The organism is Cupriavidus pinatubonensis, assembly GCF_019602855.1.
GTDB lineage: Bacteria > Pseudomonadota > Gammaproteobacteria > Burkholderiales > Burkholderiaceae > Cupriavidus > Cupriavidus pinatubonensis.
On sequence record NZ_CP080769.1, the window covers coordinates 1 to 229,460 of the forward strand.

A 229,460-nucleotide genomic window follows, 5' to 3' on the forward strand; every position below is an offset into this window, starting at 1 on the left:
ATCGCCGAGCAGTTGCACACGCAGCGCCGAAGCGACCGTCTCCAGCCGATCGGCAACCTGCCGCCCCTTGCGGGTCAGTTTTCACGACTTTGACACGGCGGGTCCGTCGGTGCATCGTGTCGGTCCAGCAGCCCTGCAGCCTCGCCCTGGTCCAGCAGACGGACAATCGCGGCCGGGTTGACACCCACCTCATCCGCCAACATTTTCTGGTGCACGTCTGAGCGGCGGTGGGTCAGTACAATCACCACGGCCAGGGACATCGTCAGGCTTTCGTCCGTCATGACCGTTGCAGCGGCCTGCGTCCAGGCGCGCTTTGCGGGCTGGATCGCCGCGGTGAAGGAATGCAATGTGCGTTCGATGGCAGCCATGGATGAGTCGCCCAACGGCTCCGGTTGATACGTTAAAGAGTATGCATCGATCCTACCGCCGCTTCAGTGACTTATCAACGATTGAATTTTGTATTATTTCGCCATCAATCCCTGCACTCTCCCAGCCCCCGCCGAGCGCGAGAAATATCCTGACCCTGTCGCTGGCAAGCGTGGCGTCGGAGGCTGCCACCGCGCCCTGCGCAATGGCAAGCGCGCGCTCCATATCGAGCCGCTCCAGACTGGACACCGTACCGCCGGCCGCCAGCCGTTGCTGCAGCCGCGCGGCGGCCAGGCTGGCATCACGTGCCTGGCGCAAATGGTCGTTCTCCTCGATATGACGCACATATAGCGTCAGCGCGCTTTCTGTTTCGCGAAGCGCATTGAGCACGGCCCCGTCGAACTGCGCAAGCGCGGCGCGCGCGGCGGCGCCGGCTTCATCGATGCGGGCCCTCGCCACTTTCTGGTTCGGGAATGTCCAGGAGATCACCGGACCCAGGCCGTATTGGAACGCGGAGCCGCTGAAACGGCTCGCCGCCCGTGCGGAACGTCGTGCCAATACTTGCCGCCAGCGTGATGGTGGGATATAGACCGGCCGTCTCGACGCCAATCCGTGCGGTCGCAGCTGCAAGCTCCCGCTCCCGCGCGACGGAGATCCGGCCGCCGCCGGAGCATGCCCGCGGAATTGCCAACCGGCATCGGCTGCGTGAGGGCGGGAATCGTCTCGCATTGGGCCAGAACCTGTGGGTAGTCGGAAGGCGCATGCCCTGTGAGGACCGCAAGGCTGTAGAGCGCCGTCCGGCGAGCGCCCTCGAGTGGCGGGACCACTGCTTCAAGCTGTGCGAACAGCGCCTGGGAACGCGAGGCGTCACGGCTTGAGTAGACGCCTGCTGACACTCCCCTGGCAGTCAGCGTCAAGCTTTGCCGCTGCAATGCCACCGACTCTCGCGCCACCTTCAGGCGCGCGCCGGCTGAACAGGCGTCGGTGTACGCAGCGACCACACCGGCTGCAACGGTTACCTGCGCAAGTTCGTATGCGGCCTGGCGCGCGCGCGCGCTTGCTTGGGCAGACTCCAGCGTGCGACGGATTCGGCCCGCCACATCCACTTCGTACGCAATGCCCACCCCGGCGCTGACCACGCCATGCGTTCCCGCGGGGGCGGCTGATACCCAATGTCGACGCCTGGCCGACTGATACGCCCGCTTCGACATCTGGTTGAACGCCGTAGGCGGCATGCACTTCGTCCACTTCCGCTCGCGCGCGCTCCAGGTTCGCCAGCGCAATTCGCAGGTCCGTATTGACATGCAGTGCTTCCTCACCAATGCATCTAGCCGCGCGTCGTCATACAGGCGCCACCAATGGGGCGGCAATGGATCGGCGGAAAGCGCAGCGGAACCAGCGGCCTCGAACGTATCCGTGTGCACCGCTGGTCCTGCCGGCGGCATGTAGTCGGGGCCGACCGCCGTGCAGGCGGACAATGCTGCTGCGAGCACCGCCACGTATGTGGCCCTCATTGCGTGGCGCCTTCTGCTCACGAATCGTGGAAGCGCCCTCCTCGATCGACACCGTCACCGTACGTCCGGCGACCAGCGTGACACGGGCGGCACGTCGTCCAGGGCAATCCTCACCGGCACGCGCTGCCGCCAGTCGAATCCAGCTGAATGTCGGATTCACATTGGCCAGAAGCGTGCCGGGCGCAGTGGTTCGCTCCCGATCTTCAATACCGGCCGATACACCTTCCACATGGCCGCGCAGTGGACGGTCTTCGCCCATGATCCGCACCTGCGCCCTCATGCCGGCATGCATGCGCGCAAGCTTGGTCTCTTCGAAATAGCCGGAGACATAAAAGCTGTCGCGATCGAGCAACGCCATCACCGGCTGCCCAGCTGTCGCATAGGCGCCGGGCCGCAGCGAGAAGTTGGTCACAATGCCGTTGACCGGCGCCACCACCTTCGCGCGCTCCAGGTTGATGCGCGCACGTTCCCGGCTGGCCAGCGCCTGGGCATGCCGGGCCCGCGCTTCCTCGACGGCGGAATGACGGATGTCCACCTCCTGTGGCGCCACTACGTCGGCCAGCGTATGGTATCGCTTGTCCTCGCGTTGCGCGGAGGCGAGCTGTGCCTGAGCAGTCGCCACGGCCGCATCGGCTTCCGCCAGGTCGTTGGCCAGGCGCGCGGTGTCAATCACGAAACAGCGTCTGGCCACGCTTGACGACCTCGTTGTCATGGACTAGGACGGATTCCACCCGCCCCGACACGTCGGCAGCGAGCGGGATGGTATCTGCACGCAACCGGCCATCGCGTGTCTGGGGTGCGAAGGTGTGGTATGCGTAGAGTTGCCACAGCGTCCAGCTCGCCAGCAGGGCGAGCAACACGGTCACGCCGATCTTGAGCGGCGGATACGGAAATGCCTTTGAGCTCATTGGGAAGTCCGATTAGATCAGAGCCCGAAGCAGCGCAAACTCCACGCCGACCAGGATGATGAGCAGCGCCATGTCGAAGAGCGGGCGGTTCCACACCAGCTGATAGAACCCTGTCCGCTCCAGTACCTTTGAGATGACGATCCGGGCCAGCAGCCCTGAAAAGAGACAGAGCACCAACGGGGAGAAGAAGACCCCGGCAATATCGAAGCCGCCCATCATCGTTGCAGCTCCAGTACCGTCGACGCCGCCGGCAACGCAAGACGCAGCCACGTCAGGCTGCGCAGAGCCTCACGGCATTCTGGCCTTGACGCGTCGCCGGCCCTGCGTAGTGCGTGATTCATCAAGGGCAGGAGTTCGTCCACGCGCCCCTTTCCATCGAGGGTGGCGGGAATCGCGGAGATCAGCGATTCCACGGCCTGGCGAAAGTCGCCCGTCAGCGACGTGGCCGCATGGCGCAGCGAAGCGATCGCCACGCCTGCGCGCAGCACCGCGAGCTGCGTCGCCGCCTCGTCTGCGGCGCGCGCAGGTGCTTGCCGGCTGACGATAGCGGCAATGCGGTCAAGGGTACGGTTGGCGTAGGCGTCCGGATTGCCCGCGCCGTTCTGCCGCGCAAGGCGCAGCAAGTCGGCGCGGCCCGCTTGTGCCAAGCGCTGCAAAGCATGGGCAGATCCCATGTGCCGCACCATGCCGATGCACGCCTGGGCCACCAGAATGCCCAGTAGCGAACTGAGGCAACTGTCGAGGAACACCCCCAACTCGGCAGGCGTGTACACCGCCTGCAGGTTCGTATTGCTCAGCCCTACACCGAGCAGGAGGATAGCCATGGGATTGGACGCTGCCCATGCACCGATCGGCAGCAGGAATAGCGCCATGGCCACGACCAGGTCCGGGAAATCCGCTGCCAGTGGCAACAGCCCGTAGCTGACAATCGCCGCGAGCACCAGTGCCGCTGCACTGAAGCGCGCGAAGGTCGTGATGGCCTTGCCGGCCTCGTCCAGATTGCCGAAAAACGCGACCGCCACCATCCCCATCAGGACTGCGTTCGCACCATATGACCATCCCGTGGCCCACCACAGGCCACAAAGGGCCGTATAGGCCAGCAGGATTCCGCCGGATACGCGCGCCACCAGGCCCATATCCGGGGGCAGCGGGAACGCCCTCGCCTGCCGGACACGCTGCACCAGCGCCGAGGGCATCGGCTCCCCCGTTGTCAGGCAAGCGTGAATTTGCCGCACCTCCGACCACAGCGCTGCGATGTCGGCGGCCAGGTCCTGACGGCTTTGCCGGAGCAGCCCGGCTACATGATTGTCGGGATCTCCCGAACTCGCACGACAAGATGCCTCCAGGCCCGACATCATCGGTACCAGCCGCAGCAGGCCGGCCTGGATCGCGAATACGCACTGGCGCTTCCAGGCGCTGACCTGCGGATCGTAAGCAAGCTGGCTGGCCAATGCCGACATCGCCGTGATGTCCATGATGACGCGGCTTCGGTCAGCCAAGGTCTGCGCGTCATCGCCATGTCCCGACATCGCGTGGTCCATCCAGGCGCCCACGTGGTCCAGCCATGACTGCAGCCGCGCGTACAACGCCGGCGCCAGGGAGCGCGGTGCGACGACACTGTCGACGAATGCGCAGCATGCAATTCCCACGCCGATTTCGCTGACACGCGCGAGAGCCGTATCAAACATGTTCGCAGGAGCGTCCACGCCGGCAACAACCACCAGGATGACCGTCATGCCGAAGAGTTGCAATCCGTACGCCCTGGGCGTGCGGTCAAGAAACGCCGCGGCGAATGCCAGCGTCGATACCATGCCGGCCAGCAAGATCATCAAAAGCGGCACGTTGGCGCACACGCTTGCCAGCAGCAACGACGTGATACCAGCGCCAAGCGTCCCGCAGAACCGGTAGATCGCCTTGCTGTGGGTCGCGCCGGTCATCGGGTTCATCACCACGCAGCAGGTCACGACCGACCAATAGCTTTGCGGCAGACCGGCGCGCACGGAGACCGCGTAGGCGACCACGCCAGCCAGGAACAATTTGGTGGCGAACACCCACCGGTCCGGATCGAATACTCTCATTGCAAACTGCTGCCTGCGGCAATGGACGCCTACCGCGAATCACGAAGGCAAATCGGCCCAACGCCGACGAATCGAAAGACTATTGGCATATCGATGCTTTGTCAATGATTGATTTATTACTTTATTTGGCGATCGCTGTAGCATGGCAACGTCGCGCCAGCTTGTCATGCAACGCACCAGCCTCTTGCCGATCTCGGCCGCGATGACCGTGGCAGCGCCCAGTCATTCCAATGTACGGAACAGCGCCGTGCCAGTACTGGGTTACAAGGCGCCTCCGACGTAGCATCGTAGTGAGGGCGGCAGTACGGTGCTGGAAACCTGTAATAGCGGATGACCAGCCCCGCCACCCTCGCCAGTCCGAGGCGAGCGGCAGCGATGTCGCTGGCAACCACCACCGATTCAACCAGCGACGCGCTCGCCGAAAAGTTCCGATGCATGAAGTCCCGTCCCACCGCCTCAACGTCGCCGAAAAGGACACCTGCGGATTGCAGCCGCCGGCACCCCGGCACCACCTGCACACCCGAACCGTCGTTACGCGAGGATTTAGGCGCGAAGATGGACTATGGGACATCGAAGGTGAAATGAAGGACGCCAAGACCGACGCATGGCCCAGTTGGGAAAATGGCGAGCAGCCCTCCGACGTGCCAGTGCACCACATGCAGGTTCGTGTCACGCTGGACAGTGCCTATACCGTCCTGGCTTTGGCTGTAGTACTCCCTGCCACGCCATTCCCCGAATGCAATGAAGGGGGCCCGTCATTGCAAGGACTAGTCGGCGCCAGTATGTCGAGAGGCTGGCGCAAGGCGATCGAGACCACGCTGGGCGGCGTCCGTGGCTGTACACACCTTCGCGAACTGCTGATGAGCCTCGGTACAGTGGCATACCAGACCATCGGAGGAGAAAACCGCCGCGCGGAATGGGAAGCCTTGCCGGAACCCTGCGTCCATCCCCCGCTGGCAACAACGCCCAAGCCACACTGGGACAAGTGCATCGGATGGCGGCTCGATGGCGAAGTCATCAGGCGCTGGGCCCCGGACTTCCACCAATCCTACGACAAGGCTTCGAAGTAAAGTCGGGAGCCACGGCAACGGTCGCGCTTAATCTGCCCAGGACCAAGATGGTGATGCACGATGTCAGCCCGGCCCGCCTGCACGAGCTTATCGAGGCACTCCGATGATCGGCCTACCTGCTGGTACGCGTGTGTGGCTCGCAGCCAGTGCCACTGATTTGCGCTGCGGTTTCAACGGTCTGGCAGCTCGTGCCAAGGCGACACTATCGGAGGATCCCTTCAGCGGCCACGTCAATCTGCCGCAGCTGCTCGCACTGATCTGGCTAGGCGACCCAGCCGACCGCCAAACGCATCGTCATCGAAAGGCCGTGGTGCAACAGGCCAAGGCCTTACGCCCTCAGGAGAGCAAGGTTCGTGCCGCATTCTTTATGTGCGCCCAGATCGATGGCTTCCTTCCCATCCGTGAAGTGTAGTGGGATAGCGATCAGACTACCGTGTCCAGCAGTGCAAGCAGGCCGGTCATTCAGTTCTGCTTTAACACCCACAGCCGCAGAAGATCGATATTCGCGCGGTCATACATTTGGCGCTTGAAGAGCTTGAGCCGGTTGATGGCCCTCTGTCTGGCCATTGCTCCATGGCAGCCTAAAGGCCGCCCGCACAGCCGGTAGTCGGCGTGCAAGCTTTGCGCGAATCGACGCGCCGCGCCGGGCGCAGGCGCTGATCATGGGGCTCACCCAGTCGGCGGATCAGGAGTGGCCAAGCGAAAGAGCAGAGGTACTGGTGGCGATCGCGGCGCCCAAATCAGCCCCTCAGGCCCCGCGATTGGTTTGCTAATGCGTTCATGAAGCTAGCGAAGCGCTGAAGGAGCGAACCCGTCGAACGGGTTGGACTAGACGGGTAACTCAAGCGCCTTCGGTGAAGGCGTCATACTTCTCGGTGACGCTGCGAGCGCCATCGGTATAGACGTCGCGTTTCACGATGACACTGCGTGCACCTTCCGTGTAGACATCGCGCGGCTCGGTGACGCTGCGGGTGCCATCCAGGTACGGATCGAACTTGCGGCCGATGCTGCCGTCCGGGCGAGCCAGATCCGAAACCGGTTGTGCAGCCTGGACGGCTGTAGCGCCGACCGACAGGCCAATTGCGCAAAGCAGAGAGAGGGCGAGCGTTTTCATGGTTAGGATGTCCAACTTGTTAAAGGAGGTCGCGGGTGGCTCCGCGATGGCTGTAATGTAGGCTTCATCCCGCACAGGAAAAAGATTGAATCCTCGAAAGACTTTCCAGTATTTTGGACAATAGAGATTTATGCCTCGGTGCAGCGCTTTGGCTTGACCCCTATATGGGAAGTCGTGCCTCCGTGCAGAGTTGCATGGTCCTCCTTCTTTCCACAAGGCAAGGCATCGCTTGTCCAGATACCCGTGCGCACGATGCCGTTTCCTTCAGCCCGGTGCGTGTTTGGATGGCTTGTCGGATGGAGGAACCTCTCAGCCGAGGGGCCCACGAGCGCTAACCACGAGAGGTTCGTGCAGGAGCTGTGCAAGGTTGAACCCGTGGTGCGAGAGGTGCACAGTCTCGCGCGGGAATTTCCGGGACTCATGCACCGGCGAAGTCTATGACATTTCGGCGTGCCAATTTTTGCCGGCGGCTCTGCCGGTGTCTTGATTCCATCCCCGTGAAAGCGGTACTTCACAAAACGCCAATTGGCATGTCGGCGCCAGGGCTTTACGCTTTGGACCGATTACCACCATCGATCATCTCTGATCTGGCATACGAGGCGCCGCAAAGGAGACAGAGATGCCGGATGTCGCGCAATCCTCGCAAGGTAGTCCTTCGGGCAGGGGACATCGGCCCGGGTGTGGGCGTGGCGATCCGAGCGGCGCGATGATCGTTCCGCAGTGCATTGGCTCCTGAATTCCTGAAACACCGCGTGGCCGTGCGGCCAGCGTACTTTGGATAGCTACCGTGAAACAAGATTTTGATACCCGTGCGTTGCGCAGTGCATTGGGCAGCTTTGTCACCGGCGTAACTGTCGTGACGACCATTGACGAGACCGGGTCCAGGTACGGCGTTACCGTCAATTCCTTCAGTTCCGTCTCGCTGGATCCGCCGTTGATCCTCTGGAGCCAAGCGCTTACGTCGCAGAGCCATCCTGCGTTTCGTGACACCGATCATTTTGCGGTCAACATCCTGGCCGATGACCAACACGCCATCTCGGACCACTTTGCGCGCTCGGGCGGCGATAAGTTCAGCGACTTGCGTTATGTTAGCGGCGTCCGCGGAGCGCCTCTGCTTCCTGATGCCGCTGCATGGTTGGAATGCCGGAAGGTGGCGACCCATCCCGCCGGAGACCACGTCATCTACATCGGCAGGATCGAGCGCTTCGCCAATGCGTTCCGCCGGCCACTCGCCTTCGGCGCCGGTGAGTACCTGGTGACGATGCCACATGAACCGAACGGCTTCGCCTCGCCGCTGTTGACGTGTCCTGAATCCAGGCCCGGGAACGAACCACTGTACGGAAGCTTCCATCGGCGGAATTGACGCTCGGACCGCGGACAGCGCATGCACGGTTGCGCGCAAAGCCAAACGCCGCATCCGCAACGGCGGCTACCGTGCGGCATGGGCGGCATGGCTGGCGACATCCGGTAGCATCAAGGTCGCATCCGTCATCAACACCCGCGCGTCGGTGCAACGTCAGATTCACCTGATCTGCGACCGCTGGTATGCGATCGGGAAAGGCGATATCGCACCGGCGCATCCCGCCCTGTGCCCAGGGCGCCGGCCGGATCACCCATTTACCAGGTGCACATTAGAGGGGGCACAGGCCCCGTGAATACAGAACCAAGTCCCGCATCGGAAGAGACTACTACGCTCATGCGCAGCGGCACCCAGAGCATCCAACGTGCCGTCCTGATCCTGCGGGAGCTTGCCTCAAGGGATATGGCTGGCTGGGCCCTGCATGATCTAGCGGCTCGCTGCGGACTCGACCGGGCCACTGTTCATCGGATATTTAAGTGTTTGATAGGCGACGGCCTTGTGCAGTAACGTGCGTGCGACAAACGCCACCTGCTCGGTCCGTTAAACTTCGAACTCGGTATCAGCGTACCGAGTCGTGCCGGGGTAGTGGACGCGACTCGATCAACCGTCAACCGCCTCGCCCGGAAGTTTCCGAGAATGACGGTGCTGTCGGTGCTGCGAAGCGGCGACGACTGCGTCTGCATCGCACACGCTGGGCCGGCAGCAAGCGAGGCAGCGGCGGTTCGGATTGGGCAGCGAGTGCCTTTGCTTTTTAGGTCAAGCGGCGTAGCATTCATCGCTGCACTGCCGCCGCACGAGGCCCAAGACGTCTGCAGGCGCAACCGGGCGCGACTTGTCCACTTGGGCGGCGAGCACTTATCCCACGCGGAAGAACTGGTCAGGGCGGGACAACGCCAGGGCCATATCATCAGCATCGGCGCGTTGTGGCAGGGTGAATTCCATCGCAGTGCCATTCGGGCCGTCCGGTGCACCCGTTGGATCACTTGTCCTCGCGACGTCGAACGATGACTCTCCGTCCGCATCTCTGGCCGGGACGCTGCCGGAGTTGCAAGCCGCGGCCACTGCCCTAGCTGGCGTGACCACGGTGCCCTGAAGCACGTCACGTGGTGCTCAGGTCGGTTCTGCCTGTACCTGTGTACGTCAATACTTGCCGGAGAGCAGTCTTCAAGCCGCTGCGACATCGACTGAACTCGCGTGCCGCCTCATCGAGCGTCGTCGGAGCTGGCTCCAGCGATCATGTCGCGGATGCTGCTTAAGAACCCATTTCAGAATGAGGAAGGGGCGTCCCCATTCTCATTCTGAAATGGCCGGCCGTTTTTCGCCCAATCGCTTAAATTAATGACTTGCACCGAGAATACCCGCATGTTGCGATCAGCGTCATTGACGGGAACATTGGAGACTTGCTAAGAGAATTTCCTGGAGGGATCCCCTTGACATGTTAGTCACTTCTGACGATCCACGGTTGGCCCGGCCAGAGCTTTGTGCTGCGTCCATTATTCCCGCCATAAATTCAGTAATCGTGGCCAGAGTTGACCATCCGATTTTGTCGCGTTACACCGTGTCAGCGGAGGATTCGGTGCGGCAGAACTCGTGCTTTCCGGGGTACATAATGTGTTGTACTCATCTCTCACGGAGTTTGGATTGACATTACCTTCTCAGGCTATTCATTTGAGTAACAGTGCTGATATGCCCTCCCTGATGCAGTCGGGCAGTACCTTACGATGTGTCCGGAACACGTCGCGGCGCAGTGGGAAACAGCTAAAACCGAATCGGTTGTTCGATTCGATATGAAGGCGTGTTTTGACGCCGTTGTGGTAGTTTGGAATGACGTAATTACCCTCCGCCCGACACTTCGATCATTCACGGAATTTCTGTTCCAACGTTCTGGAATGGATCAATAAAGAAAAATACGCGGTGAATCCGAAGACCACGGAGATTTTTGATGTCAGTTCTCTTGCCTTCGCTTATGCTGAGGGAAGGTAATCGGCGTCCAACTACCGAGACGAGAAAATTGTTCTTCATGCAGGACGCACCGTGCAGCGGCAGGAGTTGAAATGAAGAGAAATTCCCGCGGAACCAATGGAGACTGCTCTGATTTTGGCACTCCCTTGGACCGAGCGAAGGCAGCGCCAAGCGGCAAAACAGAAAGCGATAAGACTCACCCGGCAATGCGCCGCCTTCGAATGGCTACGCTGGAGCGGCTGAGCCTCCGTACGAGGCAGGCCCTGTCGCAGATTGCCACTACCCGTTCGTGGCAGAACGGCGATGTGCTATTTCGGGCCGGCGAGGTCGCTGGATCTGCCGTTGTTTGCGATGAAGGCCGGCTAAGGATCTGGCGCACGTGTGAGAAGGGCACCGAGCATCTCAGTCGCGGAGTTGCGCCTGGCGAACTTCTTGGGATCGCGTCTGTTATCGGAGTGCAGCCTTTCCATTTCAGCGTAACCGCTGCCGGACCTTGCCGTACCACACATTTTGGAGCATCTGACCTCCGTCAATTGATGCGAGGCGACGGTCAGGTCGCCCTTGAGTTCGCCGAACTTCTCGCCAGGCGCATCGTGGAATTATCCGACGTGATGGTCGAGGAATATGGCGAACGGCTTGACCAACGGCTCTACGCCACGTTAGTCCGCTTGAGCAAGGTCTGGGAAGGAGTCGCGCGAAGCGACGGCCAGGAAATCCGCATCTCGCAGTCAGATCTTGCGAGCATGGTGGGCAGCTCTCGTCAGTATGTGAACCCGACTCTCAAGCGTCTCGCGGCACAGGGCCTTATACGGCTGGGTTATCGCTCCATCGTGCTGCTTGAAGGGCACGAGCAACGCGCCGGGCAGCTTCCTGATCCTATCGGTTTCCCTAAAAAGGTCAGATAGCTGACACTCTATCGCGAAAGAAGGCCTTCTAATCCATGCACCGCAACCACGATGCAGCCAGGAGGACCCTGTGAAATCGACGATATGTCTGAATACCCATTCGCTTACGCCCAGCATTGGGGAGGAAGTGACCGACATCGACCTGTCGAAACCCATTTCTCGCGACGCAAGCGATTGCCTGCGAGCGTTGCTTGGATCTCGCGGAATGATTTTTTTTCGTAACCAAGACCTCACTCCCGAACAACAGATTTCCTTCGCTTCCAATTTCGGCGAAATTTTGGTCAATCCATACTTCGCTAGCGTCCCTGGTCATCCAGCGGTGGCTCAGGTGCTCAAGGAGCCAGACCAGAAACAGAATATTGGCGAGAGGTGGCATACCGACAACAGCTATGACGTTGCGCCAGCGCTCGGCAGCGTGCTGTATGCGAAAGAAGTGCCGCCGACGGGAGGAGATACCTTGTTTGCAAATATGTATGCTGCGTATGACAGTCTGTCGGAGGGATTGAAACGCACGCTAGTCAACCTCCGGGCAGTTCATTCGACCAGACATATTTTCAGCAAGGACGGCTATCACGGTAGCCGGGACACCGATGGGCGCATTCGCACGACTGAGACAAATCATAGGGAGGCGGATCATCCCGTTGTGATTACCCACCCCATCTCCGGCAACAAGGCGCTGTTCGTCAATCCCGGCCTCACTACGCACATTGCCGGGTGGACGGTTGAGGAGTCACACAGTCTGCTTCGGGTGTTGTACGAGCATGCACAACGGCCCGAGTTTCAGTGTCGCCTCCGCTGGCAGGCCGGCACGATCGCCCTTTGGGACAATCGGTGTACTTGGCACAAGGCTCTGAACGACTATAGCGGCTACCGTCGCCTTATGCACCGGGTGCAAATTCAAGGTGTGCAACTTCACTAAAGCGCTTAGGCGATTCAATACCCCGATCGTGCTTACAGTAGTAAGCGCGCGGAAGCGGTCACGGATTTCATCGCCGTGGCTGCTACTAGCCCGCTGAGATGAATGGGAGTTGAATATGGACAGCATCAGATTCCAAAAGCGAGTATTTGCGCGGCTACATGTTGCAGTCTTCGGCCGGTGTCTTGCGACAGTAATGACTTGCCTGTTTGCCACAACTGCAGCCACGGCGGCCGAACCTTGGCCGGGAAGGCCCATCAAGATTATTGTTCCTGTCACGGCAGGAGGCGTCGTCGATCTTGCTGCTAGAGTTCTTGCACCCAAGCTGTCTCAGGAGCTTGGTCAGTCGGTCGTGGTCGAGAACCGGCCCGGCGCTGAAATGATTATTGGCACTGGAGCCGTGGCACATAGTGCTCCAGATGGCTATACATGGCTGCTGGCGACTTCCTCTAGCCTAACGAACGTCCCGTTGCTCAAACGTGTGAACTACGACGGGCCTAATGCATTCGAGGTCGTCTCCCGAATTGGCTATGTCTCCCAAGCCGTCTTGGTCCCACGTTCGCTTGGCGTGAATACCCTTGCCGAACTGGTCGCTCTGGCGAAATCGAACCCTAGGATGCTTAACTATGCGCACGTCGGAAGCGGTTCTATCGGGCAGCTCAATACATTCCTTTTCGCGCGCGAGGCTGGCATCGACATCCAGCCGGTGTCTTACAAGGGTGGGTCAGCTATTCTCGCCGATCTCTTGTCGAATCGTGTGAACCTTGCCGTGCTTCCTAGCGCCACGGCTGCTCCCCTCATCAAAGAGGGAAAACTCGTGGCCCTCGGCGTAGTGGGCACCGGACGTTCCACGGTGCTCCCGCACACTCCCACGCTCCAGGAGATGCACTATTTCTCGGTGAATCTTGTCGGATGGCTAGGCATCATGGTGCCTAAAGGCACGCCTGCACCTATCATTCGTCGCGCGAATGCGGCCGTGACGTCCGCTCAGAACGATCCTTTAGTTAGGAACAGACTCAGAATGATGGATATCTCCGTTGAGACGACCAGCTCCCCTGATATCGTTTCCGCGCAGGTTCGCAAAGAGGTGGAGTCAATGACGAAGCTCTTCAAAGCGGCAAACATCCAGCCGGAGAGATGATCCATATTCGGGGGGCGACGATCCGGGGACCGTAGAACGAAGGAAAGTCGTCAACGATTCCGAAGCGATGTCGCCATTCCGCGGGGCAACGGCGTGCGTCTCTTCAGTGTATGAACGCCAACTGCTACGTTTGCCGAGAACATCTACACCTTGGCCAGTCGGTATCAACGTCGTACGCGATCGCAGGCTCGGGCTTTGCACGCGCTGGGCCACGTCCTCGGTGGTGAGGCGGCGGCCCGGCTTGCCAACGCCCTGGGCTTGGACACCAGTGCCGAGACCTTGCTGCGGGAATTGCGCAGAGTACCTGAGCGCAAGCGCAAACCACGACCGCGGGTCGTCGGCATCGATGATTGGGCGATCGCGCGCGGTCACCAGTACGGAACGATCAAAAACTGTGTCTACCTTGCGAATCCTTCGATCTTTGAGGTCGAGGAAGCGGTGACGGCGAGTGCAAGATCGCCGAAGCATGCAGACTTCTTCAGCCTGCATAGCCACCACTATTTTTTGCAACTCGTGCAGTACGTCTTTCCCTTCAGCTAGTGAAAGGCCGATTTTCGGCGGGTCGAGTTCGCAATAAGGACGGTCAATATCGCAGATCTCAAATGTGGCCGACTCGCCGTAATCCGTGGTGACCTCAACGCGAACGGTGATTTTCATCGTGATCTCCAGCGGATGTGATCTGCCGGAATCCTAGGCGCCCTGCCTTCGAATCCCCAAGGTTTTTAACGCTCCCAATTGGTAGTTGCATACGACATGACCCTCCCCTTCCCCGAGGGTCAGGCCACGACGGCAAGGCGACAGTCGGGGCTCGGTCAACGTCTTGGCCGCACTTGTCGGCCAACCTGGCTTCAATGATCAAGCGCATGATCTGTTTACACCCTTGCGATACGGATCAGCGTAGTCCACCGGAGGCCAGTGCCAAGCGCATTCCGAATAGGCCGTCCTTTGAGGCTCCCTTGATTTGCACGCTCTGCTTCACGCCTTGGCAAAGAGCGTCTCGGGCTTTTTAACGGCTTCCCTCAACAGCTGGCCCTGGAGCCTTTGTCGCGGCTGCGACACCACCGTGCCCCAGCGATTGCACGCACTCGTCCACGCTGAGTTCGTGCAGCGCTTCGCGCGGCAGTGCTTCGTCCGCTGATCGCGACAGCACTTCCAGCGCGGGGGGCTTCAATCGCACCAGCAGCAGGCGTCGGCCACTGGCCGTGGCACCGGCGGCGAACGCGTGCAGCGCCTCGATTGTCGAACCGTCGAGGTCCGGAGACTCCTCGAGACTGAAGATCAACGTATGCACGGCGCCCGGCCCTGCATCGGCCAGGTGCCGCACCTGCGCAAGGATGCGCTCGACATTGGCAAAGAAAATCGGTGCTTCGGGACGGACGATCAACACGCCCGGAAGCGTCCTGGCTTCGGGGTGCGCTGTGATATCCACGTAGTCGTGGCTGCTGCCAAGGCGTCCCAGCTGGCTGACGTTCGGCTCCGAGAAATTGCGCAGCGTGATCAGCAGACTCACGCCGATTCCCGCCAGCAGACCGTCCAGGACGCCGAGCAGCAGCACGGCCACGCACGCCGCCACAACCAGTAACCGGTCCCGCCTCCACGCCCAATAGGGGCGGAACACGCTCAGGCGCAGTGTATGGCTGACCGCGTAGGCCACAATCGCGGCGAGCACCGGCTCCGGTGTCAAGGCTAGTTGCGGCAACAACAGCGCGACGATCACCGCGACGACTACCGCCGCGCACCAGCCGGCCAGGCGCGACCTTGCGCCGGCCGCTTCGTTGGCGGAAGTCGCCGAGTAGCCCGCGCCCACGGGCATGCCGTGCAGCAAACCTGAACCGAGATTGGCCACGCCCAGCGCAACGAGATCCCGATCTGCCGAGGTCTTGTCACCATACTTGAGCGCGAAACTGCGGATCGAACCATATGACTCCGCATACAAAATCAGGACCAGCGCAAACGCCAACTCGCCAAGCCGCAGCCACTGCGCGCGAGGCAGGTCAGGAATATCGAACGAGACGTTGGCCAGATCGATCGTGCCGACCTGGCTGATGCCGTAGTGGTGCATATCCACCCCGTGGGCGAGCATAATGCCGAGCACGATAACAACCAGCGGGCCGGGCACGTTCTTCCAGCGCGACATCGCGAACAGCAACAGCAGCACGACCAGCGCAGCGATCAGCCCATTCATGTTCCAGACCGCTAACTCCTGGATCAGCTCGTACGTGAATCGCGGCAGATCGCCATGGGCCGGATGCACGCCCGCCACGCTCGCCACCTGCTTCAGGATGATGGTGATGGCCAGCCCAAACGTGAAACCGCGCAGCACCGGCTTGGCAATGAATTCGGTAATGCCACCGAGCCGGGCAACGCCAGCCAGTACAAGAAAGAAGCCGCTCAGGATCACCAGTCCGCCTGCCAGCAGCAGCCGTTGTGCCAGATCGACACCTGCCATCGACACCGTTATGGCGGCCAGCACGGCGGCCGAAGACGATGTTGCCGACACCACAGCGAAGCGGCTGGTCCCCAGCAAGCCGTAGACCACCAGACCGATCAGCAAGCCGATCAGACCCGCCTGTGGCGGAAGGTTGGCGATGCCGGCATATGCCACGGCCTCAGGCAGTAAGAGGCCGGCAATCGAACAGCCGGCGATCACGTCGCGCATCGGACTACCGCCGCGTGCGCTGTCTGTCGGGTGCATCGAATCGGTTGTGGTCACGAGTTGCCCTATTGTTCTTGTCCTGCAGATGCGCAACAGATCGATGGTAGCCTCATGTGCCCAGGGCGCGTCGGAACCCTGCACGCATAGAACGGTTACCTTCCTCCCTTGTAAGGCGGCGAAACAATAAGCTATGCGGGCTCAAGTCGCGCGCTCAGCCGGCTCAAGCTCCCCCAAGCGCCAAATGTTGGCCTGCGCAAATATCGAGCTTCTGCGGCTGCGGGTTTGAAGCCAACTAAACCGGCCTGCTTTGTTCTACAGGCCCCGCCAGGCCGGTCGCGATCGCAGGCACGTGAGTTCGTGTGGCCACGGCGAGGCTGGCGGGCTCGCCCACGTTAATCAGAAAGAGGAACGGTTGGTAGTGGGGCGGCAAAAACGACGACAAGGTCCTCCACGTGAGTTTGCCGTCGTCACACAAATTGCGACGATTACTGATTTATATAGTTTCGTTCTCAGCCCCTGATGGACCACACTTACTACTTTTCACGACGGTCGTCTCGCTAAGGAAGCCAGCCAAGGGCGCTCCGCGGTTCACTGTCCACCTGCATGCCAATCTTCGACGTTCAGCTGCGCTACGCGCGCGAATTCGCGTACGTTGTGGGTCACCAGAATCAGGTTACGCGCCCTCGCCTGGCCAGCAATCAGCACGTCGTAGGGGCCGATCGGGGTGCCGGCCGCCGCCAGTTGCGCGCGAATCTCGCCGGCGTGTTGGGCGTCCTCGGCATCGAACGGCACGACTTCGAACTGTAGCGCTTCAATGCGGGCCAGGTTCGCGACGGCACGCTGGCTCTTGTAGGCGCCATAGTACAGTTCATGCGCCACGATCGAGGGCAGACCGAAATCGGTTGGCAAGTGCGCGCGCAGGCGCTCCAGCATGATGCGCTCCCCCTTGAGCATCGCGATGACCGCGTTGGCATCGAGCAGGTACTTCATTCGAACACATCCAGGCCGGGGCGCTCCTGAGCCTCAGGCTGGGCGACCGCGGCCGACTCGAAATCGGCATCGACCGGCCCCACCAGCGGCGCCAGCCAGGCCCAGTCCTGCGGCACGGGCTCGAGAATCACCGCGGCGCCGTGACGACGGATGCGCACCTCGGCAGTGTCAAAGCGATAGTCCTTGGGCAGCCGCACCGCCTGTGAGCCTCCATGTCGGAAAACCTTGGCGAACTCCATCTTCCCTCCGCGCGCGTATCTACAAAATATAGATATATTATAGGGCGACGGTCTGGAATTCAACGGCGGCGCGCCGCGTCCGCGTCATGCTCGAATCAGGCACCGCCGCAGCGTAGCGGCGGCGATGCCGGTCACGGCGCTCGCGGTCCTGCAACTGCGGCCGGCTGCGCGACTCCCAGTCCAGATCGCGTTGCCGTTTCCCACCTCCGCGCGCTGTGGTATCCGAGCCGATCGCGACGCGGATGCGGCGGACGACCAGTGCTTGGTGGCCGCCGTCCGCCGCCGGCAGGGATTCTGGCAGGAGGCGCGGGACCTGACCGACGCGGCCCGCGGCTACCTGCACACGCACGTGTTGCCGGAGGGTGCCGGGCGCCGCTCTGGCTCTTTCCGGCCCGCGCAATCCAATATAGACAGAGCCCCGCGTCGCTCTGAAGCGGGTGTCGGGCGACCCGCAAGGGGGACAACTGCGACCCGTGAGGGGTGACAACTTTAGTTGAAAAGACGGCGACAACTGAGTTGTGTGAGCGGCCATTGTGGCCAAAGTGGCCTGGACGTTACCTTAAAAACCTTACCTGATAATCGACATTATCAAGGTAGTCACGGGCCAGACGCGGGCCCACTGCCCTCCCGCCTTGTGTGTTGCGCAACTGCGGGGGCCCCACGGTGATGCTCGCGCAGACATGGACGCATTACCCATGGCCGAAAACACCGGCTTACCCTATGCGAGCACCATAAAGGCCCAAGATGAAGACGGTCAAAAGCGGATGCGTTCCCGGTATTAGCGTCTTCCACGCCACCGCCGCAACGCCCTTGCGAGGCTTGAGGGAACCATCTCCTCCGAAGGCGACAGGCCAAGTACGGCGCGGGATTCCGGGGAGTTTCCGCCTCGCGCCCGCTGCATGAGTCTGCGCTCCTCCCAGCATAGGAGCGGAACGCCCTGGAATCCTGCCCGCCACCACCTCTTTGCATACCAATATTTTTTTCTTGTATATCTTTGCACAACAACGAGATGCTTGTTTGCGTCCAACCGTATGCGACCGAACAACCCCGCCCTGAACCCACCCCGCCCCGCCGGGCGCCACAGCGGGGCCGAGGACATCCGCGCCAAGAGCGTCTCGTGACCTTTGATGAAGGTGCCAAGACTTATAGCATCGCCCTGGGCGTGGTTGAATTAGGCAAGGGATCGCTCGAAAAGGCCTCTTATGTCCGCATGATGCGCCCGCACCTGCAGGAGCTGGCAGCACGCCATGACATCACCACAACCCTCTGGCGAGAAGCCCGCGGAGATCGTGTCGTGCTGGTGGACTTGGCCGAAAGCACCTCCACCATGCGCCTCTGCGGATCAACCTTTTTCGTTCGTAGCGAAGGACCGCCCGCGCCCCGTGAATGAGCAAAGTCCGCAAGTATGTGTCGCCGCGCCGGCTAATGCCGTGCAGACGAGGCTTACCGCCCGATGAGTGCTGGCGTGGCACCAGGCCCAGCCACGCCGCCAGATGTCGGCCATTCCTGAATTGCTTCGCGTCGCCGACAGCGGCAACCATGGCAGTGGCAGTAATCGGACCAATGCCAGGCACTTCCGCGATCTTCTTGCACAGCACGGATCGCTTCATGAACGACTGGATCGACGCTTCGATCAGATGGACGCGTTCCTCACTCGCCTGCAGGTGCTGCAACATTGGGGTGATCGTCCCTTTTGTGTTGCTTGATACGGTCAGGGCCCAAACCTTGCGAGTCAATGACTTGCAATGACGGCGACGTCTCTGTTGGAGAAAAGGTGGGAATCCTTGTTGAAAGCGGCTTTCCGAGCGGTCACCGTTACATTCTGCACGATTGGAACCATTACCCCGAGTTCGTCGGGTACGGCGGGCCAATCTGTCGACATGAGTGCCAACACCACACCGGCTGATGGCCCCGTGTCGAAAACGTTCGATGGCGCCAGCCTTGCGGAGACCGGCCATGGCAGCGCGGGCCCAAACTGGGCAGACATGAACTGCCCCAGCTCGCGCGCCTTGATCGGCCCGATCCCCAGCATGTCCCGCCACCAGGTCCGGCGCTCCGCCATGCGGGCGCGAAACGCATGGAGGGTTGGCACCCCGGCGGCCTGCAGGGCGCTGCGCGAGCGCATCGGTGAACCATGCCTCCACCCCGTCGCTCAGGGCGACGGGCGCCGCGACCCCCTACCTCCAGCACGTGAATGGCGGCGAGCTGCCATCCCATGAGTGCCATCCGCCTGAGCTGTCGCGTCGAGGCCGAGCCGTAGAACTCCTAGTAGGCCGCAGCTGCTCGGCTTAGGCAAAGCCGTCGAGCGCCTCGCGTTCGACGAACACCTCCAGCGACGGTAGGTCACAAAGAATGGGCGCGAGGTCGAGACGCAGCAGGTGCGCCTCGCCGCCCTGGGCTGCGGCGGCGGCCAGTTCCGCACGGCTCCAGTGGGTCATGCGGTGCACGCGCGTGCCGTCGTCGAAGTTCTTGCATTCGGATTTGCCGGAACCCGCTTTCTCCCGGGAAGCACGCCGCGCACATCCTTGTGCCGCTCAAGGCTTCCTTTCACGAGACGATCGTTCTGTCGGGCCGCCCCGAAAAATCGGACCGCAGCGCCCCTAGAATCCAGGCTTTCTGGCAACGGACAGGGCTCGCACGCAATGCTATCGCTGCAATATTCACCACTGGAAGCGTTGCGGCGCCGTATCGAGAACAGGATCTGGTCGGTGACGCGCACGTCCACGGGCTATCCCATCGATCTTTCGACACCTCGCGGCGACCCGGGGCTGTTTGGGCCTGCGTCCGTGTCATGGAAGGTGCATGACGATTTTCCGGCGATGATGGTTGGCGGCATCCGCGCGTTGATCCTGCAGGCGCTCCATCCGCTGGCGCTTGCCGGCGTGCTGGAGCACTCGATATTCCGGCAGGACATGCGCGGGCGGCTGGCGCGCACGGCGCAGTTTGTCGCCGGCACAACCTATGGCAGCACCCGCGATGCCATGGGACTGATCGGCCACGTCAACCGGATTCATCAGGGCATCAGCGGCGTCAGTGCCGACGGCCGGCCTTATGCCGCCACCAATCCCGAGCTACTGAAGTGGGTGCACGTGGCCGAAGTCTCGAGCTTTCTCGGCGCCTACCTGCGCTACGTGAACCCGCGGCTGACGCCGGCGGACCAGGATCGCTATCTGGCAGAAACCGCCACGGTGGCGCGGCAGCTCGGCGCGGCCGACGTGCCGGAGAGCCTGGACGCACTGCGGGCGTACATGCATGCCCAGCGCGGTGTGCTGATAGCCAGTGCCCGCATGCACGACGCGATCTCGCAGCTCGCCATGCAAGCCGATGCCAGCCCGTCCGAGCGGCTCACCATGCGCATCGTCCTCGGCGCGGCGATTCGCCTGCTGCCATCCTGGGCCAGCAGCATTCTGGGCCCGCCGCTGACGCGGCTCGTGCGCGGGTTCCCCGAGCCGGCCATGCACGCAGGCTGCGTGCTGCTCCGGTGGGCCATCCGCAACAGCGCCGCCGCGCGCGCTCAGGCTCGTGTGGCGCCATGCGCGGAAGCTGTGTCCCTTTGACTCACTTCACTCACTTCAAGGCATTCACACTTTCCACCAACGGGAGACATCGATGAATCTACGCCAACCTCTGCGCGCCGGCCAGCGCCGCGCACGCCGCCTGCTGCCTTCGCTGACCGCACTGGCTGCCGCCGGCGCAGTGCTCGCTGCGGCGGCATGCGCCACCACGCCGGCGACGCCGGCCGATACCGTCTACGTAAACGGCAAGATCGTCACTGTCGACAAGCGCTTCTCGATCGCGGAGGCGGTGGCCGTCAAGGACGGCAAGTTCATCGACGTCGGCTCGTCGGAAGCGATGCGCCATCACGTGTCGCCCGCCACGCGCGTAGTCGATCTTCATGGCCGTACCGTGATTCCCGGCCTGATGGACAGCCATAGCCACATGATCGGCGCAGGCACCACCGAGACGACCGCGCAGGTGATCCAGGCGAAGACGGTCGCCGATGCGCAACGCATCATCCGCGATTTCATCCGCCGCAAGAACGTCGCGCCTGGCGAATGGGTGCTGTCCGGGCGCTGGCACCCGCCCTCGCAGCTCGCCGAGCATCGCTACCTGACGCGGAAGGAACTGGACGCAGCGTCGCCCGCCAATCCGCTGTTCGTCCAGACGGTCGGCCATTTCGCGATGGCCAATACCCGCGCGCTCGAGCTTGCGGGCATTACGCGGACGACAAAGGACCCGGTCGGCGGCAAGATATACCGTGACGCCAATGGCGATGCCACTGGCCTGCTCGAGGAGACGGCGATCGACCTGGTCGAGCGCAGGATTCCCAAACCTACGCGCGAACAGCTGATCGCGCAGATCATCGCCGCACAGCACGTCTACAACGAATCCGGCATTACCAGCACCATCGACGCGGCCCTGACCGAAGCCGAGATCGACGCCTACTTTGCTGTCGCCGAGCGCCACCAGTCCACCGTCCGCGCCGGCGTGATGTGGAAGCCAGTCGCCCTGACGGCGGTCGACTTCGAAAAGGCGCTCAAGGCCGCGAAGTTCCGGGACGATACCGGCAACGACTGGGTACGCACGGCGGGCATCAAGATCGTGTCGGATGGGGGCATGACGCTGAAATCGGCGTACATCCGGAATGCCTATGCGGACGACCCGCACAATCACGGCACGCTGGCGCTCGACCCCGACGCTTACCGGCAGAGCGTGATCCTGGCCAACCGCTACGGCTGGCGCGTTGGCACGCACGCGGTCGGCGATGCCGCTGTCGATCTTGTGCTCGATGCCTATGCCGGTGCGGACAAGGACAAGCCGATTCGGGACCACCGCTTCATCGTGATCCACGGCAGCCTGATGACGCAGGAACAGATGCAGCGTGCGAAAGCGCTCGGCGTGCGAGTGGACGCTCAAAACGTCTTCATGTGGGACAAGGCGGCGACAGTGGAGAAGTACATGGGCACCGAGCTGGCTAGCCGTGCCGTGCCGACGCGCTGGCTGGTCGACACTCTGGGCATCGCGGGCACCGCCGCCGGGACCGACAACCAGGTGAACACGCTCAACCCGTTTATCGGGCTCTACATCATGGTCACGCGCAAGGATCCGCGTGGCAAGGTGTATGGCGCGGAGCAGGCCCTGACACGCGAAGAAGCGCTGCGCCTCTATACGAATGCAGGCCCGTACTATACATTCGAAGAGAACCGCAAGGGCTCGATCGAGCCGGGCAAGTTTGCCGACATGGTCGTATTGTCAGCTGACTACACCACGGTGCCCGAAGTGCAGATCAAGGGCATCAAGCCCGTCCAGACCATCGTCAACGACAAGGTCGTCTACCAGGTGCCGGACTGAACGCCGGGCACGAAAGGCTGGGGCCGCAGTGCATGCAGCCCCGTTGGAATGCCCCTGGTACGTCAGGCGTTCACGAACAGCCGCATCGCCGGCATGACCTGCGATGCCTGCTCCGGACGGTCCAGCGCTGTCTCAAGGTTCATGCGCGCCACGTTGACGTGTTCGGTGGCCAGCGCCTGGGCGCGGGTGCCCTCGCCGCGCTGCATGGCATCGAACAGGCTGTGGTGCTGGTGGTGCGCATAGACCAGCCACTGCTGCCCCTCATCGACCGCGGACTGCATCGGCAGCATCGCGCTGGCGGCGGCAAACGGCAGGCGGTTGTTAAGCTCGATCGCGCGTGCCAGCGCACTGTTGCCGCTGCCCTCGACGATCAGCGCGTGGAAGCGGTCGTTCATGTTGCTGTACGCCACGTAGTCGTCGTAGTCGAGCTCGGCCTTGATCAGTACGCGATCTCCCTCGCGCAGGCAATCCTGCAGGTCCAGCGAGAGCTGGCGCGACAGCCCGTGTTCGGCCACGAGCCGGGCGGCCATGCCTTCAAGGTGCCCTCGCACAGCGATCGCGTCCTGGATTTCGCGCGGTGTGAAGCGCCGCATCATGTAGCCGCTACTTGGCGACGGCTCGATCAGCCCTTCCTGTTCCAGCGAGGCGAGCGCGAGCCTGACCGGCGTGCGCGAGACACCGAGCTTCTCGGCCAGCGGAATCTCCGCCAACCGCGCCCCCGGCTCGAATTCGCCTTTCAGGATCAGGTCACGCAACTGCACCAAAACCCGTGTCTGGTGGGATTCCATTACACCCTCGTCAAATGAATTTCAAGCTACTTGCATACCAAACGGTACGCATTGCATGCAATGGAGGGTATGGTACACCAGCGCGTCCGGTTCAGGCAGGCATCAGCGTCTTCAGGGCGACCGCTTCGTCCCGCAGCGCGGCCGGATCGGGCTGCACCCGTGCCGCGATCAGGCGCCGAGCCGCCATATGATCCACCGGCCGGTTGACCGAATCGGCGCCGATCAGCGTGCCGGCGCGCAGGTAGAGCGCGGTGAACCTGCCGCTTTCCACGTTGCCGCGCACCACGGCATGATCGTGGCCGTTCGAGGTGCCTACCATCTGGAGCTTGTAGCCGTATTGATCCGACCAGAACCATGGCACGGCGTCGTACGGAACGGTCTGGCCTGATACGGTGGCGCCGGCAACCCTGGCCAGGTCGTTGGCGCTCTGGATTGACTCCACGCGGACGCAGCGGCCCGCGTCCGCGCCCCCACCCTCGCCCAAGCCATTGAGCCAGGGATTCGGATAGGACGCGCAATCGCCGGCCGCGACGATGTCCGGATCGCTGGTGCGCGCGTACCGGTCGACCACGATGCCGTTGTCGATTGCGAGCCCGCACGCCTGGGCAAGCTCCACGTTCGGGACGACGCCGAGTCCAGCCACGACCATGTCGGCAGCGATCACTTCGCCCGATTCAAGCTCGACGGCCTCGACCGTACCCTGCCCGAGCAGGCGCCCGACACGCGAAGACAGGCGTAACCGCACACCCTGCTGCGCGTGGGCCTGCATCAGGAAGGTGGAGATCAGCGGCGGCACGGCGCGCTGGAGCAGCCGTTCCTGCATTTCGACGACGGTCACCTCGCACCCGAGCGAGCGCAGCGCGGCCGCGGCTTCCAGGCCGATGAACCCGCCGCCGATGACGGCCACGCGCCTGGCACGGCCGGCCGCGTCGCGGATGGCACACGCATCGGCAAGCCCGCGCAGATAGTGCACGTTGCCAAGCCCGGCGCCCTCGCACGCCAGGGTGCGACAGCGTGCGCCCGTGGTCAGCGCCAGGTGGCCGTAGCCGATGTCGCTGCCATCTGACAATTCGACCCTGCACGCCTCGCGGTCGATGCGGTGCGCGGCGACGCCGGTGCGCAGCACGATCCGCTCCTCGGCGAAGCGCTCGGGCGACTGCAGCGGCAGGCTCGACGCATCGACTTCGTTGCGCAGGAACCCCTTCGACAGCGGCGGGCGCTGGTACGGCAGGTGCGGCTCGTCGCCGATCATGGTGATGCCGCCCGCGAAGCCATTTGCGCGCGCCGCCAGCGCAAGCTGGGTTCCTGCGTACGACGCGCCGATGATGACGAGATCAGACATGGCTCACCCCTGTGTCACGGGCACACGCACCACGAGGCCGTCGAGCGCATCGCTGATGACGATCTGACAGCTGAGCCGGCTTGCATGCGTGCGGTCTGCCGCGACGCCTTCGAGCAGTTCGTCTTCCATATCGTCGGGCGGCGCGAGCTTGCCGAGCCAAGCCGTGTCGACATAGACATGGCACGTCGCGCACGAGCAGCAGCCGCCGCACTCGGCGTCGATACCGCGCACATTGTTGGCGATGGCCACCTCCATCAGCGTCTTACCATTGGCCGCCGCCACCGTCTTCTCGTTGCCGTCCTTCAGGACGTAGGTAATTGTTGGCATGACATCCTCACTGCGTATGCATTAGAACGTGTCAAAGTACTCGCGCTGCTCCCAGTCGCTGACTTCGAGGTTGAAGCGCGCGATCTCGGCCTGCTTGATGTGGCAGAAGTAATCGACGAAGCCATTGCCCATGCCCTCGCGCAGCACCTCGTCCTGGCGCAGGCAATCGAGCGCCTCGTCGAGCGTCTTCGGCAGGCAGGGCGCCGGCGTCTCGTAAGGCGAGTCGGCGGACGGCCCCGGGTCCAGCTGTCGCTGGATGCCATCGAGCCCGGAAATGGCCTGCGATGCGAGATAGAGGTACGGATTCGCCGCCGGCTCGCCTACGCGGTTCTCGATGCGCGTGGCAGGGTCGCCCGCGCCGCCCAGCACGCGCAACATCGCGCCCCGGTTGTCGCGCGCCCAGATGGCGCGGTCCGGCGCCAGCGAATAGGCGCGGTAGCGCTTGTAGCCGTTGATCGTCGGCGTGGAAAACGCGGTCGCGCCGCACGCGTGCGCCAGCAGGCCGCCGAGATAGTGCCGCCCCACTGCCGACAGGTCCTCGGCGGCGCCTGACGGCATCATCGCGTTGCTACCGTCGTGGACGCGCTGGAGCGACTGGTGGAGGTGCCATCCGCTGGACACCACGTTGCGGATCTTCGGCCGGCACATGAACGTGGCGTGATAGCCGTGGCGCTTGCAGATCTGCTTGACGGCGCTGCGGAACAGCACCATCGCATCGGCCGTTTCGCACGGCGAGGCCGGCGCAAACGTGAACTCGAACTGGCTTGGGCCGAATTCGATCTCCAGCGAGCGTACCGGCAGGCCGAGCTGCTGCACGTTCTTGCGGATCAGCTCGATGACGGTCTCGGTAGCGTCATAGCGGAGCTCGGTCAGGAACTGGTAACCGTGCGACAGCAGGCCCACGTCCGGCGGCTCACCGGGCTGGCCGGCATCGTCGGGCGTCATGTGTTCGCCCAGCAGCCGGAACACGTGGAATTCCACTTCGAGCCCTGTGATCAGTTGGTAGCCCTCGGCCTCCAAGCGTTGCTCAGCGTTGCGCAGCACGCGGCGCGTGGCGAACGGCACCGGCCTGCCATCCTGGAAGTACGGATCGCACAGCACCCAGCCCGTACCGGGCGACCACGGCAGTACCTTGAACGTGGTGGGGTCGGGAACCAGGGTCACGTCGGCCCCACCCTGCAGGCCGGGGATATCGAACCCGCCGCCGGAGGTGAACACCGGAAAAACGGTGCGGTGCGAGGTGTCCTTGGCGAACAACGTGGTGGTTACGTTCAGCCCGCCGCGCAGGGCCTTGACGGCCTCCTGCGCCACAAGCGCCTTGCCGCGCAGCACGCCATGCTGGTCGGGGAACGAGAAACGCACGACCTCGATGCCCTCCGCGTCGATACGCCGCGCGACCTCGTCGGCCGCCCGCGCCTGCGCTTCGGTCCAGAGGCCAAATTTGTCTACGAATGCCATATGGGTCCGGCCTTAGCGCGTCACGCAACGCGCGACGCGGTTGGCCGCCTCTTTAGTTGAATGGTTGTCCAGCCCGGGGTGTCAGGTGCGCGAGGCCCATTGCGATTCGGCGCGACGCTTCGCATCGGCACCGCGCCAGTAGTCTTCCGCCGTCATGTTCGCGACGCTCACGCCATCGATCGACGGCGGCCCGGTCAGCGTGCCGGCCTGCGCCGCATCGACCATCATCATTGCCTTCTCACCGCGCTCGTTGGCCTCGATGGCGGCCACGAGTTGCTTGCGGTAGGCGATGATGCCCTTGTCGGTGGTGCCAAGGTGCTCACGCGTGCGGTCCTGGATCGCGCCCTGTGACTCCACGGCCCACTGGTCATGCACGTTGATGTCGTTGCCCATGCCCGTGTACGTCTTCGTGCGCTGCTCGTACGGACTGAAGCCATACGCGTTGTGCTTGTTCAGGCGCGGGCGATAGTCGGGCAGCTCATACAGGGCCAGGCGCTGGTCGCGCATCTGCTGCTTGTTCACCGGTTCGGTAAAGCTTGTGAAGATGGCGTACCAGTAGCAGCTCGTGTCGTCGATCGGGACATGCCATTGCGCAATGGTCATCTCGGCGCTCATCGGAATGATGAAGGCCTGCGGGAACACCACGTTGGTGACACGCACATGCTGCTGCCCTTCCCCCAGATCGCGCAGCGCGGTCAGGCGCATGCCGTAGTCGGTGGACGCGATGCTGATGTCGGGGCATTCGAACTCGCGCAGCACTTGGGTGATTGGCATGACCGAATCGGCCGAGGCACCGCGGAACTGCTTGCCATAGCTCTCGGCCGTGTCCTCGTCTTCGAAGAAGCGGTGCAGGAACGATGCATGCGCCGGGTCGATGCCCACCTCCAGCGCCTGGAGCCAGTTGCACTCGAGCAGCCCCTTGAACGCGAACGTGTACTGGCCCGGCGCGACAAAGCAGTCGAACGCCGGGAACGCCGGTGGTTCGCCTTCGCCGATGAACGCGAACACCATGCCGTTGCGTTCGACCACGGGGTATGCCTTCTGCCGGATGCGCGAGCACAGCTTGCTGCCCGCAGGCTCCGCCGGCGTCTGCAGGCAGGTGCCATGGCGGTCAAACAGCCAGCCATGGAAAGGACAGCGCAGCCCGCCGTCCTCGAGCCGGCCGTAGCTGAGGTCTGCACCGCGGTGCGGGCAGTCGCGGTCGAGCATGCCGTAGTGGCCGTGTTCGTCACGGAACACCACGAAGTCTTGGCCCATCAGGCGCACCGCGCGCACCGGGCGCTCGCCCTCGAATTCGTCGACCAGTGCGACGGGCTGCCAGTACTGGCGCAGCAGGCGTCCGGCCGGGGCGTCGGGGCCGACGCGTGTGATGAAGTCGTTCTGTTCCCTGGACATCATGATGGGGCCTCTCCTGTTCTAAGGGCGTTGTGAATCTGGCAGCCTGCGTGGCGCACGCTTCGTTGTATGCAGCGATACTATTCACTGCATACAATAAAAACAAGAACCAGTTTTCATCATGAGGGTTCAGTCGCGTTTCAGGACAGAAAACAGGCTACAAGACTACGAATTAACCAATTGATTTTTAACGTTTTTAAACGAACAAACGGTACATGAAAACATTGCATAGGTGTTTACCCGATTACAGTAAAGCTTGGCGACATTGCATGCCAATCATAGAATCGATGTACATTGTTGCGTACAAATTGCATGCAACGCCTAAGAGCCTCCTCGCAACCGGTGTTGCAGGCGGCAGATGAAACGGGGGAACGGAAATGTCAGAAGCCGGCGAACGTCGCGAAGCGCGATACGTCGATGCGCAGCTGGCGCACCCTCAGCTCCGGCGCATCGGGATCGCGGTAGCCGAGCGCCATGCCGCACACCACCATTTCGGTCGCGGGGATGCGCAATGCCTCGCGAGCACGCGGTGATATCTGGCAATGGACACTTGCGGACAGGTATCGAGCCCGCAGGCTCTGGCGGCCAACATGATGTTTTGGAGGAACATGCCGTAGTCGAGCCAGCTGCCCTGTTCCAGCCGCCTATCGATCGTGAAGACCATGCCGACGGGCGCGTCGAAGAAGCGGCAATTGCGGGCGCTCTGCCGCTGCCGGCCCTGCGCGTCGTCCCGGGTGATGTTCAGGGCCTCGTAAAACAGGGTTCCTAACGCCCGCTTGCGCGCGGCGAAGGGCTCGGCATCCTCGGGCGGGTAGTAGCGGTATTCCTCGGCATGGGCATCCGCCTCATGCCAGAAAGCATGCTCGAGCGCGGCGGCGATTTCCTGTTTCACGGCACCGGCAAGTACGTGGAGGTTCCACGGCTGCAGGTTGGCGCCGCTGGGCGCCGCGCTCGCGCACCGGAGGATTTCACGCACGGTGGCTTCGGGCATCGGCGTCGGCAGGAACCGCCGCACCGCCATGCGGGCCTGCATGGCTTCAAGCACGGCCTTGTGGTCTGAGGAATGCATGGATCTAGCTCAAGAGTCGAAGTTGGAATTGCAGGAATGCAGGAAAGCAGGAGACGGAACATGGTAAAAATCGTCACCAATGCGCATCAGAGCCGTACCGCCACGGTCTGGGCCGGCACTGAGGTCGAGGTGATCGAATATGGCGAGTTGCAGGACGTCGCGCGGCCGATCGGCTCCCAACGCGTGAGCCTGCGCGCCGCGTTGCGCGAGACCGGCGGGCGCATCGAGGCGCGCCACAAGCCGGCGAAGCCGCTGGCCGACGGCTATCGGGGCAACGATCACCTGAGCCTGATCGAACGCGGCGGCGAAGCCTATGGCCATACGCCGTTCATCCGAGGCTTCCGCTGCGTGGCCATCCACTTCGACGACGCGCTGCTGCACGACGCGTGCGAGGCCGCCGATTGCACCGACCGCTTCCATTCGCGCCTGATGTTCGAGAACAAGCCGATCTGGGCCATTGCTGACCGCCTTGCATTGGAATGCGTGACGCCGCGCATCGGCCAGCGGCTCTGCTGCGAGAGCCTGGTCGGCATGCTTGCGGTCGAACTTGCCAGGCTGGGCACCCGCGTGCCGCCGCGGGCGCTCAAGGGCGGGCTTGCGCCGTTCCGGCTGCGCCGCATTCTCGAATACATCGAGACGCATCTCGGCGACGACATCGCCATCGCGGAACTCGCCGCGCTGGCCGAAGTCAGCCTGCCGCATTTCATGCGGGCGTTTCGCGTTTCCACCGGGCAGGCGCCGCTGCGCTTCATCATGCAGCGGCGCGTCGTCCGTGCCACCGCGTTGCTGCTTGACACCCATGTGCCGCTGATCAAGATCGCGCACGACTGCGGCTTTGCCGACCAGGCCCATATGACCACCTGCTTCCGCCGAATTGCCAGCAACACGCCCGCGCGCATGCGGCGCGAACACGCCTGAGTCCCACGCAACGCAGTCGTCCGCCGGGCGGCATCAGGCCGGCTCCTGCGCGAGCCGCGCGCCGATCATCCGGGGCCGGCCTGCGCCCATTCCGGTGACGGCCGATGCCGCCCCGATGGCGCCATACAGCCAGAGCACCTCGGTCCAGCCGCCCGAACGCGCGTGCAGCAGCCCGGCAGCGGCGGGGCCGAGCGCGGCGATCGCGTAGCCGATCCCCTGCGACATGCCCGACAGCTGCGCCGCGACTGACGCATTGCCCGAGCGCATGCCGATCGTGGTGAGGCCAAGCGCGAGCAGGCTGCCCTGTATCACCCCCAGCGGGACGATCGCCACAACGAGGGCCGTTTCCGGCACAACCATGCACGCGGCCACCGCAGCGGGGCACAGCAGAGAAGCCGCGGCAATCGCCGCGCGGTGGTCGCTGACGCGCCCGGCCCAGGTCGACACCGCCATGGCAACCGGTGCCTGCACGATGATCGACAGGCCCGCCAGCGCGCCGGCCTGCCCCGGATCGAGGCCGCGCGACTGCAGCATCGACGGCATCCAGCCGAACACGATGTAGCCCATCGACGATTGCAGCCCCATGAACAGCGTCACATGCCACGCCAGCGGCACGCGCCAGATCCTGGCCGGGGCGGCCGTCGTCGCGGCCCACGCCGTTGCGGGATCCTGGATACGGAACACGGCGCGGGACATCGGCACCGCGGCAATCGCAGGCACCGCCCAGGCCGCCAGTGCCATGCGCCAGCCCCCGGACCGGCCAGCAGCGCGGTCAGTCAAGACCCGAGTGCCGCACCGGCGGACAGCGCCATCGAATACACCCCGGTCAGCAGACCGATGCGTGCGGGAAACCGGCCCTTGATCAAGGCTGGCAGCTGGACATTGAGCACCGAGACGCCCGCGCAGGCCACCGCCTGCCCAGCCAGCAGAGCATTGGCCAGCGGCAGGCTGCGCAACAAAATGCCGCACCCACATAGCGCGATGCAGGCCATCAGGCAGGCTCGCTGCCCCGCCCGTGCCAACACCCAGGGGGCCATGGCACCGAATACCGAGAAGCAGGCCGATGGCAACGCCGTCAGGAATGCCACCTCCCATGGCGGCATGGCAGCATCGAACTGGACGCGCTGCAGCACCGCCCGCCCCGAGGCGCTCGTCATCACAGCGTGCGCGCGATGGCCGCCGCGTGCGTCAGTGCCTGCTCGCGGGCTGTCGGCATCGCCGGGGCATCGGGATGCGTGGGGCCGAAAGCAATGGTCTGGATGTCGTTGATGCCGATCATGCGCAGCCAGTCCTCGAAATAGGACTTCTGGTGGTCGAAGCTGGCGAGCGGCGAGCCCTGCGCATAGTCGAACGAACTGGCGTACACCGCGATGGCGCGGCGGCCTGACACCAGCCCTTCGTAACCGCGCTCAGGAGTCCACTTGAACGTCAGGCCCGGCTGGGTAATGACGTCGATGTAGTGCTTGAGCCGGTAGGGCCGGCTCCAGTTCCACATCGGCGTGCTGAAGAGCAGCACGTCGTAGTCGAGCAGGCGCGCGGCTTCGCGCTTCACGGTTTCCCAAGCCGCCGCCTGGGCCGCCGTGTGCTCGCGCCGCGCGAAGATCGCATATTTCGCATTCAGCACGTCCTCTCGCATTTCGGGGAGCTGCAGGTCCCACAGGTCCAGCACATCCACGTGCGCATCGGGGCGGGTGGCCGTATAAGTTTCAAGCAATGCTTCCGCGACCAGCCGGGACTGGCTGTTTTCCCGCGGCGAGCAGGCGATATGGAGATATCCTGGTCACACTGGCTTCCTTTTGTCCATTTGAATGGCCGACGGTTGGCGTCGCCCGCGATGGCATCTATACGGTCACCGTCAGCGAGGTCGAGATGGCCGGCCGCGATATCCGCATTGACGTCCTGCGGCGTGCGGAATCCGGCGCGCGCGGCAAAGTCAGTGACATAGCCGGGCGTGCTCACCGATTATGCAACCGCCGGGCCGGCCGACTCGGCAGCGCCACTGTGGCGAGCGGAATCTCTCCGGCCCAGCAATGCCGCCGGTACAGCGCCTCGCCGCCGAAGATCGCAAGTCCGTCGCCCGGCGGCCCGGCGCGCCGCTTGGCCGAGCCCTCCTCGATGCGCATGCGGACCATGATGATGCTGTGCACTTCACCCTCCGACGGCTGCTTCACCTCGTCCCAGCGCCCGGAAAAGTAGCGTGACAGGAAATACTCGAGCTGCTCCCGGCGCGCCGCGGGCTCGGCAACGGGTTCAGGCCGGCCGAACACCATCGCCGAGCGGTAGTTGAGCGTGTGTGCCGACGCCAGCCGCGACAGCACGTAGCCATCGAGCAGCGTGAAATTGACGCAAACCGGTACGCCCTGCGACACATGCCTGAGCATGCGGCTGCCCGCGGAACCGTGCCAGTAGAGATGGTCGCCATGGCGCCATACCATCGTCGGCGTGGCGAACGGCTGGCCATCGATGTGGTACGACACCGCGCCATGGAGCGTGGCGTCAATGATCTCGTGGATCGCCTGCTTCTCGTTCGAGCCCCGGCCGCCGAACAGGCGAACGCGCGAGCGGTCGGTAATGGGATAGCTGGTGGTCTCGTTCATGTTGATGTCTACCTTTCTATGGCGCTGGCGCCGTGCTGCTTCCATGCACCCCATGCTCGCCCACGATTGGTCCGGGCTAAAGGCCTGTCGGCCCCATACGGCAAGGTCACGCTCGGGCGCCAGTACACGACACTGTTCGAGCTGAATGCCAGCCACTCCCCTACCACCTATGCAACGCAGTGCGAACCGGTGGTCTTCATGCTCGGCACGTCGCTGCGCGAAGACAACATGGTCAGGTACACCGGCAGTTTCGGACCGATCACGACGGAAGCCCACAGGGCATTCGGCGAACAGCCCGGCAGCATCGCCGGCGGTGCCGGCTGGGGTGCCGGCGCGAGCTACCGCAGCCGCAGCCTGGGCTTGCAGGTCGCCTATGATTAGGTCGACGGCACGCGGACTCCCGCCGGATACCCGAAAGCGCAGAAGGTAGCGGTGTCCGGACGCTACGACTTCGGTCCCGCATCGCTCTTCGCCGGCTACCGGTTCGGCAAGAACAATTCCACGGCGGCACGCACCGTCGGCGCCGACAACTTCTGGTGGCTCGGCGGCGTCTACCGCGCTGGCGCCACATCGCTGACGCTCTCGTACTACTACGACGACCAGCGCACCTACCGGCCGGCTGCCGGTATGCGCGCCGATTCGGCCAATCCGCGCCAATGGCTGTTCGTTGTCGACCATGAGCTGTCGAAGCGAACGGATGTCTACCTGGCCGCGGCCTATGCGCGCCATGTCGCACTGAACTTCGATACCTACAAGGGCCCGGCGGCTTCCCATGTCGCGGCGGAAGGAGCGAGTTCGCAGTTCGGCGCCGCCGTCGGCATCAGGCACCGATTCTGAGCCACAGGCCATGCGTCGAATGCGCACCCGCTGCCGGGCGCTCTTTTTGCCGCCACCACCTCCCGGCAGTTTTTTTTCACTATCGTGTTTTGCATGCAGTTATCAACGATAACTCGGATAAATGTGCCTATAAATCACTTTAAATTGATGTTTCTTGCCATGATTGCATGCAGCCATCTAATATCCGCATGCAATAAACCAGACAACGCCAACAACATGTCGTCACCCCCATCCTCAACGTGTTCTCCTGATGTGCCCGTGGTCGGCATCGTCTGCGACCGGTTTTTCGTGGGTGACCACGATCTGCACAGCGTCAAGGAGAGCTACCGCCGCGCGTTGAGCGAGGTCTCGCTGGTTGCCCCGATCTTCATTCCCGCCACCGAGGACATCACCGATGTGAGCCCGTACCTTGTCGTGTTGTCGGGCCTGCTGTTTCCCGGCGGCGCTTCGAACGTGGCGCCGGCACTGTATGGCGCAGAGGAGCCCGCGAACATTCTTGTCGACCCTGCGCGCGACCACGTGGCCATGCAGCTGCTTCGGGGGGCCGTATCGCGCGGGATGCCGGTCCTTGCCATCTGCCGAGGCTTCCAGGAAATGAATGTGGCTTTCGGCGGCACGCTGCACCCTGACATCTACAAGGCTGGCCACGCCGACGACCATCGCGAGGATCCAGCGGAGGCGCTGGACGCCCGCTACCGCTACAAGCACGCGATCGCGCTGGCGTCCGACGGCCTGCTCAGGGACTGGCTGCGAACCGAAACCGCGGTGGTCAATTCACTCCATACGCAGGGCATCCGCACGATCGGCGAGGGCCTTGCCGTAGAAGCCACGCACGCCGACGGGCTGGTCGAGGCGATCCGCGTGCGCAGCGCGGACTTTGCCATCGGCGTCCAGTGGCATCCGGAAGTCTCCGCGCGCAACGACCGCCTGTCGCAGGCGCTGTTTACGCGATTCGGCGACGCCTGCCGGCGCTACGCGCGGCACAGATAAAACAACGCGGCTCGAAAGCCGCGACACCTTGCAGCGGCGCTTCGCGAGTCTAGGCGGAGCGCGCTGCGCATACCCCTGCCTCACCCGGAGAGAGACATGCATTCACCAAGCCCCCAACAGGCCGGCAGCTTCACCGGCACGGTCGACGTCCAGACGCTGATCGACAACCGTCCGCTCAGCGCATACCAATGGTTGATCCTTGTCCTCTGTTTCCTGATCGTTGCCATCGACGGCTTCGACACGGCCGCCATGGGCTATGTAGCGCCGGCGCTCGTGCAGGACTGGGGCATCGACAAGTCCACGCTCGGGCCCGTGATGAGCGCCGCGCTGTTCGGCCTCGCATTCGGCGCGATCTTCGCCGGGCCGATGGCCGACAATGTCGGCCGGAAGAAGGTACTGGTGCTGTCTGTGTTCTTTTTTGGCGCATGCAGCCTTGCGACAGCCTTCGCGCCGACACTGTCCTGGCTGACCGCACTGCGTTTCCTGACCGGCCTAGGCCTTGGTGCAGCGATGCCCAATGCCGTCACGCTGATGTCCGAGTACGCACCGGCAAGGCAGCGTGCCGTGCTGGTGAACACGATGTTCTGCGGCTTTCCCCTCGGATCAGCGGCGGGCGGCTTCTTCGCGGCGGCGATCATTCCGCAGTTCGGCTGGCACAGCGTGCTGGTGGTCGGTGGCGTCGTGCCGCTGGCGCTGGCAGTCGTGCTGACAGGCACCCTGCCTGAATCGATCCGCTACATGGTAGTGCGGCAATACCCGGCGGACGGCATCCGCGCGGTGCTGCGCCGCGTGACCGACGCCGACGTTGCCGGCGCGGACCGCTTCACGATCCACGAAGCCGCACCCGCCACACGTTCGGCCGTTGCGACGGTGCTGGCGCCGGGCTATCGGTTCGGGTCGGTCATGCTGTGGCTGACGTACTTCATGGGACTCGTCATCTTTTACCTGCTCACCAGCTGGATGCCGACGCTGATGAAAGACGCCGGGTTTTCGCTCCAGCGCGCGTCCTTCCTGACGGCACTCTTTCCGCTAGGCGGCGGCATCGGCACGATTGCGGCAGGTTGGCTCATGGACCGCATGAACCCGAACAAGGTGATTGCAGCGATGTACGCACTGGCTGGTGTGCTGATCTACGCCGTGGGGCATGGCAGCCTGGCCGACCAGGTCTTGCTCGGCCTGATGATCTTTCTGGCCGGTACGGTCATGAACGGAGCCCAGGCATCGATGCCGACGCTGGCCGCCGGCTTCTACCCCACGCGGGGCCGCGCCACGGGCGTCGCCTGGATGCTTGGCATCGGCCGTTTCGGTGGCATCAGCGGCGCGCTGCTCGGCGCGGAACTGCTGCACCTCGGTCTAGGTTTGGAAGCCATCTTCACAATACTGACCGTGCCCGCCTTTGTTGCAACCGTAGCGCTCGTGGCGAAACAGCTGAGCACACGACGAGCCACGGCGACGAAGGACATCGTTCCTTCGCATTAGTACATCTCGTCAACGAAATCCATGGCCACCAGGCCATGGCGGTTGTCGCTCAGGGTATGACCCATGTAGCGAAGCTAGCTGGCTGTCTTGCCCTTGCGGTAGAGCTCGGCATCGGGACCGGTCTTGGAGTTGTGCGTCTCGTTGCTGCGCTTGCGCCCCTTGAAATTGCCGCCGTCGTTGTCGTCCTTGTCTCCGCCATCCTTGCGCACGAAGCTCTTGTGGCCTGCCCACGCCTGAATCAGCGTGCCGTCCACGCTGAAGTGCTCACCCGACAGCCAATTCTTCTTCTGCGCGATGGCCAGCACCTCGTTGAAAGAATTGGATCACTGCATCATGCTTCGTCAGCCGTTCGCGGTTCTTGGTGAAAACCGTGGGCACCCAAACTGGATCGTCCATCGACAGCCCGATGCACCAGCGAAACAGCAGGTTGTACTGCGTCTGCTCCATGAGCTGACGTTCGGAGCGAATGCTGTAGAGCACCTGCAGCAGCATGGCTCGCAGCAGCTTGCCGGCGCGATGCTGGGCTGGCCACCCTTGATATCGGGCCCGTACATATGCGCAAACAGCCTGTCCATCTTCAGCAGCGCCTGGTTGGCCATAGTGCGGATCGAACGCAGTGGGTGCGCCTTCGGTACGAAATCATCCAGCCTCCGCATGGTGAACAAGCTCCGTGAAGATGTCTGCGCCGCGCATAAATGTAGGATTCGATGGGATCCAAAGTGCGAGTTCGAAGTGGGACAGACCGCCGCATTGGGAATGGAAATCCCAATGGAAATCCCTCCGCGTACCATCCTCCGCCGGCTGGGCTCTGAGAGCACGAAGAAAAAGCTTTACGGAACTGGGCCGCGTTATCCGCACGCTGATCTTGCAGCAGTTCAATAACTTCTCGCAGTGGTTGATGTTTGGCGGCGACGGCGTCATCGCCGAAAATCTGCGGCACGAACAGCGCAAGGTAATCAAGTACAACCAGCTGGTCGCCAACATGGTCATCCTTCACAACGTTCAGTGGATGTCGCGCAAGCTCAAGGAATTGCACGGGTGCGGGCATCCGGTGACTGCAGAAGTTCTCAAGGCGTTGTCTTCTTACCGGCGCGAGCACATCAACCGATTCGGCGATTAGCTGCTCGACCTGCAACGACGCGTGCCGCCACTCGATCCATCGATCGATTTCATATTCAAACCAGCGGCTTAGCGAAGATGTGGCGGATTTTTTTTTCGAATCCCGACCAACCCTTTAAGACCGCATCTTGGCCGGAGGCGAAGTCGCCCCTCCAGCCAAGGGGGCGCATGCCATGACTACTACTCGAGCGCCTCTTCCACGGCTTGAGCGATCTTCGCGATCATCTCGCGAAGCCAGGAGTGACCGGCGTCGTAGTCGTCGCGTTCATGCCAAACCGCACGCATGGTCTCAATTCCTGCTTGGTACGGCGGATGACGGCAAATCAGGTCGCCGCTCTTGGTGAGAGCCACTGCCAGCGAAGCCGGCACAATCGACATCATGTGCGTATCACGAAGCAGCGCTGGAATGGCGAGCGAGTGCGGAACGGTAACCCTCAACCGCGACATCGCCTTCGACTCAAGCAGCGCCTTCTCTAACGCACGCCGGTCGAACATCTCCGACTGCCGCGCGAGGCCGCGCTCAACGATGAACCCCCCTACCGCGCCTTCTTCCTGCCCGCCGACGGATAGGGTGACAAGGGGGTACTTTGCCAGATCTCGGATGGTGAGCTTCCGTCGGGAAGCAGGATGTCGCTTGCACATCAAGATTGACTCTCGCTGGGACATCAGCGCTCGGGAGTTCAGGCGGGGCGGAACCTGGGAAAAGATACCGATGGCAAGGTCGATGCGTCCCAGGTCGATCTGCTCGGCCAAGTCCAGCCGCGTGGAAGGTCGGATGACGAGGTCCACGCCTGGGGCAGCCTTTTGCAACTCGCGGGACAAAGGCGCAACGATCACTTCCGTGACGTGATCATTCGCCGCGATGACAAAGCGCCGTTTTGATGTCTGCGGGGAAAACAGCTCCACGCCTAGCGCGTCCTCGATGCGACGCAGTGAGTCCAGCAGCGCTGGCGCCATCGCCGTGGCACGGCCGGTCGGCACCATGCCCTTCCCCATGCGCATGAAAAGCTCGTCGCCGACAAGCTCGCGCAGCCTGCGGAGCGCATGGCTAACCGCCGATTGCGTGAGATTGAGGCGCTTGCCCGCCAGTATCAAGTTGCGCTCCTCGTAGACTGCCTCGAACACCTTCAAGAGGTTCAGGTCCGTGCGGCCGATGCTCATGATGTTGCCCCTAGATTGAATAGCATGCATTATGCAATTGCAAAGACATCAATTCCATTCAACTCATGGTTCGCGCATGATGACATCCAGCCGTTTGACAGGAATCGACACCATGACGACCAAAACCCTTATCCAGGATCGAGAAGCGCTGATCGGGCGCTGCATCCCATTCCTTGAGGAAGTGAAGGACCTGACTACCAGCACTGCGGTCGAGCGCTGGTTGAACGAGAAGTACGGCCCTGACAGCGAGCTCTACCAGACCCTGGCCTGCCTGGTCAGGAAGGGCGTGGAGAACGGCTGGGCAGCGAACGTCGAGATCGAAGGCCCAGCGTACCGCCGCAGCCGCATCGCCGAGCCCTGCGAGCGCACGCTTCACTTCAGCATCACAGCTGTGTATATGGATAGCACCGGCAACAGGCAAGGCCACCCTGACCATCGATTCCGCGGGCAATACCATGGGCATCCCTATGGCGAGTTCAACATGGTCATTCCGCTAAATCCCGGCGCCGCGCTGAACGGACCGAATGGCTGGTGCTTCGGTGGCTGGACCGCCCCGGCGCCAGGCAGTCATCACTATCCGGAAGCGAAGGGTGGCGCTGTGATCGCGCTGTTTTTCCTGCCCGCTGGTCGGATTTCGTACCACGACGTCCCGCAGGAGTAAGCCATGGTAGAAGCGCCAATTGAATGGTCGCAGGAAACGGTCACCAGATGCATTGCCGACGTCGTGAGCGCCCGGCGGGCCATCCGTGCCTTCAGGCCTGAGCCGCTGCGCCGGGAAGACGTAGAGGACATTCTGGAAGCAGCCGCGACCGCGCCGAGCGGGGCCAACACCCAGCCGTGGCGGGTATATGTGGTTAGCGGCGCGATCAAGGATGAATTGGCCAATGCCCTGGTCGCTGCCTCCCGCGCCGGAACTGCACCCGCCCCGGCCCATTTCCCTGAGCCATTGCCGGACGTGTTCCGCGCGAGACTGATCGATTTCGGGGCACGCTACTACGCCTCGCTCGGCATTGATCGCAACGACCACCTGGCGCGCGCGCGGCAGACCGAACAGAACTTCTCATTCTTCGGCGCACCCGTGGGCCTCATCATCAGCATCGACCGCAGATTGAAGCCGCACAGCTGGATCGACATCGGCTTGTTCGCTCAGAACCTGATGATCGCCGCGAAAGCGCGCGGCATCGACACATGCCCGCAGGTTTCCTTCGCGCCGTTCCATGACGTGCTTGCCCCGCATCTGCACATGCCACCGGAAGAAGTAACCGCCTTCGGTATGGCCATGGGATACGGGGACCCGGAAGCCAAGGTCAATAAGATGAGAATGCCACGGGAGCGCGTGCAAGACTTCGCGAGGCTCTTCGGATTTCCGGCTTGAAACTCACGGCAAATGCTCCACCGGATGTTGCCGGAGCCGGCAAACCCTTGTGCCAGGCGATCACTTCTTTTTCGTGCCGATCGTTTTGTCACGCGGGCCTCGCAATTCCTCATGCGGCGCCCATGGAATCCATGCTTTCTTGCGAGGCACGGGGATATGGAAGCGATTCTGTCGAGACACTGTTCGCCAATCGAGGCGCTGCGGCGCCGCATCGAGTGAAAGATCTGGTCGGTGACGCGCACGTCCACGGGCCACCCCATCGATCTCTCGACACCTCACGGCGATCCCGGCCTGTTCGGTCCGGCCGCCGCCTGCTGGCAGGTGCGCGACGACTTTCCGGCGATGCTGGTCGGTGGCATCCGTGCGCTGATGCTTCAGGCGTTGCATCCGCTGGCATTGGCCGGTGTGCCGGAACAGTCGATCTATCGGCAGGACATGCGCGGCCGCTTGGCGCGCATCGCCCAGTTCGTAGCCTGCACCACTTACGGCAGCGTCCGCGATGCCAACGGATTGATCGGGCATGTGAACGGCATTCACCGGGGTATTGCCGGCGTCAGTGCAGATGGACATCCCTACACCGCCACGGACCCGACCCTGCTTCGATGGGTGCATGTGGCCGAGGTTTCGAGCTTTCTCGATGCCCACCTGCGTTACGTGAACCCGCCGCTGGCGCGTGCAGACCAGGATCGATATCTGGCGGAGACGGCCACGGTCGCGATTGCTGGGCGCGACAGACGTGCCGGAGATGCGGGCAGGGCTGAAAGCTTGCATCCAGGAACAGCGTGACGAACTCGCCACGCTTTACAGACGGGGTCTGAATGAGCGGGTGATCGCGGCGCGCAAGCACTAAAGAAAGGCAAGCGACAGATGACGATCAACAGACCGGAGTACGCACCACCCCAAAAGCTTGAGCGCAGCACGCAAGGGGAAACCCACCCTTTCTTTCATCTCCGTGCGTGACGAAACCTACCATGGACCGTTGTTGATCGACGCCGACAAATCCGAACGCTTGTTCGCGGAATTGCGTGGGAGCGGTTGGCTGTCGTTCACCTGAGGCTCGCAAACAGCGAAGCCTCGCGATGCAATGGCCTCTCTGACTCGAATCGGCCAATCCGTGCGTGCGTTGCACTCGGTTTCCGTCGCTTCTTTTGATCTTCATGAGCGGGCTGTGCGGACCAGCATATGCGCGAGGTTGGTGTTCATGCTGCCTTCCGTTGCCGTCGTTAGTGATTCGATTTCGGACTGGTTGGTGAGCTAGGGAAGCAAGCACGACGATACAGCTCGCCTTTGCTCGCGCTGCCTCATAGGGCGCCCACTTCTTCATACACCTTACTGAGTCCCAGCTCGCCCGTTCTCAGAGGGCAGGCTCGCCTGCCCTCCGATTCAGGCGACGCTTAATCCGACGCTCGCTCCGGCACCGGGAGATTCACCCACTCCTTGTAGAAGGCCTCGATGTCGGGCTCGAAGTCGTGGATCACGGGATACCACGGGGTAGGCGCTTCGACGTCGTGCATGGTGCCGCACGATGGGCAGTAGTATTCGCGATACACCTGCCACTGGGTGTCGGGGGCCATCAGCTTCGGATACACCTCGGTCATTGCCTCCTCGGTGTCTCGCACGTAGATCGAAGCATGCAGCTTCCAGTTCTCGCGGTAATCACAGAACTCGTGACCGCAGTCGCACTTGACTACCCACTTCTTGCTCTTGACCGACTGCACGATAAACATGTGCGGGCTGAGCGGTAGCACGATGCGGTCAGGAAAGTTCACCTTGGCCTGCAAGGCTGACAGGTACTGCGCGAACCGGCTCTCGTCCTTGGGCATCGAGAGCATGCGGAAGGTGGTCTCCCAATCGAGGGAACCATCGACGAGGTGGGCGACCTGTTCATTGGTATAGGTTGACATGTTTCAACTCCTGGATGCGGTGATTACTCTTCGACCTGAACGACGGTGGTGACATCGGGCAGCAGGGAGAGGTCCATGCGGTGCTTGGCGCCGTAAGATGGCACGCCCAGCTCTTCTTCACGCACCTGCCAGTCGGGGGGCAGGCTCCAGAATTCCTTGAACTCCCGCGTGAACTTCTCAGACAGGGCAAAGCTGGTGGCGAACATGTGCTGCACCTGGACGGACGCGTGCTTGTTGAGAATGCGTTCGCGCTCTTCCTTCATCCATTCCCGTGTCGGCAGCGCCCGGGCCAGGCGTTCCTTGCGAACTTCGGCACGGCGTGCTTGGGTCTTGGCAGCATCCACGGTAAAGACGCCCTTGTCGTCTTGGGTGAAGACAGCCCCATATACCTTCTGCGCGTAGGCCGGCAGCAGGAACTTCTGGTTCAGGTCCGCTTCGATGGCTTCCGGGTCCCGGTCGAGAGGGTCGCCAAAGCCCGGGCCACCGCGCAGGTAGTTCAGGTACAGGTCATGGTTGGCGTAGCAGTCCTCCGTCGTGATGCACTGCTTGTCGCGCTTGACCTCGGCGGTGGCATCGATGTGGCGCTCGAAGTCGGGGTTGCCAGGGTCGATGTCACCGCCGAGCGGCAGGGAGTCGCCGATGGCGATGCGCTGGTCCAGGCCGGTCTTGTGCGCCTCAAAGCGATAGCCGGTCGCGGACGGATAGCCGCCCATCATGCCCCAGTCGCTGTTCATGAAGCCGTTGCCCATGAAGAACATGGTCCAGTCCTGGGCGTTCCACACCATGCGCAGCGTCTCGAACCCGCAACCGCCGCGGTACTTGCCGTAGCCGCCGGAATTAGCCTTGACGTTGCGGCCAAGGTAGAGCAGCGGCTCGGCCATCTCCCAGATTTCGATGTCGCCCATATCGCCTTCCGGATTCCAGATGGCAGCAGCGTGGTTGAGACCATCCTTTACGGCGCAGGCGCCGGTGCCACAGGAACTGGCCTCGAAGCTGTTGACGGCATGGATCTCTCCGTCCTGGTTGATGCCGCCGCCCTGCAGCCAGTTGGAGGTGTTGGCGTTGCCAGCGTTGACCTCTTCCAGATAGCCGCGGCTGAAGTAGGACTGCGACAGGCCGCGCCACAGCGCCGCCCAGCCCGAGACCAGGAAGTGCCAGGCATAGGCATGGCCGGTGCGGCGGTCATCGGGGTTGCACCACGTGCCCTTTGGCAAGCGGAACTCGGTAGCGAAATACGCCCCGTCGTTGATACGCTGGGTCGGCACAAGGGTCTGGCACATCATCACCCAGATTCCGGAAGTGAATGCGACCTGGTGGGCGTTGAAGGTATGCCAGCCCCAGCGGCTCGCGCCCTCAAAGTCGAGGCGCCACTTGCCGTCCGACTTGATGGTCATCTCCACCGGCGAATGCATGATGGAGTCGAGCTTGGCGAAGGCGTTGGAGACCTGCACGTCGTCATGCTTGTAGGGCACGTCGACAAAGGAAACCTTGCGGTACTTGCCAGGCAGGGTCATCGCCTTGATGCGGCTCTGCAGTCCGCGGCGGCCTTCTTCGATGACCTCATAGGCGAACTTCTCGTAGGCCTCGAGGCCGTCGGCACGAATCACTTCTTCGACCAGTTCGCGGATCATGTGGCAGCCAGCGATCCGGGTTTTCTCATCGAGGATCCAGTATTTCGGCGTGCGCACCGAGCGCTGCGACTCGTGCAGCCAGTCGCGCAGCGGCTCGTCGTTCACGCCGGTCTTGCGGCAGGTGATCATGTAGCCGTCGCCAAAGCGCTGCGTCTGCCCGGTTGACATCGAGCCCGGCGTTACCGAGCCGGTGTCGATGACGTGGGTGACGCCGCCTACCCAGCCGATCAGCTTCCCCTCCCAGAAGATCGGCACGATGGTGGCGATGTCGCAGGGGTGCACGTTGCCGATGGAGCAGTCGTTGTTGGTGAACATGTCACCGGGATTGATGCCGGGGTTGGCCTCCCAGTTGTTCTCGATCATGTACTTGATCGCCGCCCCCATGGTGCCGACGTGGATGATGATGCCGGTCGAGGTCAGCACGCAGTCACCCACAGCGTTGTAGAGCGTGAAGCAGAGTTCGCCTTCCTGCTCGACGATGGGGCTGGCGGCAATTTTCTTCGCGGTTTCGCGGGCATGCACCAAGCCGCCGCGCAGCTTGGAGAACAGCTTCTCATAGCCGATCGGGTCGCTGTCGCGGAACTCCAGTTTGTCGAGGCCGTTGTAGTGGCCGGACGCCTGAGTGCGAGCGATGATCGCGTCGCGGAGCTCCTTGAGGGTCTTGCCGTTCTGCAGCAGATTGCCCAGGCCCACTTCCTTGTTGCTCATCATATTCATGGCTTGTCTCCTTACTTCACTTCCTTGAGGTGGAACAGGCGATGCTTGTCGACCGTTGTCTCGAAACCATCCGGCACGACGAAGGTGGTGGCATCGGATTCGATGATGGCGGGGCCCACGATGTGGTTGCCGGCCTTGAGCGCCTCCATCTTCCACAGTGCGGCATCCACCCACTTCTTGTGGCGATAGAAGGGGCGGGTGCCGAGATAGGCTTCCTTGGGCGGCAATGGGCCCGCATCCGGGTCTTCGGGCAGTACCGGCTTCTGGGTAACGACGGTGCCGCGCAGGATCGCGCCGGTGATCGAGAAGCCCAGTTCCGGCGAGCGCGCGGAACTGGCGTACACCCGGCCATAGGTGGTCTCGAAGGCCTCGACGATCTTGTCCCAGTCGGCTGCGGTGGCAGCACTGGTCACCGGCGAAACGATTTCAAGGTCGTTCAGTTGGCCCATGTACTGCATCTTGTAGCCGGGGATCAGCAGCACGTCTTCGGGCTTGTAGCCGTTGAGGACAAACTCGTCGATAACCTTGATGGCCAATTCGGACCAGGCTTCCTGCAAGGTCTTGCAGGCGGCAGCTTTATCGCCGTCCGGCGCGAGTTGTGCGACACCGACGTCGACCGACTTGTCATAGCGATATTCGAAGTCGGCGCAGGCACAGCCGAAGGCCGAGAAGCCGGCCGCCCAGGCGGGCACGACCACGTCCTTGAAACCTACCCCCTCCGTATAACCGTAGGTATGCACGGGGCCGGCGCCACCATAGGAGAAGCACGTGAACTCCGCCGGGTTGTAGCCCTTGGCGCTGATATTGGCGCGCAGGTATTCGGACAGCGTCAGGTCCAGCAACTCGATGACGCCGGCCGCGGCATCTTCCACCGACAGGCCGAGCGGATCGGCGATCTGCGCCTTGATATGCTGGCGGGCGCGTTCCACATCGAGCTTGATGGCGCCACCGAGAAAGTTGTCCGGATTCAGGTAGCCCAGCACCACGTGGCAGTCGGAAACCGAAACGGTGTCGAGACCGCTTTCCGGCCAGCAGGTGCCGACGCGATAGCCAGCAGAGTCCGGGCCAAGCTTGATGGACTTGCTGTAGGGATCCAAACGCACGAAGCTGCCGGCGCCCGCGCCGACCGAGTCCATGGCTACCAGGGGCAGCGAGAGGACCAGACGAGCCATGTCCGGGTCAGACTTGATGGCGAAGTTGCCCTTGGTGATCAACGCCACGTCGAAGCTGGTGCCGCCAATATCGGAGCACGCGATGTTCTCGTCTCCCAGGGCCTCACCGAGCAGCTTAGAGCCGATCACGCCGCCAATTGGGCCGGAGACAATGGTTCGTGCGAGTTCCTTGGCTTTCCAGCTGATGGTGCCGCCATGGGTCGCCATCACGCGCAGATCGAACTTGGCTCCGTGCTTCCTGAAGCGGTCGCTGACCTTCTTCAGCGTCTGGCGCGACGGCTCTGCGCCATAGGCCTCCAGGATGGTGGTGTTCATCCGGTGGCTTTCCTTGCGCGACGGATAGTAGTCCACCGAGGCGAAGACGGGAATATCTGCCTTCAGCCTCTTCAGTTCCTCACGCACGATGTCCCGGGCGCGTTGCTCGCTCGATTCGTTCTTGTGGGATTGCAGCAGGCAAATGACGATGGCTTGCGAGCCGGCCTCCACCAGTTCGCGGGTGGACTGGCGGACTTCGTCTTCCCGCAGCGGGATGACTACCTTCCCTTGCACGTCGGTGCGCTCGGTGACACCACGGGTGCGTGAAACGGGCACCAGGGGCTCATCGTAGCGATGCGTATTCAGGTGAATGCGGTCTTCCAGGGCATAACCCAAGTAGCTCTGCAGCGCGCGCCCCATCGAATGGATCTGCTCGAAGCCTCGATTGCAAATCAGGCCAACATCAAGGCCTTTGCGCATAAGAATGCGATTGAGCATGGCCGTACCGGAATAGACGCAGGTCACCAGTTCCGGATAAACGTCATCCACTGTCCGGTCCCAGTGTGCGAGCGCATCTTCGGACGAGTTATAGATGGCAAGGGATTCATCGCCGGGATTGCTTTGCGCCTTGCCGACCACGAAACGGCCATCCGAGCGCACGAAGAATGTGTCGGTCATCGTGCCACCGGCATCGATGCCCATCACCTGTACGGTGGACTGCGGTTGCATATTGCCTCCTGTCATTGGTGTCGTCGTAGTGGGATCTCCCCACGGCCAATGCATGGCAAGGCTCATGCCAAGGTGGCCCAGATCCAGCCAGAAAGGCTGGCTATGTGAAGGAAATCAATGAGTTGAAAGCACTGTTTGGTTGCACCGCTAGTCGCATGGTGTCCTGACTCGGTGTCCGGATATTCGACGACTGCGCACGCGGGTGTCTGGGAATCGGACGCCTACTGGCGGGCTTGCGCTATCGATGCGGTATTGGTGGGCTGGCGAAGAACGCGTCGATGCCCGAGCGGTGCTCCGCGACCTCGCCAAGGCTCTGGCCTTAGCTGTCAACGACGTGATCCGGTAATCCGTAGGGCATGCCGTTCACAATCGCCTTTCACTACGAGGCGAACGAACGGTGGTCATCGTAGGTGAAACTGTTGTTGGGAAATTTTTCGTCTGATGGATGGTTGCATCAAAGGCGCCATCATGAGCCACCCGATCGCTTTGACCGCCACGCCGACTACATCAATCAGGAACTTCCAACCATCGATCTGATCACTGCGGCTCTCGCCATACAGACACCACATACAGAAGTGCTCGCAATTGTTGGCGAACAGCTGGTATCGGTCCTCGCCGAGTCGCGAGTAGGCGCGGCGAACCGCTTCGGGGCCCTCGAACCTGGCGTCCGGGCTTTGCCTGACCCAGACGGCGTGCCCATGTGCAAACTCAGCGAGCGTGACCTCCTGCACTGGGCCTCGATGCAGCGACCGCGACAGTCCTGCGTAATGCACTACCCTCCCGTCTCCCGCATAAACACCGTGATGCGTATAGCCAAATCGCTCGGCAACGAGATGGCTACCGATGGTCATGCCCACTTTCGCGATTGGTTCGCCAACCTGGCGTCCTGACCTCGTTGCATCTTTCATGGCCATCACCGCGTTCCGCTGTCCCTCGTACAGCCGGACCGCATACGGCGTGCCACCACCGCAAGGAAGAGGGATTCCCAGAGGGCTGCGCCCTCTTCGATCCTGCACGTCCGACACCCGCGCTTTGCCTGTTCGAATTCCGGTCAGTCAAAATTCGGTGTCCGATTTCCGGACACCCTGCCTTGCCATTGTTGCAGAGCACAAATTACTGATTTAAAAGAGATTTGTTGACTTGGCTGTGGCATGGGGCTACGGTTACTCGAGCCAATAAACCCTGACCATCCCATGCCGTTTTCACGTTGCGGCACCTTGATTCCCCGCATCGGCGATGAACCTCTCGTCGCCTCGGCTTGGGAGCGTTTTGTGCAAGACCCGTCTCTAGATGTGGCGGGCGTGCGCAGCGTCGTCCTGGCGTCGTGGCAGCGGAGTCGTTCTGAGGCCGTCGATCCTGCCAGGCACTCCGCACCGGGGGCGGCGTCCGATCGCATTCGCCGGTTGCAGCGTCAGAACCGGGACTTTTGCGATGCCGCGCGTCCGGCTCTCGAGGGCTTGCGCGATGTCCTGCAGGAGTGCGGGACGCTGATCATGCTTTGTGACGCAGGCGGTACCATTTTGCGCATCGACGGAGGGAGCGGAGTCCGCAGCGCAGGTGAAGGGATCAACCTGGCCGCCGGCGGCTGCTGGAATGAAGAAGTCATCGGCACCAATGCCATCGGTACCGCGATCGCGACCCGAACCCCAGTTCAGATCCATGCCAACGAGCATTTCTGCCTAGACGTCAAGCGCTGGACCTGTGCAGCGGCGCCGATCATTGATCCTCTCAGTGGCGCCTTGCTGGGCGTGGTGGACGTCTCTGGTGTCAAGGAAACACTTCATGGCCACACACTGGGTCTTGTGCTGGCAGCGGCCAAGCAGATAGAGGGGGAATTGGCTCGCCGCGACGGTGCTCTGCATGAGCGCCTGCTCACGAAAGCCATTGACAGTTTTATCCGTTACGCCAACGACTACGTTGTACTCGTCGACGCCCGGGGACGGGTTATTCGCGCCAACGGGAATGCGCCTCTCGCGCTCGAGATGCATGGCGTGAACTTGCCGAAGGGAATCGGCACTCAGCTACCAGGCCTCAATCTGGCACTCCCGGATATAGACCGGACCTGCCAACGCCCACAGTGGTTATGCCCCGAATGGCTACATCCGGTAAAGGATCATGAAGGTACGCTTGGCACGATGCTTGTGATACCGCTCACGGCAAGCCAGAACCGACCCGCCATATCCTTGCCGGCGGCTTGGACACCATCGGCTGAGAGCGATGCGTTCGGCGACATTATTGGTCAGAGTGAGATATTGCAAGCCACCAAGGCCCGCGCCCGCCGCCTCGCGCCGCTCGATCTGCCTGTGCTGCTTCTGGGCGAGACCGGAGCCGGTAAGGAGCTCTTCGCCCGAGCGCTACATCAGGCCAGTCATCGCAGTCTGGGGCCATTTGTTGCCGTCAATTGTGGGGCCCTGAGCCGGGAACTCCTGGCCAGCGAACTTTTTGGGTATGTCGATGGCGCCTTTACTGGGGCGCGTCGTGGTGGCCTTCCCGGCAAGTTCGAGCAAGCGGAGGGCGGCACACTGTTCCTGGATGAAATTGGCGAGATGCCATTAGATATGCAGCCGCACATGCTACGCGTGTTGCAGGATGGCGTTGTGGTGCGACTCGGCGATACCCGCGAGCGTCGCGTCTCGGTGCGTGTCATTGCGGCCACCAACCGTGATATGCGGGCCGAGATCACAGCCAGACGTTTCCGCGAAGACCTGTACCATCGCCTCTGTGCAGTCACGCTGGAACTGCCCGCGCTGCGCGACCGGCCTGGCGACATCGATGCAATCGTCCAGCATCTCAACAACAAACTTGCGCGCAAGTATGGCTGTGGCCCCAAGCAACTGGATCCGGCTGTGCACCAGGCCCTTTTGAGCTATCGTTGGCCGGGGAACATTCGTGAACTCCAGAATGCCTTCGAAGTTATGTTTGCGCTCTGTGAAGGCGATACGATCGACAGCTCGCAACTGCCTCCGGCCATCGCATCGATGGTGAACAACCCTCTCTCCATCCCGCCCTCGAAGTCGATGGCCTTCTCGGCCGGGAGCCTTGAGGAAATGGAACGACAAGCAATTCTTAGCGCGATTGCGGATTCCCACGGGAACATTTCCATGGCTGCTCGGACGCTAGGAATTTCGAGGAGCACGCTCTACGTTAAGCTAGCCGGGATGCGCGACCGAACCGCCAATTCGTAAAGCCGCGCGACGATTGCGGGGGGGTCCTGCTTCACCGAGCGACGTGAACGCGTGCGCTATCCGGGCATCGTTGTGCCCTCCCATATCCGGGGGTGTAGCGATTCGCTGCCCGCCTCGTCCTCGCCTTGGCTGCGGCGCAAGAAGAGGCAAAAGCGCGCTTTGCTTTGCAAAGCAGGCGATGGGGCTGCTTGCTGACGAGCGAGGCCAATGCATGCGGATTTACATCGTCACCGTTGCCACGTACCAGTCGGCACCCCGGCGTACGGCGCCAGTACCGTATCGCCGGCCAGTAGCGCAATGCCGTTGTTACTGTTCGGCGTATCGCGCGCGCACCGCCCTGTCGCAGTTCGCTGGTCTGAAGCCGGGCGGAGACTCGATCGAGCGCGCCAATCTCGTGCACCTTACCTTGGTGCCGTGCATTTCGTCTTTATCCCTTTCCCCCCATGCCAGCATAAATGGGGCTGGGGCGATACAGGGCGAGGGATACCCTCGGAGTCGGTCCTCGTCAGATAGAGTTGCCAACCGCGGACACCATTGCGACTCGCTTCCAGCCGGAGCAACCAGCCGGTTGTGTTATCTGCATCTTTGAATCCGTCAAAGACGAAGTTCCCCAGGCTATAGAAAATGGGGCGTCCCTTGTATTGCTCAATGTCCTGTGTAACGTGCGGATGCCCGCCAATAACAGCATTGGCACCTGCGTCGATCATCGCATGCGCGAGCCGCCGCTGGCGTGCACTGGCATGATGCTCATGCTCGATCCCCCAATGCATAAACGGTATGACCAAGTCGGCATGATGGACGCTTCTTGCATTCTCGATATCGGCGATCACCTGTTCATCTTCGCTCCAAGCCAGCCCGGGCGTGTCGCCATCGGCCTCAAAGCTCCGCGGGAAAATTTCGTTGTAGCCAAGGAGCGCAATCCTGAGACCGTTGCGCTGGATTAGAAGCGGGGTATGTGCCGCCACCATGTTTCGGCCTCCTCCGAAGAAGGAAACCTCGTGCGCGGCGAGTAGATCGAGCATCTCCGAGAAGGCGGCGCGACCAAAATCGCCAGTGTGGTTGTTGGCGATTGAGAGCGCAGTGAAATGTCCCTTCAGTACCTGGACCGTACGTGGATCGGCGCGAAAGGTAAATGGCTTACGTTCCGGGCGGCCGCCGGAGGCAACTACACACTCGAGATTGCCAATTCGGATATCCGCGGCATCCAGGATTCGCGCGAAGTGCATAAAGGGATCCCGCCCGGCCTTGATCACATCCCCCGGAATTCCGTCCAGCATGATGTCACCGACAAACGCGAGTGAAACGATTGGGGCGGCTGCCTTCTCGCCTGCAACCCCCTCGTCGAGGACACCGATGCAAAGGAACGCCGCGAATAGGATTCGTGCTATGGCACTCCCCCCCGTGTCGCGCTGCACTATGCCGCTCCCATCAGCCTGCACCGATATTGCAGCTCTCTTCCAAGGACAGGCGAATAGAGATGATTGCTACCCGTGAAAGAGCCGGTCGAGTCGGATTTGGAAGGCACCGCAGGTGCGACGTATTTCGCCTCATGCAGCAGGATGACCCGATCAAAATCCTGGTAGTACGTATAGAGCTTGATGTAAGCGATGGGCGCCGCTCCGACCATGACTGCCTTGAAGCGAAAGTATCCGTCTATGTCGACGGACTTGACCGAATAGGGATCGGTGGTCGGCTTGAAGTCGAATATTTTCGGGTCGCCGCCTCCTTGGCTGATCTCGCAACGAAGTAGAGGCGTGCTCGCGTTCGCCAGGGCAATATGGCACATGCCCGGTATCAGCAACGCGATGGCACTTGCCGCCCGGAACGGGCGAACCTTGAGGGAATTGGGCTCGTGCATGGGTCGGGCCTCGATCACATAATGTTCTCGTACCGTGCAAGGCATGTTACCTGTGCATAGGTTCGCTTAGGAAGACGGTTCCCAGCGCTCGTCCCCCTTCTTTGCCGCATAGGTTGCAGCCTGCTCGAGCCAAGGCGCATGCGCCTTGGGCACAACCAGCATCGTCAACCCCAATCCCTCCAACACCCGCAGCGCGTGCTCTAAGCTCACGCCCTTGCCATTCTCCAATTTGGACAGCATGCCCACCGAAACGGAGCAAAGCCGGGCCGCCTGATCAATCGGCGTTGCCGCCTCGGCGCGCGTCGCGCGAATGCGATCGCCCAGTTGCTGGATCATGCGAATGGTGGCCCGGGAAGGTGGCGTCGGATCAGGGAGGGACGCGGCATGAACGTGTGTTTCCGTGAAGCGAAAGAAGCGGAACGCCGCGCTCTTTTCGCGAAATTTCGTGATCGTGAAATTATACGATCCTGCAGGACGACCGCAAATTGGATGGGCCCGCGCCCGGGGGCCAAAAAGGGCGTTCCCTTCGCCTCCGCCCGACAGCGCGCTGGCCCGTGGCCCCGACGGCCTCGCGTCGCATCACGCCTTGGGCGCGTGGCGGTGGCGCGTCGTTTCCGATGGCCACATTCCTTACGACAGGTTGTCAAGCAGCGCTCTGGCCTGACACAGGTCCGCGGTATCGCCCCCTTCTGACATCGCGTCCGCGATTTCGCCCAACATGTCCCTGGCCGCGCCGTCCTGCCCTTGGCGGTGCCAAAGCCGGGCGAGGCTGAGAGCGCTTTGCAAGGCAAGCGCGGGGGCCGCTTGCTGACGGGCGAGCTGGATGGCTGTCTCGAAGCAAGCCTGCGCAGCGGGCTCCAGGGCAGAGGAATGGGCAGGCTCACCTGACATTGCCAACTGCAACTCGCCCCGCAAGCGATACAGCGTCGCGGCATCGAAGCACTCGCCGGTGTCGTACACCAGCGCCAGCGCTTCGTCCAGCACGCGCAGCCCGGATTCTGGCTGCCCGGCTGCGCCATAGGCATCGGCGAGTAGTCCCAAGAGGGATGGCCGGCCCAGCGCGGCCCCGGTGGCCTGGTGGTCGCGCAGCCCCTGCTGAATCAGGGCAATGCCCGCTTCGATGCTTCCCTGCCGGGCGAGCGCCCACCCGCGCAGGATCGTCGCCCACGCGAGGTAGTGCGGGAATCCCTGCTCGCGCGACAGCGCCAGCGCGGCATTGGCGTACTCCAGCGTCGCGTCGCGCTGACCGATGCGCTGATGCAGCTCGGCCGCGAAGATCAGGCTCAGGGCGAGGGCAAAAGGATCAGAAGCCTGCCGGGCCAGCGCCAGCGCCTCCTCGCAGCGGACCTGGGCCTGGTGCGGATATCCGAGGTACCAGAGGATCCAGCCCAGCGTGCTGCGCACGTGGACCGCCGGGTTGCGCGCATAACGCAGGAAATGCCCGTACGACGGGCGGTCAGGACGGTGCAAGGCCAGCGACTGTTCCATATGGGCACGGGCCGCCTCGACTTGGCCCAACCGGAACACGGTCGCCCCCAGCACGCGATGCGCCTCGGCGAGTTGTTCCGGGTCTTGCGCTTCTTGTGCGAGGCCAAGCAGGCGCTCACCCAACGCTTGGGCCGTGTGGAGTTGGGCCCGCAGCAGGTAGAAGGACCACAGTCCGAGCTGCGCCGAAAAGAATTGTGGCGTATCCCCGCCTTGTTCGCTCAGGGCGAGGGCCCGCGTGTAGGTCGCCTCGACTTCCGGTGCGGCATAGCCGCGCGCGGCCATCCACGCCGGCCCGAGGCTGAGCAGTAGCGTGAGTTCCTCACGCTGGCGCTCCGGCGATTCCGGCAGCGTTTTCACCAGCTCGAGGGCCGCACGCAGATGCCCTATCGCTTCGAGTTGCGCGGAACGTTGCATGGCCTGCTCGCCCGCCCGCTGCAGGTATTCGACCGCTTTCGGCACGTTGCCGCTCTGGCTGTAGTGGTGGGCGAGTTCGCTGCAGTACTCAGTGAGCCGATCCGGGAACAGGGTTTCGATGGCCCGCGCCGTGCGCTCGTGCAAGCGGCTGCGCTGTCCGGAGAGCAGCGAGTTGCCGGCCACCTCTTGCGTCAGGGCGTGCTTGAACGCGTACTCCACCTCGGGGAAGGAGGGCCGCTCATAGATGAAGTCGCCCGCCCGGAGGTCCACCAGCAGTGGCTGCAGCGTGTCGTCGGGCTGCCCCGTGACATGGCGGACGAGGCTCGCCGGGAAGTCCGTGCCGATCACCGCCAGCGTCTGCAGCAGTTCCTTCTGCGGGATCGGCAAGCGGTCGATCCGTGCCGCCAGCACCCCCTGCACGGTCGTCGGCATATGCAGCGTGAGCGGCGGCTTGTCGATCCGGTAGTTGCCCGGCTGGCCGAGCAAGGTGTGTTCCTCGGCTAGGGTCTGGACTACTTCCTCCATGAAGAACGGGTTCCCCTCGGTCTTGGACAGAACCAATTGCTTGAGCGGCACCAGCGAGGCATCGTCGCCCAGCAGAGCTGATAGCAGCCCTTCGGCTTCGGCCTGCCCCAGCGGTTCGAGTTGCAACTGGGTATAGCAAGGAATGCGGCACCAGTCATGCCGGTACTCGGGCCGATAATTGACGAGCAGCAGGATGCGGGCGCTCGGCACCGCTTCCATGAGGACATTGAGGAAGGCTTCGGTTTCACTGTCGAGCCATTGCAGATCTTCGAACAGAACCATCAGGGTCTGATTCTGGCTCTCGCGCACCAGCAGCCGGGTGATCGCGTCAAAGGTACGCTGGCGCCGGATCGTTGGATCCATCGTCAGCAACGCTGAACCCGGTTCGCTGAAGCCCAGCAGGTACAGCAGGTAGGGCAGATGGTCTTCCAGCGCGCGATCCAGGATTAGCAGCCGGCCGGTGGCCTTCTCGCGATAGCGGCGCTCATCATCCTGCGCCGTGATCTGAAAGTAGTTGCGCAGCAGGTCGATCAGTGGCAAGTAGGGGAAGGCCTTCCCGTGCGACACCGAGAAGGTCTCGAGCACCAGGCACCCTTGCTGCGCGCGTGCCTTGAACTCGTGGAATAGGCGCGATTTTCCCACGCCGGCTTCGCCCCCCACGCCGACGATCTGCCCCCGCCCGGTGTTGGCCAGGGCCAGCGCCTGCCCGAGGCGCTCGAGTTCGGCCCCGCGCCCGACAAAGCGGGCCAGGCCCCGGTGCGCACCCACCTGCAGGCGCGTGCGCAGCGCCCCAAGGCCGAGCACCTCGTACACCGCGAGAGGTTCGCGCAACCCCTTGATCTGGGTCCGGCCCAGGGCCTTGAACTCGAAATAGCCCTCGGCCAACCGATAGGTCGATTCGCTGACCAGGATGGAGGAAGGCGTCGCGACGCCTTCCATGCGCGCGGCAATGTGCATCGTGTGGCCGACCGGGTCGTAGTCGGTGCGCAAGTCGTCCTTGCGGATCGAGCGCACCACCACTTCGCCGGTATGCACGCCGACGCGGATCTGCAGCGGAATGCCCTGCTCCAGGCGCACCTTGTCGCTATGCGCGCGCATGGCCTGCTGCATCCGCAGGGCGGCAAAGAGCGCGCGCAGCGCATGGTCCTCATGGGCGATCGGCGCGCCGAACAGCGCCAGGATCCCGTCGCCGAGCGATTTGGCGACGTACCCCTCGTAGTGGTGGACGGCTTCCATCATCAGCGCCACCACCGGATCGATCAAGCTGCGCGCCTCCTCCGGGTCCAGGTCCTGGATCAACGCGGTCGAGCCGGCCATGTCCGCAAACAAGGCGGTGATCGTTTTGCGCTCACCGTCGGCGTCGGTGCCCTTGGCTTCCATGGCGGCCCGCTCGGCACGGATGCGCTCGGCCAGGTGTGGGGGCGTGTAGACGACGGGCGCAGGTAGCGGTGGCGCCGGGGCGGAAGCCGGGTTCGCGAGCAGCACGCCGCATGCTCCGCAGAATTTCGCGTCGGCGCTGGATGCGTGGCCGCACTGCGGGCAGATCTGCGCAAGCTTTTGCCCACACGTTTCGCAGAACCGGGTGCCTGCGGGATTCTCCGCCTGGCAATTGGTGCAGCGCATATTGTCCCCTGCCGGCCTTGGCCGCCCACGCCCCCATTACAGGCGCAATCCCGGCTCGTGGCAAGCCATCGGCGCGCACGCCGCGCGCGCCGCCGGTCGTGCGCCGTGCGGGATCGGTTCGCCTGCCTTGCGGCCGGCCACATCGCTTTGCGCCCGAGCGGTGCCGCGGCGCTGGCTGCAGACGCGATCGAGCGTCGACGCGTGCCTTCGTCCAATCGAGGTCCTGCACTTGGCGTCGTTCCCCGCCGCGGTCCCTTTTCTCGCCGGCGCCGCCGTCGGTGGAATTCGGCCGCGCTGCGCGCCACGCCGGAAGGCGGATCGCGAACGCCGCGGCGAAGGCGCGGGCGCGGTCGCGCCGGCCTGCCGGCTCAGGTGCGCGAAACCAGCCGGCGTTCCTTTACCTGATAACTGCTATTATCAGGTTTGAATTTTTTCGTACTATACGAGGTTTCGCTGACTTCACTTAGGGTGGGAGGCCGTTGGAGGAGGTGCCGGGAACGGCGCTAACGGCGAGAGGAAGAAACGTCTGGATCGCTAAATCCGGGGAATTTCAGCGCCGGAACAATCGAAGTTTAGCGAGAAAAGTCCCCCGCTGCCAGTGCTGCGGAGGTGCACAGTTATCTCTTTGCGGCTCCCGCGCCATCCCGTCCATCGGGTTAGCTTAAATGTTATCAGGTAAGACGCCGACGCCTGTCCTCGACGCATATTTATGGCCCAACACAACCACGTCGCCGCCACCATCCCGCGCTATACCCGCGCGGATTTTACCGCGCTGCGCTTCCGGCTCAACCGCATCCCGGTCGCGGACATCCTGACGCGCGTCTACGATGAAGACGCGTTGGAGGCCGTCGGGATCGAGACGCCGGCGCAATTGGAAGCCAGGCTCGATGCGATGCGCGACCATCTGGTCGAGCGCGTTTGCCTGAGCAATCCCTATTTGTCGGCGAGCCTGGCAGACGCGCGCCGCTTCAATCGTTGGCCCAAGAGCGCCATCGACTACCTGGTGCGGGCCGCGGACCAGGATGCTTCCCAGCCTCGACCCGAAGACCCGGTCTCGGCCTGGCTGCGCCCCATCGTATTCCGGGCGTTGCGGCAAGAGGGAATCCAGACCCTCGCACAACTGCACGGCTATATCGCACTGCGCGGCCGGCGCTGGTATCTGCCGGTGCCCCGGCTTGGGGCGGGCAAGGCACGGGCGATCGAGCACTGGCTGCAGACCCATGCCGCGACGCTGGGTCCGCTCCAGGTCGACGACACGCCCCCGACTGGCGCGGTCGAACTGGGCGCCGATCCCGCCTGGTTGGTGCCACTGGAGCAGGTCCGACGGATCGCCCCAGCGCTCGACGGCCATAGTGGCCGCAACCGAGCGCCCGGCTTTTGCCTCATTGCCGCGCGCAATGACTTGGAGGCCATTCACGCTTATCTGTCCCGGTTCCGGGACCGGGGCAAGACGGCGCGCGCCTATCAGAAGGAACTGGAGCGCTTCCTGCTCTGGTGTGTCAGCGTGCGTCGCACCGCGCTGTCCAGCGTGGGCGCCGACGACTGCGAGCGCTATAAGGACTTCCTGGCGCAGCCAGATCCGTCCTGGATCGGCCCTAAGGCAACACGCACATCGGCGCGCTGGCGGCCCTTCGCTAGCGCCCTCAAGCCGGAATCCCAACGCTACGCAGTGTTGGTGTTACGGGGGTTTTTTGCCTGGCTGGTTGGCGTGCGCTATCTGGGCGGAAACCCGTGGCTGCTGGTTTCGGATCCGCTGACCGTCCGGCGCGAAGTACCGATCGCCGTCGAGAAGGCCTTGCCAGGGCCGCTCTGGGATGCGCTCGTGCGGCCCGAGGGCATCCTAGACCAACTCTGCGCCAAGTCGCCGTCCGTGCCTGTGTCCGCGCCGCTGACCGCGAAGGATGCCGAGGCCCCGTGGGCGCAGTATCGCCTGGCGCGCGCGGTTGTCCTGCTGCTGGGATGCAGCGGGGCCCGCCGCGAGGAGGCCGCGCGCGCAATGCGCTGCCACCTTCAGCCGGTCCCCGAACAGGCTGGCGTGCCGGCCGGACTGTGGGAACTGGCGCTTCTGGGCAAACGCAACAAGTGGCGGACCGTGTTCCTTCCGCCACGGGTCATCGGGGCATTGCGGGCGCACTGGATCGACCGAGGGCACGATTTCGAACAGGCCGATCAGGCGCTGGCATTACTCTCACCGGTAGTGGTGCCGTCCACACGTACAGCCCAAGTTAAGCATCTCAGCCTGACGGAGGGTGCGCAGCTTCTTACTGGCAAGGGCTTCTCGCCGGATGGCCTGTATCAGCTGTTGACGACCACCCTGCTGCGCATCGCTGACGACGCCACGTTGGTCTTGAACGAGGCTGAGCGTGAAATACTACGTCAATCCGCGCCCCACACGTTACGGCATACGTTTGCCACGCATGCGGTGGCCAACGAGATGCCTACGGACGTTCTCCAACGGCTGTTGGGTCATGCCTCGCTGCAAACGACCTCGCTGTATGTTCGCGCCGAACGCGCGCGCGGGCTCGCCGCCGTAGCGAAGATGTACTCGGAACCCCAGTAGGGACCAGCGAATAGCGTCCAGACACCGGCGGCACCTCGGCCATGTATGCCGGTGTCTGGACGTTGCGTACATCGCGCGGGTAATCTGTCCCAAGTTGGGACGTCCAGGACGATCCAAATACGGGATCGCACCCCCTGAGTACGATCTCGCGGCTGACCTTGTTGGCACCCGCAGGACATAGTGAGACGCGCGGGGATGGGGTTAAGCGGGCGGACCGTGGCCGTCGCCGGCCGTGTTCCTGAAGACATGCTCTTTGCCACGGGCAGCGTAAAACTGTCCCGAGTTGGGACAGATCGTCATTGGCATCTCATGCGGGTGGCCGCAACCACGTCGTGCGGCAGTGTGTCCCAACTGGGGACTGGGCCCCTACATCAGCAGCTGCGATAGTCCGCATCCGTAGCATGTTGGCGCTTGCCAGTTGGATAGCAGCCGCGTGTAGAACTGGCCGGGCCGGAAGCTGGCTTTTGCTACTGCCCCAAGTTGGGACAGGACTTTCTCAAACGCTACGTATAAACAAACGCAGGCATGCGATGCCGGGCAGATGCGAGATGCGTGTGTCGGCGTACTTAGGAGTGTCAGGCAGGACGGGATTGCCGTTGGCCTTGCGCCGGCTTTGATGGGAGCGATCACCGCGTAGACCGGTCCCGCCGCAATCACACCGGGAATCGATGCGGTGGCCGGCGATTGGACTGTCCCAACTTGGGACACCTCGCATACTGGACGGTGGTCGTTCGCCTGGCTTAGCGCTCCCGAGCAACGGATTCAGCGTTAGGCAAAACGGACTACCGCCCTTACCCAGGAGTGACGGGCACAGGACGAGCGACTCGATGACCTGGGCCCGGTGTGGCAGCCGGTGAATGGGATATTCATCGGCGTGCCGGCGTTCCCGCTCCACGACAGAGAGCGCGTGCGCTGACTATGACCGTAGGCGCCGCGGAGTCGGACGCGGGATTCGACGCGAGTATTCGAACTCGGAACGGTTTTTCCTGGTAGACATCGTCTGGATCGGAGCCACGTGCGAACCGTGACGGCCCGGATGCTGCGCCGCCTCGTTACTTTCAACCTGCCTCTTGAACGTGCAAGGCGTCGCCTACCTGCGGCCCGCGCGGCAGCGGACCTGCGTTGAAATTTCCGACGACCTTCGCCGTTCATCCTAGGCATTCCCGCGCTGCTGGCTTCTTCGAATGGAGGCCGGCTCGCAAAAGATCGGGGGCATGCGCCTGGGAACCGCGGTCCCACGGTCGGACAGTTTTGGAGAAGGATAGTGGGCTGCTGTCATTCGCGAACGCGTGGTCACGGCGTGACCGCGCGCTTCGCGCTTTCGACCTGCCCTGACGCGCGAAGCCCGCTGCCGGCCGCTGGCGCAAATCCGGCCTCCGCCGGCCTTACGTAAAGACGTCCCTTGGGCAAAGGATGGTTGTCGGGTGTCCCAACTTGGGACACCGGGCGGAGAAGCCGCTGGCTGTCCCTCTGCCAAGGCGTGCCGCTACGTGTCAGTGCGCCCCCCACTTTCCTCTGCCTAGTGGCATGGGTTGCGAAAGACGTACGCGGTAGGACCGCAGTGAGGCTTCCAATGGGCCTACGTCATGTCGCTCCGGTATTGCGCCCCTCCGCAATCGCCAAGCCGCCCGTGCGACCACGATCGTGTCACGGATCGCGTCTCTCAGTCCGGCTGTCCCAAATTGGGACATGCTGTCCCTCGCGGACATCGTGCGATGCGTACGAACACGGTCGCCATGTGCCCCCGCGACCTTAGCCCGTCGCGCTGAGAAGCGTCCTGGGTACATCCTCAGACTTGCAGACCGCTCCCACAGTCCTCCGGCGGCTCAGCACTCTGTCCCGGCGCGGCGGGACCATATCCGTCCTCGTGGTCACTTGCGGCAACAACAGTCCCACGTTGGGATAGGCCACCGCGCCGTCTCGATGGCTTGACGTGTGAATGGCTGACTCCACGCGGGCGCTGACACGCATGCGCTTGGGTCTTGCACCTTGGGTCGCGACCTGTCCCGACTCTAGACAGTCCACCGGCAATCTCTTCGGAGCGCCGCTGCCATTGCCGAATGCCTAGAACCGGTAGCGGGGCCCGCGTGGCCGCCCCGAGCAAAGGGTGACGTCCCAACTTGGGACACTAGACTGATGTATTGATCAGCGGTCCAAAATCATCGCCCCCATTCGGCCATCCACACGCCGAAAGCCGTGACCCTGATCGAGACGGACCTGGCCTGTATGGGCGACTGTCTCAACTTGGGACAGATCAAACACCCCATCTGCTCGCACTGAGCACGCTGTCCGCTCCCTTGCACCTTATCGAACGGCTCGCGCAGCACGCAACCGGGAGACCACGACTTCACCACGTAGGCCGATGCAAATAAAAAGCCCGCCGTGTTGGGCGGGCTCTAGCGGTGTCTGACGACGCGACAGACGCACATCGAGACTCGGACTCAAATTACTTCGGCTGGTGGTGGAACGTCTCGCTGATCAACTGGCGGATTTGCGTCTCCAGCGCCTCGCTCAAGGCGGCCGACTTGATCTTAATGGTGAAGCCGTTGGCATCCTTGGTAATCGAGCCGGCATGCTCCTTACCGGAAAAGAACTTGTCAATACTGCGCTCGCTCGCAGAGCTCGGCGTGTTGGCGCGCTGCGTCGCCAGCGCCTTGATCGCACTGGCTGCCTTGCCTTGGTCCATCTTGCCTGTCGCCACCAGCGGCCAGATTTCCTTGGCCGCTGCATCGCCCGCCTCGCCGTACTTACGGATCGTCATGACCATTGCTTCGGCTGCCGTTCCGCCGAGCAGGGAAGGCTGCAGTTCGAGATCGCGGATCACGTAATCCGGGAGTTGCGCAAAGCTCAGGAATCGGTAAAGACCGCTTCGGGATAGTCCAAGCGCTTCCGCCAAGCGCGAGCGCGACGGGAACTCCTTTTCCGTCTGCCGAATGGATAGCGCGATCTCGTAGTCGGCAAGATCATCGCGGCTGACATTCTCCACCAGCGCGAGCACTGCCATATCGGCGTCAGTGGGCTCAGCAACCACGGCTTTAATCGTCTCCGCGCCGAGCATCTTATGGGCGCGCCAGCGACGTTCGCCGGCCACAATCTGATAGCCCGATTCTGCGCGGCGCACCACGATCGGCTGCATCAACCCAACTTCTCGAATCGACTCGGCCAGGTCAGACAGCTTGGAATCGTTGAAGACGCGCCGCGGTTGCCATGGGTTCGGGACGATCTCAGCGACCGCCAGTTGCGAGGCGACCCCGGCGGATTCAAGCTCCTGCACGCGCATCTGTGCCACGGCCAATGCGCCCGCCAGTCCAGGCGCAGTTTGCGTACGTTCGTTGCGCTTGATCTCGTCCTTCTGAATAGCCGATGTCTTCCGAATACCAGCCGTCTTCGCCAATAGCTGTTCTCGCATATTGCTCATTGCGCGCTCCTCCATTTTTCTGCGTAGATTTCGTCCAGCCATCGGCAATAGTCCACAATCGGCTGGCGCACGCGCTGCAGCGATTTAGCAGCGCTATGCGTACTGCTCACGTCGAATACCGTTGAGAAAGCCAAGGCCCCCGTGCTCATCACAGAACTGGCGGGCACTTCGATGGAATGCAGCCAGCTCTCATAGGCGCTTTGCGCCCACGCGCGAACAATCGGTGCAGACGATGTACGCCCATAGTCCACTCGCGACAGCAGCAATGACACGAAGTCGTACTTCTTGTCCGCTTCATATTTGATGAAGCTCTTGGAGACATCCGAGAACAGGCGCCAGAACGACAGCGAACTGATGAAATCCAGGTTCTCCGGGACCATCGGCATGACCATGGCATCCGCCGCCAGCAGCGCATTCAAGTTCATGTAGGAGAGCGACGGCGACGTATCCATGAGGATGTAGTCGTAGTGCTTGCGTAGCGGCTCCAGTCCCTCCCTGAGAACGGTCCAGAAGCGAAAGCCCGGCTTGATCTTCTGCATGGCAGGCAAATGGAATTCCGCGCCGATCAATTCGGTGTGGGCGGGAATGAGATCCAGACCGTCCCAGTACGTCGATTGCACTCGAGACTGCAAGCCCCCCTCGATCTGCTGATCGTAGATATACGGCAGAACGGAATCTTCAGGCGAGACGTCCTTCTCGGCGTACAGCCCACACAGCTCAGAGAGCGACGCCTGCGGATCCAAATCCACCACCAGCACTTTTCTGCCGCGCAGCGTCAGTCCCTGAGCGAGGCACATCGTGGTCGTGGTCTTGGCCGAACCGCCCTTCAGTTGGGCCGTAATGATGATTTTCCCTTCAGGCTCGCGCGTGCCGGTCACCAGCGGCGTCTGATAAATGTCCGACACCTTCTGCACCCACGTGCGCGCCTCCTGCAAGGTGAAGGTCCGGGTGCGACCAGTGCCCGCCGCAGTGCCTGGTGGCAATTCCCCATCGCCCTTGGTCGCCAAGTATTGCACCTGGGAATGTGAGATGTTGCACATCTCGGCAATCTCCCCGGTTTTGAAGATGGGGGCGGTTTTTCTGGGACGCGGCGCAAGGATCGTCTCACGCAGTTCATCCGTGAAAATGGTGACCTTTTCCGCGAACTGGGATATCTGCTCAAGCGGGACAGTCCGATCGACTGCAGGAAGTTGGCTCGTTTTCACCATTCTGAGGTTTTTTCGCAAAATTCTGGAAAGCTCAGAATACAGGAAACGCTTGAGCAACGGCGTATAAATCGCTGATTTTCAAATAAAGTTTCTCCAAAAACCAGAGATTTGCCTAATTTTTAGGCAGATTTTGGATGTCTCTGGGCGTCACATCTCGCCGCGCCAGCATGTGCTTCGTATTCTGGGCGAAGAGATGCCCGCAACGCTTGGCACAAATGACCTCACCTTGAACCGCTCCGCGTCCTCCTACATGCGCCCAGGTGAGGTCATTTGTGCCAAGCTGCAGAATCACCGCGTCGGTCCTCGTCGCCATTCGCAGCACAATGCACCTCACCTTTGTCCCTGCCAGGCCAGCGTTGTAAGGCGTTCGGGCCCGCGATCTTGCACAATCCACCTCACCTTCAAAAGGAGCCGTCCGGGAAGTGTTCCAACGCGTGCGGTTCATTCCGGCCCTAGGCAACGCTGCAATTTGCTGAAACGCCATCGCTGTGGAAGACGCACAACCATCCAGACTCGAATTGGCTCGAAGGTGAGGTCCTTTGTGCAAAGGGCCCTTGTCAAGGGCCTATAAAGGTCCTGCTCGCTTCGACCCTGCACAAATAACCTCACCTTGAGGTAGCCCTTCTTGCCAAAGCGTTGGTCGTCTGCCGCTCCCCCTTGCTCGCAAACACGCAGAAATGGGTACGGAAGTTTGAACAGAGAAAGTTGCACTGCCAGATATGCCTCCTTACTGCTAGCGCCGGTTGGTTGGATGTTTTTTTGAAGTAAACCACCTGACCTACCAACAGGAAAAACAAAGTCATTTAAAATCAAACGCTTGGTCGATGAAAGGTGAGGTGGGTTGTGTCAAAGGTGCGGTTCTATGTGCTGCGAAGGTGCGGTGTATTGGGCGAGCAGGGTGAGGTCGATTGAGCGACAAGGTGAGGCGCATTGTGCAAGCACCGCGAAGGTGAGATGTATTGTGCGCCACTTGTGGATAAGTCGGTTTTGCCTAGGCGGCGCCATGGCAAAACCACCACTGGCACGACACGGGGTGAGGTTTGTTGTGCGTCGGGTGAGGTTTGTTGTGCATGACGCTCCCGCAGCGTCCACCAGCGCGGGTATCTTGCAGCATGGTGAGGTTTGTTGTGTTGACAGGACCTCACCATCACATGCTAGAGTCGCCGAAGCAAAAAAACGAGCGGGACGACGAGTATGGGGACGGACAACCCGGTGGAGGTCAGCGCGAGGACGACGCCTCGCCAAATGGCGCTGGCATTGTTCGAGGACATGTTCGACCTCGGGATGCCCATCAACGAGGCCAACCGCGAAATCGGTTATCAGCGAAATAATTTCTTCACCGAAATCGTCAACATGGGGTTGGCGGCGCGACGGTTTTTGGATGCTGCGTATTTCATCGTTGCCCAGGACCCGGATATTCCTGACCAATACGATGTCGAGCTGAACTACTTCAAGTGGTTGATGCGCTATGACAGTCGTAACCTCAAGCATCTGCGAACCATCGCGGACGAAGCGCAGAACGCGAAGATTCGGGTCACCAATACGCCGTCAGACCGTGAGCCCGATGAGAACGATATCTGGATTCAGGTCCAACTGATCGGCATGGTGGCGATGCACCGTGGTCGCGTGCGCTTCGATGTGCATCACAGCCTGATTCCCCATATCAGAGATCCCCGCAAATCTCACTGGCTCAGCCTTCGCATCTCTACGGCTTTCACGCGCAGTCTTGCACGAGCGATCTATGACAAGGTTTTGCCAAGTGTGCCCAACGGGCGTACGGACTGGATCAAGCTCGAGGAAATGCGTACCTGGCCGGGAAAGATGGGCGCGAATGCCAGCATCTTCAAATACTTCAAGCGCGACTGGTTGGAGCCGGCAGTCCGGGAAATCAATGAGATCTCGGACGTCGAGCTCAGCTATGAGACCAAGACCGAGTCGACGTCCTCCAAGAAAGTCGACCGTATTCGCTTTCTGCTCAAGCGCAAGGACACAGCCGACGCCGTCATGGCAAGCCTGTCTGATGCCAGCCAAATCTATAAAATTCTCAAGGAAGAGTTCAACCTCTCCACGCGGCAGTTCGGCGAGATCTCCGAAAACCGCGAAACCTGGAACGACGATCGCATTCTGCAGGCGATCGAGTACACGCGCTTCAAGCTCAATCGCGGGCAGATCAAGAAGAGTCCCGCTGGCTATTTGATGAAGGCCTTGCGCGACAACTGGCGGATGTCAGATGCCGAACGGACGATGGTGCAGGTCCAGACCAAGCTGCTTGTCGAGGAAGAGCAGAAGGAAGCAGCGAAGGTGGCTGTCAAGACCAGTGTGGAGCGCAGTGTCGCCTCGCGTGACGACGAGACCCGCGCTCGCATGAACGAAGAATCGCGGCAGGGCCGCGAGCACTTCGGTGCGGCCGATACCAAAGCGCGACAGGACTTTATCCGCGCATGGTTGGCATCGCGCGAGGGCAAGCTTGTATTGAAGCGGATGAAGCTGGAGGCCTCATCCGTATCCGAAGACGTGATCTTGGCCAACTCGGAGTTGGCATGGTATTTGGGCCAATTCGTGTTTGGGAGAATGGCCACCTCGCGCGAATCGACCTCGTAGATCCGCCCGCACGGAGCCGACACCTTTCTGCCGCGGTACTTTTCCACGAGTTGGGCAACTTGCTACTGCACCAGCGCCGATCTAGCCGAAGCCGCGCGCGCCTCTTCATCTCGAGCTTTCCGCACCCGGGTGACCACACGGAGGTTCGCTCTTGAGCGTTGTTGCGGTTCACGCTCAATAAGACCTGCCCGCTCGAGTATGCCAAGCGCCCGATATATGGTGGCCTCGCTGATGGCAAGGTGCTCCGCAATCGTCGCCTTCTTCAAGAAGGCCAGTGCAGTGGGGTCCGTCTTGCTTAATGAAAAGCGAATTAGCGTAGCCAAAACCTGCCGGCTCGTGATGTGCAATCCGGTCCGCACAGTCCAGAACAGGGACGGTCCTGGCAATACTCCGCTCGAAAGCCGATAGCTGAGCAACGTTGCCCGCCAATGCCGAATCCAACATAGCACGCTGACGACGGTACCGCCGTTTCAGAAGGTCTCTCGAGCAGAGGCGCTAACCGAATCAACATTAGCCGCTGGGCGGCAGACATGGCTCATGGTGTAATCGGTTGGTGCGCAACCGATTTTCGAACCATCCGGTGGCGACCAAGGTGGTAACGTTTGGGCCGAAGCTGACTTGGAGACGATCAGATCCGAGCAAGGTGGTAGCGATTGGTCCGCAACCGACGTGCCGACGACAGGTCCAAGGCTTTGCTTTGGAGGGCATAGGCGCGGTGGTTTGCAGCCCAATCGTTACCAGCTTTAAGCGCACTGAAAGGCATTGGAGGGCATTGGAGGGCATTGCGAAGTTGGATTGCGGACCAACCGGTACCACCTTAGAGCGCATTCAAGCGCACTGAGCGGCATTGGAAGCACAGCGCGGCGGATTGCGGCCCAATCGATACCACCTTCAAGCGCGACGCGCGGTAGGTGCCAATGACCTGTCCGTTGGGAAGAGTGGAGGAGTGCCGCCTCGTAGGGCCGAAAGCCGCTTTCCTGGCGCTGGGAATCGCCATTGCAGTCTGCCCAAGTAGAAATGCCCGGAGCAAACCGCAGGCATTCTTTTGATCGGCGCCCCAACTAGCTCGGTGCATGGATGAACGGATAAAGGACTCGTGCTCGACCACATGCGTCTTCTTGGGCAGTTCGATGCCTGGGTTTCTCGCGCGCAGGTCAGCAATCACCTCGGTGGGCACGTGCTCGCCTCGCTCGTAGGCTCCGACGACCAGGTCGCTGTGGACCGGACCGACTGCGGCGTCAGCCGCGGGTTATCCGCGTGGAAGAAAATCAGGGCTTTGGCTCCCGGCATCTGGAAGGTTCGAAGGTCGCAGTCCAACGGATGACTCAGAAGCGTTGTGACCGACGACGCGACCCATTCCTGGCGCGGCGCGAGTTCGAGCGCATCCTTCCCAATGGCAGTCCGGTCGTAGATTCGTCCGAGTTCAGTCCGCAAGGCGCGGACGTCCTGGGCACCAGCCGGGGCGTGCGAGCCTTCAACGACCAGCATCCGGGACTCCTTTCCTCCGCTTCCCGTGTCACCGGAATTGCTAGGGACGTGAGCTCGAAATCCTCCAACGGCATACACCATGCATCGATGCCGGCCAGCCGCGCAGCGCGCGCGGCGCGAAGGGCCTTGTTGCTCTCAACGTCTGCCGCAATGACATTTCCGGTCTGGTCGAGCAGGCGATACTCGACCATGTAACCGCGACTACCTCGCTGCCAAACGAGATCTTTCAACAGCGGGTCGGTCTCGCGCGCAACGTTGCTCGCATGCTGCATGAAGGTGACGATAGGGGCGGCGCCGAAGGTATTGAGCAGCAACCGCTGTGCGCTCTGCCGCCGCATCGGTACCTCCTGGCCGAAAGGCACTTCGTAAGGTTCAGGGTCAGGCTTCGGGGTGAGGCCGCGGCCGGTTCGCCAAGCGTCGTTGAGCGCAACGGCCAACGCCCTGATCACGTCGGCATTCAAGGGGCCACCGTTGGCAATGCGGACCGGGGTGGCTTCGGACGCGCGGGAAACGTAGAGGGAAGTAACGTCACCGTGCGGCTTGGCAAAGCACTGGCCGATCCAGTCCGCCGGCAGATGAATCGCTTCTAGATGGAGTTTGTTTGTCATTGGTTACGCGGCAGCACGCAGCTCTTCTTCTTCACATTCTTTATGCCTGCCATTCGCAGGTAGCTCGCCCCCCAGCGCACAAATCAGGGCGGAGATCAGCTTGCTCAGTTCGCCAGCCATCACGGTGAAATCCGCGTTGAATCTCGCGTCTGCGTCGTCGCGATGATCTTGCGATTCTTCCTTGATCACATCCAGCGCCTTGATCTTCTTGATTGCGAGGGCGCTGGTAAGGACAAACGAGACCCGGTCTTCCGAGGTCATTGCAAGCTGCGTGCACCGCTTGCCACAGCTAGGTGGTGGCCAAGGTCGGCGGCGTCGAGGCTGTGGTTGGCAAACTTAACGGTCGATTTGCCCTCACCGGAGTCTTTGAGCTCGGCATCCTGGTCGATCGTAAAGCCCGCGGGGGACTCATCGCTGGCAAGCCAATCGGTCATCGCTGCTGCGGGTGATACGTGACAATGCAGTTGTCGCTTCGAGCCGATCAATCGAGCGGAAGAGGGCGCCTACGATGGTGTCGACCTTGGAGCCAATCGCATCGATGCAGATGAGATTGTTGATTGGATCAGGAAAAGGCGTGAGCCGCAGCCTCACGTGGGTCGTTGCACTGCGCAGCAGCCTTGAGGAGCCCCTTTCCTGCGAGGCAATTGACGGTCAGAGTATGCAGGGGCGAGCCCACTCGGAACGCGCGGTCGATAGCCTCGTTCTTCGCCGGCTCAATCAAATGCTCCTGCGCATAGTGAAAGCACTCGTGAAAGAAGACGCGGTCCGGTTCCTTGGCGCGCACGGACGATCTGGGCTACTTCCATACCTGCCTCATCGTAGATCTGCGAGGCGAGTCGGACCGACGCGACCGAGCCCAACATTTCACGTGCGCGGGTGAGATAGGCCCGTTGGTGCTCAGGCAGGTCGTCGTTCAGGACCACGAGGGTATCGTGGAGAACGTCGCGGGAATACATCGGCTGGGGCTTCAAGAGGGCCTCCCTTGCTTGTGGTGTCATGTCGAACCCCGGCACGCTGTGCTCAGGACCGTTCTCCTGGAATCGGACAGTAGTCATCCGGATCTTCTGGTCACTACCCTTCAGCACCTTTTCGGCAATCTTCGGCAGGATCTTCAGGAAGAAGTCATTCAGGCCGTCGCTTTGCCGCTCGTTGTTCCAACCATTTCGCATGTTGGCGGTGATCCACGCCACGCGGCGAATTGCGGGATTCTCTGCAGCACCGAAGGGTCCGGCGAAGGATAAGGCCGGACCAGACCTCGGTGTTCGTGACGAATGGCCCTTTGGCGATATTCGTCCAATCCTGCCGCCGCCCGCGCTGGGCCCAGTCCGACTGAATCTCCTCGATCATGAAGAGGTCATCACGCACTGTGGTCCGGGCATGGGCAAGGAGGTTAGCAATCCTCTGGCCCGGACGCTCCGGGTCCTCCAGATCCGAGAAGTGGTGCTGCGAGAAGTCGTGGGCCTTGCCGACGGAAGCCAGCAGTGCGCGTCGTTCCTTGTCGAGCCTGACTACTGCGCCCGGGTCCTGAGCGAGCCGATCCAGATCGAAATCCAGCTCCTCAAGCTCGAAGCGGATCTCGTCCATCCGGTCTTCGATATTCGCCTTCTGGCTGTTGAGGACGTACAGCGTTTCCTGATAGACACTCGGCCCAGGCTGCTTGAAGTTGGCGTACTTCGGGCGCGCAAGGTCGATCTCTTTGATCGTCGGAGTAGTATTCCCACGCTAAAGCCCACTCGAGTTCAAACGCATTCAAGCGCATTGGTTGGATTCCGCTCGAGCGCATTCAAGCGCGTTCAAGCGCATTGAAGCGCATTGAAGCGCGTTGAGTGCCGACACCAAGACGGAAAATCGCGCGGGACCACGGCGTTCAAGCGGGCTCAATGGCATTGAAAGGCATCGAATCGCATTGAAAGGCATCGAAGGGCATCGAAGGGCATCGAAGGGCATTGAAGGGCATTGAAGGGCATTGGCATTGAAGGGCATTGAAAGGCATTGAAGTGAGTAGCCTTCCTCGAAAACAATGAAGCTGAACTGCAGATTAATACTGATAAGGAGGGGCTGAAGTTTATCTGTATGTTTTTAAGTCATTGAGAATAAAGAACAAATGGCTGCTAAGAATGGCCCGCAAAGTTTACTCATAGTTCTTAGTTATCGTGATTGAGCGCTTCATTGGGTGTTCGGCCACTGGTCTCACCAATTAAACGGAAAATCCGACCGATGCCCGCGGGGTTAAGAGGAAATGGACCGAGTGAATCCACGACGGAGATCTGTTGAGAACTCGCTTTTCTGGTCGATCGTCAGTGCCGAAATCGCTTAGAAAAAATTTACTTTTTTTAACTCGCAAAGTTTACTATTTCGTCATATCAGAAAACTAAGTTAACTTTACCTGTCTAGTAAAGCTAAGGCGTGACTACAGCCTTGTTAGAAGCGGTGGAAAATGATCGACTGTGAAGAGAACTTTGGAAAGGGCGGCCGGGGCGAGAACTGCGTGGAAGACGGCCATATCGAGGGTCGACCACGTCGCTGGGTTGATGTGGTGACCCGCTTCAAGTTCAGGTCGCCCGCAGAGAGGGGCCTGATCCCAAATTACGTTCTGTCGCAGATGAACCATCGCCCGGATGGATTGCCACAGGATCAGATGCCGGTTGCAGGCCGAACCGATGCAGGTGTCGACGGAAGGCGGTCCGGGGGCCGGAGGCGACACCGATGTGCCCGCGACCTCGGGGACCGCCTTTGGCCCGGCCCCTCCCCGTGTGTCTGATCGGATGCTGCGTCGATACCGATGGGCGGTGGACTCGCTGTGGAGATTGGCCGTTGCCGAGGATGATGGAAGCGCCCGATCTTGATAACCGGATTCTCAGCCAGAAAGTGATACTCAAGGCTGGCCAGACATGGGTGCTGTCCGGCTTCGAGCAGATGGGCGACGACACGTCTCGCAGCGGCACGGGTGACGCCCGGTTCTGGCTCCTGGGCGGAAACCAGTCCCGCAAGACTACGCGAGACGTGATGGTCATCCTGATCACGCCAGTGAACGTCGAGTAAAGGACGGACATGGCGACAGTAAAGCGGGGCACGCGCACGGCAACTCTATCGGCAACCACGGACGTCATCACGGTCGATGGAACGGCTTACGCTGTCGGCTTGCTCTGGCAGTCAGCGTCGAAGCCGAAGGGGTTCATGCGCGAGGTCAAAGCCTTCACAAAGCAATACGGATTACGCCAGTTCGTACTGCGTGAAGGTGCGATGACGCAGATCGGTTACGTGTGACCACCACAGGCGCTCGTCCGCTGCGGAAGGCACAGGCCTTGGTACCGACGCTTGCTGACCTGTTGGGCACGTCGTGGCACGGGGTGTTTCAGGTGAGCGAGCGCACCTTTGTGATGGGCGCTGTTCACAATGGCGCGATCGTTCCCGAGGCCGATGTTGTGGGTAGCGAGGACGATGTTCGTTCGCGCTTTGGTGAGATCGTCGCTCGACCTTGGGCGAAGATCTACGCGCCGCGCACCTTCCTGGCCACGGCAGAAAGTCTGAGTCTGGACACGGTACTTAGTCCAGGGGCGGTGCAGCGAAGTCGTGCGGGCCGCGGGAAAGGCTACCCAGTTCGTTCGACCACGCCAGACATTAGCAAGCGCCAGTTGGTGATCTACGGCGGCACAGCGGTGGTCGCCTTGGCCGCCTCGATGGTGCAGCACCATCTCACCATCGCCCGGCAGGAAGAGAAGGCGAGGCAAGCTGCACTGACGGCCGCGCGGGAGTCCGCGAACCTGGAGAAGGAACGTGCTGCAGCCATCGCGCAGGTCACGAGCATGGCCCCCGTCCCTCAGTGGCCCAATGAGCCGGCTGGCAGGACCGTGGTTAGCCGGTGCATGACTGCGATCCTGGCGGAGGGTCGCATCCCTGTCGTGATTGAGGGCTGGCGCTTCACCGGCGTGACGTGCGATGGCAATCGCATAAGTGTCGCCTATGGGCGCACCCCTGGTGCGAGCGAGGACTCGTTTCTGGTAGCCGCTCGTCAAAGCTTTCCGTCCGTCAGCGTCGCGCCTGAGGTGGGAACAGCCAGCGGACCGGTGATGCCAGAGGAGCCTATGGCGGCCCGTGGCGAGGTCACCCTTTCGACATCGGAGGGTGCGTCGGTGCGGGCGAAGATGCTGGCCACGGCAGAGAGTGCGCGCCGAGACACACTTCCCGTGGTGGCCCGAATCTCGGCAGGCGACACCGGCAAGCTGTACGCCGAGTTGACATACATGGACGGCCAGGACGGTGAGGTGAGCGCCGGCGACCGTCTGCACGGCTTGGGTTGCCGTGTCAAATCTGTCTCGGACGTCCCGGAAATCGGAGTGTCGGTTAGGTTCGGGAAGAAGCAGACACGACTGCAGTACGCCGGCATGCACACCGCCAGTCCGGCCGCTCCATCGACTCAGCCTCAGGCTCTAACGGGCCCAGCCGGGGTTCCCGCCGGAGCGCCGCGCATGGGTCTTTCGGGTGCTCCGCTAACGCAACCGGTGATGGTGCCGGCAACCATCGGCCAAGGGCCGCTCTACGGGAACGTTGCGCCTGCTGCCGCAGCGCCCCAAGCGCGGGCACAGTAAAGGTCAGTAATGGATAAAGCGAGAGACCAGGCACACTCCAGGATCGTCGAGGCGCGCCAGCGCGGCGTGCTGGCATGGTCATCGGAGAGCGGCAAGTACCCGGCAAATGATGCCGCTCGCGAACTTCTATGTTTGACGAGCGATGGTGTACTGCATGTGCTGGCCGGCAAGCAGCTGGACCCGCACGTGTTGAGCTACCAGCAGCTTGTCCGCGCGGAGGGCGTCGTGTCAATTCGCCCGCGGGAAGTCGGGTTCCCGGAGCTGAAGCTGCTGTACAAAGAGTTGTCCGGCTCCCATCGCATTGGAGACCCGGTGCGCCGGGAGGTGTAGGCGACCGACCGGCAAGCGGAGGTCATTGGATACGTGAAGGAGGCCGTCGTCGAGAAGGCCTCCGATATCCGCCTAGTGGTACATGACGACGTTGGATACATCGAGTATCGGCTGGACGGTGATCTGTATGAGTTCTATCAACTGTCCGGCCAACACGTCCGCGACTTGATGTCGTCGATCTACCACTGGATGTGCGACGTGGCAGACGAGACGTTCAAGCCTTCACGCAGTCAGGACGCCAGGCTTAGCTCCGCCTTTGTCAAACAGATGGGACTGTACGGCGCCCGAGTCAGCACTAGGCCGACCGATCGGGGCATGATGATGGTGATCCGGCTTTTGTACAGAAGCCGAAACGAAGCCAACTCGGTCGCTGCGCTCCGCTTCTTTCCTGAACAGATCGAGGATCTCCAGACGATGAGACGCTCCCGCTATGGGATCAACATCGTGTCTGGGGCTACTGGCTCCGGCAAGTCGCTCACCCTTTCCGTGATCATGGGGGAAACGGTGGAAGAAGGCCGGCAGCGGATGGCCACAACGGGCCAACAGGGGTCCCGTGGCCGACCGAAGGGGATTCGCGTCATTACCATCGAGGATCCACTGGGCATGTGGCTTGGACAACGCTGCACACGAGCGACGCCACGTCCGTACCCCAGCGCTTGATCGATCTAGGACTGGATCGAACCTTGATCCTAGACCCGATGCTCTCAACCGGCTTCGTGAATCAGTCGCTTACGAAGCTGGTGTGCCCGCATTGTGCGCTGAAGTATGCGGAGCATAAGCACAAGTTGTCAGACGAGCTAAATGCACGCATTGAACGATTCTGCGATCCGACGGGAATTAAGCTGCGTGGACCGGGCTGCTTGAGATGCCGTTACGGCACGATGGATCGGGTTCTGATTGCCGAAACGGTCGTGCCGACTAGCGAGTTCATGGAGATCTACCGTGACGCGGGCAAGATTGCAGCCAGGAAGTACTGGGTGAACGAGATGGGCGGACTGACCAAATGCCAAGCGCTGATCCGGCGGATCTACGCCGGTGAGGTGGATCCACGAGACGGCGAGGCGGATGTGTCGCCGCTCAAGATTTCACTTGCCCTGAACCGCAATGCCGGCCATGCGGCGTTCGTCATGATCGAGGAGCCGGAAAATCACCTTTCCCATACCAGCCTGACCACGCTTCTCTCGCGGATCGAGTCGCTCACCCGTGACCATCAGCAGCTCTTCATCACCACGCACAGCACCTTCGTGCTGAATCGCCTCGGTCTGGATGCCATCCTGCTCCTAACGAGCGGTAAAGCTTCGAAAATTACGTCGCTGGCTCCTGACACTGTGTCGTACTTCCAGCGCCTGCCTGGCTATGACACGCTGCGCATGGCCCTAGCCAAGAAGATCGTACTTGTGGAAGGGCCTTCTGACGAAATCGTCTTCGAGCCCTTCTTCAAGGACATGTTCGGGAAGCGCCCCATGGATCTCGGTATCGACGTGATCAGCATGCGGCGATTGTCCTTGGCTCGCTGCCTTGAGTTTTGTGCCGCGTTAGACAAGTCAGTCGCCGCCATGCGAGACAATGATGGCATGGACCCGGCCGAGCTTCGAACTGGCGTTGATGAGTGGCTCTGCGCAGGAAAGCGTGAACTATTCATTGGGCAAGTGGCGCATGGCCGCACCCTGGAGCCGCAACTCGTCCACCACAATGGCGAGTCGACTCTGCGCAGCTTGCTCGGCCTCACGGCGGCCGCGGATCTCCACAAATGGATGAATCGGGAGAGGATTGAAACCGCGTTCCGGATTGCGAGCGCTGCGACCACGCTTACGCCTCCCGACTACATGCGCGCCGCCGCCACGTTCATCCATGGCTAACCTGCTCACCCTGGCTGTTGCCGGCTCGCGCAAGACTCAAGGCATCGTCGATCATTGCGCGGGGCTTTCTTCAGAGCGTCGCGCGCTCGTGCTGACCTTTACCCAGGCGAATCAGGAAGAACTGCGACGCCGACTGGGTCAGCGAGCCGGCGATCACCTGGGCATCGAGGTGATGGGATGGTTCACCTTCCTGTTACGGCATTTTGCCTTTTCTCCTGTTCAAGTTTCCTGGCAAGCGGGTTCTAGGATTCAGTTTTGAAGGGCGACCGCACAGGCACGCGACAGGCTTGTCGCGATTTCTCGATGTTCATGGCGCAGCGTATGCATGTGAACTGGGGCGGCTTTCGAGCGAACTCGTAGGCGCAAGCGAAGGCGCTTTGCTGAAACGCCTGGAGAGTTTGTACGACGAGATACTAATAGACGAAGTGCAAGACCTGAGCGCTCATGATTGGGAGATTGTAGACGCGCTGCTGCACTCGTCTATTCACATCCGGATGGTTGGAGATATCCGTCAATCGGTCTTGGCAACGAACCCGCGCAGCACTAAGAACAAACAGTATGCCTATGCAGAAACAGTCAAGTGGTTCCGTGAGCGAGAACAACTGGGAAGGCTGGCCATTAGGGAGAGTGTCGAGACATGGCGATGCCATCCGAAAATTGCTGCATTCTCCGACACGATTTTCGACGCGAGCTGGGCGTTCCCTTCAACCGTCTCTCGCAACGATGCGATGACGGATCACGACGGCGTATTCCTTCTAACGAAGAAGCACGTGAGGGACTATGTAGAACGATTCGCGCCACAGTGCCTACGAAGCATGGCTGGCTCAGGCAAGGAGTTCAATCTGGATTTCATGAACTTCAAGGTCGCGAAGGGCTCAACATTTGAGCGTGTGCTTATCATGCCGACGGCAGGTATTACCGACTTCGTGCGTAAGGGATCAAGCTTGGAGCCAGTACCAGCAGCGAGCTTTTACGTGGCCGTTACTCGAGCTGCACAAAGTGTGGCCATGGTCATTGACAATGCGGGTGCATCTACGTTGCCGTATTGGACACCCTAACCGGCTTGGTAGCTGTCATGCCTCTCAAAATGCCATTGACTGAGGGATTCGTTGGTCCATGCTACTCGGGGACTACGGGGGGCGAAGAATGATCGGCGCATTGTCACCGACAAGATTGCATAGCGGACCTTTTCTCGAACGGGACAGTTTTGAAACGCGGGGCCTTCCGTTTGTCCGCTCTGTCGGTCGGCTATCGGCTTGGGTGCCGCCCGTCAAGCCGAGACCCCGGTCACCCATTCGCCCGCGAGCGTGGAAACTGCGCATGCGCCTAGACCGACGATGCGACACGAACCACTGCCAGGGTAAATAACCGACTCGTGATGATGACCATGGAATGCGCGGGTCACGCCCATGACGTCAATCAGCGAGTCAATCGCATCGAAACCATGCGGGTGACACGCTGGAGCCTCATGGCTCACCAAGACGTCCGCTCGCTGATTCCACAGCGCGTGGTACGTCTGCGGGAAGATGGTGCTGCGATGACGCCGCGGCAAACCATCCCGCCAGTAATTCCCTTTTCCGCATTGGGCAAGATAGTCGGACTCGCTCACGATGCGCGGTGCTTCGGGTGGCATCCATACCTGACCACGAAAAATGCCCCCCAGCCCCGCGATCCGGACGCCTGCGATCGTGACGACACGGCCATCGAGATTGCGGTCAGCCAAGCCTGAGCCGAATAGATTGTCGTAGTCGGTATCACTATCGGTATCATGATTGCCGGGAATCCACCACACTTCCGTCAATTGCAGAATACTGGCGAGCTCCTCATCCAGCGGACGCTTGGCTTGGATGTCGCCGACGAGCACCACGGCTTCCGGACGATACCGCTGGACACTTTCGATCAGCGGGCCGAACTCGCCATGCGGGTCTCCGCAGAAAAATACGTTGCTTCTAGGCATCTTGCGCGTCCGTGGGCTATTTGCGTTTGGGGGAAACAGGCGCCTCGGTGACGACCACCGTCGACGGAAGCTCCTTAAGGCGGCCCCAGGTTTTGCGCATACCCCGTGTCCGTTGAGCCGCCAGAGCGGTCAACTTGCCGCGGCGTAGCCAGGCTGTCCCGATGCCGGCGCCAATCGCTCGCAGGGCTTCTTCGGACTCAAACGATTAAGGCGTCGCAGTAGTCATGCCCTATAAACAGTGCGAATCGACCATAACGCTCATTTTATAGTGCAGATCGATCGTACCGGTGAGGCGATTGCGACATTATCGATCACCACGATGAGAGTCATTGCGGGTGAGCGGACATTCCCGCGGCATTGGCTGTGGTGAAGGATGACCCGATGTACCCATCAACTTTGAGAATCCAGCCCACGAACTTTGGGACAAACCCACGAACTGTGAGTGCATTCGAAGGAAGATCCAGCGCTGAAACGAGTAATCTACGGCCCGGCTGAAGACAAAGGTAGGTCGCTGCGCCGGGTGTGGCAGGTTAAAAGGGGATACATTATGAAGTTCACCAATCACAATATGTCGGAAAAGGGCTTGGCCCCTTTCACCGCTGTAATGGCGGCTCTCGGCACCGGCGTCGTGACTGCACAAACCAGTGCTATCAAGGGCATCATGAATTCCCGCTCGCTGACCATGGCTGTTCTGGTGCCGACTGCCGCGTTTTCGGCTTTCGTCCTCGGCGCATCTCCTATCGGCTTGGCACGCATCCTCCTTACTGGTGACGTGGCGGCGATTCGGGGGAATGCGGCACACTATCACCTCTTTGCATGTGCCCTGGCTATTTTCGCACTGATTACCACGGCACTGTACTTCAAGGCCTATAAGTTCGGGCCGGGAGTGTTCAGCGTATCCAGTTCGAGGACGTGGAAAACGTGGTGGATCACATCATTCAATTGACGGATGGCGTGATCGAGCGCGCCAAGGAAGAGAGCGCATCCTTCTACGACCATCTTCGTGCTGCTCGAACTGCCGAGCACGAGCCTCGATATCGCGGGCAGTAGGCCGGCGCGCCGAGCTGTCTACGCGGCATCCATCCCTCTCACCGGCCAGCACCAGAACCCGGCCTCGCCCATTACGCAGTCGACCCAATCGGGCGACTCGCATTGGACTTCGGTCCGCCGCTGAACGACCGAGCTCTCTCTCTCCCTCCCTTGTTCGCGATACATAGGCCAGTCAGGCCGTCGCGTCATCTATTAATTCCCACGCTAAAGCCCATTCGAGTTCCGGTCAAGCGCATTCAATCGCATTGGAGCGCATAGAGGTCGGGCTTTGAATGTTGTTCGAGCGCGTCATAGCGCATTCAAGCGCATTGGAGCGCGTAGCGGTCTGGGTTTGGATGCCGTTCGAGCGCGTCATAGCGCATTCAAGCGCATTGGAGCGCGTAGCCATCGGGCTTGGAATGCCGTTCAAGCGCATCCAAGCTGGCCTTGACGCGCCTTGGGGTGCGGAAGGACCCAACAATTAGACGTTGAGAGGGGACGCGCCGCGGCGGCGACACGTTGAGCGTGGAAGCGGACATCACAAGCCAGGTTCCGCGCGCCGGTAAGGCACATATTACGCAGTGGCTCTGTTCAATACAAACCCCGCGCTGTTCAATACAAAGCCGACGCTGTTCAATACAAAGAGCACGTGGACCTAACAGTCATCACGTTAACCCTTTGATTAACATAGAAAAAAGAGAAGTTCTAGGGCTTACGGACTTCGCATATTTAGGATTGCTATCCAACAACGATTTCACATCGAAAATATATATGTGAAGTACGCCACATCCTTTACGTCTAGGTTCCGTGACGACGATTCAATCGGATTTTTCTTCAACGAATGCAAGGTTGGGCGGCTTCAGCGCAGACCCGTCTAGCGCTTAGCTGGCGGCGAATCTTGGCGCCTCTCGGATCAATTCGAGTCAGCATTGGCGGCGGCCAGACCATCAAAAATAGTTCACACTTGATGGAGGTGGAGATATCACATTTTTCAATATCACTTAATGCACCCGACATAACGTGTGTAGTAAAGTCTGAGAGGTAGAAGCGTCCAATTTGAGATTGGTGGAAGATGATTAAGTGTAAAGACGAGTTTGAGGGCGAGGCCGAGCCGCAGGGCAGTGCGAATCAGTTGGCAGACGAGGACCTGAAGGAGCATCCTCCGGGCGAGATCCGCATAGTGAGCCAGTTCGACTTCAGGTCGCCTGCTGAGAGGGGGCTGATACCGTACTACGTCCTGACGCAGATGCCACATGGACGGGGTGAGCTTGCGGCGGACGTGGACTCGAAGGAGCGGGACCGGCCGGCGGATTTATCTGATGGGAAGGCTGGTCGTCCGCCACATCCGATCAGTGCGACATCCGGTAAGCCGTTCGGGCCGGCCGTGCAGAGGGTGTCCGATAGCATCCTGCATCGCTATCACAAGGCGGTTGATTCCCTATGGAGGCGGATCGTGGCCAAGGACAGGGGCTCCCATATGTATCGTGTTGTCGGGCCACTCGAGATCGTCGACCTTTTGCTGCGACGCGCGCCTGAAATGCGACCGTCCACCTGAAACACGACCAGGGCCGCGGTGCTGTACTGGCTGGAGGGACTGCCTCAGAACGAGGACGTCATGCAATCGAGGGTGATCCTTCTGACTGGCTGCCCGAAGGATGGCTTCAAGGGAACCAAACCCGGGGCAACCGCGACTCGCTATTCGTCCAAGTCACAGCGCAAGCGCACGTTCTCAAAGCGAGAGTTTGACCGATTGCTGCGCTACCTCGATAAGCGTGCTCTGGCGTCGCACAAGACCCTTAGCCCAAATGCTCTGGTCGGGACGTGGTTGCGGGCCGGACTCGCCTCAGGTCTCCGTCCTGTTGAATGCGAGCATGCGGCATGGGCCGATGAGTCCGAGAGCAAGTTGCGGGTCAAGACTGCAAAGCAGCGTCTGCGAAAGGCCGACTGGACGGCAGGGATTGCCAGGTTAGAGATTGATTCGGGGCCGGAGGTAGCGGATGAGGTGCAACGTCCAAAGTATCGACTGGTCAGCATTGACGAACCCGATCGGGAGGTAGTCGGTGAGTTTATGAATATGCTGCACTCCCTTCTGGACGAAGGGGAACGGTATCAAGATATTTACAACCGCGTCAGAAGGTATCTTTGGCTTTCGTCGTTAGCGGTTTTCGGCGAAGAGGGCACCCGCTTTTCTCTTTATCTGATGCGTGGCCAATTCGGGTCGAATAGGAAGGCGCGCCAAGGTACGGCGGCTACTGCAGGCGAGATGGGTAACTCTCCATTGAAGGCGAGTGGTTATTATGGGAAAGTAATCCACGCTCACCGAACTGGCGGTTCTGGTGGACAAAAGCCGGCAGAGCGATTAAGAGATTTGCACCATGAAACCGCGAGCCGTGAGAAAGGCGATGGCGGGAAGTAGTGTTTCTGTATATCCGGGTCCGCAATAGTGGGCAAGCTCAATGATTTTTGCGGTTTTCGTTTGGACCGAATCTGGTTCTTCTGCGGATATCTGATCCGACTAAGGGAGCCGGGTTGATTCGGGTTTGAAGTCGACCCAACGCGCCAGGGCTTTCTCGGCGACAGACGGCACTTGCGCATCGTCAGACCGGCCGTGACATTCTCCCCGTCGACCGGGATTTGCAAGTCATTTGAATTTGCGTGGGTCGTCTCGCAATCAGTAGGCTGGGTATATCAACTCAACGACCGGTGATGCCCATGCAGCCTATCTACGAATCCCAAACGTTCACCCTAATCACGTCGCTCCTGATCGCGGCGACTATCGTCGCGCCGTTGGCTGCTTTCCTAGGGGGCCAGCTCAAGGAGGTTCTTGGGGAGGTGTCTGCCTTTGACGGCGAGGGAGCAGCGCAAGTCTCTGCCGCGTTCCTGCTGGCGTTGCTGGCCACGTTGGGCTACGGCGCCGATTCCGTCGCGCCTCCTGTTTGGGTGGGCGTGCTCTGCGTCGGTATCGCCTACTCGCCAGTTGCATGGCTGACCGTCCGGGCTGTGCGCGGTTCGACTCGCGCCGGTTGTGCACCGCCAGCAGGCAGCCCTCTAAAGCGATTGGTGCAGCCCCAGGCGGGACTGGACCGACTCAAACCCAACGGAGTATCTGATGACGACCGTATTCGAGACCCACGGGGCTTGCCTGCCCGCATTGTGGAACTGATGACAGGCTAAACGTCGAGGCGCGGACCGACCGGCTCGGACCCTGCCCGAGTTGCGGAAGCGCGGCCTCGCGCACGAAGGCGCTGCACTGTCGGCGATCGAAGTCGGAACACTCACCGTAAAACTCGCGCCCGTCTTCGCCGACGATCGCAACGCTGATCAGCTGGCAGTCCAGAAAATCGGTGAACTCGGTATCGACGAAGTAGCGGATTTTCCAAAGGCTGCGCGGTGATTGGCTGCAGGGATTCGGCCAGGTGACCAACTGCATTTCGTTTAGCAACTTTCGGTAAGCTGCAGTGCGACCGCGCCTAGACTCCACGTTCGGTGCGCCGTCGGGTCGGCAACGGCGGTAATTCCGAATCACGCACTATGAAGCGCTCAAGCTCTCGGATGTCTCGTTCGCAAACGCCGGACTCGAAAAAGACCTCGCGCCAGCCCGACACGGTCTCCACAATCTTCTCGACTTCGGCGTGTGCCTCGGCAGGCGTGAGCATGAAGCGGCTGGCTTGCGAGAGGGCGTTTGCGAGCGTCGGATCCGTTCCGTGGTCGCCGACGATCAGTTGCTGATACGGAATCCCCTGCAACTGCGGCTGGACGTCATAGACCGGCGATAGCCGCCAGTTTTCCCCGCCGTGATGCAGGAAGGCGTGATTCTTGGCGTGGTCGTCGGTGTTCTCGATCAGGATGTTCAAGACCATGCGCCGGAACATCTGGAGACAGTCCTCAAGCGGCTCAGGTGAGTAGCGGCGCGCTACCTCCGCGATGTCCGCGTAGGACATTTGTTCCTCCGGGATCCCTTCGGCAAGCAGCAACGTGCGCGCGCTCGCGAAGTGAATGCGGCCGCCGCCGCCCGGCTCCCGGTCAAAGCGCTTGACCAACAACGTGTTCTGGCGGCCCAACTGGACAAGCCGAGACTCGGGCGCGTCGATGCCGCAGGCCTGCGCCAGCACGAGTGAGGCATGCTCAATGGCGCAGAAGTCCACCTCATCGCCTTCGGCGGCGAACTTGGCGATCCACGAGCTGCCGTCATCATCAATAATCGCCTTCGGACGGGCGCCGCCGGCGGTGCCGCCCGGGCGCAGCAACTGGCGAAGACGATCATCGATAGGCAACTGCAGTTCGACGGCGCGCGCAGCTTCGATCAGGCCTGGCAAGTCACCGCGGTGAAATACGGGTGGATGGTTGACCTCGTAGGAATCCGCCGTCGAGGCGAACCCAAGCGCGCCAATCCGATCCTCGCCAGCCAAGGCCAGGTAGTCGATCGATGCGCGCCGACGCGGATTGAAAGCCCGATCGATAACGCGCCGGCCCCAGCGGTCCGGTCCTGCATCTTCGAAGACCGGATGCAGCTCCAAGCCGGACGGCGCTGCATACTGGCCATTCCGGAGGGGCAAGTCGGGCGAGAGGGCGATAGCGTCTTTACGTCGCAGATAGTCCGGCGCATAAGAGAACAGGCACTGCCTACCACCGATCAGATCCAGGCGCCCGCAGAGCACAGGTTCATGGCTGTGAGGCTGGTAGAGCCAGACGTACAGGTGGCCGGTCATGATTTTTTCCACTGCGACTGCGACGATTTGGTGGCCGCAGGCCGTTGAATACGGGTGATCTCAAGGTCGAGCGCGACCTCATCCGCGGCAGGATTCGCCACCTCCGGAAGCCATTTGAGACGGCCGACCAGCCATAGGGCCATTGCATAGACCGCGATCGACACTGTCGGGTCGCCTTGCTCCATCTTCCGTAGTGTCGGGACGGAGACCTGCATCCGCTCGGCGAACGCTGCCATGGTCTCTTTGCGCCGCTTGCGCGCAAGTCGCAGATTTTGGCCGAGCTGAATCAGCGACCGGCTAACCGGGCCTGGCAGGGTTGAAACAGCGCTGGCTTTTCTGGGCATGATGCAAACAATAATAGCCAAGTCTAAGTCAAACAGAACGTATTATTTGCTTTTTCAAAATTCGATGCGCCCGATGCGCCACTTTTGCAGGGGCACATTTAACCATTGTATGTCTCGGGACAAGAGGTCCCTCGCTTAGGGATTCGTTTCAGGTCCCAGACGCTTGCACATCTCGTCGGCTTTGGGGTAATCGGCCTTTCCGTGAAAATTGATACGGTTAACGGGGCAATGTTCCGCTATATCAATGACTTGCGAAGATCCCCAGGGCGGTTTTTCCTATGCCGTAAGTCGTTGGCGGCATTGGAGATTTCGCTTCTCAGCGTATCAATCTGCACCGAAAGCACGATGACCCCGACCAGCATCTGGCGCTGGACGAACCGATGACCATCGAGCCAGCCGACGTCGACCTGATCAAGCATTCGCCCTCCCGCCTTCCGGTCGGTGCCACACTCGCACGCGGTGAGATGCTCCGCTTGGCCTTGATGGCATCGGAGAATCGATCGGCCTCTGCATTGTCGCGCTCTATTGCCGGCGGGAAGTCAGCGTTCGTCGCGAAAATGAACGAGAAGGCCAGTGCGCTTGGCATGCATCACACCCGCTTTCAGGATCCGACGGGACTGTCGCCACACAAAGTATCTAGCGCGCGCGACCTTCTGAGAATGGCAGACGCCGCTTCGCACTACCCGTTGATTCGCAAGTTCACCACGCTTTCAAACCACCGCGTCGAAGTGGCTCGGCGTTCGCTGCGCTATCGCAATACCCTGTATGCCGACGCGGAGAGGGCAGTCGTAGTAGTGGGAACGGGTTCTTCCATTTGATGAGAGAGCTAGCATCGCCGCAGCTCACCTAGCTTCTCCAGGTATTGGGGCGTAACGTCGCCCGTTACGTATCGGCCATCAAAACATGACGTCCTGAGCCCTTTGAGGGCCGGATTAAGATCGGTTACCGATCTACTGCGGCATCAACCGGTCGATGCAACATCTAGAATCTGTGTGAGCAGTGGAGGTGTTGCAAATGAAGCAGAGGCCGAGGATCTATTATTCCGAGGCGCAGAAGGCACTCATGTGGGATCGCTGGCGCAAGGGAGATACGATTCATGAGATCGCCAGGTTATTTGATCGCGGGCACTCTTCAGTCCAGAGGCACCCGTCCTGCGGACGACCGCTCATTCGGTCGGCTCGGCCGTCCAAGGCCTAGGATGTGTTCTTCAGAAATTCCTGGCAACTTGGTATTTTTGTGGCTGCCAATACCCCGCCCCCAAGTGCTCAGCGGCTGCCCTCGAATTCCGCCACAATGGCGTCGATCATCGCCCGCACCCTGGCGGTGTGGCGCAGATCCTGATGTGTGACCAGCCATACCTCGTAGGGCTGTGCACGCTCGCGTTTGGGCCAGATCCGCACCAGTCCGTCGCGCTCGGCCAGGTGCACCGGCACTTCGCCGATGGCAATGCCGGCCCGGATCGTGGCGCGCAGCATCAGGCTAGAGTTGACCGCCGACACGAGCCGGCCTGTGTGGGTCGGCTCACCCACCAGCGTTGGAAGGCGGCTGCCGCTGGTGTGGGGCTGGTAGATGACGAGGTCGTGCCCGGCGAAGCCGGTGCCGACGGCCGGTTCGCCGTGCCGCTTCAGGTATGTCCTCGATGCGTACAGTCCCACTGTCCAGCGGGCCAGCAGTCGGGCCGCCAGGTCGGGGTTCTCGGGCTTGATCGTGCGCACCGCGATATCCGCCTCGCGCCGGGCCAGGTTCATCATCTGGGTGGACGTGTTGAGCAGCACCCGCACGTCCGGGTGCTCGGCGTGCAACCGCTCGATGGCCGGGATCAGGAACGCCAGCGCCAGCGTGTCGGTGGTGGTCACGCGCACCTCGCCTTCCAGACGGGTATCGATGCCCTGCGCCTGCCGAGCCAGTTCGTGGGCCGACTGCTCCATCTTCTCGGCGGACCTGAGCGCGTTCTCGCCCGCGCTGGTCAGCACGTATCCATCGGAGGTGCGCAGGAACAGCGTGGCGCCCAGCGCGTGCTCTAGTGCGGCGATACGCCGGCCCACGGTGGCCTGGTCCATGTTGACTACCTTGGCAGCGCGCCGCAGAGTGCGCTCGCGCTGCACGGCGAGGAATACCCGTGTGTCGTTCCAGTTCATGTCGGATCGATCCTTGGGAGGAGGCAAATAAGGTGATGCAAAAATGCATTGCTGAACGCGAATATATCAGCATGACTGCATCACGGCGCCGACCTACATTAAGGCCTTGGCACAGAAACCGGGCCGCGTATCGCCGAACTCCCCATCAGTCTCCGGCCCATCCAAAGGACATTCCCATGAAAGCCATCGACTTCGAGGACTTCGGCGAGGCCGACGTTCTGCAACTGCGTGATCTGCCCGTGCCAGAAATGCGCCCGCAGGATCTGCTGGTGCGCACCCACGCCGCCGGCGTGAACCGCGCCGACATCATCCACCGCCGCGGCGGCTATGGGCGCGCAAGCTTTGGCGATTCCACGGTGATGGGCCTGGAGATCGCCGGCGAGGTGATCGCTGCCGGCGCAGCGGTGGCCGGCTTTGCGACTGGCGACCGCGTAATGGGCATCGTGGGCGGCGGCGCCTATGCCGAGGTGGCGCGCATCGACTACCGGCAGGCCATGCGCATCCCCGACGGGCTTGACTACGTGCACGCCGCCGCGATTCCAGAGGTGTTTGTCACGGCGCACGAGGCGCTGCTGCACCTTGGTCGTCTGCAGGCTGGCGACAAGGTTCTGATCCACGCGGGCGCGAGCGGCGTGGGCTCGGCCGCTGTGCAATTAGCGCGTGCGGCGGGCGCGCGGGTCTTCGCCACGGCCAATAGCGGCAAGCTGCCGCGCGTTCGCGGCTTCGGCGCGGACGTGCTGATCGACTACAAGGCCGAGGATTTTGGCGAGGTGGTAAAGCGCGAAACCGGTGGCAAAGGCGTGGATGTGATCGTTGATTTCATCGGCGGTTCCTACCTGGAACGAAACGTCCTGTCGCTGGCCAATGGCGGCCGGCTGGTGCAGGTCGGCCTGCTTGGCGGCGCAGAAGGTGCCAATCTGCCACTGGAGCGGCTGCTTTACGGCCATCTGCAGATCATCGGCACGGTGATGAAATCGCGTACGCCGGAGGTCAAGCGGCAGATGGTCGCGCGCTTCGCGCAGCGCTGGCTGCCGGGCTTTACCGAGAGCGGACTGGTGCCGGTGGTGGACAGCGTGTACCCGCTGGCTCAGGCCGCCGAAGCGCACCGGCGCATGGAGTCGAACCAAAGCGTGGGTAAGATAATCCTGTCGACCGGTGCATAGTTGGATCACTACGTTGCCGGCAGGTGGAATACCACAGTGGATTTAGCCCGCTCGCTCAGGCCGCCTGGCCAACTGGCGCTTGCGGACCGGGCCAGGCATGGTTTCCCTCGGCGGCCCGCGCGCCCGCAGTCGACGCGAGCGCATGCCCATCTTGTAAGCAATCCTTGCTTCCAAGATGGTCGAGGCAGTTGTGGGTGAAGAAAGGCATTCAGGTAGCGGAGGGGCGTTTGAATGTCCGTATGAGACTGCGGCTTAAAGTCCGTTGATGGCCGGGTGGGGCCCGACGCGGAGCACAACCGAGCGTTCCTTCTGGACCGGTGGGCGTAGGGCAGGAGATGGCTGAAGACTGCCACCGGCTTGCCATTGCGTTTGGGATGCAATCGGCCGTGCCTAGAGGCGTCCACCTAGTGCTGTCGAGGAGCGTGGGGGACTCAACGCACCCGCTCGTCGTTCCCGGCAAGCGGGTACTTTGTTGGGGGCGGCAACTGTGATTGCTGCGTGGGCGGGCTTACTTCTGAGCGATCGGGCGCTTCAGCGACGGATCAGACACGGGGAAGGGCATATTGACCTGCAGCGTGAAATCGCCACCTTTGCCTGGATCCGCGCTATACACGACAACTAGGTAGGTGACGGTCTGCTTGATGTTCAGCGTCGTGGTCCGCGGACTCTGACCAGCCTGGGCCTCAACACGCTGCTGATCGTCGCCCCTATAGGTCGCCAAACCCGGGTTGAACTTCGGCGCTGTCGCCGTGATATCGAGCTACTCACCGGCCTTCGCATCGAACACGTACAGCACCGGCGTCGCGTCCTTGGTGCTTGCGATCTTCCCATGGATAGCTGCACCGCGCGGCACCGTCGGGAAGCCCGTCGTCAGCCTGTTGCCGGTCTGCGTGGCCGATAAGGTCTGGTTTTGCGCCGCCGTTGTGGCTGGCCGGTTCGGCGCCGATGATGACGCCGTAGCGGACGAGGCTGTCGGGATGAAATCCACCTCTGGCAGCCCGGCGTGAGCGGTCTTCATAAGGGTAGATCATGGCCAACTGGTCGCGGGTCATAGCCATGTATTCGTGGCGAATCTCAAAGTAGCTGACCAACTTCGTGAATGTCCCTTGGGCTGGATTCGAGATCCATTTGTTTGGCTCGCCGGTATGCCCCCTAAGCAAAACACTTCCATCACTTTGCACGGATCCGGTGTAAGCGAGACCATTGCCTCGGTCCACCACCTCCAGCCCGGCCAAGGAAACTGTAGATTAACGGTGTGCATCACACGATACCTGCAATGGCAACCTGCGCAACGTTCAGCAGTTACGCCGGCCGCTATCCCCATGAGTTCAATTTGCTGGGGCGCGACGGGACTGTAGTCCGGCATGGCTACCGAGGGATATCCTGTGCCTGAGAACTGGGGCAAGAGATGCCCGGACGGAGCCAAAAATGAGCACGATTCGGTTGTTCCTTTGCGGTGATGTGATGACCGGGCGCGGCATCGACCAGATTCTGCCGTCGCCCGGCCAGCCAGGGCTGCATGAGTCGTTCGTCCGCTCGGCCCTCGACTACGTCGAGCTCGCCGAACGCCGTAGTGGGGCAATTGCACGGCCGGTACCGCCCGGATATATCTGGGGGGAGGCACTGTCCGAACTGGAGCGTCACCAGCCAGACGTAGGCATTGTCAATCTGGAAACCGCGGTTACCAGCAGCGATGACGCCTGGCCTGGCAAGGCTGTTCACTACAGAATGCATCCCGCAAATGTCATCTGTCTCGGCGCGGCAGGCGTGGATTGTGCGGTGCTGGCGAACAATCACGTGCTGGACTGGGGGCGGGCGGGACTGGCACAAACACTGGCATCACTGCGGGCGGCCGGGATCGCCGTTGCAGGGGCAGGGCGCGATTCGCGAGAGGCTGCACTACCGGCCGTGCTCCCAGTTCCCCATGGTGGACGCATTCTGGTTTTTGCCTTCGCCATGACGAGTGCCGGCACACCGTCCAACTGGGAAGCCACCGGCAACCGGTCAGGCGTTGCGCTGTTGCACGACTGCTCCGCGGCGAGCGTCGAGCGCCTTCGCGACCGGATCAGCGTGGAGCGCCGCAGCGGTGATGTGGTCGTCATGTCGATCCACTGGGGGCCGAACTGGGGCTACGAGGTGGATGCGGAGCGGCGCCGTTTCGCGCGAGCCCTGATCGACCAAGCCAGCGTGGACGTCGTGCATGGCCATTCGTCGCACCACCCGATGGCCATCGAGCTGCATGGAGGCAAGCCGATCCTCTACGGCTGTGGGGATTTCATCAACGATTACGAAGGAATCAGCGGCTACGAAACCTATCGTCCCGACCTCGCGCTGATGTATTTCGTGACGCTCGATCCCACTGGTGGCGGCCCGGTCCAACTCAGGCTGGTGGCTCTCATGCGCAAGCAGTTCCGTTTAGGCTATGCACCGGAATCAGACCTGGACTGGTTGCTGGCCATGCTGAGGCGGGAAGGGCGTTCGTCCGGGACCCACGCTGTACGCGCTGGTGAGCATGAGCTGCGGGTTTCGGCGGATTGAGACGCCACGCCGGCTTGCACTACTCTCTGCAGTAGCACGGACACGACGGATGCTTGTTCGATGGGCTGAGCGGCCGATTAGTGAGGCCGATAACTCTCAGCTTTCAACGGCGAACGTCCCTGACGCAGTCCCAAGCCGCCGCTCGACCATGAATCCTGAAAGTCGGCTCCTGGCCGTCTTTGCCTGGCTACCCACCGCCAAGGTGCGGCTGTCTCAGACCCGCTTCGGCCAGTCAGCACTCGCTGCCATGGGCGTCCCTTGATGGAGTGCAACAGTCGTTCGCTGGGGGTATAGAAGAGCCACCCCATTGCTGGAGCGGCGTAGAAGTTCGTCATTGTGCCGAGAGCGGTTGACGAACCGGAGAGAGAGATTGTGAATCTAGCCACTAACGCGCTAGCGGCTGTCGCGAAGTCGTTTCGAGCGTATTTGCGAAGCGCGGTATTGCGCCCCGCCTACTTCGAGCACGATGACAGGTAGGCGATCAGAACGCCGCCTTTCCCACCGACGCGCCACCGTCAACGAATAACGTTTGTCCAGTGATAAAGCCCGCATCCTCGGACAGAAAGAATGCTAAAGCCGCAGCCAATTCCTCAGGCTTGCCAAACCGCTTCATCGGCACGAGCGAAAGAAAGCGCTGCTCCGCTTGGCTGCCCATGGGTGTGTTCTGCCGGAACAGTTCGGTTTCGGTGGGCCCAGGCGCGACGGAGTTGACAGTGATGCCCGTCTGCGCAAGCTCAAGCGCCCACGTGCGCGTAAAGCTCATCATCGCGGCTTTCGCCGCAGCGTAAGCCGTGCGGTTGGCCACGCCGAGAACGACAAGGCTGGAGAGATTGACGATTCGCCCCCACCCTCGCTTCCGCATGCCGGGCAGCAGGGCTTGTACGGTCTGCACGGCAGAAGTGAGATTATGACGAAAAGACGCTTCGAGATCGTCGAGATCGATCGCTTCAACACCGGCCAGCCGGACGAACCCAGCGTTATTGACGACGCCATCGAAGGCGTAGCGCTCGGCCAGCCCCTCGAGCGCACGCGCGGTCGCATTTCGATCCGTCAGATCGACTGAAACCAGTGTGCCGGGAAAACTTGAATCGTCGGCGCCGCGTGCGAGACCGACGACCTGGTGGCCGTCGGCGGCGAGCCGGTTCGACAACGCACGCCCGATACCCTTGCTGGCGCCCGTTGCCAAGAATGTACGTTTGAACATCGGAAAATCCTGAAAGGCATAAGAGAGTTGGGCCGTATGGTCCGCAAGGACGTCAGCCCCAACGGGAATTCAAGATGATGCTGCACAAGTTCACGCGCTCGAAGCCTGGATCCTTGTACGCCAGAAAGTCGTCATTGAAGGTGCCGAACGTAGTGCCCGGGCGATGCTTCATGCCGTCGTAGAAGGCATCGATCATCTGCCCGGCGAAATCAGCACCGCGCGGATAGCCCGCGACCACCGCTGCACGCTGTTCCTCCGTAAGCGCATCGAAGCCTCGTCCCGCCACGTCCATTCCAGCCCCGGCTTGCACGAGCGCGATTTCACCATGCATGTGCTCGGGAATGCCCGGCGTCGTATGGAGCGCCACAGCGGTCCACACTTTCGCGACGTCCGCCTCGTCAACATGATGGCTGCGCAGAAAATCGCGCGCGGCGTTGGCGCCGTCCACTTCGAAACGCAGTTCGCTTTCACGATAGGCCGACGTCAAACCGATATCGTGAAACATGGACGCAACGTAGAGCAGTTCCGGGTCGAAGGCGACGCCGTTTCGTTTTCCCAGCAGCGCGCCCCACAAGTAGACGCGTGTCGAGTGATTGAACAGCAGTTCGCTTTCGGTGTCGCGAATGAGCTGCGCGACCTCCCGCGCGAGCTGGCTGTCGGGAATGACGACGCCAGCCATGTCGTTCGCCGGCGCTGTTTCATCCTGCTTCATCGGGTTCCTCGATCTGTAGATAGCGTGCGGTTTCTGCGACACACTTGACTTCCGGACCGCGCCGCGTGGTCCGCTGGTCCCGCATGGGAATTGTCTGGCGGCGCTACACAGAGAAAGTTACGCTTCCATTGGGTCATGGAATAGACCCAAGATCGAACAATCCGAATGTACTATCGCGTCCATGACAAAGCTTTCTATCGGCCTCGATCGCTCCGGACGCATCTCTCTATCGGCGCAAATTTACGGCTCGATTCGAGATGCGATCGAGTCGGGCCAGCTTGCCGCCGGCGCGCGGTTGCCCTCCTGGTCGGATCTGGCCGCCCAGCTCGGCGTGTCCCGGGGCACCGTGCGGGCCGCCTATGAACGTCTGATCGACGAGCAGTTCGCGATTGGCCTGGGTGCGGCTGGCACCCGGGTAGCCGCGCGGCCGTCGCCAACGACGACCGGGTGGTCTCCCGAGGCGCCGCCGCTGCCTGATCTGTTCTACGATTTCAACGCGGCGCCTTTGGCGTTTCAAATGGGTGTGCCTTCCCAGGACGCCTTTCCGTTCAAGCTCTGGTCACGCATTCAGGCGCGCGCGGCGCGCCGGGCGGCAGCGGCTCCTGTCGGCTACCCCGATCCACGCGGCGAACCGGAATTGCGACAGGAGATCGCGGCATATCTTGGTGTCTCACGCGGGCTTCGATGCAGTCCGTCCCAGGTCTTCGTCACTGCAGGTTTCTCCGGCGCGCTCAATCTCGCGATTCGTGCCCTGCGCGTGGAAGGCAGACAAGCCTGGATGGAAAACCCGGGATTCCCGCTCACGCGTACGGCGCTCGGGCTGGCGGGCATGACCGTGGCAGGAGTGCCCGTCGACGCGGACGGGCTCGATATCGACGCCGGCATCCGGATTGCACCCGAAGCCGTCCTCGCGGTGGTGACACCGGGCCAGCAGGCCCCGCTCGGGATGACGATGTCTCTCGCTCGACGGATATCACTGCTCGGCTGGGCCAAACAACACGATGCCTGGATCGTCGAAGACGATTACCTCGGCGAGTTGCAGCTGAAAGGACGGGCCGCACCGGCATTGGCCTCGCTTGATCAGGACGGACGGGTGCTGCACGTCGGGACCTTCAGCAAGACGATCAGCCCGGCACTGCGCCTGGGGTTTCTCATCGCCCCTCCCGCCATGGCACGCCACTTCGGCGACGTCGCGGCGTGCCTTTCGCCCGCCCCGGCTGCAGCCGTGCAGCACGCCGTGACCGAGTTCATGCACGACGGACACTATCTTCGCCATCTGCGACGAATGAAACGTCTCTACGCTGCGCGGCAGGAAGCTCTCGTTCGTTGTCTGAAGGAGCAGGCCTCGGAATCGCTTAGGGTGCAGGCCGCCGCCGGCATGACCGTCGTGGCCGCGCTTCCCCAATCCGTATCGGATGTCGATATCGCTTTGCGGGCGCGAGCTTTCGGGCTGGCCCCAGTTCCTCTCTCTCCCTGGTACACGGGCGATCCGGGGCAGCAGGGGCTACTGCTCGGCGTGACGAATCTGAATGAAGGAACGCTGCCGGCCAACTGTTCCCGCCTGCTGGAACTCGCTCGCGGGCGCCACTGACGGACCAGCGACACCTACTTTGCCATCGATTCTTGGTACAGTGAAAATGTTCATTCCTGGTGCTTTTGCGTGCCCGCATGTCACACGACAATGCGAAAGCACAAAGGAGCCCGACATCCATGAACATTCAATCCATCGCGAGAGCCGCCTGTACAGCCATGGCCTTCGGCATCGCCGTGCCCGCCGCGGCGCACGGTGCGGCTGAAACCGTCACACCAAACTTTCAGCACGCCATTCCCAACATTCCGGGCAAGTCGTTGACCGCCGTCGTCGTCGATTACGCACCGGGTGCCGCGTCTTCAGCGCACAGGCATGCGGGCTCGGCCTTCATCTATGCCTATGTCGTATCTGGCGAGATCGAGTCACAGGTCGATGACGGTCCGAAGCGTGTCTACCATGCCGGCGAAAGCTTCTTCGAGGAGCCCGGCGCCGTTCACCGCATAAGCCGCAACGCGAGCGCAACAGAGCCTGCAAAGCTACTCGCCGTGTTCGTCGTGGATAGCAACGACAAAGCGTTGACCACCCCCATCAAGTAATCCACCACCTTAAGGAGTCACCTCATGAGCAAGCGTCTCGACTACGTTCAGATTGCGCCTGCGGGCGTCAAAGCCCTTGGCGGCGTCTACGGCTACGTCATGCAGAGCGACCTGTCGCCGGTTCTCGTCGACCTGGTCTACCTCCGCGTCTCGCAGATCAACAACTGCGCCTATTGCCTGGACATGCATACACGCGACCTGCTGAAAAAAGGCGTAAAGGTCGAAAAACTGGCCCTGGTGCAGGCGTGGCGGGAAGGAGGCGATCTCTTCGACCTCCGCGAGCGCGCAGCACTCGCATGGGCCGAATCGGTCACGCTGGTGGCGCAGACCGGCGTGCCGGACGCGGCCTACGAGGTTGCCCGCTCCGTGTTCAATGAACGCGAGCTGGTTGACCTGACCATCGCCATCGGTTTGATGAATACCTATAACCGTATGGCAATCAGCTTCCGGAACACGCCGCAGGCCGTGATGGAACCGTAAAAGCATTGCGGGTTTTCACACGGAAAAGCGCCTGGACTTCGGCATCAGCCGCGCACGATTCTCTGACGCAATTTTGCAGCCGCTTTGCATAGGCGCAGCACGTTGCAGCTCAAAATTTTCAGAGGCGTTCAACTGGTGACCGCAGGCGTCGGAATCGAAGTTATCGGACTTGCAAAAAGCGAGTGCACCGAAGACCAGCGCAGGCTGGTGGTAGTGGTCAGCCTCCGTGAAGAGAAGCCCAAGGAACAAATCGCCGTTCAACGAGGGGAATGGAACATCGACTCCAGTCGACCTTCAGCACGGTGACCGACGACTCGCGATGCGCTTGTAGTTGGCAGGATCCCTAGCATCAACGCGTGTAGTGTCCGCTCGACGGTCATCGGCAATGGTCTTAGTGGAAGTCGATCAGTTGTGGGGAAATGTAATAGCCATCTCTCGCCGGACGGGACGGCCGCAGAAGTCCGCATGTTGAAAAGGAATTGGACTATGAAGATCGCTCGCTTGGTGAGTTCGGCTTGCGCCGTGCTTCTAATTCTTGTGCTGGGTTTCATTCAAGCGTCGAACGTGCGTGCCGCTGGCCGGGCGCTTGCACCGGACCTTCAGAGTTCGGAAACGGCCGATAGAACGCCCAACATAGCGATCCCCGACAGCAAATTGACACGCGACGCGGCTCAATACATACGTGATTCTGAGGGGGAGTTCCTTTTCGAGCATTCGACGCGGGTCTATTATTGGGCTGCCTTAACTGCGCAACGAAGTGGCCTTCCCCACGACCCGCAGCTTTTGTACGTCGCAGCAATGTTCCATGATTACGGCCTGACGAAGAATTACGCTCAGAGCCATCTGCGATACGAGGTGGATGGTGCGAACGCCGCTCGCGAGTTCCTGCGAAGCCACGGCGTATCGGAAGCCGCGAGCGAGCAAGTCTGGCTTGCGATTGCGCTGCATACAACGAACGGTATCCCTGCGCACGTATCACCGCTGGCCGCACTGATTGCACAGGGAGCAAACATGGATCTGGTGGGCGCTGGCTACGACGATTTCACCGCCGAGCAGCGAGACACCATCGAGATGGCATATCCTCACCCGCCCGACTTCGCCGAAGTTTTCATGCGTGCTCTATACGACAGCCTCAAGCATCGGCCCGAGTCCACTCAGGGCACCGGCTTGGCGGATGTAATGGCCTATGAGGATCCCCGCTTCGTCCGCAGAGACTTCAGCGCTCTCATGCGCAGCTCTCATTGGGCTGCAAGAAAATGAGCATTCACTCGGGGGTACCGGCTGCACCTCACCCATGCCCCGACGCTTTCGCTCTTCGTTGTCTAAGGCGCAGTTGACCGGTGGACGCTAAACCCGATGTCCCTGGTCAGGGCGGTGACGCTTATGCGTCGCTTCAGTTGCAGGCTCGATGCCGGTCAACCGTGTGCAACCTATGATGCTGCCGGCCTGGCTGCGGTTGGATAGACCAGGCGGGATATTCAGCGGTTGTGCAACACGCCAATGGCGGTGCTCTCCAGTGTTCTGTCAGGGCGCCCGACTGTTAGATCGCTACCACTCATCGATACAAGGGGTTCTCGCGAGGACTGGCGGGATACAGCCAACGCAACGACATCGCTCCAAGCTGGCCTTGACGCTCGCCGAACGAGAGGAGATTTCGCGCGCAGTAGTCGCCGGCCACTCCATCCGATCCCTCGCAGCCCGGCTAGGGCGCGCTCCTTCCACTGTCAGCCGCGAGGTCCGGCGAAATGGTGGCAGACAGGGCTATCTGGCGAACCACTGACCAACTCGCCTGGGAGCGCGCACGGCGCCCAAAGGCATGTAAGCTCGCGCTGATCAAGCACGCCGGCAATCTGCCGCAGGAACTGTACAAGTCGCTCACTGGGGATCGTGGCACAGAGATGGCTGGCCACAAGCGTTTCACCGTGGCCACGGACATCCAGGTCTACTTCTGCGATCCCCAGCATCCGTGGCAACGCGGCTCAAACGAGAACACGAATGGCCTCTTGAGACAGTACTTGCCGAAAGGCACCGATCTCTCAGCCTACTCGCAAGCCAAGCTCAACGCCATCGCCAGGCGGCTCAACGAACGCCCGCGCAAGACACTAAACTTCGATGGCTGAACGATTCCATCAAGCTGTTGCATCGACCGGTTGAATCTGCAGCCGAGAACGGCCGCAGCCAGTGGCTACGCGAACAGCAGAGAATCGGCCGGCAAGAAGCTGCCGGCCAAAGGCCACGGAACTTAGACCTTCAGCGCACGGCTTCATATGGTCCGACGCTGTTGCCGTCGTTGTCTACGTCATCGTGCAGCGGTTCGTCGAGCAACCACCTCAATTTCGACTGCTGCACCCTGTGGCAGGCCGACGACCGCCACGCAAGAACGAGCGGGAAATACGCCGTCAAGATGCTCGGTGTAAGTGGTGTTGAAGCTATCGTAGTCACGCATGTCCGTGAGGAATACGGTCACCTTTATCACATCACGCCACTCACAGCCTGCGTTGCTTAGCGCGGTGGATACGTTAGACATAGCAATCGACGCCTGAGCAGGAAAGTTAGCCGGAATGCTCCCATCCGCGTTTGCGCCGGTCTTTCCCGAGAAGAAGATCAGCCCGGCGTGTTCGACCCAGTCTGAATATGGCTTGCGGCTGAACATGGTCATTCTCCCGACGCTACTTGCTCTGCGCCAGCGACAGAGGCCTGACCGCACCGCTTTGAGGCAATGAAATACAGGATGGCGCTGGTTGCCGCAGCCGTCGTGCCGACGACCGCAAGCGCGATTGCAAGACCGGATTTCGGATTGCCGAGCCATTCGTTGATGGAACCCACCGCGAACGGACCCAGGCCGCCGCTGATTGCATTGGTCAGGAACACCAGCAGCGCTACGGCGCGGCCGCGCATCCGGTTAGGAATCGCGATCTGAAGCGGAACGGGTGCAAGCGCCATGACAATGCTGGCCGCATAGGCGCAAAGTCCATAGAGCGCCAGCGACAGGAGCAATGCCGGGGCGAGCGGCGCCGCAAATGCGGCGGGCACCAGCAAGGTGGCCGCGCCGCAGGCAATGCGCAGCACCTTGCGCAGGGTACCGCGGTCGCTGACCTTGCCCACGAACAGGCTGGCACTGAGCACACCCGCGATGCCGCCGAGCATATAGACAGGGCCCGTCATTTTCCCGACCTCGCTGGCCGACAGTCCGAAGTTCCGGATCAACAAGGTCGGATACCAGGCAGCGTGCGAGTAGAAGAGCAGGATGAGGGCAACGTAGCCGAAGAAGTAGGGCAGGCAAAACCGGTTGCGCACGAACAGTTCGCGCAGCACCTCGCTGATCGGTGGCGCAGCTTCCGCTTGGTTTGCCGACACGCCGCGGCGCGCTGGCTCCCGGACCGACGCCAGCAGCACTGCTGCCAGTGCCAGGCCGGGAAGTCCGACCACGAAGAACACCATCTGCCACGGTTGCAGACCTTGCTGTGCTAGCCAGGCCGCTGTACCGGGCTGGGCCGCCCAGCCCAGCAGCGCACCTCCGCCGAGCAGCGCCACGCCACCTCCCACGTATGGCCCGAGCATGAAGACGCTGCTGGCGCGCGTGACCTTGCGCGGCGGGAACAGGTCGCTGAAGATCGACAACGCAGCCGGGCTCAGCGCGGCCTCGGCAATTGCCGTACCCGCGCGCCAGACCAGCAGTTCGCCGAAGCTGCTCGCCGTGCCGCACATTGCGGTCGAGATCGCCCAGATGGCGATGCATGCCGCGCTGAGTCGCACACGATTCGAACGGTCGACCAGCCGCGCTACGAAGACGCCCGCCGTCGCGTAGCAGAGTGTGAACGCCGCGCCCTGCAACAAGCCAATTTTGGTGTCGCTGAGCGACAGCGACGATTTCAGTGGCTGAACGAGGATGCTGACGACCTGACGGTCGATGTACGAGAAGGCGAAGCAAATGAAGAACAAGAATACGACGTAGGCATGCGAGGACAGGCTGCCGGTGTCGTCAGTCTCATCGTTGCGGAGGGCGTCCATTGCGGGCGCCGCAGGTTGGTTGGGATGCATGGAATCTCCTCGGAAACTCGGATGAGGGGCGCGGCTGTCAGGCGAGCCGGGCGGGCGAAGCGAGGAGCGCGATGCAATCGCCGGGCTCGACGCCAGCAAAAGTCCGGGCACAGACCACCATGCCACTGCCGCTGAAATGCATCTCGCGCGGCGGCTCCCAGGGAGCGTAAGGATCGAACAGCCGGCCGGCGAGCTGGCCGGCGGCAACCTCCTGCCCGAGCGTGAAGCAGGGCTCGAACACCCCGTGCCGGGGCGCGAACAGATAGTGCCGGGCGCCGTTCACGGCAATGACGCGGGTTTCGTGGCGCGGCGGTGGCGGAGTGTCGTCCCGTGTCAGGCCGGCGGCATGCAGCACCCGACTCAGTCCTTCCTCGACGATGGCGAGTCCTTCCACGTTGCAGCTCCCATATCCCCCGAATTCACCGCATAGGAACAGGGTGCCATGGTGCTCTGCCGCCGCGCCGTAGGTACGGTCTTCGCCAAGCAGATCCATCACCATCGTATGCGGCGCAGCGAAGGCGTGGACCAGCTTCATGTACTCGGCATGGCGTGACGGATCGCCCGGCAGCGCGGCCAACAGTGTCGGCATGTGGTTGAACGATGCACCGCCGGCATGCAAATCCAGGACCACGTCGGCGCGAGGGAAAAGCTCCGTGTCCACGTAGTGCGCGATCATTGCCGTGAGCGAGCCGTTGCGGTCGCCAGGGAACAGACGGTTCAGGTTGCCGTGGTCGATGGGCGAAGTGCGCGAGCCGTTCAGGAAGGCGGGGAAGTTCAGCGCCGGAATGACGATCAACCGACCGCGGATGCGCATCGATGGCATCCGCTGCAACAGTTTCATCAGTGCCACCGGTCCCTCATACTCGTCGCCATGGTTGCCGCCGGTCAGCAGCACGGTCGGGCCCTCGCCCTGCTTGAGCACCGCCACGGGCGTCGGGATATGGCCATAGGCCGAGCGGTCATGTGAAAAGGGAACGCGCAACACGCCGGTCTGGAAGCCTTCGCGTTCGTAGTCGACTTCGGTCGAGATTAGGGATTTGCGGTTGAGGATGAGCGGATCGTGGGGGTGGCCTTGCATGCCTGTCTCCTTGGTGGGGAAAACGGGCGGCCGGACGTAAGTGTCCGTGCCGCTGATGCATGCACTATTGCTCGTGAATGAATTGCCTACAAATGCCGTTTTTTAGGGGCGATGATGCCTCTACGGCATCGCTCGCACAGACGCTACGGTCTCGACGAAGCGCTCGAGTGCCGGATCGGTCGTATCCGCGTGATGCACGAAAACAAGTGGCATGGGAATCGACAGGTCGGAAAGCGATGCGAAGCGCGCCAGCGCGGGAGGTCGGCCAAGGTTGGCCGAGTTGACGATGGCGGCACCGACGCCGGCGCAGACCAGCGACAGCACGGCGGCCTCGGTTGAAACTTCCTGCACCACGTCGAGCGTGACTCCGAGAGACTGGCAGGCGCCGATCAGCCGGTCGTAGTAGAGCGGATAGACCGCACGTGGAAAGATGATGAACGGCCAGCCAGCGATGTCGCGGAGGGCCACCGTTGGCTGGCGCGAGCTGTCGTGGGCCGGCAGCGTCCAGGCGTGGGGCACTGCCAGCACCACGTTGTTGGTGGCTAGCGGCACCGTGGCTAGCGAAGGCTCCAGGGGGCCGTACTGGTAGATGAAGCCGCCGTCGAGCGAGCCTTCGCGCAGTGCGTCGAGTTGCTGCGGCGTGTTCATTGGCACCAGCTCGATGCGCACGCCCGGCACCTCTGCCTGAAAGCGCCGGAACACATGGGGTACGGCGCCGTCCCAGCCGCTGTTCTCCACGAAGCCGAGCCGGAGGTATCCCTGTACCCCTGCGGAGATCCGCTGCGCGGCGCGGGCTGCAGCTTCGAGCCGGTCCAGCGCGGCGCGCGCGTCGCGCAGGTAGGCTTTGCCTGCGGTCGTCAGCTTCAGCCCGCGCGGTGTGCGCGAGAATAAGGCAAAGCCGAGCTCCTCCTCCATATCATGGATCTGCCGCGAGATCGCCGGCTGTGTGACGTGGATATGCTCAGCGGCGAGCCGGATGCTCTCATGCTCGGCTACGGCGATGAAGTAGCGCAGGTGTCGTAGTTCCACGATGTCGGCCTTTGGAGTGTCGCAGACGCTGCCGGAAGGAGGGTGTCAGCACAAATGGTCGCCGCCGAGGCGCGGCACTAAGAAATCAATGAATGCGCGCAGCTTTGGCGATTGCACTTGCCCGCGTGGAAAGACCGCATGCAGGGCCGGGCAGCGGCCCACCCATCCAGGCAGTACCGGCACCACCAGTCTCTGAGCAGCATGGCGCGCCATGATCATGTCGGTGGCCATCATCAGTCCCGCGCCGGCGAACAGCGGCGCTTTCAGGACCTCGGGATCGTCAGCCTCGATCACAGGGTGGATCGGGTAGTCGGCCAGCGCCTCTCCCGTGCCGTCCTGCCGCATGGGCCACGCATGGGTACCGCTGCGGCGTGCCACGCGCGTGGCGAGTGCCGCATGCTGGCCTAGATCGCGGGGATGGGCCGGCGCCCCATAGCGCGCCAGGTAGGCGGGACTGGCGTAGACGCGGTTCGGAAACGTCGTGAGCCAGCGCGCGGCCATTGAGGAGTCCGGCAGATCGCCCATGCGCAGTGCGAGGTCGATCTCTTCACCCACGAGGTCAAGCGTGCGGTGGTTCAGCACGAGATCGATGCCGACCTCCGGACAGGCAGCGCGGAAATCCGCCAGCAGCGGCCCCAGCAAATTGACTGACAGCGAGTACGAAGCCGTGATCCGCAGCGTGCCGCGCGGCACGCCGCGCAGTTGGTCGACTACCGCATCGGCCTTAGCGAGCAGGCCGGGAATGGCGCGACAGGTTTCGAAGTAGAGCGTGCCGGCTTCGGTCAGGCCGAGGCGGCGCGTGGTCCGATGCAGGAGCTGCACGCCGAGCCGTTGCTCAAGCTCGCGCACCCGGCGGCTGACGGTGGTCTTGGGCAACCGCAAGTCGTCCGCCGCGGCCGTGAAACTGCCGGATTCGACGACTTTCAGAAAAACCAGAGTGTCGTTCATGTCCAGAGGCATGGCGGGGGACTCACCATTGGCGGAGTTCGATTATGCCACTGATGGCACAGTAACTCCCGGTAAAGGCACCTAATCGGCGCGACGAGGATCCTCTATTGTTTGTTTGTCTTCTATCACGAAACAATCAATTGTCATGCTCCTGCGTCTCTCCGGCCTCTTTGTTCTCGCTTCAGCTTCGATGGCCATCCAGGCGGCCAGTCCTGCCGACACGGGCCCATTGTCGATGCCGCGGTCCGGCGGCGGATGGGAGGCCCGCCAAGCGCCGGGCTTCTACCGCTTCCGCCTTGGCGCGTTCCGGATCACCGCGTTGTCGGACGGCACTGCGCCGCGCGACGTGTCAAAGATCATGAGCAATCCTTCGGCGGTGCGCGAGGCCTACGCGGCAGCCAATCTTGCCCTGCCGATCGAGATATCCGTCAACTGCTACCTCATCGATACCGGCGAACGCAATCTCCTGGTGGATACCGGTGCAGGGGAGTTGTTCGGGTCGCTCACCGGCCAGGTCGTCGCCAACCTTCGTGCGGCCGGCTATGAGCCCGGTGACATCGACGACGTGCTGCTTACACACATCCATGGTGACCATTCCGGGGGGCTTAGTATCGGCGGGCAGCGCGTATTCCCGAATGCGACGGTGCATGTGGACCAGCGGGATCCCGCACTTTGGCTCAGTGCCGCAGCGGAGGCAAAGGCATCGCCAGGAGCGCGCAACACATTCCGGCAATCGCATCAGACGGTTGACCCTTACGTTGCAGCAGGCCGGCTCAAGACCTTCGACGGCGCGACGCAGCTCTTTCCTGGCATCCGCGCGGTACCGCTTTATGGCCATACCCCCGGGATGAGTGGCTACTTCATCGAGAGCGAGGGGCAACGCCTGCTGCTGTGGGGCGACATCATCCACGCCAGCGAGGTGCAGTTCCGCGCCCCGGCGATCACTATCGACTACGACGTGGACCGGGCAGGCGCCACCGCGACGCGACTGCGCATACTTGCCGAGGCCTCCCGGGAGGGGTACTTGGTCGGGGGGGCACATTTGACATTCCCGGGAATTGGCCGTGTGCGCGCTGAGAAAACAGGCTTCAGTTGGGTGCCGGAGCCCTACAGCGTGACATTGGGAAAGTAGCGGCAGGCTTTGTGGCCCATTGACGAACAACCCCATCCGCTCCGCGGGAGCGCTCGGAACAACTCGTGTGAAGGAGGGAATTCGCTCTTTGTGACGGATGCACGCGTAGACAGTTAAGAGGCAGCCGGTGCGGTGACGAGCGTCCACGCCGGCCAACCGACGTCTTCCGACGCCAGCAGGCAGCGGGCCGTACCCGACCCGAAGCAGCTCCATGGGCTCAGCGCTGATGTGGCGTCCGTTCCCAAAGTGCACCGGTCACTCAGCGTTCTATGGCCGTGATGAGCAACAAAAAGCACCTTGACAGGTTCTCGCCGCGTTCGGTTCTTGATGCGCTGTGGAAGCACACGGCCGTGCTAATCCCTTCCCATTCACATCCTTGGGCAGAACGCGACGAGGTGACAGTGGCAGAGCTAAGGGACCAGCCTATGGTGCGGCGCGAGTCGGGGTCGATGACGCAGAAGGCCATCGACGAAGCGCTCCGGCGGGCTGGCGTCAGGCCGCGCTTCACGCATGAGCTGGGCAGTCGCGAGGCACTGTGCGAGGCGGTCAGCGCGGGGCTTGGATGCGGCATCGTTTGGGATTCGGAGGCTCAGGCTTCAGAGCGGTTCCGGACCATCCGGTTACAGAGCGAGCCGATCCATAGCACTGACTACCTGTCGTGTTTAAAGAGCGAGCTGTCGCGGCAGGTGATTCAGGCTCTGTATCGGGTTGCGGGCGCGTTGCCTCGACAACTGGATGCCGGTTCACGGGAACGAAGAATTGAGACTTCCGCAGTTAACACCATGCAGCCTCTCTCGCCGCCATCAGCGAGGTGAAGAGAGGCCAGCAGGTGCAGAAGTCTGGTTAGACCGTAGCAGCCGTCAGAATGCCCCTTTGACAGTGCCGGAGAACGTCGGTAACTGGCCTGCGACTACAGCCAGTTAAAGAGAGGGGCGGGGGAGCGGCGCATCGCGGCCCGTTTCTACCTTCGGCTTCGCGCAATTCGTAGCGATGGCTTCACGCTGTTCGGAGGATTGTTGCGGAACGCGTTCTTCGTTTCGTCACCTATGCCGTCATAGAAGGCAATCAATTGCCGTGCGACCAGCATGCTGCCCGGGCCTATTCGCACACGCGCTCGTAACGAGCGTTCCGTCACCATGTGCCCGATCGTGAGGACCCAGCTAGAGGAAAGGTTGGACCGACGGCCATCGGCATCAGGTCAGAAGCCGTGAACGGCCTGGCGAAATAACAGTGGCGGTCGCTCGATTGCATCCCTCCGTCCTCCGAGAGAAGTTTCTCTTTGCCTGTTTCGCTTGATACGAGGTAGCGAAGAAATTAGTGGCGCTAAAATCAGAATTAAATACGAATAAATTCACAGAAAAGACCCGTTCGGGTGAATTAAATTTAATTTTTCTCGGACTTATCGCGCTGATAAAATTTCCGCTGCGGCGGGTCTCTTTTACTTTTGGTTTGGTTTTTTTTGTGCGGGATATTTAAAATCCGCGTAGGGCGGGATGGCGGATGCATTGTTGAGGCGATGCGCTCTCGGGATAATAAGAATGATACGCGATATGAGAATTCGAGCCGCCGGGCCAGCGGATGTGGCGGCAATCACTGAGGTATTCCACGCGTGCGGTCTGATGGGCGGCGATATCGACCCCTCGTCCTCCTTCTACAGCCTGGCAGTGCAAGGAGAAAAGGTCATCGGTTGTGCCTGCGGTGAGGTGCATGAGGAGACGGTCATTATTCAAGCCGCCGCGGTGCTCGACGAATACAGGGGGCGCCAGGTTGCGACTCATCTGGTCAGAGCCATTTTGATGCGCGCCCGCGCTAATGGTTGCACTCGAGCTGCGGTGCTGACATCTGAGCATCCCGCGTTCTTTGCCCGCTTCGGGTTTACGCTCACCGCGTTGGACGACATGCCTCAGAAGATGAAGCTAACCACTGATTTCCTCCGGCGATTTGGTGCAAGGACACACTACATGTGCCGTCATCTCGACTGAGCGGGCGGAGGTGCCTGGAGTGGCAGCTAGTTCACAAGAGGCTGGACGTGACGGAAACTCAACCCGCGATAGGGAAGACTGATGAACCTTGGATTTGCTTTGGAGGTGCAACGCGCCACATTGATGTCTTCTGCAGCCATCCTTTACACTGAACCGTGTTTGCGTTGCTGCGTTGCAACATACGATATCGGTGACTCTTAAATCTGTATTAAATATGATTTAATCTGGTTCCGCAGCGGAACGGCTGCACCACTTGTGCGCCGCTGCGCAGGACCGGATCGATGCCCCCGCCTCGCTCCGGTTTTTTTTCGCTACATAGAGCGTTTTCATCTCCCAGGCGGCGGATGATGGTAAGCCATCAGCGTTTCGCTTTCTTCGCTGGCTCAAAAGCCGCCGCTCTTAGAGTTAGTTCCGGGCTGGGGGTTAATCCGCACGTGCCGGTCCTCCCAACTTGGATTGTTATTTCTGCACGGCCATCTCACGGATGCTTGAATGTGGCGAGGTCGGTACTCGCAGCGGACTGGTCGGGCGCAAAGCACTCGCCGGCTTCTATCGTTACGTGGATGACAACAAGCAGGTCCTTGCCGTTGCCCGTCCCGTCGGCGCCTTGCCCCGGATCGTCCGCTCTTACCTTCCCGCTGATGGGCCCGCTTCACTCGCGGAGATCGTGAAGCCTCTACCTTCTCATCGCCGCCCACTACACTCGCCAGACGGGTTCCGCTAAGTTTAGTGTGGCCGAAGCCGTGAATTCCGAACTTGCTAGCGCGACGCCCAATTTCGCAGCGGATAACCCGCGCAAGATAGTGGACTTAGTCAACTCCCAACTCAGTGCTTCTGCGCGTGTTTGGTGTTCCGATGCATGCGATTGTCTTGTGCCTTTTCGTGGCTCGAGCCTTCCAGACTTCTCCGGTCCTCAGCACGCTGTTGGCCCTTGTCGCGGTCGCTGGAAAACGAGCCATTGGAATTTGTCATGGCCTCTTTGCTTGCGTGGCTAGGAGCCGCGCTACCGAAGTTGCCACCACCGCCTCCACCACCGCCACGCGCGGAAGCAGTAAGACTCAAGCCAAGCAGCAGACTTCCGACAGCAACTACCAGTGTTTTCTTGAACATCACGTCCCCTTACAAATGTCGAGAGTAATCTCACTCACCCCTAATATAGCCTGAGACGGGTTGGTGCCGCGTAATAAACGGTAAGGTAACCAGCGAATCCAAATCATGAAGTAGAACTATTGAAGATGAGAGCCTGGCAAATACTGAAATGGTCGAGTACTGGGCTAGCCACGGTCGGCGTCGTTGCTGCCGTGATGTTTGCGTGGTTAGCAGAGGGAAGGCTGTCTACGCCAGCCAATGTGCCGCGTGTCAGGCGGCAGAGAAGTAGTTCCAAATCCGGACGCGACAGACAAAGCGCTGGCAAACCTTGAGGGCCAGCCGAGCTGGCGAAGTCGCGGACCAAACGGACGACTGCCGGCACCGCCTCACGATGCGAGCGGCCATACCTGGCACCATCCCGACCAAGTACTGTTTTCAATTACCAAAAATGGACTGGTTCCCAACGAGACTGCGCCCTCTGGCTATGAAAGCGATATGCCTGCTTTCAAAGCTACCTTGTTGGACTCGGACATCGCCGCTGCGCTTGCCTATATCAAGAGCGCTTGACCGGAAAGCCTGCAAGCCGCTCAACGAGAGGCAACCAGGGAATACAGGAGCCGATAGCTAAACTGGCAAGGAAGCGTCGACTGGGGCGGCACCTTGTCATATCTGTTTGTGCGGCTCACATAAGCCATTGCCAGAGACGCGTCCATGGAGATACTTTGATGCAAAACAAAACGAGGGAATCATGTGTAGGCGCATCGCACAGTTCAGCCCGTTTGCCATATGGGAAGCCGAACTGGGGGTCCAATGCGTCTACTCGGGCAGGCTACCCCAGCCAAGCGTGGTACTGCACGGCCAGCAGGGCGACAAGCGCAATATTCCAGAGGGCTCTTTTCATAGCTATAGTCGGCATTGCTGAAATTTTCCTGGTTACTTGCTGGGTTTTTTCTTGTTTGGCTGGGAAATAGCGGCTGGAGGCTGGGCAATAAGCAGAGGCTGGGCCGCTGGGCTAGGCGTCGTTGCTGGCGTCTTTTCGGGGGCAGGCGCTTGGGGGAGTTGACCGTTCTCATAACCCGTTGAAACCGATTCCAGGTAGCCGGGTGGAAACTTCTGTTCCGTTGTTGCCGCCGGCTCGCCATGCGCGACAGCGCAGCATGTAAGGGCGCTTATGGCAATAACTTTCCGCCAAGCTGTGCGCAGAAGGGGGGCGGTGAGCCTCATGGGCAACTCCTTATCAAGGGGGCGTCAGCCCCTAATTCGCTTACCAATTCAAGCTTGTGCTCAACTGTAAAGCGACAACGAGTTCTGGCGTTATGTCAGGTTGGGATGTGGAGTCGACCGTAGCTAGAGTCGTGCCAAGCCTGCTGTGAGGCCAGAAGCCGGCATGGACAGGCAGGCCAATTAAATTGAGTTGTATTAAAACGTTTCACTTTCAATATGTCGCAATCGGCACCGGCCTGCAATGGCTGACACCATGGCGACTAACCAGGAAGCCGGAAGTGGCCAATTTTCAGTAGGTTAGTACGAACGAGGAAATGCTGGCCATCGTTGTCCTTTCTCTAAATCCTGTTGCAAACCTGTGACAAAGGATTTTTTTGTCAGAATAAATAAATCTTAATTTCACTGAGGTGAGCGTATAATGAAATTAATTCTGTTTAAGCCAGATTTAAATGTTGCGAATGTGCGTTGGCGCCAAGATGACCCATTCGGGTGAGGGAAAACTAGAGTGTCCTATGGCATCTTGCTCGAGGTGGGACTTGACATCAATGGACATCGCCGTTTTATTCCAGCAGAAAGCGGGCGAACGGCCCGACGATAGACGATATAGGCGGTCGATCCATCCTCGACGGTGACTGAATCTACGCGCGGGCTTTCCGGGCAGCTCGGCGCTTATAGCGCTTAGTACAGTCCCAATTCCAGTGCTGGCTTCGAAACGGAGACGCTTGGCAGGCAATGCAGCTACTGCCAGCCTACGCTCAAGATTCATTCGAACGACCGCTTGCTGACTGGAACTGCCATGTGAATGTCTCAACGATGCATCGGACGAGCGTCCCATCATGGCCGAGAACGCCCTGAAGTAGGCAGACTTTCATCTGTTCTGCCATTCGATCGAAACATCGACGCCGACGTATTGAACATCTGTGCGGAAGTGAACATACGGCGGCGAAGCTTTTTCATACCGTCTTTAAGTTGGAAAGCGCGCGTCGCGCGGCAAAGCACCGGAGGCGATATTGGCATCACTACTTTATGGTGCCGGCTGGGGCGGCGGGCTGGTGTTTGCGATCGGATTATTCACCAGTATCTTGCTTGGCTTGGAACTGGGCCGGCTGGTGTGGCGATGGCAGATTGCCTCCGGTCGGGAACCGGAAACAACGGGCGTCAGCGCAGTCGCCAGCGCGATATTTGCACTGCTTGGGCTATTGATCGCCTTCACCTTTTCCGGGGCGGCAAGCCGCTTTGATATGCGGCGTACGCTGATCGTCCAGGAAGCCAATGACATCGGCACGGCTTACTTGCGCCTGGATCTGCTGCCGCAACCGGCGCGCGGTGAGTTGCAGGAGATATTCCGGCAGTATCTGGATGCCCGGCTTGACGCCTATCGAGCCGTCCCCGACCGAAAACGCGTCGATGCAGCCCTGGCCCGTTCGGACGGACTGCGTGAGCGCCTCTGGACAAGATCCGTAACGGAGTCCCAGCGAACCACCAGTACGGCGGCCACGATGCTCCTGCTGCCAGCGCTCAATGCAGCGTTCGATACGGCATCGACCCGGCTCGCTGCCACGAAGGAACATCCGCCCACCGTCATATTTGGCATGCTTTTGGCGCTTTGCTGGATCGGGGCCCTGTTCGCGGGCTATGGCATGGCCAGCAACGGTCCGCGTAACTGGTTGCATGCGCTTTTCTTCGTGGCCACACTGGCCGGGACGCTCTATGTCATCGTCGACCTGGAGTTTCCGCGGTTGGGCCTGATCCGCGTTGATGCGTTTGACGAGGTGTTGCAGGACGTCCGCAATGGAATGCGATGATCGGGCCGGTGCAGCATGCCGCCGCCAGTGCCCAGACACGGGAGAGAGGCCAATGAGCGTGCTGTCGGCCATTGGAGGCGGAGGACCGTACCCGACCCACTACGGTCACTGGACCACGCGCTTCACTAACGGCGGATTCCTTGTGCGGATTCAACCGGTCGTCTGAATGGCACGGTCGGGGCAACCTCGCACGCCGCTTCGGTGAAGTACACAGAACGCCTGGCCCGGCCGCTCAATGTCTCCGGGCCGGAGTCCATCATGCTTAAAGTACGCAAGACCATCCACCTGCTGCAGCCGATCGAGCAGGCGACTGTAGAAGAGGGGCGCTCCATCTTCATCTGAGCGGTGCGGACCATGCAGCGTCAACTTCTGGCAGCGGGCACCAGCTTCTCGAACCTCGTTGATGATGTGCGCCAGGAGCTCGCCGCGTGCTACCTATCTAACAAACGCTATCCAATAGGTAGGATGGCCACGCTGCTGGGATATTCGCGCCCATCTTCGTTTACGCAGTGGGTTAGTGACCTGCCGGGCGGCGGTGACTGCAGTGGCCTCTAAGCGCGTGGCGGCCGCCGCGGAGCGAGGGCGCGCCGGTCGTCGCCCAAATCCATGGCGTGCTGCGCTCTAGAATGCTGCGCTGAGCTGAGCGGCGTCAGAGGTGTGACAACGCCAGCTTCGCCGCCAGTCCGAGGAACACAAGTCCGGCGAACCTCACCAACCCAAAAGTTGTGATCTTCTTCCTGGCGTTCCTGCCGCAGTTCGTCGTGGCAGGGCAAGGCAGCGTGGCGCTGCAAGTCCTGCTGCTCGGCATCGTTGGCGTCGTCCCACGCCATACCGTGGACGATGACTTCCGCACCGTACTGCCGGATCAATGCCTTTGCGCGCGCTGTGGTGGATTCGGGTACCACCACCGTTACCGGGATCGACAGGCGGCTTCCGGCGTAAGCCACGGCGATTCCCGCATTGCCGCCCGATGACGAGATGAACAGCAGCTTGCCCTGTCGCATATATGTCTCGCAGGCGACACCGATGCCACGCAGCTTGAACGATCCGGACGGCTGCAGCGATTCCAGCTTGAGCCAGACAGTACGTCCGGCCGCTGCGCTCAGCGATGGCGAGGCCAGCAGCGGGGTCTCGACGTGTAGTGCCATGTCAGTTTCCAAGCTTGCAGGTCAGGAAGTCGTCGATGTACGCGGCCGGTATCGAGCAGGTGGACTGCGAGCAGGCGTAGTCCTGCCCCAGCCATCACGCGATCTCGACTACCACCTTGGCGCGCGCGGTGCCTGCGGTGACGAGTTCGTATGCCTGCTCCGCCTGGGCCAGCGTGAAGCGGCGCGGATCGACCACCGGCCGCAACAGCCCGCTTTCCACCAGCCGCGTGGCCTCGCTCATTATCTCGCCGTGATGGGCGCGCAGCTTGCCGGTGAGCAGCGGATACAGTGTGAACACGCCCGAGTAGGTGGCTTCGCGGAATGACAGCGGGGCCAGGGCATGCGTTCCCCAGCCCAGCGCGCTCACCACGTGGCCGAAGTGCTTCACCGCAGTGAACGAGGCATCCAGCGTCGGGCCGCCGACCGTGTCGACGACCAGCTCGAAGCCTTCACCCTGCGTGTGCGCGGCGACATACGCTTCGACAGGCTGCGCGCGGTAGTCAATGGGCGTTGCGCCGAGCTTGCCCACCAGGTCAAGATCCTTCTCACTGGCCGTGGCAAACACTGTGGCGCCCAGCGCGCGTGCCAGTTGCACCGCGATGTGGCCCACGCCGCCAGCGCCGCCTTGCACGAGCACGGTCTGGCCGGTCTGGAGATGCGCCCGATCGACGATACCGGCATAGGCCGTGATAAAAGCCAGCGGCAGGGCAGCGGCCTCACGCATCGACAGATTCGACGGCTTGCGGGCCAGCAGGTTGGCGTCGACGGCGGCGTACTGCGCGAGCGAACCCTGCAGGCCGCCCACGCCGCCGGTCATGCCGTAGACTTCATCGCCAGGGTGAAAAGCGGTAACGCCTGCACCGACTGCTTCCACCGTGCCGGCCATGTCAATGCCAAGCACGAGTGGTAGCGGATGCCGCGCATGCGCGGCGGCGCCCGCCCGGATCTTGGTGTCGAGCGGATTGAGGCCGCTCGCAGCGATGCGTACAAGTACCTGCCCAGGGCCAGGGGTGGGCCGGGGCTGTGTGGTTGGTTCGAGGGGGCCGTTGTAGTGGTTCAGCACCAGGGCCTGCATGGACATCGTCACCTCCTGTGTTTCCTTTCGGTCGTCACGCCTGGCAATCTTGCATTCCGCGTGTCGTTGGACTCATGATGGTTCATGCGCAATCGCATGAAAACCAATAATCCTGAATGGTGGCTAGTCATAGATGCATGACCATGGACTCGAATGGAGCGATGTGCGCATCTTCCTCGCCATCGCGCGGGCCGGGACGCTCGGCGGCGCGGCCCGGGTGATCGGCCAGACACAACCGACCATGGGCCGGCGCCTGAGGGCGCTGGAGGAGGCGGTTGGGCAGGCCTTGTTCCACCGCACCAGTGACGGCTTTGTGCTGACCGACGAAGGCAGCGCCGTCCTGGTCTACGCCGAGCGCATGGAGGAGGAAGCACTGGGCCTCTCCCGAACGCTGGCCGGACAGGGCAACGCGCTGACAGGCTCGTTGCGTGTCACGTCGTCCGACTGGTTCGGCATGCATGTGCTGACCCCGGTCTTTGCCCGCTTCCTCAGGCAGCATCCGGATGTGTCGCTGGAGCTGGTGACGGATTCCCGCCAATACAGTCTGGCGCGCCGCGAAGCCGACCTGGCATTTCGCATCATGCCGTTCGAGGAGCCCGACGTCATCCAGCGCAAGCTGATGCACATGAACTACGCGCTGTACGGGCACCGGGATCTCGTGGCGCCTCGCGCCGGCGATGGCGAGGGTGTAGCGCTCATCAGCATGGACACTGCCTTCGGCACGCTGCCCGACGTGGAATGGGTCGGGCGAATGCTGCCCAGGGCACGCATCGTTTATCGCAGTAACAACCGTGGCGTGCAGGCGCGCATGTGCGCCGAGGGCGGTGGCTTCGCAGTGCTGCCGTGTGCGCTGGGAGATGCCACGCGGGACCTCCGGCGCATCGATCTGGGCGAAGCGCCGCCGGGGCGCGATGTCTGGTTTGGCCTTCACCGCGACCTGCGTCGGCTGGCACGCTTGCGGGCGTTAGTGGACCTGACGGTGGCGTGCCTGGGAGAGCGATAGGTGCGCCGCGCGCGCTCCGTTAGACGGCATCGCGCATCTTGGTTCGCAATGCCCGCTGCTGGCGCCGATACGCTCCCGGCCCCACGCCGAATTGTCCGCTGAAGGCGCGCCCGAACGCAGCCTGGGAGGCGTAGCCGCATCGCTCGGCGACGGCGGCGGCCGAGAGGTTGTCTTGCTGCAGCAGGCGCGCCGCGCGCTCCATGCGTAGCGTCGTCACGAGTTCCAGCGGTGTAATGCCGCCCAGTTGTGTGAAGCGCCGCGCGAGCGTGGCGCGAGAGACGTTGGCGGACTGCGCCAGGCTTTCGATTGTCCACGGCCTTTCCGGTGAGCCCACGACGGCATCCACCGCCTTCGCCATGCGCGTGTCAGCCAGCAGGGCGAGCACCCCCCGTGTCACCGTACCGCGCGAAATCAGCGTCCGGAGCAGCACCGTAAAGAGCGCGGTCGACAGGTCGGCAATGATGGCCGCACCGCCCGGCCGAGGCGTTTCGGCTTCCGCATGCATCATGCCGATCAGCCCGCGCAGCCAGCCAGCGTCATGCCCGCCCTCGCCGGGGGATGGCCCGGCCGTAGGCACGCACAGCATCTCCGGCAGTGCGCGCAGCAGGATTCCGGCGCCGCCGCCCAGAGCAAAAGTGCCGCAGAGAATGTCGAGTGGCGCGTCGGCCCCCGGCACGGTGATTTCCGTGACCACGCCGTTGAAGCGCTGCGATGCCGTTCCGCGCGGCGGCCCGCTTCGCCTGGTGCGTTGCGCGCTGGCCAGCGTGTGCGCAGCGCCGCGCGGAAAGAGCAGGACATCGCCTGCGCTCACTGGCAAGACGTCCTTGCCGATTGTCACGTCGGCACGCCCGTCGAGGATCACGTGATATGGCATGTGGCCCGCTGGGGCCTGCGCGTTGTGCGCGGACCACGCGCCGGCCACGCGGCAATGCAGGTCCACGGTGCCGGATGGCGACAGCAGCCGCACCAGCTCGCTGAGACTGTCCATGGGGTTTCCCTCGTGGCTGAGACGATAGAGCAAAAACGTGAGCTGATTCTAGCTCTTTCGAATCTGCCGGGGGCCTACCATGAAGTCAAGGGAAGCAGTGCTTGCCTTCACTGACAGGAAACCGGAGAACCATCATGACCACTCGTCTGCATACCATCCCCGTCCAGGACGCCACCGGCCAGACCGCCGAGCTGTTCGGCGCCATCCGCAAGGCAATCGGCAAGGTGCCGAATGCTTATGCGACCATCGGCAGCAATGCCCCTGCTGTGCTTGCCAATGCGCTGCAGACAGGGCAGATCTTGAAGAATGGCGCTCTGTCGGCGCGTGAGCTGGAGGCGATTAACCTGGCCGTCAGCGAGCACACCGGCTGTGACTATTGCGTGGCTGCACACACGCTCATGGGCAAGTTGGCAGGATACAGCGGGCAGCAGATGCGCCAGTTGCGGGAGGGGAGCTACCCCGATGACGTCAAGATCGATGCGCTGGTGCGCTTCGTGCTGGAACTCGTCAGTACCCGTGGTACGGTGCCGGCGGAGAGCGTGCAGGCGGTGCGCGCCGCCGGCTACACGGATGGCCAGATCGTCGAGATCATCCAGGCCATGAGTGCCATCCTGTTCACCAACATGGTCAACCGTGTGAACGACACGGCCCTGGATTTCCCGGCGGTGGCCTGACACGCTCTCCCGGCGGGCGCCTTGAATGGGCAGCGCCGCCGGGGGCGAGGCCGGCTCGGGCCCGGACATAGCCGTGCAGCGGTGAGGTATCTCTGGCACGAACAGGGTTTCGGGATTCTTCCGTTTCGCTTGAAGATCATTTAAGCCATTTGATTACACGTCGAAGCGGCAAATCTCGGCAGTTTTTCGGCAGCGGGCCGCTAGCTCGGCCTGTCACCGGCTACGGCCAGCGTCAAGCTCGAGTCTGCGCTGCGCACGCAATTGTTCGAGCGTACGTCGCGCAAGTTGCGGCTGACCAATGAGGGCCGGATCTACCTTGCGATTGCCAGCACGCACCTCAGACGCTTGAAGACGCGCTTGCCACGCTTCATGCAGGCACCCACAGGTTAGCGGACGCGTGCGCGTTTCCGCTCAGCATCGCGCTAGTTTTGTCCGACTCGATCCTGCATCTGCTCTACGACGATATCGACATCGCGATCCGGTTTGGCGTGGCTGCCGACAGCCGGCACGTTGATCGCGAAACGCCTTGCCGATAACCGGCGAGCACTGTGCGCCTCGCCTCGATATATACAGCAGTTCGGTGTTCCCGTTCATCCTGTCGGAGCACAGGTCCCTACCGCTGTCGTCGGCCTCGTGGCCAACGAATGGCACTTCGCTCACGACGGGGAAACAGTGCAATCTTTCGCGCCGGTTGCGAGCTCCCGCGAGACGAACGACGGTGCACTGGCAAGGGAATGGGCTGTGGAAGGAGGCGGCATTTCCGATCTGCGCGATGGGCGGCTCGAACTGCTGCTGCCGGAATGGCGTTGTCCGGACTTGCCCTTGAATGCCCTGTTTCAACGCAATCGATACATGGCGCCGCGTGTGCGTGTGCTGCTCCATTTTCTGGGTGAACGCATAGCGCTGGCTTTTGCAGAACTTGAGAGGTTCTTCCGCTAGCCGGGTGCACACGTTCGCTGCTGGCTGCATCTACGTGCCCGGCTCTTGCCTAGGCGAACGTGACTCCGGGATGCCTCCATGTCATTCATTTTTGTTTGAGCGCCATGCAATAACGTAAATTTACAGGCAGGCGTGCATGAACAATCATGATCCGTGCGACCCGCAGTCCAACCCGGCACAGATGTCACGTCAGGTGGACCGTGCTCAGGTCGCCCTTGAGTGTGTTCATGTAGTGAAGGAAGGAGACCTTGTCATCAAAACGAAGGTTGATCACCGCCTGGCGGTAAAACTCGTGGATCTTCGGCTGCAGTTCTTCCCAGAACTGCCTTCCTTTGCTGGTCAGGACCACGCGTCGTGCGCGGCGGTCTTCATCGCTGGTCACGCGCGAGACGTGTTCTTCGCGCTCGAGCCGTTTTAGCACGCCATCGAGGTTCTGGCGGCTCACCACCAGATACTCGGCCAGTTCGGAGAAGGACATGCCGTGCGTGGCCTTCGGCCGCGACAGTGCTCCCATCACGGCCCACTGCACACCACTGATCCCCAGTTCGTTGGCGGTCTGGCGATGCAGGATGTTGCCCACCTGAAAAAGTCGGAAGAACAGCCGGTTGGTGACATCCAGTCCGGACTGGTCAGGACGCTCTTCTGCGCTTGCGGATTTCATCTGCTTCCCTTTGCTTCGAATCTTGTTGGCTTCCATGAGACATGAAATCGACTGGACGCCAGATGATACCTTGCCGTCGCCGCAGCGCCGCATTGACCCGGTGCAGGAGCTTTTCTATTGTGCCTTAACATCAATGTATTGACATAGACGCCGCAAGCGGCACTGGCCTGACTAGGTAAATTCCCGTTGTTTCCCAAAATATTTATATCAAGACCTTGTCATATATGAGATTGAGCACCTAGACTTCCGAACACCACAACACACGGTCTTGGAGGCAAGCAAACCATGGATCAGTACCCACGCCTGATGGCTCCCCTCAGCGTTGCAGGCATCACCCTCAGGAACCGCATCGTGATGGGCGCGATGCACACCCGGCTGGAAACCTTGGACAGGCCACATGAAAGGCTGGCCGCGTTCTACGGCGCACGCGCCAGGGGCGAAGCCGGCCTGATTCTGACCGGCGGGTATGCTCCCAATCCCGCGGGAGTTTTCGAACCTGGCGCGCCGCTACTATGCGAACGCAGTCAATTGGCGGAGCACCGTGCGATCACGGGGGCGGTGCATGCAGCAGGCGGGCACATTGCGCTGCAGATCGTCCATGCAGGTCGCTACGCCAAGCACCATCTTTGCGTGGGGCCGTCTGCCGAGCGGGCGCGGATCAACCCGATTGCGCCACGCGAGCTCACGACGGAGGAGGTCTGGCAAACCATTGAGGACTTTGCCAATACCGCGGAGCTTGCGTGGGAGGGTGGCTACGACGGCGTCGAGATCATGGGGTCGGAGGGGTACCTCATCAACCAGTTCACGGCGCCGTTCACGAATCAACGAACCGATGAGTTCGGCGGCAGCTTCGAGGCGCGCATCCGCTTTCCGCTGGAAGTCCTGAAGGCCATTCGCCGTCGTGTAGTGGACCGCTTTCTGGTGGTCTACCGGATTTCCGCCGTTGACCTGATCGAGGGCGGGATGACCGGCGCGGAGGTGGCCGAGCTGGCGCGGCGCGTGGAGGCCAACGGCGCGGACATCATCAATACCGGGGTGGGCTGGCACGAGTCGGCGGTGCCGACGATTGCCGCGTCCGTACCGCGCTCGGCGTGGGCGTATGCGATCGAGAATGTGAAGCGGGCAGTTGACATCCCCGTGATCGCATCGAACCGGATCAATACGCCGGACGGCGCCGAGGCGCTGCTGTCATCAGGCTGTGCCGATATGGTTTCCATGGCCAGGCCATTGCTCGCGGACCCCGATTTTGCCAGGAAGACCCGCGTTGGAAAGGCGGCCGAGATCAACACCTGCATCGCTTGCAACCAGGCCTGCCTGGACCGCATCTTCACAGATCGCACCGCCACCTGTCTGGTGAATCCGCGCGCAGGCAGAGAGATCGAGTTCATGCCAAAGCCACCCGAAGGGACGAAGCGGATCGCGGTGGTCGGTGGCGGCCCTGCTGGCATGTCGTTTGCCATCAATGCAAGCGAGCGCGGTCATCGGGTCACGCTGTTCGAGGCCGGCAATGAACTCGGCGGTCAGCTCAACATGGCGCGCGTCGTGCCGGGCAAGAATGAATTCAACGAGATGCTGCGGTATTTCCGTACCAGGCTCGACGGCCTTGGTGTGACGGTGCATCTGGGACGCTTCGTGAAAGCCGGCGAACTGCTGGAAGCTGGATTCGACACAATCGTGATTGCGACGGGCGTGCGTCCGCGCTCACCTGGCTTTCCAGGAGTGGATCATCCCAAGGTCCTTTCATACGTCGATGTGCTTGCCCGCGGCGCTGCCGTCGGGCAGCGGGTGGCCATCATCGGCGCAGGCGGTATCGGCTTCGATGTGGCCGAGTTCCTGCTCGGCGATGCGGAAGAGTCACTGGATCCCGCCAGCTTCCTTGCCACATGGGGTGTCGATCCGTCGCTGTCCACGTCAGGCGGCCTGAGCGAATCGGCCGAAACTGCTGCCCCCGCACATGCGCGCAGGGAGGTACACATGTTCCAGCGCAAGCCCGAAGCGCTGGGCAAGCGTCTGGGCAAGTCGACCGGCTGGATTCTCAAGTCCAGGCTGAAGCGGGCCAACGTTGCGATGGCGAGCGGAGCGGTCTACGAACGCGTGGACGATGACGGCCTGCACTACACGATAGACGGCAAGACGCACGTTCTGCAGGTCGACAACGTCATCCTCTGCGCCGGCCAGGAGTCCGAACGCGGGCTCTACGAAGCGCTTCGGTCGAGTGGCGCAAATGTCCACGTAATCGGAGGTGCGGATGTGGCCAGCGAGCTGGATGCGCTGCGCGCGATTGATCAGGCAACGCGGCTCGCCATGACCGTATGAAGGCGCGCGGCCCTATCGGGCCGCAAGAACAGCCATACCACCGAGATGCAGGACTTCCTGGAGACACTTCATGGTGACAAAATTTGATCTGGGGCTCGATCAGCGCGCGGCAAACTACCAGCCGCTGACGCCGCTCCATTTCCTGAATCGGGCCGAGGATGTATACCCGCATCGGATTGCCATTATCCATGGCGACCGCTCATACACGTGGAAGGAATATGCCGGACGCTGCCGCAAGCTGGCTGGCGCGTTGATCGATCACGGCATCGAACGTGGCGATACGGTTGCCATCCTGGCGCCCAACACGCCAGCCATGCTCGAAGCGCAGTTTGGTGTGCCGATGGCAGGCGCCGTGCTGAACTGCATCAACATTCGCCTTGATGCCGCGGCCGTCAGCTTCATTCTCCGGCATTCCGAGACCCGCCTGCTGTTTGTCGATCAACAGTTCGCCGAGGTTGCGCGCGCGGCCATCGCCGTGCTTGGCGAGCCGATCACCGTTGTGGATATCACGGACCCGGAGGTGGCGGGCAGCCGGCCGGTTGGGCGTATCGAGTATGAGTCGTTCCTCGCCAGCGCGCCGGACACGCCGGATATTCGCCTGCCGCTGAGCGAATGGGACGCGATTGCGCTCAACTACACGTCGGGAACCACTGGCAATCCGAAGGGTGTCGTGTATCACCACCGGGGCGCATATCTCAATGCGCTGGGGCAACTTGTCAATGCCGAGCTGAGCGGCGACGCACCCGTCTACCTGTGGACCTTGCCGCTGTTCCACTGCAATGGCTGGTGCTATGCCTGGGCGCTCGCCGCGGTCGGCGCGACACAGATCTGTCTGCGCAAGGTGAGCGGAGCCACAATCTATGACGCGATAGCCAACCACGACGTCACGCATTTCTGCTGCGCCCCGACAGTCCTTTCCTTCCTGATCGAGAGTGTGCCGCCGTCGTGGGTGCCGCCGGCCAGGCCGATCCGTGTGCTGTCGGGAGGAGCATCACCGCCGCCGGCGGTCTTTCGCAGGCTGATCGAGCTCGGCTTCCGCGTGCAGCATGTCTATGGCATGACCGAGATGCACGGGGTTGCCACGATCTGCCAAAGCCAAGAGGCATGGCAGGCGCTGCCGGAAGAAGAGCATCTGGTTCACCTTACCCGGCAAGGGGTCAGAACTGTCGTCATGAACGAAATGATGGTGGCGGATCCCAAAACGCTATCGCCGGTTTCGCGGGATGGCAGTGCGATGGGGGAAATCCTGCTCAGGGGCAACCTGGCGATGAAAGGCTATTTCAAGAATGCCTCTGCAACAGAGGAGGCGTTCGCAGGTGGGTGGTACCACACCGGAGATCTCGCCGTGGTTCATGCCGACGGATATATCGAAATCAAGGATCGCTCAAAGGACATCATCATCTCGGGGGGAGAAAACATTTCCTCGGTAGAGGTCGAGGACGTCCTTTACGAGCATCCGGCCGTAGCAGGCGCGGCTGTAGTTGCGGTGCCGGATCCACGTTGGGGAGAGGTGCCATGCGCCATCGTCGAACTCAAGGCGGATCTCGCGGGGGGCGTCAATGCCAGTGAAATCATCAGCTTCTGTCGCGCCAGACTGCCTGGCTTCAAGGCGCCGCAGCACGTGATCTTTGACAGTCTGGCGAGAACCGCCACGGGAAAACTTCAGAAATTCAAGCTACGCGAGTCCGCGTTACAGCACCTGGTGGGCAACGGTGCGATCGGGCCCGATTCAGGTACGACGGAGTAAGGGAATGCGAGATCTCGACAACAAAGTGGTGGTGGTTACAGGCGCGGCTGGCGGAATCGGTACTGCAATTTGTCGGCGCTTCGTCGATGCCGGGGCCAGGGTGGTAGCGGTAGACAAGGATGAGGATGCGCTGCAACGGCTTGCCGAGGCACTCCGGCCTCTCAACGCCCAACTGGCATTGCTCCCGCTCGATATTACCAACCACGAGCGGGTCGTCAGCCGGATCGGTTCGATCGCGGAGAGCCTGGGCGGTATCGATGCTCTGGTCAACAATGCGGGATGGGATCTGCCGGTGCAATTCCTTGAGAGTTCGCCGGAATTCTGGAACAAGGTCATCGCCATCAATCTGGTCGGTCCTTTGAACCTTCACCATGCCGTGCTGCCGCACATGATATCGAGAGGAGGGGGCATGGTGGTCAATATCGCCTCGGATGCCGGCCGCGTGGGATCTTCGGGGGAGGCCGTCTATTCCGCATGCAAGGGCGGGATCATCGCTTTCACGAAGACGATTGCCCGCGAATGTGCCAATCACAATATCCGTGTCAATACGGTCTGTCCGGGGCCCACGGACACCGCGCTTCTGCAGTCATTTGGCGGCGATGGCGAATATGGGAAGAAGCTCTATGAAGGGCTGAAGCGCGCGATCCCATTGAAGCGTCTGGGCAAGCCGGAAGACGTTGCCGGAATCGTCGTCTTTCTCTCCAGCCCGGAAGCCGGGTTCATCACTGGCCAGACCATTAGCGTATCTGGCGGTCTCACCATGCACGGTTAAGCATCATGACCCAATACACCGACATTTTGTTCGACAGGAAGGACGGCGTTGCACGCATCACGATCAATCGTCCCGAGCGTTATAACGCATTCCGGGGGCATACCTGCGAGGAGTTGATCGATGCGTTCAACACGGCGGGATGGGATCCTTCCATTGGCGTGATTGTCCTGACCGGCGCGGGAGACAAGGCCTTCTGTACGGGCGGAGATCAATCGGCGCATGATGGCAAGTATGACGGCAGGGGCGTGGTGGGGCTGCCCGTGGAGGAGTTGCAGGGCGTGATCCGCGAAGTACCGAAGCCCGTCATTGCGCGTGTCAATGGCTATGCAATCGGCGGCGGCAACGTACTGGTGACGTGCTGCGATCTTGCCATCGCATCGGACACCGCGATCTTCGGGCAAGTGGGGCCGAAGGTCGGTTCGGTCGACCCGGGCTTCGGCACGGCATTCCTGTCGAGAGTCGTCGGAGAAAAAAAGGCGCGGGAGATCTGGTTCCTGTGTCGCCGCTATCCGGCAAAACAGGCGCTGGAGATGGGACTGGTGAACCGGGTGGTTGATCCTGCGGAACTCGATGCGGAAGTGGCTATCTGGTGCAACGAGATCCTGGGCATGAGCCCGACCGCGATTGCCATCGCAAAGCGATCCTTCAATGCCGATTCCGATTCGATCCGGGGCATTGGCGGGCTCGGCATGCAGGCCCTGGCGCTCTATTATCAGACCGCCGAATCGCGCGAGGGCGTGTCTGCATTCCTTGAGAAGCGCCGGCCGCAGTTCCGGGGCATTGTGAACGGCCACGAGGGCGACGCGTAAGAAGGGGATGGAATCATGCCGATAAACCTGCACTACGACGATTATCTTGCTGTCATCACCATCGACAGGCAGGAAAGCCTCAATGCCCTAAGCCTTTCGCTAATACAGGAACTTGGACTGGCGATCGATGAGGTCGCGAGGTCGCCCGCCAGGGCGCTTGCGCTGGTCGGCGCGGGAAACAAGGCATTCTGTGCGGGCGCCGATGTCGAGGGCCTGCTTGACCGAGATTTCTGGGCCGAGCGCGAAGGGATTCGACTAGGACAGGATACCTTCGCAAAGCTTGACCGCCTGCGTGTCCCCTCCATCGCGGTGCTGCACGGCTATGCGCTCGGTGGTGGTCTGGAACTCTCCATGTCATGTACTTTCCGGGTGGCGACCACAAGCGGAAAGTTTGGCCTGCCGGAGGTCAGGCTGGGGCTATTGCCTGGATACGGAGGCACGCAGAGACTTCCGCGGCTGGTCGGAGAGTCGCGTGCGCTGGAGTTGATCATGACAGGCCGAATGATCGATGCGCGCGAGGCCAGGGAAATCGGACTGGTCAATGACGTCGTGGAAGACGGTGATGCGATTGCCATTGCAAAGGCCTTTGCCGATCGCTTCGTTCGCCATAGCCAATGCGCTTCCCTGCTGGCCCGGACTGCCGTTCAACGTGCCCTGGACCTGCCGCTGGCGGAGGGGCTGCGTATGGAAGCGGACCTCATTATGCAGGCATTCCAGACCGACGATGCGCACGAGGGGATCCGCGCCTTTCTTGGCAAACGGTCTGCTTGTTTCACCGATCGGTGAGCCCTGCCATCCGCTCCACGCGCCACCAAGGCGATTTGGTAGTGGTCAGAGGGGTTTTTCGGAAGGTAGTCTGGCAGCATGCACAACCCGCCCCTCGATTTCAATAACGATATCCTCCTGTTGGACGTGGCGTCAGGATCGAGTTGTCGAGCTCGACCCTGAGGCCGGTCTGAAGACCGTCATTCGATATTGACCGTGACGCCGAGCCGTGAGGCATCCTCAATTGCCGAGAGCAGTCGATGCCGGCGCAGAGCATACGAGAAGTCGGGGACCGTGTGCGCACCTGTGGCGAGGTCGTGGCCGATGGCAATGTACTCGTGTATGACGTTCGCCGCCATGCCCGTCCTTAGCGCTTCCGGTATCTAGCCGGCGCCAATGGGGAAGCCGCAGCGCCGTCCGCGCTCCAGACCGTTGCACCGGACCCAAAGTCCTTCGCTGGGAGATTCACGGTACACGTGGCGATTTGGTCATCACTTCGTCGAACGGCAACCTGTGCGGCTAGTGCCCAGCCAGGATTGAGCGGGCTGGCGCCGATGATGCCGACGCCGATCGTACCGGGTCGGCGCGCCTTCGAATCAGGGTTTGTCATGGGAGGGTCTTGGCTATTCAACGCGTTCTAGGGTAGTCAGTCTAGAAATAGCGCCCATAGTTCTCATCAATTATTTGCTCGATCGTCTCACTGATTGATCCGAAGCCGGGATCCACATGATCAGCGGCTTTGCAGGCACTGCCGCACGGATGGCCAGCACCGGACTTCCACTTGCCAGCCTGTTGCTCGTGCTGATAATTGTCTGACTCTACGTTGCGAAACTGGAGCCGTCTCGGATCGTCCAGGAAGGGGCACCCAAGGTATGGGTCTGGCAAGCTCCGGTCAGTCCCCGCGCGCACCATGTTCACGCAGGGACTCCATCCAACGGGTACGTGTCCTCTCGTTGGCAAAGGCGAGCCCATACAGGTTCTCGCGGATTGGCTTGATCCCGGCGAAGCTCAGCATGCTTCGCTCGAAGCCGCGAACTCCGTATGCGCCGAAGTACCAGCGATACAGCAGCGCCGGCATTCCCATGGTTACGACGACGCGTGCCGAGCGGCCGGCGAGCAGTCGTCCGGGGAAACCTTTCTTCTCGTAGTCCATGGCAAAGCCGGGCCGGAAGATGTGTTCGAGAAAACCCTTGAACAGCGCCGGCATGGTTCCGTGCCACAGCGGAAACAGAAAGACCCAATGCTCTGCCCAGTGCATGTCCTCCCTTGGCTGCTCCAACGCAGGAGGCAATGTGCCAGTCTCGAACTCAGCTTGCGTGCGAAGCAGCGGGAAGTCGAGCTTGGCCACCTCGACGCGCCGTACGACGTGTCCCGCCGTGGTCGCGCCTTGAGCGTAGGCGTCAGCCAGCGCATGCAGCAAGTGATGGCCCGATGGGTCTGGATGCCCCTGGATGATCACGATGCGCTTGGACATGCTGCGGGGAAGCTGTTGGGGAGACTGGCGGTACAAGGCACTAAGGAAATATGCCCCAGACAGGTGATGATATGACAGAAGCATTGGCACGCGGAGTGATACGTCTGGCCGGCATAATTTCATTGCCGCCGATTGGAGTGTAGGCGCTAGGGCTCCTCGGCGTAGGCCCCAGGCTGGCTGAAGGCCAAATTTTCACCTCCGCGGCCGGCCTTCTTCTTTGGCTTTCCAGCGAAATTGCCTGGCACTCTGGTGAGAAGTGATGTCGGTCCAGGCGTCAAAACCAACAGCGGTTTGTCCAAGGCGCATGGGGCTATGCTACCCCTTGAGGCGACGAAGGCAAGTAGGCCTTCGATGCGATGCGCGAGTGACCGGTAACTGGCGAAAAGGCGACAAGCTAATGGCAGCCTCGCGCCCGAGGTGAGTGACGCATCATGGCCGGCTTCAGCCCTCGCCACCATCGAAGGGCATCAAGTCGGCTGTGCGGTGGACCTTCGAACTCCATGAAACGAGATGCGTTCCCGCAATGCCTTAGCGATTGGGGATCCAGATTTGCAACCTGCTCACCATTGCGCAGTGCGAAACGTATCGCTCCCACTGGCAGGTGATCGAGCGAATCGCACCAGCGACGGTTACGGGGCAACATAGCGTGCCGGGCGGGGATTGGTTGCCAGCACGAAGTTGAGGGCAACGGCACCGAGGATGGAGAGAGCCCCGCGCGGCCACGGGCGCCCTCTGCTGACCCATTCCGGGCATTTGGCTGAATCACGGCGAGCGACCTTGACGGCCAAGGAGGCGCCACCTGAGCGTCCGGAACTGTCATCCAGCCGAGATGGCGGCCCAGGGAAGCGGGTAGCAACGAAGCGTGGCTTGATATCCAGCATTATCCGCCGAGTTGACCCAGGTCAACCGCGCTTTCCGGATGGCGCCTAGATTGACACCAAAGAGGTCAGAGTTCCCTTTCATAACGACCCCATTAGGGGTGGTACTGCGCAGGAGTGTTCCACGCTTCCACGGAGAACAAGAATGAAAACGCCTTTCAAGATTGCCTATGCCCCTCATCGCGGGCGGGCTATCGGTCGCTGCGGCAGGTGTTCATGCCGAGACACTGGAAAAGGTTGCTGCGACGGGCAGGATTACCGTCGCTTATCGTGAGGCGGCGGTTCCCTTTAGTTATCTGCTTGGCCCGCATAAAGCCGTTGGATTTTCAGTCGACCTGACGGAAGCCATCGTTGACGATGTGCGAAGCCGGCTGAAGCAGCCTGGCCTCAAGTCGAATACATCCCAGTGACCGGGCAGAATCGTATTCCGTTGCTGGTCAACGGTACCTATGATTTGGAGTGTGGTTCGACCACCAATACCAGCATGCGTGGCAAGGAGGTGGCATTCTCGATCAATTTTTTCTACGCGGGAACTCGTCTGCTGACCAAACGCGATTCTGGTATTAATGGCTACGCTGATCTGGCGAAGAAGACGGTAGCCAGCACCGCCGGCAGCACGAACGAGAAGGTAGTGAGAAAGCACGGCGCTGACAACAATATCGACGTCCAGATGATTTCCGGCAAGGACTATGCAGACGCCATGCAACTCGTGGAAAACGATCGCGCGTCAGCGCTTGCCTTGGATGACGTTCTGCTATTCGGCTTGCGTGCCAATTCAAGGAACCCTTCTTCGCTTGAGATCGTGGGCGATACGCTTCAGGTGGAACCATATGCTTGCATGGTCCGTAAAGACGATGCGGAGTTCAAGAAGCTGGTGGATGGGACCATAACGCGACTGATGAAATCGGGAGAATTTACACGGCTCTATAAGAAATGGTTTGAATCTCCGATCCCACCTGCCGGAGTGAATCTGAATATGCCGATGAGCGAGCCGTTGCGAGCAAACATCAAGACACGTAGCGATAAACCGGCGCAGTGATATTTCTGCATGATTTCGAGATGGCCCTAACGACCGCCAGCGGAATAACTGGCCCGCATGCGGGGATTCCAACAGCGACCGGCAGTCCTCGGCGTTCTGCCGATTCCTCGGCATAACCCGGAGCGTCGGTCAGTCAGGGCCACTGGCGTGGTGTCACTGCGGGAATTTTGCCCGCTCCTACGCGTCTGTGAGCAAGCATGGTCAAGGTCTATGCAACCTTTGCAGAAAAGCGTTTGCAAGCCATGTCGCCGGGAAACGTATCAATGGCAATTGGCGCCAAAGCGTGGCGGCGTCCCAGAAATCCTGATGACTTGTGACCAAGCCATCCTGGTCAAAAGACAAATGGGTGCAGCCCGGAACATCGAAGGCATGCTGGCGCACTCTCCCCATGAATGTCCATGCAACAAAGGCTTGTGCACCGCTGCCTATCTTCGTGTGAAATGCAAAACGAGGTGTCTCGACGGTCTCGAACATATGCTCGAAGACGGTACGGATGGCCGCGATGCCGCAGACTTCGTTGAACGGATCACAGAAGCGCGCCTGGCTCGCGTAATACAGGTCCAGACGTTCCAGCGACGAAGGCGACAGCGCGCCATACCATGCCAGTAGCGCGGGAAGGGTGCGCGGCGCATGGGCAAATTGATTGTGTGGCATGTCGGTCATCATGATTCATGGTGGCGGGTCAATCGCTGTAGCAGCCCCAGGCTGACGCGGTACGGCAGTAGGCTGATCAGACGAACTAGACGCGTAAAGCGTTGTGGGAACGCGATCTCGAAGCGACCGCGTTCCAGTCCGGCGACAATTGCTTCCGCGGCACCCTCCGGCGTCATGAGCGCCGGCATTCGGAAGTCGTTGCGCGCCGTCAGACGAGACTTGACGAAGCCGGGATTGATCAGGTAGACCCCCAGTCCGTGCGCATGGAGCTCGGCGTACAACAGTTCCGCAAGGTTGATGAGGGCTGCCTTGGATGGGCCATATAGCGTGGCGCTGGGTAACCCGACGTACCCGGCGACGCTTGCCACAATGGCCAGTCCGCCCGATCGCCGCGAAAGCATCCGTGGCAGGACGGCACTTAGACCGTAATAGACACCACAGACGTTGGTCTCCAGCGTGTCGTGCGCTTCCCGCGCGTCCAGTTGCCAGGGGCGAAGCGGACGGTAGTCGGCCGCGCAAAATACAACCAGATCCACGCCTTCCCACGCTTCGCACAACGCGTCGTGAGTCGCCTTCCAGTCGTCCGGCCTGCGCACATCCATGGTGAGCACGACGCCTTTGGGATGGCTTTCGATCACCGCCAGCAGGGCATCGGTTCGTCGGCCCGAAACCGCGACCCATGCCCCCTTTGCAAGCAATGCTTTGGCGAGTGCTGCGCCTATTCCGCTTGACGCGCCGACCAGCCAGACGCGCTTGCCATGCCAGTCGCGCAGCCGAGGGTTGAGGTGCAGACCGAAAGCCATGTCCGGATTCCTATGGAGCCGGGCGGCGAAAAACAATTGTCACCTGCCCAACTTCAAAGCCGAACTTCGTGACGCGGGCGCGGTTGATCATCGTCTGCGGATCGATAAGCACCATCATGTCGTCGAACTGCACGTCGTACAGCTTTCCATCGACGGGCAGTTGCATGGTATAGCGCCAGCGCAGAACATTGCCTGCGGCCTCTCCCATGGCTGCACCAACGATATCAGGCGCCTCGCCTCGCCACGTGCCGTCGGGCTGGCGATCAAGGGTCCATGTCCGTTCCTGTGTCGTGCCATCGCTGTAGCGGAATGCTTCGTGCAGGACGAACTGCTGCTGTGACATGCGCCCGTCAAGGGCTACATGGAACCGTTTGACGACTTCGCCATTGCGCTTTTGGAACATTCCCCATGCTTCCGTCTTGCCGCCAAAAAACTGAGTGACCTCCAGCACTGGGCGCTCACGGGCGTACCGGCTCACATCGGGTGCACTGCATGCCGTGCCAAAGCTTGTAGCGATGCCAAGAACCAAGGCGTTCAGGGCTCTCATTGAAGTTCCTCCGATACGAGGCGTGACGGCATTTGCAATGTGGAAAGCGCACCCAACTTGAGCAGGCAGGGAAGGCCTGCGTAGGTGAAGGCGAGTGCCATGCCGGGGATACCCGTCGCGGGAAAGCCTGGCACATAGCCAAGCCAGGCGAGGCCGGGCAGGGTCAGTGCCGAGATAGCCAGACATAGCTTGCCTGTCAGCGTCCAGATACCGAAGCAGGCGCCGGCCCCCTCGCCGTCGGGTAGGCACTGCGCGAGAATGACAGGCGGTATCGCAAGATCGGCCCCCAGCGCAAAGCCACAGGCGACACATATCACCAGGAATGGCACCACATCTCCCCGACCCAGTGTGGCCGCCCACACGAACGCCGCGATGGCGACCCATATTGCTGCACGCCACGCCCGTTGAGGGCCAATCCGTCTTGAAATCCCCACCCAGACTGGAAGCCCCAGTGCGGCAGCTGAAAAATATATCGCGAGACTGGGTGTGACCCATCGAGGTATCCCCAGCCGATCTTCAATGAAAAAGACGGCGAGGGTAGCCGGTATTGCGACAGACAATCCATTCAGGAAATAGGGCACCAGAAGCATGCGGAACGAAGGGTTGCGCAGCACGGTCCTCGCTACGCTAACGATGAAGGGGCGGAGACCGCGGTGGCCCGATCGGCCGGTCCGACCGGGTGGCATCCTTTGCCAGGGAGGGGCGAAGCGCAGCAACCAGACTGCGCCGATCAGCAGAATGGCAAAGAGTGCGATGAACGGAATCATGGCGTTCCGCGGCGCCAGGTCGTCACGTTCCATCAGCCAGGCGGGTCCCGCACTGGCAATAAGGACACCGAGAACGCCCGCACCCTCTCGCCACGCGGCTGCACGCGTCAACGCGTCGCAATTGAGCCCCAGGCTCGCGCCCCACGCGAGGTAAGCGACATTCATAAAGCTGTGTGCGGCGTAGACAAGGACCAGGGCGGCGGCGAACCAGGCCGTCAATGCCCATCCTGAGACCGGCGGCATCCATAAGGCCGCAAACGCTGCGATGAGGCAGAGGGAAGTCGCCCACAGCGCAGGGTGCAGGCGACGGCTACCCGCCAGCGCATCTGCCCAGCGCCCGAGCCATGGATCTTGCACGGTATCGACAAGGCGGGTGAGCATCAGGACGAGTCCCGCCGTGGACAACGGCATGCCCAGGCGCGAGGTGTAATAGGCCGGGGCCAGGACATAGATGGGCAGCGCGACCATGGCAAGCGGCAGGCCAAGGGCGCCGTAAGCGATGAGCGAAGCCGGGCGTATGTTCATCGTGCCGGTCCCAGGAGCTTCTGACGCAATGCCGGATCCCGCGTCGATGGGCCAAGCCATATGGCAAAGAACGCGTGGGCCAGGACCGGATCGTCGAGCCGGCCAGTTTCACGGTCATTGGCGTAGAAGCGCGCACCCTGCGCCGGCGAGTACACGCCGGTCAGGCAGTCCCCCGCGCGAACGTCCACCAGTACGCGGGAAAGCGCATGGCGCCAACGATCGGTTGTCGTGTCGGACAACGAATCGCCGTAGATACGGCGGATTTCATCGATGCTCGTTTCCACCAGGCGCTGCTGCGGAATGTCTCTTGCGTAGATGAGGCGTAGCGCGAACGGCGCTTGTAGTACGTCCGGCGAGTTCGCGGCAGCCGCGGCGCCACCGGAGACTGGTGCGCGGGCCATCCAGAGCTGCGCGACATAGACGCGCAGTCCGAGCCACCGATACTCGCCCTGGCCGATCATCCGCGCTTCAGGCAAGCTTTCCCGACACGGCTCGGCGGCAATGCCGGGCAGCGCGGCGCATGCAAGAACAAGGGCTGCCAGACGGGCCATGCTAGTCCTTGCGCGTGAGAAGGAATTGCATGACGTCGGTGCGGCCCGCGTCGAACCCGACCTCGCAATAGCAAAGATAGAGCCGCCACATGCGTATGAATCCCTCATCAAAGCCAAGCGTCAGAATCTCTTCCACATGAGCTTCGAATTGCTCGCGCCATCGCCGGAGGGTTTCGGCGTAGTCTTTGCCGAAGGCCAACACCTTGCAGCTCGAAAATCCGGCTCTGTCGGCTGCCCGGGCAAATTGCTCAGGGCTTGGCAGCATTCCACCGGGAAAGATGTACTCGCGGATAACATCGCTGCTATGCCGATAGGCGTTGAAGCGAGCGTCATCGATCGTGATTGACTGCACCACCGCCTGGCCCTCCGGGCGAAGCCTTCGGGATATCTGATCGAAGAACGTGGGCCAGTAGGCTTCTCCGACTGCCTCGAACATCTCGATGGACACGATGGCATCGTAGGTGCCATCCAGATCGCGATAGTCGCGAAGCTCCAGCTTGACACGGTCCGTCAGGGCCGCCTGCTCGACGCGCGACTGGGCCATCGCGAGCTGGGCGGCGGAGATCGTGACGCCGTGCACCCGCACGCCGCGCCTGGCCGCGTGTAACGCGAACCCGCCCCAACCGCACCCGATTTCCAGCACGTGCATGCCTGGCCCTAGCGCGAGCACGTCACAGATATGCGCGTACTTGGCTTCCTGTGCCTCTGCCAGCGACCGTGCGCTGCGACCATCGAAGTATGCTGCGGAGTAGCTCCAGGTTTCGTCGAGCCACAGGGCATAGAACGGATTGCCCAGGTCGTAGTGGGCATGGATGTTCCTTCGGCTGCCGTTGCGCGTGTTCCTGCGGAAAAGATGTCGCAGTTGATACCAGCGGCGGCTCAGCCATCCTCCGTGGACGGTGCCTGACAGGGCCGATTCATTCTCGAGGGCCAGATGCAGCAAGGCGACCAGATCAGGGGTGTCGACCCATCCGGCGCGGTAGGCTTCAGCAAAGCCGATATCCCCAGCGCGCATGACGGCTTCGCATGCGCGCCAGTCCAGCAGCGTCAGCCGAGCCCCCGGCGCCTGATGCGGATCGCCGTAGATCGCCTCCTGCCCGTCCGGCCGTAGTAGCACCAGATGGCCCACGGCCAGGCGGTCGAGCGCGGCCAGGAACATCCTGGCGAATACGGACGTCCGGGACGGCAGCAGGGTGGGGATACAAGGTTGTAGCAGTGCACGCTGGCTGGAAGGCAGGCGGTTCATATGAAGGGGCGATGCCAGACAGAGGTGGAGTTAGCCGACAGGCGGTACTGAAGGTGGTTGCTTTCCATGAAACGGAACCGACATTCGCCACAGACGCAAGGCCTGCCAGTGGATGCGTACAATGACCGCGATAGCAGCCCAGGGCTGGCTTGCCAGGATTGTCATCATGCCCCCCAGCGTCAGAGGTGCTTTGCGGCCACCGATCGACGTACGAAGCACGAGGCCGCCGCTGTCGTCGTAATAGTCAATACCGACGTGCGCTACATCGTCTGTTTCGCGCACCTGAAAGGCGTAGTGTCCTTGCACCGTGTTAAAGGGCGACACATGCAGGCACTTTCGGGTAGCGAGGACGGTGGACGCCTGGATGGCGCCGAGGTCCGGCGCGGTGACAAGGTAGGCGTGGTGATCCCCGAACGTGTTATTCACATCGGCGACAAGCGCCCGCAATGCACCGGCTTTGTCGTAGCAATACCAGAAGCTGACCGGATTGAAGGCGTAGCCGAAGATGCGTGGCGAGGTCTGCAACCAGATCGGTCCGTCGTCTGGCAGCCCCAGGTCAGCCAGACGTGGCCGAATCCATCGGCCGAGCCCGGTGCCATCGCGCGGTCCGTAGTCGCGTGTGTAAAGGCTCACGAGCCGCGGATGGTCGACCCCAAACCACCAACGCCGCAGGTTCGGCAGCGCATCGATGTCGACACGCAGGCAAAAGGTGGGGTACACGAAGCGATGGCGCGCGGGGCGCAGGCGTTCGTGCATGACGCGGCAGCGCAGGAGCCATGCAGCAGGCATCATAGTCGCGACCAGGCTGGCAGGGCGCCGAAGTCGCGGGCCACCCGCAGGGCCGACTTCAGGCCATCTTCGTGAAAGCCGTATCCGGTCCACGCGCCGGCGTACCAGGTCCGTCGTTCGCCTTGCAGAGCGGGCAGCCGTTGCTGTGCCGCAATGGCCGCGAGGTCGAACACGGGATGGGCGTAGTGGAAGCGGCGCAGTTCCGTGCCAGGCGCAGGCTCGCGAAACGCGTTCAGGGTAACGACGACGGGCGAGCGAAACGGCAGCGGCTGCAACTGGTTGAGCAGATAGCTCACACAGACCGCACGTTGAGCGTCACCGTGCTGGCGGCCCAGGTAGTTCCAGGCTGACCATACGCGCTGACGACGAGGCAAAAGCGTGGCGTCTGTGTGCAGGATCGCGACATTGGACGCGTAGCGCACGCTGCCCAGTACATCACGTTCGGCGGGTGATGCGTCGGCTAGCATCCGCAGCGTATCGGGCGCGTGCGTGGCGAACACGATGGTATCGAAGCGTGATGTGCCTTCATCGGTCATGACAGTCACACTGGCTTCATCGCGGCGCACCGCGCGCACGGCAACCCCAAGGCGAACATCATTGAGATGGCTGGCAATCCGGTTCACGTAATGGCGGGCGCCGCCGGCGACGGTGCGCCACTGCGGCCGGTTGCGGACCTGCAGGAGCGCATGATTCATGCAAAAGCGCAGGAACGTCGCGGCAGGGAAGCGCATCACGTCGGCGGTCGCGCAGGACCAGATGGCGGATGCCATGGGCAGCAAGTAGTGCTGACGAAAGGGTTGCCCGTACTGGCCTGCTTGCAGCAGATCTCCCAGAGAGCAGCCGCTGTGTTCAGCGAACGCCAGATGTGTTTGCGCGGCGCCATTGAACCGTACGATGTCCCGGAGCATTCCGAGGAATGTTGGGGAAAACGCGTTGCGTCGCTGCGCGAACACCGTACTCACATTGCTGCCGGCCCATTCGAGGCGCCCATCGTCAAGCGAAACGGCGAAGGACATATCGCTCGCGTGAGAACGCACACCCAGCGCCTCGAACATCGACACGAGATTGGGATAGGTGCGGTCGTTGAACACCAGGAACCCCGTGTCCACGGGACAGGTGAAACCCTCCAGCGTGACGTCAACCGTATTGGTATGCCCGCCCAGATAGTGGCCCGCCTCGAAAAGCGTGACGGCGTGGTCCCGCGAGAGCATCCAGGCGGTCGCCAGGCCCGAAATCCCAGCGCCTACAACGGCAATCCGCAGTCCCTTCTGAGTGACCGAATATGCGCTCACGCTGCACCTTTCTGGCTTTTTTGGCGGTTGTTGATGCGGTTTGGAGCGGGGGTGCTAACATACCCCTACTGTCTCGGAAAGAAGGTTACTGCATAGTAACGAAATTTACAAATGGGTATTTTGGGCAAGCTCAGCTTCAAGGACCAAACCTTTCGCTTACGCGAGGACGCGATTCTGGATGCGACCACGCGCATCCTGGCGGATAAGGGGTTCGACCTGATGACGATGGACGATGTCGCCGGCGAGGTGGGCATATCGAAGCCCATTCTTTATAAGCATTTCAAGTCCAAGGACGACCTCGTGGGCGCTGCGATGATCCGACTCATCGATGGCGCCATCGACTTCCTGGAGCAACTGCCGCAGCAGGAAACCGCAATGGGGCGGTTGCGCGCGCTCCTTGCGTGGGCGCTGCGCGTACGACTGGAAGGTGGCCTGCCGTTCCTGCCATCCACCAGCCCGCATGTGCGCGAAATGCTAACGCACAACCTCGGCTACGTAACGCGCGTATTCAAGCTCAACGGCATCTTGAAGGGGCTGGTAGGCGAGGCAAAAAAGAGTGGCGATCTGGATGCCGCACTGCCAGACGATGTGATTTTGTTCTCCTATTATTCGCGGACGTGTGATCCTGCGGTCGAATACCTGCGTCTATATGCAAAATTGGATGACGAGCGAATCGTCGCGCATATGCTCGATGTGTGTTTCCATGGGATCGCCGCACGCGCCTAGTCGCTAAAAGCCTGCGGGTAATGAAGAGAGCGACACGGTCTTCTCGACCGCTGGGTGAATAGAGCCGGAGACGGCTTCCGACCGAGGCCGTGTGGAAACGTCTCTCGAATCGGACTAATGCGCGTCTCCTCCGGGGCGTAGCCTGTCTTATCGAATTTTCGGCCAATCTGGTCATGGGACGACGCCGTAACGGGTGCGAACAGCGCTAGTGAGCTCCTGAGGGCGATCTTCAGCCCATTTTTTGGGCGCAAATGGGTGCTTACGCACCCACCAGGCGCATTGCCTTCATTGTTTTCGAGAACCCGAGAATTCGAAGGACGCGCTTCAGGTTGTACGCCAGAACATGCAGGCTCATTTCAGTACCTACATTCGGTAGCGTGCGCGTCAGGAAGTGCGTGTAGCCCATCCAATGTTTGAAGGTTCCGAAGACATGCTCGACGGTTCGCCTACGAACCGTCATTGCATCCGGCGTCTTGTCGAGCCGGCGCTGGACGGCCTCCAGCACTTCCTCATGCTCCCATCTGGAGATGCGCCGGTACGGACTCGGCGTGCAGTGAGATCGCATGGTGCACTGAGGACAGGCACTACTCCAATAGCGGCGTAGCTGCAGTCCATGTTCTTCTCTGGTGAAGCGGTATATCGCACGTTCACCGGCGGGACATTGATATTCATCGTCCCGGGCAATGTAGATGAAGTCCGCCCGATCAAATCGACCTCCCGCCTTCGCGCTGGACGTCGTTGGCTTGGGCAAGATGGCAGCAACTCCCGTATCCGCGCATGCCTTGATCTCCTGCGCGCTGAAGTAGCCACGATCAGCTATGGCTTTAAGCCTGGTCTTACCCATCGCATCGCGAGCGGCTCGAGCCATCGAACTCAGTTGCGCCCGATCATTGCCAATATTGGTGACTTCATGAGCGACGATCAGATGGTGCTTGGCATCTACGGCCATCTGTACGTTGTAGCCGACCATTCCGGAGCCCTTGCCACTTGTCGCCATCGAACGCGCATCAGGATCGGTCATCGAGATCTGACCATCTGGAAGTGTCTTGAGCTCTTCCTTTATCTGGCCAAGGCTATGCATCTGCTGACGCAGTTGCGCAATCTTCTCGCGCAGTCGAGTTGTCTTGAGTTCCATCTCCGCCGGCTGCGTGCGATCGGCAGTCTCCAGCGCGCTCAGATACCGCTGGATGCTTTCCTCGATTTGCTGCTGGCGTTTGTCGACTTTGCCAGCCGTGAAATTGCGGTCCCGAGTATTGACTGCCTTGAACTTGCTGCCGTCGATGGCGACCAGGGCCTGCGAGAACAACTTTAAATCGCGGCACAGAACTATGAAACGACGGCAGACATTGCGAATGCCCGTGCTGTTATCCCTGCGGAAGTCTGCAATCGTCTTGAAGTCCGGCGCCAGTCGGCCGGTAAGCCACATCAGTTCTATATTGCGTTGGCACTCGCGCTCCAGACGGCGGCTGGACTGGACTCGGTTGAGGTAGCCATAGATGTAAATCTTCAACAGGACGGCAGGATGATATGAGGGGCGACCTGTAGTCGAAGGATTGGCACCTTCGAACCCGAGCGACTCGAGATCCAACTCTTCAACGAACGCGTCGATGATCCTGGCGGGGTTATCCTCGGCGATGAAATCATCGAGGCATTCTGGAAGCAGCGTAGCTTGCTTGCGGTCTTCTCCCTCTATGAATCGCTTCATCCGGTCCCCCAATCTGAATGCGTTGATCCAGTCTAGGTGATCGAACCGTTTTCACACAGCCTCGACCCATAGCCGCCTTCCGGATTTAGGAGACCGTAATGACCGCTTCCGAGTGCGGCATCAACCGGTCGATGCAACATCTAGAATCTGTGTGAGCAGTGGAGGTGTTGCAAATGAAGCAGAGGCCGAGGATCTATTATTCCGAGACGCAGAAGGCACTCATGTGGGATCGCTGGCGCAAGGGAGATACGATTCATGAGATCGCCAGGTTATTTGATCGCGGGCACTCTTCAGTCCAGAGGATCTTGTCGGACGCGGGAGGCATTCGACCAGCACAACGCCATCGCGCCGCGCGAGCGTTGACGTTTGCCGAGCGTGAGGAGATATCGCGCTCGCTGGCGTTAGGGCTTTCGATTCGGGCCATTGCATCGCGGCTGAATCGCGCTCCGTCTACCATTAGCCGTGAGCTCGAGCGCAATGGGGGCGGCAGAGCTATCGTGCGAGCCAGGCCGATGCACTGGACTGGGAGCGAGCGCGTCGCCCGAAGCTCTGTAAGCTTGTCAGGAACCGGGTGCTGGCGCAGGTCGTCGCCGGCAAGCTGAGGCTGCAGTGGTCCCCAGCATATTCGCAAGCGAAACTCAACGCCGTAGCCAGGCGACTAAACGAGCGCCCTCGCAAGACGTTGAACTTCGATACGCCGGCTGAAAGGTTTCACCAGTACGTTGCATCGACCGGTTGAATCCGCGAGATACAGCCGCCGTTCGCCCGGCATAATCGGCGGACGAACAAAGGGAATAGGCCTGAATCTGCAAGAAGTGAGATAGCTGAGCCAGGATGGTACGTGGAACCGTTGCAGAGCCTGATCCGTGTCTACCATCGATTCACGAAGGCGGAGCCGCAGTGCCGCGCTGAATCAGTGATATAGGCATCTCCGTACGGCCCGGTTCGGTGCCGTCCTGGAGCCATCGCAATAGAGCTTCCGCAGTTTTCTTGCCCAACAAGCTACTTTCCAACGCTACGGTTGTGAGGCCCGGCGTGACCTCAGCCGAAATCGGCAAGTTATCGCAGCCAACGATCGAAAGCTCGTCAGGTACTTTGAGGTTTAGCGCTGTTGCCTCGAACAGACAGCCGAGCGCTAGGACGTCATTGCCACAAAAGACCGCCGTTGGCCTGGTCGATGCATCGCGAAGTATGTTTCGCAATCCGGTACGGCCTCCGGCAAACGAGTAAGGCTGCTCGCAGGCCGCGCCCGGAATGATTTCGGCACGCAGAGCGCGCAAAGTATTGACGAAGCCTTCAGTGCGTAATCGTGCGCGATCGTTGTTCCGCGAGATACCAGAAATCATGCCGAAGTGCCGATGCCCAAGATCGAACAGGTATCTGGCCGCGAGCGCTCCGATTTCAAAGTTATCGAACCCAATGCAAGGGTAGTCGTTCGACAACGCCCAAGTGATAATAGTCCGCGTGCCCGATTGCCGTAGGACTGAAAGCGTTTCAGGAGCGTGGTCGGCGCCGACAAGAACCATGGCATCGACGGCGCGCTCCGACAATGCACGGACGACATCTATCTCGGTTTGAGGGTCGTAGTTGTGGGAGCCAAGAAGGAGTTGGTAGCCGTTCGCGGCCAACACACCCTGCATCCCCTGGATGGCATGCGAGAAGATGGCGTTGTCCAGAGTGGGCACAACCGCTGCGATGGTGCGGGATCGACCGGAAGCTAACGTCCGGGCAGAAGCGTCGGGGACATATCCCAGTGCCTGAATGGCATGCCGTACGCGCGCCAAAGTATCTTCACGCACCAACGAAGGTGAGGAGAGTGTCCGCGAGACTGTCGCCATGGAGACGCCGGCTAGCCTCGCTACATCTTCAAGTTTCGTTTTAGGCACTTTCATTGCTCCCCGTCCAGTGCCCTATTGTCGCCCATCTCTGCGGGGTGCTGTAGCGACTACAACTCAGGTGCAGACAAACCTCGGGGAAAACCCTTTCTTGCGGTCCGTCGTGTACGAGCTATTCTTTGCATGAAAGCGCTTTCATTCAAAAAAACCACCGGCTTGGGGAGGCGGTCGGAAAAAATGAAAGCGCTTACATTCCTATACCCAACCTGAGGACTTGCAGAAATGATCTCGTATCTGAAAAAAGCGGAAAAGACGCCCCAGACCGAAACGGCGACGGCACAGAAGGTTGTGACAGAGATGCTTGCCGAGATTCAGGCGCGCGGTGAAGACGCCGTGCGTCAGTACGCCAAACAACTCGACGGCTGGAGTGGCGACATTGTGCTTACGCCCGATCAGATCCGAGAGCAGACCAAGGACGTGCCGGCAGGCGTGCGCGCCGACATCGACTTCGCCATTCGGCAGGTCACCGACTTCGCACTGGCGCAGCGCGAATCCCTGAAAGAGTTCTCCGTGGAACTCCATCCGGGCGTCACTGCGGGACAACGCGTGCTGCCAGTCAATGTGGTCGGCTGCTACGCGCCCGCCGGGCGTTATGCGCACATCGCATCAGCGTATATGGGCGTGGCGACGGCCAAGGCTGCCGGTGTCAAGACTGTCGTCGCGTGCTCGAGCCCGTTCCGCGGACAAGGCATCCATCCGCGCGTCCTTTACGCCTTCCAGGCGGCAGGCGCGGACGTCGTCATGGCACTGGGCGGGGTGCAGGCGATCGCATCCATGGCCTATGGTCTCTTCACTGGCAAGCCGGCCGATGTGGTGGTGGGCCCTGGCAACAAGTTCGTGGCAGAGGCCAAGCGGACCCTCTACGGCCAAGTCGGCATTGACGTGTTCGCCGGGCCGTCGGAAGTCGCCGTCATCGCCGATGAGACGGCCGACCCGGCCATCGTCGCCAGCGATCTTGTCGGACAAGCCGAGCACGGCCATGAATCGCCTGCCTGGCTGTTCACCACTTCGCGCGATCTGGCCGACCGTGTCATGGCGCTGGTTCCGGAACTGATTGCCAAGCTTCCCCCGACCGCCCGCGATGCCGCCACCGCCGCCTGGAGAGACTACGGCGAGGTGATCCTGTGCGGCACCCGGGAAGAGGTGGTGGAGATCTCCGACCGTTATGCCTCCGAGCATCTGGAAGTCCACACAGCGGATCTCGACTGGTGGCTGGCGAATCTGACCTGCTACGGCTCGCTCTTCCTCGGTGAGGAAACCACCGTGGCGTTCGGCGACAAAACCAGTGGGCCCAACCACGTGCTTCCGACCAAGGGCGCCGCGCGTTACTCCGGCGGACTGTCCGTGCACAAGTTCATGAAGACGCTAACGTGGCAACAAATGACGCGTGAAGCGACCCGCCAGATCGGCCAGGTGACAGCTCGCATCTCGCGGCTCGAAGGCATGGAAGCGCACGCCCGTACCGCGGATGACCGCATGGCGAAGTACTTCCCGAACGCGTCCTTCGAAATGGGCACGCCGGTGGAGGTGTAACGATGACCGGACTGCAAAATGCAGGGAGGCTTGTGCCTGATCTTTCAGGACGGCAGGCGCTCGTGACAGGTGGCAGCTCCGGGATCGGAGAGGCCATTGCCACCGCGATGGGCCAGGCTGGCGCGCGAGTGATTCTCGCGGCGAGACGCCAGTCCCAGCTCGATGCTGCGGCATCCCGCCTCGACGCCATGGGAATCGCAGTCGATACACACGTATTTGACGTATCCGATCTCGATGCCATTCCGGCTGCAGCAGGCGCTCTGCAACAGCAACATGGCACGATCGATATCCTCGTCAATGCGGCGGGAATGAACCTGCGTGAAACGTATGCAAGCGTCACGCCGTCTTCGTGGCGGCTTCAACTCGATACCCATCTCGGTGCGCCATTCTTCCTGACGCAGGCGCTGGCACCCGCGATGCAGACTCAGGGGTGGGGACGCATACTGAATATCGCTTCCCTGCAGTCATACCGTGCCTTCGCCAATAGCGCGCCGTATGGCGCGGCAAAAGGCGGCATCGTCCAACTCACGCGAGCGATTGCCGAAGAGTGGTCTCGACACGGGATCACATGCAACGCCATTGGTCCGGGCTTCTTCCCGACAGCGCTGACCGGTCCTGTGTTCGCGGATGCCGGTCTTACGGAGTATCACGCCAGCCGTACTTGTATCGGGCGCAACGGCGAGCTTGCGGACCTGCACGGGTTGGTCGCCTTCCTGGCTAGCGACATGGCAGCGTACATCACCGGCCAGACCTTCATGGTGGACGGAGGCTACACGGCGCGGTAAGTAAAGCGGTAACCCACAAGGGCAGCGCGCGGCAAAAGTCCTCACCGCTGCCCGTACCCAAAATAGCGCCTCTGAGGCGCAACCACGGGACAAGACCGAATTAGGAGACAAGCATGACGAAGCAGGCAACGGCGGCGCAGTCCGCACAGGACGCGGCGCGAAAACTGCGGCAGGTTGTTACGTCGAGCACGATTGGCGCGATGGTTGAGTGGTACGACTTTTTCCTTTACGGGGTGGTAGCCGGCCTTGTGTTCAACAAGCTGTATTTCCCTTCAGCGGATCCCGTGGTAGGCACGCTGCTCGCCTATGCAACCTTCGCGGCGGGCTTTGTGGCGCGGCCACTCGGGGGCGTGATCTTCGGACACTTCGGCGATACCCTCGGTCGCAAGCGCATGCTGGTGCTGACGCTGATGATCATGGGTGTCGCGACTACCGCCATTGGCCTGATTCCCACCTATCAGCAGATTGGTGTCTGGGCGCCGATCCTGCTGCTGGTATGTCGGGTTGCGCAGGGGATTGGCCTCGGTGGCGAGTGGGGCGGCGCGGTACTGATGACCTTCGAGAGCGCGCCAAGCCACCGTCGCGGATTCTTTGCGAGTCTGCCGCAGACTGGCATGTCCCTCGGGCTGGTACTGGCAAGCGGTGTCATTGCAATCTTGTCACTGCTGTTGTCAGATAAGGACTTCCTCGCATGGGGCTGGCGCATTGCTTTCATGCTTAGCGCAGTGATGGTCTTGATCGGTTCGTACATGCGCTCACATGTGGAGGAATCTCCGGAATTCGCGGCTGCCCAACATGACCACGAAGAAGCCCCCGGACTTCCATTCCTGGCCATGCTTCGTCGCTATCCCGCCGTTGTGCTTGCCTGCATGGGCGCTCGCTTCATCGATGGCGTCTTCTTCAATGTGTTTGGTGTGTTCTCGCTGGCCTACCTCACGCAGACGTTGAAGCTCTCCCGTGATCAAGCGTTGCTGGGCGTGCTGATCGGTGCCGGTGTGATGACGTTCTTCATTCCGCTGTGGGGCGCCGTGTCCGACCGTGTCGGGCGGCCCATCGTCTACGGTACTGGCGCGCTGCTCGCAGGTCTTTCGGCCTTCCCGGCATTCTGGCTGATGCAACATTCCGGGGGCAATGTGCTGCTGGTGTGGGCGGCGATCATCATTCCGTTCGGTATCTTTCACGCGGCGGTATTCGGCACGATGTCGTCGATGTTCTCAGAAGTGTTCGATCCTCGCGTTCGTTATACCGGCATTTCCTTTGTCTATCAGTTTGCCGGGGTGTTTGCGGGAGGTCTGACGCCGATCATCGCCACCTGGCTTAACGCCAAGGCGGACGGGGAGCCCTGGTATCTGTGCGCATACGTGCTGGGAGTCGGCATCATGAGCGCCGCCTGCACGATGTGGATTGCCTTTCGGTCGGCGCACGCCAACCGCGTAAGCCTGGCGCCGTCGAAGGTCCATGGCTAACGCGCTGCTTCGCTTCATCACCTGCATTAACACCCGATTCAGGATTAGGTACACCCATGAAAGCCATCGTCTATACCCAACCGGACGCCGTCGAGGTACTGGACCGAGACATGCCGGACCTGGAGCCAGGTGAGATTCTGTTGCGCATCGATGCCAGCGGCATTTGCGGCTCGGATCTCCACGCCTACCATGGTCACGATCCCCGTCGCAAGCCAGGGCTGGTGCTCGGCCATGAGTTCGCGGGTACTGTCATTGCCTCTTCCGATGAAGCTCGCATGCCCGTCGGTCAGCGTGTGACAGCGAACCCACTCGTTACATGCGGTCACTGTGACTACTGCCTCCAGGGACGTGACAATCTCTGCGCCAATCGCGGCATGGTTGGCATGAACCGGCCCGGCGCGCTGTCGGAGTATCTTGCGATCCCGATTCGCTGCGCAATTCCGATTCCTGACACGCTGCCGAGCGTCAGCGCAGCGCTGACCGAGCCAGCGGCTACCGCGCTTCATGCCGTCAACCTCACGATGCGAGCGATGAGTCGGCCCTTGCCGGAGGTGAGCGTGCTGATCATCGGCGGCGGAGCAATTGGCATGCTGACCGCTGCCCTAGTGACGTCTTACGGCTGCAAACGTGTCTGCGTCGCAGAGACCAATGCCCTCCGACAGGCGTCGGTAAGCCGGCATCTTGGATGCGAGGTGATCGATCCAACGGTCAGTCCGCCACCCGAATCCGCGTTCGACGTTGTCATTGATGCGGTTGGTGCCGCTCCAACCCGGAACCTTGCCATTGCCGCGACGCGACCTGGGGGTGTTGTCATGCATATCGGCTTGCAGGCGTGGTCGAGCGAGATCGATATGCGCAAACTGACCCTTGCCGAGTTGACGCTGCTGGGAACTTACACCTACACGATGTCCGACATGCACGCCACAGTTCGGGCACTGGAGCAAGGCAATTTTGGCTCGCTGGAGTGGGTAGAGACCCGTTCCTTGGCAGATGGCCCGGCCGCCTTTGCTGATCTCGCTGCGGGTCGTGTGGCGGCGGGGAAGGTTGTATTGATTCCTGAGCTCGCCTAAGACGGCACCCAACCCGTAACGACATACGCAACAGTAATTTTTTTACCCAGCCAACTCATATATATGAGCTAGTTGACATGGAGTTGGCTACCTAATATTTATTTCATCGACGACCGACACGAAGGAGACAAAGATGATTCACGTAGTACTGCATGACGCCAAGGACACCGTCGCGGTGGCTGTGGTCGAGGGGATTGAGCCGGGCACCAAGCTGAACGCCTGGATCATGGACGAGGACAAGGTCATCACCGTTACCGCGCTCCAGCCGATCCCCATCGGCCACAAGGTTGCGCTGCGCGACATGGACGTGAACGAGACGGTTTACAAGTACGGCATTGACATCGGCAAGGTTGTCGCGCCGATCAAGGCTGGTGAACACGCTCACGTTCACAACATCAAGACCAAGCGCTGGTAAGCAGTACCACCGCATCCCTCCGAATCCACCTTTAATCAAAGCATCCGAGGACCACGTCATGTCCGTTATTGACCAAAACACCACTTTCTGGGGCTACCGCCGCGACAACGGTCGCGTGGGCGTTCGCAACCACGTCATCATCCTTCCGCTGGATGACCTGTCCAATGCCGCCGCCGAAGCCGTCGCTGTTGCCATCAAGGGCACGATGGCTATCCCTCATCCGTACGGCCGCCTGCAGTTCGGTCCGGACCTCGATCTGCACTTCCGCACCTTGATTGGCGCGGGCAGCAACCCGAACGTTGCTGCGGTAGTAGTGATCGGTATCGAAGACGGGTGGACGAAGAAAGTCGTTGATGGCATCGCCAAGACCGGCAAACCGGTGGTTGGCTTTGGCATCGAGGGCCACGGCGACCACGAAACCATCATGCGGGCGTCGAAAGCGGCGAAGGAATTCGTGCAATACGCCACGACGCTGCAACGCGTGGAGTGCCCGATCAGCGAACTGTGGGTGTCGACCAAGTGCGGCGAGTCGGACACCACTTCCGGTTGCGGTGCCAACCCGACCGTCGGCAATGCCTTTGACAAGCTCCATCCGCTTGGTACCACGCTGGTGTTCGGCGAGACCTCGGAGCTGACTGGCGGCGAGCACATCGTCGCCGCCCGTTGCGCCAACGATGACGTGCGCAATAAGTTCATGGAAATGTTCGAGCGCTACCAGGGCATGATCGACCGCTGGAAGACCTCGGACCTGTCCGAGTCCCAGCCGACCAAGGGAAATATTGCCGGCGGCTTGACCACCATCGAAGAGAAAGCGCTCGGCAACATCCAGAAGATCGGTAAGAAGTGCACCGTCGATGGCGTATTGGATAAGGCCGAAGAGCCGACCCATCCGGGCCTCTGGTTCATGGACTCATCATCAGCCGCAGCCGAAATGGTCACGCTCTGCGCCGCCGCCGGCTACGTCGTCCACTTCTTCCCGACCGGCCAAGGCAACGTGATTGGCAACCCAATCGTCCCCGTGATCAAGCTGTGCGCCAACCCGCGTACGGTGCGTCTCATGAGCGAGCACATGGACGTGGACTGCTCGGGGCTGCTGCAACGCGAACAGACGCTGGACCAGACTGGCGACAAGCTGCTCGAGTGCATGCTGGAGACTGTCAATGGCCGCTGGACCGCGGCCGAAGCGCTCGGCCACCGTGAGTTCGTGCTGACCCGCATCCACGAGTCCGCGTAACGCAGCCGCCTGCATCAGTGAAGATGTGAATCCCTTCGCAGGGCAGGCGCTGACGCCCCGCTTCGACTTACGAACGAGCCAAGCAAATCCGGCAAGCACAACAGCCTGACCGAGATTCCTAATGGCGCCCGGGCGCTGATCGTTGTATGGCCTCCCAGCGGTGCGGGGCTGCTGTCTGCGCGGGAGCACACACGGTAGTCGGTCTTTCGGCGTCAGGGACTGTATCGATGTCGACGCCGGCCGCCAGCCGTGGTGCTCCGCAAGACTTACTGGTCGAGGAAGCTTCGCTAGGCATGAACGCGGAAGATCCTAGGCACGCACCGAAGATTGGTGATGGAAGAGTAAAGCGCAGAGCGGCCTCGAAGCTCCCGATAAGCTATGAGCGTTAGCTCGTGGGTTTAGGCGGGCTGTCGATGTCGAGTGCTGAAGTTTCCCATTCCGAATGGGCCTGCGACAGACGGGCTGATGACAACAATGGAGACGGAACAATGGATCGACGCTTGACCTGCAGCGGGCGCAGGCGCTTTTCCTGCGCCCTCTCTGCCTTGACTGCGGCAATAGCCCTGTCTGGGTTGAGTCCTATTAGGGCCGCGGCACAAAGAAATGCCGCGACAAACTACCCGGAAAAGCCCATACGGTATGTCGTTCCATTCGCGGCCGGCGGACTCACCGATCTCATCGCGCGCCTGGTAGGCCAGCAATTAGCGGAGGAGTGGAAGAAGCCGATCATTGTCGACAACAAGCCGGGAGGCAACGCGAACATCGGCGCAGACCAGGGAGCCAAGGCGCCTCCGGACGGCTACACATGGCTTGCAGTGACGCTAACACACGCGTCGAATGTCACGCTGTTTCCCACGCTGCCGTTCAATATGCAGAAGGATCTGGTGCCAGTGGTGCGCGTGGCATCGTCCCCCATGGTTGTCGTGGTGCCGGCAAATTCGCCGATCACATCGCTGAAAGACTTGGCCGTCGGGGCTCAGAAATCGCGGCTGAATGCTGGCTCCAGCGGGAACGGAACGCCACCGCACTTAACCCTCGCGCTGTTCGAAAGCCAGAGCAAGACGAGCTTCACCCATGTGCCATACAAGGGCGGTGCGCCGTCGATGACGGATCTGATCGGCGGCCAGATCGACGTGGTCTTCTCCAATTTCCCAGAGTCGCTGGCATTTGTGAAGTCTGGCAAGCTGCGCGCATTGGCGGTGACCACGCGCGAGCGTCATCCGCTGCTGCCTGATGTGCCAGCCGTAGCTGAGGCAGGCTATCCGGACTTGATTGTCGAAAACTGGACCGGTTTGATGATGCCCGCGGGTACGCCTCGCACTATTGTCGACAAGGTTGCCACCTCCGTCTCCCGCATGTTGGCATCTGAAACCGTACGCAATCGTATTATCGCGGCGGGCTTTACGCCGGCACCTCAGGACGGGCCGCCGTTCGCTGAGTACTTTAGCTCGGAAGTGACGCGGTGGGCAAAGCTCATTAAAGAGAAGCACATAAGAGTTGAGTGAAAGGCAAGTCGCCGGTAACTAAGGAGCAAGGCTGGCCGGGAAGCCGGTCTGTTGCTGAGGCTTAACGTAATCACGACAGGAAATTAACGTGCACATCGGCATCCCGCAGGAAACACGAGTCGGCGAGACTCGAATCGCCGCCACCCCGGAGACGGTGAAGATGTATGTCGCACAGGGCCACAAGGTCACAGTGCAGTCCGGCGCCGGCTTGCGCGCCAGCTTGCCCGACGGCACCTACGAAAGCGCTGGCGCCCACATCGGCACGGCGGCCCAAGCCTTCGGCGCGGAACTCGTTCTGAAGGTCCGCTCGCCGGACGAAGACGAACTGGCGCAGATGAAGCCGGGTGCCGTGCTGGTGGGCATGCTCAATCCGTTCGATGCCGAAAACAAGGCGCGCATGGCGGCTGCCGGCATCACGGCATTCGCGCTCGAAGCTGCGCCGCGCACCACGCGCGCGCAGAGCATGGACGTGCTCTCCTCGCAGGCCAATATCGCAGGCTACAAGGCCGTGCTTGTGGCCGCGCACTACTACCAGCGCTTCATGCCGATGCTGATGACCGCCGCGGGCACCGTAAAGGCGGCGCGCGTGCTGATCCTCGGCGCCGGCGTGGCCGGCCTGCAGGCCATCGCCACGGCCAAACGCCTGGGCGCGGTGATCGAGGCGTCCGACGTGCGCCCGGCGGTGAAGGAGCAGATCGAATCGCTCGGCGGCAAGTTCCTGGACGTGCCGTTCATCACCGATGAAGAGCGCGAAATCGCGCAGGGCGTGGGCGGCTATGCCCGGCCGATGCCGCCGGACTGGATGCGCCGCCAGGCCGAATTGGTGCACGAGCGCGCCAGGCAGGCCGACATCATCATCACCACCGCGCTGATCCCCGGTCGCCAGGCACCCGTGCTGCTGCAGGAAGCGACCGTGCGGGAGATGAAACCGGGCTCGGTGGTGGTGGATCTCGCGGCCGCGCAAGGCGGCAACTGCCCGCTGACCGTGGCCGATGAAGTGGTCGAGCGCCATGGGGTGACCTTCGTCGGTCACACCAACCTGGCCAGCATGGTCGCGGCCGACGCCTCGGCGCTCTATGCCCGCAACGTGCTGGACTTTCTCAAGCTGGTCATCGACAAGGAGGGCCAGTTCACGCTGAACCTCGAAGATGACATCGTCGCCGCCTGCCTGATGACACGGCGGGAAGAAGAGGCATTGGCCTGTTAAGGAGAGTTCGATGGAAATGGTGAACCACACGGTGATCAATCTGATCATCTTCGTGCTGGCGATCTACGTGGGCTACCACGTGGTCTGGACAGTCACGCCCGCCCTGCATACGCCGCTGATGGCGGTAACCAATGCGATCTCGGCCATCATCATCGTCGGCGCCATGCTGGCGGCCGGCCTGACCGAAGGCGGCGTGGGCCGCACCATGGGCACGCTGGCCGTGGCACTGGCCGCGGTCAATGTGTTCGGCGGCTTCCTGGTCACGCAGCGCATGCTCGAGATGTTCCGCAAGAAGGCGCCCAAGGTGAAAGCCGAAGGCAACGCGAAGGCCCCGCATGCCGGCGGCGAACTGGTGGAGATGCCGCGATGAATGCCCTGTTCATGAATATGGTGACACTGTTCTACCTGGGTGCGTCGGTCTGCTTCATCCAGGCATTGAAGGGCCTGTCGCATCCGGCTTCGGCCCGCAAGGGGAACGCCTTCGGTATGATCGGTATGGCGGTAGCAGCGCTTACCACGGTGGCGCTGATCGCCAAGCTCAAGAGCGAGTTCCTCGCGGCTGGCGCTGGCACGGGTGCAGGTTCCGGCCTGGCGCTGATTCTCGCGGGGCTGGTCGTTGGCGGCGGCATCGGCGCCTATGTGGCGAAGAAGGTCGAGATGACCAAGATGCCCGAACTGGTCGCGGCCATGCACTCGCTGATCGGCATGGCCGCGGTGTGCATCGCGGTGGCAGCCGTGGCGGAGCCAGCAGCCTTTGGCATCGCGGCGGCGGGCTCACACGAGATCCCGATGGGCAACCGTATCGAGCTGTTCATCGGCTGCTTCGTCGGCGCCATCACTTTCTCCGGTTCGGTGATCGCGTTCGGCAAGCTGGCCGGGCGCTACAAGTTCCGCCTGTTCCAGGGTGCACCGGTCGTGTTCGCGGGCCAGCACATGCTGAACCTGGCGCTGGCCGTCGCCATGGTCGGCTTCGGCATCGCGTTCTTCATGACGCAGGAATGGCTGCCGTTCCTGGTCATGCTGGCCATCGCCTTCGTGCTGGGCGTGCTGATCATCATTCCGATCGGCGGCGCCGACATGCCGGTGGTGGTGTCGATGCTGAACTCCTACTCGGGCTGGGCGGCGGCGGGCATCGGCTTCTCGCTGAACAACCCGATGCTGATCATCGCCGGCTCGCTGGTGGGTTCGTCCGGTGCCATCCTCTCGTACATCATGTGCAAGGCGATGAACCGCTCGTTCTTCAACGTGATCCTGGGCGGCTTCGGCGGTGACGGGGCGGCAGCCGGCGCAGTCGGCGCACAGGCCCAGCGCAACGTGAAGTCCGGCTCCGCCGACGACGCAGCGTTCCTGATGGGCAATGCCGAGACGGTCATTATCGTGCCGGGCTACGGTCTGGCCGTCGCCCGTGCCCAGCACGCGCTGAAGGAACTGACGGAGAAGCTGCACGAAAAGGGCGTGACCGTGAAGTACGCGATCCACCCGGTGGCGGGCCGCATGCCGGGCCACATGAACGTGCTGCTGGCCGAAGCCGAAGTGCCCTACGACCAGGTCTTCGAAATGGAAGACATCAACAGCGAGTTCGGCCAGGCCGACGTGGTGCTGGTGCTGGGCGCCAACGACGTGGTGAACCCGGCGGCCAAGACTGATCCGAGGTCGCCGATCGCGGGCATGCCGATCCTGGAGGCGTACAAGGCCAAGACCATCATCGTGAACAAGCGGTCGATGGCCGCCGGCTACGCCGGGCTGGACAACGAACTGTTCTATATGGACAAGACCATGATGGTGTTCGGCGACGCCAAGAAGGTGGTCGAGGACATGTTTAAGGCAGTGGCAGATCGTCCGTAGCGTCGGGCACGATCGTGTCGCCCAAGACATTGGCAACGGCAGCCGCCCATTGGTCTATAAAGGTGGCCGAATACTCGATGCCTTCGCGCTCGGCTAGCTCGGCGACGTAGTCAGCGGTCTTCGTCACATGTGGACCAGTTAGAGGCAGGGGCGACAGGCCATGTCCCGTCGCCTTTTATGCCATGGCCGAAGTCGCAAATAGGGATTCAATCACACGTGGCGACGCCAAGTCTTCGTCGAATAGGGGGCCTGTCGCTGGTTGCGGCAGCTCAGGAAAGCGCTCGTTCGCCGAGCGTAGATCGCTGGCTGTCAGTGGCCGAACTCAGTCTGAAAGTGGGCGCCGGTTCTCGCCTTTTGACCTCTCTCCAGCGCCGATGGTCGGCTCCAGATCACGGACTGACGTTTCCACGCAAAAGAGCCATTTGATGCGTTTACTTGGAAACTTCACATCGAAGCCAGCGGAAGGGGGGCTGGCGCCCGCCGCCCATCTTGCCGGCAGCGGAATGGCCACGACTTCGGGCATCGTCGGCGGTAAGTGACCCTTTGTGTCCATGATCCAGTTATGGCGAATTATGGCGCTGGAATAATTATTGTCCGCCCATAATTTGCACATCATGTGAAATGATGTGTAGGGGACACCTTGTGCTCGCGAATGGCCGCAAACGGAGCCTTCAGTCGGAACCAGCCAGGGCCCCACCGGTCTTTTCCGTTCCGTTGTGTGGTTGGGCGGCAAGGAAATGATGGGCGGCGCTGAACCCCCATCAATCCCGCTGTCGGGATGGGGCCAAGTCGAATGTCCCGTGTTAGCCGATGAGCTTTCGATCCGTGAGGGGGCGGCCGTACCCGACCCCTATGCGCCGTTCGAATCTTCCTCAACACGATGACGGCTATTCGAGTCCAACGGTCATCCGCCCTAATGCTGCTTCGGCAGACGATCGCCATTTCAGTCATTCGGCAATCAGCGCGTCAACGGCAGAAAAGAATCGGAGCAGCTTCACAGGTTGCCATGCCTACGGCCGCTTACCACCGCGGATTTAGCCGACCACCATCCGAAATTACTCTGTTTTCATACTTGTCCGGCGCCATCACCCGGCCACTGGCTCCATTTCCGCCCTGAGCCCCTCCGTAAGGCCGCCCAATACATGACCCGAAGTTCCGAAGACAACTCTGCCTCTTCGATCCTGCATCCAGGGAGGAAGCCGCTCGAGTCAATGCCAATTTCCACCGCCGCAGCTAGACAGATCACCATGCGCCTCGGGCACGCTGAACGCATCTCCGCGCGATAGAGCAAGAGCAGCGCGGCCTGGTAGCCGATACCGTGACGCCTGGACAGATGCCGTGCCTGCCGTGCGGTAGCACCGCGCCAGTCACGCATCTCGCGCAAGATGTCGCCAAGGCGGTCGATCAACCGGTCTTCGCTGCCGATGCGATACCGGACACGAGTTTTCTGCTCCGCCACGACCGGGCGCTCACGGATATCTCGAATGTGAAGAGCAGGCTCGGCGGGCCACCGAAACACATTCACGGGAGAACTCACGCCGGTATGTGGCCGGGCCAGGGAGCGCCGGAGCTTGCTCGTTGCCTGAGGAGGAACTTCTGGATCTTGCCGGTCGACGTCCTGGGAAGGTGGCCGATGACCACCTTCTTCGGCGCCTTGAAGTGCGCCAAGTGGGCACGGCAATGTTCGATCAGTTCGCGCTCGCCGACCCTGGCGCCATCGACGACTTCGACAAAGGCGCATGGCGTCTCTCCCCAACGCTCGTCCGGCTGGGCGACGACGGCTGCCACGCGCACCGCGGGGTGCCGGTAGAGCACCTCCTCCACCTCCAGCGAGTTGATATTCTCTCCGCCGGAAATGATGACGTCCTTGGAACGGTCCCGGATCTGTACATAGCCATCCGGGCAGACGACTGCGAGGTCTCCCGAGTGGAACCAGCCGCCGGCAAAAGCTTCCGCCGTGGCCTCCGGGTTCTTCAGGTAGCCCTTCATCGTCATGTTGCCGCGGAACATGACTTCGCCGATGGTCTTCGCGTCCCACGGCACCGGCACAAGGGTTTCGGGATCCAGCACGGCCATGCCTTCCTGCGCAGTGTAGCGGACGCCCTGCCGTCCTTTCCGTTCCGCCAGCGCATCGATGCCGAGGTCGTCCCATTCGGGCTGCTCCACGCAAACCGCCGCAGGGCCGTAGACCTCGGTCAGCCCGTAGATCTGAGTGATCCTGATCCCCATGCGCAACAGGCCCTCGATCACCGGCATCGGCGGCGGCGCGCCGCCGATGAGTCCGTGGACCGGATGGTCGATGCCCGCCTTCCACGCTTCAGGTGCGTGGGCAAGCATCGCATGCACGATCGGCGCTCCGCAGTAATGCGTGACCTGGTGCTCGCGAATCGCATCGAGCACGGCGGCAGCATCCACCCGCCGCAGGCAGATACTGGTACCGGCGTTGGCCGCCAGCGTCCAGGCGAAGCACCAGCCATTGCAGTGGAACAGCGGCAGCGTCCACAGGAAGACGGCGTGCCGGGGCATGCCCCAGTCGAGCATGTTCGACAGCGCAGCCAGATAGGCGCCGCGATGGTGGTAGACCACGCCCTTGGGGTTGCCCGTGGTGCCGGACGTATAGTTGAGGGCGATGGCCTGCCATTCGTCGACGGGCTCGCCGCCCTCCCAGTGCGGATCGCCCCCGGCCAGGAAGCCCTCGTATTCGATCTCCGCCAGCCTGCGGCCTCCTTCGACGGCGGGATCGATGATGTCAATCACCAGCGGCTTGTCGTCGAGCAGTGCCAGTGCGGCTTGGACTACGTCAGCGTACTCCGTGTCGGTGACCAGCACCTTCGCATCCGCGTGCCTGAGCATAAAGGCGATGGCGGCCGCGTCCAGGCGCACGTTCAGCGTGTTCAGCATGGCGCCGCTCATGGGCACGCCGAAATGCATCTCCAGCATCTCCGGCGTGTTGGCGGCCATCACGGCCACCGTATCGCCAGTCCTGACGCCGGCGGCCACAAGCGCCGACGCGAGGCGGCGGCTGCGGTCCAGCATTGCCCGCCAACTCGTGCGGCGCTCGCCGTAGGCGATGGCTGTACGCTCAGGGTAGACCTCGGCCGTCCTGCGCAGGAAGGAGATCGGCGTCAGGGGCACGAAGTTGACCGGGCTGCGCTCCAACCCATCCGCGTTGTGTTCGACCTGTTCCATGGATTGCCTCACTGGCTGCAGCCGTGCGTCATTGCATTACGTCGCGGGAGATGATCATCCGTTGGATCTCGGAGGTCCCCTCGACGATCTCGAGCACCTTGGCATCCCCGAACGCGCGCGATACCGCGTACTCCGTCATGATCCCGTTGCCGCCGTGGATCTGCACGGCTTGGTGAGCCGCCTCCATGGCCTTCTCGGTAGCGAAAAGCTTTGCCATCGAGGCCTGCCGATCGTAGGGCCGGCCCTCGTCCTTGGCCACCGCAGCGTCGTACAGCATCAGGCGGGCAGCGTGCGCGTGGGTCGCCATGTCGGCCAGCTTGAACTGCAGCGACTGGAACTGGTTGAGCGTCTTGCCGAACGCTGTGCGCTCGCTCATGTAGCGGACGGAGCGTTCCAGCGAGCCCTGCAGGATGCCCAGGCCCAGCGTTCCGATCAGGATGCGGCCGGTGCTCACCTGTGACAGGGTCTGCCTGAGGCCGACCCCGACCTCGCCGAGCAGGTGGTCGGCAGGAATGGCGCAGTCCTCGAAGAACAGCTCGAATGTGGTCGATCCGCGCCAGCCGATCTTGTGCAGCTTCTTGCCATGGCTGAAGCCGGGCGTGCCGTTCGGCACGATGAAGTTCGAAATCTCCTTGCGGCCGTCGGGCCGGGTTCCCGTCACCGCCGCGATGACGATCGGGCCGGTGATCTCGGAACCCGAGTTACTGATGAAGGTCTTGGCGCCATTGATGACCCAGCAGCCATCCTTCAGCACGGCTCGGGTCTGGATGTTGGCGGCGTCGGAGCCGGCGTTCGGCTCTGTCAGGCCGATGCAGCCGACCTGCGTGCCCGTCAGGATCGGCCGCAGGAAGCGCGCCTTCTGGCTGTCGGTGCCGTAGTTGTTGAGCAGGCTGGCCGCCGTCGAGTTGGCCATGATGGCCACTGCCACGGCGCAATCGACGCGGGCGATCTCTTCCAGCGCAATGGCGAAGCCAAGCCAGTCGCCGCCGCTACCTCCCCAGGCTTCGGGGTACGGCAGCCCGATATAGCCCAGTTCGCCGGCCCGGCGCCAGATCTCGTAGGGAAAACTCTCCTCTTCCCACAACCGGTGGGCGACCGGTGCGATCTCTTCCTCGGCGAAGCGGCGCACAGCCTCGCGGATCATCTCGTGGTGTTCTGCGACGTAAGCCATCGTCGTCCTCCTCAATACGATTCTTGCAGCATCGCCAGGTAGTCATCGACCGTGGCAGTGCGGGGATTGGTGGCGTGGCAGTGGTCCTTCGTGGCGGCGACCGCGATGTTCTCCAGCACGTCACGCGGCACACCCATGGCGCCGAGACCAGCCGGCAAGCCAAGACGGGCGTTGAGTTCGCTGATGGCCAGAGCCGGGTCCGCGCCGACGGGCAGGCCCATGGCCTGCACCAGTGCGGCCTGCTTGGCTTCGGTCGCCGGCTTGTTGAAGCGCAGCACGGCCGGCAGCAGCACGGCGTTCAGCGTGCCGTGGTGCAACGAGACGCCGGGCACCGCGCCCAGCGGGTGCGACAGGGCATGCACCGCGCCCAGCCCCTTCTGGAAGGCCAGCGCGCCTTCCATGGCGGCCATCATCATGTTCCAGCGCGCGTCGCGGTCGCAGCCGTCGGCGGTGGCCTTGCCGATATTGGCCACGCCGCGGCACAGGCCGTCCAGGGCGATCGCCTCGGCGGGCGGGTTGATGGCCGGCGCCAGGAAGGTCTCGATGCAGTGGGCGATGGCGTCCATGCCGGTCGCGGCGGTCAGGGCCGGAGGCAATCCCAGCGTGAGTTCGGGGTCGCAGATGGCGAGCTTCGGCAGCAGGAACGGACTAAGCAGGCCGAGCTTGCGGCCGGACTCCATGACGATGACAGCGCCCCGGCCCACTTCGCTACCGGTACCCGCAGTCGTCGGGATGGCCACCAGCGGGGCGACCCGGCTGGTGATCCGGCTCGCGCCGCCCTCCACCGCCGCGTAGGTCTGCAGCGGTGCCGGGTGGGTCGCCAGCAGCGCGGTGGCCTTGCCCAGGTCGATGGGCGACCCGCCGCCCACGGCCACGATGCCGTCGCAGCCATTGCCGAGGTAAAGGCCGGTCGCGGCGGACACGGCGGCTTCCGTCGGGTTGGATGGGGTGTCCTCGAAGACAGTGGGCGTGCAATCTGGGCCCAGGGCGTCGAGCACCTTGTCGGCGATACCGGCGGCGCGGATGCCCCGGTCGGTGACGATCAGCGGTCGCTGGATGCCCAGGCGCTGCAGCTCGGCCCCCAGCATCCGGATGGCGCCGAAGTCGATGTGAACGGTAGTCAGGTAGTTGATGACAGCCATGTTTTCCTCGTAGATATGTCGATGCGTCAAGCGCGGAATAGCGTTGAGTCCATGCGCGGAAGCGGCTCCGCCACGCGCACCGGCGGGAAGGCCATCAGGTCTAGCACCTGCGACCTGATGTCAATACCGGGCGCAACCTCCTCCAGCACCAGTCCATCTGGCGCCACCGAGAAGACTGCGCGCTCGGTGATGACCTTGGCCTCCTGGCCGCGCTCGGCCACGTTGCGCCCGAGCGGATAGGTGATCTCGTCCACGCGCTCGACGAACTTGCGCACGCTCCCCTCACGCCCGACCGACAGGAAACCGTCGGTGGTGTCGGCGGCGAGGCCGCCGGTGGTGAAGGTGCCGGTGAACAGCAGCTTGCGCGCGTTGTAGGCGATGTCGATGAAGCCGCCCGGCCCCGGATTGGCCGCGCCGAAGCGGCTGACGTTGATGTTCCCGGCCCGGTCGAACTGGGCAAAGGCCAGCGCCGCCATCGGGCAGTTGCCGCCGTCAATGAAGTCGAACTGCGAGGGGCCGTCGATCAAGGCCTCCGGATACTTGTTGGCGGAGAATTGCCAACCGCTCATCACGACGCCGCCGAAGGGGCCGTGCTCGGTGGTAAAGCTGTAGCGATGCAGGCCGCCGTCGGCGAACAGGCCGTCTTCCATCATCACCGTGGGCACGTCGGACGAAGCGCCGAAGCCGAAGATGCTGACCTCGCCGGGCCTGATTTCCCGGGCCGCCCGCCGAGCGATCACCTTGTCGGCGCCGGGCGTCAGGCGGTCCGAGGCGCGACCGTCGAAAAGCTGGCCGCCCAGATAGGCATCGTCGTACCGGATGTCGGTGGTCATCATGGCGTCGGGTTCCACCACGACGCGATCCACCAGCACGCCGGGAATCCGCACCGCATGCGCCGGCCGGGCGTGGCGCGGCACCAGCTTGCGCACCTGTGCGATCACGGTGCCGCCTGACGCCTTCACCGCCAGCGCCATGGCCAGCGCGCACGACGTGATCGGCTCGTCCTCGAAGCTCAGGTTGCCGTGCTCGTCGGCGCTGGTGGCACGCAGGAACGCCACGTCGAGCGGCCAGCTCGGATAGAACAGGTATTCCTTGCCGTCCAGCTCCTGCATCCGCACCAGGTCCTCGGTGGCGCGCGCCGTGTACTTGCCGCCCTGCTGGCGCGGATCGATGTAGGAGCCGAGGCCGATGCGGGTCAGATAGCCTGGGCTGTGCCGGGCGACCTCGCGCAGCCAGTGCATGGTGGCGCCGATCGGCCAGCAGTAGGCTTCCACCCGATTCTCGCGGATCAGGCGCATGAACTCGGGGCGCTCGCCGGTGGCCGGATTCACCGCATTGGTAAAGTTGCCCGACACGATCCGCTTCATCAGCCCTTCGACGGCCACGTGATCCATGCCGCGGATGCCCATGCCGTCGCCGACACTGACCGGGAAGAAGAAGGTCAGGTCACGAGGCGATCCAGTCTCATGGAAGCGTTGCGCCAGCGCCTGGAACAACGCGTCCGGCGTCAGCCAGCCGATCACGCCGACGCTGCCCACGCTCTGTCCGGGCCGGATATCCGAAACGGCCTGCGCCGCAGTACAGATCTTGCTCATGCGATCTCTCACCTTTCTCGCCGCTCGCCGCCCGGGCTCAGGCCTGGAAATGGATGATGTGGGTACCGACGCAGACCGTCTCGCCCCGCTGGTTGAGTAGCGTGGCCTCAGCCCACAGGCGCTTCTTCTCGTCGTCGGCGCGGGCAATGCGGTAGTTCACGGTGAGGGTGTCTCCGATGCGAACGGGCTTGGTGAAGCGCACGTTGTCGTAACCGTAGGAGACCGCCGGGCGCTTGATCATGTCGAGATACTTGGTCACGGCGCCGGCGATGAAACCGACCATCATGGCGCCCTGCGCGATGCGGCCGCCGAAGCCCATGCGCTTGCAGTATTCTTCGTCCATGTGATTGGGGTGGTTGTCACCGCTGATGCCGGCGAAGGCATAGATGTCGTACTCGCCGAGGGTGCGCGTGTAGCTGGTGTGCGTGCCAATAAGGGTGGATACGTTGCCTTCGTGCGGGATCTTGATGTCGGACACTTGGTTTCTCCGGGAGTGGGTTGGGTTCAGACCTGGGTGGCGTCAATCCTGCCCGCGAGGATGAGCAGAGATTCGAAGAGAAAGTAGTCGCCCCAGACCAGCTCGTTATCCATGGCGACGCCATTGCGCTTGTTGAAGCAGCCGCCGGTGAGGATGCCCGCCTGCCGTTCATCACCTGGGCTGACCGGGGTTAGGAAGCGGATCACGAGTTGCTCGATGCTCTCGACGGCGACCTGGCGGTAGACCGCCGCACGCTCCGGGATGAGCGCAGCCAGTTTGAGCAAGCTGGCTGCGGCGATGGCGGTGGCCGAGGTGTCGCGGTTAGTGTGCGGGATGGCGGGATCGTCGAAATCCCAGAAGGCCACACAGTCGGCGGGGAGGTGCGCGACCCACCAATCGGCCACGCGGATCGCGTCGGATTTGAACGCCTGCTCGCCGCACGACAGCGCCTGTGCGAGGCCGAGCATGCCCCACGCCTGGGCGCGGGCCCAGGTGCTGCTGTCATGAATGCCCTTGTGCGTGTAGCGCTTCACGAGCGAACCATCGGCAGCATTGAATGTGGCGGACTGGCAAACCGAGCCATCCTCCCGCACGCATAAGGCAATGTGCTGGCGCAGGTGCTGGCGGCCGATCTCGCCCGTGCCGAGCGCGGCGTCGTGCCGCAGCAGCAGCGCCACGGTGCCCGGAATCGCATCGATGTTGACCTCGCACGCCCCCACGCTGGAAGCCTCCTCAGCCTCGGTGCCGAGCGGGATCAGGCGGGCTGCTTCGCTGTACATTTCCGCCAGGCCACGCGAGCCGGCGAGGGCGAGCCCCGCGGCCTGCGGATCGGCCAGCAGCGAGCCGCCGAGTTGCGCGCCGTACCAGAAGAGGAACCCTTTGAACACCGACTTCGACGCCACCCGCGGCGCCAGCCGTGCGGACCACATGCGGGCGCTGTCGCGGTACTTCTGCTCGCCAGTGCGCAAGGCAGCCAGCCACAGCATCCCGACCCAGAACCCGCCGGTCCAGTCGCCGGCCGGGGTGCGTGTCCAGGTGCCGTCGGCCGGATTGCCATAGTGCGGAAAGCCCACCTCGTCCTGCGCGATCGTCGCATCGATGCGTTGCAGGCTGCGATCGAGCGCATCATCAATCAGTCTGGAATCCATATGTTTGTCTCCATGCGTACATTGGCTTGTCCGGTCTCCGGTGCCAGCCTTGCGAACCGACTGGGGTGGCGTGCGGAGCGGGGTATGCATGGGATCCTAGGGATTGCGCAAACTAGTGTCCAATATATAATTAATCGATCTTTTATACTCAATGGATATAGTGATGGACCTTCGCCACCTGCGGTACTTCATCGCCATCGCTGAGGAACTTAATTTCACGAGAGCGGCCGAGCGACTGCACATCGCCCAGCCTCCGCTGAGCATGCAGATCCGCCAACTCGAGGAGGAGATGGATGTCACACTGCTAAATCGCACGCGTCGGCATGTGGAGTTGACGGAAGCGGGTCGCATTTTCCTTGAGCAAGCGCGGCAGATCCTGCGAGCTACCGAGAGGGCAGTCGTGCAGGCGCAACGCGCGCATCGCGGCGAGACGGGTCGGCTGACCGTCGGCTTCTTCGAACACACGTCCTACACGCTGCTGCCGCCCATCCTGCGCGCCTACCGAGAACGTTTTCCTTCCGTCGAAATCCTGCTGCGCTGGTTTCCGGTCGTCAAACAGGCGGAAGCTCTGCGCCGGGGTGACGCGGATATTTCCTTCATGCGGCCGGTGCCGGACCTTGAGGAAGTGACATGGGAGACCATCCTGGAAGAGCCGTTCGTGCTGGCCGTGCCGGCAAGACACCCGTTGGCGAACGCTGAGTCGATTTCTCTGAAGAAATGCGCGCAGGAGCCCTTCGTGATGTACATACCGGAGATGGCGCCGGACTTCCACGCCATGAACATGCGCATGTGCGCGTCGGCGGGTTTTGTACCGAAGGTCATCTCGGAAGTGGGGCAGGTCTATACGCTACTCGGCCTGGTCAGCTCCGGTGCGGGCATCGGCTTCGTGCCAGCGTCAGTCCGGAAGGTGAAGTTCGACCACGTGGTTTACAAGCCGATCGAAGGCCGGCAGCCGACAATCGAGATCATGCTCGGCTATAGCCAGCGCACCCCAACGCCGCTCATGACGGCGTTCATCGAGACGGCCAAAAGCATGCTGTGAGGGTTCCCCCGACCTCGCCCGCTGCAACATGGGCAAGGTGGAGGATGGCGCGGGTGTTCAGTCGCGACGGGAGGTCGGCGACAGGCTACCGTCGACGTGGCGGTCGAGCGCCAGTGGGTTGAAGTCGGCCAGCGCGGCCGGCAACAGGCTGGATGGGAAGTTCTGATAGCACACTGGGCGCAGGAACCGCTCGATGGCGGCACTGCCGACCGACGTGCTGCGCCCATCGGACGTGGCCGGGAACGGTCCGCCGTGGACCATGGCGTGGCTCACTTCCACGCCGGTCGGGAAGCCGTTTACCAGGATTCGGCCCGCCCGGTCTTCCAGCCGCGGCAGCAGTTCGGCCGCGAGAGCTTCGTCCGCTGGCGCCATCTGCAGCGTGGCGGTCAGTTGCCCTTCCAGCCCGTCGAGCACCGCCGCCACATCCGCCGCCGAGCGGCATCTGACGATCAGCGAGCAGGGACCGAATATCTCCTCACCCAGTTCCGGAAACGCCAGAAAGCTGGCCGCGTCGGTGGCGAACAAATGGGCCGTCGCCGCGCACGCGTCGCTGCTGCTCTCGCCGGTGGCCACGCTTCGGACTGCCTCATGCGCCCGCAGGCGCGCCACCCCGGCGGCGTAGGCGCGGCCGATGCCGGGCGTCAGCATCGTACCCGCCGGCTTGCCTTGTACGGTCCGCCCGGCTTCGGCCTCGAAGCGATCACAGTCGTCCCCTTCCAGCGCGATCACCAAACCGGGGTTGGTGCAAAACTGGCCGACGCCCATCACGAGCGAATCGACGAATTCCCGCGCGATGCCTTCGGCACGATCTACCAGCGCATGTGGCAGCAGGAGCACCGGGTTGACGCTGCTCATTTCGGCGTAGACCGGAATCGGCACCGGCCTGGCCATTGCCTGCCGCAAGAGCGCGAGGCCACCGGCCCGGGAGCCGGTGAAGCCGACTGCCCGGATGGCGGGATGCCCGACGAGCGCCTGTCCTACGTCATTGCCAACGCCAAAGAGCAGCGAGAACGTCCCCTCCGGCATCCCGTATTCGGCCACCGCCGCCTGGATGACCCGGCCGACCAGTTCGGAAGTGCCGGGATGCGCGGGGTGGGCTTTGACGACCACCGGGCAGCCCGCCGCGAGGGCCGACGCCGTGTCGCCACCGGCCACCGAGAACGCCAGCGGGAAATTGCTGGCGCCGAAGACGGCCACCGGGCCCAGCGGGACGTTGCGTCGGCGCAGGTCGGGGCGCGGCAGCGGCGTGCGATAGGGCAAGGGCGTATCCAACGTCGCCCCATGCCAGTGCCCGGCCCGTACAACCCCTGCGAACAGCCGCAACTGGCCCGCCGTGCGCGCCTGCTCGCCCTGCAGACGCGCTCGCGGCAGAGCCGTCTCGGCCATGGCGCGCTCGATGAGGGCGTCGCCGAGGCCTTCGATGCCGGTGGCGATTGCTTCCAGGAAGCTGGCGCGGGTCTCGGGCGTCGTCTCGCGATACCTCGCAAAGCTGCTCGCAGCCAGGCGGCAGGCCCGATCGACGTCGGCGGGGCCGGCGCCGCCGAACGCGGGCTCGATGTCGGCGGCAAGCGCCGGAGAAAACGCCTTGAACGCGCCAGCGGTGCCGCTGACGCTGCTCTGCCCGATCAGCATATGTCCGGTGATCCTCATGACGCCTTCTTCCCAATGAGCGGGCAGCCACCTTCTTCCATCGGCCGGAACGCCTCGGTGGCGGGAATGGTGGCGATGAGCTTGTAGAAGTCGCCCGCGTACTTCGATTCCGACGGCTTCTTCACCTCGAAAAGATAGAGCGGGTGGATCTTCCGGCCGTCTTCGCGGATGCTGCCCTTGCCGAACAGCTTGTCGTCGGTGGGCATCGCCTTCATCTTCGCGACCACGGCAGCGCCGTCGCCGTCCGCCTTCATCGCCGCCACTGCCTTCAGGTAGTGGATCACCGCCGAGTACGTGCCCGCCTGCGCCATGGTTGGAAACTTGCCGTTGTTGGCGGCGGCGAATTCCTTGCCGAACTTGCGGTTCTCATCGGTCATGTCCCAGTACCAGGTCTCGCTCAGCAAAAGGCCTTGGGCGGCTTTGAGGCCGAGCGCCTGGACATCGCTGCTGAAGACGAGCAGGCCTGCCAGCTTCTGACCGCCGGCGGTCACGCCGAACTCGGCGGCCTGCTTGACCGCGCCGATGGTGTCCCCCCCGGCGTTGGCCAGGCCCACTACCTGCGCCTTGGAGGCCTGAGCCTGAAGCAGGTAGGAGGAGAAATCGTTGCCCGGGAAAGGATGCCGGACCTTGCCGAGGACCTTGCCACCGTTCTTGACGACAACGGCCTCGGTGTCGCGTTCGAGCGAGTGGCCGAAGGCGTAGTCAGCAGTCACGAAGAACCAACTCTTGCCACCAGACTTGACAACCGCCTTACCAGTCCCATTCGCCAGTGCCCACGTGTCGTAGGCCCAGTGGATCGCATTGGGCGTGCAGGCTTTGCCGGTGAGGTCGGAGGTGCCGCCGCCGGTGACAATCATCACCTTGTTCTTCTCCTTGGCCACCTGGTTGACCGCCAGGACGACCGACGAGGTCGGCACGTCGACGATAGCGTCCACCTTGTCCACGTCGAACCAGCGGCGGGCGATGCTCGCCCCGACGTCCGGCTTATTCTGGTGGTCGGCGGCCACGATCTCCACCTTCAGACCATGCTTCTCGGGCGCAAAGTCCTGGACTGCCTTCTTCGCGGCCCAGACCGAACCGGGACCAGCCAGCCCGGCATAAACGCCGGTCTGATCGTTGAGCACGCCGATCCGGACCACGCCGTCCGTGATCTCGGCCTGCGCCGTCGAGGCCGTCAGCAGCGCGGCGAGCGAAAGCAGCTTGATGCGATTGTTCATCATGTGTCTCCTCTACTGTGGGGATAGATATGGGGTGTTCCGTTCAGCGCCAGATTTCATGCCTTTCCTTCCACGCGCCGGCCAGGCACGCCTGCTCCGGCGGGCGTTTCGTCATGACTTGGTGCCGGCACGGCAGCGTGGCACGGTGCGGGCCGGCCGCGGCGGTTGCCTACAATGTTCTGGCACAACGCGTTCAACTCGCCGACGATGCCGCGGCGGAACGCCAGCACGCACACGACGAAGATGCTCCCCATGATCACGGTGATCATGGAACCGACCTTGTCGGCCAAGGCGTTCTGGATGGCGACCACTATGCCCGCGCCCACCACCGGGCCGAAGGCCGTGCCAAGGCCGCCCAACAGCGTCATCAGCACGACTTCGCCGGAGGTGTGCCAGTGCGCGTCGGTCAGCGTGGCAAACTGGAAGACCAGGGTCTTGGTGGCCCCGGCAAGGCCGGCCAGGCCCGCCGAGAGGACGAAGGCCAGCAGCTTGTAGCGCGCGACGTCGTAGCCCAGCGAGGTGGTGCGCGCCTCGTTCTCGCGGATCGCCTTCAGGATCTGGCCGAAAGGCGAATGGATGATGCGGTGGATCAGCCAGAAGGCGAACAGGAAGATCGCCAGCACGAAGTAGTACATGCGCAGGTCCGACGCCAGGTCGATCAGGCCGAACAGCCTGCCTCGCGAAATAGCCTGCATGCCGTCCTCGCCGCCGGTGAACGGCGCCTGCAGGAACAGGAAGTAGAACATCTGTGCCAACGCAAGCGTGATCATCGCGAAGTAGATGCCCTGCCGGCGAATAGCGAGCGCCCCGACGACAAAGCCCGCGGCAGCCGAGACGGCCGTGCCGAGCAGCAGGCCGAGTTCCGGGGTCAGCCCCCAGGTCTTCATGCCGTAGCCCGATATGTAGGCCGCCGTGCCGAGGAACGCCGCATGGCCGAACGAGAGCAGGCCGGTATAGCCGAGCAGCAGGTTGAAGGCGCAGGCGAACAAGGCGAAGCACAGCACCTTCATCAGCATCACCGGATAGAGCACGGCCGGGGCCGCCAGCGCGCCCAGCAGAAGGACACCGTAGCCAAGATTTCTCATTTTCATACTCGACCTCACTTTTCCTTGCCAAACAGGCCTGCCGGCCGAACCATCAGCACGATGACCATGATCACGAAGACCACCGTGGCCGACGCCTCCGGATAAAACACCTTTGTCAGTCCTTCGACCACGCCCAGCCCCAGCCCGGCGACGATCGCGCCAAGGATGGAACCCATGCCGCCGATCACCACCACCGCGAACACGACGATGATCAGGTTCGACCCCATCAGCGGACTTAGTTGCCCCGTCGGTGCTGCCAGCACGCCGGCCAGCCCGGCCAGGCCCACGCCGAAGGCATAGGTCAGCATCACCATCACCGGCACGTTGACGCCGAAGGCTTGGGTAATGCTTGGGTTCTCGGTGGCGGCGCGCAGGTAGGCGCCGAGGCGGGTCTTCTCGATCGTGAACCAGGTCACCAGGCACACTGTGAGCGAGGCGCCGATGACCCACGCGCGGTATTTCGGCAGGCTCATGAAGCCGAGGTTGATGGCGCCGGCCACCTCGTCGGGAATCGAATAGGGCTGCCCCGAGACGCCGAACTGGAAGCGGAACAGGCCTTCGATAATCAGCGCCAGCCCGAAGGTGAGCAGCAGCCCGTACAGGTGGTCGAGCTTGTACAGCCACCGCAGCAGGCCGCGTTCGATGGCGATACCCGCTAGCCCGACCAGCGCCGGCGCCGCCAGCAGCGACCACCAGTAGCTGATGCCGAGATACTCCAGGCCCGCCCAGGCGACGAATGCGCCCACCATAAACAGCGCGCCGTGGGCAAAGTTGATGATGTTGAGCATGCCGAAGATCACGGCAAGTCCGAGGCTGAGAATCGCGTAGAACGAGCCGTTTACCAGCCCGAGCACGAGTTGCCCCAACAGCCCCTGTAGCGGGACTCCCAGAATCGTTATCATGTTGTCTCCTCCGCAGCGGTCTCAGACACCCAGGAGTTCCTGGAGCAGGTGCTGCTTCTCGTGAATCTCGTGCTGGTGGATCTCCGCGGCGATTTGGCCGTGCTCCACCACGTACATGCGGTCGGCCAGCGGCGCGGCGAACCGGAAGTTCTGCTCCACCAGCACGATCGTGTAGCCCTTCGCCTTGAGGTCGCGGATGACCTGGGCGAGCTTCTGCACGATCACCGGCGCCAGTCCCTCGGAGATTTCGTCCAGCAGCAGCAGCCGCGCCCCGGTGCGCAGGATGCGCGCCATCGCCAGCATCTGTTGCTCGCCGCCCGAGAGCCGCGTGCCCTGGCTATGCCGCCGCTCGTGGAGGTTGGGGAACATCGCGTAGATCTCTTCGAGGCTCATCCCGCCGCCACCCACCTGCGGCGGCAGCAGGAGGTTCTCCTCGCAGGAGAGACTGGAATAAATCGCCCGCTCTTCCGGGCAAAAGCCGACGCCGAGACGCGCGATGCGATGGGCCGGCATGCCGATTGCCTCGCGGCCGTCGATCATGACCGAGCCGGCGCGCCGCCCCGTCAGGCCCATGATGGCGCGCAGGGTGGTGGTACGGCCTGCCCCGTTGCGGCCGAGCAGGGTCACGCACTCTCCCTCGTTCACCAGCAAGTCGATGCCGTGCAGGATGTGCGATTCGCCGTAGAAGGCATGGAGGTCGGTGACCCGCAGGTATTCCGTCGCCATGATCAATGCCCTCCCGGCGCAGCGAGCGCGGCATCAGCGCTGCCCATATAGGCCTCGATGACCTGCGGGTTGGCGGAGACTTCCGCGTATGTGCCCTCGGCCAGCACGCTGCCGCGCGCCAGCACCGTGATGGCGTCGCAGATGCCGGACACCACTTTCATGTTGTGCTCCACCATCAGGATGCTGCGATTGGCCGAGACCTTCTTGATGAGCTGCATGACGCGGTCAACGTCCTCGTGGCCCATGCCCTGCGTGGGCTCGTCGAGCAGCATCAGCTCGGGGTCGAGGGCCAGCGTGGTGGCGATTTCCAGCGCGCGCTTGCGGCCGTACGGCATCTCGGCGGTCGTCATGTCGGCGAAGTCCTCCAGTCCGACGTCGGCGAGCAATGCCATGGCCCTGTCGTCGAGCGATGCGAGGACTTTCGGCGAGCGCCAGAACTGGAAGGAAATCCCGAGCCTGCGCTGCAGCGGGATACGTACGTTCTCGAGCAGGGTCAGGTGCGGAAACACCGCCGAGATCTGGAAGGAGCGCACCACGCCCCTGCGTGCGATCTGCGCCGGCTTCTCGCCGGTGATCTCGGCACCGTTGAACCGTATGGTGCCGCGCGTGGGATCCAGGAACTTGGTAAGGAGGTTGAAGCAGGTGGTCTTGCCTGCACCGTTCGGACCAATCAGCGCGTGGATGTGCCCACGCCTGACCTTGAGACTGACGTCGTTTACGGCGACAAATCCCTTGAATTCTTTCCTCAGTCCGACGGTTTCAAGAATGAGATTGCTTGCCATGGTCATTTCCGCGCCCGTTGTTGGGTCTGCTGGAGAATATGGCCGCAACTAAAACACGTCCAATATATTATTGGTTCGTCATTGACACTTTTTGTGTATATGTTGGAGGCGCGCAGCCAGTCGGGCGCCACTCGCGAATTGTCGCGGACGTCAGGACACGAAGGCGTGTCGAAGTGCCACAAGGCGACAGAAGCGATTGGTATCTGCACCCGACTTACGCGGTAACGCCAGCGCGCGAACCGTTGGGCATGCTTGACGCTTACATGTGGGCGCGCGAGCCCAAGGGTCCGGATGGCGTGCGGCCGGGCATTAAGGAGAGTACCCGCCGGACCGAAGGGTATGAGCGGGTCGCCGAACAAGCGGCCACACTGCCTGCCACGCGACTCGTCTATGTGGCTGACCGGGAGCGGACATCATGGCGCTGATGGTCAAGGTAAAGGAGTTGGGCCACCCGGCGGATTGGCTACTGCGCTCGCAGCACAATCGCACCTTGCCTGGCGGCGGCACGCTGTGGGACCGATCGCGCACTCTCCGCTGCTGAAGCGCTGCGCGCGTTACGTGAGGGACTCGGCTGACTTATGTATAAAGGTATGCGTCTTCGAATCAACGAATTGAATGGCCGCTTTCCATAGGCTGACGAGGGGCTGACGAGGGGCTGACGAGGGGCTGACGAGGGGCTGACGAGGGGCTGACGAGGGGCTGACGAGGGGCTGACGAGGGGCTGACGAGGGGCTGACGAGGTCGCTGGCCAACTCACTTTGTTGACTCTCAACGCACAGGCAGCGCGCGAGCGTCATTTCCGTTTGGCGCCTTCACAAACGCAGCATAAATTCAGCAAAGGCTTCCGAGTTAAGCGGGCGGCTGATTAGATAGCCCTGAATGGAGTCGCATCCGGCGTCCTTCAACTCTGCGGCCTGGCGCTGGCACTCGACGCCTTCTGCGATAGTTTTCATGCCCAGCGAACGAGCAAGACCGACAATGCCTCGAATGACCGCAGAGGCCTTCTCCGACTCCACCAGCGCTCGAACAAACGCCTTGTCGATCTTGAGCGTGTCGATAGGCAGTCGGACCAGATAGCCGAGACTGGAGTATCCAGCGCCGAAGTCGTCAAGCGGTGTGGATATTCCGGCTTGCTTAAGCGCGGCAAGAACCGACGTTGCCTTTTCGATATCACTCACAAGAGAGTCCTCCGTGACTTCAATATCGAGCATGGCGGGGGAGATGTCGTACGCCCTCGCGATATGCAGAATTCTATCGGATAGTCCCACACCGAGAAGTTGCCGAGCCGACAGATTGAGGCCGATCCGCGGTACGAATTGAAATGAACGCGTCCCACCCGTGGGCGGTGGGGTCAAGGGATCTTGAGATCGACCCTTACGGGCCAACGACATGGAAGTGTCCAGGAGAGCTGCTGCCCATCCTGTCAGTGTCTGAACAAGCGAAAACCTAGCGCAAACGGGACGCGTTCATATAGGTTACCCCATTCGCCGCCATGCAACGATATGCTGGCAAACTGCATTGAGCAGCCATTCGGCCAGAGCGCCTTCATATGGCGACTCAAGCAACAGATCCAGGAATGCGGCAGGCGTCAGCAAGCCTCGTTCAGGGTGACGCCAGCGAAGAAGCGCCTCAGCACCGATCAGGGAGGCGTCCGCGAGTGCTATCTGAGGCTGGAAATGAAGCTCAAACTGGTTCGCCGCAAATGCCTCACGGAGATAGATGCGCAAGGCAACGCGGTCGCGCATGCCCCGGTCGAGTGCCGCATCGTATGTGCGCACTTGAAACCCGCCGGATGACTTCGCTGCGTACATGGCCGTATCGGCATGACTCAGCAAGTCCTCGGCTGATTCCGGTTCTCTTCTCAGTAGCGCGATGCCAATGCTCGCGGACAGGGAGACGGATCTTCCGCATGCTTCGAATGGCACTGCTAGCACGTTGAGTACCGAGTTCGCGCTTGACGGCAGCCGGTGTTGTGCAGGGGGCTCAGTCGACGAGTCGCCGTTACCTGGTCATCGAAGGGCGGGCGCCTCGTAAGCGGACATTCGCGAACGGATCGCAAGGGACGCTCATGGCCGAACTCTGCCGTCGGGCCATCTCGCGATGGCAGATACCTTGGGCGCGTTGCCGAGCCATGAGTTAGATACCGTCAGACGGCAGCCACCTTGTTGGCGTGGTTAGAGGCGAATTCGCGTTGTGACGATGGGGGTTGAAGGGTCCCGCTGCACACCTGTGAGCCCAGCCCCGCTTTGCTGGCAACGATCTCGAGTCCTTCCGGCAGCCGCACGCCGTTCTTCGCCGCTGTCAACTCCGCCAGGATCGAGATGGCGATCTCATGCGGTGTCCTGCTGCCGATATATATGCCCACTGGCCCGTGCAGGCGAGCCAATTCCTCGGCTGTCACATCGAACTCCCCCAGCCGTTCGCGCCGAGCACGATTGTTGGCGCGGGAACCAATGGCGCCGACGTAGAACGCATCGGACTTGAGCGCTTCCATCAGCGCGAGATCATCGAGCTTCGGGTCGTGGGTTAGCGCGATGACGGCGGTGCGGGCGTCGGGGCGCATGGCGAGGACCGTGTCATCGGGCATGGTGCGGACCAGTTCGGCCCCGGCGACAGACCATTCCGACGAATATTCTTCGCGCGGGTCGCAGACTATTACCTGGTAGTCCAGAGCCAGCGCGATTTGCGCGACGAAAGCCGACAATGCGCCCGCACCGATCAGCAAGAGCCGGTAGCGTGGGCCGTGGACCGTGACGAGACGACCGCCGTCGAACAACAGCGCTGCTGTCGGTGCAGCCGGCCGGAAGGTAGTGGTGCCGTTGGCGATATCCACCTCCCGAGCGAACAGCATCCGCTGGCCGGCCAGTTCCAACATCCGCCCGATCATTACCGCGTCCCGCAACGGCTCCATCACGAGCTGGATGGTGCCACCGCAAGGCAGCCCCATGCGTCGCGCTTCTTCCGCGTTGACGCCGTAGGTGATGACCTCCGGCGTACTTCCTGTCGGCTGCGCCGCCCGGCCTCGGTAGATCAGGTCGTCCTCGATACAGCCGCCCGAGACCGACCCTGAAACCCGACCGTCATCTCGCAGGGCGAGCATGGCGCCGATCGGGCGCGGACTCGAGCCCCAGGTGCGGGTCACCGTAACCAGCGTCACGCCGAATCCAGCATCGAGCCAGCGCTTTGCGTCCTTCAGTACCTGCAGGTCGATGCTGTCCATGATGTGCTCCGCGAATGGCGTGTCTATTTTTCCGCGAGACGGCCCAGCGTCTCCGGTACGATTGCTGCCCCCGCCAGGTAGATCAGCGTGACCACTGCGACGAAGATGCCAAGGACTACCGGAAGGTCGGCTGGTGTGCGCGCAGCGAGTGAGGCCAGGGTCGGCATCATTCCGCCAATGGCGAAGCCGATGTTCCACGAGAGTCCCGTGCCCGAGGCGCGGATGCTGGTGGGGAATCGTTCGTTCAGGAAGATCAGGATCGGCGCAAAGCCGGCGCACCCGAGCATGCTGAGGGCCGCCGCGTAGACGCCGCGGAGAACGGCGGTCGGTGCGGCCGGCATCCACTGGTAGAGCAGCGGCATCAGCACCACGCTGACCGCGCCGATCAGCAGGAAGGCGCGCTTGCGCCCGATCATCGTGCTGAGGTGGCCCGCTGCTACCGACGCCACAATCACGCCGACGCTGCTCAGCATCAGGGTCGCCGCAGCCTCCCCGGGGGACGCCTTCACCACGACCTTAAGGAAGGTCGGCAGGTAGCCGGACGTCAGGTAGTAGGCGCTGCCGCCTCCCACGGTGAGCAGGATGTTGACCAGCAGTACGCCGCGATATTCGCGCGAGAACAGCGTGCGCAGCGGATGCGTCTGCGGCTTTGCTTGGCCGCTTGCCGCCTTTGCCGCTTGTAACTGCTTCCACAGCGGCGACTCCTCCAGCGAATTGAAGATGACCAGCCCGAGCACCGAGCTGACGATGCCGGCGAAAAACATGCAGCGCCATCCCCAATTCTCGAAGGCGTCGCCGGGAAAGAGGGCCGTCATCGCCATATACGTGATCGACGCCAGCAGCGCCCCAATGCCCGCGCCGCCACCGCCCACCAGTCCCGACACCGCCCCGCGCCATGACGGCGGTACCGATTCCGTGCCGATGGTATGGGTCGACGCTACCACCCCACCGACGAACACCCCCTGCACCAGGCGCAGCAGGATGAACAGCGCCGGCGCAAAGAGGCCGATCTGGCCGACCGTCGGCAGTAGCCCGAATGCCGCCGTCGACAGGCCCACGCCGGTCACGGCAACCACCATCGCCCCCTTGCGGCCATGTCGGTCCGCGTAGGAGCCGAAGATGGCCGAGCCGAGCGGCCGCATCAGCAGCGTCACCGCGAACGACGCGTAGACAGCCGCCAGCGACAGCATCGCGTGCTCGGAAGGAAAGAACAGCTTGCCGATCACCGGTGCCACGAACAGCAGGATGAACAGGTCGAACAGATCGAGCGCCCATCCCATGCATGAGGCCGTCACCGCTCCCAGCACCTGCCGGTTGCTCGCAGCCGGTGACACCACGGTCCCCGAGCCGCCCAGTTTCGGCTTGTCGTTTGCCAGCATTTCCATCGTTGTCTCCTTGTTTCTTTGAACAAGCGGCTCCCCGCGATGCCCGCCAAAGGGCATCGCCGCGGGGCCTTCTTACCTCGGAGGGCGGGCAGTTCAGCCCCGCCCGCGCATACGGTCAGCTACCGCGAAATGCAGGTTTGCGCTTCTCGTGGAACGCTTCAACGCCCTCGCGAAAGTCGTCCGAGCTACGCAGGCGGCTGTAGCAGTGCCCTTCGAGTTCGATGGCGATCGAAAGCGGCGCGTCCTCGGTGTCATTCAGCAGCTTCTTGGCGGTGCGCTGGGCCAGCGGCGAGAATGCACGCAGTTCGTCGGCCAGCGCGTCGGTGGCAGCTTCCAGTTCGGCATCGGCCACGCAGTCCACAACGATGCCCCAGTCGTACGCCTGCCGGCCGGGAATGCGGCGCGAGCGCATGACGATGTCCTTGGTGCGGCCGACGCCCACCATCTTCTGCAGCCGCGCGGAGCCGCCCGAGCCCGGAATCTGGCCGAGCTTCTGTTCGGGCAGCGCGTACTCGGTGGTGTGGGTGGCGATGCGGAAGTCGCACGCCAGCGAGAGTTCGAAGCCAACGCCGAAGCAGTAGCCCCGGTTGGCGGCAATCACCGGCTTGCTGCAACGCGCCGGTGCCGCAATGTTCCACGCCAGCTTCGATACGTGCTCGGGCGATGCCTCCAGGAATCCCTTGATATCGCCCCCGCTCGAGAAATGTTCACCTTGCGAGCGCAGGACGATGACGCGCACGCGGTCGTCGGCGTCCAGCGTCTCGAACACGGCGCGAATCTGGTCGCGGGCAGCCATCGAGATCACGTTGTAGGGCGGGCGGTGCAGGATGATGTCGGCCCGCTCGCGTGCAGGATCGATTTCGACGGAAAAGCCGTCGAGGTTCTGGAGCCGCTGCTGGTCGGGATGGGTCAATGCGAAGGCTTGTGTCACGTCGTTACTCCTTGGTCGGGACGTTGGAAGAAGGGCTGGAAAGCGAGGTGTATTCGCCGGCCGACAGTTTGCGGCGCAGGATCTTGCCGACCGGCGACTTCGGGAGGTCGGCCACGAACACGTAGTCGCGCGGGCGCTTGAAATTGACGAGGTCGGAGCCGCGGCAGAAGGTGTCGAGCGCCTGGGCGTCGACGCAGCCGCGTGGCTTGACGAATGCCACTACCTTCTGACCCCAGCGGAGATCCGGCAGGCCGGCCACGGCCACCTCATCCACGGCCGGATGCAGGGAGAGAACCGACTCGATGTCGGCGGGCGAGATGTTCTCGCCGCCGCTGATGATCATGTCATCCACTCTCCCCGTTACGAAGAGATCGCCGTCGGCGTCGAAGTAGCCGATGTCGCCCGTGAAGTACCAACCCTCGTGCAGCGACTTTGCATTGGCGTCGTCGCGGTTCCAGTAGCCTTCGAACGCTTCATCGCCGCGCAGGTCGGCGATGATCTGACCCTCTTCGCCTGAGGCGGTCACCGCCTCAGGCGAAGTGGCGTCCAGCCGTACCACGCGCAGCCGTGTATTGAGGCCGGCGCGACCGGCGCTGCCCGGCTTGCGCCCCGCGCGCTGCTCGATGCTGAATGTGTACACCTCGGATGAACCGTAGTGATTGACGAACAACTCCGGGCGGAATGCTTGTTCGAGCCGTGACAGCAAACCGTCGCTCATCGCCGCGCCGGCGAAGCCAAGCTTGGTGACCGTGCGGACACCCATGCTGTCGAAGCCCGGGGCGGCCAGCAGGTCGTGGTACAGCGTAGGTACAAGATAAAGGCAGCTCACGCGATGGTCGGTGATGGCCTGCTGCGCCTGCGATGGGCTCCAGCGCCGCACGCAGACGAACAGGCCGTCCACCAACGCCATGGCAAGCAGCGAGCGCACGCCCATCGTGTGGTACAGCGGCATCACGCCGAGCGTGCGCTCGCCGCGCCGATACAGGTTCTGCGCGACGTGAGCCAGGGCGGCGGCGCGCTCCTGCCGGTGGCGGCGCGGCACGCCCTTCGGCCTGCCGGTGGTGCCGGAGGTGTACAGCATCAGCGAGATGTCGTCGGCTGCGGCTAATGTGCTGTCGGGCCGGGGTGTGACGTCGAGCAGAGTGTCGAATGACAGCGAGCCGCCCGGCGCATGGTCCAGTGCGATGCAGGGTATCTCCTGCGCGGCGGGGCTCTCCAGCACGGCGTCGGCGCTGACGGGCTCGAACACCAGCGCCCTGGCGCCGGCATCGCGCACGCAATAGTCCAGCTCGTCCGGCTTGGCGCGCCAGTTCAGCGGGACGATGACCACGCCGGCGAACTGGCAGGCCCAGTGCAGCGTAGCCGCTTCCCAGCGGTTCTGCAGGATGGCCAGGAGGCGATCGCCGTGGCGCAGGCCGAGCTCGTGCAGGCCGGCGGCCACGCAGCGGATGCGCGCGAGCCATTGCTCGTAGGTCAGCAGCAGGTCGCCGTCGACGATGGCGGGGGCGCTGGGGCTGCGCTCCACGCTTTGCAGGAAAGTGCGGCCGAGATCAAGCATCGGAGGTCTCCCCGACTGTCGTCGCTTCGACGTGGCGTGCCCGCGCCCGGCTGGCCGCGACATCAAGGACGGCGGCGACGATCGGCGTGTAGCCCGTACAGCGGCACAGGTGGCCGGACAGCATGTCGCGCACCTGCGCCTCAGTCGGCTCGGGCACCCGTTCCAGGTAGTCCGCGCACGACATCAGGATGCCTGCCGTGCAGAAGCCGCACTGCAGGGCGTGGTGGCGTCGGAAGGCTTCCTGCAGGTCGCCCAGGCCTTCGCGCGGCGCGAGGCCCTCGACGGTGTCGATGGCGCGGCCGTCGGACTGTACGGCCAGCATCAGGCAGGATCGCGCGGCTACGCCGTCCACGCGCACCGTGCAGGCGCCGCACACGCCGTGTTCGCAGCCGACGTGCGTGCCGGTGGCGCCGAGTTCATGGCGCAGGAAGTCGGACAGCAGTTCGCGCGGAGCGCACAGGCCGCTGCGCTCGCTGCCGTTCAGGGTCAGGGTGACGCGATGGCGCTCGTCGCGCCGCATCACTGAGAGCGTGCCGGCTGGCGCGCCACGTAGGGTCTTGCTCATCTTGCCTCCTCGATTACGCGCATGCCCAATTGCCGCACCAGGTGGCGGCGGTACTGCGCGCTAACATGGGCGTCGTCCTGCGCGCCCAGCTTCCAACTGAAATCGTTGATGGCCTCGGCCAGCGCCTTGCCTTGCAGCCGTGGCCAACTCTCCAGTACTGGCCGGTCGGCCACGCCGCCCACGGCCAGTGAGATGGCGTCGTCGGTGACGATCGCAGCGCACGCGACCAGCGCGAAGTCGCCATGCCGGGCCGAGAACTCCATGAAGCCGTAGCGCGCGCCAGGCCGCCTCAGCGGGAAGCGCACGGCTTCCACCAGTTCGTCTGGCTCGCGCGCGGTCATCAGCATTCCCTGGAAGAACCCGGCGGCCGGCAGCACGCGGCGGCGGCGCAAGGAGCGCAGCACGACTTGGCCACCGAGCGCCGTGAGCACCAGCGGCAGTTCTGCGCTGGGGTCGGCGTGCGCGACGGAGCCGCACACCGTGCCCCGGTTGCGGATCTGGAAATGCGAGATGTGCGGGAAGGCGAGCGCGAGTAGCGGTACCTCGTCGGAGAGCGATGCGCGCCATTCGACGCTGCCCTGCGTCACGGCGGCGCCCACCACGAGATGGCCGTCTTCTACGCGCACGGTATTGAGGTCGGCGGTGCGAGAGATGTCGACCAGCAGTTGCGGCTGCGCGAGCCGCATGTTGAGGACGGCCATCAGCGACTGGCCGCCGGCCAGAATGCGGGCGTCCTCGCCGGCACGGGCCAGTGTCTCCAGCGCGTGCTGTGTGGATTCGGCGCGCAGGTAGTCGAACGCGGCGGGTTTCATCGACGGACTCCCAGGAGCGCCAGCAGGCGAGCAATCCAGCCGGGACTGCGCACTGGCTTGCCGCCTGCCTGCCGGCCGAGCGATTCGAACAACTGGCGCAGCACCACTTTGGCCGCGCCTTCGAGCATGCGGCCGCCGACGGCCGCCACCTTGCCGGACACCTCGGCCTCGTAGTCGTACGCGAGACGGGTGCCGTCGCCGTGCGGGGTCAGCTCTACCATTCCGGAGCCGCGTGCGCTGCCGAGCGAGGACAGGCCGGCGCCTGCCAGCCGCAGCCGGTGCGGCGGCTCCAGGTCGGACAGCGCGATCTCGGCTTCGTAGCGCGCCTTGATCATGCCCACGCCCACGGTTACGTCCGCGCGGTAACGGTTCTCGCCGATGCGTTCGAGCGCGTGGCAGCCGGGCACGACCTGGGCCAGCGCCTTCGGGTCGAGCAGGACGGCGAAGACGGCTTCCGGTGTGGCGTCGAGATCGACCGTCCCGCGTGCGCTCAGGGCCTTCGCGGCCTTGCCGCCTTTGCCGTTTGCAGGTGCTGCCTCTTTCGCCGCTTCGGCCAGTTCGGGGCGCGACGGCGGCGGATCGTCAAAGCCGATCATCGCCATCACCCTGGCGGGCGTAAGTGGCAGGCGGATGTCGCGCACGCCGAGTGCGTCCGCCACGGCGTTTGCGACGCACGGCGGTGTGCTCATGCTGTTGCCCTCGCCGAGCCCCTTGGCCCCGAGCGGCGTGAACGGGCTCGGCGTTTCCAGATGGACGATGACCGGGTCGGGCACTTCGCACGTGGTGGGCAGCAGGTAGTCGGCCAGCGTGCCGGACTGGAAGCTGCCATCGGGGCCATAGCGGAACTCCTCCATCAGCGCCGCGCCGAGTCCCTGCGCGAAGGCGCCGCGGATCTGGCCGTCGGCCAGTGCCGGATTGAGCAGCTTGCCGGCATCGTGCGCGGTGATGTAGCGGTCGATGCGCACGCGGCCGGTGGCACGGTCGATCTCCACGCCGCACAGGTCAAAGGCGAAGCCGTAACAGGCGGACGTGTTGACGCGATCCTGTTCGTCCGGCGCGTCGAGGTTGGGCGGTGACCAGAACACGGTCTCACGCAGGCCGGGTTCCTCACCGGCTGGCAGGAGTTGCGGCGACCAGTGCGGCGCGTTGCTGGCGGCGCGGGCGAAGGGTAGTGCGGTGTCTGGCGAAGCGCTCTTGCGGGCAATGCGGCCGTTGGTGAAGACCAGTTCGGCCGGGTCGCAACGGAGGTGGGAAGCCACGATGCGCGCCAGCTTGTCGCGCACACGCGTAGCGGCCAGGTGCACGGTTCCGGCCACGGCGCCGGCAAACCGACTGGAGTAATTGCCCGCAGCGACGGACCACGCGTCCTTGTGGGTATCAAATTCGACGTTGACTGCCACGTCCGCGGGGTCGATGCCGAGTACATCGGCCACGACCTGTGCACATACGGTCATGTGGCCCTGTCCTGCTGGCGTGGAGGCGACGGTCACTACCACGCCGCCGAGCAGGTCGACGCTGACTGTAGCGCTGGCGATAGCGCCGTTCTTTGGCCCAGCCTTGCGGCGTTCCTCGGCCGGTGTGGCGGTGGTGATGTAGCCCATGTTCGACACCGACGGCTCGACGATGGCAGCAAAGCCAATGCCGTACAGCCGGCCCTCGGCGCGCGCGGCATCGCGACGGCGCTTCAGTTCATCGTAAGCCCCCGCTTCCAGGGCGCGAGACATCGCCAATTGGTAGTTGCCGGAATCGAGCAACGCGCCGGCCGCCGCGCGATACGGAAAGGCGTCGGCGGGCACGAAGTTACGGCGGTAGACGTCGAGCGGATCGAGGCCGAGTTCCACAGAGATTCGCTGTACCAGCCGCTCCAGCGCGAAGTACACTTGCGGCCCGCCGAAGCCGCGCACAAGGCCAGTCGGTGTCTTGTTGGTCAACACCACGCGGTTGCGCACCAGCAGGTTGGGGATCGCGTAGGCGCCGGTCAACAGGCCATGCATGCGGTAGAAGGTAGCGGGCTCCGGCGCGCGCAGGTAGCCGCCGCAGTCCTCGAGCTGATCGTACGATAGGGCAACGATGCGGCCATCGGCCTCGACGGCAGCTTCCAGGGTGGAGAGCCGCGCGGTGGCCGAGGTGGCGGCGCTCAGATGCTCGAGCCGGTCCTCCACCCACTTCACCGGCGCGCCGGCCTTGCGCGAAGCGAGGCACATCAGCACCACGTAGGGAAACACCGCCTGCTTGACGCCGAAGCTGCCGCCCGAGTCGCGCGGAGCGACGTGGCGCAGGCGGTTGGCGGGCACCTGCAGGGCCATCGCCATGACTGCGTGCAGCGAGAACGGCCCCATGAAGTTGGAGGTGACCTGGTAGCCCTCGTCGCCCGGCAAGTGTTCGGCAATTACCACCCCACACTCGATAGGCGTGCACGTGTTGCGCGGGTAGTGGGCGGTCAGCGTCACGCGGTGCGGCGCGGCGGCGAACGCGCCCTCGGGGTCGCCGTAGCAGAAATGGCGGTCGCTGGCGACGTTGCTGCCGAGGCCGGAGTGCAGCACGGGGGCGTCGCCTGCCACGGCAGCCTCGATCGACACCACCGGTGGCAGCGCGCGGTAATCCACGCGCACGAGGTCGAGCGCATCCTCGGCCAGCGCGCGGCTTTCCGCCACGACTACGGCCACCGGTTCGCCTACGTAGCGCACGCGATCCTTCGCCAGCGCCCACTGCTCCATCGGCGCCTTCACGCCGACCACGAAGGGCCGGGACCAGGCGGGCAGGTCAGCGGCCGTCAGCACCGCGCGCACGCCCGGTACCTTCAGTGCCGTCGCGAAGTCGATGGCGCCGAGCTCGGCGTGCGCGTGCGGCGAGCGGAGGATGGCGGCGTGCAGGGTACCGGGCCTGACGCCGAGGTCGTCGGCATAGCGGCCGCGGCCGGTCAGGATGGCGGCGTCCTCGACGCGCGCCATTGGGCGACCGACGTGGGGTGCCTGCCGGCTCTCCTGTGTCTCCTGTACCGTGCCGGTCGTTTCGCCGGCATCGAATCTTTTCATTTGCGACTCCGTTTCACGCGACGGAACCGGGCCGGAAAGCGGGCAGGGACCGTGCAACGTCAAACAGAGATTAGTGAGATTCAGATATAAGTTCTAATATTGTTTTTTGATGAACTGAATCATTATTTATGATCTCATAGGTGATTAATAATCCACATTTTATGCGATTCTTCGGCACCCACCCCAGGATGACATGCATCACAGTAACTGATGACGTGACGCATATTTATTGATATCTATCCGAAAATGGACCTTAGACAAATTCAATACTTCATTGCGTTGTTCGAGGACGGTTCCGTCACACGGGCGGCGAAGCGGCTCAACATCGTGCAGCCGGCGCTCAGCATGCAGATCGCCCGGCTGGAAGAGGAATTTGGGCAGAAGTTATTCGAGCGTATCCCACATGGGATGGCGCCTACGGCTGCTGGCCGGATGATGTACCGCCTGTTCCTGCCCATCGTGCGCGACCTCGCGAGCGCGCGGCAGCAGATGATGCAGCGCGAGGAGCAGATGGCCGGCCGCATCGCGCTGGGTATGGTCGCCTCTGAGACAGAGAGTGTGCTGGTGGGGTCGCTAGCGCGCTTCAACGCGCGCTACCCGAATGTGGAGGTATCCGTGGCGGACGGTTTCAGCGCCGCGCTGATCGATCTTGTGTCCGCCGGCCAGCTCGACGCCGCGGTGGTCCACCGGCAGCGCGGTCGGCTAGCGCTACAGGTGCAGCCGCTGCATGACGAGGAGATGGTGTTGGTGACCGGCGCCGCGCATGGTCCAGAACTACCGGAATCGGTAGAGATGGCGAAGCTGCCGGGGTTGGAGTTGGTGCTACCGACCAAGCGCCATGGTCTGCGCGTGGTGCTGGATACGGCCACGCAGGCGCACGATGTCATGCTTGCGCCGAAGTTCGAGATCGACATCCTCGGCACCATCGTGCAATTCGTGCAAGCCACGCGCTTTGCTACCGTGCTGCCGCGCATCGTGGTGCAGCGGGCCGTGGAAGACGGCCGGCTACGCATGCATGCCATTGTTGCTCCGCGCATCGTGCGACACCTGGTCTGCGTCAGCCATCCGCAGCGGCCGCTGAGTACGGCCACGGAAGCGTTGATCACCATCGTGGCCGAGGAAATCCGGCGAGTTTCCGGGGGCGGCACCCCGTGAGACTAACGTCGCATGGCGCCATTCAATCGCTGGAACTCGGGATCCAATCAAGACCCCGTCCCTTCTTTCCGGAGCGGGAGCGGCAAGTGGCATCGCGCTCATGAACGCGATTAGCGGATTTGCTGGATTCTTCGCCCGTGGCTCGTGGGCGTTGCGCGCAGCCAGTCGAGCGATTTCAACCTGGCGATTTACTGCCTTGCGGCAAGTGCGGCGATGGCTGCAATCCTGGCGGCATTATTGCCGTACGGTCGAAAGTGAATGGCACCTCTCAAGGTGGCATGAGTATCGAGCCTGCGTGTCCGGAGTAGAGAGGTCAGCCGACGTTCGAATGACTTGGCAAGGCTGGGGGCCGAGGGGCGATATTGGCCGGTCTCTGCCCTCCATCCTTCCGGCGTCGGCGCAGATTCTCGGTCAGATCTCGCCCGCCTTACAAGCGCCCTTTCTTGTCTTTCGATTTCGCCCTGCGTGTCTATCGATTCGCTGGAAAAAGCGTGTTATTTCCAACTCCGCCACGCTGATGCCGTTAGCGCGTGAGAGTGCTTGTGCTGCCACGCTCGCTTTCGTGGGTGGGACGCGCCGTGTCGAACCAGCGCGACGTCATCTCTCCAAACTACATCGATGCGACCTCAGCCGTGCCGGAGACTACATCGAAATAGCGCGAAGGCGGCATCGAATCCATCGTCGCCCGAACCGATTCCTTGCGCAGGGACGGACGCGTGAGGAGCGCATTGACATATCGGATGACATTGGGCCGGTCTTTCCACATTGAGGCGAGGCCGAGGTACGCCAGTCGTGTCAGGTTGACGCCCCACAGCACATCTCCCAGTGAGAAGTGTGGCCCCAGGAGATACGGCGACGAGGTTCCTAGCAGGCGATCGAGGTCAGCCAGCAGGACCGCGACGTGGTCACGCGCTGCGCGCTGCAACGCGGCATCGTGTCGGACCGACTTGCCGCCCTGTTCCTTAGCGATTTTGGCGCGATAGGCGGAAACGAGCTCCGCATCATCGGCGTTGGCGTCGATCATTGCTTTCAGCGCCGCGACCTTGTAGTCGTAGACCGATTCCATGACCGTCCTGAGCGCCTCCGGCCGCAGGTCCGCATCAGGGTGGAAGCCATAGAGCAGCGTACCGTTCGGAATCCGGTCGACAATATCCACCTGCTGCATCACAAGGGCGCGCGCATCGGCGTCCTCCGGTACGAGCTGGACCGGATTGCGCGACACCGCGTCGAGATAGCAGCAGATGCGCCGCGAGTCCGCGATGACCCGGCTGGCCTCGTAATCCACGAGCAACGGAACCACGCACGGGTCGAAGCCTTCAGTCTGCACCGAAGTGCGCCCGCTATAGCCGCTGACGAATTCCCGCCCGATTTCCTCGCCTGCAATCAGCCGCAGCCCGACATAGGGCGCATGGTAGTGCTCGGCCGGAACGATGCCGTCCGGACCCATCGAACTCAGGATCTTCATGTCGTTCGAGCGGTACGGCAACTGCTTCTCGAACAGTACCGTGCGCACCTTCTGCGAGCAAAGCGAACTGGCTGCGTGGAAAAGTTCGAAACGCGGGTTGGCGTCACTCCCCACGAAGGTCGTTCGCGCGGGATCCGCGATCGCGGCACGCGCGCTGGCCGCCAGGCTCTTCAATGGATGTTTGGTCATGGTTCTTTCCTCCGGATTGTTGGTGCTGTCCGTCTTTGCCAACAGGGCATTCCATTACTTATGCATATGCGGACACACTGTGGGCGGGTCGCCGATGGAGCCACGCGCCGACCAAAGTTCCGGGAAGGGAGTCTCATCCATGGTCTGGCGCAGCCACGCGATGCCTTCCGTGCCAAAATAAGCGGGGCGCGCGCCAAAGGTCCGGCGCGTGGCCATCAGGTGGAAGTGTTTCCAGGCCGAGAATCCTTCGGCGATATCGGCCAGCGTCTCACCGAGATGCTGAAGTTGGAGGTTTCCGTTCGGGTCGGCGTAGATGTCGCACCAGACTTTCTCGACGGCCTTGTTCGGTGCGTACGGTACGCTGAAATCGCGATCAAGCGCCGTCTCAGGCAACGCAAAGCCGTTGCGATGCAGATAGGCCAGCACGTCGTCATAAAGGCTCGGTTCCGTCAGCGCTTGGCGGAGTTGATCCCACCGCTGCGGCTGCGGGGTGAAATGCTGCAAATGCTCCGCCTGCTTGATGCCCAGCAGATAAACCATATGCCGGTACGTCCAGCCCTGCAGGGCCGTGTCCTTGCCGTACGTTGCCACCGCTCGCGACAGAATGGACAGCAGATCGGTGGGCGTCATCCATGCGATTGACCGCCACGTGGCGTTGAGCGGCTCATGATGTGCCACCACGCGCTGCAGGGTCCGGCAAGCCTGCATCAGGTCATCCGCCCGCAGTTGCGCCTGGGCCATCTGGAGTTCCCTGATGATCAGCATCCAGTAGAGCTCGGACACCTGCACCGAGGTAATCCATGCATGCTCGCCGGGATGATCACTGACCGGATTCTGCAGCGAGTGAAGCGTGTCTGTCCGCATCCATGCGCTGTACGGTGTCTGTCCGGTCGGTGCGCTTGCCCGAGCCGGATCGGGGCGCTCATGTTTGACGTTGTCGTTCATCACTATCTCCTCGTTGTGGGGTTCACGGCTATAAGTTCTCGCGGTCGGCGCCCGCTTGCGTGGAGCAGAAGCTGGCCGAGATGCGGTGGATCTTGTCGATGCCTGCGTCCCAGGGGCATGTCGTGGATGCAGGGCTCCTTCAGTTGCCATGCACGTGGAGTGAAGCCAGGCCGGGATCGTCACGGACCATTCGCTCGATCTCGGCAGCGATCTTCAGCAGTGCGCCGTCGTCGCCTGGATGAGCAACGATTTGCATGGCGGCGGGCAAAGCGCAGCCCGCCGACCACAGCGGGATCGAGATGGCAGGAAAGCCGGCGACGTTAAAGGGCGCGGTATAGGTCATCAACGCCTGCCGAACAGTGCCGGACCATGCGCCGATAGAAGCAACACTCGCGTCGAGCTTAGGAGGCAAGCATGCGCAGGTCGGCAGTACCAGGTAGTCAAGTTCGGTCATCATTGCCTTGAGCCGGTGCCTGAAGCGGTGCCGTGTCTGCTGTGCCCTCGCATAGTCGCGCAGGCTCATCGCCTTTGCTAGGTCGAGCCGCTGGCGCGTTTCCTCGCTGTAATGGGCCGCCATGCGGGCCTCGTCGCTGCGACGGAAGTGTTCGACGCTGCCCTCAGTGAGGACGATGGCCGCGAAAGCGTCGTAGACGCCGTCGAACAGGTCTGCCGGGTCGACGTACTCGCAGGTGAAGAGCGTGCGCAGCATCCGGACCGCATGCGCGGAAGCGCTGAACACCGCGGTGTCGGGCGGAACCGGCGGCACATAGGCAAGCACACCGAGCCGCGCCGACAGCCAAGCGTCACTCTCCGGGATATCGATGCCGCTGGCTCGGGCAAGCACCGTGATGTCGTCGACGCCTTGGCCGAGGAGGCCGGGGTGGTCGAGCGTCGGCGCAAGCGGGAAGATGCCCCGGGTGGACAGCGCACCCAGTGTCGGCTTGAATCCCGCAATGCCGCATAGTGCGGCGGGAATCCGGACCGAGCCGCCAGTGTCGGTGCCGAGGCCAGCGGCGACCGCGCCGGCCGCGATGGCTGCGGCGGCACCGCCGCTAGAGCCGCCGGGCGTGCGGCTCCGGTCCAGCGGATTCAGCGTGTCGCCGAATGCCTCGCTCGATGTCGTGACGCCCCACGCGAACTCGTGAGTCGTCGTCTTGCCGATGACGATCGCGCCCTGGTCCACCAGCGTCCTCACTACATCGGCGTCCGTGTCGGGAACGTGGCCCACGTAGGCCGAGGAGCCGTAGCGCGTCTCCAGTCCCCGGGTATCGATCATGTCCTTGACGGCGATGGGCAGGCCTTCCAGCAGTCTGGGCTGCCCCGACGCGTATCGCCTGTCGCTTTCGGCAGCGGCCCGCAACGCGCGATCCCAGTCGATGACTGAAAACGCGTTGAATGCCTTCCTGCTCGCCTCGGCACGGGCTAGCGCCATCTCGGTTACGGTATGGGCTGTTGTGCGGCCGCCTTGCAGGCTCGCTAGCGTGTCGCGCAGGCGGGGCGCGAGCGCGTCATGGCCGGCGTGCCGGTCATCAGGTTCGTTCACCACAGTCGCTCCAGAAAGGTATGCAGCATCGCATCTGCACCATCGCCAAGATCGGCGACTTCGGCGGCATAGTTCTGCCGCAGCAGCGCCGCAACCTGTGCAAGCCTTGCGCGGTCGAAATCCAGGTCCCGCAACCGATAGGGAAGGCCCAGGCGCTTCACGACACCGGCGATCCGGCCGGCCAGTGCCGGCGCGGCGTCCGCAGTCGTCTCGCCGTGGCAGAAAATGTTCAGCTTGTTGCCGTAGGTTGCCGCGCAAGCCTGCAGGACCGGCGCGAGCGTGATGCACGAGGTGACGCTGTGCGGCAGGCCGTATGTGCCGCCGAGGATGTGGCCGATGCGGTGGCTTAGGCCATATATGACAGACGCGGGAAAGAAATAGCATTGCCAGGCTGCGAGCTGGAGTTGCAGCAGGTCATCGGTCGTGATTTGCCCCGACCGCAGCGCCTCGGCCGTGTCGGTTCCAGCGGGCCATTTCTCTAACACGGCGAAAAATCGCTCCACGCCCGCCGCGGCCAGGATGGCGTGCGGATGGTCCACGCCCACGCGGCGCATGCCTTCCACGGCGTGGTCGATGCCCTTGATGGCCGATGACAGAAGCAGCTCGCGTGGCGTGTTGACCAGCAATTTCGGATCGATGACGACCACCTTCGGCACCGTCTCGCGCACGGCATAGCTGCGCTTGAAAGGCTGGGGCCCGACCGTCTCCGTCACGCCGAAATAGTGCGAGTACTCGGAGCCCGACAATGTGGTGGGGTACGCGGCGATGGGCAGGTAGCGCCCGGTCTGCTGTTGGTGCAGGTGCGAGACGGCCTTGGCCGCGTCGAGCACGGAACCGCCGCCAAGCGCCAGGATCGAGTCCGCCTCGGCACGCAGGCAGGCGTCGAGCGCGCAGCGAACGCCAGTGTCCGGCGCATGCGGCGGCAGATCAGTGAAAGCGCCCGCACCGCGCTTCAGATAGGGCGCGACGTGTTGCGCATGGAAGTCCCGCAATGGATCAACGGTAAAGGTCAGCGGATGCCGCAGGCCGTGAGCCTCTAGGCTCGCAGTGGCAGCCGGGAGGATGTCATGGCCCCACAGGACCGCGTCTTGCGGCAGGCAATTCAACTCATTCATCAGTTCCACTCCAAGGTAACGGGCGCGATGGTCCTTGGATTGAAACGATAGGGAATTTGCCCTCCCTTGTAAGCCTGGCAGCGCTGAACGCAGCGTCCAAGACTAACGAACGCCGGGCTCAGGCATGGTCGAACGCAGTGACCTTGGGCAGTTCGACCGCGAGGAAATCGACCAGCGATCGCACTGCGGGAAGCAGCCCGGTACGGTACGGAATGAGCGCGGAGATGCGCGCATCCGCTGCGATCCAGCCAGGCAGCACTTGCCGCAGCAGGCCGGAGTGCAGCTCCGCGCGGCAGATGTATCCGGGAATGGCGGCAATGCCAAGATTGGAGCAGGCGGCTTCCTTCAACGACATCATGCTGGTGCTCTGGAAGCGCGGCTCGATGTGGACGGTCACCGTCTGCCCTTGCGGCCCCTGCAGTTGCCATTGCGGCGGCCCCTTGCGCCCCATGGCGATGATGGTGTGCGAGGCGAGTTGCGCGGGCTCGTCCAGGCGCGGCGCGCGCTCGAGGTAGTCCGCGCCGGCAAACAGGAACCACGGGGCCCTGGCAAGGGGCCGCTGAATCAGGTTTGAGTCCTGCAGCGGCGCAGTGTGGCCACGGATCGCCAGATCAAAGCCTTCGCCGACCACGTCGACGAGGCGCTCCGTGGCGACCTCGATGATGCTGACCTTGGGATGGTTGCCGAGAAAGGTTGGCAAGATCCGGCGCAGTGCAAACTGCGCCAATTCCACCGCTACCGTGACGCGAATGACACCGCTGGGTTCGGCAAGCCGCTGACGCATGGCTTCCTCGGCAACCTGCGCGCTTTGCAGCAGGGCGACGGCGTACTGGTAGAACTCCGCCCCGACCTCGGTCACGGTGAACTGGCGCGAAGTCCGGTTTATGAGCCGCACGCCCAGCGACGCCTCCAGTTCCTTGACCCTGTGACTCAGTGTCGACTTGGGCAATCCCAGGCTGTTGCCGGCCGACGTAAAACCGCCACGGTCGACCACCTGCACGAAGAAATATACGTCTTTCAGATCCAGCATTCGCGGCCTTGTCGGTCAGAGCAAACGTCGTACATGGCGATTGATCGTACTTCATGGGAAGCCTGCCCGAATGCCGACATCGTTCGGAACTTCGGAACCCTGCGTACAAGCGCGACGGCTTCTCAAATTTTTTCCGGAGACTAAGCTGGCTTCCATCATAAGAGCCATGAGCGGAGACACAAAGATGAACGATGCCCTGATCACCGACGCGCTGATTCGCGGACGCCATGCGAAGCGCGGCTTCCATCGTGAGCGCCCGGTGCCGCTCGAGACCGTGCGCGACATTCTCGCGGTCGCGAAATACGCGCCGAGTTCCAGCAACACCCAACCGTGGCGCTGCTACGTCGTGATCGGCGACGCGCGTGACCGCCTCGCCAATGCCGCCGTTGAGGCCTACCGGGCTGACCCCGAGAATCTCACTCCCGAGTATCCCTTCTTTCCCAAACCGCTGCACGAGCCTTACTCGGCACGCTTCAACACATTCCGTGGACAGCTTGGAGATGCGCAGGGCGTGCCTCGCAGCGACAAGGCGGGGCGCAGGCGGGACGTCGAACGCCAGTTCCGGTTCTTCGACGCGCCCATCGGCCTGATCTTCACGATGGACCGCCGCCTGGAATGGGCCAGCTTCCTCTGCTACGGCTGCTTTCTGCAGAACATCATGCTGGCCGCCCGGGCCAGAGGCCTGGATACTTGCCCGCAGCAGATCTGGTCGCTCCAGTATGCGGTGTTGCGCGAGCAACTGGACATTCCTGAAGGCGAGATGGTGGTCGCCGGCATGTCGCTCGGTTATGCCGACGACAGCCTGCCCGAAAACAACATGGCGCTGCGTAGGCTGGAACTTGAAGAGTTCGTTTCCGTGATTGAAGGCTGATTGATCGGGCTTTCCAGCGCGCTTCCTGTTGCTGTCTGTTTGTTTGTTTCTTTCCCGGCATCGGCCACATGCCGTGCCATTTCTCATCCCTGATTTCGCGTAGGAGATATTGATGTCGATGATCAAAGGGTTTCATCACCTGACCGCCGGCGTGAGCGGCGCACAGGAGGACGTGGATTTCTATGTCAAGGTTCTGGGCCAGAGCCTAGTGAAGAAGACCGTGCTCCTCGACGGCGAGGATCCCATCTACCACCTATACTACGGCAACGCCAACGGTGATCCGGGCACGCTCGTGACATCGTTCCCATTCAGGCAGAAGGGCGTCAAGGCCCGTCCCGGCTCCGGGCAGGTGCGGGTCATCAACTACTCGGTTCCGGCAGGCTCGCTCAAATTCTGGCGTGCCCGTTTCCAGCAACTGAATGTCCCGCATGACTGCGACGTGACCGAGCGCTTCGGCGAGCGGCGGCAGCAGTTCCAACACCCATGCGGCATCGAATTCGACCTCGTGGAGACGGACCAAGATGCACGGCCTCCGTGCGTCTCGCCGGACATCCCGGCAGACGTTGCCATTCGCGGCGTGCACAGCATCACTCTGTCGCTGCGCGAGGTGGCCGAATCGATCCCGTTCATGGCGGACGCGCTCGGCTTCCGCTATGTCGGCGAGTCCGGCCCGCACCACCGCTTCGAGACTGCCGCGGGCGGCCCCGGCATGGTGGTGGAGTTCCTGCACGAACCCGAGCGCTTGCAGGGCTCATCCATCTATGGCGAGGGCACGGTCCACCATGTGGCATTCGCAGTCGACAGCATGGCTGAGCAGATGGTCCTGAAGGAACGCCTGATGGCGATGGGCTACATCGACACGTCGGAGTCGGTCAATCGCAACTACTTCCGCTCGCTGTATTTCAAGATGCCGGGTGGGGTGATCTTCGAAGCCGCGACGACCGACATCGGCTTCGCCATCGACGAGGCACCGGGGCATTTCGGCGAGGAGTTCCAGTTGCCACCCTGGCTGCGAGAGCGCAAAGAAGAACTGCTGGGCCGGCTTGAGCCGATCGCCGTTTAACCCATCCAATGAAGAAAAGACATGTCCACACCCAAGATCCTGGTTGTCTTCTATTCTCGCAACCGCTCGACCGAGCTGCTGGCGCAGGCCATAGCCGAAGGCGCCATGGAGATCGGCGCCGACGTGCGGCTGCGGCGCGTGCGCGAAATGGTCGGTCCGGAGGTCATGCAGCAAGCGCCCGGTTGGCTGGAAAACGCCACCGCCATGAACGCACGGTACGAAGCGCCAACAGAAGCCGACGCAGAATGGGCCGATGCGATCGTGTTCGGCACCCCGACCCGGTTCGGCGCGATCTCCAGCGAGCTGAAGGCCTACATCGACGGCCTCGGCGGCCTCTGGTTCCAGGGCAAGCTGAACGGCAAGGCCGGCTCGGTGTTCGGTTCGACGTCGTCGACGCATGGCGGCAATGAATCGACGCTGCTATCGATCTATCCCACGATGGCCCATCTCGGACTGATCATCGTGCCGACCGGCTATGCCGATGCCGTCATGTTCAAGGCGGGGACGCCGTATGGCGCCACCCACGTGTCGAACCGCGACGCGGACAAGCCAGATGAGGACCATCTCGCTGTGGCGAGATTCCAGGGCCGGAGGGTGACCGGCGTGGCGCGAGCCCTGCACCGGCAATGTGAAGCGGTGCCAGCCTGAGACGTGTAGTTGGGCTGCCTGATTGGCACTACGACATCGGCCCCCGCTTGACCAGAAGGTCATTGCGGGGCTCGCACCCGCCACTCGGCGTGATCCCGGAGGGCGCGCAGGAGCCCGCTCTCAGCGTCACGGCAATTACCACGCCCCAGATGCCACAATAAATGTCTCCAGGCTGCGGCAGTTGACGTTTGCCAACTCGGCAGACCCGAGCAGCATCATCGAAGTGAGCACGAAAGCCATCTGCCTGACGATGGATCGACATACGCGTGGCAGCGCCGGCGTCCATGTTTCAGTTGAGCGACTCGGCGCCGCGTGCCGGTGAGCCGAGACGTCGAGCCAAGTCTGGATGATGTCCGTAATCGGAATGCTGGTTGACATACTCGCCTTCGGATAACTCTAGTCACACGGCCGCTTCCGTGAGCCTCAGACGTCGGGCTTTCGTCATATCGTGATGTATGTAAGGCACCGTCGGAAAGCCGCCTTCTGCGGGTTTCGAACAGACCGTCTTTTCTTCTATTTCCCCTCTTATTTGGGCCGCCTTCGTGAAGCGATAGTGGAGGCAAACACGCCGCTGTCCGTGAGAATCTAAGAGGTGAGTTGGATGATTGTATCCATGCCGTGTCCACGACGTTCGCTCTGATAGGCAACGAGAAACTCCTGCTGCTGGAGGGGGCGCGGTGCTTAGGGTGCGCCACCCCAAGGGTTGTCGGGGCAACCTGGCTCGATGATTCGGAGTAGCTCGGCTTTCTGGTCTGCGGTCAAGCCGAGACGGCCCTAGCTTACCCGCGCGCTGGGAGTCCGGGAGCGCAGACGAGAACGGAACTCTCGAAGACGCACTACGTAGTTGTTCTTTTCCTCGAGTGTCTTGCATACTTGCCGTGCTGCTCTTTGGCCCATCCATTCCAAGTAGGCGCTGGCATAGTAAAGGCGGATAGCTATGGTGCTAATGGCCACCATCCGTTCCTCCTTTAACCTCGGCGCGCGCCGGCGCACCTTATCGAGGCTCACTACCTTCCCGTTTGTAGGGCAGTCCGCCCAAAAGGAAGGTATGCGGCACGTAAAAGGTCATCGAGTTCGTGCAGATCCAGGAATCGGCCGACAGCAAAGCGCTCATGAACGTCGATTTGGCGTTCTGCAACGAAAGTGAGCAGAAATTGGACTCCTCGCAGAGCCTGTTCGATGGTGGCTGCCGAGCCTGTCTTTGGCCTGATCTCGGTGGAGACATAAACGCACGGGTCGAACAACGGTAAGCCACATCGAGCATCAACCAGGATGGGCATACGCTCGCCGTTCCCGAACACCGTCGTTCGAATTCTGTAATGAGAGCGCTGGTGCCGATTTGTTGGCGGCATTATTGCGTTAACTCCATAGGCACGATTACAGCCACGCCCGCAATGTGATCATCCGCCATGATGGATTCGGAGGCACGCGCAATGTCTGTCGCAAGCTGATTGATGGCGCTAGCCTCCCCGCTTTCACTCAAGAACATGTAGCGACCAGACGAAAGCGGAATGCCCTCGATGCAACCGCCGACTAAATTCTGTATGACGCCCAGCCGAGCATCCATCGACAGGGGGAGCGAGATAGCCGCACTGGTTCCGTCTGGGTAGATAACGGTTGCAGGATATGTGTTGTCGTTCATTAAGAAAGCTCGCGCATCTGTGTGTAGGTCGGTAGCTCCAACTGACCAGCGTCTGGTTCCTCCAACGATGGCGCTAGTCCCTCGCCAATTAAGGAGGTGAGCCACTGCGCACGCAATCTCTAACGGTACAGTTGTATTGGAAGGCTCCGCCTCAAGTACTTGTTTACACATTCAGTCCGTAGTCCATAGGACAGAAGTGTCCCCGCTCTGATTGCGCCATGCCAACAGCGCAAATTCCCTCAAAAAACAGGAGGTTGGGGTAAGTTATGTACAGTCTGTGGGACGAGTCCTGTCGGCGAGGGCTGGGACCTGGGCGCTACCGACCGATCAGCAGTTTTCGGTTGACCCGGAAGCGACGCTGCTCATTTCCGAGTTCGAGCTCGATCGGTTGTTGGAGACGCATGATGCGGGTGTTGCGCCCGGCCAAGTAACCGCCGGCTACCGCTGGTACGCACAGTACGGCTGCCTGACGCTGTCGCACGGCCAGCGTGCCGAGCACGATGAAATCGCGCGCCGCACTGCTTACAAGGACCGCCTTGGACTCACCCTCGAGTACGACGTGAAAGCACTGCGCGCGCGGGCGCTGCCCTTTGACGCCCTGCCGCCGGCGGGACAGGCGGCAGGGCAACAGGTGGCGACGCCGCAGCACGCATTGTTCTGACGGTTCATCCCATGAAAAAAGCCCCGGAATCTCGCGATTCCGGGGCTTTTCTTTTGCTTGGGCCGATTGCGCAGGGATTACAGCGCGGCGTCCTTCAGCTTCTTCAGCGGGCGGACCTTGACCTTGACGCTGGCCGGCTTGGCGGCAAACCATTGGTCCTGGCCGGTGAACGGGTTCTTGCCGAAGCGCTTCTTGGTGGCCGGCACCTGAATGGCCTGCACCTTGAAGAGGCCCGGCAGGGTGAACTCACCGGCGCCCTTCTTGTGGATCGCGCTGACGATGGTGTTTTCCAAGTGGGCGAGCACGGTCTGGACAGTCTTCTTTTCCAGTTGGGTTTGCTCGATCAGGTGAGCCAGCAGGCTCGACTTATTGAACGTGTCCTTGAGCGGCTTGGCGACCGGGGCAGCAGCGGCTGCCTTCTTGGCCGGCGCGGCCTTCTTTGCAGGGGCAGCAGCCTTCTTCGCGGCGGTCTTGGTTGCAGTCTTTGCTACGGGTTTAGCTTTCGTGGCCATGGTCGTGTCTAGTTGGAAATACGCGCCGACCGCTCGAAATTCACTTGCGCAGCGCTGCGGCAAAGCATAGCAAATGTGAGCGCGTGTGCAAGGGCTGAAAACCCTTTTGGTCAGGGGCTGGTGCGTGGCCGCAACGGCTAGCCTTTGCCGATGGTGGCCGCAATGCGCACGCATGTCCGATTGCTGGTGAGCCCGAGCATCTGGCTCACGTCGTCGTGCGTCCGGCCGGCGAGCAACTGGCGACGGCAAAACGTGTTGCGCAGCGTGCGCGGGCTCATCTCGACATTGGTGGCGCCGACGGCCGTGAGCGTAGCAGCTACGATGCGGCCGAAACTCATGTCGGTAATCGGCCGACCGTCGGGAAGCAGGGTAAAGAGCAGATCGCCCTCGATCGCTTGCGTCTGGCGCCGCGCCAGCCAGTCGCTCAGCAGGGGAATGGCGAACCCGGCCAGATGAACGGTGCGCGCTCCTCGTGGTCCGTGTGCCGGGACGAGGAGGTACGGCGGCTGCGCATCAGGGTGGAGATCCACCACGCGAGCGGCGCGAGCCTCAGCTGCGGTGATGCCCGTTGCCAGAAAGAGAGCCACGATGGCTCGACTGCGCAAGTCAGCAAGGTCTTCGACAGAGGACTGGAGATGGGTCTGAAGACGCCGATCCAAGCCCTTGTCGAGGTATTGCGGTTCGGGTTCGTCGTCTGGCCAACGCACGGACTGGAGCAAGCTGGCGGCCGGATTGTCTTTCCGTACGCCGACGAAGACGAGATGTCGACAGAGGCGGTCCAGCAGTTTCACGTAGCGCACGCGAGTCGTCTGTGTGTAGGTTCGCGCGTCGGCGGTCCGCCAGAAGGCCTCGATATCGTCGGCGCTGAAAGCTATGACAGTCGTGCCCCGGGCCATCAGGTGTCGGCGGAAGTGCTCAAACATCGCCTGGTGCTGGACGATTGATCGGATGGAGAAGGGGCGCTTGTCGGCGCCGGCGGCTTCGCGGGTTTGCCAGTCGCGATAGGCGAGGGTGGGATTCGATCGCCAGAGTACGTCCATGTCAGCCATAGATGCCGTTATATACTGAAATTGCGTTTTCGCACAGCCATGCCGCCTCGCCGAGGCGGATATTCGCCCGCAAGACTGGATTTTCGGCCGCGAGGGCTGACAATCTCGAAACTTCAAGAAGAATTCACTTCTGCGTTTGATCCCCGAGACTGGCAGAGGAGACGCCGCTGCGTCTTTCAGAGAAAATGGATCGACCACGGTATCGATCATTCACCTGCAGCTCAGAAGAGCCAAGAAATGAAGATTTTTGTGCGCTTCTTTAAGGTAATCCATGGACTCATGGCAGTTCTCTTCACTTGCGCGACACTGATGTTGATCGCGATAGCAGCTCGCATCGGATGGACAGCAGTTGCGAGTCAATGGGACCAGTCAGCCGCGCAATCCATCATTGAAGCTTTGGGGCTGCTGGCCGGAGCGGTTGTCGCGTTGCAGATCGCCGAAACCATCGTAGAGGAAGAGGTCATACGGGCGGCTGACGTGAGCGCACCAACACGGGTACGACGTTTTATGTCGCGATTCCTCGTGGTCGTGGTCGTCGCGCTTGCCATTGAAGGGCTCGTGGCGACGTTCAAGGCGCTACACCACGATCCCTCGCAGCTTCGATATGCGGCCGAACTGATTGCATCGACAGGCTTGCTTCTTGCCGCCTGGGGGCTTTTCGTTTACCTGAACCGGTCGGCAGAGGAGTTAGAGCCGGAGGCGATGGCGGAAGCGAAACGTGAAGACAAGAAAGTGCAATAGTGCGGTGCCGCATGCCCGTCGGGACATGACGCCTCCACTGCGAAGGGGCCACTTCAAACGGGCGACAACATCTAGATCGAGCCACGCGAGTCCGTCTGCATGACCACACGCCACGCTGGATCTAGTCATAAGCGCCTGCCAGTTTAAGAGGCACGGACTCTTCATGGAGGGCTGCGTTAATTTTCTCACGGTTGCTTCAAGGAGGGGTTGGGCGGTCCCGGCACCGCTCCGGCTGATCTGAAGCAGGCCCTGCCGATGCTGCTATGCCAGGCAAGCGGCCGCCCAAAGGCCGCCCTGAAGGACGGGGCTTGACGCGCACCTTGGCCAAAATGGAGAGGGCGCGGCAATGGGTCGATGATCCTCCCTTGCTCGCCGGCTATTGCATGCTGAATGGCGCCTGCGAAAGGACGGGACCCCGGCGGTGCATGGCGAGTGCGACGACAGCAACCCTGGCCCCGCTGTGATGACTGGCACAAGGCCAAGCCGCGTGCCAAACTACGCAGTCGCCTAATCATTGCGGGAATAGAAAGCGCCTGGCGACTGCCAGGCGAAGCCGGACTGGCCGGCCAAGGAGACAACCTGTTGCGGCACTGTGGATTGAACACAGAAGCTGCGGGGCATGACCTCGCCGCGCTACCATTGCGCCATGTCGCAGAAAGATGCGCCCGCGACTTTCAAAGCGATGAGATGTACGGCGAAAATTCCTGTCCGTGGGAGCCGCGCGCATTCCTGGCTTTCCTTGCTGAACTAGCTCGGCCCGCTGCTTGTGCCCACACTCCCCAGACCAGCATGTAATAGATCGGCAGAAACATGGTTTGTTCCTAAAGCAAGTCTCGACCTTTGCATTTAAGGAGTTATGTCGCCATTGGTCCGTCGGGCGTTCGCTGAGGCCCAATGTCAGACAATTCCCATTCGGATTGAAGAGGCGGCATGGAACGCCTGGCCGCACATTGCAAAGGGCATAGGCTTTCCCCAGCAGCTGATGGCGTTTTTCCGCGGAACAAAGGGTGTGAACGGCTCGGTTGGCATTCAACCTGGGGCCAGCGCCGCGATCGTGGCCCTGGGAGCGATGCGGCAATCCGTTAGCATCTGATCTCCGATGACTTGGAAGAGGAGCTCGACAAAGCCTCCCACCAGCACGACAAGATCATCGTCGTACCGTCTAGCTAACCCGTCCCACAGGGCGACAAAGAGATTTACGTAGAAGCCGCTTAATTCGGGCCTTAGATTTCAACCAGGTGGCGTTCATGTCAGCCCTAGATGCGAAGCAGCACGCTAGCAGACATTCCCAGGCGCAGTAGCGCATGATCTCTTGCAGTAGTGCGTACCACTTCTCGGGAGCGAACTGCAGATTGCCGACCCTCGCCCACGCCTTCAGCCCTGCATGGGCCAGCGCTACGAGTTTCTCGGGCGTTGCTGGCCGGGTTTGGCACAGCTCAATCGCATCCCGATGCAGCTTTCGGTCCAAATCACTCATGCCGGCACCTCGGTGGAAGGATGGAGCGTCCCTGACGCTGACCCAACGCGGGCATATTTTCGCGCGGCCACGCACGATCTCTTCCACTTCGACGTCGGCGGTGGGGCCGCTCGGCCCATTGAAGACCGACATCACGCGAGCCTTGCGCGAGGGAAGAGCGGGCGTGGCCCGGTAGAGCAGGGTGGCGATGGCGCCGGCCTCGATCCATCCATATGCGCGATAGAGCGGTGTGCCGTTGGCCTGCTGGCCGATCTGGTCGCGGAGCGCCGGCTTCAATCCGTCGAGGAAGGCGCCGAGTTGCGACCGCTGCATGCCGATGCCACCACTGGTTTCCTGTGGAGCAGGCAGCGTGGGGCCGTACCGGTGGGCCAGCGCGGCGCACATGACACGCCGATACTCGGCGCCACCAGCGAGCAGCACCAAGCCGACGCGGCTTGGCCAGGCGGCGGGCTGCAGGTAGCGAGGCAAGTCGGCCAGAGTCTGGTCGGCGCGTTGCCGCGTCATGCGCTCGTCGTACGGTGCAATCTCGCTATCGGGCTGCAGGAAGCCGTGACGCGCGGACAGAATCAGGACGCGGGGCGCCGCCTCGCTGCGCACGTGCGCCCGGTACGATGCGTACATCACGCCGCGGTATAGGTCGATGGCACGCGCATCCCGATCGAGCTTTGTGCCCGAGTAGGCCATCAGGAGCAGCGCCTGCTCGCCGGCATTCTGGCGGGTTTTGGGTGCAAGGAGGAAGAGGGGAAGCTGAGTGGTCGAAAGCATGGCGTGGAGTCGCGTTGCATGCTTTTCACTCTACAGACCCACCACCAAAGTCAAGGCAACTGCGCGCCACGCCCCAACGTCGGCGCCACCGGCAATTGATATCTACCGAGGTGGATTGACGTGGCCCAACAGACGGCTTGGCTGGCAGCTTCTTTGTGACCGATTTATTGCCCTCCGCAGGCTTCGCATCCGCAGGCGGTTTGCGGGTTGTCGAGACAGCCGACTGGGTCGCTTTCTTTGCTGTCACCTTACCTGCCGGTGGCTTGTTACGTCCGGCAGCCGGGTCCCTCGCAGCGTTCACCCCCAGGCGGATGGTGCTCGCCTGCGACCGTCATCCAGCTTCACGTATAATTTCACTATAGTGAAAGAAACCGGACGCCCGCCTGCCTTCTGGCTTCCCCCCCCCCCGCCATGCCACGACCACTCCCTGATTCGACGCCTCCTTCGCGCGCAACCATTCGTACTATTCAGCAACTGGGTGATCGCATCCGAGCTACTCGGGCAAGGGGCGGGATGCCCATTGATCAGGCGGCGAGGAGTTGCGGTGTCTCGGTCGGCATGCTGTCCAAGCTAGAGAATGGCAAGGGGGTTAATTTCGAGCACGTCCTGCGTGTGCTGGACGGACTGGGTTTGACAATGCTGGTCGTGCCCAAGGCGCATGCACCCTTGCTCGAGCAGGCTGCGGGCCATGCGGTCAGGACCGGTGACTTGGCAACGTGGGAATAGCATGCGCGGCCCAGATCAGTTGGCGTGCATCGGCGCCGATTGGGACCGCGCCCCTGACGCACGCGCAGGACCTCTCGCTCAGGGTGGCCGAATTTTGCAAGGCGATCAGGACTGGAACCACGGAGCCAGCTACTAGAACTGCCTCCTCGAAGGAGCTTCGCCAACACGGCGGGCTCTGCGACTATGTCCCAGCCCCTTGGCTGCGGCAGTTGAACAAGTTAACCGGAGGGAGCCATCCATGCGCACCGTTCACTTCTCTGATGCCCGCAACAACCTGAAGGCGGTCATCGACCAAGCCATCGACGATCACGACGCCGTGCTGATCACGCGTCGCGACGCGCCGAACGCCGTCATCATGTCGCAGGAACAGTACGACAGCTGGATGGAAACGATGTGTCAGCGCGACCCGTTCGAGGGCATCGGCAAGCCCGAGCCCTTGAAGGGCAACCTAGCGGGCGCCTGGTCACGCCGCATCGACGATGCCAACCGCTTCGTTTACACCGCTGACGACGACGCGGTGTACATCGCCGCCTGCCGTTACCACTACGGCGACAAGTAGGTCAGATTGGTTCCTGGCACAACTGCTCGACGATGCCCGGGTCAGCGCCAGGGGGGCCGATGAACCCGCGCTGCTCGTCGCGGTTCGTCCCGCAAAGGCGCTAAAGCCGTTATAGCCGGCCTGGCGAAGCAGCGTTCGGTCGAAGTGGGTCATGCAGCTTCCTGCATCGTGAGTGGGCGTAGATCCTTCACGCTGACCCATCGCGCGGAAATCTTCGGGTGGCCGCGGACGATCTCCTCCATCTCGACATCGGCGGTCGGGCCGCTCGGTCCCTCGAACAGCGCGAGCACACGAGCTTGACGGGCGGGGAGGGATGGCGCAGCTCGATAAACGAGGTTAGTGATGGCGCCGGTTCAATCCAGCCATACCGGCGATAGAGCGGGGTGCCATTGGGGTGCTCGCCGAACGGTTCGCTGAAAGGCGACGCGAGACCGTCCAGGAACGCGCCGAGTTGGGATCGTTGCATGCCGATGCCGCCCTCGGTCTCCTGCAGCAACGGCGGTAGTACGTCATAGCGACGAGTCAGCGCGGCGCGCATGACGCGGCGATATTGCTGCCCCCCGGCCAGTATCACCTTGCCGACTCGCGGGGGCCAGGCCGTGCGCTGAAGATAGGAGGTCGGCCAGCATCTGCTCAGCGCGCTGCGGTGTCATGCACTCGTCGTAGGGCGCGATCGCTGTATGTGGATCGAGGAAGCCATGCCGCGCAGACAGAATCAGCACGTGCGGGGCCGCGTCGCTGCGAAGGTGCGCGCGATAGGACCGGTACATGACGCCTTGATAGAGGTCGATAGCGCGAGCTGGCCGATCCAGCTTCGTGCCCGAGCAGGCGAGCAGCAGTAGTGCCGGGAAGTTGGTGAGGTCGGTCCGCTCCAACGAGTTTGGGAACAGGGAGAGTTGCGAGGGTGTGGAAAGCATGGGACGCGGTGTTCACGATGATGCTTCCAGCGTACCCGTGCAGCGGCAAAGTCAAGGGTGCGCTGCGCGCAGTCGATGCACATCGCAGCTTTCCGCGGAGCCGAGGGTTAGGGGATGAGGCGAGGCCCGGCGGAACACCTCCCGGGGCTATCAAGGAAGTGGCCGTCGACGTTAGTTGCACGGTTGGGGTCGCCGGCGATGCTCGTGACGGCCGGCGTGCATTCGTCCGGCAATGGCATGGGCACCAGACCATGGAGCGCGCGGTAGCGCGCTAGCAGGCCGAAGCGCGTCTGGCTCGCAGTGAGCAGCGCGAGACGCAGTCAAGCTGAGGGCAGGGGACACACAGGCGCCGGCGCCTCTTTACATCGGATGCCGGGAAAAAAGCCTGTCATCCCATTGCACGGGCTCCGCTGCGGAAACCTGGATCCGTGCCGCGTCAGGATGGGTGGGATTGACCAGAGCGTTCCACTCCAGGCGAGCCACCACGGACGGCACTACCAGAACCGCGGATCGGCCCTCGGCCAGCCAGCGGTCGCCAAAGCCTTGAGCCGCGCGGGGGTCTTCGAGCATGTCCCAGCCGGCAGGCAGTTGGCCAGCATCGACGCGTTCCACCGACAGGTCCTCGGGCACCGCTCCAATCACCAGAACGTGATGGCGCGGGACCTTGCCGATTCGGGCATGCACCAGCACCTCGAGCATTGCGCCGGCAAAGCTCAGCGCGCAGTAGATCACCGGTCGCCCGGGGCTATTGAAGCGTCCGCCAACCAGCATGGCGCCCGTGCCGTTCCAGACTTCGTGCCGACTGTCCGCAATCCGGAAGATCCGCATCAGGCGGACACGCCGTAGAAGAGCCGCCACAACAGATCCTCAACGCGCCTGGCGCCGAGTTCCGTCATGGCCACGTCCAGCGGCTTGCTGCCGCCGAGCAGCGGATGTGCTGCAGCGAGAAACGCGCGTGCGTCATCCTCATTGTCCCAGACGAAGTTCGCGGTGGAAAATATCCGCGCCAGCCGTTCGGTCTTCTCAGACTCGTCCGGCGTAAGTCGATCCTTGCGGCGCTTGAAGGTGGCCTCTGGCACGATGCGGGACATCAATGCACGGCGCTCTTCGGAGCTGCGCACCACGTGATCGACGATCTCGCGCAGCGCGGACTTGGGCAGCCCTTGGCGCACCGCGGCGTCCAGTTCGGCGATGGATAGCCGCGGCGGCGACAGCGCCATCATGGCGCTGATGGCTTCGGGCGAAACGACCAACATGGGCAGCCCCTGTTTATGGATCAACTGATACCTAATTATAAGCCAAATGATCTTTATTGCGCGGCGCGCAATCAATTCTTACGAGACGCATATGGATTGTGTGCTCCCTTTGCTGCATGCCCGGCGGCGCGCAGCCGACTTTCCAACTTAATTATTTCCCAGGCTGCGGGAGGGTCCGCAGTAGGCGTCAGCAAGCACAAAAGTGCCTTATACACATCTTTCTCATAATAAGGCTTATGTTAAATTGTTGCGGTACATAACAAATATGCGGGCCCCGACGTCGGTTTGCACAAATGGCTGGTCACGCGACGAACTTTCATACTTGAAAGTCCGTCGCGGACCAGCGCTGGGACGATCTCTTGTTCGTCTAGCAACAATGCCAATGCATTGGACGCTCAAGCGTCCGGCGCGGGCTCTGGGCGCTTTCGGATCCAATCGGCAAATGCCTCGTCTTCGATGCGATAGTCTCCCATTGCCAGTCGGGTAATAACTGTTGCTGCCAACAACCGTCGCAATGCATGGCCGGTGGTGTTCCGCGTGGCAGGCTTGCCTAGCATGGTGCCCAGCTTTTCCAACGTGGCACTGGAGTGCAAGTCCGACTCACCTCGCGCCAGCAGGTACAGAATGGCACGGTCAGCAGGCTTCATCTCGCGCCACTGGGCAAGCGAATGCTCGTCCGAGAATACTGAGGATTTTGTGTAAGCCAGCGCAGCGGCTTCGCCTTGCGGTTGATAGAGCATGTACCGCTCGATGAACCGCTTGAAGAACTCAGGGGTGCGGTGCAGTTCGTCAAAAGCGTGCCTGCCCTGCTCAAGAGTCAGCTTCTTGCGCGCCATGCTGTTAAGGAGATCGACTGTGAAGGCAACGAACTCGTCGCCCAACAATGGAAAGGGCTCCAAAGGGGCCCAGTTGTAGAAAGGCTCCGATGCTCGGGCGAACATGGCGCGAAGGGTGGTCTCGGAGCTACCGGCAAAAATAACTTTGACGCGCTCCTTGCGGATATCAAGCGCTGCGCGGAGCGCGTGGGCGAAATCGCTGTGGTCCGCCCCGGCCAGAACCTGCGCTTCGTCAATCACGAGAAGCAGCGGCTTCTTGGCGCGATCAATCTGCTTTAATACTTCGTGGAGTGCCGCGGTCCTGTCCACGCCTGGCTTTCCTAACTCGGCCTCCAACGACCCCTCTATCGAACCGCCAAGTTTCGCGCTAGCCTTCACCTTCTTAACCGGTGTGCGTAGTTTGGAGAGGAACGCTGCGGCTCCTTTGGGTTCCAGGGCTTCAGTAAGTGCGGTCACGAGGGCCGTTTCAGGCGAGGTACGGTTATCCCAGAGGTTCGTGTACGCTGTCAGGTAGCCTTGGGTCACGGCCTCTGGCATCAGATCCCGACGAAGAAACTCGGTCTTGCCCATGCGCCGTCGAGCAAACAGCCCGCGTGCTGCGGAGAGTTTTAAGTCAAACGCTTGCAAATAGGCCTTCGCCAGCTCCGGGCGGGCAAAGTGCCAGGGATCCGGGAGGTTCTCACCTGTTCTCATCAATTTCGAGAATTCTCAGAGTTCGTGAGAACTCATGATACAACGTAGACGGCCACTCGCATAGAGTGTCCTCCCCGAAGCTGTCCAGTTTTGCTTTCGCTTGGCGCGGCAGGGCGAACCGTCGCTTCAATGCAGCAGACGCCCATCCCGACCGGGTCATCTTCGACCTCGATCCCGGCGCGGAGGGGGTGCAGCGTCGGGCCCAATTGGCCGCGCTGGTCGCGGAGCGCACGGAGCGCGTTCGTTTCAGCGTAGCCTTCGACGCGCCGCCGGCGCAGATGTCCGCTCTTTACCCGAAATGGGCATGACTGGACCAGGAAGATGGGTTCGCTGGCGGCGGAGATCGAGAACTGGGCTTGCAGTCGTGGCTGAAGACGAGCGGCGGCAAGGGGCTTCACGTTGTGGTGCCCCTAGCACCGCAACATTCCTACGATGAGGTAAAAGCGTTGTCGCGAGCGGCGGTCCAGCATTTGGCCGCGACGCTGCCGCAGCGCTTCACGGCGCGTTCCGGCGCCCCGAACCGCAAGGGAAAGATCTTCGTCGACTATCTGCGCAACGGCTTCTCGCAAACCACGGCCGCTGCGTTCTCAGCGCGTGCCAGGCCTGGGCTTGGGGTCTCGATGCCAGTGTCGTGGGAGCAACTGCCGAAACTCAAAAGTGGCGGGCGATGGACGATCCGTGATGCCCGTGAATATCTAAGCTTCCAGGTCGCGGACCCATGGTCGTCCTATTGGGAAACCCGACAGACTTTGACTGACGCCATCAAACGGTTAAGCTGACCCGAGGCCTATCCAGAGCGACGTACCAATCGACGAAATGGCGATCTTCGCCATGACTGCTACGGCGGGCAATCTGAGCGAGTGTCCCCAAAGCACCCAAGGGCGAGCTTTTGGAAATAGGGCACGCCTTGTCGTCGCCGATCAACTAAGTTTTGAGACCAACCGCTCATCCTTCCGGATGATGTCGACCTCCTCGTCAATAATCGCCAATAGCTCGATCAGGGAGCCGGAGAAGTGCTGACGCACTTTCTGCAGTGTTCTGCGCTCGCTGGCAGAACGAACGAGTTCATAGCTGCTCTCCGATTCTTGTGAAAGACGGATGACTCTCAGCTCCTTGCTGGGCGGTAGCCGCAGCCAATACGAATACCCCTTCCTTATCCCTTGCTCGGTACGTTCACGAGGAACCAGGTATGGGCGGGCAAGCATGATGTCCGCGTGAATCGCTTCAAATGACATGGCGCGTGCTCAAAAAAGAAAACCCCTGCAGGCAGGGGTCGGAACTTGCTCTTTCGTGACGAAGCTTGGCTTACGCTTCTTCTTGAATCAGATATCGGTTGAGGTTTTTGCCCAGCCAGGACGGTTGGCGGCCGCGACCGGACCAGGTCTTGCCGGTCTTCGGGTCGCGGTACTTCGGGGGCAGCGCCGCTTTAGCCTTGGCTGCGACACTTCCCGCAGGGCGGCCACGACGGCGCTTAGCAATGTCTTCGACAGTCAGCCCGTATTCCGCCATCAGATTCTGAATCTTCTCGATGACCGATGCGACTTCATTGGATCGTACCTCTTCGAGGTGAGCCTCCAGTGCTGCCTTTTGAGCCATCAGTTCTTTGTAAGTCGCCATTGACGGTTTTCCTTTCCAATCGAGGGGTGCAGATAGAACGTAGTTTAGAGCCAATTTCTGCTTCGGAACATAACAATTTTCACCTTTTCGGCAGATGAGCAGTTCAAATGTGTTACAGACACCGAATCATCACCCATAACGTAGAGACAATGTGCGAAATCAGCTAAGCATCGCCGCGCGGATGTGCGGAGTCAGTGAGATGGGTGGACCAAGCACCGTAGAACAATATGAATCTGCCGTAACCAAGCCGGAGCTAGGGACCCGAAAGGCCCCGATAAGCCGGTAGCCCCCTCTTGCCTTTGATAGCCAAGGGCGTTTCATGCTTTTGATTTCAGCGTGTGACGCGCGGCAATAATGACTATTGCGGCCAGGAGGAGTCATCGGTGGGGACGTTGGCGACTTGCGCCCTAGTTTTTAGGAAAGTTGAATCTGTAACAACTAACCGACGACGTACCTTTCAAGAACGGTTTGGCGACTGCTATCACCGTCAGCGGGATCAGTCCCACTACGCGGCCCCTAGCCACTCGCCTTGCCTTACCCTGCGCGCGTTGCTTCCCTATTCCCGCCCTTCTGCTTCCCCAATCGCGGCGGACACGAATTCCCGATTACAATTTTGCGATGCAACATGAAGCCCGTGCTGAGGAGTGCGTAAATCGGCACAAGCCTGTGGCGTTGGAGGAGAAAATGGGTATCGCTCGAGCATGCAACAAAGAGCAGGCGCTGAGGCTCCTGGAAACGGTGGGAGTCACAGTCGTGGACTTGGATTATGAGACGGGTTGGCAGGATGCGGTTGAGCTTGGCCGTCTGGGAGACAAGCGTGGTGTGCGCGTACAGTATCGCGGCCATGAGAGCATCGCAGTGAGATCGCCTGCGGCGCTTGCTGCTGGACTGAGTCGGCTGAAGGGTACGTTCCGTCAGCGCAATCTCTACTGCCAATTTACACTGAGCGATCTGCCGGCCAGTGAGTTGGAGCGCCTAGAGGCGAAAGCAGCGCAAATCGGAGACTACATCCTCGCGGGACATCTTGCGAGAGATGTCGACGCGGAATGGAGCGAGTAGCGCCTCGCCGATCAGCCAGGTAAAGCGAAGTGGCACCACGCGTCCGCGTTTTGCCCGTCTCTGTTGGCTGGCCAACATGGAAAACTGGCATGTGCCAAGACCCGCGCGGTCGAGCAACTTTAGTGAGAGAAATGTGGACGTTTCAGAGGCGGGGTATGCTTGACCATATCGAGCCACTTCCACGGGTTCCTACCCCAAAGTGAAGTCCGGCTGATCCCACTAATGGTCCGTCGTGGACGCACGACTTACTATGGCCGTAGCGACCACGCTCCCGAAATCAGCCAGTTCAGACGCATGGCGACATCGAGGGTGTCGTTCAGTAACACGTCCAAAATTGCGCGCGCTGTTCGCCGCGCAACGGGCTTCGCGTTGCCCGTATGGTCATCACCCAAGTTTCACTCCGACCCGCTCAACTGATGCAGAGAAAGGTAAGAGCCACCGTGGTCTGCTTCCGAGGCGACCGCTTGCTACTGGTTTCCAAGGATGGCAGCCGGTGGGCGTTGCCAGGCGGGGGGCCAGGTAAGACTGAAACCTATGGTGACGCGGCGGTGCGAGAGCTTCAGGAGGAGACTGCGCTACAGGCCAGAGGGCTTAGCTTTCTCTTTCAGGTCGTCGGGGCGACGACGGTGCATCATGTCTTCGTCGCAAATATTGGGAAGTCCGCCTCGGCTAAACCGAGCAAGGAAATCAAGCGCTGCCAGTGGTTTTCGACGGAGGCACTGGCAGAGGTGATCGTCAGCGCCAGGACGCGCCGGATCATCACCGACTTCTGGAAAGCACGAGCGCCCTAGCCTGCGCTCTTCCCCGGCCACTGACCCCAGCTTCCGCCGCCCCATCACAGGCGTTCATCCGGGCAACCAGCACTGGGAACGCGTCGGGATTAACCCGGGGGCTTGTCGCCCCGCACCATCATGATCGGGGCAATGTGCCTGACTAAAGCCGGGCGCTTGCGTGCAGGCGGACACATTCTCGACCTTCGGAAGATGCGTGAGTTCGATCCGGAAGTTCGGTGCGCTGCAGGTCGGCGAGAGTTCGCTGGGCCACCCGGCGATCTTGATTACCACGCGTTTCACATGATCACGATGAGGTCGCCGCAGAAACGGGTACGCTTACCTGCCGACGGATGCCATGTTGGCATGGTTCCAGCCTTGTTTATGGCGCCGCACGCTGTCGCCCACGACAGGGCGTGCTCAAAGTATGCTCCTCCGCTTCAGAGCGGCAACGCGGGCCCGGCCACTATTCAGCGGCTAGCTTTAAGCCGGAGTGGAAGAAAATTTGAGTCATCGCCGATTTGCGGGGTGATTTTGAGGGTCTTGTAACGCCCCCACACGGACGGACCTGTCGGCAATCGCGGTCATTGGCTCGATATTGCGCGACGACGCATCGAGTCAATGGTGTTGCGTTAGCGCCGTGGGGGCTTGCTGCGCTGCGGTGAACACAGCATCATGAGCACTTGGCCTGCGCAATCGGGAGCCCTACGTATGCAACATCGCCTGGTTTCGGGATCGGCCCATTGGGGCGGCCTGCGTCACTTGCTGAACGCCGCGCTCTGCGCAGCGTTGCTGATGGGCTCCCAACTTGAGGCCCACGCCCAGGAGTTCTATGTACTTGGCGGCCTGCAGCAAACGCCGTCGCTGGGAGAGAAGACATATGGCTACACGTATGAGTATGCCCATAACCTGACCGACAACGTCTACGCTTCCTTCTCATATCTCAACGAGGGGCATGTCACCAACCACCATCGCGACGGCCACAGCGCGCAGTTGTGGGGGCGGTTGCTGTCGGCGGACCGACGCTTTGCCTTCTCGCTTGGCGTCGGTCCGTACCGTTACTTCGATACCACCGTGAAGACAGCGGAAGGCGGCGCGAGTGACCAGCACGGTTGGGGCATCCTGATCAGCGCGGCAGGCACCTGGTATATCAATGGTGGTCCGTGGATCCTGCAGGCGCGATACAACCGCGCGCAGGCCGGTAGCCTCGACACAAACACGTTCCTGATCGGCTTAGGCTACCAGCTCGATCGGGGGAGCAGGGATGGCCCGGTTGTGCCGCCGCCGTCCTACAGCAGCCTGACGACCCACAATGAGTTCACGGTCTTCGGCGGTACCACCATCGTCAATAACTTTGACTCTCCCAGCGGCATAGCCTATGCGGTCGAGTACCGGCGCGGCATCTTGCCGTACGTAGACCTCACGGCGACCTATCTCAACGAGGGGGACGCGCGGGTCGTGCGCCGGCAGGGACTGGCCGCACAAGCCTGGCTGGTGCGGCCATTCTTCAATGATCATCTGACACTGGGCCTCGGCTTTGGTCCCTATTTCGCGCGGGACCATGACGACGGTGGCGGCGTCACGCGTACACTCGGCCTGTTCACCATGTCGGCAAGCTATCGCATCAGTCCGTCGTGGACTACGCGCTTTTCCTGGCATCGCACCGTCACGACCAATAGCCGAGATACCGATGTGATGGTGCTTGGACTAGGGTATCGGTTTTAGCTTGCCGAACCATGGCTTCAACCTGAGTCTCCGCTGCTCTAAACATGAGCGTAGAGGCGCGATATGGTAGGAAAAATGACGAGAGCCCGATACGGGCCTCAGTCCAAGTGAATCCAGATAAGGCGCGAGGTGCGCCCATTCTGCCTCAATAGACGAGTTGTCGAGGAATCGTACCCGCCGAGGAAACGATCACGCCGAAGCGCCGGACGTCGCTACAGTCGAAACTACCTTCTTCTCCGCAGCCCGCTTCTTTGGCGCGCCTTTCACTGCCGCCTTCTTCAGTGCGGCGTTCGTGGAGGCCTTGTTACCGGCCGCAATCTTTTTCGACGCGGCCTTTCGGGCGGCAGCCTTGCCTGTAGTCTTCTTGGCGCTCGCAACCTTCGCCTTCTTGGCTGCGAGCTTGTCCTTTGCAACCTGCTTTTCATAGCGCGCCGCGGACTTGGCGGCTTCCGTTGCTTGGGCGACCTCACGCTTTGCTGCTTCGATGGCCTTCTTCGTGTCGGCACGCAATTTCAGCAAGCGCTTCTTCGCTGCCTGGGCTTCACGTGCGAGCACGCTAGCCTTCTTCGTCGGGACCGACAGCTTCTTTGCTGCAGGCTTCCTTTTGGTAACCGCGTTCGTTTGCGTGCTGGTTTTGGTTGCTGCGACCATGTCAATATATCCGTTATTTTCGTTGGAGCGCCGAGTATAACCTTATTGGTGTTCTGCTTAACACGAAGTCACGAAAATGCCGAGTCACAAGGCGGAGGCAACGCTATTCCTGCCCCCTGGGAAACTCCACCAGTGGATGACTTTGCTGTTCGCCAAGGTGGCTGCCTGGGTCCAGAGGGGTAAGCTGGCACATCGTGGCGAGTGATGGAAGCAGCAAGCTGGTGCATCCCACTCGCGCTGACAGGTTGTCTTTTCTCGAGCGCGGCGTTGAGCAGAGAACGTACAGCGGTTTGCATCATGTTGCCGCATTACCGGCGCTCACTGAAAAGGGTCGAAGACAATTGCTTGTCGGACGGCGACCGATACCGAAGTGCAGCGCGCGCATGGAGACTTCTTCCATCACAGTTGGGAGACACCCATGCGCAAAGCAAGAATCCATGTCGTTCGGTTTGAAGGTCTGCGATGGACCACTCAAATAGAGGGGGCTCCCGGCGCCTCGCAATCTTTTCCTTCGCGTGAGCAGGCGATTGCGGCCGGTACTGAGAGGGCCAAGCAAGAGCGGTGGGAGTTGATAATTCACCGGCGAGATGGCGGCGTCTACAGTCGCAACGACTTCGGAGATCAGCGGGGCATCATTGGCTAACATGTCTTTGTTGCGGCGATTGCGTCTGCGCATGTAGGACTACGTCCGATACCTACTCCATCGCACGACCTCACAGAGGCATCGTTACCAGCCTCCGTGACGTCCATAGTATTCGTGGTGTCCGTGACCTCTGTACCCATATGAACCATAGTACCCCCCATCGTACGGCACCACGACGCAGCCGCCGAGAAGAGTCGAGACTGCAATCAACAGTAGGAGAAGTGTTCTCACGGCGCGTCCCTCATCTTAAAGAAGAGCGGAGAGGCCAGGCTAACCTCCCGGCTGCCTTGCACTCTCCCTAAAGCTCCTACACTCGAGCTTTGTCGCAATGGCCGGTAGCCTTAGCAACGTACCCCGGTCTGCTCGATGGGAGCGGCTTACTGCTTCTTCGTCTTGTCTGCGTCGGCGGTGTTAGCGGCCTTCGTTGTGGTCGGCTGCGCTTCCGGCTTGCCGACCTCCACCCCGGCCTTCGCTTGGTCGACATTATTTTTTACGTCGACCTTTGCCCTACCAGCCTCGTTATGGGCGGCCTTTGTCTCGCTTGCCTTGTGGGGCGTGCCCGTGGCGGTGGATTTATGGGCGCCAGCTTGTACGTTGGCCTTCTCCTTGTGGGCGCTGGCATGAACGCTTTTTACGTCGCTCTGTGCGCTCACGCTGCTCTTGTTAGCCTTTTCCTGCGTGGCGCTCTCTTCCTTGATGCCCTTTACCTCGTCCTTCTTTGCCTCGGCTTGGGGATGAGTCGCGGAAGCTGGGACACCGGTCTGCGCGAAAACCGTACCAACTAGGGCTGCAGAGGCGAGAGCAGCGAACAGCTTCTTCATGATGTGAACTCCTGAGGAATTTTTGAAAGCGCGGCATTACGCCGTGCTTACCGGCAAAAACGACACTGCCCAGAAACGAGTTGACTCAGAACTCGTGACATTCGGTAACTTCTGAAACAGGCAAGCGCAAGCAGCGAGCTTGACAGGATTTGCGTCTGCTTAGCGTAGAGGTTTTGTCCGTACGGAAAAATCTCCCCCGGCCTGGCTTCTGCTGAAGATGGCCTATTGCCCGTTGCTGCGCTCCCGTCCAGACGGATGGGTACTTGGCATCTCGACGTCGCGTTACAGAAAGTCACCGCTTTGCAAGTCGGCTAATACACAGCCGAACCATGGTGACCTAGAGTCTCTGCAAGAGAAAAAGGAGAAGAACATGCGAAAGGCCTCAGCGCTCTTGCTTTTGGTTGGCGTTACCGCTCTTGGCTCAAACATGGCCGAGGCACGGGTGGACGTCGGCATTGGTATCGGCATCCCCGTGCCAGCGGTAGTGGCTCCGCCCCCCGTCTATTACGAGCCGGCTCCGGTGGTCGTTCAGCCTGCGCCCGTGGTAGCGGCTCCGGCTTACTATGACGACGACTGGCGGGCTCGCGCTTGGAGGGAGCGCCAATGGCGTGAGCAGCGGTGGAGAGAGCACGAGTGGCGGGAGCGTCGGCGGGAATGGCATCGATGGCATGACGACGACTAGCCGAACAAGTGACGGGCTTGGAGAAACAGTCGGAACGCAAGTGTTGGATCTGCGAGTAATGCTATGGGGCCGCGTCGAGCGACCAAGGCAGACCTACATGATGTGGAAGTTTTGCTTCAGTCGTATTCAATCCCTGTTGGCGGCATACACAGTGAGGCGGTCCAGTTTCATGTCAGCCGCGACAAGACCGGCCTCCTCGGCTGCGCCGGCATCGAAGTGTTCGGCGACACGGTTGGCTTGCTGCGCGGGATCGCTGTCGCGGAGCGGGCCAGACGAGCCGGGCTAGCTGCCTTACTGGTGTCCGCACTGGTCGCCGATGTCCGCTTGCGTGGCATCGCTACATTAGTTGTCGGAACCAAAACGGCGGCCGGCTATTTCTCCCGCCTTGGATTCACACCTGTCGACCGTGTCGCCGTCCCTCCCGGATTACTAGCGTCCCGTGAATTCGATGGTGCAAGTTTCGGCGACACGCCACTACTGAAGGCTGATCTCTAGCGAGAGCGCCGTGGTTCAGTAGTCCGCGGTGGCCCTAGTGTCGACCTTTCAGGAGTGAAATCCCCTCTGGGCGGCGGGCGTGACACGCCGGCGTTCCCGATCACGCCATCGCCTGATGAACGATCTGAGAAGGTCTTCCAATCGGTCGTGTTGCCAGCGGAAATCTTCCGGACTGAGCAGACCGCGGCCCGGGCAATCGGCGTCGTTGCAGTCACGGGGTGAGACTCGACTATCGCACACGGGCGGTTGAAGGCTCGTCGGCTTCCGAGTTTGCCACGGCCGGAGAGGAAAGCTAGCCGATCTCATAGCTTACCCGGAGCCATATATTCCATGCTGACATCTTTGGTTTCGCCGATGCCATACTGTCCAGCTAACTCCTCCCAAACACGCCTAGCCTCGCCATCGAAGCACGGCGAGCCCGACAGCAAATACCGTCGCCCGCTAGAGGTTACGCCGACCCCCGTGTCACAGTCGAAGGATTGAATTACGCTGCTCACTCGAGCCTCTTTGTTCTCAAGGCAGTATCCGACGAAATGTCGTTGACCTGACCTTGTTTCGCGGATCCGCCAGCGCTCAAGTGTGACGAACGGCTGTACATCGACAGGTGCAACTGCGCTCACAGACATGATGTGTTCAACTATTGAGATCGCAAAAGCCCAACGCAAGTTAGGCCATCCGAGAAAAGTGCGTGCGGGCTTTCGAGAGCGGACCACGAACCAATGCTCAATTACCCGGTGTTAGCGGACCCAAAGAGGCCAGATGGGCAGGTGGTGGCAGCGTGGCCTAATGATGTTAGATATAACTCGACCTCACGACGAACTCAATCACTCTCCGGCGAACCAGACCCCGAACTTTCATTGTTGAGGGGCAGAACGTTTCGGAATCGTTCCTCGATATGAGCAACGATGGCCGGGGTGGCCTTCCCACGCATAATGTCGAGGAACTCTTGGAAGGCTTTTTCGATAGACGTCGAATCCATCGCCTCGACCAGACGCGTCTTGATAGGGTGTCCAGTTCGGCCGACGGTCCGCTCTGCCATCTCCATCAGATACATTCGGGCTGCGGCAAGGGAGCGCTTCTGTCCTTCCTGTTTCGGCGGGAGGGCCGAAGGTTGCGTCTCCAACTGCCGGGTCGCTGAGTCATGGATGGGTGCGGCGACCAGTCTGATGAATCCCGCTTGTAGCAACTGGCGCAGCGTATCGGGACCAAGCCCAAGATGTTCGCAGCGGGCGCGAAGGTCCCGCGAGTCGGTCTGCCCATCCACCATGATGAGCAGCGCGCGGCTGCGGCGGTCCAGTGTCCCATTTCGCCCGGTAAGCTCCTGCCGACCGGTTTCCGTCTTCTCCAGCCGCCCAATCGTTCCTTCCATCGCTCCCCTCCCCACGGGTCGCGGCCAAACTAAGAGGTCCGGTTTACAGGAGTGTGACAACCCCATAACGCGCACAGGATAAGGTCGCCCCATATTTTGCGAGTCAACGGGTTTTCCCTGGGGTCACGGAAAAGCTGGCCGCACCACTGCCTTGGTCCAGATCCTAGGTTAGACCTTTCACTCGACGCCAGACCCGGCCTGGTCCACAGTGACCGTCCACCACTAGGTTCGCCGCGCTGCATCGCAGCACACATAGAGCTTGATTCCGGCGGCAAGAAAGTTTAGGGTGAACGCTCGGTGTGCGCGCTCAGCGCATCCTCGCACCGAGTTCACTCACTGCCGTTCCCGCCGACCCCCGTGGAACTCCATCCACGGGCCAGCAGTCGTAGTTCCTTTTTCCGAGCCCGACAAAGGAGCCTGACATGCTCAGTCCGCATGAAATCGCCGCGCTGCTACTGCTTGGCGATGCGCAAGACATTGACGACCTCGAACCAGATCAACTGGACGGATTGCTGGTCCACAAATTGGTAACGATGGAGCATGGCCATGGTAGCGGTAATGCCCATCCTCGCTTGACGAGTCAAGGGTATTCCATGTTCGAAGCGATGCGAGGCATTCGGTAACTGGACGGGTCTACCCTGCTGCCCGAGACTTTCGATTGTCGAGCGCCGCCGGTGAAGTGGAGGGCCGCGACTCAGTCAGAACACCTTGCCTCGATTGGGAGTCGGTGACGCCGGACGTGTGCTGTCGTTTACACGAGCGCCAATCATTCCGCAGCCCATTTTGGGTCTGTCGCGGTCCTGCTCGTTGTCAAACACGAGTAAGAACATATCATGGACTGACATATCGGCTTGCTTCGCGTTAGCATGACGCCTTGGTGACCGCTAAGGCTGCGACCAGGCGACATGGACTATCTTGAACAGGTTATTGATGTTCGTCTGACACACCATGCCCGTTGGCTTGGTGTTCGGCCGCCTTTCGATGGCAGCGAATTCATTTGGAAGGGTGAGCACTACTATCACCTGAGCGGTACCGACCGGCGGGGCCGTCGCGTCCTCATCGAAGTGTTCAGGATTGGCGACGATGGTAAGCTCGAGGCCGTTTTGGCATTCCAGTATCCACCGCCGATTCGCGATCTCTACCCGGCAGAGTATCAGCTCTTATACAGTGACGACCCATGGGAAGGCGCGTTTCCGCCTGCCCAGACCTAAGGTTTGCACAGAAGTTTTTAACCGTGTCGGGCTGGCGCCACGATCCGATATATGCTTTCCGCTCCAGCAAGCTTGTACGATTTGTGTGTGACCGCCATGCTGTCGAGGGTAACTCTGTCGCTGGCGTGCGGCGACACGGCCACGGATTGTCATTGGGGGCAAGACGTCGACGCTGAGCGATCGCTAGGCGCGGGGCTGCTGGCCAACCTGGGGTATCCAGCACCATCATCGCGGTCCTAACCGTGCCGCCGCCTCTTTTCCGGCTTCGAACACCCTCCTCACTTACGGAAACCAGGCAGTTCTTCCCACGCTACTCCGGCAGCGGTGCAAGGAGGGCTGAAGCGAGCATTTCGATCCGCTGTGCGCCACAGTTCACCATTGCGAGTCCGGTGAACCTCATTTTTCTTAGGAAATTAGCTCGAGCGGCAGGCATGACGGTGGCAGGCCACTTGGCATCGATGGCATAGCTCCGGCATGTTGCGCTGCACAATGTCGTCTGGTATGATTCAGAATCCCCCAATTCTGCGCACACCGGATTCCGCAAGAGGCATTCCGGCCTCGACTGTCCGTGCGTCATTCCACGATTCCGTTCGCACCTCGACAGGCTTGTCCGCCGTCATCTCTGCGACGATCGTCGGCCAACCTGTCGAGGAGAGTGTATTGGCTAATCCAGTTCGCGACGATTCAGCACCCCGCACGATCGCGGTCACATCAAAGACCGGCCGCCGCTCTCCAAAAGGAAAGATCCAGGCGGTCGCAACACCGCTGGACACCATGGCCATGGCGCGCCAGGACGAGGAGCGTCAACGCCAGATGCGCGCGCTGATCGCGCTTGGCCGAGAGCGCGGCTATCTCACCCACGCGGACATCAACGATCACCTGCCCGATAACTTTACGCAAACTGCAGCGATGGAAACCATCGTCAGCACGTTCAGCGACATGGGGGTGACCGTATACGAGCAGGCGCCGGACGCGGACACGCTCCTGTTAAGCGACACAGCGCCTGCCGGGGCATCCGACGATCAGGCGGACGAGGAAGCGGAAGCTGCACTGTCGACCGTCGATTCCGAATTCGGCCGCACGACTGATCCGGTCCGGCTGTACATGCGCGAGATGGGCGCGAGTGAACTGTTGACTCGCGCTGGCGAAATCGAGATTGCAAAACGCATCGAAGGCGGCCTGCAGGGCATGATTCAGGCGATCGCCGCGTGTCCGTCAGTCGTGTCCACGATGCTTGCCGATGTGGACCGCATCGTTGCCGGCGAACTGCGTATCGACGAACTGGTCTATGGTATCAGCGACGACGTGAACGACAGCGAAATAGCGCTAGCGTCCGATGACGTTCACGTGGAGGCAGACGCCTCCGACGACGACCCGGTCGGTGATGACGTTGAACCGGACGCCGGGGATTCGGAGAAGACGAACGCAGCGCGCCTCGAACAACTCACGCTCGACAGTCTTGCGATATTCGCGCGCGTGCGGGCACTGTTCGAGCAGTTGCCGGACGCACCTGTTACCGGGAAAGCCCGTTCAGCAGCCGTTGAGCAACTGCGCTCAAAGATCCAGTCCGAACTGGCGCCGATCCGCTTTACGGCCAAGACGATCGACCGCCTGTGCGCCAGTGTGCACGAACAGCTTACCGAGGTTCGTGCGATTGAGCGCAGCATCCTCGAGATCGCTGTCGACCGTTGCGGCATGCCACGCAAGGTGTTTGTAGAGTCATTCCCGGGCAACGAGACCGACCTTAAATGGACCAGCAAAATGGCGGCGACCTCGCGGCAGTTTGGCGCGGCGCTCAAGCGGCATCTGCCGGCCATTCAGGCGGGCCAGCAGAAACTCATCGATATTGAGGCCAAGGTCACGCTGCCGCTCCAGCAATTCAAGCAGATTAACCGCCAGATGAGTGCCGCGGAATTAAAAATGCGGCAGGCCAAGCGAGAACTGATTGAAGCGAATCTTCGTCTTGTCATTTCAATTGCCAAGAAATACGTGAACCGTGGCATGCATTTCCTGGATCTTATCCAGGAAGGCAATATTGGTCTGATGAAGGCGGTGGACAAGTTCGAATACCGGCGCGGCTGGAAGTTTTCGACGTACGCCACGTGGTGGGTCCGGCAGGCTGTCACGCGTGCACTTGCCGATCAGGCACGAACCATTCGTGTGCCGGTTCATATGGTCGAGATGATCAACAAGCTGAACCGGATTTCGCGCGATTTTCGGCAACAGACGGGACGGGAGGCGCATCCCGCCGTTCTCGCCGAGCGCATGGAGATGTCCGAGGAAAAAGTGCGCAGTATCCTCAGGAGCGCGAGGCAACCTGTCTCGCTCGAGACCCCGGTGGGCGACGACGCCGACGCGACACTCGGCGACATGATTGAGGATGTCTCTGCAAGTTCACCGGCTGAGGCTGCGATTCACGCGGACATGCGCGCCGCGATCGATGAGGCACTCAACGGTTTATCGCCGCGCGAGGCCAAGGTCCTGCGGATGCGATTCGGGCTCGATACGACCTCTGACCGCACGCTTGAAGAGGTTAGCAAGCAGTTCGATGTGACCCGCGAGCGGATCCGTCAGATTGAGAGCCAGGCGATGCGAAAACTGCTACATTCTAGTCGCGCTGACAAGTTGAGGCCTTTTCTCGAGCGTTGAGCAAAGGCGGGCATGAGCCCCCTTTCGACGCCCTGCTCCACAGCTGCGGCGATCACGCATCGGCCTGATCGCCACCCTTGCAGGACGCGTTCGCCGCGCAGAAAACTTACAGTGGTTTGATGCTCGCTGCCTGCTTCCCCTTGGGGCCCTGCTTGACTTCAAAACTCACCTTCTGGCCTTCCTGAAGCGATTTGAAGCCGCTTCCCTGAACCTCGGAGAAGTGCGCAAACAGGTCATCACCGCCGTCGTCCGGCGTGATGAACCCAAAACCCTTCGTATCGTTAAACCACTTGACGGTACCTGTTGCCATGCTCTGAATGTTCCAAGGACTAGATGTAGGGGATGTCGCCGGCTTGCGCCGGCGGACGTGCGGCTATCTTGTATCACAGCTGCGCCATTGCCGACAATGCGGTTTTCTTAAGCGGCTCCAGTGGGCTGTGCCGTGACGTTGCACCAGCAGAATGGGCATTGGTCCGACCTCGGCACCCAGTACGCCCGCCGGACCTATCGAAATTTGGCCACCACACTCGGCATGCAAATCTCGATTAGCCGGCACGCCAATGCCGAGGACCATGCGCTGATTCTTCTTCAAGACACTGAAGGTCGAACGAATCTCCCGAACGCGCTACGAAAACGTGGGCACAAGCCCGTCAGGATATCGTCGACTTGATCGCCTCGCTTTCGCATACAGCAGCTTCGTACGCTTGGCCCGGTCTCCAACTAGGCCTGGACCACTTAACCACCATCTCGATCGCCGCCACGACCTCTGCCACGATTCTCGCCACGGCTCCCGCCGTGGTTCTCCTGTTGATCCTGGACCCGCTCCCGGCCACGACTCCAGCCTCGGTTCTCACCTTGGTTGCCGTTGTTCCAGCCACGGTTCCCCCCTCGCTCACCGCCAGAACTCCAGCCTCGCCGCTCACCCTGGCTCCAGCCGCGATCCCAACCTCGGCGGTCGCCCCGATCCCACTCACGGCGTTCCCCTCGGTCCCAGTCTCGGCGACCGCGGTAGTACCCTCCACTGCTCCAGTCGAAGTACGCCCCGTAGCCGGGAGCGGGGTATCCGCCGTAGTTGGGGGCAGAATAGCTGTCGTAGTACCCGTCATCGTATGGAACAACGGCACAGCCGCTCAGTACGGCGGCGGCAATGGACAGGATGGCAAGGCGTCTCACGGACTCTTTCTCTTAGAGGGAAATGACGGCCTGCAAGGATACCCGCGGAGTCAGGCATCAACTGTAAGAAATGGTGTGCTGAAAGACAGGCCTGGAGGCACCTATTCGGCCAACTTGCGCCGGTCGATAAGACCGTTGTCGTGATCGACAGCCGCTATATCAGCCGTCGGCTCGCCCACCAACCAGCGCTCCAGTAAAGGCCATAGGTACAAAGCATTGGAAACGCCTGACCATTTTTCGCAACCAAGGAGTCCCCTTGCACAAGCCATTCATCAGCCGGCGCCTAGTTATCCTCGTCGAAGCGATCAGCGCCGTCGTCGCCTTGAAGGAGAGCCTCATGCGTCATGATGTATCCTGACCGGCAAGACTTCGAATCACCTAGCCAGGCAGGAAAGAGAGCGCACATAGCTATGCCCGTTGAAATCCTTAAGCGTTCGGCGGAACTCCACGCCGCAGCGGTTTCCTGCATGAGCGGATCTGCTCCTACTGACCATCCGAGGGTGATTTCCGCGTACCAGTGCTCACTAATGTCGGTGGAGCACGCCGCGGGTGCCATTGCATTGCTCACGATCGGAATGCCAAACGCTGCAATGGCGTTGTTCCGGCCGCAGTTCGAGACGCTCATTCGCGGCGTTTGGTTGCTGGAGGCGGCTGACGAGAAATGGGTACGGCAGTACCATGAGCCGCCTTCGGAAGAGTCATCACGTGCGGCAGACATGGCGCCCGGCGTGAAACTCATGTTCGACGAGCTCCTCAAGCTTGAGGATCCGCGCGTCAAAGGTATCGTGGGGCATCTCGATGAGTACCGCGCGCAATCCTTGCGCGCCTTGAGCAGCCTCACGCACGGGGGCATGCATCTGATGTCCAGATCCGGTACCGGATACCCCATGACTCTGGTCGACAACGTGGTTCGATGTGCAAACGGCCTGGTTTGCTATGCGGCTCAGATGGCGGCGCTGATCTCGACGGATGCGGAGGCGAACATGGTTCTGGTGAGCGGCCTCCATCGGGACTTTCGGGATTGTCTGCCAGGCATGATGGACACGGCGTAACTAGTGCACTTGTTCTTGAGCGTCTCCCCGGGGTCGATAAAGATCGACCACACCCCTCGGCAAGCCGTTGATTGAGTTGAAATCTTCGTCACCCCGGTACCAGCTTTTGCTTGAGGGGTCTTCCGGTCTGCTTCGGCACAACGGCCGCCCCACGCGGCAAACTCACGACCGGACCGGAATGTCTTGGCATCGCCCATCATCGCGACCGCTGCCGTAGCCTTCAGCAAGTCCGGCTCCAGGAATCTCCCTGATCGCCTTCACAGCCTTGTCCTCCTTGATCCAGTCGCGCATTCGCCGCTCGATGTCGGGGATCTGTTCGTCCAATCTCGATAGCCCGTTCCACTGCTTGCGCAATGGGTCGATCAGCGCCGCCGGCAATCGCTCCGGAACGCGCGCGAGCACTTCCGGTATCGTCTTATCCAAGGCTGTTCGGACTTTGCCATCACTTCGTGTTGACCCTCGAACGCGGAGGCCGCCAGCATGACTGATCGACGAAAGGTATTGCGTGGTCCGACATGGCGATAACGGGAATGGGGCAAACGGCAACATTGGCATGATTAAGATTAAACACGACGCTGCTTGCTGCCGCCGCGCGCTAGCGTGATGCGTTCAGACAGAGTCTGTCAGGTGGGCTTCAAGGTTCCCATTTTGCAGTGCCGTTCGGAACGAACGCCAGCTTTCAGCGCAAAAACGGGGCATATGCGATTCGGAGCGCCGGAGATTCTCTGTCTAGTCGGTAGCCGCCTGAATGTTCGATTGACAGCTCATTACGCCCCCCGGCGGTCGGGTGTGGCTACCGGGGGGCGATGCCGCGTCATTCTCGACCCCAGCCCGAATAGGCGCAATGCCATTCGGAATTCGGCTAACATTGAGCCTTCGATGCCCGATTCGGGTGAACGGATGAATGCTCGTTCGTACGTTCCTGCTACGTCGGAGCCCGCACGCAGGCATCCAGATGCGCAGACGCGATGAGCCAGTGTAGAAGAGCAAAGGTTTAGGGCATGGTCCGCTGGTCGCTAAAATCCCGGGTAGTCGCCTCGACCGTCGTTGTGGTTCTTCTCCTCGCGGTCCTGCTGATACTGGTCGCACGTCATTACGTCTTCGCAAACCTAGAGGATTCCCTGCAGGCCCAGCAGGACGCACAGGTCAGACTGGTCGCTGAGCAACTCGACGACAAATTCGAAGTACGTACTGTCATCCTACGCCGGCTTGCCGAGCATCTTGCCCCGCTGTTGGACCGTGGCCCAGCGGAACTGAAACGAGTGGCTAAGCAGGCCGCTCCAGCTCCCGAGTTGTTCGATGGGGTATTTCTTGCTTGGCCGGATGGTAAGCGGTCATTCGATACCAGGACGATAGACCCGGACCCTGATGTCTCGCACCGACCGTACTTTCGGGACGCTCTGCGCGGCGCGTCTGTCGTCATTTCCGAACCGGTGATGAGCAAGGTAACTGGCGGGCCAGGCGTCGCCATGGCCGTACCAGTGCGCTCGATTGACGGACGCATACGGGCGGTTCTTGTCGGGAGCCTGGACCTGCGGCGCGAAGACTTCCTCTTGGCACTGTCGCGCAGCCGTATCGGCACAACTGGAACCTATTGCCTTGTCTCGTCAGGGCGGTCCCGTCGCTACGTCGTGCACGTTGACCCGGAAAAAGTACTTCAGCCTGCAAGCTCCGAAGACGAGTCATGCGGAACCGATACCGCACGCTCCATATGGGAATTCGCTTGGCCAACGCGACCCATCATTGCGCGACACCGGCTTGAAACAGCAGGGTGGGAACTGGTTGCCGCACTTCCGGCAAGAGAAGCCTTCTCACCAATCACCCGTGCTAGGCTGAGGATCCTCACAGCCGTAGGCGCAGCGTTGGCTATTTCTGCCTTACTGATGTGGCGGGTAGCCAGACGTCTGTTGGCGCCATTGGAGAGCCTGGAACGTGTCGTGCAGGAAAGTGCGACGGACTTTTCGAAGTGTGCTTTGCTTCCGACCTCAAGACAAGACGAAATTGGCTCCTTAGCCAAGACGTTCTCGAGAGTTATGGGGCAGCTTGCCGAACGCACGAGTTTTCTGCTGGCTGCAAGGAAATTGGCAGAGGAACGGGAGGCACGTATTCATGCCATAGCCAATCACATACCGGACCTGGTTGCCTACCTTGACTTGGACGAACGCTACGTGTTCGTCAACCACGCGTATGAACAGCGATTCGGGGTATCTGCCGATGAAATCATCGGACTGACCCCCTTGCATCTGTGGGGCGCCGCCGTTTATGCAAAAGTGATAGGGCCTCCCCTGCGGCTCGCGCTGTCAGGCGAACTGGTTAAGTTTGAGGCTGAGCATCTCTACGAGAACCATCCTGTTTGCTTTGATGTCACTTTTCAACCCGCCTGGAGTGCGACGGCCGACAAGGTGGTTGGCGTGCATGTCTTTGCCCGAGATATCACCGCAGAGCGCCAGAAGATGCGTAGCCTTGAGCAGACGACCATGTCAGATTATTTTACCGGCCTGCTCAATCGGAAGGGCTTTGACCGGCGCCTGGAGTCAGCGATGGTACAAAGCGAGGAAGGCTCGAAGATAATGGCTTTGCTCCTTGTCGACATTGATAACTTCAAGCTTGTGAATGACACTTACGGTCACCCCGTTGGCGATAAGCTTCTGAACGTCGTCGCGACTCGCCTGAAGTCCTGTGCTGGCGAAACTTGCGCCGTTGCCCGGGTAGGCGGCGATGAGTTTGCTGTGATTTTGGAGGACGTCTTGACGTCGGATGAGGTGCTGCGCGTCGCCCAGGCAATCCTATCGGTGACCTGCGAGACCTTCATTCTCAATGGCCACCAGATTGCGTGCAGTACGAGCGTTGGCGCGGCGCTCAAAAAGCCCCGCGACAACAACACTCGAAATGAACTCCTACTGAAAGCCGATACCGCCCTTTACTCGGCAAAACGTTCCGGCAAAGCCAGGTTCATTGTCTTCGGCGAGTCGGAGACGATTGCTTCGGATTCCAACGACCACCCGAGAAGTGATTGACATTGGCCTCCAATGCTGAGAGGTGTTCGAGCGGACCTTAACTACCCCATGCTGTGCACAAATTGCGGAAAGGCAGAGATGTCTGCAGTCGTTCTTGAAATAGATTCTCTGTGCGACGAGCGAACTGCCGTGCTGAGGGTCCAGAGATGCTTTGCATGCGACGAAGGGCTCATCGAAGAAGATGCGTTGCGCTCTGTCCTGGGACTACTAAGCGAGGCCAGTGGGAAGGACGAATCGAGGCAACAGACTTTCACGGCGGCCCCAAGCGCCGCAAATGATGCGCGCGGCGATTTCTGAAGACAGGTGGTCGCCGAATTCGACGAGGTCACAATCCTTGCAAGCACGGACTGATCACGGTGGACCTCACCTCTTGCTGTCTTCCAGGCGAGCGCATGCAAAAATCAATCGGACAAAAAAAACCGGATCGACGCGGGGGCTCGATCCGGTCCTGCGCAGCGGCGCACAACTAATGCAGCACGACCGCCGCGGGCCACGAATTGAATCATATTTAAACCTGATATAAGAGTATAGAATTACACTTGTTGACGAAAGCGGCGTCCTCCGAGCACAGGTATGCGATCAGCGCGGCCACCTCTTCTGGCTTGCCAACACGGCCTACCGGGATCTGCGGAATGATTTTGGTATCGAGGATCTCCTGAGACACGGCCGCCACCATCTTGGTGGCAATGAAACCCGGCGATACCGTGTTCACGGTGACACCACTCTTGGCCACCTCCAGTGCCAGTGATTTCGTGAAACCGTGCATGCCGGCCGTGGCCGCCGCGTAGTTCGCTTGGCCGAAGCCACCCTTGGAGCCAATGATGGAGGACACATTGACGATGTGGCCCCAGCCGCGTTTGACCATGTCGTCGCACACCGGCTTCGTCATATTGAACACGGAGTCAAGATTGGTTCGCATGACCGCATCCCAGTTGACCTTGTCCAGCTTCTTGAAGCTCGCATCGCGCGTAATGCCAGCGTTGTTGATCAAAATGTCGAGGGGCCCAAGCTCTTCCCGGATTGCGGCTACACAGCGCTGACACGAATCGTAGTCGGCGACGTCTACAGGGTACGCGTGGAACTTACGCCCGTTTTCCTCCATGCTCGCCAACCAGTTCTTGACACTGCTGTTGCCGGGGGAATGCGTTACCGCCACTTCATAACCCGCATCGTGAAGACGAACGCTGATGACTTCACCGATACCACCCATCCCGCCCGTGACCACGGCGACTTTCTTGGTCATGTCTCCAATCCTCAAAGCAATGGTAAAACGGTATGGATGACGAAGGACCCAGCAACAGACCAGGTCCCAACGTCTCGTAGAATTCGATTGGGTCCGCAATCTACCGGGCCACCAACCCTATGGCCTACTTTGCGGCTACGTGGGTCGGCTGCGCCTCGCGGCGCCGCACGCCTTTTGAGGCGGCCTCCGCTGCCGTATTGAAGCTACCCTCGGCGACTTCCACGGCCTGCTTTGCCGTCGATTGCATCGACTCAAAGAGTATCGTGGTTGCCTTGAAGGCCTCCTGCCAGGCCCCCAGCGGCGACGTAGAACCTGAAGGCGCATTGCTCACCGCACCTTCGAAGAATTCCTGCAGTTGGCTCCTGCTTGCCGCGTATTGGGCTTCAGCGACCTTCGTGAACTCCTCGCGTGTGGCTGCAAGGATCTCCTGCAATTGACTCCGATACGACGAAGCGTTATCAGTGACTGGCTGAAGCCATTGCATTTGTAGTTCGGCGAGTTCTTGTGGGCTTTGAGCCGACAGGACTTTCAATACGCCTTCTCGAGTCAACGCCAAGTTCGTCTTCGTTGTTTGGAGATTGAGCGCGACCACTTTCTCGAAGCCATCGAAGGCGTGCTTCGCCAATCCGAGCATGGAGTCAAAACCAGCCGCTTGGACGTTCTTGCATTGTTCCACTGTCCACATCTTGCGTCTCCTGGATGCGGTCTGCCTTTGCGCTACTCGATGACAGACCGTTATGGGTAACTTGAGTCAATCTTCAATTGCGGCGTATCGCGCTTGCAGCGTACGCCGGCATGGATAGGAAACGTCGGAACCTGCACCTTTCGCGGGCCCGCGACGTTCGGTGTGGGACAAAGAGATAGGCTTATTGCCAGGCTTGACTAGCTTGGCCGGCCGTAGCTGGAACACGGCCCAGTGCCCTGAGGAAGGCATAGCCTTGGGTTGTGACGTGGGGACGGCTATGGTCCGGCCCGAGCCGCTCCAGCGTGATGAGCTCGCGCGCAGGCAACGCCTCTATGTCCGCTCGGTCCAGCTCCATGGGGCTCGGGTTGCCATTTAGCAATACCAACGTGGCAAATTCGTGGTGGCTCAGCACAGTCGTCTCCCAAGCTATAGGTCTAATAGTGCTACGGGACTACGGGACTACGGGACTTCACTACCGCCCGAATGGTTGGCCAAGCTTGGATAAAGCGGCCACTTTACTCTCGGACGCAAGGTCTGGCTGGCAAGCGTGTCTTGGTAACGTGCGCTTGGAAAGAGCATCATAGTGCCTCGCAGCCGCGATCGAAAGCCTTTTCTGTGGCAATTCGGAGTCTCGATTGTCTATTCGCAGGATGCGACCCAATTGCCTTTCCCGACGTGATGCATCTCAAATGTTCTGATCAAACAGTGACCGACCGGTCGGTATTGCTAACAAGTTAAGCTTGCACGCCGCTGCATCGAACTTGCTGACCATTGGGTCGGATTGAGACGCCGGCTCCGCCTTGTCACACTGTAGCTGGGACGGTAAAGTTCCAAAGCGCAACGATGACAAGGCGAGGTTCGGCACTATTGTGATCCATGAACTTTTCCAGGCGCGGCAGCGCGGCAGTCTCCGCCAATGGGATGACGATGCAGACGAGGTTCGCCGATGACATTTTTCGTCGCTCACAATCGAGCTTCCGCGGTCGAACACATCAACTTGCGCAAAGGGGACACGGTCGACCTTGACTACGAAACAGCCTGGCAAGACGCTATCGAACTCGGCCGGCTTGGTGAGGAATGTGGCGTTTCGGTGCAGTTCCGGACCATCGAACATATCGTCGTACGTTCGCCCGAAGCATTAATTCGCGGCCTTAGGGCCACCAAATCCACGTTTCGTCAGCGCTATCTCTACTGCTTGTTCGACCTGATGGAGCTATCCGAATCGTGCCTCGATGAGCTTGAGGCCCGGGCCGTACAACACGGGGACTACCTGATGGCGGCGCACCTGCTAACGGAGACGACGCTCACGTGGGAGTATTAACGGTGGATTTACCCGGATGTCCCGAGACACGATCATGCCCCTGGAGTCATTGCGCGACGCCTTGCGGAAATGACTGGTGCTTATTGGCGGCCTGCTGGCTCTACCCATTGCCGTCCGCCTTTAGTCACGACGCGTGGCAGTGTGCCCGCTTGAATCTGCGATCGGACCGTCGCCAACAATTCAGCCGTGTCGGGCATGCCTCTTCTAAGTTGGTCCAAGGCATCGGCTGTAATGACGTAGCGTCCTCCACAAGTGGCGCAACGATAGCGATAGCTGCCGCGATCCTGCTGGTCACGCCAGCGGCGTGAGGTTGGGGCTCCGCATAGAATACAGTCCGCTGCTTCAGTAGAGGGCATGGATCTATTCACTCGTCGACAGGCAACTTGACCTCGCCTTACGATCAGAGAAGATCTTCCAGCCGGTCTTGCTGCCAGCGGATATCTTCCGGGCTGAGAACAACATAGCCGAGGGATTTCAGCAACTTCACGGCCTCCAATTCGGCATCCAGGTACACCGGCCGTTCCGGTCGGTGAGCGCGCGGTGCGATCACCAGTTGCGAGCCGCTGGCATACACGTGGGGCACCTCCTGCACTGAAGGGCGTCGGCCAGAGAGAATACGGCAATGGGCAAGATTTGACTTCCAGCTGATATCCACGGCTGCGCTGGAGCTTCCTGTGCAAAGCCGCAAGCGCTTCAGCGCTTTCAGCCAGTTGACGAAGCCGTCGCGATCCGATGGCTGGTAACCCTTTAGGACGTACCCGAGATCATCCTGCGCGATGGCGACGCCGCCTTCCCGGTCGTCGTCCAGCACAGAGATATCAAGCGCCGCGCGCTGGCATCCCTCTTGTTCGTAGATCGAGCATTCGCAGTCCAGCGCGCCTTCCTGCAGCAACTCGCACAAGAGAGACCAGACTCTCGGATTCTTGGCGACCCTGCCTTCAAGTGTCGGATCGACCTGGGCCAGAAGCTCAGGCAACGAGAGATTCGCGTTCGACTGGACAATCAGTGCAAAAGCCCTTGCATTCTCTGACGGAATATCACTACGCGCGAGCCTCTGCGTGGAGGCTTCCTTGAGTTCGTGGATTTCCGCGACGGTCTCCACGGCGTGCCGCCAGGCATAGGCCGCGAGGTTTTCTGACAGCTTTCGTGCGGGCCTGGCCAACTGTACCGCGAGCGTCTGAACAACACTTCTGCAAACGGTGCAGCCGCATTCCAGCCGGCCAGCATGTAGGAATCCTGCGTACAGCCGTTCCTGATGACCGCAATGGCGACATTCGATAGAAAACCCGCCCTGTCGCGCCGGTCGCTGCGTGGCGAGCAAGCCATCGACCTGATAGTGTGCCTGTCCGTCGCAGCACGGGCACATCCATTGCAACTTGTGTGCACCATCACGAGGTGCGACCGCCCGGTCAAATTGCCGTTCTATCGCACTGCGTGGAATACCCTCGGACCGCCCGACCACATCTGCAGCATAGCGCCAATAGCAGTACGAATGCGCCGCGGCGGCTGTTTTGGTATCCAGGCGTTGAAGGTCGGGGAGCAGATAGACACTGCGGCGGATCTCGTCCGCCAATGCATCGATCAGCGCTGCACCGCCTGGCATCCGCGCCTCAAGCGCAGTGCGGCTTTGTGCGAGGAAATCAGGAACGTAAGCCCGGCGGATCAGGTCCTCGTTCTCGAGCCAGAACCAATGGCCCGGGAGGGCTTCCAGCGCATCGACCCCCGCCCTGACTTCCGACATGCCCGGGCAGGCGAGAAACGTGAAAGGCTTACTGAACAGGAAAGCATCTGCCATGGATAGATAGTCGCCGGATTATCAAGCCCACGGCAACCGCCGTGTACGATAGTCTCACCCCATGACCGCACCAATTCCCATTGCGGGAACCGTCGATGCACGGCACTCCGCTTGTGGAACTTTCCCATTCTTCTTTTTGTTATACCGCGTGCAATTTGTAACTGCCGCATCGAAAGCATAGGCGACGTTGGCGTATCCCGGCAATGTCGTCGGAAAAGATTTCATATGGTGCCACGCGATGTTTGCGACCAATGCACCAGGTTTGTGCGGGCGCGTGACCGGTTGCCGGTATGCCGATCATGCGCGCAAATATGTCGGCAATTGCCTAACTCGGTCGCCTCAGCATCCGACCAGCCTCATGCTGTCAGTCCGCGGCAGACATGAGGTCTTGAGTCATGTTGAACAGCATAAAGTCAGCCGCTAAGATTTCTATGCGTCGACAAGCTCTCACCAGCGGGCCTCGCTACGCCGTGCATGGGTTCACATGCCTATGCTGGATGCGACAACTGGATACCGAAATCCATAGGAACCGTCATTGGCGCTGGTTCACGACACTCTGCGGAACAGCGCAGAATGCGCGATACTCGCGATTGGCATCGAAGACTGAACTATCGTGTCGATAAAATCCATCGTCTCTGTCGCTGCCCAAGCACAGGTCACGCTCGAACGTTGGCGTGTCCGCGAGACAGCGGGCGGTGAACGCTATTTTGTCGGATTCTGTGTTGAAACGCGGGCCGGCCGTGTAAGCACGGCCATACGAACTTTTGACGCCACCACCGGGGTCGGCACAACCTCGAGCGGCCGGCGATACTTGCTCTCGGGTTGGCCATGCTTCGATGCTGATGCGGAGCGTATTTGGGACCGTTTGGCAGAACTGCATGCCATCACTGAAATCAAGGATGTCAGTGTGGAGTACATGCTTGCCCTACCAAAATGATGACAGTCACATGAAACGGCGCGCGTACCGTACCGTTAGCCATGTTGGGTACAGCAGCACCGTACGTTACTCAGCTAATTCCAGTTTTCAACCATTCGATTTAAAGTTGGCGCATCGAATCGATAGAGAATGGCAATAGCCACGGTTGACCGATCCAATTGTATGGGGTGGATGGTGGTCTCTCATGACCATGGGGGGCGAAGCAATTTGGATCTTTACCGAGTGATATGGGCTACTTGGATAATCTGGCATTCGATTCGCGCTTGCAGTACTTGGCGCGCCGGTTCGGTATCGAATCCCCGCTCGAGGTCAGTTCGATTGAGTGGAAGGGGCATTCGTTTTATCACGTCAGCGGCGTGGACCAAAACGGGCAACGTGTCCTTATCGAAGTGTTCAGGATTGGCGCCCTCCGGAAATTGGAGCCGGTGTTGGTGTTCGAGTATCCGCCACCCATTCGTGATCTCTACCCCAATTAGAGCCAGCGCAGACCTATAGTCATCATGCGCATGGAGTTCGCTATCGCATAGGTGGAACCACGTGAACGCGTGAAGTGAACCCAGCACCACGACGCGACGGCGCACTTGCATTCTCGTTCTCCCCGTAGAAGAACGTTGGGTATGGGGCGAGATGTCTCAGGAAAGGCTGCACGTCCCGGCTTCCGATGCAGATCTTCGATCGCTCGGAGGCCGCGCCCAGCAGGACCTCTCTTGCTGCCTGGTCTGCCTTTTCCATTCCTACGGCGCGCGCCCGCTGGTCGGTGAGATCATCGTCGATCAACACATAGCGCCCCGGCAGCAGGTGGGAAAGCATGAAATCACTCAGCGCTTCCTGCACCGAGATCGACAGGCCGAACAGCCGTTTCGGCATGTTGGATGGATTAATGCCACCCCAATCGTAGGTTCCTCCCGCGCGATTGCGCCGCGGGTTCACAGTGAATTTTGATGACATAGTGCCAATCGCCATGACGTGAATATCCAAGGGTGATCGAAGCAGGGAATACTGCGCCTCGTGCACGGCCAGCAACCCTGGGGCATTGGCGTAAAGGCCGCCGTCGACAAACTGATTATTATTGAACGTATAGCGTGCAAAATAAGCCGGCGCGGCGCTGGTGGCCATCGCGATATCCACAATCCGGAACTTGTGATCCCGCTTGAAATTGATGTGGTGCGGCGTCTTGAAGATTTGAGGGCGCCCGGTGGAATAATTGATTGCAGGAACAACTACCCGGTGCGCGCACGCTCCCAACAGCCGTTCTCCGAACATGTGGCTATCAGAAAGCAATTCCGCCAGACGACGCGAAGAGAAAGGGGCCCGCCAGATACCAGCAAGCGACCAGCGCCGCATGAAGATCTTCTCCCCATATTCTGTCAGCAAGGCGACAATGCGGCTCGCCGGCACTTCAAGCGCCAATGCCAGCGCAATGATCCCGCCAATCGAGGTTCCGGCGATCAGGTCAAATCGGCTCGCGATCGGTGCACCGATTTCATCCTCTATATCGGCCAGCACCTTGGCCGTGTACAGGCCCCGGAAGCCGCCGCCCGAGAGCGCCAGGATCTGGAATCTGGAAGATGTCTGGTCCAAGAACTCCCCCTGCAGACGTATGAGTCCACCGATTTTTCACGGTGAGAAAGCGGGGTCTCAGTAACTATCTCAGCCGGCTTCTCGAACCGAGCATCAGTTTTGAGGTCTCGTGGACAGGGCGCCCGAGATGCCATGCGCATCCATACTAGACGACGACCGAATTTTTTACAGCAAGTGTCCAGCCGCCGGGATCGACGGATCATCGTTCCCTGTCAGTACAGGTAATTAGAAATAATTTAATTCTGATTTTCACCATATTGCTATCGCACCAAGTGGTGGTTGCTTTCCACTGGAACCAACGGCTCGCTTTTAACCGCGCGGCAAAGCGGCGGGTATCGCTTCCGTCGTGCCTCGCCAGGCCGGGCATGTTCGCCGTGGCGACTTCCGCCTGCATGCTGTGCGGGCCACTTCTTACCCCCACTTAAGTGGGGGGGGTAGGTCGAAACATTCAGCGCCAGTCAACCCCGGCCTACTATAGATTGTTAAGACATTTAAAACAGATGTTCGAATAGTCGTATCAGCTGTAGTTCATTTTTTGTATCAGTCGTTGGCGGCAATCGCTACTTGCCTTGCCGCCGTCGACATCCGGGGGAAACAATCTTGCGCCAGACGCTTGCGCGCATGCTGCGCCCGTTTGGGCGTCTTGGGTCGTGCACCATCACGGCGGGCACCTTGCTGCTTGGCGTGATGACGACGGCCTTCGTCTTTGTCTTCTGCACCAATCTGCTGGAAAAGGACGTCCGTCTGCGTTTTGAGAACGATACTGGCGACGTGATCCAGCAAATCGATACTCGGATCCGCCTCTATACCGACGTACTGGTCACCATGCAGGCGCTGTTTGGCGCCAGTGAACATGTCTCGCGTGGCGAGTTTCGCGATTTCGTCAGCGGGCTGAACCTGCCACAACGCTATCCTGGTTTCCAGACGCTGAACTACGCGCCGTATGTACCGGCCGACGAACTCGATGCCTTCGTGGCCCGTCAGCGCAGCGACCCCATCCTGCGCGAGGCCGGCGTAACGTTCAACGTGCGTCCCCCTAGCCGCCGGCCCGGCCACTTCGTGCTGACCTTTGTCGAGCCGCTCGACATCAACCTCGCGTCGGTCGGCATCGATATGGGCGCCGAGCCACGCCGTCTTGCTGCGCTTGAGCGGGCGCGCGATACCGGCCAGTCGGTCAGTAGCGGCCGCCTGATCTTCAGCGAGGGCAAGAACCCGCACGTCGGCATCGCCCTGCGCTTGCCGGTGTATCGCAAGGGGCCGAACCTGGACTCCGTGGCGGCGCGGCGCAGCGCCTATGTCGGCTCGGTGGGCGCGGGAATCCGGGTGAATGATCTGATGAGGGACCTGACCAGTAACGAGAACCTGCGCAGGATCCGGTTCCGCGTTTATGACGCCGGAGATTTCGCCGAGCCGGCGGTCTCGCCCTCCGCCACCAATCTGCTCTATGACAGCGTGACTGGACTGGTCACGCATGGCGGGGCGGCAAGCGAGGATGGCGGATCCATTCGCGGCACGAATTCGCACGTCCTGAGCATGGTCGTGGTGCGGAACTTCGGAGGACGGCGCTGGGTGATCGCGTTTTCAGCCGATGCGACAGCGATCAGTGGTCCTCAGCGTTACCTTCCGGCGCTGGTGATGATCTCCGGCTTGATCATCAGCGTGCTGCTGAGCTGGCTGGCCTACGCGTTGTCGAGTTCACGGGCGCGCGCCGTTGCCGTCGCCGAACAGATGACGTACAACCTGCGTGAAAGCCAGGCTGCCCTCTCTGAGGCGCAGCAGATCGCCCGCCTTGGCGACTGGCGCATCGACCTGGAAAAGAGCAGCGCGCACTTTTCCCGCGAAATGGCCCGGCTGCTCGGCTGGCGCGGCGACAAACCGACCCCGGAAACGTTGTTCGAGGCGATTGACGCCGGCTACCGCATCGTGCTGCGCGAGAAGATGCAGGCAGCCTTGCTGGATCGCCTGCCATTTGAGTTCGAGTGTCCCTACCGGTTCCGGGGCCGGCGCCGCGGCTGGCTGCACCTGATCGGGCACGCGCATGGTGCGCAGGACAGCGCCGTCTTGCGGGGAACCGCGCAGGACATCAGCCAGCGCAAGTCCGCGGAGCAAGCCCAGGCGCAGGAACACCAGATCGCCTTGCACCTGGCCACTGCCACCAGCGAAACCGAGGTATTGGAAGATATCGTCCACACACTGCTTGAAGGCATGGACTGGGAGGCCGGCGCTTTCTGGCCCAGCGAGGATACCCATGGGTTGAAGCTGCCGTCCGTCACCCTTGCCCGTGTCAAGGCGCTGGAGCCCTGGCTCGCTGAACACCCTGAGTGTCTGGCCCGTGAGGCTTATTCCCATGTGCCCCAATGGTATGCAAACCGAAGCGCGCTGGCCCGCCATGGGCAAGCCCGGTGGCTCGTGGCGGGCGGTATCCGGGCGGTGTTCGCCTTCCCGCTGAACAGAGGCCCCGTGACGCTCGGCGTCGTCGAACTCTATTCCCGCGCACGGCGCAGCCCGGATGCGCACGCGCTCACCATGGCGAGCGGTATTGCCAATCAGACAGGTCACTACCTGCTAAGGCGCCAGGCCGAGGAGGACCTGCGCTTCATCGCCAATCACGATGCCCTGACCGGCTTGCCGAACCGGCTGATGTTCAAGGCCGAGTTCGAGAAGGCGCTGACACGCGCGCGCAACAGCGAGCAGGCGCTGCATGTCATCTTTGTCGACCTCGACGAATTCAAGGTCGTCAATGACACCATTGGCCACAACGCTGGCGATGCCGTGCTGCGCGAGATGGCCGACCGCCTACGCGAAAGCCTGCCCGACGTAGAACTGATCAGCCGCTTCGGTGGCGATGAATTCATCGTGCTGCTGGACCCCAAGGGCGACACGACGATCCTGGGCCGGACGATCGCCAGGATCCAGGCTGCACTTGAGCTCGCTTTCATCGTCAATGACACGCCGATTCACATGACGGCAAGCATCGGCATCAGCTCGTTCCCCGAGGACGGCAACGACTGGCAAACGCTGCTCAAGCATGCCGACCTGGCCATGTACGGTGCCAAGCAGATTGGCAGGAACGGCTACCAGTTCTATTGCCAGCGCATGAGCGCGTCCCTGCAGCGGCGCATCGACATGGAATCGCACCTTCGCCGAGCCATCGAGCAGCAGGAATTTATCCTCTACTACCAGCCGCGCATTGTGCTCGATTCGGGGGCGTGTACGGCAGTGGAGGCACTGATCCGGTGGCGCCACCCGGACCTCGGCTTGATCATGCCTGCAGATTTCATTCCGTTCGCCGAGCAGAGCGGCATCATTGTCGACATCGGCGCGTGGGCCTTGCGTGAAGCATGCCGTCAGAATGCCGCATGGGTCGCGCAAGGACTGCCGCCAGTGCGCGTCGCGGTCAACCTCTCTGCACGGCAATTCGCCGACAAGTCGCTCCGGCTCACCATCATCGATGCCCTGCGACAAGCGAGGCTGCCAGGCAACCTGCTAGAGCTTGAACTAACCGAAAGCATGGTCATGCACGATGCCGAACGGGCCTCGCGCTGGCTCTCGCGCCTCAAGCGAATAGGCGTGCGATTGGCGATCGACGACTTCGGCACCGGCTATTCCTCGCTCGCCTACCTGAGCCGCTTCCCGATCGATACCGTCAAGATCGACCGCAGCTTCGTCCGCTATATACCGGAAAGCCGCAGCGACACGCAGATTACCTCCGCGGTGATCGGACTCGGCCACCGGCTCGGCCTGGAAGTGGTCGCCGAAGGCGTGGAAAACGAGGCGCAGCTCGAGTTTCTGCGCAGCGAGGGCTGCGACGAAGTCCAGGGCTACTACTTCAGCCATCCACTGCCGCCGGCGAAGATCACTGCGTTCCTGGCCAGCCGCATGGAGAATGGTCCCGGTTTCGAGCGGGGACCACAACCGATGCGCGCCTGATTGGGTCCGGCGCGTCTTTACGTAGTCCAACAATAAGGAGTGAATCATGCGGGACCGTACCGTTGAAATCATGTGGCAGGCCATCGACGCGCTTGACTTTTCCAGGATCAAGGCCAAGCTGTCGCACCAGAAACAGGTGCAGTGGACCCCGGAATCGCTGGAGTCGGCGGAAGCTGGCTACCGTCAATTCCTCAAGATGGCGGCGAAGTATCCCGGCGTGCCTGCCGTTCCCAGCGAGCAAGTGGATGCGTTCTGGCACGCCCACATTCTGGATACGAGGCGTTATGCGAGCGACTGCGTGAACATCTTTGGGCATGTGCTGCACCACGATCCGTACGTTGGCATCGATGGCCCGGAAGATGAAGCGCGCCTGTTTGAAATGGCCGCGCAGAGCGACGTGCTGAGTATGCGCGAGTTCGGCCGCCCGTTGACTTCAGCTTCGTATTTCGCTCAGGCGGCAGCGGACGAGCCCGCTTACTGTGCTCGCGAGGCGACTGCGGCGGAACCGGCCTACTGTGCTCGAATGGCCAAGGGACCTTCGTATTGCGCGCGCATGGGCAAGGCCCTCGAACCTGCATACTGTGCTCGCGAAGCGACAGCCAATGAAGTCGTCAAGCGGGATCACGCAGCTGGCGGCCGGGCGGCCTATTGCGCCCTGACGTTGTCCCAGCCCGCGTCCTGCTAACGGCCGGCTCAAACAGAAGACCGTCAGGTTGCGAGGTCGACCATGGGTGCTTGCGGTCATGGCGCGGTGTAAGCACCGAGATGTTCATAGTCTGAAGCTGCCGTACGGCTTCCGATCGTGCCTGCACGGCTGGTGTTGCCTGCAGGCGACGGCACGCGCATTGGTCACCTCCAGGTTGGCGCGGCACGATGGCTGCGGCAGCTTCCGGATGGGCCAAGTCCAGAACGAGCTCGCAACGCGCCCCGCTGCTTCAGGCTTTACTCGTCCGCTTCCATCGCGCTTGCCACATGACTGCGCGTGCGCAGCCTTTACAGTGTTTGGTAATCTTCTGCGCGCAGGCAACACGACGGAATGCCTGTCTCTAGGCATGACACCGCAACCATGCGCATGGTGCCGCCCAGCGACGGACTCCGCCGCACAGCGGCCCTTGATCCGGCCAACCCTCTGGCGCTGTCTTTAGACTTCGTGCAAAGCAAAACCAAAGCCGTGCCTCAACGCTTGCCCACCGCCCGCTCTATCTCTCCCGTGGAAGAACCTATGGAACGAAGGATTATTCGTGTTGTGCCGGCCGTGCGCGGGTGGGCTGTACTGGTACCAGGGAACAATGAAGCGCAATGTCAGTGTTCAACGATGGAGGATGCCATCGCGGCTGGCTGGGCGCTTGCAAAGTGTGAGAATGCCGAACTGCATATCACTCGGCATGATGGCATTGTGCGCCCGGGGGCGGATCCCGGGGTACGACAAAATAGAAGAAAGAATGGGTGAATTGCGTATTAACCTTGACAGAGGTGGATCCACAACAGAAACGTTGGACGTATGACGAGATCACAGCCTGAGTGCAACCATTAGCACGGGCGCCCATTAAAATGGCTCTGCTCAGTTGGGTAGGAACTTGGCGCCCCCAGCAGACCGCAGAAGCGGAGTACCTCAGTGATTGCCGCCACGTCCGTTGGCCCGGGGGGCGAATTCTCACATTGCGCATCATTCTTATTATCCTTCCTACTGACGATCGCTTTGGAAGCACATCGTGTCGAACATTACGCATGCTCCAGCTTGGTCTGCACGGATTTTGAATATACGCACGAAAAATGCTGCCTCACTCGATGTGCGGTCCTCAATGCCATTGCTCGGTGAACTGGTACATATAGTTGTTGCCCCGTTCCCTGCCGCGACCTTGCGCATGTGCCAAGGTGCTTGCTCCCAGCAACATGCGCGCGAGCGGTTGCTAGGAGATCGCACTTTAGACCGAACACGGAAGCTGCACCCCACCTAAGTGGGGCGCTTCCCTTTTTGGAATCCCGGCATTTGTCGCCTACTATGCGCGTACAACGAAATGAATCTTAGATGTGTCTAGAACGGGGGTAAGGCCTCTGGTCAGAATGGATCAGAGGCCTTTTTTTCGGTTCTTCACCGATTTCCGGGGAAGGCCGCCCGGATCTTCAGGAAGAAGTAATGGTCATCACGGAAGCCATAGGCCATCCGTTTGATGACCTTGATCCGGTTATTAATGCCCTCTACCAGATTGGTTCCCAACGGCCAGCGGCTATGAGCCAGGATGCCTGGCAGGTATGGCTTGAGGCGTTTGGCGAACAGGCACAGAGGTACGATGCCGCTGGCCATTGCGCGCTCGTACCACCCTTGCCAGAAGCGCCGGGCGTAGCCGGGATGCCGGTATGTCCAAAGCGTCTTGAGATCGTCCTTGAGCACGTAGACGGTCATCAGCGCCTGGTTGGCAGCCAGTATTTCATCAAGCCGGATCTGATCGGCCTCACGGGTGACGTTCTCCCGATTGCGCAGCAGTAACCAGCGAGAAGACTTCACCACCTTACGGGCGGCCTTGTCGCCGCGCAGCCGATTAGCCTCGTCCACCCTAACCCGGTCGATGACTTCACGGCCGTACTTGGCCACCACATGGAAGAGGTCATAGACGACCTGTGCTTGTGGGCAATGCATCTGCACTTCAAGGTCGTAAGCGGTATTCATGTCCATCACCGCGGCGCGAAGCTGGGCGCAGCCTTCGGGACCAAGCAGCTTGAAGAAGGGTCGGATTTCCTCTCGCGAACGTCCGCGCCCAACCCAGAGTACCCGCTTGCTCGACGGCTCGACGATGACCGTGGCATAGCGATGGCCCTTCTGGATAGCAAACTCGTCCATCGCGATCACGGTGACGCCTTTCAGGTCGACCGGCCCCAGTTCCCGCTCCAGATAGCGCAGGTCGATGCGCTTGACGGTAGTCCAGGCCAATTGGTAGAAGCGCGCGACATGGCGCAACGACATGACTTTGCACAGTCGCGCTACGCTGGCGGCTAGCCGCGTTGTCACCCGCGCATAGGGTGCGAGCCAGTCCAGGCGCTCCAGCTTCGGGCCACATCGCCGGCAAGCCAGACGAAGTCGCGGCACGACCAACTCCACCGGAATCTCGAACATTGGCAGATCCCGCACGCGCCGCTCTACCCGATCGTGGATGCTGCTAACGCCCCGACCACAGCCATCGCAGCACCGTCTCCGGCGCCCCTTAGGTTCCAGCCGGACGATGCAAATGCGCTGCCCATTACGGGTCTCCTCCCAACTATCGCGCAGGCGATAGCCTTCCCAGCAGCCGAGCTGGGCCATACAATCGCGCAGGGCCAACCTCCACCTTCCTGATTCTTGTTGTGTCGCAACTCCAAGATAACAGTGGTGGGCGTGTTGGCCCTTTTTGTTTCTAAACGGTCACGCAGATCGGCGAAGAACCTTTTTTTCCGGTTAACACCGCAGCGACTGATGGCGACAATGACGTCGTCCATAGCTGAGCTCACCAGCTCTGGCGTGCCGGGTGTCTCGTAGCATTGGCCCTTCTGCCAGCAGCATGCAGTGTCCACGGAGATGTACTGACCGTGAGTCCCCCGCCAAGGCGGAACTGACCCTGGCAGGTGAGGTCCTTAGGCCAAGGGTACTTTCCCTGTCGCCGCTGAAGGCACTACCAGTCTCAACGCAGACGTTCCGTCCTACCAGCACCGGGCAGCATGAGCGCAAATATGTGGGAACTGCCTGGTGGACGTTCAGGTAACTGAGATGCGCTCGCGTATGAGCTCGCCCTTTAGCGAGCAGAAGAAGCGCTCCACCACCGCGTTGTCCCACTGCCGCGACCTTGCGCAAGCCCAGGGGGACATCATCGACTACGTGCTGTTCTTCTACAACCGGCAAAGATTGCATTCGGCAACGATGAACATTTAACTCCGATCTTAGAATGCTTCATTTGTCTTTGACGTCGCACCCGCATAAGATGTCGGTGTGTGGCTTTTTCCCTGCAAAACGCTCCCCGTTTCGCAGATTATTATGGGCGCGGCGACGGTCGCGCTTCTTTTTATTATGAGGGCGGTTGGTTGAAAGACCCTATTGGCGAATTTCCGGATGAATCCATTTCGGACAAGTGACGGACTCCCCGAACCCGTCATGATGATTTTTGGCCGGAAAAGTCATGATGATGCGTGGCGCCCGAGCCGACTGGCCGAACAAGATCGGGCAGATCCACACATCCAGCGGGTTGCGTCGCTGCGAAGCGCAAGGTCACCCTCGACGGGACGATTGTGTTGGAACGCTGGATCGTTCATGCGAAATTCCCCGGAGGCGGCCAGCAGGATGGCCGATTGTAGTGTAGCTTCGACGATGGCCGATGCTGAAACGACCGTCATCTGTGGCATCGCCTGCAAC

Annotated in this window: 204 protein-coding genes and 18 pseudogenes (1 of these 222 running past the window's edge); 99 read left to right on the plus strand and 123 right to left on the minus strand. The window is 61.6% G+C overall.

Translation table 11 applies throughout. The annotated features are described in order from the left end of the window. Positions 1-74: 74 nt before the first annotated feature. The 7 genes and pseudogenes from K2O51_RS31910 to K2O51_RS31930 all read right to left on the minus strand — a co-directional run bounded on the left by K2O51_RS31910 (position 75) and on the right by K2O51_RS31930 (position 4,866). A complete protein-coding gene (locus K2O51_RS31910; RefSeq protein ID WP_220632152.1) occupies positions 75-368 on the minus strand; it encodes a MarR family winged helix-turn-helix transcriptional regulator in 294 nt (97 codons plus the stop codon). A 52-nt stretch (positions 369-420) separates the two neighbouring features. After that, positions 421-996: a TolC family protein gene (locus tag K2O51_RS35350; protein WP_245002018.1), complete on the minus strand. Its 576-nt coding sequence runs from the start codon at positions 994-996 to the stop codon at positions 421-423. A 191-nt stretch (positions 997-1,187) separates the two neighbouring features. Then, positions 1,188-1,811, minus strand: a pseudogene (locus K2O51_RS35855) (TolC family protein); the annotation flags it as partial. Beyond that, the gene (locus K2O51_RS35695) at positions 1,708-2,553 is read right to left on the minus strand and encodes an HlyD family secretion protein (protein ID WP_342394116.1); all 846 of its coding nucleotides are present in this window, start codon (positions 2,551-2,553) and stop codon (positions 1,708-1,710) included. The pseudogene K2O51_RS35855 and the gene K2O51_RS35695, both read right to left, overlap by 104 nt. After that, a complete protein-coding gene (locus K2O51_RS35700; RefSeq protein WP_342394117.1) occupies positions 2,546-2,788 on the minus strand; it encodes an HlyD family secretion protein in 243 nt (80 codons plus the stop codon). Before K2O51_RS35700 ends, K2O51_RS35695 begins: the two co-directional genes overlap by 8 nt. Before the next feature lie 12 nt (positions 2,789-2,800). Then, the gene (locus K2O51_RS31925) at positions 2,801-3,007 is read right to left on the minus strand and encodes a DUF1656 domain-containing protein (protein WP_220632153.1); all 207 of its coding nucleotides are present in this window, start codon (positions 3,005-3,007) and stop codon (positions 2,801-2,803) included. Then, positions 3,004-4,866, minus strand: coding sequence for an FUSC family protein (locus K2O51_RS31930; protein ID WP_220632154.1), 1,863 nt, complete (start codon positions 4,864-4,866; stop codon positions 3,004-3,006). Before K2O51_RS31930 ends, K2O51_RS31925 begins: the two co-directional genes overlap by 4 nt. A gap of 431 nt (positions 4,867-5,297) precedes the next feature. Here K2O51_RS31930 and K2O51_RS31935 point away from each other — a divergent pair, with 431 nt between their 5' ends. Both K2O51_RS31935 and tnpB read left to right on the plus strand, forming a co-directional pair. Then, the gene (locus tag K2O51_RS31935; RefSeq protein ID WP_220632155.1) at positions 5,298-5,936 is read left to right on the plus strand and encodes a DUF2889 domain-containing protein; all 639 of its coding nucleotides are present in this window, start codon (positions 5,298-5,300) and stop codon (positions 5,934-5,936) included. Between the two features lie 103 nt (positions 5,937-6,039). After that, positions 6,040-6,168: pseudogene (gene tnpB, locus K2O51_RS31940) on the plus strand (IS66 family insertion sequence element accessory protein TnpB); the annotation flags it as partial. A gap of 230 nt (positions 6,169-6,398) precedes the next feature. Here the strand turns inward: tnpB and K2O51_RS35860 are convergent. Beyond that, positions 6,399-6,569: pseudogene (locus K2O51_RS35860) on the minus strand (ISL3 family transposase); the annotation flags it as partial. A 208-nt stretch (positions 6,570-6,777) separates the two neighbouring features. After that, on the minus strand, positions 6,778-7,050 hold the full coding sequence (locus K2O51_RS31945) for a hypothetical protein (protein ID WP_220632156.1): 273 nt from the start codon (positions 7,048-7,050) through the stop codon (positions 6,778-6,780). A gap of 787 nt (positions 7,051-7,837) precedes the next feature. Between K2O51_RS31945 and K2O51_RS31950 the strand changes: the two genes are divergently transcribed. The 6 genes from K2O51_RS31950 (at position 7,838) to K2O51_RS31970 (ending at position 13,334) form a co-directional block, all read left to right on the plus strand. After that, on the plus strand, positions 7,838-8,413 hold the full coding sequence (locus K2O51_RS31950; protein ID WP_220632157.1) for a flavin reductase family protein: 576 nt from the start codon (positions 7,838-7,840) through the stop codon (positions 8,411-8,413). Between the two features lie 399 nt (positions 8,414-8,812). Next, entirely contained in the window at positions 8,813-8,917 is a 105-nt protein-coding gene (locus K2O51_RS35865; RefSeq protein ID WP_425333021.1) for a helix-turn-helix domain-containing protein, read from the plus strand. 78 nt (positions 8,918-8,995) lie between these two features. Next, positions 8,996-9,418 carry an IclR family transcriptional regulator gene (locus tag K2O51_RS35870; RefSeq protein ID WP_425333017.1) on the plus strand — a complete coding sequence of 141 codons (423 nt, stop codon included), beginning with the start codon at positions 8,996-8,998 and terminating at the stop codon, positions 9,416-9,418. A 1,046-nt stretch (positions 9,419-10,464) separates the two neighbouring features. Continuing rightward, positions 10,465-11,277, plus strand: coding sequence for a Crp/Fnr family transcriptional regulator (locus K2O51_RS31960; protein WP_220632159.1), 813 nt, complete (start codon positions 10,465-10,467; stop codon positions 11,275-11,277). A gap of 127 nt (positions 11,278-11,404) precedes the next feature. Further along, on the plus strand, positions 11,405-12,196 hold the full coding sequence (locus tag K2O51_RS31965) for a TauD/TfdA dioxygenase family protein (protein ID WP_245002019.1): 792 nt from the start codon (positions 11,405-11,407) through the stop codon (positions 12,194-12,196). A 115-nt stretch (positions 12,197-12,311) separates the two neighbouring features. Further along, a complete protein-coding gene (locus K2O51_RS31970) occupies positions 12,312-13,334 on the plus strand; it encodes a tripartite tricarboxylate transporter substrate binding protein (protein WP_220632160.1) in 1,023 nt (340 codons plus the stop codon). 360 nt (positions 13,335-13,694) lie between these two features. On the opposite strand, the pseudogene K2O51_RS35875 reads toward K2O51_RS31970, so the two are convergent. The 4 genes and pseudogenes from K2O51_RS35875 to K2O51_RS31990 all read right to left on the minus strand — a co-directional run. Then, positions 13,695-13,991: pseudogene (locus K2O51_RS35875) on the minus strand (ISKra4-like element ISBte2 family transposase); the annotation flags it as partial. Positions 13,992-14,340: 349 nt separating this feature from the next. Beyond that, the gene (locus K2O51_RS31980; protein WP_220632290.1) at positions 14,341-16,029 is read right to left on the minus strand and encodes a SulP family inorganic anion transporter; all 1,689 of its coding nucleotides are present in this window, start codon (positions 16,027-16,029) and stop codon (positions 14,341-14,343) included. A 549-nt stretch (positions 16,030-16,578) separates the two neighbouring features. Next, positions 16,579-16,980, minus strand: coding sequence for a type II toxin-antitoxin system VapC family toxin (locus K2O51_RS31985; protein WP_220632162.1), 402 nt, complete (start codon positions 16,978-16,980; stop codon positions 16,579-16,581). Then, the gene (locus tag K2O51_RS31990) at positions 16,977-17,219 is read right to left on the minus strand and encodes an antitoxin (RefSeq protein ID WP_220632163.1); all 243 of its coding nucleotides are present in this window, start codon (positions 17,217-17,219) and stop codon (positions 16,977-16,979) included. The genes K2O51_RS31985 and K2O51_RS31990 overlap by 4 nt, the downstream gene beginning before the upstream one ends. A 1,117-nt stretch (positions 17,220-18,336) precedes the next feature. On the opposite strand from K2O51_RS31990, the gene K2O51_RS31995 reads away from it, so the two are divergent. Continuing rightward, complete coding sequence (locus K2O51_RS31995) at positions 18,337-18,609, plus strand: IclR family transcriptional regulator (RefSeq protein WP_245002062.1); 273 nt, start codon at positions 18,337-18,339, stop codon at positions 18,607-18,609. Here K2O51_RS31995 and K2O51_RS32000 read toward each other — a convergent pair. Continuing rightward, positions 18,578-18,805: pseudogene (locus K2O51_RS32000) on the minus strand (transposase); the annotation flags it as partial. The gene K2O51_RS31995 and the pseudogene K2O51_RS32000 overlap by 32 nt on opposite strands. On the opposite strand from K2O51_RS32000, the gene K2O51_RS35880 reads away from it, so the two are divergent. Continuing rightward, positions 18,713-18,925 carry a hypothetical protein gene (locus tag K2O51_RS35880; RefSeq protein ID WP_373460978.1) on the plus strand — a complete coding sequence of 71 codons (213 nt, stop codon included), beginning with the start codon at positions 18,713-18,715 and terminating at the stop codon, positions 18,923-18,925. The pseudogene K2O51_RS32000 and the gene K2O51_RS35880 sit on opposite strands and share 93 nt — an antisense overlap. A gap of 26 nt (positions 18,926-18,951) precedes the next feature. Here the strand turns inward: K2O51_RS35880 and K2O51_RS32005 are convergent, their stop codons facing one another. Further along, positions 18,952-19,344 (minus strand): phage integrase family protein, encoded by a 393-nt coding sequence (locus K2O51_RS32005; protein WP_140953127.1) that lies wholly within the window; start codon positions 19,342-19,344, stop codon positions 18,952-18,954. A gap of 163 nt (positions 19,345-19,507) precedes the next feature. Next, positions 19,508-19,657 (minus strand): hypothetical protein, encoded by a 150-nt coding sequence (locus K2O51_RS32010; protein ID WP_220632164.1) that lies wholly within the window; start codon positions 19,655-19,657, stop codon positions 19,508-19,510. A 204-nt stretch (positions 19,658-19,861) separates the two neighbouring features. Between K2O51_RS32010 and K2O51_RS32015 the strand changes: the two genes are divergently transcribed. Both K2O51_RS32015 and K2O51_RS32020 read left to right on the plus strand, forming a co-directional pair. Next, positions 19,862-20,776, plus strand: a complete 915-nt coding sequence (locus tag K2O51_RS32015; protein ID WP_220632165.1) for an oxygenase MpaB family protein — start codon at positions 19,862-19,864, stop codon at positions 20,774-20,776. A 52-nt stretch (positions 20,777-20,828) separates the two neighbouring features. Then, positions 20,829-22,571: an amidohydrolase gene (locus tag K2O51_RS32020; RefSeq protein WP_219916632.1), complete on the plus strand. Its 1,743-nt coding sequence runs from the start codon at positions 20,829-20,831 to the stop codon at positions 22,569-22,571. Positions 22,572-22,633: 62 nt separating this feature from the next. On the opposite strand, the gene K2O51_RS32025 is transcribed toward K2O51_RS32020, so the two are convergent. From K2O51_RS32025 to K2O51_RS32050, 6 genes are all read right to left on the minus strand, one after another. Further along, a complete protein-coding gene (locus tag K2O51_RS32025; protein WP_140953129.1) occupies positions 22,634-23,359 on the minus strand; it encodes a GntR family transcriptional regulator in 726 nt (241 codons plus the stop codon). A gap of 91 nt (positions 23,360-23,450) precedes the next feature. After that, positions 23,451-24,701, minus strand: a complete 1,251-nt coding sequence (locus tag K2O51_RS32030; protein WP_220632166.1) for an NAD(P)/FAD-dependent oxidoreductase — start codon at positions 24,699-24,701, stop codon at positions 23,451-23,453. A gap of 3 nt (positions 24,702-24,704) precedes the next feature. After that, positions 24,705-25,028 carry a 2Fe-2S iron-sulfur cluster-binding protein gene (locus K2O51_RS32035; protein ID WP_140953131.1) on the minus strand — a complete coding sequence of 108 codons (324 nt, stop codon included), beginning with the start codon at positions 25,026-25,028 and terminating at the stop codon, positions 24,705-24,707. Positions 25,029-25,049: 21 nt separating this feature from the next. After that, a complete protein-coding gene (locus K2O51_RS32040) occupies positions 25,050-26,486 on the minus strand; it encodes a glutamine synthetase family protein (protein ID WP_140953132.1) in 1,437 nt (478 codons plus the stop codon). An 81-nt stretch (positions 26,487-26,567) separates the two neighbouring features. Then, the gene (locus tag K2O51_RS32045; RefSeq protein ID WP_220632167.1) at positions 26,568-27,884 is read right to left on the minus strand and encodes an aromatic ring-hydroxylating dioxygenase subunit alpha; all 1,317 of its coding nucleotides are present in this window, start codon (positions 27,882-27,884) and stop codon (positions 26,568-26,570) included. 433 nt (positions 27,885-28,317) lie between these two features. After that, positions 28,318-28,926: a nitroreductase gene (locus K2O51_RS32050; RefSeq protein WP_342394120.1), complete on the minus strand. Its 609-nt coding sequence runs from the start codon at positions 28,924-28,926 to the stop codon at positions 28,318-28,320. An 84-nt stretch (positions 28,927-29,010) separates the two neighbouring features. On the opposite strand from K2O51_RS32050, the gene K2O51_RS32055 reads away from it, so the two are divergent. Next, positions 29,011-29,868, plus strand: coding sequence for a helix-turn-helix domain-containing protein (locus tag K2O51_RS32055; RefSeq protein WP_220632168.1), 858 nt, complete (start codon positions 29,011-29,013; stop codon positions 29,866-29,868). Positions 29,869-29,901: 33 nt separating this feature from the next. Here the strand turns inward: K2O51_RS32055 and K2O51_RS32060 are convergent, their stop codons facing one another. The 4 genes from K2O51_RS32060 to K2O51_RS32075 all read right to left on the minus strand — a co-directional run bounded on the left by K2O51_RS32060 (position 29,902) and on the right by K2O51_RS32075 (position 32,465). Next, complete coding sequence (locus tag K2O51_RS32060) at positions 29,902-30,648, minus strand: MFS transporter (protein ID WP_220632169.1); 747 nt, start codon at positions 30,646-30,648, stop codon at positions 29,902-29,904. After that, on the minus strand, positions 30,645-31,025 hold the full coding sequence (locus K2O51_RS32065; protein ID WP_220632170.1) for an MFS transporter: 381 nt from the start codon (positions 31,023-31,025) through the stop codon (positions 30,645-30,647). Before K2O51_RS32065 ends, K2O51_RS32060 begins: the two co-directional genes overlap by 4 nt. Then, positions 31,025-31,582 (minus strand): FMN-dependent NADH-azoreductase, encoded by a 558-nt coding sequence (locus K2O51_RS32070; RefSeq protein ID WP_245002020.1) that lies wholly within the window; start codon positions 31,580-31,582, stop codon positions 31,025-31,027. The genes K2O51_RS32065 and K2O51_RS32070 overlap by 1 nt, the downstream gene beginning before the upstream one ends. A gap of 241 nt (positions 31,583-31,823) precedes the next feature. Beyond that, positions 31,824-32,465, minus strand: a complete 642-nt coding sequence (locus K2O51_RS32075) for a pyridoxamine 5'-phosphate oxidase family protein (RefSeq protein ID WP_220632171.1) — start codon at positions 32,463-32,465, stop codon at positions 31,824-31,826. Between the two features lie 66 nt (positions 32,466-32,531). Between K2O51_RS32075 and K2O51_RS35355 the strand changes: the two are divergent. The 3 genes and pseudogenes from K2O51_RS35355 to K2O51_RS32095 all read left to right on the plus strand — a co-directional run bounded on the left by K2O51_RS35355 (position 32,532) and on the right by K2O51_RS32095 (position 35,771). Then, positions 32,532-33,302, plus strand: a pseudogene (locus K2O51_RS35355) (porin). Between the two features lie 258 nt (positions 33,303-33,560). Then, complete coding sequence (locus tag K2O51_RS32090) at positions 33,561-34,292, plus strand: gamma-glutamyl-gamma-aminobutyrate hydrolase family protein (RefSeq protein WP_245002021.1); 732 nt, start codon at positions 33,561-33,563, stop codon at positions 34,290-34,292. 96 nt (positions 34,293-34,388) lie between these two features. After that, a complete protein-coding gene (locus K2O51_RS32095) occupies positions 34,389-35,771 on the plus strand; it encodes an aromatic acid/H+ symport family MFS transporter (protein ID WP_220632174.1) in 1,383 nt (460 codons plus the stop codon). 11 nt (positions 35,772-35,782) lie between these two features. On the opposite strand, the pseudogene K2O51_RS32100 reads toward K2O51_RS32095, so the two are convergent. Beyond that, positions 35,783-36,464, minus strand: a pseudogene (locus K2O51_RS32100) (IS5 family transposase); the annotation flags it as partial. 81 nt (positions 36,465-36,545) lie between these two features. Between K2O51_RS32100 and K2O51_RS32105 the strand changes: the two are divergent. Next, a pseudogene (locus tag K2O51_RS32105) lies at positions 36,546-36,963 on the plus strand (Tn3 family transposase); the annotation flags it as partial. A gap of 107 nt (positions 36,964-37,070) precedes the next feature. On the opposite strand, the gene K2O51_RS32110 reads toward K2O51_RS32105, so the two are convergent. Continuing rightward, positions 37,071-38,051, minus strand: coding sequence for a LysR family transcriptional regulator (locus K2O51_RS32110; RefSeq protein WP_140953236.1), 981 nt, complete (start codon positions 38,049-38,051; stop codon positions 37,071-37,073). Positions 38,052-38,163: 112 nt separating this feature from the next. Here K2O51_RS32110 and K2O51_RS32115 point away from each other — a divergent pair, with 112 nt between their 5' ends. The 3 genes from K2O51_RS32115 to K2O51_RS32125 all read left to right on the plus strand — a co-directional run bounded on the left by K2O51_RS32115 (position 38,164) and on the right by K2O51_RS32125 (position 40,212). Further along, the gene (locus K2O51_RS32115) at positions 38,164-38,712 is read left to right on the plus strand and encodes a 4-hydroxylaminobenzoate lyase (protein ID WP_140953235.1); all 549 of its coding nucleotides are present in this window, start codon (positions 38,164-38,166) and stop codon (positions 38,710-38,712) included. Between the two features lie 3 nt (positions 38,713-38,715). Then, entirely contained in the window at positions 38,716-39,426 is a 711-nt protein-coding gene (locus K2O51_RS32120) for a nitroreductase (RefSeq protein WP_220632175.1), read from the plus strand. Positions 39,427-39,657: 231 nt separating this feature from the next. Then, the gene (locus K2O51_RS32125; protein ID WP_425333018.1) at positions 39,658-40,212 is read left to right on the plus strand and encodes an oxygenase MpaB family protein; all 555 of its coding nucleotides are present in this window, start codon (positions 39,658-39,660) and stop codon (positions 40,210-40,212) included. 608 nt (positions 40,213-40,820) lie between these two features. On the opposite strand, the gene K2O51_RS32130 is transcribed toward K2O51_RS32125, so the two are convergent. From K2O51_RS32130 to K2O51_RS32145, 4 genes are all read right to left on the minus strand, one after another. After that, positions 40,821-41,330 carry an acetone carboxylase subunit gamma gene (locus K2O51_RS32130; RefSeq protein ID WP_140953319.1) on the minus strand — a complete coding sequence of 170 codons (510 nt, stop codon included), beginning with the start codon at positions 41,328-41,330 and terminating at the stop codon, positions 40,821-40,823. Positions 41,331-41,353: 23 nt separating this feature from the next. Continuing rightward, a complete protein-coding gene (locus K2O51_RS32135; protein ID WP_140953318.1) occupies positions 41,354-43,678 on the minus strand; it encodes a hydantoinase B/oxoprolinase family protein in 2,325 nt (774 codons plus the stop codon). An 11-nt stretch (positions 43,679-43,689) separates the two neighbouring features. After that, a complete protein-coding gene (locus K2O51_RS32140; protein WP_011295929.1) occupies positions 43,690-45,834 on the minus strand; it encodes a hydantoinase/oxoprolinase family protein in 2,145 nt (714 codons plus the stop codon). Between the two features lie 401 nt (positions 45,835-46,235). Beyond that, positions 46,236-46,685 (minus strand): lecithin retinol acyltransferase family protein, encoded by a 450-nt coding sequence (locus K2O51_RS32145; RefSeq protein WP_373460988.1) that lies wholly within the window; start codon positions 46,683-46,685, stop codon positions 46,236-46,238. A 342-nt stretch (positions 46,686-47,027) separates the two neighbouring features. On the opposite strand from K2O51_RS32145, the gene K2O51_RS32150 reads away from it, so the two are divergent. Beyond that, positions 47,028-49,019, plus strand: coding sequence for a sigma-54-dependent Fis family transcriptional regulator (locus K2O51_RS32150; RefSeq protein WP_220632176.1), 1,992 nt, complete (start codon positions 47,028-47,030; stop codon positions 49,017-49,019). Between the two features lie 401 nt (positions 49,020-49,420). Here K2O51_RS32150 and K2O51_RS32155 read toward each other — a convergent pair whose 3' ends face one another. From K2O51_RS32155 to K2O51_RS32170, 4 genes are all read right to left on the minus strand, one after another. Then, positions 49,421-50,296, minus strand: a complete 876-nt coding sequence (locus tag K2O51_RS32155) for a CapA family protein (RefSeq protein WP_166487200.1) — start codon at positions 50,294-50,296, stop codon at positions 49,421-49,423. Between the two features lie 137 nt (positions 50,297-50,433). Beyond that, positions 50,434-50,877 carry a hypothetical protein gene (locus K2O51_RS32160; protein WP_140950314.1) on the minus strand — a complete coding sequence of 148 codons (444 nt, stop codon included), beginning with the start codon at positions 50,875-50,877 and terminating at the stop codon, positions 50,434-50,436. A gap of 66 nt (positions 50,878-50,943) precedes the next feature. Further along, entirely contained in the window at positions 50,944-51,213 is a 270-nt protein-coding gene (locus K2O51_RS32165; protein ID WP_011295924.1) for a helix-turn-helix domain-containing protein, read from the minus strand. Positions 51,214-51,507: 294 nt separating this feature from the next. Further along, entirely contained in the window at positions 51,508-54,927 is a 3,420-nt protein-coding gene (locus K2O51_RS32170; RefSeq protein ID WP_220632177.1) for an adenylate/guanylate cyclase domain-containing protein, read from the minus strand. Between the two features lie 709 nt (positions 54,928-55,636). Between K2O51_RS32170 and K2O51_RS32175 the strand changes: the two genes are divergently transcribed. Next, entirely contained in the window at positions 55,637-57,487 is a 1,851-nt protein-coding gene (locus K2O51_RS32175; RefSeq protein ID WP_220632178.1) for a phage integrase family protein, read from the plus strand. Between the two features lie 2,446 nt (positions 57,488-59,933). On the opposite strand, the gene K2O51_RS32180 is transcribed toward K2O51_RS32175, so the two are convergent. Together K2O51_RS32180 and K2O51_RS32185 are read right to left on the minus strand one after the other, a co-directional pair. Continuing rightward, positions 59,934-60,905, minus strand: coding sequence for a ParB/RepB/Spo0J family partition protein (locus tag K2O51_RS32180; protein WP_220632179.1), 972 nt, complete (start codon positions 60,903-60,905; stop codon positions 59,934-59,936). Then, positions 60,902-62,113 (minus strand): ParA family protein, encoded by a 1,212-nt coding sequence (locus K2O51_RS32185; RefSeq protein ID WP_011295919.1) that lies wholly within the window; start codon positions 62,111-62,113, stop codon positions 60,902-60,904. The genes K2O51_RS32180 and K2O51_RS32185 overlap by 4 nt, the downstream gene beginning before the upstream one ends. Before the next feature lie 1,194 nt (positions 62,114-63,307). On the opposite strand from K2O51_RS32185, the gene K2O51_RS32190 reads away from it, so the two are divergent. Continuing rightward, entirely contained in the window at positions 63,308-64,714 is a 1,407-nt protein-coding gene (locus K2O51_RS32190; protein WP_011295918.1) for a replication initiation protein, read from the plus strand. A gap of 62 nt (positions 64,715-64,776) precedes the next feature. Here K2O51_RS32190 and K2O51_RS32195 read toward each other — a convergent pair whose 3' ends face one another. From K2O51_RS32195 to K2O51_RS32210, 5 genes are all read right to left on the minus strand, one after another. After that, entirely contained in the window at positions 64,777-65,163 is a 387-nt protein-coding gene (locus K2O51_RS32195; protein ID WP_337902942.1) for a helix-turn-helix domain-containing protein, read from the minus strand. An 876-nt stretch (positions 65,164-66,039) separates the two neighbouring features. Beyond that, positions 66,040-66,810: a hypothetical protein gene (locus tag K2O51_RS32200; RefSeq protein WP_011295917.1), complete on the minus strand. Its 771-nt coding sequence runs from the start codon at positions 66,808-66,810 to the stop codon at positions 66,040-66,042. A gap of 3 nt (positions 66,811-66,813) precedes the next feature. Then, positions 66,814-67,071 carry a recombination-associated protein RdgC gene (gene rdgC, locus K2O51_RS35885; RefSeq protein WP_049796588.1) on the minus strand — a complete coding sequence of 86 codons (258 nt, stop codon included), beginning with the start codon at positions 67,069-67,071 and terminating at the stop codon, positions 66,814-66,816. Continuing rightward, the gene (gene rdgC / locus K2O51_RS35890) at positions 67,068-67,244 is read right to left on the minus strand and encodes a recombination-associated protein RdgC (RefSeq protein WP_084792040.1); all 177 of its coding nucleotides are present in this window, start codon (positions 67,242-67,244) and stop codon (positions 67,068-67,070) included. The genes rdgC (K2O51_RS35885) and rdgC (K2O51_RS35890) overlap by 4 nt, the downstream gene beginning before the upstream one ends. Positions 67,245-67,523: 279 nt before the next feature. Further along, positions 67,524-68,000 (minus strand): hypothetical protein, encoded by a 477-nt coding sequence (locus K2O51_RS32210; protein ID WP_041680752.1) that lies wholly within the window; start codon positions 67,998-68,000, stop codon positions 67,524-67,526. Here K2O51_RS32210 and K2O51_RS32215 point away from each other — a divergent pair. The 9 genes from K2O51_RS32215 to K2O51_RS32250 all read left to right on the plus strand — a co-directional run bounded on the left by K2O51_RS32215 (position 67,978) and on the right by K2O51_RS32250 (position 74,646). Then, positions 67,978-68,616 (plus strand): hypothetical protein, encoded by a 639-nt coding sequence (locus K2O51_RS32215; RefSeq protein ID WP_166487199.1) that lies wholly within the window; start codon positions 67,978-67,980, stop codon positions 68,614-68,616. The two genes, K2O51_RS32210 and K2O51_RS32215, sit on opposite strands and share 23 nt — an antisense overlap. Before the next feature lie 1,008 nt (positions 68,617-69,624). Further along, entirely contained in the window at positions 69,625-69,852 is a 228-nt protein-coding gene (locus K2O51_RS32220) for a hypothetical protein (protein ID WP_140953175.1), read from the plus strand. A 9-nt stretch (positions 69,853-69,861) separates the two neighbouring features. Then, positions 69,862-70,077 (plus strand): hypothetical protein, encoded by a 216-nt coding sequence (locus K2O51_RS32225; RefSeq protein ID WP_041680749.1) that lies wholly within the window; start codon positions 69,862-69,864, stop codon positions 70,075-70,077. Further along, positions 70,074-71,399, plus strand: coding sequence for a type 4b pilus protein PilO2 (gene pilO2 / locus K2O51_RS32230; protein ID WP_166487198.1), 1,326 nt, complete (start codon positions 70,074-70,076; stop codon positions 71,397-71,399). The genes K2O51_RS32225 and pilO2 overlap by 4 nt, the downstream gene beginning before the upstream one ends. A 9-nt stretch (positions 71,400-71,408) precedes the next feature. Continuing rightward, positions 71,409-71,729, plus strand: coding sequence for a hypothetical protein (locus K2O51_RS32235; RefSeq protein WP_011295913.1), 321 nt, complete (start codon positions 71,409-71,411; stop codon positions 71,727-71,729). A 33-nt stretch (positions 71,730-71,762) separates the two neighbouring features. After that, on the plus strand, positions 71,763-72,389 hold the full coding sequence (locus K2O51_RS32240) for an ATPase, T2SS/T4P/T4SS family (protein WP_041680747.1): 627 nt from the start codon (positions 71,763-71,765) through the stop codon (positions 72,387-72,389). Then, the gene (locus tag K2O51_RS32245) at positions 72,335-73,588 is read left to right on the plus strand and encodes an ATP-dependent nuclease (protein WP_483413831.1); all 1,254 of its coding nucleotides are present in this window, start codon (positions 72,335-72,337) and stop codon (positions 73,586-73,588) included. The genes K2O51_RS32240 and K2O51_RS32245 overlap by 55 nt, the downstream gene beginning before the upstream one ends. Beyond that, on the plus strand, positions 73,581-73,847 hold the full coding sequence (locus tag K2O51_RS35705; protein WP_220456151.1) for a DEAD/DEAH box helicase family protein: 267 nt from the start codon (positions 73,581-73,583) through the stop codon (positions 73,845-73,847). The genes K2O51_RS32245 and K2O51_RS35705 overlap by 8 nt, the downstream gene beginning before the upstream one ends. 28 nt (positions 73,848-73,875) lie before the next feature. Next, a complete protein-coding gene (locus K2O51_RS32250) occupies positions 73,876-74,646 on the plus strand; it encodes a UvrD-helicase domain-containing protein (RefSeq protein WP_219916633.1) in 771 nt (256 codons plus the stop codon). Between the two features lie 212 nt (positions 74,647-74,858). Here K2O51_RS32250 and K2O51_RS32255 read toward each other — a convergent pair whose 3' ends face one another. Further along, positions 74,859-75,545, minus strand: coding sequence for a metallophosphoesterase family protein (locus K2O51_RS32255; RefSeq protein ID WP_011295911.1), 687 nt, complete (start codon positions 75,543-75,545; stop codon positions 74,859-74,861). Between the two features lie 547 nt (positions 75,546-76,092). On the opposite strand from K2O51_RS32255, the gene K2O51_RS32260 reads away from it, so the two are divergent. Next, entirely contained in the window at positions 76,093-76,491 is a 399-nt protein-coding gene (locus K2O51_RS32260) for a hypothetical protein (protein WP_011295910.1), read from the plus strand. Positions 76,492-78,189: 1,698 nt separating this feature from the next. Further along, positions 78,190-78,990 carry a hypothetical protein gene (locus tag K2O51_RS32265; RefSeq protein ID WP_220632180.1) on the plus strand — a complete coding sequence of 267 codons (801 nt, stop codon included), beginning with the start codon at positions 78,190-78,192 and terminating at the stop codon, positions 78,988-78,990. Between the two features lie 672 nt (positions 78,991-79,662). On the opposite strand, the gene K2O51_RS32270 is transcribed toward K2O51_RS32265, so the two are convergent. The 3 genes from K2O51_RS32270 to K2O51_RS32280 are packed head-to-tail and all read right to left on the minus strand — an operon-like array spanning position 79,663 to position 81,519. Next, positions 79,663-80,004 (minus strand): enolase-like domain-containing protein, encoded by a 342-nt coding sequence (locus K2O51_RS32270; RefSeq protein WP_245002023.1) that lies wholly within the window; start codon positions 80,002-80,004, stop codon positions 79,663-79,665. Between the two features lie 40 nt (positions 80,005-80,044). Beyond that, on the minus strand, positions 80,045-81,283 hold the full coding sequence (locus tag K2O51_RS32275; RefSeq protein ID WP_011295905.1) for a type II toxin-antitoxin system HipA family toxin: 1,239 nt from the start codon (positions 81,281-81,283) through the stop codon (positions 80,045-80,047). Continuing rightward, positions 81,280-81,519: a hypothetical protein gene (locus K2O51_RS32280; protein WP_235679885.1), complete on the minus strand. Its 240-nt coding sequence runs from the start codon at positions 81,517-81,519 to the stop codon at positions 81,280-81,282. Before K2O51_RS32280 ends, K2O51_RS32275 begins: the two co-directional genes overlap by 4 nt. Before the next feature lie 488 nt (positions 81,520-82,007). Between K2O51_RS32280 and K2O51_RS32285 the strand changes: the two genes are divergently transcribed. Continuing rightward, on the plus strand, positions 82,008-82,445 hold the full coding sequence (locus K2O51_RS32285) for a serine hydrolase family protein (protein ID WP_084792034.1): 438 nt from the start codon (positions 82,008-82,010) through the stop codon (positions 82,443-82,445). A gap of 196 nt (positions 82,446-82,641) precedes the next feature. Further along, positions 82,642-82,770 (plus strand): annotated as a pseudogene (locus tag K2O51_RS35360) (IS30 family transposase); the annotation flags it as partial. A 122-nt stretch (positions 82,771-82,892) separates the two neighbouring features. Here the strand turns inward: K2O51_RS35360 and K2O51_RS32290 are convergent. Continuing rightward, positions 82,893-83,765 (minus strand): LysR family transcriptional regulator, encoded by an 873-nt coding sequence (locus K2O51_RS32290; protein WP_220632181.1) that lies wholly within the window; start codon positions 83,763-83,765, stop codon positions 82,893-82,895. A gap of 176 nt (positions 83,766-83,941) precedes the next feature. On the opposite strand from K2O51_RS32290, the gene K2O51_RS32295 reads away from it, so the two are divergent. Next, entirely contained in the window at positions 83,942-84,928 is a 987-nt protein-coding gene (locus tag K2O51_RS32295) for an NAD(P)H-quinone oxidoreductase (protein WP_011295902.1), read from the plus strand. Between the two features lie 760 nt (positions 84,929-85,688). Here the strand turns inward: K2O51_RS32295 and K2O51_RS32300 are convergent. Further along, positions 85,689-85,946 carry a hypothetical protein gene (locus K2O51_RS32300; RefSeq protein WP_011295901.1) on the minus strand — a complete coding sequence of 86 codons (258 nt, stop codon included), beginning with the start codon at positions 85,944-85,946 and terminating at the stop codon, positions 85,689-85,691. 410 nt (positions 85,947-86,356) lie between these two features. Here K2O51_RS32300 and K2O51_RS32305 point away from each other — a divergent pair, with 410 nt between their 5' ends. Further along, positions 86,357-87,466, plus strand: a complete 1,110-nt coding sequence (locus tag K2O51_RS32305; RefSeq protein ID WP_219916640.1) for a CapA family protein — start codon at positions 86,357-86,359, stop codon at positions 87,464-87,466. 481 nt (positions 87,467-87,947) lie between these two features. Here K2O51_RS32305 and K2O51_RS32310 read toward each other — a convergent pair whose 3' ends face one another. Next, positions 87,948-88,670, minus strand: coding sequence for an SDR family oxidoreductase (locus K2O51_RS32310; protein ID WP_011295899.1), 723 nt, complete (start codon positions 88,668-88,670; stop codon positions 87,948-87,950). Positions 88,671-88,722: 52 nt separating this feature from the next. Next, the gene (locus K2O51_RS32315; protein ID WP_220632182.1) at positions 88,723-89,382 is read right to left on the minus strand and encodes an HD domain-containing protein; all 660 of its coding nucleotides are present in this window, start codon (positions 89,380-89,382) and stop codon (positions 88,723-88,725) included. A gap of 181 nt (positions 89,383-89,563) precedes the next feature. Between K2O51_RS32315 and pdxR the strand changes: the two genes are divergently transcribed. From pdxR to K2O51_RS32340, 5 genes and pseudogenes are all read left to right on the plus strand, one after another. Further along, on the plus strand, positions 89,564-90,973 hold the full coding sequence (pdxR, locus tag K2O51_RS32320; protein ID WP_220632183.1) for a MocR-like pyridoxine biosynthesis transcription factor PdxR: 1,410 nt from the start codon (positions 89,564-89,566) through the stop codon (positions 90,971-90,973). A gap of 119 nt (positions 90,974-91,092) precedes the next feature. Beyond that, positions 91,093-91,509, plus strand: a complete 417-nt coding sequence (locus tag K2O51_RS32325; RefSeq protein ID WP_011295896.1) for a cupin domain-containing protein — start codon at positions 91,093-91,095, stop codon at positions 91,507-91,509. A gap of 24 nt (positions 91,510-91,533) precedes the next feature. Then, a complete protein-coding gene (locus tag K2O51_RS32330; RefSeq protein WP_011295895.1) occupies positions 91,534-91,989 on the plus strand; it encodes a carboxymuconolactone decarboxylase family protein in 456 nt (151 codons plus the stop codon). Positions 91,990-92,475: 486 nt separating this feature from the next. Next, positions 92,476-93,249 carry an HD domain-containing protein gene (locus K2O51_RS32335; RefSeq protein ID WP_220632184.1) on the plus strand — a complete coding sequence of 258 codons (774 nt, stop codon included), beginning with the start codon at positions 92,476-92,478 and terminating at the stop codon, positions 93,247-93,249. A gap of 214 nt (positions 93,250-93,463) precedes the next feature. Beyond that, positions 93,464-94,143, plus strand: a pseudogene (locus K2O51_RS32340) (IS30 family transposase). A gap of 145 nt (positions 94,144-94,288) precedes the next feature. On the opposite strand, the gene K2O51_RS32345 reads toward K2O51_RS32340, so the two are convergent. The 5 genes from K2O51_RS32345 to K2O51_RS32365 all read right to left on the minus strand — a co-directional run bounded on the left by K2O51_RS32345 (position 94,289) and on the right by K2O51_RS32365 (position 99,085). Beyond that, entirely contained in the window at positions 94,289-94,642 is a 354-nt protein-coding gene (locus K2O51_RS32345) for a RidA family protein (protein WP_220632185.1), read from the minus strand. Positions 94,643-94,644: 2 nt separating this feature from the next. Further along, positions 94,645-96,030: an MFS transporter gene (locus K2O51_RS32350; RefSeq protein ID WP_220632186.1), complete on the minus strand. Its 1,386-nt coding sequence runs from the start codon at positions 96,028-96,030 to the stop codon at positions 94,645-94,647. A gap of 37 nt (positions 96,031-96,067) precedes the next feature. After that, positions 96,068-97,108, minus strand: coding sequence for a succinylglutamate desuccinylase/aspartoacylase family protein (locus K2O51_RS32355; RefSeq protein WP_011295890.1), 1,041 nt, complete (start codon positions 97,106-97,108; stop codon positions 96,068-96,070). A gap of 120 nt (positions 97,109-97,228) precedes the next feature. Next, the gene (locus K2O51_RS32360) at positions 97,229-98,137 is read right to left on the minus strand and encodes a LysR family transcriptional regulator (RefSeq protein ID WP_011295889.1); all 909 of its coding nucleotides are present in this window, start codon (positions 98,135-98,137) and stop codon (positions 97,229-97,231) included. Positions 98,138-98,182: 45 nt separating this feature from the next. Beyond that, positions 98,183-99,085, minus strand: coding sequence for a LysR family transcriptional regulator (locus tag K2O51_RS32365; protein WP_235679887.1), 903 nt, complete (start codon positions 99,083-99,085; stop codon positions 98,183-98,185). 145 nt (positions 99,086-99,230) lie between these two features. On the opposite strand from K2O51_RS32365, the gene K2O51_RS32370 reads away from it, so the two are divergent. The 3 genes from K2O51_RS32370 (at position 99,231) to K2O51_RS32380 (ending at position 102,199) form a co-directional block, all read left to right on the plus strand. Continuing rightward, positions 99,231-100,217, plus strand: a complete 987-nt coding sequence (locus tag K2O51_RS32370) for an MBL fold metallo-hydrolase (RefSeq protein WP_011295887.1) — start codon at positions 99,231-99,233, stop codon at positions 100,215-100,217. A gap of 278 nt (positions 100,218-100,495) precedes the next feature. Beyond that, positions 100,496-101,032, plus strand: coding sequence for a LysR substrate-binding domain-containing protein (locus K2O51_RS32375; protein WP_245002057.1), 537 nt, complete (start codon positions 100,496-100,498; stop codon positions 101,030-101,032). 735 nt (positions 101,033-101,767) lie between these two features. After that, positions 101,768-102,199, plus strand: a complete 432-nt coding sequence (locus K2O51_RS32380; RefSeq protein ID WP_245002024.1) for a GNAT family N-acetyltransferase — start codon at positions 101,768-101,770, stop codon at positions 102,197-102,199. 825 nt (positions 102,200-103,024) lie between these two features. Here the strand turns inward: K2O51_RS32380 and K2O51_RS32385 are convergent. Continuing rightward, positions 103,025-103,309 (minus strand): hypothetical protein, encoded by a 285-nt coding sequence (locus tag K2O51_RS32385; RefSeq protein ID WP_140953291.1) that lies wholly within the window; start codon positions 103,307-103,309, stop codon positions 103,025-103,027. A gap of 2,213 nt (positions 103,310-105,522) precedes the next feature. Here K2O51_RS32385 and K2O51_RS32390 point away from each other — a divergent pair. Both K2O51_RS32390 and K2O51_RS32395 read left to right on the plus strand, forming a co-directional pair. Continuing rightward, positions 105,523-106,317 (plus strand): bestrophin-like domain, encoded by a 795-nt coding sequence (locus K2O51_RS32390; RefSeq protein ID WP_011295884.1) that lies wholly within the window; start codon positions 105,523-105,525, stop codon positions 106,315-106,317. A gap of 201 nt (positions 106,318-106,518) precedes the next feature. Next, positions 106,519-106,659, plus strand: coding sequence for a hypothetical protein (locus K2O51_RS32395; RefSeq protein ID WP_166487197.1), 141 nt, complete (start codon positions 106,519-106,521; stop codon positions 106,657-106,659). Between the two features lie 455 nt (positions 106,660-107,114). Here K2O51_RS32395 and K2O51_RS35370 read toward each other — a convergent pair. Then, a pseudogene (locus K2O51_RS35370) lies at positions 107,115-107,465 on the minus strand (pyridoxal-phosphate dependent enzyme); the annotation flags it as partial. Between the two features lie 94 nt (positions 107,466-107,559). Beyond that, the gene (locus tag K2O51_RS32405; protein WP_041680742.1) at positions 107,560-108,546 is read right to left on the minus strand and encodes a zinc-dependent alcohol dehydrogenase family protein; all 987 of its coding nucleotides are present in this window, start codon (positions 108,544-108,546) and stop codon (positions 107,560-107,562) included. Between the two features lie 127 nt (positions 108,547-108,673). Between K2O51_RS32405 and K2O51_RS32410 the strand changes: the two genes are divergently transcribed. After that, positions 108,674-109,543: a LysR family transcriptional regulator gene (locus tag K2O51_RS32410; RefSeq protein ID WP_011295881.1), complete on the plus strand. Its 870-nt coding sequence runs from the start codon at positions 108,674-108,676 to the stop codon at positions 109,541-109,543. 19 nt (positions 109,544-109,562) lie between these two features. On the opposite strand, the gene K2O51_RS32415 is transcribed toward K2O51_RS32410, so the two are convergent. Next, positions 109,563-110,531 carry an AraC family transcriptional regulator gene (locus K2O51_RS32415; protein WP_011295880.1) on the minus strand — a complete coding sequence of 323 codons (969 nt, stop codon included), beginning with the start codon at positions 110,529-110,531 and terminating at the stop codon, positions 109,563-109,565. A 134-nt stretch (positions 110,532-110,665) separates the two neighbouring features. Here K2O51_RS32415 and K2O51_RS32420 point away from each other — a divergent pair, with 134 nt between their 5' ends. Both K2O51_RS32420 and K2O51_RS35375 read left to right on the plus strand, forming a co-directional pair. Beyond that, positions 110,666-111,205 carry a carboxymuconolactone decarboxylase family protein gene (locus K2O51_RS32420; RefSeq protein WP_011295879.1) on the plus strand — a complete coding sequence of 180 codons (540 nt, stop codon included), beginning with the start codon at positions 110,666-110,668 and terminating at the stop codon, positions 111,203-111,205. A 483-nt stretch (positions 111,206-111,688) separates the two neighbouring features. Beyond that, complete coding sequence (locus tag K2O51_RS35375; RefSeq protein ID WP_235679889.1) at positions 111,689-112,144, plus strand: LysR substrate-binding domain-containing protein; 456 nt, start codon at positions 111,689-111,691, stop codon at positions 112,142-112,144. 184 nt (positions 112,145-112,328) lie between these two features. Here the strand turns inward: K2O51_RS35375 and K2O51_RS32430 are convergent, their stop codons facing one another. Continuing rightward, on the minus strand, positions 112,329-112,805 hold the full coding sequence (locus tag K2O51_RS32430; protein WP_011295878.1) for a MarR family winged helix-turn-helix transcriptional regulator: 477 nt from the start codon (positions 112,803-112,805) through the stop codon (positions 112,329-112,331). Between the two features lie 285 nt (positions 112,806-113,090). Between K2O51_RS32430 and K2O51_RS32435 the strand changes: the two genes are divergently transcribed. The 5 genes from K2O51_RS32435 to K2O51_RS32455 all read left to right on the plus strand — a co-directional run bounded on the left by K2O51_RS32435 (position 113,091) and on the right by K2O51_RS32455 (position 119,235). Next, positions 113,091-115,121 (plus strand): NADPH-dependent 2,4-dienoyl-CoA reductase, encoded by a 2,031-nt coding sequence (locus tag K2O51_RS32435; RefSeq protein ID WP_011295877.1) that lies wholly within the window; start codon positions 113,091-113,093, stop codon positions 115,119-115,121. A gap of 70 nt (positions 115,122-115,191) precedes the next feature. Then, a complete protein-coding gene (locus tag K2O51_RS32440) occupies positions 115,192-116,868 on the plus strand; it encodes an AMP-binding protein (protein ID WP_011295876.1) in 1,677 nt (558 codons plus the stop codon). Positions 116,869-116,872: 4 nt separating this feature from the next. Beyond that, complete coding sequence (locus K2O51_RS32445) at positions 116,873-117,640, plus strand: SDR family NAD(P)-dependent oxidoreductase (RefSeq protein ID WP_011295875.1); 768 nt, start codon at positions 116,873-116,875, stop codon at positions 117,638-117,640. A 5-nt stretch (positions 117,641-117,645) separates the two neighbouring features. Beyond that, entirely contained in the window at positions 117,646-118,449 is an 804-nt protein-coding gene (locus K2O51_RS32450) for an enoyl-CoA hydratase-related protein (RefSeq protein ID WP_011295874.1), read from the plus strand. Positions 118,450-118,464: 15 nt separating this feature from the next. Continuing rightward, positions 118,465-119,235: an enoyl-CoA hydratase/isomerase family protein gene (locus K2O51_RS32455; protein ID WP_220632188.1), complete on the plus strand. Its 771-nt coding sequence runs from the start codon at positions 118,465-118,467 to the stop codon at positions 119,233-119,235. A 179-nt stretch (positions 119,236-119,414) separates the two neighbouring features. Here K2O51_RS32455 and K2O51_RS32460 read toward each other — a convergent pair whose 3' ends face one another. Next, positions 119,415-119,573 (minus strand): hypothetical protein, encoded by a 159-nt coding sequence (locus K2O51_RS32460; protein ID WP_166487196.1) that lies wholly within the window; start codon positions 119,571-119,573, stop codon positions 119,415-119,417. 533 nt (positions 119,574-120,106) lie between these two features. Further along, on the minus strand, positions 120,107-120,688 hold the full coding sequence (locus tag K2O51_RS32465; protein WP_011295872.1) for an NAD(P)H-dependent oxidoreductase: 582 nt from the start codon (positions 120,686-120,688) through the stop codon (positions 120,107-120,109). A 1,048-nt stretch (positions 120,689-121,736) separates the two neighbouring features. Here K2O51_RS32465 and K2O51_RS32470 point away from each other — a divergent pair. Next, positions 121,737-122,605: pseudogene (locus K2O51_RS32470) on the plus strand (transporter substrate-binding domain-containing protein). 201 nt (positions 122,606-122,806) lie between these two features. Here K2O51_RS32470 and K2O51_RS32475 read toward each other — a convergent pair. Genes K2O51_RS32475 through K2O51_RS32510 form a run of 8 tightly spaced genes read right to left on the minus strand, consistent with a single transcriptional unit; the run spans position 122,807 to position 129,698 of the window. Further along, the gene (locus K2O51_RS32475; RefSeq protein ID WP_245002025.1) at positions 122,807-123,271 is read right to left on the minus strand and encodes a nuclear transport factor 2 family protein; all 465 of its coding nucleotides are present in this window, start codon (positions 123,269-123,271) and stop codon (positions 122,807-122,809) included. Beyond that, positions 123,268-124,062, minus strand: coding sequence for an SDR family NAD(P)-dependent oxidoreductase (locus tag K2O51_RS32480; RefSeq protein ID WP_011295869.1), 795 nt, complete (start codon positions 124,060-124,062; stop codon positions 123,268-123,270). The genes K2O51_RS32475 and K2O51_RS32480 overlap by 4 nt, the downstream gene beginning before the upstream one ends. Positions 124,063-124,072: 10 nt before the next feature. Continuing rightward, a complete protein-coding gene (locus tag K2O51_RS32485; RefSeq protein WP_011295868.1) occupies positions 124,073-124,609 on the minus strand; it encodes a DUF3833 domain-containing protein in 537 nt (178 codons plus the stop codon). Beyond that, positions 124,606-125,901 carry an MFS transporter gene (locus tag K2O51_RS32490; RefSeq protein ID WP_011295867.1) on the minus strand — a complete coding sequence of 432 codons (1,296 nt, stop codon included), beginning with the start codon at positions 125,899-125,901 and terminating at the stop codon, positions 124,606-124,608. Before K2O51_RS32490 ends, K2O51_RS32485 begins: the two co-directional genes overlap by 4 nt. Further along, complete coding sequence (locus tag K2O51_RS32495; RefSeq protein WP_011295866.1) at positions 125,898-126,452, minus strand: chalcone isomerase family protein; 555 nt, start codon at positions 126,450-126,452, stop codon at positions 125,898-125,900. Before K2O51_RS32495 ends, K2O51_RS32490 begins: the two co-directional genes overlap by 4 nt. Position 126,453: 1 nt before the next feature. Continuing rightward, positions 126,454-127,698 carry an SAM-dependent methyltransferase gene (locus tag K2O51_RS32500; RefSeq protein WP_011295865.1) on the minus strand — a complete coding sequence of 415 codons (1,245 nt, stop codon included), beginning with the start codon at positions 127,696-127,698 and terminating at the stop codon, positions 126,454-126,456. Between the two features lie 30 nt (positions 127,699-127,728). Next, positions 127,729-128,454, minus strand: a complete 726-nt coding sequence (locus tag K2O51_RS32505; RefSeq protein ID WP_245002026.1) for a DUF1365 domain-containing protein — start codon at positions 128,452-128,454, stop codon at positions 127,729-127,731. 32 nt (positions 128,455-128,486) lie between these two features. Beyond that, positions 128,487-129,698, minus strand: a complete 1,212-nt coding sequence (locus K2O51_RS32510) for an NAD(P)/FAD-dependent oxidoreductase (protein ID WP_166487218.1) — start codon at positions 129,696-129,698, stop codon at positions 128,487-128,489. A gap of 192 nt (positions 129,699-129,890) precedes the next feature. Here K2O51_RS32510 and K2O51_RS32515 point away from each other — a divergent pair, with 192 nt between their 5' ends. Beyond that, on the plus strand, positions 129,891-130,505 hold the full coding sequence (locus K2O51_RS32515; RefSeq protein ID WP_011295862.1) for a TetR/AcrR family transcriptional regulator: 615 nt from the start codon (positions 129,891-129,893) through the stop codon (positions 130,503-130,505). Between the two features lie 259 nt (positions 130,506-130,764). On the opposite strand, the gene K2O51_RS32520 is transcribed toward K2O51_RS32515, so the two are convergent. Continuing rightward, a complete protein-coding gene (locus K2O51_RS32520; protein ID WP_211955797.1) occupies positions 130,765-132,210 on the minus strand; it encodes an IS1182 family transposase in 1,446 nt (481 codons plus the stop codon). A gap of 173 nt (positions 132,211-132,383) precedes the next feature. Here K2O51_RS32520 and K2O51_RS32525 point away from each other — a divergent pair. Both K2O51_RS32525 and K2O51_RS35895 read left to right on the plus strand, forming a co-directional pair. Then, a pseudogene (locus tag K2O51_RS32525) lies at positions 132,384-132,829 on the plus strand (transposase); the annotation flags it as partial. 3 nt (positions 132,830-132,832) lie between these two features. Then, positions 132,833-132,949: pseudogene (locus tag K2O51_RS35895) on the plus strand (IS30 family transposase); the annotation flags it as partial. 142 nt (positions 132,950-133,091) lie between these two features. Here K2O51_RS35895 and K2O51_RS32530 read toward each other — a convergent pair. After that, a complete protein-coding gene (locus K2O51_RS32530) occupies positions 133,092-134,102 on the minus strand; it encodes a LacI family DNA-binding transcriptional regulator (protein WP_220632190.1) in 1,011 nt (336 codons plus the stop codon). Between the two features lie 225 nt (positions 134,103-134,327). Here K2O51_RS32530 and hpsN point away from each other — a divergent pair, with 225 nt between their 5' ends. The 10 genes from hpsN to K2O51_RS32580 all read left to right on the plus strand — a co-directional run bounded on the left by hpsN (position 134,328) and on the right by K2O51_RS32580 (position 145,165). Next, positions 134,328-135,638 (plus strand): sulfopropanediol 3-dehydrogenase, encoded by a 1,311-nt coding sequence (gene hpsN, locus K2O51_RS32535; RefSeq protein WP_220632191.1) that lies wholly within the window; start codon positions 134,328-134,330, stop codon positions 135,636-135,638. A 2-nt stretch (positions 135,639-135,640) separates the two neighbouring features. Then, positions 135,641-136,423, plus strand: coding sequence for a (S)-sulfopropanediol 2-dehydrogenase HpsO (hpsO, locus tag K2O51_RS32540; protein WP_220632192.1), 783 nt, complete (start codon positions 135,641-135,643; stop codon positions 136,421-136,423). A gap of 113 nt (positions 136,424-136,536) precedes the next feature. After that, a complete protein-coding gene (locus K2O51_RS32545; protein ID WP_220632193.1) occupies positions 136,537-137,889 on the plus strand; it encodes an MFS transporter in 1,353 nt (450 codons plus the stop codon). A 56-nt stretch (positions 137,890-137,945) separates the two neighbouring features. Further along, positions 137,946-138,959 carry a galactitol-1-phosphate 5-dehydrogenase gene (locus K2O51_RS32550; RefSeq protein ID WP_011295857.1) on the plus strand — a complete coding sequence of 338 codons (1,014 nt, stop codon included), beginning with the start codon at positions 137,946-137,948 and terminating at the stop codon, positions 138,957-138,959. Positions 138,960-139,092: 133 nt separating this feature from the next. After that, the gene (locus K2O51_RS32555; protein WP_011295856.1) at positions 139,093-139,374 is read left to right on the plus strand and encodes a UxaA family hydrolase; all 282 of its coding nucleotides are present in this window, start codon (positions 139,093-139,095) and stop codon (positions 139,372-139,374) included. A 58-nt stretch (positions 139,375-139,432) separates the two neighbouring features. Beyond that, positions 139,433-140,608: a UxaA family hydrolase gene (locus tag K2O51_RS32560; RefSeq protein WP_011295855.1), complete on the plus strand. Its 1,176-nt coding sequence runs from the start codon at positions 139,433-139,435 to the stop codon at positions 140,606-140,608. Between the two features lie 488 nt (positions 140,609-141,096). Then, entirely contained in the window at positions 141,097-142,113 is a 1,017-nt protein-coding gene (locus K2O51_RS32565; RefSeq protein ID WP_220632194.1) for a Bug family tripartite tricarboxylate transporter substrate binding protein, read from the plus strand. 88 nt (positions 142,114-142,201) lie between these two features. Next, entirely contained in the window at positions 142,202-143,320 is a 1,119-nt protein-coding gene (locus K2O51_RS32570) for a Re/Si-specific NAD(P)(+) transhydrogenase subunit alpha (RefSeq protein WP_220632195.1), read from the plus strand. A gap of 10 nt (positions 143,321-143,330) precedes the next feature. Further along, a complete protein-coding gene (locus K2O51_RS32575; protein ID WP_011295852.1) occupies positions 143,331-143,690 on the plus strand; it encodes an NAD(P) transhydrogenase subunit alpha part 2 in 360 nt (119 codons plus the stop codon). After that, positions 143,687-145,165, plus strand: a complete 1,479-nt coding sequence (locus K2O51_RS32580) for an NAD(P)(+) transhydrogenase (Re/Si-specific) subunit beta (RefSeq protein WP_220632196.1) — start codon at positions 143,687-143,689, stop codon at positions 145,163-145,165. The genes K2O51_RS32575 and K2O51_RS32580 overlap by 4 nt, the downstream gene beginning before the upstream one ends. Here K2O51_RS32580 and K2O51_RS32585 read toward each other — a convergent pair. The 7 genes from K2O51_RS32585 to K2O51_RS32615 form a co-directional block, all read right to left on the minus strand. Continuing rightward, positions 145,140-145,292, minus strand: a complete 153-nt coding sequence (locus K2O51_RS32585) for a hypothetical protein (RefSeq protein ID WP_166487195.1) — start codon at positions 145,290-145,292, stop codon at positions 145,140-145,142. The genes K2O51_RS32580 and K2O51_RS32585 overlap by 26 nt on opposite strands. Positions 145,293-146,698: 1,406 nt before the next feature. Further along, positions 146,699-148,354, minus strand: coding sequence for an acyl-CoA synthetase (locus tag K2O51_RS32590; protein WP_011296165.1), 1,656 nt, complete (start codon positions 148,352-148,354; stop codon positions 146,699-146,701). Positions 148,355-148,382: 28 nt separating this feature from the next. Beyond that, a complete protein-coding gene (locus K2O51_RS32595; RefSeq protein WP_011296166.1) occupies positions 148,383-149,525 on the minus strand; it encodes an acyl-CoA dehydrogenase family protein in 1,143 nt (380 codons plus the stop codon). A gap of 11 nt (positions 149,526-149,536) precedes the next feature. After that, complete coding sequence (locus K2O51_RS32600) at positions 149,537-150,667, minus strand: iron-containing alcohol dehydrogenase (protein WP_220632197.1); 1,131 nt, start codon at positions 150,665-150,667, stop codon at positions 149,537-149,539. Between the two features lie 26 nt (positions 150,668-150,693). Beyond that, positions 150,694-152,262 (minus strand): acyl CoA:acetate/3-ketoacid CoA transferase, encoded by a 1,569-nt coding sequence (locus tag K2O51_RS32605; protein ID WP_011296168.1) that lies wholly within the window; start codon positions 152,260-152,262, stop codon positions 150,694-150,696. A 37-nt stretch (positions 152,263-152,299) separates the two neighbouring features. After that, a complete protein-coding gene (locus tag K2O51_RS32610) occupies positions 152,300-152,740 on the minus strand; it encodes a MaoC family dehydratase (RefSeq protein WP_011296169.1) in 441 nt (146 codons plus the stop codon). Positions 152,741-152,766: 26 nt separating this feature from the next. Further along, complete coding sequence (locus tag K2O51_RS32615) at positions 152,767-153,888, minus strand: glycoside hydrolase family 88 protein (RefSeq protein ID WP_011296170.1); 1,122 nt, start codon at positions 153,886-153,888, stop codon at positions 152,767-152,769. A gap of 163 nt (positions 153,889-154,051) precedes the next feature. Between K2O51_RS32615 and K2O51_RS32620 the strand changes: the two genes are divergently transcribed. Further along, on the plus strand, positions 154,052-154,930 hold the full coding sequence (locus K2O51_RS32620; protein ID WP_041680795.1) for a LysR substrate-binding domain-containing protein: 879 nt from the start codon (positions 154,052-154,054) through the stop codon (positions 154,928-154,930). Positions 154,931-154,987: 57 nt separating this feature from the next. Here K2O51_RS32620 and K2O51_RS32625 read toward each other — a convergent pair whose 3' ends face one another. From K2O51_RS32625 to K2O51_RS32650, 6 genes are read right to left on the minus strand one after another with little or no spacing between them, the layout of a single operon-like run. After that, the gene (locus tag K2O51_RS32625) at positions 154,988-156,580 is read right to left on the minus strand and encodes an aldehyde dehydrogenase (NADP(+)) (RefSeq protein ID WP_011296172.1); all 1,593 of its coding nucleotides are present in this window, start codon (positions 156,578-156,580) and stop codon (positions 154,988-154,990) included. After that, the gene (locus K2O51_RS32630; protein ID WP_041680896.1) at positions 156,577-157,797 is read right to left on the minus strand and encodes an ABC transporter substrate-binding protein; all 1,221 of its coding nucleotides are present in this window, start codon (positions 157,795-157,797) and stop codon (positions 156,577-156,579) included. The genes K2O51_RS32625 and K2O51_RS32630 overlap by 4 nt, the downstream gene beginning before the upstream one ends. 56 nt (positions 157,798-157,853) lie before the next feature. Then, positions 157,854-158,882, minus strand: coding sequence for a branched-chain amino acid ABC transporter permease (locus K2O51_RS32635; protein ID WP_041680796.1), 1,029 nt, complete (start codon positions 158,880-158,882; stop codon positions 157,854-157,856). A gap of 14 nt (positions 158,883-158,896) precedes the next feature. After that, positions 158,897-159,784 (minus strand): branched-chain amino acid ABC transporter permease, encoded by an 888-nt coding sequence (locus tag K2O51_RS32640; protein ID WP_011296175.1) that lies wholly within the window; start codon positions 159,782-159,784, stop codon positions 158,897-158,899. Between the two features lie 21 nt (positions 159,785-159,805). Continuing rightward, positions 159,806-160,510 carry an ABC transporter ATP-binding protein gene (locus tag K2O51_RS32645; protein WP_011296176.1) on the minus strand — a complete coding sequence of 235 codons (705 nt, stop codon included), beginning with the start codon at positions 160,508-160,510 and terminating at the stop codon, positions 159,806-159,808. Between the two features lie 2 nt (positions 160,511-160,512). Next, positions 160,513-161,292 (minus strand): ABC transporter ATP-binding protein, encoded by a 780-nt coding sequence (locus K2O51_RS32650; RefSeq protein ID WP_041680897.1) that lies wholly within the window; start codon positions 161,290-161,292, stop codon positions 160,513-160,515. 188 nt (positions 161,293-161,480) lie between these two features. Between K2O51_RS32650 and K2O51_RS35380 the strand changes: the two are divergent. Continuing rightward, positions 161,481-161,815: pseudogene (locus K2O51_RS35380) on the plus strand (IS4 family transposase); the annotation flags it as partial. Between the two features lie 289 nt (positions 161,816-162,104). Here K2O51_RS35380 and K2O51_RS32655 read toward each other — a convergent pair. The 10 genes and pseudogenes from K2O51_RS32655 to K2O51_RS32695 form a co-directional block, all read right to left on the minus strand. Then, positions 162,105-162,683 carry an EAL domain-containing protein gene (locus K2O51_RS32655; protein ID WP_049796604.1) on the minus strand — a complete coding sequence of 193 codons (579 nt, stop codon included), beginning with the start codon at positions 162,681-162,683 and terminating at the stop codon, positions 162,105-162,107. A gap of 84 nt (positions 162,684-162,767) precedes the next feature. Then, entirely contained in the window at positions 162,768-163,103 is a 336-nt protein-coding gene (locus tag K2O51_RS32660) for an EAL domain-containing protein (RefSeq protein WP_245002058.1), read from the minus strand. A gap of 36 nt (positions 163,104-163,139) precedes the next feature. After that, positions 163,140-163,226, minus strand: a pseudogene (locus tag K2O51_RS35385) (hypothetical protein); the annotation flags it as partial. A gap of 212 nt (positions 163,227-163,438) precedes the next feature. Beyond that, positions 163,439-164,512 (minus strand): XdhC family protein, encoded by a 1,074-nt coding sequence (locus K2O51_RS32665; protein ID WP_220632198.1) that lies wholly within the window; start codon positions 164,510-164,512, stop codon positions 163,439-163,441. Between the two features lie 23 nt (positions 164,513-164,535). Next, complete coding sequence (locus tag K2O51_RS32670; RefSeq protein WP_049796606.1) at positions 164,536-165,897, minus strand: MFS transporter; 1,362 nt, start codon at positions 165,895-165,897, stop codon at positions 164,536-164,538. Positions 165,898-166,012: 115 nt separating this feature from the next. After that, positions 166,013-166,828: an enoyl-CoA hydratase/isomerase family protein gene (locus K2O51_RS32675; RefSeq protein ID WP_011295671.1), complete on the minus strand. Its 816-nt coding sequence runs from the start codon at positions 166,826-166,828 to the stop codon at positions 166,013-166,015. Positions 166,829-166,832: 4 nt separating this feature from the next. Further along, complete coding sequence (locus K2O51_RS32680; protein WP_011295672.1) at positions 166,833-168,386, minus strand: AMP-binding protein; 1,554 nt, start codon at positions 168,384-168,386, stop codon at positions 166,833-166,835. Next, complete coding sequence (locus K2O51_RS32685) at positions 168,379-168,951, minus strand: (2Fe-2S)-binding protein (RefSeq protein ID WP_140950228.1); 573 nt, start codon at positions 168,949-168,951, stop codon at positions 168,379-168,381. Before K2O51_RS32685 ends, K2O51_RS32680 begins: the two co-directional genes overlap by 8 nt. Then, a complete protein-coding gene (locus K2O51_RS32690; RefSeq protein ID WP_011295674.1) occupies positions 168,948-169,763 on the minus strand; it encodes an FAD binding domain-containing protein in 816 nt (271 codons plus the stop codon). The genes K2O51_RS32685 and K2O51_RS32690 overlap by 4 nt, the downstream gene beginning before the upstream one ends. Beyond that, positions 169,760-172,798, minus strand: coding sequence for a xanthine dehydrogenase family protein molybdopterin-binding subunit (locus tag K2O51_RS32695; protein WP_220632199.1), 3,039 nt, complete (start codon positions 172,796-172,798; stop codon positions 169,760-169,762). Before K2O51_RS32695 ends, K2O51_RS32690 begins: the two co-directional genes overlap by 4 nt. Before the next feature lie 246 nt (positions 172,799-173,044). Here K2O51_RS32695 and K2O51_RS32700 point away from each other — a divergent pair, with 246 nt between their 5' ends. Next, positions 173,045-173,953 (plus strand): LysR family transcriptional regulator, encoded by a 909-nt coding sequence (locus tag K2O51_RS32700; protein WP_140950235.1) that lies wholly within the window; start codon positions 173,045-173,047, stop codon positions 173,951-173,953. Between the two features lie 610 nt (positions 173,954-174,563). On the opposite strand, the gene K2O51_RS32705 is transcribed toward K2O51_RS32700, so the two are convergent. The 5 genes from K2O51_RS32705 to K2O51_RS32725 form a co-directional block, all read right to left on the minus strand. Next, complete coding sequence (locus tag K2O51_RS32705) at positions 174,564-175,607, minus strand: glutathione S-transferase family protein (protein WP_140950236.1); 1,044 nt, start codon at positions 175,605-175,607, stop codon at positions 174,564-174,566. A gap of 54 nt (positions 175,608-175,661) precedes the next feature. Continuing rightward, positions 175,662-176,552: a tryptophan 2,3-dioxygenase gene (locus tag K2O51_RS32710; RefSeq protein WP_140950237.1), complete on the minus strand. Its 891-nt coding sequence runs from the start codon at positions 176,550-176,552 to the stop codon at positions 175,662-175,664. Between the two features lie 139 nt (positions 176,553-176,691). Continuing rightward, entirely contained in the window at positions 176,692-178,098 is a 1,407-nt protein-coding gene (locus tag K2O51_RS32715; RefSeq protein ID WP_140950238.1) for an amidase, read from the minus strand. Then, on the minus strand, positions 178,092-179,210 hold the full coding sequence (locus tag K2O51_RS32720) for an iron-containing alcohol dehydrogenase (RefSeq protein ID WP_140950239.1): 1,119 nt from the start codon (positions 179,208-179,210) through the stop codon (positions 178,092-178,094). Before K2O51_RS32720 ends, K2O51_RS32715 begins: the two co-directional genes overlap by 7 nt. Before the next feature lie 118 nt (positions 179,211-179,328). Then, positions 179,329-180,240, minus strand: a complete 912-nt coding sequence (locus tag K2O51_RS32725; protein WP_220632200.1) for a LysR substrate-binding domain-containing protein — start codon at positions 180,238-180,240, stop codon at positions 179,329-179,331. A 184-nt stretch (positions 180,241-180,424) separates the two neighbouring features. Here K2O51_RS32725 and K2O51_RS32730 point away from each other — a divergent pair, with 184 nt between their 5' ends. The 3 genes from K2O51_RS32730 to wrbA all read left to right on the plus strand — a co-directional run bounded on the left by K2O51_RS32730 (position 180,425) and on the right by wrbA (position 182,822). Continuing rightward, complete coding sequence (locus tag K2O51_RS32730; RefSeq protein WP_011295764.1) at positions 180,425-181,111, plus strand: nitroreductase; 687 nt, start codon at positions 180,425-180,427, stop codon at positions 181,109-181,111. 112 nt (positions 181,112-181,223) lie between these two features. Continuing rightward, complete coding sequence (locus K2O51_RS32735; RefSeq protein ID WP_011295765.1) at positions 181,224-182,174, plus strand: ring-cleaving dioxygenase; 951 nt, start codon at positions 181,224-181,226, stop codon at positions 182,172-182,174. A 21-nt stretch (positions 182,175-182,195) separates the two neighbouring features. Next, complete coding sequence (wrbA, locus tag K2O51_RS32740) at positions 182,196-182,822, plus strand: NAD(P)H:quinone oxidoreductase (RefSeq protein ID WP_011295766.1); 627 nt, start codon at positions 182,196-182,198, stop codon at positions 182,820-182,822. A gap of 1,351 nt (positions 182,823-184,173) precedes the next feature. Here wrbA and K2O51_RS32745 read toward each other — a convergent pair. Further along, on the minus strand, positions 184,174-184,464 hold the full coding sequence (locus K2O51_RS32745; protein ID WP_140952663.1) for a hypothetical protein: 291 nt from the start codon (positions 184,462-184,464) through the stop codon (positions 184,174-184,176). A 211-nt stretch (positions 184,465-184,675) separates the two neighbouring features. Between K2O51_RS32745 and K2O51_RS32750 the strand changes: the two genes are divergently transcribed. Beyond that, positions 184,676-185,125 (plus strand): hypothetical protein, encoded by a 450-nt coding sequence (locus K2O51_RS32750; RefSeq protein WP_182142296.1) that lies wholly within the window; start codon positions 184,676-184,678, stop codon positions 185,123-185,125. Between the two features lie 77 nt (positions 185,126-185,202). Here K2O51_RS32750 and K2O51_RS32755 read toward each other — a convergent pair whose 3' ends face one another. Further along, on the minus strand, positions 185,203-185,637 hold the full coding sequence (locus tag K2O51_RS32755) for an HU family DNA-binding protein (RefSeq protein WP_041680712.1): 435 nt from the start codon (positions 185,635-185,637) through the stop codon (positions 185,203-185,205). Positions 185,638-185,774: 137 nt separating this feature from the next. Continuing rightward, a complete protein-coding gene (locus tag K2O51_RS32760; RefSeq protein WP_041680713.1) occupies positions 185,775-186,686 on the minus strand; it encodes a tyrosine-type recombinase/integrase in 912 nt (303 codons plus the stop codon). A 237-nt stretch (positions 186,687-186,923) separates the two neighbouring features. Between K2O51_RS32760 and K2O51_RS32765 the strand changes: the two genes are divergently transcribed. After that, on the plus strand, positions 186,924-187,427 hold the full coding sequence (locus K2O51_RS32765) for a hypothetical protein (RefSeq protein ID WP_041680714.1): 504 nt from the start codon (positions 186,924-186,926) through the stop codon (positions 187,425-187,427). A 1,162-nt stretch (positions 187,428-188,589) separates the two neighbouring features. On the opposite strand, the gene K2O51_RS32775 is transcribed toward K2O51_RS32765, so the two are convergent. Further along, positions 188,590-189,669 carry a DUF6884 domain-containing protein gene (locus tag K2O51_RS32775; protein ID WP_235679958.1) on the minus strand — a complete coding sequence of 360 codons (1,080 nt, stop codon included), beginning with the start codon at positions 189,667-189,669 and terminating at the stop codon, positions 188,590-188,592. Positions 189,670-190,182: 513 nt separating this feature from the next. Between K2O51_RS32775 and K2O51_RS32780 the strand changes: the two genes are divergently transcribed. Both K2O51_RS32780 and K2O51_RS35390 read left to right on the plus strand, forming a co-directional pair. After that, the gene (locus tag K2O51_RS32780) at positions 190,183-190,395 is read left to right on the plus strand and encodes a helix-turn-helix domain-containing protein (RefSeq protein WP_235679957.1); all 213 of its coding nucleotides are present in this window, start codon (positions 190,183-190,185) and stop codon (positions 190,393-190,395) included. 238 nt (positions 190,396-190,633) lie between these two features. Beyond that, entirely contained in the window at positions 190,634-190,954 is a 321-nt protein-coding gene (locus K2O51_RS35390) for a Txe/YoeB family addiction module toxin (protein ID WP_011295774.1), read from the plus strand. Between the two features lie 509 nt (positions 190,955-191,463). Here the strand turns inward: K2O51_RS35390 and K2O51_RS35710 are convergent. The 4 genes from K2O51_RS35710 to K2O51_RS32800 all read right to left on the minus strand — a co-directional run bounded on the left by K2O51_RS35710 (position 191,464) and on the right by K2O51_RS32800 (position 194,656). Then, positions 191,464-191,871, minus strand: coding sequence for a DUF6884 domain-containing protein (locus K2O51_RS35710; protein ID WP_342394121.1), 408 nt, complete (start codon positions 191,869-191,871; stop codon positions 191,464-191,466). A gap of 360 nt (positions 191,872-192,231) precedes the next feature. Beyond that, a complete protein-coding gene (locus K2O51_RS32790; RefSeq protein ID WP_011295775.1) occupies positions 192,232-192,699 on the minus strand; it encodes an RES family NAD+ phosphorylase in 468 nt (155 codons plus the stop codon). After that, positions 192,699-193,127, minus strand: a complete 429-nt coding sequence (locus K2O51_RS32795; protein ID WP_011295776.1) for an antitoxin Xre/MbcA/ParS toxin-binding domain-containing protein — start codon at positions 193,125-193,127, stop codon at positions 192,699-192,701. The genes K2O51_RS32790 and K2O51_RS32795 overlap by 1 nt, the downstream gene beginning before the upstream one ends. Before the next feature lie 395 nt (positions 193,128-193,522). Next, positions 193,523-194,656, minus strand: coding sequence for an ATP-binding protein (locus tag K2O51_RS32800; protein ID WP_140952647.1), 1,134 nt, complete (start codon positions 194,654-194,656; stop codon positions 193,523-193,525). Positions 194,657-194,721: 65 nt separating this feature from the next. Between K2O51_RS32800 and K2O51_RS35900 the strand changes: the two genes are divergently transcribed. Both K2O51_RS35900 and ligD read left to right on the plus strand, forming a co-directional pair. Further along, positions 194,722-194,964: a hypothetical protein gene (locus K2O51_RS35900; RefSeq protein WP_220632201.1), complete on the plus strand. Its 243-nt coding sequence runs from the start codon at positions 194,722-194,724 to the stop codon at positions 194,962-194,964. 39 nt (positions 194,965-195,003) lie between these two features. Continuing rightward, positions 195,004-195,435: pseudogene (gene ligD, locus K2O51_RS32810) on the plus strand (non-homologous end-joining DNA ligase LigD); the annotation flags it as partial. Between the two features lie 141 nt (positions 195,436-195,576). Here the strand turns inward: ligD and K2O51_RS32815 are convergent. Next, a complete protein-coding gene (locus tag K2O51_RS32815) occupies positions 195,577-195,891 on the minus strand; it encodes a hypothetical protein (RefSeq protein WP_220632202.1) in 315 nt (104 codons plus the stop codon). Between the two features lie 70 nt (positions 195,892-195,961). Continuing rightward, entirely contained in the window at positions 195,962-196,273 is a 312-nt protein-coding gene (locus K2O51_RS32820) for an H-NS histone family protein (RefSeq protein ID WP_011295779.1), read from the minus strand. Positions 196,274-196,957: 684 nt separating this feature from the next. Here K2O51_RS32820 and K2O51_RS32825 point away from each other — a divergent pair. From K2O51_RS32825 to K2O51_RS32835, 3 genes are all read left to right on the plus strand, one after another. Further along, complete coding sequence (locus tag K2O51_RS32825; RefSeq protein ID WP_220632203.1) at positions 196,958-197,332, plus strand: PHA-granule associated protein 4; 375 nt, start codon at positions 196,958-196,960, stop codon at positions 197,330-197,332. Between the two features lie 464 nt (positions 197,333-197,796). After that, a complete protein-coding gene (locus tag K2O51_RS32830; RefSeq protein WP_245002027.1) occupies positions 197,797-198,123 on the plus strand; it encodes an NUDIX domain-containing protein in 327 nt (108 codons plus the stop codon). A 690-nt stretch (positions 198,124-198,813) separates the two neighbouring features. After that, a complete protein-coding gene (locus tag K2O51_RS32835; RefSeq protein ID WP_140952621.1) occupies positions 198,814-199,827 on the plus strand; it encodes a TonB-dependent receptor in 1,014 nt (337 codons plus the stop codon). 189 nt (positions 199,828-200,016) lie between these two features. Here the strand turns inward: K2O51_RS32835 and K2O51_RS32840 are convergent, their stop codons facing one another. Beyond that, complete coding sequence (locus K2O51_RS32840) at positions 200,017-200,478, minus strand: hypothetical protein (protein ID WP_011295783.1); 462 nt, start codon at positions 200,476-200,478, stop codon at positions 200,017-200,019. Between the two features lie 418 nt (positions 200,479-200,896). Between K2O51_RS32840 and K2O51_RS32845 the strand changes: the two genes are divergently transcribed. Beyond that, positions 200,897-201,121: a DUF2188 domain-containing protein gene (locus tag K2O51_RS32845; RefSeq protein ID WP_041680719.1), complete on the plus strand. Its 225-nt coding sequence runs from the start codon at positions 200,897-200,899 to the stop codon at positions 201,119-201,121. 377 nt (positions 201,122-201,498) lie between these two features. On the opposite strand, the gene K2O51_RS32850 is transcribed toward K2O51_RS32845, so the two are convergent. Beyond that, positions 201,499-201,942 carry a hypothetical protein gene (locus K2O51_RS32850; protein ID WP_220632204.1) on the minus strand — a complete coding sequence of 148 codons (444 nt, stop codon included), beginning with the start codon at positions 201,940-201,942 and terminating at the stop codon, positions 201,499-201,501. A 370-nt stretch (positions 201,943-202,312) separates the two neighbouring features. Between K2O51_RS32850 and K2O51_RS35395 the strand changes: the two genes are divergently transcribed. After that, complete coding sequence (locus K2O51_RS35395) at positions 202,313-202,624, plus strand: hypothetical protein (RefSeq protein ID WP_245002028.1); 312 nt, start codon at positions 202,313-202,315, stop codon at positions 202,622-202,624. Between the two features lie 102 nt (positions 202,625-202,726). Further along, complete coding sequence (locus K2O51_RS32855) at positions 202,727-203,119, plus strand: GNAT family N-acetyltransferase (protein WP_245002029.1); 393 nt, start codon at positions 202,727-202,729, stop codon at positions 203,117-203,119. 820 nt (positions 203,120-203,939) lie between these two features. Here the strand turns inward: K2O51_RS32855 and K2O51_RS32860 are convergent. After that, the gene (locus K2O51_RS32860; protein WP_220632206.1) at positions 203,940-204,488 is read right to left on the minus strand and encodes a hypothetical protein; all 549 of its coding nucleotides are present in this window, start codon (positions 204,486-204,488) and stop codon (positions 203,940-203,942) included. 422 nt (positions 204,489-204,910) lie between these two features. On the opposite strand from K2O51_RS32860, the gene K2O51_RS32865 reads away from it, so the two are divergent. From K2O51_RS32865 to rpoD, 3 genes are all read left to right on the plus strand, one after another. Beyond that, complete coding sequence (locus K2O51_RS32865; protein WP_084792025.1) at positions 204,911-205,111, plus strand: hypothetical protein; 201 nt, start codon at positions 204,911-204,913, stop codon at positions 205,109-205,111. Between the two features lie 282 nt (positions 205,112-205,393). Then, positions 205,394-205,699 carry a hypothetical protein gene (locus K2O51_RS32870; RefSeq protein ID WP_181184555.1) on the plus strand — a complete coding sequence of 102 codons (306 nt, stop codon included), beginning with the start codon at positions 205,394-205,396 and terminating at the stop codon, positions 205,697-205,699. Between the two features lie 774 nt (positions 205,700-206,473). After that, positions 206,474-208,348, plus strand: coding sequence for an RNA polymerase sigma factor RpoD (gene rpoD / locus K2O51_RS32875; protein ID WP_245002059.1), 1,875 nt, complete (start codon positions 206,474-206,476; stop codon positions 208,346-208,348). Positions 208,349-208,454: 106 nt separating this feature from the next. Here the strand turns inward: rpoD and K2O51_RS32880 are convergent, their stop codons facing one another. Both K2O51_RS32880 and K2O51_RS32885 read right to left on the minus strand, forming a co-directional pair. Next, positions 208,455-208,658, minus strand: a complete 204-nt coding sequence (locus tag K2O51_RS32880; protein ID WP_011295788.1) for a cold-shock protein — start codon at positions 208,656-208,658, stop codon at positions 208,455-208,457. A gap of 340 nt (positions 208,659-208,998) precedes the next feature. Beyond that, on the minus strand, positions 208,999-209,370 hold the full coding sequence (locus K2O51_RS32885) for a hypothetical protein (RefSeq protein ID WP_220632207.1): 372 nt from the start codon (positions 209,368-209,370) through the stop codon (positions 208,999-209,001). Between the two features lie 495 nt (positions 209,371-209,865). Here K2O51_RS32885 and K2O51_RS32890 point away from each other — a divergent pair, with 495 nt between their 5' ends. Beyond that, entirely contained in the window at positions 209,866-210,573 is a 708-nt protein-coding gene (locus tag K2O51_RS32890) for a DUF6988 family protein (RefSeq protein ID WP_220632208.1), read from the plus strand. A 121-nt stretch (positions 210,574-210,694) separates the two neighbouring features. Here the strand turns inward: K2O51_RS32890 and K2O51_RS32895 are convergent. Continuing rightward, positions 210,695-211,014: pseudogene (locus K2O51_RS32895) on the minus strand (transposase); the annotation flags it as partial. Between the two features lie 560 nt (positions 211,015-211,574). On the opposite strand from K2O51_RS32895, the gene K2O51_RS32900 reads away from it, so the two are divergent. Continuing rightward, positions 211,575-213,590, plus strand: a complete 2,016-nt coding sequence (locus K2O51_RS32900) for a bifunctional diguanylate cyclase/phosphodiesterase (RefSeq protein ID WP_220632209.1) — start codon at positions 211,575-211,577, stop codon at positions 213,588-213,590. A gap of 508 nt (positions 213,591-214,098) precedes the next feature. Here K2O51_RS32900 and phbB read toward each other — a convergent pair. Then, positions 214,099-214,833 carry an acetoacetyl-CoA reductase gene (phbB, locus tag K2O51_RS32905; RefSeq protein ID WP_220632210.1) on the minus strand — a complete coding sequence of 245 codons (735 nt, stop codon included), beginning with the start codon at positions 214,831-214,833 and terminating at the stop codon, positions 214,099-214,101. Positions 214,834-214,957: 124 nt separating this feature from the next. Continuing rightward, positions 214,958-215,518, minus strand: coding sequence for a phasin family protein (locus K2O51_RS32910; protein ID WP_220632211.1), 561 nt, complete (start codon positions 215,516-215,518; stop codon positions 214,958-214,960). A gap of 946 nt (positions 215,519-216,464) precedes the next feature. Here K2O51_RS32910 and K2O51_RS32915 point away from each other — a divergent pair. Further along, positions 216,465-216,839, plus strand: coding sequence for a PHA-granule associated protein 4 (locus K2O51_RS32915; RefSeq protein ID WP_220632212.1), 375 nt, complete (start codon positions 216,465-216,467; stop codon positions 216,837-216,839). A 400-nt stretch (positions 216,840-217,239) separates the two neighbouring features. Here the strand turns inward: K2O51_RS32915 and K2O51_RS32920 are convergent, their stop codons facing one another. Beyond that, positions 217,240-218,634, minus strand: coding sequence for a hypothetical protein (locus tag K2O51_RS32920; protein WP_220632213.1), 1,395 nt, complete (start codon positions 218,632-218,634; stop codon positions 217,240-217,242). Between the two features lie 613 nt (positions 218,635-219,247). Here K2O51_RS32920 and K2O51_RS32925 point away from each other — a divergent pair. After that, positions 219,248-219,571, plus strand: coding sequence for a hypothetical protein (locus K2O51_RS32925; RefSeq protein ID WP_166487191.1), 324 nt, complete (start codon positions 219,248-219,250; stop codon positions 219,569-219,571). Positions 219,572-220,087: 516 nt separating this feature from the next. Here K2O51_RS32925 and K2O51_RS32930 read toward each other — a convergent pair. Then, positions 220,088-221,152 (minus strand): CBASS cGAMP-activated phospholipase, encoded by a 1,065-nt coding sequence (locus K2O51_RS32930; protein ID WP_011295797.1) that lies wholly within the window; start codon positions 221,150-221,152, stop codon positions 220,088-220,090. A gap of 600 nt (positions 221,153-221,752) precedes the next feature. On the opposite strand from K2O51_RS32930, the gene K2O51_RS32935 reads away from it, so the two are divergent. The 3 genes from K2O51_RS32935 to K2O51_RS32945 all read left to right on the plus strand — a co-directional run bounded on the left by K2O51_RS32935 (position 221,753) and on the right by K2O51_RS32945 (position 226,532). Next, a complete protein-coding gene (locus tag K2O51_RS32935; protein WP_011295798.1) occupies positions 221,753-225,082 on the plus strand; it encodes a bifunctional diguanylate cyclase/phosphodiesterase in 3,330 nt (1,109 codons plus the stop codon). Positions 225,083-225,152: 70 nt separating this feature from the next. Next, positions 225,153-225,767: a glycine-rich domain-containing protein gene (locus tag K2O51_RS32940; protein WP_245002030.1), complete on the plus strand. Its 615-nt coding sequence runs from the start codon at positions 225,153-225,155 to the stop codon at positions 225,765-225,767. Positions 225,768-226,304: 537 nt separating this feature from the next. Beyond that, positions 226,305-226,532: a DUF2188 domain-containing protein gene (locus K2O51_RS32945; protein WP_220632296.1), complete on the plus strand. Its 228-nt coding sequence runs from the start codon at positions 226,305-226,307 to the stop codon at positions 226,530-226,532. 642 nt (positions 226,533-227,174) lie between these two features. Here K2O51_RS32945 and K2O51_RS32950 read toward each other — a convergent pair. Next, complete coding sequence (locus K2O51_RS32950) at positions 227,175-228,380, minus strand: ISL3 family transposase (RefSeq protein WP_011295769.1); 1,206 nt, start codon at positions 228,378-228,380, stop codon at positions 227,175-227,177. 453 nt (positions 228,381-228,833) lie between these two features. Between K2O51_RS32950 and K2O51_RS32955 the strand changes: the two genes are divergently transcribed. Continuing rightward, positions 228,834-228,983, plus strand: a complete 150-nt coding sequence (locus K2O51_RS32955) for an IS3 family transposase (RefSeq protein ID WP_220632215.1) — start codon at positions 228,834-228,836, stop codon at positions 228,981-228,983. 242 nt (positions 228,984-229,225) lie between these two features. Here K2O51_RS32955 and K2O51_RS32960 read toward each other — a convergent pair whose 3' ends face one another. Beyond that, positions 229,226-229,460, minus strand: partial view of a hypothetical protein gene (locus K2O51_RS32960; RefSeq protein WP_220632216.1) — the 3' portion only. It continues 68 nt past the right edge of the window; the window shows 235 of its 303 coding nt (coding positions 69-303); its start codon lies beyond the right edge, outside the window — the gene reads right to left on this strand; it ends in the stop codon at positions 229,226-229,228.

Excerpts from the sequence above, each read along its gene's own strand:
- K2O51_RS31910 (WP_220632152.1), bottom strand. The coding sequence starts at position 368 with ATGGCTGCCATCGAACGCACATTGCATTCCTTCACCGCGGCGATCCAG.
- K2O51_RS35700 (WP_342394117.1), bottom strand. The coding sequence starts at position 2,788 with ATGAGCTCAAAGGCATTTCCGTATCCGCCGCTCAAGATCGGCGTGACC.
- K2O51_RS31925 (WP_220632153.1), bottom strand. The coding sequence starts at position 3,007 with ATGATGGGCGGCTTCGATATTGCCGGGGTCTTCTTCTCCCCGTTGGTG.
- K2O51_RS31930 (WP_220632154.1), bottom strand. The coding sequence starts at position 4,866 with ATGAGAGTATTCGATCCGGACCGGTGGGTGTTCGCCACCAAATTGTTC.
- K2O51_RS31935 (WP_220632155.1), top strand. The coding sequence starts at position 5,298 with ATGCATGAAGTCCCGTCCCACCGCCTCAACGTCGCCGAAAAGGACACC.
- K2O51_RS31945 (WP_220632156.1), bottom strand. The coding sequence starts at position 7,050 with ATGAAAACGCTCGCCCTCTCTCTGCTTTGCGCAATTGGCCTGTCGGTC.
- K2O51_RS35865 (WP_425333021.1), top strand. The coding sequence starts at position 8,813 with ATGGCTGGCTGGGCCCTGCATGATCTAGCGGCTCGCTGCGGACTCGAC.
- K2O51_RS31960 (WP_220632159.1), top strand. The coding sequence starts at position 10,465 with ATGAAGAGAAATTCCCGCGGAACCAATGGAGACTGCTCTGATTTTGGC.
- K2O51_RS31970 (WP_220632160.1), top strand. The coding sequence starts at position 12,312 with ATGGACAGCATCAGATTCCAAAAGCGAGTATTTGCGCGGCTACATGTT.
- K2O51_RS31980 (WP_220632290.1), bottom strand. The coding sequence starts at position 16,029 with ATGCACCCGACAGACAGCGCACGCGGCGGTAGTCCGATGCGCGACGTG.
- K2O51_RS31985 (WP_220632162.1), bottom strand. The coding sequence starts at position 16,980 with ATGAAGTACCTGCTCGATGCCAACGCGGTCATCGCGATGCTCAAGGGG.
- K2O51_RS31990 (WP_220632163.1), bottom strand. The coding sequence starts at position 17,219 with ATGGAGTTCGCCAAGGTTTTCCGACATGGAGGCTCACAGGCGGTGCGG.
- K2O51_RS35880 (WP_373460978.1), top strand. The coding sequence starts at position 18,713 with ATGTCGGCCATTCCTGAATTGCTTCGCGTCGCCGACAGCGGCAACCAT.
- K2O51_RS32005 (WP_140953127.1), bottom strand. The coding sequence starts at position 19,344 with ATGCGCTCGCGCAGCGCCCTGCAGGCCGCCGGGGTGCCAACCCTCCAT.
- K2O51_RS32010 (WP_220632164.1), bottom strand. The coding sequence starts at position 19,657 with ATGACCCACTGGAGCCGTGCGGAACTGGCCGCCGCCGCAGCCCAGGGC.
- K2O51_RS32015 (WP_220632165.1), top strand. The coding sequence starts at position 19,862 with ATGCTATCGCTGCAATATTCACCACTGGAAGCGTTGCGGCGCCGTATC.
- K2O51_RS32020 (WP_219916632.1), top strand. The coding sequence starts at position 20,829 with ATGAATCTACGCCAACCTCTGCGCGCCGGCCAGCGCCGCGCACGCCGC.
- K2O51_RS32025 (WP_140953129.1), bottom strand. The coding sequence starts at position 23,359 with ATGGAATCCCACCAGACACGGGTTTTGGTGCAGTTGCGTGACCTGATC.
- K2O51_RS32030 (WP_220632166.1), bottom strand. The coding sequence starts at position 24,701 with ATGTCTGATCTCGTCATCATCGGCGCGTCGTACGCAGGAACCCAGCTT.
- K2O51_RS32035 (WP_140953131.1), bottom strand. The coding sequence starts at position 25,028 with ATGCCAACAATTACCTACGTCCTGAAGGACGGCAACGAGAAGACGGTG.
- K2O51_RS32040 (WP_140953132.1), bottom strand. The coding sequence starts at position 26,486 with ATGGCATTCGTAGACAAATTTGGCCTCTGGACCGAAGCGCAGGCGCGG.
- K2O51_RS32045 (WP_220632167.1), bottom strand. The coding sequence starts at position 27,884 with ATGATGTCCAGGGAACAGAACGACTTCATCACACGCGTCGGCCCCGAC.
- K2O51_RS32055 (WP_220632168.1), top strand. The coding sequence starts at position 29,011 with ATGGTAAAAATCGTCACCAATGCGCATCAGAGCCGTACCGCCACGGTC.
- K2O51_RS32065 (WP_220632170.1), bottom strand. The coding sequence starts at position 31,025 with ATGACGAGCGCCTCGGGGCGGGCGGTGCTGCAGCGCGTCCAGTTCGAT.
- K2O51_RS32075 (WP_220632171.1), bottom strand. The coding sequence starts at position 32,465 with ATGAACGAGACCACCAGCTATCCCATTACCGACCGCTCGCGCGTTCGC.
- K2O51_RS32095 (WP_220632174.1), top strand. The coding sequence starts at position 34,389 with ATGCATTCACCAAGCCCCCAACAGGCCGGCAGCTTCACCGGCACGGTC.
- K2O51_RS32110 (WP_140953236.1), bottom strand. The coding sequence starts at position 38,051 with ATGAGCATCGGCCGCACGGACCTGAACCTCTTGAAGGTGTTCGAGGCA.
- K2O51_RS32115 (WP_140953235.1), top strand. The coding sequence starts at position 38,164 with ATGACGACCAAAACCCTTATCCAGGATCGAGAAGCGCTGATCGGGCGC.
- K2O51_RS32120 (WP_220632175.1), top strand. The coding sequence starts at position 38,716 with ATGGTAGAAGCGCCAATTGAATGGTCGCAGGAAACGGTCACCAGATGC.
- K2O51_RS32130 (WP_140953319.1), bottom strand. The coding sequence starts at position 41,330 with ATGTCAACCTATACCAATGAACAGGTCGCCCACCTCGTCGATGGTTCC.
- K2O51_RS32135 (WP_140953318.1), bottom strand. The coding sequence starts at position 43,678 with ATGAATATGATGAGCAACAAGGAAGTGGGCCTGGGCAATCTGCTGCAG.
- K2O51_RS32140 (WP_011295929.1), bottom strand. The coding sequence starts at position 45,834 with ATGCAACCGCAGTCCACCGTACAGGTGATGGGCATCGATGCCGGTGGC.
- K2O51_RS32145 (WP_373460988.1), bottom strand. The coding sequence starts at position 46,685 with ATGACCATCGGTAGCCATCTCGTTGCCGAGCGATTTGGCTATACGCAT.
- K2O51_RS32150 (WP_220632176.1), top strand. The coding sequence starts at position 47,028 with ATGCCGTTTTCACGTTGCGGCACCTTGATTCCCCGCATCGGCGATGAA.
- K2O51_RS32155 (WP_166487200.1), bottom strand. The coding sequence starts at position 50,296 with ATGCTGGACGGAATTCCGGGGGATGTGATCAAGGCCGGGCGGGATCCC.
- K2O51_RS32160 (WP_140950314.1), bottom strand. The coding sequence starts at position 50,877 with ATGCACGAGCCCAATTCCCTCAAGGTTCGCCCGTTCCGGGCGGCAAGT.
- K2O51_RS32165 (WP_011295924.1), bottom strand. The coding sequence starts at position 51,213 with ATGATCCAGCAACTGGGCGATCGCATTCGCGCGACGCGCGCCGAGGCG.
- K2O51_RS32170 (WP_220632177.1), bottom strand. The coding sequence starts at position 54,927 with ATGCGCTGCACCAATTGCCAGGCGGAGAATCCCGCAGGCACCCGGTTC.
- K2O51_RS32175 (WP_220632178.1), top strand. The coding sequence starts at position 55,637 with ATGGCCCAACACAACCACGTCGCCGCCACCATCCCGCGCTATACCCGC.
- K2O51_RS32180 (WP_220632179.1), bottom strand. The coding sequence starts at position 60,905 with ATGAGCAATATGCGAGAACAGCTATTGGCGAAGACGGCTGGTATTCGG.
- K2O51_RS32185 (WP_011295919.1), bottom strand. The coding sequence starts at position 62,113 with ATGGTGAAAACGAGCCAACTTCCTGCAGTCGATCGGACTGTCCCGCTT.
- K2O51_RS32190 (WP_011295918.1), top strand. The coding sequence starts at position 63,308 with ATGGGGACGGACAACCCGGTGGAGGTCAGCGCGAGGACGACGCCTCGC.
- K2O51_RS32200 (WP_011295917.1), bottom strand. The coding sequence starts at position 66,810 with ATGACAAACAAACTCCATCTAGAAGCGATTCATCTGCCGGCGGACTGG.
- rdgC (WP_049796588.1), bottom strand. The coding sequence starts at position 67,071 with ATGACCTCGGAAGACCGGGTCTCGTTTGTCCTTACCAGCGCCCTCGCA.
- rdgC (WP_084792040.1), bottom strand. The coding sequence starts at position 67,244 with ATGACCGATTGGCTTGCCAGCGATGAGTCCCCCGCGGGCTTTACGATC.
- K2O51_RS32215 (WP_166487199.1), top strand. The coding sequence starts at position 67,978 with ATGTTGGCGGTGATCCACGCCACGCGGCGAATTGCGGGATTCTCTGCA.
- K2O51_RS32225 (WP_041680749.1), top strand. The coding sequence starts at position 69,862 with ATGGCGACAGTAAAGCGGGGCACGCGCACGGCAACTCTATCGGCAACC.
- K2O51_RS32235 (WP_011295913.1), top strand. The coding sequence starts at position 71,409 with ATGGATAAAGCGAGAGACCAGGCACACTCCAGGATCGTCGAGGCGCGC.
- K2O51_RS35705 (WP_220456151.1), top strand. The coding sequence starts at position 73,581 with ATGGCTAACCTGCTCACCCTGGCTGTTGCCGGCTCGCGCAAGACTCAA.
- K2O51_RS32255 (WP_011295911.1), bottom strand. The coding sequence starts at position 75,545 with ATGCCTAGAAGCAACGTATTTTTCTGCGGAGACCCGCATGGCGAGTTC.
- K2O51_RS32260 (WP_011295910.1), top strand. The coding sequence starts at position 76,093 with ATGAAGTTCACCAATCACAATATGTCGGAAAAGGGCTTGGCCCCTTTC.
- K2O51_RS32265 (WP_220632180.1), top strand. The coding sequence starts at position 78,190 with ATGCAATCGAGGGTGATCCTTCTGACTGGCTGCCCGAAGGATGGCTTC.
- K2O51_RS32270 (WP_245002023.1), bottom strand. The coding sequence starts at position 80,004 with ATGCAGTTGGTCACCTGGCCGAATCCCTGCAGCCAATCACCGCGCAGC.
- K2O51_RS32275 (WP_011295905.1), bottom strand. The coding sequence starts at position 81,283 with ATGACCGGCCACCTGTACGTCTGGCTCTACCAGCCTCACAGCCATGAA.
- K2O51_RS32280 (WP_235679885.1), bottom strand. The coding sequence starts at position 81,519 with ATGGCAGCGTTCGCCGAGCGGATGCAGGTCTCCGTCCCGACACTACGG.
- K2O51_RS32285 (WP_084792034.1), top strand. The coding sequence starts at position 82,008 with ATGACCATCGAGCCAGCCGACGTCGACCTGATCAAGCATTCGCCCTCC.
- K2O51_RS32290 (WP_220632181.1), bottom strand. The coding sequence starts at position 83,765 with ATGAACTGGAACGACACACGGGTATTCCTCGCCGTGCAGCGCGAGCGC.
- K2O51_RS32295 (WP_011295902.1), top strand. The coding sequence starts at position 83,942 with ATGAAAGCCATCGACTTCGAGGACTTCGGCGAGGCCGACGTTCTGCAA.
- K2O51_RS32300 (WP_011295901.1), bottom strand. The coding sequence starts at position 85,946 with ATGAAGACCGCTCACGCCGGGCTGCCAGAGGTGGATTTCATCCCGACA.
- K2O51_RS32305 (WP_219916640.1), top strand. The coding sequence starts at position 86,357 with ATGAGCACGATTCGGTTGTTCCTTTGCGGTGATGTGATGACCGGGCGC.
- K2O51_RS32310 (WP_011295899.1), bottom strand. The coding sequence starts at position 88,670 with ATGTTCAAACGTACATTCTTGGCAACGGGCGCCAGCAAGGGTATCGGG.
- K2O51_RS32315 (WP_220632182.1), bottom strand. The coding sequence starts at position 89,382 with ATGAAGCAGGATGAAACAGCGCCGGCGAACGACATGGCTGGCGTCGTC.
- pdxR (WP_220632183.1), top strand. The coding sequence starts at position 89,564 with ATGACAAAGCTTTCTATCGGCCTCGATCGCTCCGGACGCATCTCTCTA.
- K2O51_RS32325 (WP_011295896.1), top strand. The coding sequence starts at position 91,093 with ATGAACATTCAATCCATCGCGAGAGCCGCCTGTACAGCCATGGCCTTC.
- K2O51_RS32330 (WP_011295895.1), top strand. The coding sequence starts at position 91,534 with ATGAGCAAGCGTCTCGACTACGTTCAGATTGCGCCTGCGGGCGTCAAA.
- K2O51_RS32335 (WP_220632184.1), top strand. The coding sequence starts at position 92,476 with ATGAAGATCGCTCGCTTGGTGAGTTCGGCTTGCGCCGTGCTTCTAATT.
- K2O51_RS32345 (WP_220632185.1), bottom strand. The coding sequence starts at position 94,642 with ATGTTCAGCCGCAAGCCATATTCAGACTGGGTCGAACACGCCGGGCTG.
- K2O51_RS32350 (WP_220632186.1), bottom strand. The coding sequence starts at position 96,030 with ATGCATCCCAACCAACCTGCGGCGCCCGCAATGGACGCCCTCCGCAAC.
- K2O51_RS32355 (WP_011295890.1), bottom strand. The coding sequence starts at position 97,108 with ATGCAAGGCCACCCCCACGATCCGCTCATCCTCAACCGCAAATCCCTA.
- K2O51_RS32365 (WP_235679887.1), bottom strand. The coding sequence starts at position 99,085 with ATGAACGACACTCTGGTTTTTCTGAAAGTCGTCGAATCCGGCAGTTTC.
- K2O51_RS32370 (WP_011295887.1), top strand. The coding sequence starts at position 99,231 with ATGCTCCTGCGTCTCTCCGGCCTCTTTGTTCTCGCTTCAGCTTCGATG.
- K2O51_RS32375 (WP_245002057.1), top strand. The coding sequence starts at position 100,496 with ATGAGCAACAAAAAGCACCTTGACAGGTTCTCGCCGCGTTCGGTTCTT.
- K2O51_RS32380 (WP_245002024.1), top strand. The coding sequence starts at position 101,768 with ATGAGAATTCGAGCCGCCGGGCCAGCGGATGTGGCGGCAATCACTGAG.
- K2O51_RS32385 (WP_140953291.1), bottom strand. The coding sequence starts at position 103,309 with ATGTTCAAGAAAACACTGGTAGTTGCTGTCGGAAGTCTGCTGCTTGGC.
- K2O51_RS32405 (WP_041680742.1), bottom strand. The coding sequence starts at position 108,546 with ATGTCCATGCAGGCCCTGGTGCTGAACCACTACAACGGCCCCCTCGAA.
- K2O51_RS32410 (WP_011295881.1), top strand. The coding sequence starts at position 108,674 with ATGCATGACCATGGACTCGAATGGAGCGATGTGCGCATCTTCCTCGCC.
- K2O51_RS32415 (WP_011295880.1), bottom strand. The coding sequence starts at position 110,531 with ATGGACAGTCTCAGCGAGCTGGTGCGGCTGCTGTCGCCATCCGGCACC.
- K2O51_RS32420 (WP_011295879.1), top strand. The coding sequence starts at position 110,666 with ATGACCACTCGTCTGCATACCATCCCCGTCCAGGACGCCACCGGCCAG.
- K2O51_RS32430 (WP_011295878.1), bottom strand. The coding sequence starts at position 112,805 with ATGAAATCCGCAAGCGCAGAAGAGCGTCCTGACCAGTCCGGACTGGAT.
- K2O51_RS32435 (WP_011295877.1), top strand. The coding sequence starts at position 113,091 with ATGGATCAGTACCCACGCCTGATGGCTCCCCTCAGCGTTGCAGGCATC.
- K2O51_RS32440 (WP_011295876.1), top strand. The coding sequence starts at position 115,192 with ATGGTGACAAAATTTGATCTGGGGCTCGATCAGCGCGCGGCAAACTAC.
- K2O51_RS32445 (WP_011295875.1), top strand. The coding sequence starts at position 116,873 with ATGCGAGATCTCGACAACAAAGTGGTGGTGGTTACAGGCGCGGCTGGC.
- K2O51_RS32450 (WP_011295874.1), top strand. The coding sequence starts at position 117,646 with ATGACCCAATACACCGACATTTTGTTCGACAGGAAGGACGGCGTTGCA.
- K2O51_RS32455 (WP_220632188.1), top strand. The coding sequence starts at position 118,465 with ATGCCGATAAACCTGCACTACGACGATTATCTTGCTGTCATCACCATC.
- K2O51_RS32460 (WP_166487196.1), bottom strand. The coding sequence starts at position 119,573 with ATGGCGGCGAACGTCATACACGAGTACATTGCCATCGGCCACGACCTC.
- K2O51_RS32465 (WP_011295872.1), bottom strand. The coding sequence starts at position 120,688 with ATGTCCAAGCGCATCGTGATCATCCAGGGGCATCCAGACCCATCGGGC.
- K2O51_RS32475 (WP_245002025.1), bottom strand. The coding sequence starts at position 123,271 with ATGATGACCGACATGCCACACAATCAATTTGCCCATGCGCCGCGCACC.
- K2O51_RS32480 (WP_011295869.1), bottom strand. The coding sequence starts at position 124,062 with ATGGCTTTCGGTCTGCACCTCAACCCTCGGCTGCGCGACTGGCATGGC.
- K2O51_RS32485 (WP_011295868.1), bottom strand. The coding sequence starts at position 124,609 with ATGAGAGCCCTGAACGCCTTGGTTCTTGGCATCGCTACAAGCTTTGGC.
- K2O51_RS32490 (WP_011295867.1), bottom strand. The coding sequence starts at position 125,901 with ATGAACATACGCCCGGCTTCGCTCATCGCTTACGGCGCCCTTGGCCTG.
- K2O51_RS32495 (WP_011295866.1), bottom strand. The coding sequence starts at position 126,452 with ATGGCCCGTCTGGCAGCCCTTGTTCTTGCATGCGCCGCGCTGCCCGGC.
- K2O51_RS32500 (WP_011295865.1), bottom strand. The coding sequence starts at position 127,698 with ATGAACCGCCTGCCTTCCAGCCAGCGTGCACTGCTACAACCTTGTATC.
- K2O51_RS32505 (WP_245002026.1), bottom strand. The coding sequence starts at position 128,454 with ATGCACGAACGCCTGCGCCCCGCGCGCCATCGCTTCGTGTACCCCACC.
- K2O51_RS32510 (WP_166487218.1), bottom strand. The coding sequence starts at position 129,698 with ATGCTCTCGCGGGACCACGCCGTCACGCTTTTCGAGGCGGGCCACTAT.
- K2O51_RS32515 (WP_011295862.1), top strand. The coding sequence starts at position 129,891 with ATGGGTATTTTGGGCAAGCTCAGCTTCAAGGACCAAACCTTTCGCTTA.
- K2O51_RS32520 (WP_211955797.1), bottom strand. The coding sequence starts at position 132,210 with ATGAAGCGATTCATAGAGGGAGAAGACCGCAAGCAAGCTACGCTGCTT.
- K2O51_RS32530 (WP_220632190.1), bottom strand. The coding sequence starts at position 134,102 with ATGAAAGTGCCTAAAACGAAACTTGAAGATGTAGCGAGGCTAGCCGGC.
- hpsN (WP_220632191.1), top strand. The coding sequence starts at position 134,328 with ATGATCTCGTATCTGAAAAAAGCGGAAAAGACGCCCCAGACCGAAACG.
- hpsO (WP_220632192.1), top strand. The coding sequence starts at position 135,641 with ATGACCGGACTGCAAAATGCAGGGAGGCTTGTGCCTGATCTTTCAGGA.
- K2O51_RS32545 (WP_220632193.1), top strand. The coding sequence starts at position 136,537 with ATGACGAAGCAGGCAACGGCGGCGCAGTCCGCACAGGACGCGGCGCGA.
- K2O51_RS32550 (WP_011295857.1), top strand. The coding sequence starts at position 137,946 with ATGAAAGCCATCGTCTATACCCAACCGGACGCCGTCGAGGTACTGGAC.
- K2O51_RS32555 (WP_011295856.1), top strand. The coding sequence starts at position 139,093 with ATGATTCACGTAGTACTGCATGACGCCAAGGACACCGTCGCGGTGGCT.
- K2O51_RS32560 (WP_011295855.1), top strand. The coding sequence starts at position 139,433 with ATGTCCGTTATTGACCAAAACACCACTTTCTGGGGCTACCGCCGCGAC.
- K2O51_RS32565 (WP_220632194.1), top strand. The coding sequence starts at position 141,097 with ATGGATCGACGCTTGACCTGCAGCGGGCGCAGGCGCTTTTCCTGCGCC.
- K2O51_RS32575 (WP_011295852.1), top strand. The coding sequence starts at position 143,331 with ATGGAAATGGTGAACCACACGGTGATCAATCTGATCATCTTCGTGCTG.
- K2O51_RS32580 (WP_220632196.1), top strand. The coding sequence starts at position 143,687 with ATGAATGCCCTGTTCATGAATATGGTGACACTGTTCTACCTGGGTGCG.
- K2O51_RS32590 (WP_011296165.1), bottom strand. The coding sequence starts at position 148,354 with ATGGAACAGGTCGAACACAACGCGGATGGGTTGGAGCGCAGCCCGGTC.
- K2O51_RS32595 (WP_011296166.1), bottom strand. The coding sequence starts at position 149,525 with ATGGCTTACGTCGCAGAACACCACGAGATGATCCGCGAGGCTGTGCGC.
- K2O51_RS32600 (WP_220632197.1), bottom strand. The coding sequence starts at position 150,667 with ATGGCTGTCATCAACTACCTGACTACCGTTCACATCGACTTCGGCGCC.
- K2O51_RS32605 (WP_011296168.1), bottom strand. The coding sequence starts at position 152,262 with ATGAGCAAGATCTGTACTGCGGCGCAGGCCGTTTCGGATATCCGGCCC.
- K2O51_RS32615 (WP_011296170.1), bottom strand. The coding sequence starts at position 153,888 with ATGGATTCCAGACTGATTGATGATGCGCTCGATCGCAGCCTGCAACGC.
- K2O51_RS32620 (WP_041680795.1), top strand. The coding sequence starts at position 154,052 with ATGGACCTTCGCCACCTGCGGTACTTCATCGCCATCGCTGAGGAACTT.
- K2O51_RS32625 (WP_011296172.1), bottom strand. The coding sequence starts at position 156,580 with ATGAGGATCACCGGACATATGCTGATCGGGCAGAGCAGCGTCAGCGGC.
- K2O51_RS32630 (WP_041680896.1), bottom strand. The coding sequence starts at position 157,797 with ATGAACAATCGCATCAAGCTGCTTTCGCTCGCCGCGCTGCTGACGGCC.
- K2O51_RS32635 (WP_041680796.1), bottom strand. The coding sequence starts at position 158,882 with ATGAGAAATCTTGGCTACGGTGTCCTTCTGCTGGGCGCGCTGGCGGCC.
- K2O51_RS32640 (WP_011296175.1), bottom strand. The coding sequence starts at position 159,784 with ATGATAACGATTCTGGGAGTCCCGCTACAGGGGCTGTTGGGGCAACTC.
- K2O51_RS32645 (WP_011296176.1), bottom strand. The coding sequence starts at position 160,510 with ATGGCGACGGAATACCTGCGGGTCACCGACCTCCATGCCTTCTACGGC.
- K2O51_RS32650 (WP_041680897.1), bottom strand. The coding sequence starts at position 161,292 with ATGGCAAGCAATCTCATTCTTGAAACCGTCGGACTGAGGAAAGAATTC.
- K2O51_RS32655 (WP_049796604.1), bottom strand. The coding sequence starts at position 162,683 with ATGTCGTTGGCCCGTAAGGGTCGATCTCAAGATCCCTTGACCCCACCG.
- K2O51_RS32660 (WP_245002058.1), bottom strand. The coding sequence starts at position 163,103 with ATGTACGCAGCGAAGTCATCCGGCGGGTTTCAAGTGCGCACATACGAT.
- K2O51_RS32665 (WP_220632198.1), bottom strand. The coding sequence starts at position 164,512 with ATGGACAGCATCGACCTGCAGGTACTGAAGGACGCAAAGCGCTGGCTC.
- K2O51_RS32670 (WP_049796606.1), bottom strand. The coding sequence starts at position 165,897 with ATGGAAATGCTGGCAAACGACAAGCCGAAACTGGGCGGCTCGGGGACC.
- K2O51_RS32680 (WP_011295672.1), bottom strand. The coding sequence starts at position 168,386 with ATGCTTGATCTCGGCCGCACTTTCCTGCAAAGCGTGGAGCGCAGCCCC.
- K2O51_RS32685 (WP_140950228.1), bottom strand. The coding sequence starts at position 168,951 with ATGAGCAAGACCCTACGTGGCGCGCCAGCCGGCACGCTCTCAGTGATG.
- K2O51_RS32690 (WP_011295674.1), bottom strand. The coding sequence starts at position 169,763 with ATGAAACCCGCCGCGTTCGACTACCTGCGCGCCGAATCCACACAGCAC.
- K2O51_RS32695 (WP_220632199.1), bottom strand. The coding sequence starts at position 172,798 with ATGAAAAGATTCGATGCCGGCGAAACGACCGGCACGGTACAGGAGACA.
- K2O51_RS32700 (WP_140950235.1), top strand. The coding sequence starts at position 173,045 with ATGGACCTTAGACAAATTCAATACTTCATTGCGTTGTTCGAGGACGGT.
- K2O51_RS32705 (WP_140950236.1), bottom strand. The coding sequence starts at position 175,607 with ATGACCAAACATCCATTGAAGAGCCTGGCGGCCAGCGCGCGTGCCGCG.
- K2O51_RS32710 (WP_140950237.1), bottom strand. The coding sequence starts at position 176,552 with ATGAACGACAACGTCAAACATGAGCGCCCCGATCCGGCTCGGGCAAGC.
- K2O51_RS32720 (WP_140950239.1), bottom strand. The coding sequence starts at position 179,210 with ATGAATGAGTTGAATTGCCTGCCGCAAGACGCGGTCCTGTGGGGCCAT.
- K2O51_RS32725 (WP_220632200.1), bottom strand. The coding sequence starts at position 180,240 with ATGCTGGATCTGAAAGACGTATATTTCTTCGTGCAGGTGGTCGACCGT.
- K2O51_RS32730 (WP_011295764.1), top strand. The coding sequence starts at position 180,425 with ATGAACGATGCCCTGATCACCGACGCGCTGATTCGCGGACGCCATGCG.
- K2O51_RS32735 (WP_011295765.1), top strand. The coding sequence starts at position 181,224 with ATGTCGATGATCAAAGGGTTTCATCACCTGACCGCCGGCGTGAGCGGC.
- wrbA (WP_011295766.1), top strand. The coding sequence starts at position 182,196 with ATGTCCACACCCAAGATCCTGGTTGTCTTCTATTCTCGCAACCGCTCG.
- K2O51_RS32745 (WP_140952663.1), bottom strand. The coding sequence starts at position 184,464 with ATGAACGACAACACATATCCTGCAACCGTTATCTACCCAGACGGAACC.
- K2O51_RS32755 (WP_041680712.1), bottom strand. The coding sequence starts at position 185,637 with ATGGCCACGAAAGCTAAACCCGTAGCAAAGACTGCAACCAAGACCGCC.
- K2O51_RS32760 (WP_041680713.1), bottom strand. The coding sequence starts at position 186,686 with ATGGCTGACATGGACGTACTCTGGCGATCGAATCCCACCCTCGCCTAT.
- K2O51_RS32765 (WP_041680714.1), top strand. The coding sequence starts at position 186,924 with ATGAAGATTTTTGTGCGCTTCTTTAAGGTAATCCATGGACTCATGGCA.
- K2O51_RS32775 (WP_235679958.1), bottom strand. The coding sequence starts at position 189,669 with ATGCTTTCGACCACTCAGCTTCCCCTCTTCCTCCTTGCACCCAAAACC.
- K2O51_RS32780 (WP_235679957.1), top strand. The coding sequence starts at position 190,183 with ATGCCCATTGATCAGGCGGCGAGGAGTTGCGGTGTCTCGGTCGGCATG.
- K2O51_RS35390 (WP_011295774.1), top strand. The coding sequence starts at position 190,634 with ATGCGCACCGTTCACTTCTCTGATGCCCGCAACAACCTGAAGGCGGTC.
- K2O51_RS35710 (WP_342394121.1), bottom strand. The coding sequence starts at position 191,871 with ATGCTTTCCACACCCTCGCAACTCTCCCTGTTCCCAAACTCGTTGGAG.
- K2O51_RS32790 (WP_011295775.1), bottom strand. The coding sequence starts at position 192,699 with ATGCGGATCTTCCGGATTGCGGACAGTCGGCACGAAGTCTGGAACGGC.
- K2O51_RS32795 (WP_011295776.1), bottom strand. The coding sequence starts at position 193,127 with ATGTTGGTCGTTTCGCCCGAAGCCATCAGCGCCATGATGGCGCTGTCG.
- K2O51_RS32800 (WP_140952647.1), bottom strand. The coding sequence starts at position 194,656 with ATGAGAACAGGTGAGAACCTCCCGGATCCCTGGCACTTTGCCCGCCCG.
- K2O51_RS32815 (WP_220632202.1), bottom strand. The coding sequence starts at position 195,891 with ATGTCATTTGAAGCGATTCACGCGGACATCATGCTTGCCCGCCCATAC.
- K2O51_RS32820 (WP_011295779.1), bottom strand. The coding sequence starts at position 196,273 with ATGGCGACTTACAAAGAACTGATGGCTCAAAAGGCAGCACTGGAGGCT.
- K2O51_RS32825 (WP_220632203.1), top strand. The coding sequence starts at position 196,958 with ATGGGTATCGCTCGAGCATGCAACAAAGAGCAGGCGCTGAGGCTCCTG.
- K2O51_RS32835 (WP_140952621.1), top strand. The coding sequence starts at position 198,814 with ATGCAACATCGCCTGGTTTCGGGATCGGCCCATTGGGGCGGCCTGCGT.
- K2O51_RS32840 (WP_011295783.1), bottom strand. The coding sequence starts at position 200,478 with ATGGTCGCAGCAACCAAAACCAGCACGCAAACGAACGCGGTTACCAAA.
- K2O51_RS32845 (WP_041680719.1), top strand. The coding sequence starts at position 200,897 with ATGCGCAAAGCAAGAATCCATGTCGTTCGGTTTGAAGGTCTGCGATGG.
- K2O51_RS32850 (WP_220632204.1), bottom strand. The coding sequence starts at position 201,942 with ATGAAGAAGCTGTTCGCTGCTCTCGCCTCTGCAGCCCTAGTTGGTACG.
- K2O51_RS35395 (WP_245002028.1), top strand. The coding sequence starts at position 202,313 with ATGCGAAAGGCCTCAGCGCTCTTGCTTTTGGTTGGCGTTACCGCTCTT.
- K2O51_RS32860 (WP_220632206.1), bottom strand. The coding sequence starts at position 204,488 with ATGGAAGGAACGATTGGGCGGCTGGAGAAGACGGAAACCGGTCGGCAG.
- K2O51_RS32865 (WP_084792025.1), top strand. The coding sequence starts at position 204,911 with ATGCTCAGTCCGCATGAAATCGCCGCGCTGCTACTGCTTGGCGATGCG.
- K2O51_RS32870 (WP_181184555.1), top strand. The coding sequence starts at position 205,394 with ATGGACTATCTTGAACAGGTTATTGATGTTCGTCTGACACACCATGCC.
- rpoD (WP_245002059.1), top strand. The coding sequence starts at position 206,474 with ATGGCCATGGCGCGCCAGGACGAGGAGCGTCAACGCCAGATGCGCGCG.
- K2O51_RS32880 (WP_011295788.1), bottom strand. The coding sequence starts at position 208,658 with ATGGCAACAGGTACCGTCAAGTGGTTTAACGATACGAAGGGTTTTGGG.
- K2O51_RS32890 (WP_220632208.1), top strand. The coding sequence starts at position 209,866 with ATGATGTATCCTGACCGGCAAGACTTCGAATCACCTAGCCAGGCAGGA.
- K2O51_RS32900 (WP_220632209.1), top strand. The coding sequence starts at position 211,575 with ATGGTCCGCTGGTCGCTAAAATCCCGGGTAGTCGCCTCGACCGTCGTT.
- phbB (WP_220632210.1), bottom strand. The coding sequence starts at position 214,833 with ATGACCAAGAAAGTCGCCGTGGTCACGGGCGGGATGGGTGGTATCGGT.
- K2O51_RS32910 (WP_220632211.1), bottom strand. The coding sequence starts at position 215,518 with ATGTGGACAGTGGAACAATGCAAGAACGTCCAAGCGGCTGGTTTTGAC.
- K2O51_RS32915 (WP_220632212.1), top strand. The coding sequence starts at position 216,465 with ATGACATTTTTCGTCGCTCACAATCGAGCTTCCGCGGTCGAACACATC.
- K2O51_RS32920 (WP_220632213.1), bottom strand. The coding sequence starts at position 218,634 with ATGGCAGATGCTTTCCTGTTCAGTAAGCCTTTCACGTTTCTCGCCTGC.
- K2O51_RS32940 (WP_245002030.1), top strand. The coding sequence starts at position 225,153 with ATGTGGCAGGCCATCGACGCGCTTGACTTTTCCAGGATCAAGGCCAAG.
- K2O51_RS32945 (WP_220632296.1), top strand. The coding sequence starts at position 226,305 with ATGGAACGAAGGATTATTCGTGTTGTGCCGGCCGTGCGCGGGTGGGCT.
- K2O51_RS32950 (WP_011295769.1), bottom strand. The coding sequence starts at position 228,380 with ATGGCCCAGCTCGGCTGCTGGGAAGGCTATCGCCTGCGCGATAGTTGG.
- K2O51_RS32955 (WP_220632215.1), top strand. The coding sequence starts at position 228,834 with ATGAGCTCGCCCTTTAGCGAGCAGAAGAAGCGCTCCACCACCGCGTTG.